At 41.7% G+C, this 192505-nt stretch carries 177 protein-coding genes, 1 tRNA gene and 6 pseudogenes; 94 read left to right on the top strand and 90 right to left on the bottom strand.

The genetic code is table 11. The features are described 5' to 3' along the window. Positions 1 to 357, top strand: a pseudogene (istB, locus tag L4C39_RS14385) (IS21-like element ISVch3 family helper ATPase IstB); the annotation flags it as partial. 71 nt (positions 358 to 428) lie between these two features. Here the strand turns inward: istB and L4C39_RS14380 are convergent. After that, positions 429 to 542: pseudogene (locus tag L4C39_RS14380) on the bottom strand (helix-turn-helix domain-containing protein); the annotation flags it as partial. Between the two features lie 426 nt (positions 543 to 968). Here L4C39_RS14380 and L4C39_RS14375 point away from each other — a divergent pair. After that, a complete protein-coding gene (locus L4C39_RS14375; RefSeq protein WP_029203587.1) occupies positions 969 to 1217 on the top strand; it encodes a DUF3297 family protein in 249 nt (82 codons plus the stop codon). Between the two features lie 403 nt (positions 1218 to 1620). On the opposite strand, the gene L4C39_RS14370 is transcribed toward L4C39_RS14375, so the two are convergent. The 3 genes from L4C39_RS14370 to L4C39_RS14360 all read right to left on the bottom strand — a co-directional run bounded on the left by L4C39_RS14370 (position 1621) and on the right by L4C39_RS14360 (position 6096). Beyond that, positions 1621 to 3576, bottom strand: coding sequence for a BCCT family transporter (locus L4C39_RS14370; RefSeq protein ID WP_429746562.1), 1956 nt, complete (start codon positions 3574 to 3576; stop codon positions 1621 to 1623). 428 nt (positions 3577 to 4004) lie between these two features. After that, a complete protein-coding gene (locus L4C39_RS14365; protein WP_113795730.1) occupies positions 4005 to 4418 on the bottom strand; it encodes a VF530 family protein in 414 nt (137 codons plus the stop codon). A gap of 70 nt (positions 4419 to 4488) precedes the next feature. Further along, positions 4489 to 6096: an ABC-F family ATPase gene (locus L4C39_RS14360; protein ID WP_084654970.1), complete on the bottom strand. Its 1608-nt coding sequence runs from the start codon at positions 6094 to 6096 to the stop codon at positions 4489 to 4491. Between the two features lie 342 nt (positions 6097 to 6438). Here L4C39_RS14360 and L4C39_RS14355 point away from each other — a divergent pair, with 342 nt between their 5' ends. The 4 genes from L4C39_RS14355 (at position 6439) to pheT (ending at position 12448) form a co-directional block, all read left to right on the top strand. Then, complete coding sequence (locus L4C39_RS14355; RefSeq protein WP_429746559.1) at positions 6439 to 7293, top strand: sulfurtransferase; 855 nt, start codon at positions 6439 to 6441, stop codon at positions 7291 to 7293. Positions 7294 to 7451: 158 nt separating this feature from the next. Further along, entirely contained in the window at positions 7452 to 8570 is a 1119-nt protein-coding gene (locus tag L4C39_RS14350; RefSeq protein ID WP_429746557.1) for a GGDEF domain-containing protein, read from the top strand. A 452-nt stretch (positions 8571 to 9022) separates the two neighbouring features. Next, positions 9023 to 10006, top strand: coding sequence for a phenylalanine--tRNA ligase subunit alpha (gene pheS, locus L4C39_RS14345; protein ID WP_113795726.1), 984 nt, complete (start codon positions 9023 to 9025; stop codon positions 10004 to 10006). Between the two features lie 18 nt (positions 10007 to 10024). Then, on the top strand, positions 10025 to 12448 hold the full coding sequence (gene pheT / locus L4C39_RS14340; protein WP_429746555.1) for a phenylalanine--tRNA ligase subunit beta: 2424 nt from the start codon (positions 10025 to 10027) through the stop codon (positions 12446 to 12448). A gap of 290 nt (positions 12449 to 12738) precedes the next feature. Here the strand turns inward: pheT and L4C39_RS14335 are convergent, their stop codons facing one another. Genes L4C39_RS14335 through L4C39_RS14320 form a run of 4 tightly spaced genes read right to left on the bottom strand, consistent with a single transcriptional unit; the run spans position 12739 to position 15447 of the window. Further along, positions 12739 to 14424 (bottom strand): DUF2326 domain-containing protein, encoded by a 1686-nt coding sequence (locus L4C39_RS14335; protein WP_371730633.1) that lies wholly within the window; start codon positions 14422 to 14424, stop codon positions 12739 to 12741. Next, entirely contained in the window at positions 14411 to 14638 is a 228-nt protein-coding gene (locus tag L4C39_RS14330; protein ID WP_371711260.1) for an ABC-three component system middle component 6, read from the bottom strand. The genes L4C39_RS14335 and L4C39_RS14330 overlap by 14 nt, the downstream gene beginning before the upstream one ends. Then, complete coding sequence (locus L4C39_RS14325; RefSeq protein ID WP_429746552.1) at positions 14626 to 15177, bottom strand: ABC-three component system protein; 552 nt, start codon at positions 15175 to 15177, stop codon at positions 14626 to 14628. Before L4C39_RS14325 ends, L4C39_RS14330 begins: the two co-directional genes overlap by 13 nt. 9 nt (positions 15178 to 15186) lie before the next feature. Beyond that, positions 15187 to 15447: a hypothetical protein gene (locus L4C39_RS14320; RefSeq protein ID WP_371711262.1), complete on the bottom strand. Its 261-nt coding sequence runs from the start codon at positions 15445 to 15447 to the stop codon at positions 15187 to 15189. A 446-nt stretch (positions 15448 to 15893) separates the two neighbouring features. On the opposite strand from L4C39_RS14320, the gene L4C39_RS14315 reads away from it, so the two are divergent. From L4C39_RS14315 to L4C39_RS14305, 3 genes are all read left to right on the top strand, one after another. Next, positions 15894 to 16136 (top strand): hypothetical protein, encoded by a 243-nt coding sequence (locus L4C39_RS14315; protein WP_429746550.1) that lies wholly within the window; start codon positions 15894 to 15896, stop codon positions 16134 to 16136. Between the two features lie 13 nt (positions 16137 to 16149). Then, positions 16150 to 16488, top strand: a complete 339-nt coding sequence (locus tag L4C39_RS14310) for a cytosolic protein (protein ID WP_429746548.1) — start codon at positions 16150 to 16152, stop codon at positions 16486 to 16488. 510 nt (positions 16489 to 16998) lie between these two features. Next, on the top strand, positions 16999 to 17511 hold the full coding sequence (locus L4C39_RS14305) for a hypothetical protein (RefSeq protein WP_429746546.1): 513 nt from the start codon (positions 16999 to 17001) through the stop codon (positions 17509 to 17511). Between the two features lie 206 nt (positions 17512 to 17717). Here the strand turns inward: L4C39_RS14305 and L4C39_RS14300 are convergent, their stop codons facing one another. After that, positions 17718 to 17909, bottom strand: coding sequence for a hypothetical protein (locus L4C39_RS14300; protein WP_017052313.1), 192 nt, complete (start codon positions 17907 to 17909; stop codon positions 17718 to 17720). Between the two features lie 483 nt (positions 17910 to 18392). Between L4C39_RS14300 and L4C39_RS14295 the strand changes: the two genes are divergently transcribed. Continuing rightward, positions 18393 to 19523 carry an HD domain-containing phosphohydrolase gene (locus tag L4C39_RS14295; protein ID WP_371711264.1) on the top strand — a complete coding sequence of 377 codons (1131 nt, stop codon included), beginning with the start codon at positions 18393 to 18395 and terminating at the stop codon, positions 19521 to 19523. A 515-nt stretch (positions 19524 to 20038) separates the two neighbouring features. Then, on the top strand, positions 20039 to 20335 hold the full coding sequence (ihfA, locus tag L4C39_RS14290) for an integration host factor subunit alpha (RefSeq protein ID WP_017052310.1): 297 nt from the start codon (positions 20039 to 20041) through the stop codon (positions 20333 to 20335). Between the two features lie 136 nt (positions 20336 to 20471). On the opposite strand, the gene L4C39_RS14285 is transcribed toward ihfA, so the two are convergent. After that, entirely contained in the window at positions 20472 to 21242 is a 771-nt protein-coding gene (locus tag L4C39_RS14285; protein ID WP_261889336.1) for a RelA/SpoT domain-containing protein, read from the bottom strand. A gap of 300 nt (positions 21243 to 21542) precedes the next feature. Between L4C39_RS14285 and L4C39_RS14280 the strand changes: the two genes are divergently transcribed. Further along, positions 21543 to 22190 (top strand): thiopurine S-methyltransferase, encoded by a 648-nt coding sequence (locus tag L4C39_RS14280; protein ID WP_429746571.1) that lies wholly within the window; start codon positions 21543 to 21545, stop codon positions 22188 to 22190. A gap of 228 nt (positions 22191 to 22418) precedes the next feature. Here the strand turns inward: L4C39_RS14280 and purT are convergent, their stop codons facing one another. The 5 genes from purT to sbcB all read right to left on the bottom strand — a co-directional run bounded on the left by purT (position 22419) and on the right by sbcB (position 27533). Then, positions 22419 to 23594: a formate-dependent phosphoribosylglycinamide formyltransferase gene (gene purT / locus L4C39_RS14275; RefSeq protein WP_017052307.1), complete on the bottom strand. Its 1176-nt coding sequence runs from the start codon at positions 23592 to 23594 to the stop codon at positions 22419 to 22421. Between the two features lie 207 nt (positions 23595 to 23801). Next, positions 23802 to 24689 (bottom strand): cytidine deaminase, encoded by an 888-nt coding sequence (gene cdd, locus L4C39_RS14270; RefSeq protein WP_429746543.1) that lies wholly within the window; start codon positions 24687 to 24689, stop codon positions 23802 to 23804. A gap of 337 nt (positions 24690 to 25026) precedes the next feature. Then, the gene (locus L4C39_RS14265; protein WP_113795711.1) at positions 25027 to 25704 is read right to left on the bottom strand and encodes an LrgB family protein; all 678 of its coding nucleotides are present in this window, start codon (positions 25702 to 25704) and stop codon (positions 25027 to 25029) included. Further along, entirely contained in the window at positions 25704 to 26069 is a 366-nt protein-coding gene (locus L4C39_RS14260) for a CidA/LrgA family protein (RefSeq protein ID WP_017052304.1), read from the bottom strand. The genes L4C39_RS14265 and L4C39_RS14260 overlap by 1 nt, the downstream gene beginning before the upstream one ends. A gap of 39 nt (positions 26070 to 26108) precedes the next feature. Continuing rightward, positions 26109 to 27533, bottom strand: coding sequence for an exodeoxyribonuclease I (gene sbcB / locus L4C39_RS14255; RefSeq protein ID WP_113795709.1), 1425 nt, complete (start codon positions 27531 to 27533; stop codon positions 26109 to 26111). A 197-nt stretch (positions 27534 to 27730) separates the two neighbouring features. On the opposite strand from sbcB, the gene L4C39_RS14250 reads away from it, so the two are divergent. Then, entirely contained in the window at positions 27731 to 28249 is a 519-nt protein-coding gene (locus L4C39_RS14250; protein ID WP_171756662.1) for a DUF2058 domain-containing protein, read from the top strand. A gap of 80 nt (positions 28250 to 28329) precedes the next feature. Here L4C39_RS14250 and L4C39_RS14245 read toward each other — a convergent pair whose 3' ends face one another. After that, entirely contained in the window at positions 28330 to 29037 is a 708-nt protein-coding gene (locus L4C39_RS14245) for an NAD(P)H-binding protein (protein ID WP_429746540.1), read from the bottom strand. Between the two features lie 537 nt (positions 29038 to 29574). Between L4C39_RS14245 and cobT the strand changes: the two genes are divergently transcribed. From cobT to btuD, 8 genes and pseudogenes are all read left to right on the top strand, one after another. Beyond that, positions 29575 to 30681 (top strand): nicotinate-nucleotide--dimethylbenzimidazole phosphoribosyltransferase, encoded by a 1107-nt coding sequence (gene cobT / locus L4C39_RS14240; protein ID WP_429746538.1) that lies wholly within the window; start codon positions 29575 to 29577, stop codon positions 30679 to 30681. Then, positions 30681 to 31595, top strand: a complete 915-nt coding sequence (locus L4C39_RS14235; RefSeq protein ID WP_429746536.1) for an adenosylcobinamide-GDP ribazoletransferase — start codon at positions 30681 to 30683, stop codon at positions 31593 to 31595. Before cobT ends, L4C39_RS14235 begins: the two co-directional genes overlap by 1 nt. Positions 31596 to 31735: 140 nt before the next feature. Further along, the gene (gene cobU / locus L4C39_RS14230; protein ID WP_429746534.1) at positions 31736 to 32275 is read left to right on the top strand and encodes a bifunctional adenosylcobinamide kinase/adenosylcobinamide-phosphate guanylyltransferase; all 540 of its coding nucleotides are present in this window, start codon (positions 31736 to 31738) and stop codon (positions 32273 to 32275) included. A 24-nt stretch (positions 32276 to 32299) separates the two neighbouring features. Continuing rightward, a pseudogene (locus tag L4C39_RS14225) lies at positions 32300 to 32863 on the top strand (histidine phosphatase family protein); the annotation flags it as partial. Between the two features lie 180 nt (positions 32864 to 33043). Then, the gene (locus L4C39_RS14220) at positions 33044 to 34852 is read left to right on the top strand and encodes a M3 family oligoendopeptidase (RefSeq protein ID WP_429746532.1); all 1809 of its coding nucleotides are present in this window, start codon (positions 33044 to 33046) and stop codon (positions 34850 to 34852) included. Positions 34853 to 35074: 222 nt separating this feature from the next. Continuing rightward, complete coding sequence (locus L4C39_RS14215) at positions 35075 to 36103, top strand: succinylglutamate desuccinylase (RefSeq protein ID WP_429746530.1); 1029 nt, start codon at positions 35075 to 35077, stop codon at positions 36101 to 36103. A gap of 79 nt (positions 36104 to 36182) precedes the next feature. Further along, positions 36183 to 37172 carry a vitamin B12 ABC transporter permease BtuC gene (btuC, locus tag L4C39_RS14210; protein WP_371730621.1) on the top strand — a complete coding sequence of 330 codons (990 nt, stop codon included), beginning with the start codon at positions 36183 to 36185 and terminating at the stop codon, positions 37170 to 37172. After that, positions 37165 to 37932, top strand: coding sequence for a vitamin B12 ABC transporter ATP-binding protein BtuD (btuD, locus tag L4C39_RS14205; RefSeq protein ID WP_429746528.1), 768 nt, complete (start codon positions 37165 to 37167; stop codon positions 37930 to 37932). Before btuC ends, btuD begins: the two co-directional genes overlap by 8 nt. Positions 37933 to 38015: 83 nt before the next feature. On the opposite strand, the gene L4C39_RS14200 is transcribed toward btuD, so the two are convergent. From L4C39_RS14200 to L4C39_RS14190, 3 genes are all read right to left on the bottom strand, one after another. Further along, complete coding sequence (locus L4C39_RS14200) at positions 38016 to 38591, bottom strand: nucleoside triphosphate pyrophosphohydrolase family protein (protein WP_113795690.1); 576 nt, start codon at positions 38589 to 38591, stop codon at positions 38016 to 38018. A 141-nt stretch (positions 38592 to 38732) separates the two neighbouring features. Further along, the gene (locus L4C39_RS14195) at positions 38733 to 39302 is read right to left on the bottom strand and encodes a DUF1415 domain-containing protein (protein WP_017052290.1); all 570 of its coding nucleotides are present in this window, start codon (positions 39300 to 39302) and stop codon (positions 38733 to 38735) included. 67 nt (positions 39303 to 39369) lie between these two features. Continuing rightward, positions 39370 to 40575, bottom strand: coding sequence for an MFS transporter (locus L4C39_RS14190; protein WP_429746526.1), 1206 nt, complete (start codon positions 40573 to 40575; stop codon positions 39370 to 39372). A 194-nt stretch (positions 40576 to 40769) separates the two neighbouring features. On the opposite strand from L4C39_RS14190, the gene L4C39_RS14185 reads away from it, so the two are divergent. Next, positions 40770 to 41639, top strand: coding sequence for a LysR family transcriptional regulator (locus L4C39_RS14185; protein WP_017052288.1), 870 nt, complete (start codon positions 40770 to 40772; stop codon positions 41637 to 41639). Positions 41640 to 41669: 30 nt separating this feature from the next. Here L4C39_RS14185 and L4C39_RS14180 read toward each other — a convergent pair whose 3' ends face one another. Continuing rightward, positions 41670 to 41897 (bottom strand): glutaredoxin family protein, encoded by a 228-nt coding sequence (locus tag L4C39_RS14180; RefSeq protein WP_429746523.1) that lies wholly within the window; start codon positions 41895 to 41897, stop codon positions 41670 to 41672. 134 nt (positions 41898 to 42031) lie between these two features. Here L4C39_RS14180 and L4C39_RS14175 point away from each other — a divergent pair, with 134 nt between their 5' ends. The 3 genes from L4C39_RS14175 (at position 42032) to L4C39_RS14165 (ending at position 44214) form a co-directional block, all read left to right on the top strand. Beyond that, positions 42032 to 42544 carry a YgjP-like metallopeptidase domain-containing protein gene (locus tag L4C39_RS14175; protein WP_017052286.1) on the top strand — a complete coding sequence of 171 codons (513 nt, stop codon included), beginning with the start codon at positions 42032 to 42034 and terminating at the stop codon, positions 42542 to 42544. 6 nt (positions 42545 to 42550) lie between these two features. Beyond that, complete coding sequence (gene rlmF / locus L4C39_RS14170; protein ID WP_429746521.1) at positions 42551 to 43906, top strand: 23S rRNA (adenine(1618)-N(6))-methyltransferase RlmF; 1356 nt, start codon at positions 42551 to 42553, stop codon at positions 43904 to 43906. Positions 43907 to 44010: 104 nt separating this feature from the next. Continuing rightward, a complete protein-coding gene (locus L4C39_RS14165; RefSeq protein ID WP_084654949.1) occupies positions 44011 to 44214 on the top strand; it encodes a hypothetical protein in 204 nt (67 codons plus the stop codon). A 79-nt stretch (positions 44215 to 44293) separates the two neighbouring features. Here the strand turns inward: L4C39_RS14165 and pilW are convergent, their stop codons facing one another. Together pilW and metA are read right to left on the bottom strand one after the other, a co-directional pair. After that, complete coding sequence (pilW, locus tag L4C39_RS14160; protein WP_429746519.1) at positions 44294 to 45022, bottom strand: type IV pilus biogenesis/stability protein PilW; 729 nt, start codon at positions 45020 to 45022, stop codon at positions 44294 to 44296. Positions 45023 to 45233: 211 nt separating this feature from the next. Next, on the bottom strand, positions 45234 to 46175 hold the full coding sequence (gene metA / locus L4C39_RS14155; protein WP_017052282.1) for a homoserine O-acetyltransferase MetA: 942 nt from the start codon (positions 46173 to 46175) through the stop codon (positions 45234 to 45236). A gap of 242 nt (positions 46176 to 46417) precedes the next feature. On the opposite strand from metA, the gene L4C39_RS14150 reads away from it, so the two are divergent. Next, the gene (locus tag L4C39_RS14150) at positions 46418 to 46789 is read left to right on the top strand and encodes an ATP-binding protein (protein WP_429746516.1); all 372 of its coding nucleotides are present in this window, start codon (positions 46418 to 46420) and stop codon (positions 46787 to 46789) included. 48 nt (positions 46790 to 46837) lie between these two features. After that, entirely contained in the window at positions 46838 to 47260 is a 423-nt protein-coding gene (locus tag L4C39_RS14145) for a DUF3859 domain-containing protein (RefSeq protein ID WP_429746514.1), read from the top strand. Between the two features lie 75 nt (positions 47261 to 47335). Here the strand turns inward: L4C39_RS14145 and L4C39_RS14140 are convergent, their stop codons facing one another. Together L4C39_RS14140 and L4C39_RS14135 are read right to left on the bottom strand one after the other, a co-directional pair. Then, positions 47336 to 49093 carry an EAL domain-containing protein gene (locus L4C39_RS14140; protein WP_429746512.1) on the bottom strand — a complete coding sequence of 586 codons (1758 nt, stop codon included), beginning with the start codon at positions 49091 to 49093 and terminating at the stop codon, positions 47336 to 47338. A 588-nt stretch (positions 49094 to 49681) separates the two neighbouring features. Continuing rightward, positions 49682 to 50791, bottom strand: a complete 1110-nt coding sequence (locus L4C39_RS14135; protein ID WP_429746510.1) for a M20/M25/M40 family metallo-hydrolase — start codon at positions 50789 to 50791, stop codon at positions 49682 to 49684. 586 nt (positions 50792 to 51377) lie between these two features. Between L4C39_RS14135 and hppD the strand changes: the two genes are divergently transcribed. From hppD to L4C39_RS14110, 5 genes are all read left to right on the top strand, one after another. Further along, a complete protein-coding gene (hppD, locus tag L4C39_RS14130; protein ID WP_017052276.1) occupies positions 51378 to 52451 on the top strand; it encodes a 4-hydroxyphenylpyruvate dioxygenase in 1074 nt (357 codons plus the stop codon). Next, positions 52444 to 53568 (top strand): homogentisate 1,2-dioxygenase, encoded by a 1125-nt coding sequence (locus L4C39_RS14125; protein WP_017052275.1) that lies wholly within the window; start codon positions 52444 to 52446, stop codon positions 53566 to 53568. Before hppD ends, L4C39_RS14125 begins: the two co-directional genes overlap by 8 nt. 12 nt (positions 53569 to 53580) lie before the next feature. Further along, the gene (locus L4C39_RS14120; protein WP_371730611.1) at positions 53581 to 54603 is read left to right on the top strand and encodes a fumarylacetoacetate hydrolase family protein; all 1023 of its coding nucleotides are present in this window, start codon (positions 53581 to 53583) and stop codon (positions 54601 to 54603) included. A gap of 45 nt (positions 54604 to 54648) precedes the next feature. Beyond that, on the top strand, positions 54649 to 55311 hold the full coding sequence (gene maiA, locus L4C39_RS14115; protein WP_429746507.1) for a maleylacetoacetate isomerase: 663 nt from the start codon (positions 54649 to 54651) through the stop codon (positions 55309 to 55311). 153 nt (positions 55312 to 55464) lie between these two features. Continuing rightward, a complete protein-coding gene (locus tag L4C39_RS14110) occupies positions 55465 to 56289 on the top strand; it encodes a substrate-binding periplasmic protein (protein ID WP_429746505.1) in 825 nt (274 codons plus the stop codon). On the opposite strand, the gene L4C39_RS14105 is transcribed toward L4C39_RS14110, so the two are convergent. Then, positions 56290 to 56598, bottom strand: a complete 309-nt coding sequence (locus L4C39_RS14105) for a hypothetical protein (RefSeq protein ID WP_429746504.1) — start codon at positions 56596 to 56598, stop codon at positions 56290 to 56292. A 170-nt stretch (positions 56599 to 56768) separates the two neighbouring features. Next, positions 56769 to 56960 (bottom strand): hypothetical protein, encoded by a 192-nt coding sequence (locus L4C39_RS14100; RefSeq protein WP_429746502.1) that lies wholly within the window; start codon positions 56958 to 56960, stop codon positions 56769 to 56771. Between the two features lie 368 nt (positions 56961 to 57328). On the opposite strand from L4C39_RS14100, the gene L4C39_RS14095 reads away from it, so the two are divergent. The 25 genes from L4C39_RS14095 to L4C39_RS13975 all read left to right on the top strand — a co-directional run bounded on the left by L4C39_RS14095 (position 57329) and on the right by L4C39_RS13975 (position 79871). Next, a complete protein-coding gene (locus L4C39_RS14095) occupies positions 57329 to 57994 on the top strand; it encodes a DUF2726 domain-containing protein (protein ID WP_017052269.1) in 666 nt (221 codons plus the stop codon). Between the two features lie 393 nt (positions 57995 to 58387). Beyond that, positions 58388 to 59194 carry a hypothetical protein gene (locus L4C39_RS14090; RefSeq protein WP_429746500.1) on the top strand — a complete coding sequence of 269 codons (807 nt, stop codon included), beginning with the start codon at positions 58388 to 58390 and terminating at the stop codon, positions 59192 to 59194. 105 nt (positions 59195 to 59299) lie between these two features. Then, positions 59300 to 59965, top strand: a complete 666-nt coding sequence (locus tag L4C39_RS14085) for a response regulator transcription factor (protein ID WP_113795671.1) — start codon at positions 59300 to 59302, stop codon at positions 59963 to 59965. Continuing rightward, positions 59962 to 61371: a histidine kinase sensor domain-containing protein gene (locus L4C39_RS14080; RefSeq protein ID WP_429746497.1), complete on the top strand. Its 1410-nt coding sequence runs from the start codon at positions 59962 to 59964 to the stop codon at positions 61369 to 61371. The genes L4C39_RS14085 and L4C39_RS14080 overlap by 4 nt, the downstream gene beginning before the upstream one ends. Positions 61372 to 61548: 177 nt before the next feature. Continuing rightward, positions 61549 to 63678: a TonB-dependent siderophore receptor gene (locus L4C39_RS14075; protein WP_136994562.1), complete on the top strand. Its 2130-nt coding sequence runs from the start codon at positions 61549 to 61551 to the stop codon at positions 63676 to 63678. Between the two features lie 226 nt (positions 63679 to 63904). Continuing rightward, the gene (locus L4C39_RS14070) at positions 63905 to 64768 is read left to right on the top strand and encodes a DUF3450 domain-containing protein (RefSeq protein ID WP_429746495.1); all 864 of its coding nucleotides are present in this window, start codon (positions 63905 to 63907) and stop codon (positions 64766 to 64768) included. A gap of 1 nt (position 64769) precedes the next feature. Continuing rightward, entirely contained in the window at positions 64770 to 66158 is a 1389-nt protein-coding gene (locus L4C39_RS14065; protein ID WP_429746493.1) for a MotA/TolQ/ExbB proton channel family protein, read from the top strand. Further along, entirely contained in the window at positions 66158 to 66709 is a 552-nt protein-coding gene (locus L4C39_RS14060) for a MotA/TolQ/ExbB proton channel family protein (RefSeq protein WP_429746491.1), read from the top strand. The genes L4C39_RS14065 and L4C39_RS14060 overlap by 1 nt, the downstream gene beginning before the upstream one ends. Beyond that, positions 66706 to 67110: an ExbD/TolR family protein gene (locus L4C39_RS14055; RefSeq protein WP_017052261.1), complete on the top strand. Its 405-nt coding sequence runs from the start codon at positions 66706 to 66708 to the stop codon at positions 67108 to 67110. The genes L4C39_RS14060 and L4C39_RS14055 overlap by 4 nt, the downstream gene beginning before the upstream one ends. Next, positions 67110 to 67730, top strand: a complete 621-nt coding sequence (locus L4C39_RS14050; RefSeq protein ID WP_429746489.1) for an energy transducer TonB — start codon at positions 67110 to 67112, stop codon at positions 67728 to 67730. Before L4C39_RS14055 ends, L4C39_RS14050 begins: the two co-directional genes overlap by 1 nt. After that, positions 67730 to 68983, top strand: a complete 1254-nt coding sequence (locus L4C39_RS14045) for a tetratricopeptide repeat protein (protein WP_429746487.1) — start codon at positions 67730 to 67732, stop codon at positions 68981 to 68983. The genes L4C39_RS14050 and L4C39_RS14045 overlap by 1 nt, the downstream gene beginning before the upstream one ends. A gap of 357 nt (positions 68984 to 69340) precedes the next feature. Next, a complete protein-coding gene (locus L4C39_RS14040; RefSeq protein ID WP_429746485.1) occupies positions 69341 to 69970 on the top strand; it encodes a PepSY-associated TM helix domain-containing protein in 630 nt (209 codons plus the stop codon). Positions 69971 to 70054: 84 nt separating this feature from the next. After that, entirely contained in the window at positions 70055 to 70615 is a 561-nt protein-coding gene (locus tag L4C39_RS14035; protein ID WP_171756690.1) for a DUF2271 domain-containing protein, read from the top strand. A 101-nt stretch (positions 70616 to 70716) separates the two neighbouring features. Then, on the top strand, positions 70717 to 71550 hold the full coding sequence (locus L4C39_RS14030; protein ID WP_429746483.1) for a DUF4198 domain-containing protein: 834 nt from the start codon (positions 70717 to 70719) through the stop codon (positions 71548 to 71550). A gap of 82 nt (positions 71551 to 71632) precedes the next feature. Beyond that, positions 71633 to 71950 (top strand): hypothetical protein, encoded by a 318-nt coding sequence (locus tag L4C39_RS14025; RefSeq protein WP_136994578.1) that lies wholly within the window; start codon positions 71633 to 71635, stop codon positions 71948 to 71950. Continuing rightward, positions 71947 to 72597 (top strand): DUF6162 family protein, encoded by a 651-nt coding sequence (locus L4C39_RS14020; protein WP_429746481.1) that lies wholly within the window; start codon positions 71947 to 71949, stop codon positions 72595 to 72597. The genes L4C39_RS14025 and L4C39_RS14020 overlap by 4 nt, the downstream gene beginning before the upstream one ends. Positions 72598 to 72605: 8 nt before the next feature. Then, positions 72606 to 73574 carry a metal ABC transporter solute-binding protein, Zn/Mn family gene (locus tag L4C39_RS14015; RefSeq protein WP_113795658.1) on the top strand — a complete coding sequence of 323 codons (969 nt, stop codon included), beginning with the start codon at positions 72606 to 72608 and terminating at the stop codon, positions 73572 to 73574. Then, entirely contained in the window at positions 73571 to 74365 is a 795-nt protein-coding gene (locus L4C39_RS14010; RefSeq protein ID WP_371711291.1) for a metal ABC transporter ATP-binding protein, read from the top strand. The genes L4C39_RS14015 and L4C39_RS14010 overlap by 4 nt, the downstream gene beginning before the upstream one ends. Then, on the top strand, positions 74365 to 75240 hold the full coding sequence (locus tag L4C39_RS14005) for a metal ABC transporter permease (RefSeq protein ID WP_113795655.1): 876 nt from the start codon (positions 74365 to 74367) through the stop codon (positions 75238 to 75240). The genes L4C39_RS14010 and L4C39_RS14005 overlap by 1 nt, the downstream gene beginning before the upstream one ends. Before the next feature lie 2 nt (positions 75241 to 75242). Then, on the top strand, positions 75243 to 76130 hold the full coding sequence (locus L4C39_RS14000) for a metal ABC transporter substrate-binding protein (protein WP_429746569.1): 888 nt from the start codon (positions 75243 to 75245) through the stop codon (positions 76128 to 76130). A 253-nt stretch (positions 76131 to 76383) separates the two neighbouring features. Next, positions 76384 to 76460, top strand: a tRNA-Val gene (locus L4C39_RS13995). 245 nt (positions 76461 to 76705) lie between these two features. Next, a complete protein-coding gene (locus L4C39_RS13990) occupies positions 76706 to 77323 on the top strand; it encodes a class I SAM-dependent methyltransferase (protein ID WP_429746478.1) in 618 nt (205 codons plus the stop codon). Continuing rightward, positions 77323 to 78450 (top strand): HNH endonuclease, encoded by a 1128-nt coding sequence (locus tag L4C39_RS13985; RefSeq protein WP_429746476.1) that lies wholly within the window; start codon positions 77323 to 77325, stop codon positions 78448 to 78450. Before L4C39_RS13990 ends, L4C39_RS13985 begins: the two co-directional genes overlap by 1 nt. Positions 78451 to 78690: 240 nt before the next feature. Continuing rightward, positions 78691 to 79392 (top strand): phospholipase D family protein, encoded by a 702-nt coding sequence (locus L4C39_RS13980; protein ID WP_017051632.1) that lies wholly within the window; start codon positions 78691 to 78693, stop codon positions 79390 to 79392. A gap of 218 nt (positions 79393 to 79610) precedes the next feature. Next, a complete protein-coding gene (locus L4C39_RS13975; protein WP_017051631.1) occupies positions 79611 to 79871 on the top strand; it encodes an HP1242/YdcH family protein in 261 nt (86 codons plus the stop codon). A 113-nt stretch (positions 79872 to 79984) separates the two neighbouring features. On the opposite strand, the gene L4C39_RS13970 is transcribed toward L4C39_RS13975, so the two are convergent. From L4C39_RS13970 to L4C39_RS13940, 7 genes are all read right to left on the bottom strand, one after another. After that, positions 79985 to 80704: an HAD-IIB family hydrolase gene (locus L4C39_RS13970; RefSeq protein WP_429746474.1), complete on the bottom strand. Its 720-nt coding sequence runs from the start codon at positions 80702 to 80704 to the stop codon at positions 79985 to 79987. A gap of 128 nt (positions 80705 to 80832) precedes the next feature. Beyond that, positions 80833 to 81612, bottom strand: a complete 780-nt coding sequence (locus L4C39_RS13965) for a heme ABC transporter ATP-binding protein (RefSeq protein WP_429746472.1) — start codon at positions 81610 to 81612, stop codon at positions 80833 to 80835. Beyond that, positions 81612 to 82646 (bottom strand): FecCD family ABC transporter permease, encoded by a 1035-nt coding sequence (locus tag L4C39_RS13960; protein WP_136994595.1) that lies wholly within the window; start codon positions 82644 to 82646, stop codon positions 81612 to 81614. Before L4C39_RS13960 ends, L4C39_RS13965 begins: the two co-directional genes overlap by 1 nt. A 9-nt stretch (positions 82647 to 82655) precedes the next feature. Further along, positions 82656 to 83519 (bottom strand): heme/hemin ABC transporter substrate-binding protein, encoded by an 864-nt coding sequence (locus L4C39_RS13955; protein WP_429746470.1) that lies wholly within the window; start codon positions 83517 to 83519, stop codon positions 82656 to 82658. A 1-nt stretch (position 83520) separates the two neighbouring features. After that, complete coding sequence (locus L4C39_RS13950) at positions 83521 to 83934, bottom strand: ExbD/TolR family protein (RefSeq protein ID WP_429746468.1); 414 nt, start codon at positions 83932 to 83934, stop codon at positions 83521 to 83523. After that, complete coding sequence (locus tag L4C39_RS13945; protein WP_429746466.1) at positions 83931 to 84611, bottom strand: MotA/TolQ/ExbB proton channel family protein; 681 nt, start codon at positions 84609 to 84611, stop codon at positions 83931 to 83933. The genes L4C39_RS13950 and L4C39_RS13945 overlap by 4 nt, the downstream gene beginning before the upstream one ends. Positions 84612 to 84624: 13 nt before the next feature. Further along, a complete protein-coding gene (locus tag L4C39_RS13940) occupies positions 84625 to 85359 on the bottom strand; it encodes an energy transducer TonB (protein ID WP_429746464.1) in 735 nt (244 codons plus the stop codon). A gap of 159 nt (positions 85360 to 85518) precedes the next feature. Here L4C39_RS13940 and hutW point away from each other — a divergent pair, with 159 nt between their 5' ends. The 3 genes from hutW to hutZ are packed head-to-tail and all read left to right on the top strand — an operon-like array spanning position 85519 to position 87944. Next, on the top strand, positions 85519 to 86877 hold the full coding sequence (hutW, locus tag L4C39_RS13935) for a heme anaerobic degradation radical SAM methyltransferase ChuW/HutW (RefSeq protein WP_429746462.1): 1359 nt from the start codon (positions 85519 to 85521) through the stop codon (positions 86875 to 86877). Between the two features lie 21 nt (positions 86878 to 86898). Further along, positions 86899 to 87390, top strand: coding sequence for a heme utilization cystosolic carrier protein HutX (gene hutX, locus L4C39_RS13930; protein WP_136994607.1), 492 nt, complete (start codon positions 86899 to 86901; stop codon positions 87388 to 87390). Between the two features lie 26 nt (positions 87391 to 87416). Beyond that, positions 87417 to 87944: a heme utilization protein HutZ gene (gene hutZ / locus L4C39_RS13925; RefSeq protein WP_429746460.1), complete on the top strand. Its 528-nt coding sequence runs from the start codon at positions 87417 to 87419 to the stop codon at positions 87942 to 87944. A 239-nt stretch (positions 87945 to 88183) separates the two neighbouring features. Here the strand turns inward: hutZ and L4C39_RS13920 are convergent, their stop codons facing one another. Continuing rightward, positions 88184 to 90376, bottom strand: a complete 2193-nt coding sequence (locus L4C39_RS13920; RefSeq protein ID WP_429746458.1) for a TonB-dependent hemoglobin/transferrin/lactoferrin family receptor — start codon at positions 90374 to 90376, stop codon at positions 88184 to 88186. Between the two features lie 486 nt (positions 90377 to 90862). On the opposite strand from L4C39_RS13920, the gene L4C39_RS13915 reads away from it, so the two are divergent. Both L4C39_RS13915 and L4C39_RS13910 read left to right on the top strand, forming a co-directional pair. Then, positions 90863 to 92647: a sensor domain-containing protein gene (locus L4C39_RS13915; protein ID WP_261889423.1), complete on the top strand. Its 1785-nt coding sequence runs from the start codon at positions 90863 to 90865 to the stop codon at positions 92645 to 92647. 229 nt (positions 92648 to 92876) lie between these two features. Next, positions 92877 to 93638 carry a recombinase A gene (locus L4C39_RS13910; RefSeq protein ID WP_429746568.1) on the top strand — a complete coding sequence of 254 codons (762 nt, stop codon included), beginning with the start codon at positions 92877 to 92879 and terminating at the stop codon, positions 93636 to 93638. Between the two features lie 204 nt (positions 93639 to 93842). On the opposite strand, the gene L4C39_RS13905 is transcribed toward L4C39_RS13910, so the two are convergent. From L4C39_RS13905 to L4C39_RS13895, 3 genes are all read right to left on the bottom strand, one after another. Beyond that, positions 93843 to 94787: a DUF3187 family protein gene (locus tag L4C39_RS13905; protein WP_429746456.1), complete on the bottom strand. Its 945-nt coding sequence runs from the start codon at positions 94785 to 94787 to the stop codon at positions 93843 to 93845. Between the two features lie 152 nt (positions 94788 to 94939). Further along, a complete protein-coding gene (locus L4C39_RS13900) occupies positions 94940 to 96949 on the bottom strand; it encodes a DUF885 domain-containing protein (protein ID WP_429746454.1) in 2010 nt (669 codons plus the stop codon). A gap of 377 nt (positions 96950 to 97326) precedes the next feature. Continuing rightward, on the bottom strand, positions 97327 to 97983 hold the full coding sequence (locus L4C39_RS13895; RefSeq protein WP_429746566.1) for a glutathione S-transferase: 657 nt from the start codon (positions 97981 to 97983) through the stop codon (positions 97327 to 97329). Between the two features lie 215 nt (positions 97984 to 98198). Here L4C39_RS13895 and L4C39_RS13890 point away from each other — a divergent pair, with 215 nt between their 5' ends. Further along, a complete protein-coding gene (locus tag L4C39_RS13890) occupies positions 98199 to 100454 on the top strand; it encodes a peptidase U32 family protein (RefSeq protein WP_429746452.1) in 2256 nt (751 codons plus the stop codon). Between the two features lie 367 nt (positions 100455 to 100821). Further along, entirely contained in the window at positions 100822 to 102123 is a 1302-nt protein-coding gene (locus L4C39_RS13885; protein WP_113795603.1) for a dicarboxylate/amino acid:cation symporter, read from the top strand. A gap of 103 nt (positions 102124 to 102226) precedes the next feature. On the opposite strand, the gene L4C39_RS13880 is transcribed toward L4C39_RS13885, so the two are convergent. The 5 genes from L4C39_RS13880 to L4C39_RS13860 form a co-directional block, all read right to left on the bottom strand. Further along, complete coding sequence (locus tag L4C39_RS13880; RefSeq protein WP_429746449.1) at positions 102227 to 102937, bottom strand: glycerophosphoryl diester phosphodiesterase; 711 nt, start codon at positions 102935 to 102937, stop codon at positions 102227 to 102229. A 152-nt stretch (positions 102938 to 103089) separates the two neighbouring features. Further along, entirely contained in the window at positions 103090 to 104256 is a 1167-nt protein-coding gene (gene ugpC, locus L4C39_RS13875) for a sn-glycerol-3-phosphate ABC transporter ATP-binding protein UgpC (protein WP_216599593.1), read from the bottom strand. Positions 104257 to 104370: 114 nt separating this feature from the next. Next, the gene (gene ugpE / locus L4C39_RS13870; protein ID WP_371711336.1) at positions 104371 to 105213 is read right to left on the bottom strand and encodes a sn-glycerol-3-phosphate ABC transporter permease UgpE; all 843 of its coding nucleotides are present in this window, start codon (positions 105211 to 105213) and stop codon (positions 104371 to 104373) included. A gap of 65 nt (positions 105214 to 105278) precedes the next feature. Further along, positions 105279 to 106160: an ABC transporter permease subunit gene (locus L4C39_RS13865; RefSeq protein ID WP_113795595.1), complete on the bottom strand. Its 882-nt coding sequence runs from the start codon at positions 106158 to 106160 to the stop codon at positions 105279 to 105281. A gap of 184 nt (positions 106161 to 106344) precedes the next feature. Next, on the bottom strand, positions 106345 to 107652 hold the full coding sequence (locus tag L4C39_RS13860; protein WP_261889491.1) for an extracellular solute-binding protein: 1308 nt from the start codon (positions 107650 to 107652) through the stop codon (positions 106345 to 106347). 244 nt (positions 107653 to 107896) lie between these two features. Here L4C39_RS13860 and L4C39_RS13855 point away from each other — a divergent pair, with 244 nt between their 5' ends. Beyond that, the gene (locus L4C39_RS13855; protein WP_171756712.1) at positions 107897 to 108655 is read left to right on the top strand and encodes an MBL fold metallo-hydrolase; all 759 of its coding nucleotides are present in this window, start codon (positions 107897 to 107899) and stop codon (positions 108653 to 108655) included. A 61-nt stretch (positions 108656 to 108716) separates the two neighbouring features. Here L4C39_RS13855 and L4C39_RS13850 read toward each other — a convergent pair whose 3' ends face one another. From L4C39_RS13850 to L4C39_RS13760, 19 genes and pseudogenes are all read right to left on the bottom strand, one after another. After that, on the bottom strand, positions 108717 to 109352 hold the full coding sequence (locus L4C39_RS13850) for a sugar transferase (RefSeq protein WP_017051604.1): 636 nt from the start codon (positions 109350 to 109352) through the stop codon (positions 108717 to 108719). Positions 109353 to 109361: 9 nt separating this feature from the next. Next, the gene (locus L4C39_RS13845) at positions 109362 to 110549 is read right to left on the bottom strand and encodes a glycosyltransferase family 2 protein (RefSeq protein ID WP_171756713.1); all 1188 of its coding nucleotides are present in this window, start codon (positions 110547 to 110549) and stop codon (positions 109362 to 109364) included. Beyond that, the gene (locus L4C39_RS13840; RefSeq protein WP_429746445.1) at positions 110546 to 111679 is read right to left on the bottom strand and encodes a glycosyltransferase; all 1134 of its coding nucleotides are present in this window, start codon (positions 111677 to 111679) and stop codon (positions 110546 to 110548) included. Before L4C39_RS13840 ends, L4C39_RS13845 begins: the two co-directional genes overlap by 4 nt. 351 nt (positions 111680 to 112030) lie before the next feature. Next, entirely contained in the window at positions 112031 to 113452 is a 1422-nt protein-coding gene (locus L4C39_RS13835) for a GumC family protein (protein WP_113795587.1), read from the bottom strand. Continuing rightward, positions 113449 to 114567: a glycosyltransferase gene (locus L4C39_RS13830; protein WP_429746443.1), complete on the bottom strand. Its 1119-nt coding sequence runs from the start codon at positions 114565 to 114567 to the stop codon at positions 113449 to 113451. The genes L4C39_RS13835 and L4C39_RS13830 overlap by 4 nt, the downstream gene beginning before the upstream one ends. Next, positions 114560 to 115309, bottom strand: a complete 750-nt coding sequence (locus L4C39_RS13825; RefSeq protein WP_429746441.1) for an acyltransferase — start codon at positions 115307 to 115309, stop codon at positions 114560 to 114562. Before L4C39_RS13825 ends, L4C39_RS13830 begins: the two co-directional genes overlap by 8 nt. Positions 115310 to 115405: 96 nt before the next feature. Next, entirely contained in the window at positions 115406 to 116788 is a 1383-nt protein-coding gene (locus L4C39_RS13820) for an O-antigen ligase family protein (RefSeq protein WP_429746439.1), read from the bottom strand. Further along, entirely contained in the window at positions 116788 to 118242 is a 1455-nt protein-coding gene (locus tag L4C39_RS13815) for a lipopolysaccharide biosynthesis protein (protein ID WP_429746437.1), read from the bottom strand. Before L4C39_RS13815 ends, L4C39_RS13820 begins: the two co-directional genes overlap by 1 nt. After that, entirely contained in the window at positions 118239 to 119510 is a 1272-nt protein-coding gene (locus L4C39_RS13810) for a glycosyltransferase (protein WP_429746435.1), read from the bottom strand. Before L4C39_RS13810 ends, L4C39_RS13815 begins: the two co-directional genes overlap by 4 nt. Next, the gene (locus L4C39_RS13805) at positions 119503 to 120714 is read right to left on the bottom strand and encodes a glycosyltransferase family 4 protein (RefSeq protein WP_429746433.1); all 1212 of its coding nucleotides are present in this window, start codon (positions 120712 to 120714) and stop codon (positions 119503 to 119505) included. Before L4C39_RS13805 ends, L4C39_RS13810 begins: the two co-directional genes overlap by 8 nt. Positions 120715 to 120914: 200 nt before the next feature. After that, complete coding sequence (locus L4C39_RS13800) at positions 120915 to 122042, bottom strand: glycosyltransferase family 4 protein (RefSeq protein WP_429746431.1); 1128 nt, start codon at positions 122040 to 122042, stop codon at positions 120915 to 120917. Continuing rightward, positions 122023 to 122193, bottom strand: a pseudogene (locus L4C39_RS13795) (helix-turn-helix domain-containing protein); the annotation flags it as partial. The gene L4C39_RS13800 and the pseudogene L4C39_RS13795, both read right to left, overlap by 20 nt. A gap of 218 nt (positions 122194 to 122411) precedes the next feature. Further along, positions 122412 to 123585: pseudogene (locus L4C39_RS13790) on the bottom strand (sigma-54-dependent transcriptional regulator); the annotation flags it as partial. Between the two features lie 111 nt (positions 123586 to 123696). Further along, positions 123697 to 126150: a HAMP domain-containing hybrid sensor histidine kinase/response regulator gene (locus tag L4C39_RS13785; RefSeq protein ID WP_429746429.1), complete on the bottom strand. Its 2454-nt coding sequence runs from the start codon at positions 126148 to 126150 to the stop codon at positions 123697 to 123699. A 40-nt stretch (positions 126151 to 126190) separates the two neighbouring features. Next, on the bottom strand, positions 126191 to 127000 hold the full coding sequence (locus tag L4C39_RS13780; protein ID WP_429746427.1) for a phosphate/phosphite/phosphonate ABC transporter substrate-binding protein: 810 nt from the start codon (positions 126998 to 127000) through the stop codon (positions 126191 to 126193). Between the two features lie 10 nt (positions 127001 to 127010). Further along, positions 127011 to 127700, bottom strand: coding sequence for a P-loop NTPase family protein (locus tag L4C39_RS13775; protein WP_136994651.1), 690 nt, complete (start codon positions 127698 to 127700; stop codon positions 127011 to 127013). Then, a complete protein-coding gene (locus tag L4C39_RS13770) occupies positions 127700 to 129808 on the bottom strand; it encodes an SLBB domain-containing protein (protein WP_017051589.1) in 2109 nt (702 codons plus the stop codon). Before L4C39_RS13770 ends, L4C39_RS13775 begins: the two co-directional genes overlap by 1 nt. Next, positions 129795 to 130655 carry an OmpA family protein gene (locus L4C39_RS13765; protein ID WP_429746424.1) on the bottom strand — a complete coding sequence of 287 codons (861 nt, stop codon included), beginning with the start codon at positions 130653 to 130655 and terminating at the stop codon, positions 129795 to 129797. The genes L4C39_RS13770 and L4C39_RS13765 overlap by 14 nt, the downstream gene beginning before the upstream one ends. Positions 130656 to 130730: 75 nt before the next feature. Continuing rightward, positions 130731 to 131057 (bottom strand): STAS domain-containing protein, encoded by a 327-nt coding sequence (locus L4C39_RS13760; RefSeq protein WP_017051587.1) that lies wholly within the window; start codon positions 131055 to 131057, stop codon positions 130731 to 130733. A 338-nt stretch (positions 131058 to 131395) separates the two neighbouring features. On the opposite strand from L4C39_RS13760, the gene L4C39_RS13755 reads away from it, so the two are divergent. Further along, on the top strand, positions 131396 to 132271 hold the full coding sequence (locus L4C39_RS13755; protein ID WP_261889442.1) for a DNA ligase: 876 nt from the start codon (positions 131396 to 131398) through the stop codon (positions 132269 to 132271). Between the two features lie 82 nt (positions 132272 to 132353). On the opposite strand, the gene L4C39_RS13750 is transcribed toward L4C39_RS13755, so the two are convergent. After that, positions 132354 to 133724, bottom strand: a complete 1371-nt coding sequence (locus tag L4C39_RS13750) for an MATE family efflux transporter (RefSeq protein ID WP_113795569.1) — start codon at positions 133722 to 133724, stop codon at positions 132354 to 132356. Between the two features lie 183 nt (positions 133725 to 133907). On the opposite strand from L4C39_RS13750, the gene L4C39_RS13745 reads away from it, so the two are divergent. Continuing rightward, on the top strand, positions 133908 to 134522 hold the full coding sequence (locus L4C39_RS13745; protein WP_429746421.1) for a riboflavin synthase subunit alpha: 615 nt from the start codon (positions 133908 to 133910) through the stop codon (positions 134520 to 134522). Positions 134523 to 134648: 126 nt separating this feature from the next. Here the strand turns inward: L4C39_RS13745 and L4C39_RS13740 are convergent, their stop codons facing one another. After that, a complete protein-coding gene (locus L4C39_RS13740; protein WP_113795565.1) occupies positions 134649 to 134852 on the bottom strand; it encodes a CPXCG motif-containing cysteine-rich protein in 204 nt (67 codons plus the stop codon). A 242-nt stretch (positions 134853 to 135094) separates the two neighbouring features. After that, positions 135095 to 135964 (bottom strand): fructosamine kinase family protein, encoded by an 870-nt coding sequence (locus L4C39_RS13735; RefSeq protein WP_171756727.1) that lies wholly within the window; start codon positions 135962 to 135964, stop codon positions 135095 to 135097. 231 nt (positions 135965 to 136195) lie between these two features. Here L4C39_RS13735 and L4C39_RS13730 point away from each other — a divergent pair, with 231 nt between their 5' ends. From L4C39_RS13730 to L4C39_RS13720, 3 genes are all read left to right on the top strand, one after another. Further along, positions 136196 to 137161 (top strand): response regulator, encoded by a 966-nt coding sequence (locus L4C39_RS13730; RefSeq protein WP_429746418.1) that lies wholly within the window; start codon positions 136196 to 136198, stop codon positions 137159 to 137161. Continuing rightward, positions 137161 to 138114: a sensor domain-containing diguanylate cyclase gene (locus L4C39_RS13725; protein WP_017051580.1), complete on the top strand. Its 954-nt coding sequence runs from the start codon at positions 137161 to 137163 to the stop codon at positions 138112 to 138114. The genes L4C39_RS13730 and L4C39_RS13725 overlap by 1 nt, the downstream gene beginning before the upstream one ends. 232 nt (positions 138115 to 138346) lie before the next feature. Further along, a complete protein-coding gene (locus tag L4C39_RS13720; protein WP_113795559.1) occupies positions 138347 to 138691 on the top strand; it encodes a DUF3802 family protein in 345 nt (114 codons plus the stop codon). A gap of 26 nt (positions 138692 to 138717) precedes the next feature. Here L4C39_RS13720 and L4C39_RS13715 read toward each other — a convergent pair whose 3' ends face one another. Beyond that, entirely contained in the window at positions 138718 to 139209 is a 492-nt protein-coding gene (locus tag L4C39_RS13715; protein WP_429746415.1) for a C40 family peptidase, read from the bottom strand. A gap of 110 nt (positions 139210 to 139319) precedes the next feature. Here L4C39_RS13715 and L4C39_RS13710 point away from each other — a divergent pair, with 110 nt between their 5' ends. Further along, positions 139320 to 141377, top strand: coding sequence for a methyl-accepting chemotaxis protein (locus L4C39_RS13710; protein WP_429746413.1), 2058 nt, complete (start codon positions 139320 to 139322; stop codon positions 141375 to 141377). A 30-nt stretch (positions 141378 to 141407) separates the two neighbouring features. Here L4C39_RS13710 and L4C39_RS13705 read toward each other — a convergent pair whose 3' ends face one another. Further along, positions 141408 to 142211, bottom strand: a complete 804-nt coding sequence (locus tag L4C39_RS13705; RefSeq protein ID WP_017051576.1) for a sterol desaturase family protein — start codon at positions 142209 to 142211, stop codon at positions 141408 to 141410. 76 nt (positions 142212 to 142287) lie between these two features. Here L4C39_RS13705 and L4C39_RS13700 point away from each other — a divergent pair, with 76 nt between their 5' ends. Then, a complete protein-coding gene (locus L4C39_RS13700; protein ID WP_429746411.1) occupies positions 142288 to 143034 on the top strand; it encodes a tRNA-uridine aminocarboxypropyltransferase in 747 nt (248 codons plus the stop codon). 145 nt (positions 143035 to 143179) lie between these two features. Then, entirely contained in the window at positions 143180 to 144088 is a 909-nt protein-coding gene (nagK, locus tag L4C39_RS13695; protein WP_113795552.1) for an N-acetylglucosamine kinase, read from the top strand. A gap of 152 nt (positions 144089 to 144240) precedes the next feature. Here nagK and L4C39_RS13690 read toward each other — a convergent pair whose 3' ends face one another. From L4C39_RS13690 to L4C39_RS13665, 6 genes are all read right to left on the bottom strand, one after another. Further along, positions 144241 to 144507 carry a DUF2960 family protein gene (locus tag L4C39_RS13690; protein WP_017051573.1) on the bottom strand — a complete coding sequence of 89 codons (267 nt, stop codon included), beginning with the start codon at positions 144505 to 144507 and terminating at the stop codon, positions 144241 to 144243. A 73-nt stretch (positions 144508 to 144580) separates the two neighbouring features. After that, positions 144581 to 146410 carry a bifunctional molybdopterin-guanine dinucleotide biosynthesis adaptor protein MobB/molybdopterin molybdotransferase MoeA gene (locus tag L4C39_RS13685; protein ID WP_429746408.1) on the bottom strand — a complete coding sequence of 610 codons (1830 nt, stop codon included), beginning with the start codon at positions 146408 to 146410 and terminating at the stop codon, positions 144581 to 144583. Continuing rightward, positions 146410 to 146994: a molybdenum cofactor guanylyltransferase MobA gene (mobA, locus tag L4C39_RS13680; protein ID WP_171756731.1), complete on the bottom strand. Its 585-nt coding sequence runs from the start codon at positions 146992 to 146994 to the stop codon at positions 146410 to 146412. The genes L4C39_RS13685 and mobA overlap by 1 nt, the downstream gene beginning before the upstream one ends. Next, entirely contained in the window at positions 146972 to 147691 is a 720-nt protein-coding gene (locus L4C39_RS13675; protein WP_017051570.1) for an energy-coupling factor ABC transporter ATP-binding protein, read from the bottom strand. Before L4C39_RS13675 ends, mobA begins: the two co-directional genes overlap by 23 nt. 9 nt (positions 147692 to 147700) lie before the next feature. Continuing rightward, positions 147701 to 148399, bottom strand: a complete 699-nt coding sequence (locus L4C39_RS13670) for an ABC transporter permease (RefSeq protein ID WP_017051569.1) — start codon at positions 148397 to 148399, stop codon at positions 147701 to 147703. A gap of 47 nt (positions 148400 to 148446) precedes the next feature. Further along, on the bottom strand, positions 148447 to 149259 hold the full coding sequence (locus tag L4C39_RS13665; RefSeq protein ID WP_171756733.1) for an ABC transporter substrate-binding protein: 813 nt from the start codon (positions 149257 to 149259) through the stop codon (positions 148447 to 148449). A 346-nt stretch (positions 149260 to 149605) separates the two neighbouring features. Here L4C39_RS13665 and L4C39_RS13660 point away from each other — a divergent pair, with 346 nt between their 5' ends. The 3 genes from L4C39_RS13660 to L4C39_RS13650 all read left to right on the top strand — a co-directional run bounded on the left by L4C39_RS13660 (position 149606) and on the right by L4C39_RS13650 (position 155096). Then, the gene (locus L4C39_RS13660) at positions 149606 to 151057 is read left to right on the top strand and encodes a sigma-54-dependent transcriptional regulator (protein ID WP_017051567.1); all 1452 of its coding nucleotides are present in this window, start codon (positions 149606 to 149608) and stop codon (positions 151055 to 151057) included. Next, positions 151035 to 153221, top strand: a complete 2187-nt coding sequence (locus tag L4C39_RS13655; RefSeq protein WP_429746405.1) for a sensor histidine kinase — start codon at positions 151035 to 151037, stop codon at positions 153219 to 153221. Before L4C39_RS13660 ends, L4C39_RS13655 begins: the two co-directional genes overlap by 23 nt. A gap of 288 nt (positions 153222 to 153509) precedes the next feature. Then, a complete protein-coding gene (locus L4C39_RS13650) occupies positions 153510 to 155096 on the top strand; it encodes an ABC-F family ATPase (protein WP_429746403.1) in 1587 nt (528 codons plus the stop codon). Between the two features lie 191 nt (positions 155097 to 155287). Here the strand turns inward: L4C39_RS13650 and L4C39_RS13645 are convergent, their stop codons facing one another. Next, positions 155288 to 157174 carry a methyl-accepting chemotaxis protein gene (locus tag L4C39_RS13645; RefSeq protein WP_429746401.1) on the bottom strand — a complete coding sequence of 629 codons (1887 nt, stop codon included), beginning with the start codon at positions 157172 to 157174 and terminating at the stop codon, positions 155288 to 155290. 347 nt (positions 157175 to 157521) lie between these two features. Beyond that, positions 157522 to 158346, bottom strand: a complete 825-nt coding sequence (gene fdhD, locus L4C39_RS13640; RefSeq protein WP_017051563.1) for a formate dehydrogenase accessory sulfurtransferase FdhD — start codon at positions 158344 to 158346, stop codon at positions 157522 to 157524. Positions 158347 to 158575: 229 nt separating this feature from the next. Between fdhD and L4C39_RS13635 the strand changes: the two genes are divergently transcribed. The 11 genes from L4C39_RS13635 to cobB all read left to right on the top strand — a co-directional run bounded on the left by L4C39_RS13635 (position 158576) and on the right by cobB (position 170316). Then, on the top strand, positions 158576 to 159094 hold the full coding sequence (locus L4C39_RS13635; protein ID WP_371730644.1) for a DUF3305 domain-containing protein: 519 nt from the start codon (positions 158576 to 158578) through the stop codon (positions 159092 to 159094). Then, a complete protein-coding gene (locus L4C39_RS13630; protein ID WP_429746399.1) occupies positions 159084 to 159698 on the top strand; it encodes a DUF3306 domain-containing protein in 615 nt (204 codons plus the stop codon). The genes L4C39_RS13635 and L4C39_RS13630 overlap by 11 nt, the downstream gene beginning before the upstream one ends. Positions 159699 to 160014: 316 nt before the next feature. Next, entirely contained in the window at positions 160015 to 161676 is a 1662-nt protein-coding gene (locus L4C39_RS13625; protein ID WP_429746397.1) for a 4Fe-4S binding protein, read from the top strand. Positions 161677 to 161682: 6 nt separating this feature from the next. After that, on the top strand, positions 161683 to 162342 hold the full coding sequence (locus L4C39_RS13620; protein ID WP_429746395.1) for a TorD/DmsD family molecular chaperone: 660 nt from the start codon (positions 161683 to 161685) through the stop codon (positions 162340 to 162342). A gap of 73 nt (positions 162343 to 162415) precedes the next feature. Beyond that, a complete protein-coding gene (locus L4C39_RS13615; RefSeq protein WP_017051558.1) occupies positions 162416 to 162613 on the top strand; it encodes a twin-arginine translocation signal domain-containing protein in 198 nt (65 codons plus the stop codon). A 10-nt stretch (positions 162614 to 162623) separates the two neighbouring features. Next, positions 162624 to 165479 carry a formate dehydrogenase subunit alpha gene (locus L4C39_RS13610; RefSeq protein ID WP_429746393.1) on the top strand — a complete coding sequence of 952 codons (2856 nt, stop codon included), beginning with the start codon at positions 162624 to 162626 and terminating at the stop codon, positions 165477 to 165479. 11 nt (positions 165480 to 165490) lie between these two features. After that, a complete protein-coding gene (fdh3B, locus tag L4C39_RS13605) occupies positions 165491 to 166099 on the top strand; it encodes a formate dehydrogenase FDH3 subunit beta (RefSeq protein ID WP_017051556.1) in 609 nt (202 codons plus the stop codon). 17 nt (positions 166100 to 166116) lie between these two features. Then, complete coding sequence (locus tag L4C39_RS13600; RefSeq protein WP_017051555.1) at positions 166117 to 167121, top strand: formate dehydrogenase subunit gamma; 1005 nt, start codon at positions 166117 to 166119, stop codon at positions 167119 to 167121. Positions 167122 to 167233: 112 nt separating this feature from the next. Next, on the top strand, positions 167234 to 167653 hold the full coding sequence (locus L4C39_RS13595) for a hypothetical protein (RefSeq protein WP_371730553.1): 420 nt from the start codon (positions 167234 to 167236) through the stop codon (positions 167651 to 167653). 490 nt (positions 167654 to 168143) lie between these two features. Then, a complete protein-coding gene (locus tag L4C39_RS13590; protein ID WP_429746390.1) occupies positions 168144 to 169364 on the top strand; it encodes an ammonium transporter in 1221 nt (406 codons plus the stop codon). A 214-nt stretch (positions 169365 to 169578) separates the two neighbouring features. Then, positions 169579 to 170316, top strand: coding sequence for a Sir2 family NAD+-dependent deacetylase (cobB, locus tag L4C39_RS13585; protein ID WP_017051551.1), 738 nt, complete (start codon positions 169579 to 169581; stop codon positions 170314 to 170316). Between the two features lie 104 nt (positions 170317 to 170420). Here the strand turns inward: cobB and L4C39_RS13580 are convergent, their stop codons facing one another. The 5 genes from L4C39_RS13580 to potA form a co-directional block, all read right to left on the bottom strand. Beyond that, on the bottom strand, positions 170421 to 171458 hold the full coding sequence (locus L4C39_RS13580; protein WP_429746387.1) for an extracellular solute-binding protein: 1038 nt from the start codon (positions 171456 to 171458) through the stop codon (positions 170421 to 170423). Positions 171459 to 171590: 132 nt separating this feature from the next. Next, complete coding sequence (locus L4C39_RS13575; protein WP_261888175.1) at positions 171591 to 172625, bottom strand: extracellular solute-binding protein; 1035 nt, start codon at positions 172623 to 172625, stop codon at positions 171591 to 171593. A 117-nt stretch (positions 172626 to 172742) separates the two neighbouring features. Further along, on the bottom strand, positions 172743 to 173513 hold the full coding sequence (gene potC / locus L4C39_RS13570; RefSeq protein ID WP_113796727.1) for a spermidine/putrescine ABC transporter permease PotC: 771 nt from the start codon (positions 173511 to 173513) through the stop codon (positions 172743 to 172745). Next, positions 173513 to 174370, bottom strand: a complete 858-nt coding sequence (gene potB / locus L4C39_RS13565) for a spermidine/putrescine ABC transporter permease PotB (RefSeq protein ID WP_429746564.1) — start codon at positions 174368 to 174370, stop codon at positions 173513 to 173515. Before potB ends, potC begins: the two co-directional genes overlap by 1 nt. Continuing rightward, positions 174354 to 175472 (bottom strand): spermidine/putrescine ABC transporter ATP-binding protein PotA, encoded by a 1119-nt coding sequence (gene potA / locus L4C39_RS13560; RefSeq protein ID WP_017051546.1) that lies wholly within the window; start codon positions 175470 to 175472, stop codon positions 174354 to 174356. The genes potB and potA overlap by 17 nt, the downstream gene beginning before the upstream one ends. Positions 175473 to 175797: 325 nt before the next feature. On the opposite strand from potA, the gene L4C39_RS13555 reads away from it, so the two are divergent. The 4 genes from L4C39_RS13555 to ttcA all read left to right on the top strand — a co-directional run bounded on the left by L4C39_RS13555 (position 175798) and on the right by ttcA (position 179318). Beyond that, positions 175798 to 176604 (top strand): DUF2189 domain-containing protein, encoded by an 807-nt coding sequence (locus L4C39_RS13555; RefSeq protein ID WP_017051545.1) that lies wholly within the window; start codon positions 175798 to 175800, stop codon positions 176602 to 176604. Next, positions 176597 to 177427 carry a glucosaminidase domain-containing protein gene (locus tag L4C39_RS13550; protein WP_429746384.1) on the top strand — a complete coding sequence of 277 codons (831 nt, stop codon included), beginning with the start codon at positions 176597 to 176599 and terminating at the stop codon, positions 177425 to 177427. The genes L4C39_RS13555 and L4C39_RS13550 overlap by 8 nt, the downstream gene beginning before the upstream one ends. Before the next feature lie 73 nt (positions 177428 to 177500). Then, positions 177501 to 178163 carry a DUF2987 domain-containing protein gene (locus L4C39_RS13545; protein ID WP_429746382.1) on the top strand — a complete coding sequence of 221 codons (663 nt, stop codon included), beginning with the start codon at positions 177501 to 177503 and terminating at the stop codon, positions 178161 to 178163. 261 nt (positions 178164 to 178424) lie between these two features. Next, positions 178425 to 179318 (top strand): tRNA 2-thiocytidine(32) synthetase TtcA, encoded by an 894-nt coding sequence (gene ttcA / locus L4C39_RS13540; protein ID WP_371711370.1) that lies wholly within the window; start codon positions 178425 to 178427, stop codon positions 179316 to 179318. A 118-nt stretch (positions 179319 to 179436) separates the two neighbouring features. Here ttcA and uspE read toward each other — a convergent pair whose 3' ends face one another. The 10 genes from uspE to ccoN form a co-directional block, all read right to left on the bottom strand. Next, positions 179437 to 180384 carry a universal stress protein UspE gene (uspE, locus tag L4C39_RS13535; RefSeq protein WP_171756750.1) on the bottom strand — a complete coding sequence of 316 codons (948 nt, stop codon included), beginning with the start codon at positions 180382 to 180384 and terminating at the stop codon, positions 179437 to 179439. 134 nt (positions 180385 to 180518) lie between these two features. Further along, the gene (fnr, locus tag L4C39_RS13530; protein ID WP_017051540.1) at positions 180519 to 181265 is read right to left on the bottom strand and encodes a fumarate/nitrate reduction transcriptional regulator Fnr; all 747 of its coding nucleotides are present in this window, start codon (positions 181263 to 181265) and stop codon (positions 180519 to 180521) included. Between the two features lie 87 nt (positions 181266 to 181352). After that, positions 181353 to 182033, bottom strand: a complete 681-nt coding sequence (locus tag L4C39_RS13525) for a sulfite exporter TauE/SafE family protein (RefSeq protein ID WP_136994693.1) — start codon at positions 182031 to 182033, stop codon at positions 181353 to 181355. Next, positions 182023 to 182244, bottom strand: a complete 222-nt coding sequence (gene ccoS / locus L4C39_RS13520; RefSeq protein ID WP_429746379.1) for a cbb3-type cytochrome oxidase assembly protein CcoS — start codon at positions 182242 to 182244, stop codon at positions 182023 to 182025. The genes L4C39_RS13525 and ccoS overlap by 11 nt, the downstream gene beginning before the upstream one ends. A 1-nt stretch (position 182245) precedes the next feature. Further along, positions 182246 to 184618 (bottom strand): heavy metal translocating P-type ATPase, encoded by a 2373-nt coding sequence (locus L4C39_RS13515; RefSeq protein ID WP_429746377.1) that lies wholly within the window; start codon positions 184616 to 184618, stop codon positions 182246 to 182248. A 4-nt stretch (positions 184619 to 184622) separates the two neighbouring features. Beyond that, positions 184623 to 185102: a FixH family protein gene (locus L4C39_RS13510; protein WP_017051536.1), complete on the bottom strand. Its 480-nt coding sequence runs from the start codon at positions 185100 to 185102 to the stop codon at positions 184623 to 184625. An 83-nt stretch (positions 185103 to 185185) separates the two neighbouring features. Continuing rightward, the gene (gene ccoP / locus L4C39_RS13505; protein WP_017051535.1) at positions 185186 to 186166 is read right to left on the bottom strand and encodes a cytochrome-c oxidase, cbb3-type subunit III; all 981 of its coding nucleotides are present in this window, start codon (positions 186164 to 186166) and stop codon (positions 185186 to 185188) included. Beyond that, positions 186166 to 186345 carry a CcoQ/FixQ family Cbb3-type cytochrome c oxidase assembly chaperone gene (locus L4C39_RS13500; protein ID WP_017051534.1) on the bottom strand — a complete coding sequence of 60 codons (180 nt, stop codon included), beginning with the start codon at positions 186343 to 186345 and terminating at the stop codon, positions 186166 to 186168. Before L4C39_RS13500 ends, ccoP begins: the two co-directional genes overlap by 1 nt. A 9-nt stretch (positions 186346 to 186354) precedes the next feature. Next, on the bottom strand, positions 186355 to 186975 hold the full coding sequence (gene ccoO, locus L4C39_RS13495; protein WP_017051533.1) for a cytochrome-c oxidase, cbb3-type subunit II: 621 nt from the start codon (positions 186973 to 186975) through the stop codon (positions 186355 to 186357). A 12-nt stretch (positions 186976 to 186987) separates the two neighbouring features. Then, positions 186988 to 188415 (bottom strand): cytochrome-c oxidase, cbb3-type subunit I, encoded by a 1428-nt coding sequence (ccoN, locus tag L4C39_RS13490; protein WP_171756754.1) that lies wholly within the window; start codon positions 188413 to 188415, stop codon positions 186988 to 186990. 255 nt (positions 188416 to 188670) lie between these two features. On the opposite strand from ccoN, the gene L4C39_RS13485 reads away from it, so the two are divergent. The 3 genes from L4C39_RS13485 (at position 188671) to L4C39_RS13475 (ending at position 192049) form a co-directional block, all read left to right on the top strand. Then, positions 188671 to 189027, top strand: a complete 357-nt coding sequence (locus L4C39_RS13485) for a hypothetical protein (RefSeq protein WP_429746374.1) — start codon at positions 188671 to 188673, stop codon at positions 189025 to 189027. A 92-nt stretch (positions 189028 to 189119) separates the two neighbouring features. After that, positions 189120 to 190313: an FIST signal transduction protein gene (locus L4C39_RS13480; RefSeq protein WP_429746373.1), complete on the top strand. Its 1194-nt coding sequence runs from the start codon at positions 189120 to 189122 to the stop codon at positions 190311 to 190313. Positions 190314 to 190315: 2 nt separating this feature from the next. Continuing rightward, a complete protein-coding gene (locus L4C39_RS13475; protein ID WP_429746371.1) occupies positions 190316 to 192049 on the top strand; it encodes an ATP-binding protein in 1734 nt (577 codons plus the stop codon). Between the two features lie 234 nt (positions 192050 to 192283). On the opposite strand, the pseudogene L4C39_RS13470 reads toward L4C39_RS13475, so the two are convergent. Then, a pseudogene (locus tag L4C39_RS13470) lies at positions 192284 to 192505 on the bottom strand (zonular occludens toxin domain-containing protein); the annotation flags it as partial.

Below are 192505 nucleotides of genomic sequence, written 5' to 3'. Positions count from 1 at the left end.
GTTAGATACTACCGATTAACTCGCTTGCTTGACGACCTGACCGCTGGTCGTCTGGATGGTAGCTATCAAAAGCAACTTCAATCGCTGGCTAAGAAAGCCTTACTGATCCTCGACGATTGGGGGATGGAAAAACTCACTCAAGAGCATGCGGGTCACTTATTAGAAGTGCTGGAAGATCGTTATCAAAACAGCAGCACAATCGTCATCAGTCAGTTACCTGTAAAGGAGTGGTACAACATGATCAGCAACGCCACCGTCGCGGACGCGCTAATGGATCGGTTAGTACACAATAGTCATAGAATAGAACTGGGAGGTGAGTCAATGAGAAAACTGGCGCAATCCGATCACTTAGAGTAAAAATAAGAAGAGAGAAAAACGGTAGGATCAGGTGATCGGAATAAACCGAAACGAGCGATCGCAATCACCGAAATACGCACTTTGTGACGACCCAGTTGTTTAGCTATTTTAGCGGTACTAATTCCTTGCTTTCTAAGCGCAGAAATCATATACCTTTCATTCTCAGTGAGGTGCGAATATTTCATGTTTTTTACTTCTTGGCGGGAGCAAACTTCATGATTATCGCACCTTACTGTTTTTAGGTTCAGAGGTGTCGCACTTCGTACTTGAATCCAAGCAATATAACAAACAATTTAAGAGTGACTTCTAACGCCTGCCGATTTCACTCCGGTTTGAATTTAGTGTTTACGTGCAATGGTTTACTCAGCACGATCATAGCTAGCAAAGTTTTGCCGGGTGGAGAAAGTGGATCATATACCCTAGACTAAGCCTTGGTAGAACAGAGCTGTAATTTTCGTGTATGCCATGACCTTTTCACTTTAAGTTGATGTAATTGTAATCAGTGCATTATTTTATGTGCCATAGCCTTATTATGAGCTGACTTTTAGGCTTGAGCGAAAGGCTTGTATTGTCTACAATGGCGCACTTTTTATTTACTTCAGGTCATGAAAATGAGCGATACTAACTCAAAACCAACTTTACCAGATCACCTTGCTGGCAACCCACGCAGCCCGCACCATGTGGCTGAATGTTTCGAATACCCAATCGGTATCCGTCTTAATGGTAAAGAACGTACTGATGTTGAAGAATACTGTATTAGCGAAGGTTGGGTAAAAATCCCATCACCTAAAGCATTAGATCGTCGTGGTCAGCCAATTCTGATCACACTAAAAGGTACTGTTGAAGCTTACTATATCTAAAATTAGCTTCTATATATTACTTATTATCAACACATAAGGTTTAGGGTTCTTCTTGCTTTATGTGTTGTATTTCAACCAATAACACTACTTGTTTTTCCTTTCACAAACTTACTCTTCAATTCCCCCAATTCCTTAATTCTCGATGTGACCAGTTGTAACCATGTGAACTGACTTAGTTTACCGTCTTTTCCACGCGTGGCGCCCTGACTATGAATCGATTTTAGCAGTAATATGTTGAGGTTGAATCACGGTGTAATACTGTGAAACGGTTCGTTAACACTAGAGTACATACTGCCGGAGGCCGAAATGGAAGCCGACAGCATGTTTGAGCGATCGTGACTTATCCTGAGGAAATAAAACTGTCGTTTACTCAGAACGATGCCACCAAAACCAGACTAAATGCTTACTCAATGTTGGAGTGTAACCTTGCTTGAATCGCGGCTTTTGTCTCCTCTTGGGCTAAGCTCGCCTCAGTTAACTCTTTGTCTTTCATAAGGTTGTTAAAAGCACTTCGAGCGATTTGAGCTTGCTCAGATGCATCAAGTTTCTGTGTTTTAGCTTTTGCTGCCACTTCGGTTAACAGACGTAACTCTTCGATGATCTCATCTGGAGCATTTCCCAGTTCCAAGCTCGATTCACCTCTCGATAGAGCTTCACGACGCAGTTGTTTTTTGAGTTTCCAAATGGCCTCAATGGATTCGCGTTCGATGTTTGCAGCGTCAATTGCACTATCGCGAAGTAGCTCAAAACGAGCGAGAGCTTGGCCTTCTTTGCTCCAAGGATCGACTTCAGGGAGATCTGATATGTTGATGACAGGATCAACGTAATCATCTTGATGGCTCAAATCCAGCATTGCTGCTTTTACGCCAGAGACCATCAACATGACCGCAATAACAAGCAGGGGTAAGCCTCCGACAATGGCCGCAGTTTGTAATGTAGCAAGTCCACCCATAAACATTAGAACCGAGGGCATGAAGGATAGGGTGAATGCCCAAAATAGACGGTTCCAACGCATTGGGTCTTCAGTCACATTTGTCTGTACGACAGAGGCTAAGATATAAGAAATAGAATCGAATGTTGTAGCCGTGAAAATGATGCATAGCACGGTGAACAACGCGATGATTACAGTACTAAATGGCAGTTGCTCTAAAATAGAAAAAATCGCCCGAGTTGCCCCTTCGGCATTCAAGATACCGACCACATCAAGTTGGCCTGATAACTGTAGCGATAACCCATAATTACCTAAAATCATAAAGTACATCGCGCAGCCTAACGAACCAAAGAAAACGGCTCCAGAAACCATCTGTTTTATGGTTCGCCCGCGAGAGATCCGCGCAACAAATAGCCCCATGCTTGGCGCAAATACTAGCCACCAAGCCCAATAAAAAATTGTCCAATCTTGAGGGAAGTGAGTATTGGCGAAAGTGCCCATGCCACCAAAAGGTTCTGCCCAAGTTGCCATCACAAAGAAATTTGAAAGCATACGACCAATAGAGTCTAAACCGGTTTCCAGCATGAATATTGTTGGGCCACAGAATAGAACAAAAAGCAGAAGGCCAATCGCTCCCCAGAAATTGATATTACTGAGAACCTTAATGCCTTCGTCCATCCCTTTATAAGAGGAGTAGGCGAAAATAGCCGTACAAAGCAGTAAGACACCAATCTGACTTCCAGTGGTGGCAGGAATACCAAATAGATAGCTAATCCCTTCATTAATTAAAGGGGCAGCAAGTCCGAGAGTGGTTGCCGCACCACCCAATAAACCGAAAATAAACAAGATGTCGATAAATTTTCCAAGCTTACCAAAACTGTGAGCTTCACCAATCACAGGCATAAGAGCTGCTGATACTTTTAAAACAGGTTGCTTGCGGACATAAAAGAAGTAAGCGATAGGAATGGCTGGGATCATGTAAATACACCAAGCGATCGGCCCCCAGTGGAAGATACCGTAAGTCGCTGCCCAGCGTACGGCTTCCTCACTTCCTGCCTCTAATTGGAAAGGTGGGTTTTGGTAGTAATAAGCCCACTCAATCGTTCCCCAATATAGGATACTTGCCCCTATGCCACCACAAAATAGCATGGCCGCCCAAGAGGCGAGTGAGAATTCCGCGTCTTCATCGGGATCCCCTAGTTTGATCTGGCCTATGTCAGAAAAAACAATATAAATCATGAAAAAGAACGCCGCTAGACCAAGAGAAAGATAAGCAAAGCCTAATTTGTCTGTCATGAAAGATTTAGCGATTGAAATCCATTCTGCCCCTTCTGTAGGGAAAATGAGTAAAGGAATGATCACTGAAAAAAGTAGTATTAAAGCACCGAAAAAAGTGGGTTTGTCGATAAGTTCAAAGTGTTTGTTCATGTTATGTTCCGTAACAAATAAACAGTATTAATCGAGCGCACACAGAATCGCCCCCACTACTTGAATATCAGGTAGGGGGTAATTGAAGCGACAAGTTTAAATAGTGTGCGAGTAGTTAGCTTTGAAGCGTAAAACGTTGGTGAGAAGACCCTGAATTGGCGTGGTTAAATTTGCGCTAAAATAATCCCAAATTCTATTTTTGTCGATATAAATTTATGTTGATTTTTCATTATATGTGGCGTGAATATAATGATAGAAATTTAAAGAGGTGAGTGATGAGTTTGGAAGTGAAAAGGGTGATCGGATAGATAAATATTACTTGTGAGGATAGTAAAAAAGCTAAGAAAACAATCGTACTTTTTGACGGAATTGAAACAAAAAAAAGCCAAATCAATATGGATGATTTGGCTTATCTCTTTTGGTGTCAATTAGCGACGGTATTGACCTCGGCCGCGAGATGCTCTCTCTTTATGAGCAGATGCCGATTTTGCTTGAGAAAGCAGGATAGACTCAACAGTCAATTCCATAGGTTCTCTTGGCTCAAGACCGTGTTTAAATGTACGAGAACGAGGAGGCATGTCGTATTCAAGATCGGATGCTTTTGGCATACGCTTGAAACGGTAAAGATAGAAATTTTCCACTTTCTCTCTTGCCCATTCCGTTTTTTTCAAATATTTGATACTGCTGGCAATGCTTGGTTTGGTATTAAAGCAGTTCAGACGCATTGCCGTATCTAGAATTTCCCAACCGTAGTGATCAACAAGCTCTTGCAGCAGAGTTTCTAGTTTAAGGCCATGTAGTGGGTTGTTCTGTTGAAGTTCGATTCTTTCTTCATCAGTCATAAAGAATTCCTTACGCAATAGCCGCAGTTTTCAGCGGCGGCTATGTATTTAAATTATTAAAATCGCTTAATTATAAAGCGACTTGCAGCATTTTTGTTTGGTGATCCAGATACTCTTCGTAGGTACCTTGGAAGTTGACAAGTTTTTTGTCTTTCACATCTATAATGCGTGTAGCCAATGATGACACAAATTCGCGGTCATGGCTGACAAAAATTAGTGTGCCAGTATACACTTTAAGCGCACTGTTTAAGGCTTCAATGGCTTCCATATCCATGTGGTTCGTTGGTTCGTCCATCACCAGTACGTTGATGTCTTGCATCATTAACTTACCGAAAAGCAGACGGTTTTTCTCACCACCAGAACAGTTTTTAGCTTTTTTATTAGCATCATCAGCGGTAAAGAGTAAACGACCTAGAATGCCACGAACCATAAGATCATCATGCTTCGCTGTACGCCACTGAGAGATCCAATCGAAAATGGATAAATCGTTGTCAAAGTCAGCGGTGCTATCTTGAGGGCAGTAACCCACAGATGCATTTTCAGACCATTTAATGATGCCTTCATTTTGCTTAAGATCATTCACTAAGCAGCGAAGTAGGGTACTTTTACCGACACCATTTTCGCCGATAACCGCTAATCGAGTTCCAGCCTCAAGGATTAAGTTGCCGCCTTCGAACAGCACTTCATCTTCAAAAGCATGACCAACATTTTCAAGCTCAAGAGCTAGACGGTGAAGCTTTTTACCTTCGCCGAAGTCAATCGATGGGCTAATACGGCTCGTTGATTTCACTTCATCAAGCTTGATCTTATCCATCTTTTTAGCACGAGAGCTCGCTTGTTTCGCTTTAGAAGCGTTCGCACCGAAACGGTTTACGAAATCTTGAAGCTCGCTGATTTCAGCACTCTTCTTCGCATTACTTGCAAGAAGCTGATCGCGGATCAAACCTGAAGCTTCAAGGAAGTATTCGTAGTTACCCGGGTAAATACGAAGTTCACCGTAATCAATGTCTGCCATATGAGTACAAACAGAGTTTAGGAAGTGTCTGTCGTGGGAAATGATGATCATCGTACATTTACGTTGATTCAGCTCTTCAGCCAACCAGTTGATAGTGTGAATATCCAAGTTGTTGGTTGGTTCATCAAGTAGCAAGATATCAGGGTTCGCAAATAGAGCCTGTGCCAAAAGAACACGAAGTTTCCAGCCTGGCGCGACATGTTGCATCAAACCAAAATGAAGTTCCTCTTCAATACCAGCTTGAAGAAGGATGTCACCTGCGCGGCTCTCTGCGCTGTAGCCATCCATTTCCGCAAATTCACTTTCGAGTTCGGCTACTTTCATGCCGTCCTCTTCGCTCATCTCAGGTAAGCCGTAAATACGGTCACGCTCTTGCTTGATTTCCCAAAGTTTCTTATCACCCATAATCACAACATCAATAACATTATGCTGTTCGAATGCGAATTGGTCTTGGCTAAGAACACCAAGTTTTAGTCCAGGAGTGATAGAGACATTGCCTGAGCTTGGTGTCAGTGCGCCGCTTAGGATCTTCATAAAGGTGGATTTTCCGCATCCGTTCGCACCAATTAAACCATAGCGATTACCATTACCGAATTTGGCAGAAATGTTTTCAAATAAAGGCTCAGCGCCAAATTGCATTGTGATGTTTGCGGTAGATATCAAAGAAGTATTCCTAGGTGTGTACTGACAAGCCGATCAATTGACACGATAGCCAATTTTAGCGATGCGAAAGTAAGGGCAAATAGGCGGCGCATTATACAGAGTTGTAAAGATAAATGTAGTCTAGTTGCGGTTTATTTAAGTTTGATAGCAAAGAAATGAAGGCTAACATTTGACAAAAATAGTAAAAAGTAGTGGCTTGGAGGGTGTTGATGCTCATTAGAGTCAGAAATCGGTATTGGGTGTAGGCCTGCATTTCGCATAATATGAGTATTTCATGTAGTGTCTCTCTTTCTGCGTGATGTAAGCGTGAATGTTATAATCTTTTGATTCTGGAGGTATAGGATGGGAAGTCCATTAGTGACGACCGAATGGTTGGCTCAAAACTTAAATAACAAGAATGTCATTGTATTAGATGCCAGTATGGAGACTGTCATTGGTAAAGAGCCTCTCGTTTATCAAATCCCTACTTTTATTCCTCAAAGCCGCAAGTTTGATTTAGAAAACGTGTTCATCGATAAAGAGTCGACACAGGTTCATGCCTTCCCAACCGTAGATCAATTTACGAAAGCAGCGCAAAAGCTCGGCATTCAACCAGACAATATTGTTGTGATTTATGACAACCAAGGTATCTATTCTGCGCCTAGGGCATGGTGGATCATGCAATCGATGGGATTTGAAAATAGTTATGTTCTAGATGGTGGTTTACCTAAGTGGATAGAAGAAGGGAAAGCGACCACTGACTCTTTGGAAGTGTCTTCAAATGGTGCTGACAATCTAATAACCAATTATCAATCTCATCGCGTTTGCACATCAGATTTTGTTTTTGACAATCTCACATCAGCCAAATATATGGTTATTGATGCTCGTGGTTCAGAACGCTTTAGTGGTAATGCTGCCGAGCCAAGAGAAGGGGTGCGAAGTGGACACATTCCCAATTCAATCAACCTACCATTTGCACAAGTGCTTGACGGTCTCTGCTATAAATCAGTTAAAGAGTTGGATGAACTGTTTACTGTACATCTAAAGCATGAGAATAAGCCTCTTATTTTCAGTTGTGGTTCAGGTATTACGGCTTGCATCATATTATTGGCGGCGTGTGTTGTGGGAAAAATGGATTGTCGTTTATACGATGGTTCGTGGGCAGAGTGGGGATCTTGCCCATCATTGCCTGTTAATTCGTTCAGTAATCGTACTTAAAAAATAAAATCGTTAATTAAACAGGTTTGTTTGCGGATCTATGTCATTTTTTAAGTAGGTCAACCGAATGTAGGTTCCGCCTTTGTGTAAACTACCATTATATAAAATAATCATTTGGTCGCTTGAACGATGGCGAATGAATAGCAGGTACGATAGTAATGAAATCATTCCAGTGGGATAAAAACTTTGAAACGGGCCTCGATGATGTCGATGAACAGCATCAGTATTTAGTCGAAATAATCAACAAGTATGGCTCATTATTATCAGAAAATACCTTGTCATTTAGCGATATTAACGTCGCTCTGTTTGAGCTTTCTCGCTATGCGGAGTTTCACTTTCGCGAAGAAGAAGCAATGATGAGGGATACCAATATCTATCCTGCACACCTTGAATACCACATTGAAATGCATCGGTCATTTATGTCTGAAGTGATGGGTATGCAAGCCTTTATCACCGAAGATGATCCAAAAAGTGCGGAGCTTCTTTTAGACTTCCTTATCCATTGGCTGGCTTATCACATACTCGGTATTGATCAAAATATGGCTCGCCAAGTGAAAGCGATTGAGTCTGGGGTTTCGCCAGAAGACGCGTATAAGCAAGGTGAAAAAGAGGTTGATAGTTCAACAGAGCCATTACTTAACGCATTGAATGGACTTTTTGAGCAAGTCTCAGTCAGAAATAAGCAGTTGTTGAAATTGAATCAATCTTTAGAAGATATGGTAGAGAAAAGAACACAACAGCTTTTGCTTGCCAATAGAGAACTTGAACAGCTATCGCTTACTGATGTTCTCACGAAGTTGCCTAACCGTCGTCATGCAATGAAGCAGTTAAATAGCTACTGGAATGAGTCTACCGAGTTAGATTTGCCTTTGGTTTGCATCATGATCGATGCGGATCACTTCAAGTATGTCAATGACACTTACGGGCATGATGCCGGCGATATCGTCTTGATTGAATTATCTCAAGCGTTAAAAGATGCGTTCAGAAGTGATGATTTTGTGTGTCGTCTTGGTGGTGATGAATTTTTTGTTATATGTCCGCAAACCAATTTAGCTGGTGGATTGCATATTGCAGAGTTAACAAGGCTTGAAGTGGAAAAGTTGAACATACCGGTGGGTGATGGTCGCTGGAAGGGAAGTATTAGCATTGGAGTGGCGCAGCGTACCGAGCAAATGGTGACGTACAACGACTTGATTAAAGCGGCAGATGAATCCGTCTACTTAGCGAAACAAGCGGGTAAAAATTGCGTTAAAAGCAACAAACCAACAGAATCTTAAACTACATCGCAGAGTCAATAATCGTTAATGTGGTTTGGCCTTTTAACGTTGATTGATCACTCTTTCTGTTTACCACTTTTTCTGAGGTGAGTGTAAGGGATCAGAAGTCGCGTGAATGTAAAATATCGCGTCTATAAACCAAGCCCTCACCGTCATTTCAACAGTATTACCCTCGCTTTGACACGAAAATACGGCAAAGCGCAGCGCAATTTTTACAATATTCGCAATCATTTAAAATATCCCGTTCTCTTTAAATTTGGCTAATTTTGGCCTTTTTCCACAAATTTTTATCCATTTGAATTTATTGTTTAAGGTTATTGATGAAATATCGTCCGATAACCGCTTCATTTCAATATTCAATTTGGCATTGCTTGTCTGTTTGATTACTATGTATAGCTATTCAAAATACCAATACTCCCTTATGGAACTACCACTGGGTAGATGAGGATACGATGCAACATCTAGAAGAGATCATTGCTAATGCAACGACAGCGATTGAAAGCGCTGATTCGTTAGTCGCACTTGATGACGTGCGAGTTCAGTATTTAGGTAAGAAGGGTGAATTAACTCTTCAATTACAAAGCCTAGGTAAACTTCCACCTGAAGAGCGTCGCACTGCTGGTCAAGAGATCAACAAAGCGAAAGGTGCTGTTCAACAAGCGATCGCAGCTCGTAAAGACGCACTACAACGTGCAGAGCTTGAAGCGAAGCTAGCTGCAGAAACTATCGATGTGAGCCTACCAGGTCGTCGCATTGAGAACGGTGGTCTTCACCCAGTTACTCGCACTGTTGAGCGTATCGAACAGTTCTTTGGTGAGCTTGGCTTTAGCACTGAGTCTGGCCCTGAAATCGAAGATGCATTCCACAACTTCGATGCACTCAACATCGCAGACGATCACCCAGCTCGTACTGATCACGATACTTTCTTCTTCAACCCTGATCTAATGCTACGTACGCACACTTCTGGTGTTCAAATCCGTACGATGGAAAACGGCAAACCGCCATTCCGCTTCATTGCTCCGGGTCGTGTTTACCGTAACGACTACGATCAAACTCACACGCCAATGTTCCACCAAGTGGAAGGTATGTTAGTTGATGAGAACGTAAACTTCGCACAACTTAAAGGCATTCTTAACGATTTCCTTTGTAACTTCTTTGAAGAAGAAGTTGAAGTGCGTTTCCGTCCTTCATTCTTCCCGTTCACAGAGCCTTCAGCTGAAGTTGACGTGAAACGTAAAGATGGCAAATGGCTAGAAGTTCTAGGCTGTGGCATGGTTCACCCTAACGTACTTCGCTCTGTTGGCATCGACCCTGAGAAATACTCTGGTTTTGCATTCGGTATGGGTGTAGAGCGTCTAACGATGCTTCGTTACGGCGTAAATGACCTTCGTGCGTTCTTCGAGAACGACCTTCGTTTCCTTAAACAATTCAAGTAATCCGGGGCAGTCAAAACTATGAAATTCAGTGAATCTTGGCTACGCGAGTGGGTTAAACCTGCAATTAACAGCGAAGAGCTAGCTCACCAAATCACTATGGCTGGTTTGGAAGTTGACGATGTAGAACCTGTTGCTGGTGAATTCACCGGCGTTAAAGTAGGTAAAGTGGTTGAGTGCGGTCAGCACCCAGACGCAGACAAACTACAAGTTACAAAGATCGACATTGGTGAAGAAGAACTTTTAGACATCGTATGTGGTGCATCTAACTGTCGTCTTGGCCTAACTGTAGCAGTAGCAACAGTTGGCGCAGTACTTCCTGGTGACTTCAAAATCAAGAAAGCAAAACTACGTGGCGTTCCATCGCACGGCATGCTTTGTTCTTTCTCTGAGCTAGGTATCGACGTAGAGTCTGACGGCATCCTTGAGCTGCCAGAAGGCACAACGCTAGGTATGGACGTTCGTGAGCTTCTTGAGCTTAACGACGTAACTATCGACGTAGACCTAACAGCAAACCGCGCAGACTGCTTCAGCATCCGTGGCCTTGCTCGTGAAGTTGGCGTACTAAACCGCGCAGACGTTACAGAGCCAACAGTTGAAGCTGTTGCAACAAGCATTGAAGACACAGTTTCTGTTGAAATCAAAGCAACTGATGCTTGTCCACGTTACCTTGGCCGTGTGGTTAAGAACGTAAACGTGAAAGCGGAATCTCCAATCTGGATGCAAGAAAAACTGCGTCGTTGTGGTATCCGTTCAATCGACCCAGTTGTAGACATCACAAACTACGTGATGCTAGAGCAAGGCCAACCAATGCACGCATTTGATCTAGCTAAGATCGAAGGCGGTATCGTGGTTCGTCTAGCAGAGCAGGGCGAAAAGCTAACACTTCTAGATGGCAACGAAGCTGAACTAAACAGCAACACACTTGTTATCGCAGACCAAAACAAAGCACTAGCAATCGCTGGTATCTTTGGCGGTCAAGATTCTGGTGTGACTACTGAAACGACTGACGTACTTCTTGAAGCGGCATTCTTCGCACCGGATCACATCCGTGGTCGCGCGCGTGCTTACGGCCTTCACACAGATTCTTCTCTACGTTTCGAACGTGGTGTTGATTCAACGCTACAAGCAGCAGCAATGGAGCGTGCAACACAGCTTCTAGTTGAAATCTGCGGTGGTGAAGTTGCGCCAGTAAACGGCAGCGAATCTGAAGCTGATCTTCCAAAAGCAAACGTAGTTGCTCTACGTCGCGCTAAGCTAGACAGCCTACTAGGTCACGAAATCCCATCTACAGACGTAGTGGAAATTCTTACTCGCCTAGGTTGTACTGTTTCTGTTGTAGAAGATACGGAAACGACAGACGCAGGTTGGACGGCAACGTCTCCATCTTGGCGTTTTGATATCGCAATCGAGCAAGACCTAATTGAAGAAGTAGGTCGTATCTACGGTTACGATAACATTCCAAACCAAGCGCCTAAAGCGGCACTTAAAATGAATGACCACAAAGAAGCTAACCAACCGCTTAAGCGCGTTCGTGACCTTCTTGTAGACCGTGGCTACCACGAAGCAATCACATACAGCTTCGTAGAACCAGAACAGCAAAAGCTTGTTGTACCTGGTGTTGAGCCGCTAATCCTGCCATTCCCAATCTCTGCGGACATGTCAGCTATGCGTCTTGGTCTAATCCAAGGTCTTCTAAACACAGTTGTTCACAACCAGAAGCGTCAACAGTCTCGCGTTCGTCTATTCGAATCAGGCCTACGTTTCATCCCTGAAGCAACGGCTGAAAACGGCATGCGCCAAGAAATGATGCTTGCGGGCGTTATCTCTGGTACTCGTGGCGAAGAGCACTGGGACATTGCAACTAACACTGTAGATTTCTTCGATCTTAAAGGTGACCTAGAAGCCGTTCTTGAGCTTTCTGCAAACGAAATCGCATACAGCTTCAAGGCTCTTTCTTCTGAAGCAAAAGAGCGCAACCCAGCACTTCACCCAGGTCAGTCAGCAGTGATTATGGCTAACGGCAAAGAAGTGGGTATCATTGGTACAGTTCACCCAGAGCTAGAGCGTAAGTTTGGTCTTAACGGCCGTACTATCGTATTCGAAATCGAATGGGCTGCTATCAACACTCGCGTGCTTCCAGAAGCAGTAGCCGTATCTAAGTTCCCTGCAAACCGTCGTGATATCGCCGTTGTTGTTGACGAAGCAGTTGCTTCTGGCGACATCGTAGAAGCATGTATAGCTGCTGGTGGCGAATTCCTAACAGGCGCTAAACTGTTCGACGTATACGTTGGTCAAGGCGTTGAAGAAGGTAAGAAGAGCCTAGCAATCGCACTTAGCCTACAGTCTGTAGAGCGCACACTAGAAGATGCAGACATCGCTGGTTCAGTAGATGCTATCGTAGCTTCAATCTCAGAGAAATTCGGCGCAGCACTTCGCGACTAATCTCTTCTGATAGATAGAAAAACAAAGGCCTCGCATTGCGAGGCCTTTTTGTTTTTTGTCATGGAAAGAATTGGGTGCTAACTTGTAATTGAACAATTGTGCTTCAATGATCTGGCTAAATTAGCTTTCAAAGAATTGTCAGGATTTTGTAAGTCTCTAACTCAGTAGGTAAGTTCATTTATTCACTACGGTCTTCGAAATTAATCCTATTTTTAAACGCTTTACAGCGAGCGATATACCTGCACAGATAGATTGAATGAGCGGGTGAATTAACCTCCCGCTATACTGGATTAAATGTTGAAGAACTTATTGTCTTCGGAGAGCAACAGAACTGAAGCGTTTCTGTATTTCCGATATGTCTTTTCAGAAAATTTGTCTGATAGTACAGAGACAATTTGTTGTCCGGGCAAGGCTTGCGCTAACCTGAAAATATCTTCGATTTGCTTCTGATCAATGTCTTCAATGATATCGTGCAAAACAAAGCTCGGTCGATTTAGCCCCAACTCATCACAAGCCTTAATATAAGCAAAATCAAAAGCTATAACTTCAGCTTTCTTCTTACCACCTTCAGGGTTCGCACTTTGATTTTCAATGAGAGGTTCACATGTACCTTCGGTTTCATTAAAATTAAGAGTGAATCTATACTCTTCATCGTGAGTTACCTTAGTAATTTCGGCAAAGTGCTTAGAAAAAGATGCTTCAAAGTCGTTCACTTTATCTATTTGTTTAGATATAAGCTCTAAAATGACGTTTAGGTACTCAATTGCTTCAGTAAGACCTGACTGTGCAGCCTCTTGTTGCTCAATCATACCTTCTAGTTTACCAAGTTCGTTTTTTAGCGCGCCTAGTTCTTTGATGTTTGTAGTTATTTTATCGATGTTTTCTCTAGTGCGCATAGCAGCAAAGACACCATGCTTTCTATTTTGTTGCACTTTTAACTGGTTTTTTAAGTCTTCCAGACTTCGGTTTAGTTGGGGTAACTCTGATTCGACATAGTTTCTTTTTTTATTGACTAGGTTGTCGTGAAAAGCTAACGTTTCTTCAAAACTACGAGATACTTTTTCTATAGATACTCCGGCAAATTCGTAAATCGCTTTCAATTCAGAAACCAAGTAATTGCCACCACGCTGATCTAACTGTTTTACTGTTTCTTTAATATTATCTATTTTAAGCGTGGCACCAAAAACAGCATTGTTTAGAAGGTCTTCTTGAGTTTGGATCTGGTGTAGTAACTCTATCGGGTTGTCATGTTCTGGAGAAAAATCTATAGATAAAATATTCAACTCAAGGGACTCAACTTCTCGCTTTTTCGTTTTTAAAGATGACTTGATTTTTTGATCTTTAAGAATTGAGTTGAGAGCTGCGCGACGCTTTCTAATTCGAGAAACAGCATTTGAGGCTGTCCGTCTCTGTGTTAAGAGTGATGTGTCGTTGAAACCAAATAGGAACAAGAATAGTTCACTATAGTCATTGTTTTTACTTCGAGCATCGAGAAAGTGAGACGTGTTGAGCATCTTATGGCTATCGTTTCTAATGAACTTCGGCGCAAGAAGACGTAGGGATGGTCTAGATGTTTCAATACCAAAAAATAGGCTTAATAGAAGTTTCTCGTATTCGTCCTTATCAAGCACATTACCATCAACTGAGAAAAACTCATCTTTATCAATGGCGAAGTTACGAACTAATACATGATAAACGCCCCAATGATCTGTAAACGACAGCTCACACTGGACATCACTTTCCTTAAAAAAAGATTCAATTTGAACGTTTGGCCTAGCGTACTCGTCGTCAAAATAAATAGGCTCAATTGAACCCAATAACATGAAATCGATTACGCGTGAAAGGGTTGACTTACCAACGCTATTGCCGGTTCTACCGATATCTTTATCGTTAGTGATCAGATTTAACCCATCTTCAAATTTGATAATTCTACATTGTGAACCGTTTTCTGTAATTGTTAACCTATTGAGCTTCATTGATTGTTACCGTGTTTCCATTGACGTTGATAGCTGAAATCATAAACAACCAATCTAGAGATAAGATGATATGGTCAATTGAGACATCTAGTTCAGATGATGTGATTTGAATGAGTTCCCTCAAATCACATTCTCCGTAACTGATTTCTTTTAATATAATTCCGCCTATGAAATAAACGTTTAACTTTGGATCGCATCCATTTATTGGCAGCATAAGGGGTTCTCCAATACCACGCACTCAATAAAAGCATGTGCAACGACGACGTTTATCCCTAGGTCTAAATCTTCTTTAAGACTTGGCTTGTTTTTGGATGCATAAGCCGTGTTTTTTAGTTTCTCGATGATGAATTCTATGATTAAACAGGAATTCTGTTTTATTTCATCTATGTCTATCTCGCCTGTAAAGTATTCGATTTCTACGAAATCTAACGCTTCATAATAAAGGTCATTTAAGTTGTTTAGGACCTTTGCTTTTCCAAAAGGGATAGTTGAGTCAATAGTTGAAAATGAAGCTTCAACCTTCTTTGAGTGCTTCAGGTATTGGCGGATTATTGCACTTTTTCCTTGCAACTGATTGTGATTGATTTTTTCGATCGTATCAGCACTTGGTGTCCGATTTCGGGTGCTAGGTTCGAATTCATTATTTGCTATCAACTTTAGGACTTCGTTGATAGCTGAATCGATATTTTGTTCAGGTGCATCGCCAAGTTGTACATTACCTACAACTTTGTCAATTGCGACTGTCTTATTCATAAGTGGAGCCTACATGTCGATTTTTATGCCGCCAGTGACTTTGTTCGCATAAACGTTCTTTTCACCAACCTGTTTTACTTTTGTACTGCTTTGGTCTAGATCTTGAGCAGTATTTTCAGTTTTGTTTTGTGACTTTTGGACCAAATTAGTATTGGTAATTTGAAGTTTTAGTTTTTTCACTTCTTCGTTCTTTTTACAACCAAACAAAAAGCTCAAGACCGTACAAATCCATGCGATCGCTACACCAAGGTCAGAAGAGAAAAATTCCATATAGATATAAACCACTTACTTTGTAGGGGAATGTTCCTGCGATTATACTCTATTGTTTGGTGTCTTGAAGAAAAATCCTTAATTTACAGTTAATTACAAAAGTATCAATTAAGTTAACCTTATAGCTGTTAGTAGTTCATATAAGCCGTTCGAGCCGCAAGTGATCGATAGTTTGGTCGAATTTTGCCATGTGATACAACACAGATATTTACCACAAACAGCATTGGAAGGATTGATAACTTTTTGTAGGGAGACTTCATAAGCAGGATTTGAATGAGAAAAAGGTCAGCTCATTATGGGGCAGAAATGAGTTGATCAAGTCACCACAACAGAATAACTTTTTATCTAAATTCGTATTGACCCGTCTAAAGCTTCACACTTTATAGTGGCTATATTGATTAGAGGGGAGCTTTTTGTGTTCCCTGCAAAGTAAGTAGAGAGACACTATGAAACGTTTAATTCTAAACAGCACACTCTTGGTGTTCATGGCGCTTGGTAGCTTTAATGCTATGGCTCATGATTCAACGGTTAAGTACGGTATTGCGATATCTCACGATGATGAGCAAATTGCGTATGGCAAAAACGGGAGTGGGGAGACGGCGCTGATCTTGCCTTTAGCAACAAAATCTCTACCACGTTCTTCCGCTGATAGTGATAGAATCCACGCATCAGAACTATCGAGAAACTAGGTATTTATAAACAATGTTTATCCATCATGTAAACGGCATCGACTGGCTGGTGATTACAGCTTTTGAAGAACTAAAACCGATGTTTATCGAAGATGCAGGCCCAATCCCATCTTACTTCTCTATTCGTAGTGAATTGAGCCTGATTGATCAAGCTAAACGCAGCTATGGATTTTTGCCTACACTCCGTGGTGTGATCACCGACACTGGTACGTATCAAAGCAAAGATCTTGATGAAGATTTAAACCCACAACTTGCCTGCCTAGTTGAAGGGCGTGGTCGGGTGTTTATCTATCACGGCGACTATGTGGCTTTTGTGGATGACGAGCAAACCTTTATAACCCGAATGGACTGAAAATTATCCAGCAAACTGAAATCGACATTCCAAGCCTTTCATCCTAGGGCGCTGACTTTTTTCGGTTAAATTTAGTGCGAGATAAAAAGTTTTAATCGCAGCGAGGGGAAGTAACTTAGTCATTCTAAGCAAATTTCCCTCATCAAAGAGTAGACGCATTTAGCCGAATTCATTGGACAATAATTGTGGCTTTTTTTACTGCGCTGTTAGCTCATATATCAAAGCCTCAACCGTGAATTAAGAACCCACAAACTTCTGCAAAGTTAGCTAAAAAGGTTAACAGATCATCGTTAGTTAACTGAATTCAAATTCCAGAAATCAGTAAAGCTAAACCTCGAACCCATATTCCCAGTGTTGTTACTCATCAATAGTTTTCAGAGCATAAAGTCTCATATTTGAAACGTATCAGTTATGAGACTGATACGCATTTGATATGTCATAAACTTATGCTTCACTTTAGATGGTTAAAAGAACGATGTTTAACTCATTACTAACAGGAAGAGGGAAATTATGATTTTAATTAAGGTATCACCAATAATATTGATTACCGTTCTTTCAGGTTGTCAAACTACATCATCAGTTGAAAGCTCATTCGCATCAAATCTATGTACTGTTGGCGATAGTTCAGATGCAAATCTTACACATGAAACCTTTAACAAAGCCATTTTAGACTGTGGTGGTTATGAGATTTTTACTGATGATATGCTAATAGACCAACATCTGGTGTTTTCATTTAGTAACGGTAAAAAGATGCGTGAAATGACCCTAAAGGAAGATGGATCTGGGCTATATATTAAACAAGATAAAGGAACCTCAGAGAAAATTATATGGAAACTTGAAGACAACGGTAACCTTCATTTAACTTATGCAGACGGATACCAATGGGATTGGCGTTTACTCAGTGAAGAAGGCAACCTCTGGGCAGTCAAATCCTATGGCTACACTGCCGATGGTGCAGAACATGATATCGTATCCATGGTTGTTACTAACAAAACAGCGATGATGAAAAAAGTCGATAAATAACCAAGTAAAGCAATAATGTTGAGAACCACAACGCCGTATTCTGCCTCGCTTCCAGAGGCAGAAGTAGTACATGTAGTCATAATACATCTGCCATTTTTTAGCTCATTATGAATAACCTCACCAAGAAATCTACCTTCACATTCGGGAGCCTATTCTTCCTCTAACAGTATGAATATTGATAGTGACCATATTAGCTTGGATTGCTTTTAACGAGATGCTTTGTTCTTTTTAAGGTACTTGAACCCAGCCCAGATGAGATAACTCACAACGCCGACGATGAGTGCTGAACGAATCAGAATAGGAGCGTCATGCTCAAGTTGAGTGGCATGAGGAACAATACTGGCAAACAACCGACTCGTAAAAAATAGCCCCATTACTAACATAACAATTTTATTCATGTGACCTTTCCCCCTAATCGACTTGTTGTACAGAACAAACTGCTAATGAATTCACTCATAACGAAGTCTTTATTGTTCTGCATGGAAAGCAAAGAATGCGCCTCTCAAGCGTCGTCGTCAACGCGATATCAGCCAAAAGTAGGTAAGCTTAATTTCCATTTTTGGAACTGACAAACCCCAAAAATGGAAATGAAAGGGAGAGAGTGTGAAAACTGAGTCGATGTGATTGGTGATAAATGGAGCGCATGGTGACAGTGATTCGACCGATGTTTATGAAATCAGTGAGATATTGATCTTAAAAGCAACGTTTAGGTAAGTATTTTTATATCTATTCATTAACATTTTTTGATCACAGTTTGATAATTGTATTAACCCTATTTTTTAAGTGGCCTCTATATGCAATAGTAATAGTAGTTCAACACATAGTGTGACCGTAACTTTTGAATTTGAGAATAAACATAAATATGAAAATAGGTTGGTTATATGTTTGATTACCAGCGACTAAATTATGTTGCGAACACAGAACAAGAACTATCATCGATATTCACGCAGATATTTAAACTTTCAAAAGAGACTTACCAAAACCTTTCTCGCTTCTCTGTGACGCTGGTTGATGACGATCAGTTAGCGAATTTTTTTGTTTTAGACTCGCTAGAGGGCTCTTCAACCAACGATCTGTATAAAAAAGTGCTATCACTTAGGTCGAGTTTAACTTGTGTCGTTACAGAGCAAAATGTCCGTGTTGTGAGCGACTTAAAACGGTTGAATCAGAATGATCGAACCGTAAAACTTCTTCAGATAGGGCACCGAAGCAGTTACACGTCACCGTTAATTTATGACGGGAAAACGATTGGTGTTCTATTTATCAATGCAGACACAGAGAGCTATTTCGATTGTCAAAAACTTCAACGAGATTGTGCATTTATATCGCAGGTTGTTAACGGCCTTATACTTAAGCACTGCGAGCGTCAGCATCATCTTCGGTCAGCACTCGCGATTGCATTAAACATTGGGCATGCACGGGATCCGGAGACAAAAGAGCACTTGATTCGAATGGGAAAGTACAGTGAACTGCTGGCAAGGCTGTTGGCGGACACTCATCCAATCGACAATAGATTTATTCATTTAATCGCTCATTACGCTCCTTTTCACGATATTGGCAAATACAAAATTCCAGATGATGTACTTTTTAGTGATAAACGATTTTCATCCGATGACAGAAAAATAATGTCAAAGCACACAATATATGGTGTTGAAATTATAGATGAAGTTCTTTGTTACATAGATAAAGATTGGGTGACAGGAAGCGATATAGGTCTACTCAAAAACATTATTCGACATCATCACGAACGCTATGATGGCAGTGGAAGCCCTGACAATTTGTCGGGCACAAACATTCCATTGGAGTCCAGAATTGTCACTTTAGCGGATGTGTTTGATGCACTATTGAGTAAGAGAGCTTATAAGGAGGCGTGGTCAATGGAAGGTGTAATTGCTTACATAAAAGAGAACAGTGGCTTACTTTTTGATCCCGAATGCGTTGATTTGCTTTTAGATAACCTAGACCAGTTTGTCGCTATTAGAGATAAAAACAGAGATGCAATTGGCGGATAGCACGATGGGTTTGGTGTTACGAAGTATCGCGATAACTCAATGGGTTAAAGGTAGACGGTATGCTTGGAATATTTGTTCTCTTCGGGGGATAATATTGAGCATCAAAATGACTTATTCATGTTATGCAACTATTTCAGTGTGACCAATTGAGTATGCACTTTGAGTGTTCAACATACTGATTTTAGTAACTATTTATGAGTAAATACACAAATTGACAAAATTTTTAAGCGATCTATCAAATAGAGTTTTATACTAATTATTTTGTTATTTCTAGATATAAATTCCGTAGTTGTCTATTTTTTGACTTTTGATGTGCTTTTTGTGCTCATTGTACCGAATTCTTATCTGTTTGATTTATATGATGTATATCTAGATGGACTGAAAAAAGTTGGCGAAAATCAGAAGCTTGGCATACACTTTCCAAGTAAAGCCGATATGTTGTTGATTGGCTAAGTGAAATGCTTTGGCGCTACTAATTAAGTAGCAATGTTTAACACACCTTTGAGGATAGTTTTATGGCGCTCACAAAGGCCGATTTGGCTGAAAACTTGTTTGAAAAACTTGGATACAGTAAGCGGGATGCCAAGGAAACGGTTGAAGTGTTTTTTGAAGAAGTTCGTAAAGCACTCGAAAGTGGCGAACAGGTTAAACTTTCTGGTTTTGGTAACTTTGATCTTCGTGAAAAAAGCGAACGTCCGGGCCGAAATCCAAAAACTGGAGAAGACATTCCAATTACTGCTCGCCGTGTAGTTACTTTTAGACCTGGGCAGAAATTAAAAGCTCGCGTTGAAGACATTAAGTTAGATAAGTAAGCTACGCCCAAGCAATTGACCACGCCTCGCGTGGTCTTTTTGTATCTAAAGAATCAAATTAAAAAGGCACGCTGATTAGCGTGCCTTTGTCGTTGTAACGTTTAAGAAAATTTTGCTAGCCACTCACATAGATTGACTATGCTGCTTTAAGTTGAGTGGTAATGTAAGGCTGCCACGCCTGTTGGTAGAGTTCTAAAGATTGACGACGCAAACTCGTTATCTGCGCGGTTTCAATATCATTCAGAGCTCGATTTTGCGCACTCGCCACACGCTCAATACCTTGGATGATTTCGTAAAGCTCATGTTCGGCTCCACTTTTCACTTCCGCTATTGCTTTTAAGTGCAATTGAACCTCAGCGACGATGTTTGTTTTTGGAAGACGAACCAACAGGTTTAAATCACGGTAGCCTGAAGGGGCAGGGGATTTAAATCGGTTTTTGACTTTTACGATTTCAGCTTCACGGCTAATGGTTTCGTATACCGTGACCAAGCTTTCTACATCGTCTGCAATTATCGTGGCACGAGCGAGGTCGGTGATTCTGTTTGTTTGACCATCAAGTTCTAGATTAATTTTCTCAATGGCACGATCTTGTGACTTCACACCAGCAAAGAGTGCAGAAGAATCAGTTAATAACGCTGTGCTTTTACAGATAGTTTCTAGCTCCAGTTGAGCTTGGTGTGCTTTGCTGTAAAGAATATCAAAATCATCATAAGGTTGAGTTGGTGACGATTTAATGGGTTTTATTCCGTAAAGTCCACTTAGGCTATGTTTGAAAAGCGTAGGAGAGACTTCATTCTGTGAGGATCGGTTTTGTTCAGTGGAAGGTGATGACACGGTTGCTGCAAATGCAGGCGCGCGACTGAGTACCAATAGCATTAATGCTGCTGTACGGAGAAAAGGGGCCATTTACACTCCTAGATTACTGTTACAAAAAAGGGCACTTAAAGGCAGTAACGTGTTTTCAAGAAATCTAACTGTATAACCAAATTTAACTATTAATGACCTTGGGGTAGAAAAACTAAAACCAACCCTGAAGTCTTAATACATCAATAAAATGTGAGCTACATTGCACTTTATTTCTGTTAAAACAGAGAGTAACAAACCTCTTCTTTCGTATGTCAATTTAATGCGAAGGTTTTGTCTGAGCTTGTAATCGGTTACTCTCTATTTGATGTATCCATTATCTACAGTGAATATGAATTAAACATGAACGATCCTGAATTTTGGCATAATAAATGGGCCGCGAATCAAATTGGCTTCCATTTAGAAGATGTAAACCCTCTTTTAACTCGGTTTTGGCAAGCGTTAGAGCCATCACGCACACAAAACGTTTTTGTGCCTATGTGTGGTAAAAGCGAAGATTTGATCTGGTTGGCGTCTAAGCACGAGAGTGTACAAGGCGTTGAGTTGAGCAAAATCGCTGTGCGGGCTCTGTTTGCTGAGCATTTGTACACGCCATTAGTGACAACGATGAACGGCCAATATGAACGCTATCAGTTTGATGAACTTGATATCTATGCTGGGGACTATTTCAATGCGCCAATTGATGATGTTGAGCTGATTTATGACCGAGCAGCTTTGATCGCGATGCCTGAATCTATGCGTCAAGCTTATGTTGAAAAACTGAAAAGCGTGTTGAAACCAGGAGGAAAGATATTACTGGTAGGCTTGGATTACGCGCAAGAAGAGATGGCAGGGCCTCCATTCAGTGTTCCGCATGCAGAGATCAAGACACTGTTTGACGATTTTACTATTACACACCTTTATAGAGATGATGCTGACGAGAATCACCCACGAATTAAAAAAGGGCTGAGTCGATTTGCAGAAGAGGTTTGGCTGTTAGAAGCAAAATAGTGCTGAAACCGTGTAAATCTTTAGTGACGGCGTAACAATGTAATATTTGCTGCAAAGGCTTGGTGAAAACGGAAACCTAACTCTTTGCAGCAAAAGTTCATTCAGTAAGGGCTTATTTAGCCAAAATCTATCTATCCAGAACCGATCTAACCAGAACCGATCTAAACAAGACCTAGTTAGCAAATATTCATCAAGCACAGACTCGATAGCATTCCTAACATTGTTGGCCTAGAAATGAATAGTAACCTTACTTGCACTCAGTATGGCAGCGTCAACGGCTTCTTCGATAGTCTCACGACGAGTCAATGCCACACCTAGACGACGCGTTCCATCAATGTCCGGTTTCCCAAATAATCTGATTTGAGTTTGAGGCATTGCCAGTGCATCCTGCAAACCGTCAAAACAGATGTTGTCCGAAGTACCAGCCGCAAGAACAACAGCAGATGCCGACGGACCATATTGAGTAATGGTGTTGATTGGCATACCAGTAAATGCGCGAACATGCAGAGCAAATTCAGACAACTCTTGAGAAATCAGCGTGACCATTCCGGTATCATGTGGGCGTGGAGAGACCTCATTGAAAACAACGCTATCGCCCTTTACAAATAGCTCTACCCCAAAGATGCCATACCCGCCTAGCGCATTAACTACCGATTCTGCGACACGCTGAGCTTCTTTAAGCGCACTTTCAGACATACGCTGAGGCTGCCACGATTCACGGTAGTCGCCATCTTCCTGACGATGTCCAACAGGCGCACAGAAATGTACACCATCAACAGCACGCACCGTCAGCAGCGTTATCTCATAATCAAAGTCGATAAAGCCTTCAACGATGACTCGACCAGCGCCAGTGCGTCCGCCTTCTTGCGCATAATTCCAGGCACAATCAATATCGTTCTCGGTTTTTATAACACTTTGCCCCTTACCTGACGAACTCATGACAGGCTTGACGACACAAGGTAGACCGACAAACTCAACGGCGGAAACAAAATCTTCATAAGAATCTGCAAAGCGATAAGGAGAGGTTGGGAGTGATAACTCTTCGGCAGCTAAGCGGCGGATCCCTTCACGGTTCATCGTCAGCAGAGTCGCTTTCGCACTAGGCACCACATTTAATCCATTCGCTTCTAATTCGACCAGCTTATCAGTAGCAATCGCTTCAATCTCAGGAACAACATAATCTGGTTTTTCAAGCTCGATGACTTTCTCCAGAGCTTTACCATCTAACATATCTAGAACATGGCTACGGTGCGCGACATGCATTGCAGGAGCGTTAGGGTAGCGATCACACGCAATGACCTCTAAACCCAACCGCTGACATTCAATGGCGACTTCTTTACCAAGCTCGCCAGAACCTAGTAATAGAACACGAGTTGCGCTTTTGCGCGTAGCTGTACCAAACATGTTAACCCTTAAATTTATGCTTTTCAGAAAATGACTGCGGCGATAATACTGCATTTAAATCAAGAAGCAAACGTTTGCGCAACTGTTCGGTGAAATTTTAAACGTAAAAAAAGACGCTAATGAATAGCGTCTTTCTCAAAATGTAATCATTACGATGCTGAGTTATGTATCGTTACTTCAACATCGCTTGATTATGCGCGTCTCGAATTACAGCGCAGCATAACTAACAGGGATATCAGGGTTAATCGCTTCAAGTGTAGACTGAGTGTCTGCAAGGTGGCTGATTGCCCCTTCTGACATTTCAACTAGAGCAGCAGATTCAATATCCTGAATATCATTACCAGCCATCAGTAGTTGTACAATCGCAACTTGAAGTGGTGGTAGGCTAGGGTTGAATGCTGCATTTTCAGCGTAAGCGCCTAGGTAAGTATTTCCGTTGCTCACTTTAATCGCGACACCACTAAGGTTTTTAGTGTAAGGCGCGTGGCTACGGTTTAAAGCACCCAGAGCACTGATAATAAGTGGATCACTGTCAGAGGTGGTTGCTTGGTGATCAGTTTTTGTCATCAAGCCAGAAGTAATACCAAGATCTGCAGGGCCGAATGAATCTGGAAGGTACTGTTGAAGTGACATCTCTTCGCGTTCTGGAAGTTGGATCATCAACTCTTTTGCTGTTGTCAGTTCGTTCATAAACTGGCGACAATGGCCACATGGGCTAAAGTTGATGGTAATGTCGCTCAGTCCCTCTTCACCTTTCATCCAAGCGTGGCTGATAGCCGACTGTTCTGCGTGAACGGTTTGACCAAGTTGTGCGCCAGCCACTTCCATGTTTGCACCGAAATACAAACGACCAGAAAGACCTCGAACTACCGCTCCAACATAAAATTTGGAGATTGGTGCGTAAGAGTAAGCCGCAGCAAATGGCAGTAGTGCAATGCGCAGTTCGTTATCTTTCATTTGAGTAATAGAAAGAAGCTCATCAAACTGCTCTTTTGATATTGTCGCATCAAAATTGTCAGCAAGAAGAATAGGAGATAAGAACTCTGTAATGTTAGTTGGTGCGGCTTCTAATGCCTGAATAATGCGACTCTTCATGGTGAATCCTTGTATAAGCGTTGAAGTTAATTCTATGACATCAGCAAAATGATGCTGAGGTACAGGTCACATTATTAAATGTAACGAGTTGTTCTGTTGCAATATTAGAGTGAGGTCACACATGATAACGATTACAAGGGGAAAATTGTTATTCACGTCATGTATTGGTGTCCCTGAATGCGACACAAAGTGGGCGAAATGAAAGAGGATAAGAGGTAAATGGTCAATCGCTGATGATTAATTGACCACATTTAAGGCGAGATTAGAGAATCAACGCCTTTATGATTGAAAGCCTAGTCTTAATCTGAAAGCTTGGTCTTAATTTGAAAACTTAGCCTTAATTTGAAAGCCAAACGGCCAAATCAAAGAAAGAGGGCGCAAGAATAGAAGTAATCACACCGCACAAAACTAAGGCCAAAGAGCTAAACGCAGCATCTTTGGGATCGGTTTCTGCACATGTCGCAGTGCCTAATGCATGAGAAACGGTTCCCATGGTTAAACCTTTTGCAATCGGATGTGTGATATTCAGTAAGCTATAAATAGGGTAGGCAGCAATCGCTCCAAACAAGCCAACAATGAGCACCAAAATCGCGGCTATTGCAGGTTCTCCTCCTAAGTGACTTGAGACTTCCATCGCAATTGGGGTGGTGACTGATTTGCCTAACAAACTTGCTATTAGCGTGATGTCTGCGGAAAAATAAACAGCAATCAGCGTGGCACTCAGCATAGACAGCACGCTGCCAACGCCACAAGCAAGCATGATGATGCGCCAATTCGCACGTATCTGTGGAAGTTGTTCATACAAAGGATAAGCGAGGGCAACAACAGCAGGCTGAAGCAAAAAGCTGATCCATTCATTATCGGCATAGTACGTTTCAAATGGGACTTTCAAGAAAGTCAGCAGCGGTATAATGATCGCAATGCTGATCAGCAATGGATTCATAATAGGGTTGCTTGATTTTATACTAAGCCATCGAGCGAATAGGAAAACGGCAATCGTAACGAGTAACCACATTACTTGTTCCCCTTCTTCAAAAATCGGTCTAAACCCCAACCTAAGCTAACTAAAACAATAAGAGTACCGCCAACTGCACTGGCCATAATCGGCAGAGCGTTATTCAGCAGCATATCGAAATGTTCCATGAGCCCGACACTGATGGGCACAAACAGCAGTATCATAAAACGGATGAGTAGGCTTGCAGAAGGTTGAACCCAATGTACCGGAACTAAGCCAGAGGCCATTAACCCGAAAAGAATAAGCATGCCAATGACACTGCCAGGAATTGAGAGCGACAGTAAATGCTGGATCCCAAGCCCAGCGGAAAGGGATCCTAATATCAATGCAAAAGAGACAATGTAGCCAAGAAGCGTTTTCGCCATAGTGAGATATGTTCCATAGAAGATAAGCGTATTTTGTACTTAAGAGACGAGTTTCTCCACGTACTGGTATACCGATTTTAAAAGAGCGATCTTCTTTTCGTCACTTTCATGTTCGTGAACTAAGTTTTCCAGATTAAGCATATAACTTTCAATACGACTTTCGAAGTACTCGCGACTATGATTTGCCCAGCGTTGTTGTTCTGATTCACTGAGTGTCCAAGGGTAGTTACGCGCACGGTAGCGGAATAACAGCGGCTCAATTCGCGGATCTCGGAATGTAATATCAAGAGTTCCAAGATGTTGTGGATCAGCTTGACGAATAATATCCATCGAAGCTTTGTCCGCTGGAGAGAAAAAGCCTTCGTATAATTTAGTATCTACATCATCAGACGATTCAAATTGACGCTCAATGCTGTGCAGACCAATCAGCTTTTCACGGATCTCAGGATTCTGTCTCAACAACGCCAAATGTTTTAAGCACTGTTCGCGGTCAATGCCAATGTTAGCTGCATTTTCTGCGGTTAATGTTTTAGCCGGTGCCAGAATTGGGCATTTATTCAAATGGACTAATTTAACTGGAACAGGAAGTTCATCCGCTGCGAGATCGTCACGCTTGGTAAACATACGTTTATGCAGTTGATCAATATCTAGATCAAAAAGTGGGGTTGGATCTTTTGCTAAATCAACAACAATGACGGCATTGTTATTAGTTGGATGCCAAGCAACAGGCACAATCCAACTTGTGTAGGAACAATCTCGACCAAGCATTCCTGAAACATGCATCAGAGGAGTCATGTTCACGATGTCCACCAGCTCGTTCAGTTTGCGTTTGTGGCGCATGTTGTAGAGATAATCGAACATCTTAGGTTGTGCTGCTTTGAGCTTTTTCGCCAGCTCAATCGTTGCGATCACATCTGCCATCGCATCATGGGCATTTTCATGTTCGATGCCATTCGCTTTTGAAAGGTGCTCAAGTTTAAAGCTTGGGTAACCTTCATCGTTCTCAGGCCAAACAATACCTTCTGGACGCAAAGCATGACAGGCGCGCATTACATCGAGCAGATCCCAGCGAGAGTTGCCGTTCTGCCAGCTCCATGCATACGGATCGATAAAGTTACGGTAGCAAGTATAGCGTGTCACTTCATCATCGAATCGAATGCTGTTGTAACCCAAGCTGGTGGTATTTGGCTTTGACAGTTCAGCATGAATTTTAGCGATAAATTCAGGTTCAGGGAGGCCTTCTTTCATCGCTTTCTGTGGCGTGATTCGAGTAATTAAAGCCGCTTCTGGCCCCGGCAGATAATCTGATGGTAGTTGGCAGTAAATAACAAGAGGTTCACCAATAATATTGAAATCTTGGTCGGTACGTACACCAGCAAACTGGCTTGGACGATCCTTGGCAGGACTCACGCCCCAAGTCTCATAATCGAAGAAGAAGTATGTTGGTTGATTCTCTTGCTGCATTGTTAGTTACCAAGTCACTAAATTCATTGCTGATATTAGAGCACTCAAGGGCGCACATAGCAAATAAGGCAATGCAACATTATGTAGATTGCTTAGCTTTTGACCGAGTGGTGAGCAAATGAACTTGTGAGGTTTTTGATTGGCGGGAAAACAGGTATTATAAGATAATTTTTTAAAATACGTTGATCGGAAATCCCATGTCAAAGTTAAGTTTACAAGAACAGATGCTAAAAGCTGGCTTGGTTAATGAAAAGAAACTAAAGAAAGCGAAGAAAGGCTCTAAAAAATCACGAGTTCAAGCGAAAGAAGCGCGTGAAGCGGTTGAGGCAAATAAAGTGGCTCAAGTAGAGCGTGATAAAGAGCTAAGCTTGAAGATGAAAGAGCAACAACTTGCAAAAGAGTTTAAAGCTCAGGTTAAGCAGCTTATCAGCATGAACAAGATTGTCGTCAATAATGGTGAAGTAAAATATAACTTTACTGATGGCACTACTGTGAAGTCGCTTTATGTCGATGAAATGACTCGTAAGCAACTTGCGAATGGTCTGCTAAGCCTTGCTCGTGATGAAGAAAGTTACGCGATTATTCCTAGCGTTGTGGCTGAAAAGATTGCAATGCGTGATCAAGAGACGATCATCGAGATTCAAGTGACTGAAGAAGCGCCAGATGAAGATGACCCATACAAAGATTTCGTCGTACCTGACGATTTGATGTGGTAATTGTTCGTTAACAGTGAAGCTTCATCAAGAGTTAATAAAACATCCGCCGCCGTGTGGATGTTTTTATTTTAGAGCCTAGTTTATTGATATTTCGACAGTAAGGCTCTCATTTCGATTGAATTTAAAATATCAATCGAATGGTGCTGAGGCTGAAACATTTTAAACAGCATGGCTTGTGCGACATCTTCTACTGGGATCGGGATAAAATTAGCGAATTTCCCTAACATCAACGGCTTAATGAACTTCATAACAAATTGAAGCATTTTCTCGTCACTGCGTGGGGTTGCTCGTACGCCAACCAATGGCCCCGGTCGCATAAACACCACTTGTTCGAAACCCATTTTTGAGACGGTTTGTTCCATCTTTCCTTTACATTTTAGGTAATGAGAAAGCGAATCTTTTGTTGCACCGTAGCTTGAAACAACAGCAATACGCTTTACTCCAAGTAGGAGCATGGTTTGGGCAACGTGACACACAAGATCATAATCCACTTTTTCTAAGGCTTGTTTACTGCCTGCTTGTTTAAGCGTCGTACCCAAACAGATAAACCCAATGCTAGGTTTTTCGAATGAGTCATCCCATTGAGTAACTCGTAACTCGTTGTCAATAATGGTGTGGACTTTGTCGGGTGCACTGGCTTGTGATTGATGAATGTTCAACGGGCGACGACTCAGCGCGTAAATAGAACTAATTGCACTCTCACTGTTGAGGCGATGCAGGAGATCTTGTCCGATTAGGCCAGAAGCGCCTGCAATAATCACGTGTGTATTGTCACCACGAATACTCATCTATTCATTACCTGTAATAAAGACATTCCTATTAATGTAGAGTGAATGGGGAGGGATGTCTGTGATGAACACGCCCGTTCAAAGCATTGATCACCATTCAGAGTAGTGAAAAAGGGATTTTCTTTTTCGGTTTTGACTGAGGTGATCGGCTTTTCTTTGTTTTCTTACTATTTTGATTGGCAAACATAATGGCCTCCACTTGAACCTGTTGTTCAATCAAAAATAAAGCATTCTTCATGCCATTATAATTTTATATCAGGTAATCATGAGCTTACGAAGATGAATGGCGCATTCAAACTGAATATAGGAGGTTAATTGTTGTTGAGCGATCGGTTTACGTCATAATGCTTCGCTTTTTGAGAACAGGATATTCGAGATTCTATCGTTTTTGAGATGCTATTGCTTTCGAGATGCATTGTTTTCAAAATACATTGTTTTCAAGGTGCTATTGCTTTCGAGATTCTATGGTGGATTAAGTGCTTGAATAACAGGTAAACTATTACTAAATCAACGCCTCTAAATAGACAAGGATGCTCTATGAGCTTAAATCGCTCTTATTCACCACACATTCAACATCGAATTGACCAGAAAACCAAACCAATTGGTGCTTTAGGGATGTTAGAAGACGTCGCTCATCAACTTGCTCTGATCCAGAGTCAGGGACAAGATTCCGCCGTTACTGAAATCCAAATACATAAGCCGTCTATTTTGGTATTTGCTGGCGATCATGGCGTTGCTGATGAAGGTGTCAGTATTGCACCAAGTGCGGTAACACAGCAGATGGTAATGAATTTCTTGCAAGGTGGGGCCGCGATTAACGGTTTCTGCCGAGTCAATGATATTGATTTTCATGTGGTGGATTGTGGTATTTTAATTCCTGTCGATATCGAGTCCTCTCAACTTACCTTGCAACGTTTAGGAACCAGAACTGAAAACTTTACCCACACCTCAGCGATGACGGCTGAACAAGTCGATCTCGGCATTCAATTGGGTAAACGTATCGCACAGCAAACCATTGATGCCGGATGCAATGTGATTATGTTTGGTGAGATGGGTATTGGAAATACCAGCAGTGCCTCTGCGATTTTAGCCGCTTTGACCAATCACCCTGTCGAAGATTGCGTGGGTTTGGGAACGGGTATTAATTCAGAGCAATTGCGAATAAAGATAAACTCAGTATCACAAGGCGTTCAGCGTTGTCTTCATTCAGATCCTCAACATGTGTTATCCGAAGTCGGGGGATTTGAAATTGTTCAGATGGTAGGGGCATTTCTTGGTGCATTTGAAAAGAGAACGCCAATAGTGGTCGACGGTTTTATCGTTTCAGTTGCGGCTTACGTCGCCACGCTTATCGAACCCAATTGTCGTGATTATATGATTTTTGCGCACCGCTCTGAAGAATCTGGGCATAAAATGGTCTTAGAGTTACTCGATGCAAAACCCTTGTTGGATCTAGGCTTGCGCTTGGGAGAGGGAACGGGTGCAGCTCTTGCTCTGCCATTGATAAAAGCCGCAGCGGATTTTTATACGCATATGGCAAGCTTTGAGAGTGCTGGAGTTACCGTTTCTGTAAATGAAGCTTCTGAAGGCAATGATTTTGAAGATCAAGTCTCTGGAGAGCAAGCCACTGGAGACCAAGCTTAATGCAACTAGGAACAAACACGCTGAACTGGCTTAAATATCAGCGAGATCTCTTTCTTCTGTCATTGAGTTTCTTTTCTAGAATTCCTATTCCAGCAGATACACCATATTCAGATGAGAGAATGAATCGCTCTGGACGATATTTTGCACTCGTGGGTGCAGTTATCGGCTGTCTTTGTTCCTTTGTGTTGTATCTATGCAGTTTCCTTGTGCCAATTCAAATCGCAATATTGATGATGATGGTGTTCAGCCTGTTATTAACGGGAGCTTTCCATGAAGATGGCTTAACCGATATGGCGGATGGAATTGGCGGTGGGATGACGGTCGAACGTCGCCTGCTGATTATGAAAGATAGCCGAATTGGTACCTATGGTGCGGCTACGCTCGTGATGGCATTGGTAGGGAAGCTACTATTGTTAATTACGATAGCCGATTTGCTCAGTCTGCAGAGTGAAGGATCAGTTGCGCCGTTTCTGATGGTTACCTTAATTGCGGCTCACACGTTAAGTCGAACTGTCGCAGCCAGCCTTATCTTCGAGATGAAATACGTGAGCGATGCTGATACAAGTAAAAGCAAACCATTAGCGAATAAACAGCGGGTAGGTGAACTGGTTTTTCTTATTTTTTGCGGTTTAGTGAGTTTGATGCTTTTTGGCCTCCCCATTGATGATCTCAGTTTGGCCGTTGCTCACGGCTTGAAGCCAGAGTTATTTATGAAACCAGGGCTATTCATGAAACCAGAGCTATTCATCGTCGCCTTAATCATCTCTGCAATAATATTTCGCTGGTGGTTTAAACGCTGGCTTATCTCTCGAATCGGTGGATTTACCGGAGATTGTTTAGGGGCCGCGCAGCAGTTGATGGAGTTACTCATCTATTTCGTAATTGTGGCTATTCTTTACCAATTTACCCAATAAAAGCACTAACATTCAGCTCCTGTACTGGTGGAATGTATATATAAGCAGAGGCATGTTGGATAGAGTCGTTAAAAGAATCGTTAGATATGAATCATTAGGTATGAGCTATAGGGCAATAGTCATTGAATAAGAGAAATCGAGTGGAAAAGCATTTAATTCTAGGTGGCGCACGTTCAGGTAAGTCGAGTTTTGCAGAATTGAAAGCAAAGCAAAAGGCGACTGTAGAATCAAAAATGCTTCATTACGTTGCAACCGCCATCGCTTTTGATGATGAGATGAAAGATCGTATCGCACACCATCAGAAAACTAGGGGCGAGGAGTGGTGCGAGCATGAGTGTCCTGTCGCGCTACCTGAATTGCTTGCCACTTTTACATCTGAAGACACGGTGTTAGTCGACTGCTTAACATTGTGGCTCAATAACGTTATTTTTGAATTAGGCTCGGAATTGGATTCAGATCGAATTCAGCGACGAGTGCAGCAGTTGGTACAAGTGGTGGAAAATAGCCCAGCATCTCTGTATTTCGTATCCAATGAAGTTGGGCTCGGGGTGGTCCCACTAGGAGAAGTGTCTCGCGTTTTTGTCGATCATGCAGGGTGGATGAATCAAGCCTTAGCCAAGGTATGCAGCAATGTTACATTGGTGGCCGCTGGATTGCCGCTAGCATTGAAATCGGCCTAGAGAGTGTCAGTGATGAAGCCTGAAATGAAATGCAAAAACATCTATTTACTACGTCATGGCAAAACCTTAGGTGAAGCGGCACTGAATGGTCGCACGGATGTTGCAGTGTCTGAATTGACGCAACAGAACATCGCTAAAGCTATTATCGAAAGTCAGATTAAATTCGGCCACGTCATTAGTTCGCCTCTGCAACGCTGTGCCAAATTAGCGGAACGCATTGCTCCTAGTTTAGGCTGCCAAGTGGAGCTAATGCCACAGATTCAAGAGATGTCATTTGGTGATGTCGATGGGGTTGCGTTTAGTCAGCTCTCCTCGCAGTGGGCACTTCTTGAGAGCTTTTGGCAAGATCCGGCAAATCATCAACTGCCGAACGCTGAAACGCTTAATGATTTTCATCACCGAACCATTCAAGGATGGGAACAAATACTACAACGCAATGATGACCATTTACTTGTGGTGACTCATGGCGGGGTGATCAGAATGCTTTTGGCGCATTTGCTGGAACTAGACTGGCAAAACGCTAAGCTATATTCAACTTTAGCCATCGCCAACGCTTCGATTACCCATATACAAGTCTCATATCTAGCGATGGATGGATCAAATAAAGCAGATACGAATCCAGCAGCTAGTGAGACAACCGATTTTGAAGAATACAGCCTGGAAAATGATAATCAGGCAAAAGATAATCAGATAAAAGAAGGTCAACACTGGATCCGTGTGAACTGCATAGGATCAAACGCTTGGCCAACAACAGATAAAGGATAGAACATGACAGCACCTAGCTGGGATCTCAGTATTGCCTACAAAGGCTTAGACGATACAAAAATTGAGCAAGATATCGAATTGGTTCAACAATGTATTGAGCTACTTCATCTACATACTGAAAAGCGTGAAACCGTCATTGCGATGCAAAATGCCATTCAAACCACGGAAGCCGCTGGAACATTACTTGCGACGATCAATACCTTCGCCACTTGTTTTGCCTCTGTCGATGCTAAGCACGTAAAGGCCAAAAACCTGATGGGACGAGTGGCTAAATTAAACTCGGATATGGACCAAGCATTCAGCCCATATGAAAACGTTTTGACTCACGCTAGCCAAGAATTTATTGATTTGGTACTTAACCACCCAAGTGCTGATGTATCTGGACAGGCGTTTCAGATCGAATGTTTGAGGAAGCAAGCGGATACAAAATTAAGTATTGCTGAAGAGCAGTTATTATCAGCAATGAAAGTGGATGGGCGAGATGCTTGGGGTCGGTTATACAACAACTTAACGGGCTCTTTGCAAGTGACGCTCAAATCAGCAGAAGCCGATGATGAAGCGATGGGCTTTTCGCAAGCCGCGAGTATTCTGTATGGTAGCGATTTCGATAAACAAGAACCAGCATGGCGAGCGATTCAAGCGGGTATGAAAACCCATCAAGAGACATTCGCATCCATTTTGAATGCTTTATCAGGGTGGCGACATACTGAATATCAAAAGCGGTCGAAAGATCGCGATATACATTTCCTTGAACCGAGTCTTCATGGCAGCCGCATTACGCCTGAAACCTTAGATGCTCTAATGAGTACGGCAAAAAACAATCGCCATATTGGTCAGAAAGCCGGAAAACTAATGGCAAAAGTCCATGGTTTAGATGAAATGAAACCTTGGAACCATTTAGCCGCAATGCCGCCACTGGGTGAGAAGCAAGCAAAGGTATACCCATTTGATGAAGCGATTGAGGTGATCAAAGAGGCATTTGAAAGTGTCGATCCAGAGATGGCGAGCTTTGTTGATATGATGGTTGAAAACGGTTGGATTGAGGCGGCCCCAGCGGCAAACAAACGCTTAGGTGCTTACTGCACAAAATTATCGGCGACTCGTAGCCCACTTGTCTTTATGACTTGGAGCGGGAGTCGTTCAGATTTGATGACTTTAGCGCACGAACTCGGACACGCGTTCCACAACTGGGTAATGCGCGATATGCCATTGTGCCAAACCCGTTACCCAATGACGTTGGCGGAAACTGCCTCTATATTCGCTGAAAATATTGTTCGTGATTCACTGCTGCAACAAGCACAAACCGATGATGAAAAGTTAGAGATGTTGTGGGAAGAGCTTTCAACGTCACTTGCACTGATGGTTAATATCCCTGTTCGTTTCGAATTTGAAAAAGCCTTCTACGAACAACGCCAGCATGGTGAGCTTACCGCAGAACAACTGTGTGAGTTGATGGAGACCTGTTGGAAAGAGTGGTATGGCGATGCGATGTCAGAAGCGGATACCTATTTCTGGGCGAGCAAATTACACTTCAGCTTCTCAACCACCAGTTTTTATAACTACCCGTATTTATTCGGTTACTTATTTAGTAAAGGTGTTTATGCACAGCGTGAAGATAAAGGCGACGACTTCTACCATGATTATTTAGCGCTATTGCGTGACACAGGCGGCATGATGGCGGAAGAGGCTGTCGAGAAACATTTAGGAATGGATCTCACACAAACAACATTCTGGCAACAAAGCATTGATATGGTTGCAGAAAAAATCAATGAATTTGAGCTCTTGCTTGATAAGAAGTCGAAAAATAAGTGACAGTGTTTTAATATAGCGTATTAAAACGGGTAAACAGACAGAGTCATAAAATCATTATGACTCTGTATTTATATAATTAATTGATTAATATTTGTACGCCCAAAGCGAAGAGCAATATTATTTACGGTGAATGAACGAATGGTTATCAATAAGTGCGATCTCACCTACATAAATCGCACGTACAATTCATTAACATACCGCTGTGCAATAAAGGAGTAACGCATGACGAAGTCCCTCTTTCGCCAATCATTTCTTTTTGACAGCTTAGACTTAGACCAAGATATGCCTGCAAAGCAGTGTATGCTCGATTCTGGTGCTCAGCTGATTTTACACCAACGTGGTGTTCTTGAAGTGATCCCTGCCGATTTAAGTACAAGCAGCAAAAATATAATCATTTCTTGTGGTATCCATGGCGATGAAACGTCACCAATGGAATTAGTTGATAAGTTAATAGAAGATGTTGAGACAGGATTTCAGACCCTGAATGCTAGGTGTCTATTTATTATTGCTCATCCTCAAGCAACCAATGCACATACGCGGTTTATTGATGAAAACTTAAACCGATTGTTTGATGATAAACCTCGTGAACCTACGCTAGAGTTGGCAATTGCCGATCAACTAAAACAGATCGTCACGCAGTTCTATGCTGGAACGGAAGTGTCATCCCGTTGGCATCTTGATCTACATTGTGCGATCCGTTTGTCAAAACACTATTCATTTGCCGTAAGTCCAAAAGTTCGCCATAAAGTGCGTGGCAGAGAGCTGTTTGAGTTCATCGATAGCTCACATATAGAAGCCGTCTTATTGTCGAACTCACCTTCGAGCACTTTCAGTTGGTACAGTGCAGAAAACTTCTCTGCCCAAGCGCTAACGTTGGAACTTGGTCGAGTTGCTCGAATTGGCGAGAATGAATTAGACAAACTTACTGCATTTGATTTGGCTCTGCGTAACTTAATTGCGACTGCCGAGCCTGAGCACCTACCAAAACGTTCGACAACGTATCGTGTCAGTCGAACCATCGTCCGTTTGCATGATGATTTTGATTTCATGTTCAGTGATGATGTGGAGAACTTTACTTGCTTCAAGCATGGTGAAGTATTTGGTCATGATGGTGATAAGCCTCTAATGGCAAAGAATGACAATGAAGCGGTTGTTTTTCCAAACCGTAACGTTTCGGTTGGCCAACGAGCAGCATTGATGGTTTGTGAAGTGGAAACGCGCTACGAAAACGATCAATTGGTCTACGATTAAACTATTTTTCCAGTCACAATACTTTCTATTCTAAGGGCTTAACGGTACAGTTAAGCCTGTTTACGCAAAGTATTGTGATATGGATTTTCAACAACTTATTCTTCAAAAACAGATCCGATGGAAACGCTATATTGGTTTGATGAGTCTTCTACTCGTTGCCTTTAGTTGCGCGTACCTCATGGTTGGTGATCTGTTTATTTCTCCTTTTGGTGATATCTCACCGTTAGAACATAAATTATTGGTCGATCTTCGATTACCACGATTACTTGCCGCTATTGCTATCGGTTCTGCACTTGCGGTTTCTGGAGCCAGTTTACAAGTACTACTAGGCAACGTACTCGCTGAACCCGGAGTATTAGGCATCTCTGGTGGTGCGAGTTTGGCAATGGTGATTGTGCTATTCTTCTTACCCTTCGCCCCAACGCCTGAAATATTCATGGTCGCTGCGATCTTGGGATCTCTCTGTTTCACATTAATACTGGTCAGTATGGCGAGAGCGATGAAGCTCACCACAGCACGCTTGCTACTCGTGGGCGTTGCTTTAGGCATTCTTTCTGGCGCGATGGTGACATGGGCATTCTATTTTAGTGATGACCTAAGCCTTCGACTATTGATGTATTGGCTTATGGGCAGTTTAGGTGGCGTTAGTTGGTATCATCACTCCTTGTCGATGGTCATGTTGCCAGTGATGGTTTGGCTATGCTTGCAGGGCAGTAAACTCGATAAGTTAATGATCGGCGAAACCCATGCAGCGCAACTTGGGGTGAATGTCGCTTCGTTAAGGTGGCGACTGATTTTGGCGGTTTCCATTTTGGTTGGGTGTTCAGTGGCTCTGGGTGGGGTAATCAGCTTTGTTGGTTTAGTTGTACCGCACCTTTTGCGCTTAGCGTTTGGAACAGAAAATCGCTATCTGTTACCGCTATCTGCCATTACTGGGGCAGCGCTACTTGTCTTTTCCGATATTTTGGCGAGAACACTTTTGAATTCTGCGGAACTACCACTCGGCGTAATGACGACAACCATTGGAGCGCCGATTTTTATCTGGATGCTAGTGAAAAACCATGATTAGAGTACAAAACGTCAGTATTGGTTCTCGGTTATTACCCTTATCATTTCAATTTGATAAAGGTGAAATTGTTCATGTTATCGGGCCTAATGGGAGCGGAAAAAGCACACTTTTAGAAGCGATGTCGGGCATAGTTGGCACATCTTCTATTGTGAAAGGGCAAGTTTTCATTGATGAACATGAAGTCAGTAAGATGAGTCTTGCCGATCTTGCGTTACATCGTGCTTATCTGAGCCAGTCTGCACGTCCTTCATTCAGTCTTGAAGTCTTTCAATTCTTGTCTTTGTCAGTTCCAAATTGTGTTAAGGGGGATTGGCAACGGGTAAATATTGTTCTCGATGAATTGTGCGAATTGCTTCAAATCCAAGATAAGCTGCATCGCTCAATACAGCAGCTTTCAGGTGGGGAATGGCAGCGTGTTAGGCTAGCGGCGATGTGCCTACAGGTTTGGCCGACACTCAACCCATATGCAAAACTGATGATTCTTGATGAACCTGCGGCGCCTTTAGATATTGGTCAAGAGGCGTTGCTCTATCAACTCATCAATAAAATCACAGCACTAGGTATCAGCGTGGTGATGGCTAATCACGATCTCAATCGTACGTTGCGTCATGCGCATAAAGTCTTGCTGCTTGATAAAGGGGTAATGGAAAGTTTCGGGAGTACAGACGAAGTACTGCAAGCTGAAAAACTCAGTGCGGTGTTTAAGACAGAAGTTAAGCGTATAGAAGTAGAAAAGCAGCCGCACTTAATTTTTGGATAAAGTGCAACTGCTTAGAGACATTTCATTATGAGACAAAGATAGGGGCCTTATTTCCGCTCTACGCTCATGACTCAAATGGAAGATTATTTTGTTAGAGGCGCTAAATCAGCCGGGCGGTAATATACCGATTTTAAAACTTTACCCTGACGAATCGTTTTGCCTTCAGAAACAAAATCTTCAGCACACTTGGCGATGATGTAATCACCTTTCTGTACGGCCATTAGCTTGATACCTTGTTGTGCGTAAAAAGCTTCTGTCTCTTGATATTCGGTTTCGTTACGACAAACTTTACTCATATTGCTTGAATGCACTTCGTCCCAGCACGCTACAAATTCAATCGCGCGATTTTTTGCAACGTTGAGCAATAAATCAATCAGGTAATTGATCGCAATATTATCTTCAATTTTGTCATTGCCTAGATGAACCAAACGACCCATTAGTACATATACACTATCAACAATGGCATCTGCTTGTTCTGTTTTACAATCTGCTTCCGCTAGTTCTGTTAACTCTTCAATAGCAAGTGATGTATGCAATGTGTCAGCTTTGCTGTCTAAACTTGCTGGGTCAGCAACTGGAAGGTCAAACGTGCTACGAAATTCTTCGATATCGCGGTAAAGGTGTTGAAAGATATCTGAGGTAAGTTGAGAAAGATGCATGACAGTGTCCATTTATTAGTTCAGCCGCCGATTCTACCAAAGAGGGAAGCAAGCTGCACCCTAGAACTGCACTCTGAAACTGCTTTCTAAAATCGGGCGATGAACATTGTTATTGTATGAACGGCTTAGACTGTATCGATATTACGAGAACAAGTATGGGAAGAGTTTACGACGCTCTTCCGCTGTGAGTGACTCAACACGGGCGATGTTTGTATCTGGGATCGCTTCTGGATTTGGGTAGTGTTTCAGCACTTTTTCCATGCTCTCTTCACGAATCAAATGAAACACAGGATAAGGAGAACGGTTGGTCAGGTTCTCATCATCTTCAGGATCCGCGCCACCAAAGCAGTAGTCTGGGTGGAAAGTCGCAAGTTGGAAAGTGCCATCCCACTCTTGCTGTTTTATCAACGCTTCAATCCAGTCGATGAACATATTGTAATCGAAGAAATCTTGCAGCATGTTGGGAACGACAACCAGCGTCGTTTCTAACTCTTTTGCCGTTTTAGATTCAAGGATCATGAACTGTTGAAGAATATCTTCTAGCAGTGTCTCTTCGGTTTCTGCTTCGCTAACAAAAATCTTGATCTGTTTATTACGCTGTGGTTTAGCGGCAAAAGGGCAGAGATTAAGGCCGATTACGACGTCATCTAACCACTGCTTAACTTGGTCGTGGACTTGTTGTGTCGAAGGTGTTGAGCTTTGGGAAGGCATTGCGTGATTCCATTGATATTATTTTTGATTATTACCGACAAGAATACCACGCAGATGCTTAACCAGTTTATGTTTTTGCATTCGAGAAAGAGGAAAGGTCAGTCTGACGAGACTGCAATTTAAAGCAAAGAAAGAAAACGAGCGCATACAGGATCATTCCTCCGGTGATAACACCGCCCCAACTTGCTACTTGCCAGCAATAGAGCAACATGAATCCACCTAAGCTTCCTCCAATATAGTAGTGCCCGAGATACATCGCAGTTGCCGTCGCTTTCGCGGTTGTGGCTTGCTGACTCACCCAACCATAAGCGAGAGTATGGGTGAAAAATGCGCCAAAACTAATGAGCATTAGCCCTAAAAGCATAAAGGGAAGCGCATCGATTACGGCTATCCACATTCCTAGCATGCTAATGACTGCACCGATAGACATGCCAGTGAGTGGGTTGTATTGACGGCTCCAACGTCCACTTAGTTTTGAGCTGAAAGTTCCGGCTAAATAACAGAGGAAAATCAGAGACGCGAGGCTAATAGGCAAGTTATGCGGTTCGGATACCAGACGAAAACCCATGACCGAATATAGATTAACGAATAGGGCGAAATTCACGCCACCGATGAGCATGGCTAACCAGATGGTTTTGTTGCGAATGTGAGTAATGAGCGCGCGATTATGATGGAAAAACATCCCTCGCTGAGGTGTGAAATTTTTCTGTTTCGGTAGTAAGAAATAGACCGCGATAGCCCCAAATAAGCTAAAAATAGCAATAACACCCACCGCCCATTGCCAGCTAAAGGAGTCGGTTAGCACACCACCTAAAATTCGGCCTGTAATTCCACCAAGGGAATTTGCCGCAATGTATCCCCCGATGGCTTGAGTAAAAGCCGTGGGAGAGAGTTCTTCTACCATGTAGGCGACGGCGACAGAAGCGAAAGCCGCAAGCACAAGTCCCATCAGTGCTCGTGCTGCAATTAAGAACAGCAAGCTGTCACCTATCAACATCAGCGCGCCAATCATCGGAATTGAAAACAGACCAATAAGCAAAATACGTCGTCTACCAAATGCTTCAGAGCTTATTGCCCACGGGACTAAACTGACGGCGAGTACAAGTGTTGTAGCTGCGAATAACCAGTTGACTTGAGTTTCTGTAACGCCAAAGTGATCGGCCATGTAAGGCAGCATTGGTTGAAAAAGATAAAGGTTACAAAACACAATAAATGAACCAAGCGCAAGTCCGGCGGTGACTTTGAAATACTGCTTACTGCCTAACTCGATCATGATGATTCCTTAAATATCGTATCTGTAGTGAATTAGCGGGCTATTACGGACTTGCTTAGGTGTGCAGTGACTAAGGTGACACTACACGGAAAATTTAAATGATAGCCAATGTGATCAAGTTATCAGTGGTTTGTGAATTAATGAAATATATTAAATTTATTTAGTTGATATATTTTTTATATGGAAAGGACATAATGGATTCTCGACAGCTTAAACACTTTCTTGCCGTTGCAGAGCATCAGAACTTTACACGTGCAGCGGAGTCTCTGCATATTGCTCAACCTGCACTTTCCATTTCAATCAAAAAGTTTGAACAGCAGCTCGCACTTGAGCTATTTAGGCGCAATGATCGAAAAGTGACGCTAACCCATGAAGGGAACGTTCTTCTTGAACACGCAAAGCGTATTGTTCAACAAATTGATGATGCGGTATTAGCAATGGCGGAGTTGAAAGGGCTTGAAAAAGGAGAGGTCAGGCTTGGCGCTCCTAGCATGGTCGGCTCATATTTTTTGCCTGAAGTTGTGATGGCGTTTAAAAACCTCTATCCAAACCTTAAAATGACCGTCATCAATGCAGGCACTCAAGCAATACGGCAAATGCTGGTGGATGGTGATCTCGACATAGGCGTTATCCTTAACGAAGATGTGCCTGATGAGTTGGATGTTGATCCGCTTTTGAGTTCACAAATGGTCGCAGTGGTCGGGGTACAACATCCGTTCGCAAAACAGGCTTCTATCTCTTATCAGCAGTTCTTTGATCAAGAGTTAGTGATGTTTAAAACAACCTATTTTCACCGTGAATTCATAGACAAGCTGTGCGACGAGTTTGGCTTTACGCCGAAGTTTTCATTTGAAACGAATCTGCTGCCGATGATTTTGAATATCGTAAGGCGAGAATTTGCGATAACTGCTTTGCTAGAAATTGTGACAGAGAATGAACCAGACGTGGTAGCGATTCCATTTGAAGAACCGGTGCACTTGGATTTAGCGATAGCTTGGCGAAAAGAGGGATATTTGTCGAATGCGGACCGAACTTTTATTAATTTCGTAAAGCAGTATGTGTAGCTCCACATACTGCTTTCTCTGGATCAAAGCTTAGGCGTTATACATCTTGTCAAAGTTCTTCTGATTCCAACCAATCATGACTTGATCGCCAATTTTTAGCACAGGAATTGAACGAGCACCCATCGCTTGTAGTTCTTTGCGTCCGCGCTGCATTTTTGCATTAGTCAGACGGTATTTAATGCCTTTGGAGTCCAAATAGCGTTGAGCATCTTTGCAATGTGGGCACTTATCGGCAACATAAAGAACAATACGTTTCATGGAAATAACCTTCTTAAATCCGGCGATATAAATTATGGGCTGCGAGTGTAACGAATCTGAGGTGAATAGAAAAGGCGGATAGGGTACACTGCGCGTCAATATCGACACAGCCATGCGAAGTTACAAGATTAGTTATGCATCCCTCATTACGCTATATAAACGGTTATCCAAAAAATATCGTCACTCAAGTGGAACAGCTAATACAAACCGAGAAGCTTATTCCTTGGTTTGAACAGCGATATCCAGAAAATCACACCATTAAAAGTGAGAAAGCGTTATTTGAATACGCGATGGATATTAAGAATCGTTACATGAAGAAAACCTCACCGATCAGCAAGGTTATTTATGATAGCAAGATCCACCTGATTAATAATGCGTTAGGGCTTCATACCTATGTAGCAAAAGTGCATGGCGGCAAAATAAAATCAAAGAATGAAATTAGAATTGCGAGCGTGTTTAAGACCGCTCCTGAGCCACTGTTAAGAATGTTGGTGATTCATGAACTTGCTCATATTAAAGAGAAAGAGCATGACAAAGCTTTCTACAAACTGTGTTGCCACATGACCCCTGACTATCATCAGCTAGAACTTGATGCTCGTCTTTTTATGATCTACGTTGATCTGAAAAATGAACAAAATAAGCAGTAGTAAAATATGACTCAATCAAAACAAACGTCTACAACCGAGCCGAAAAAAACGTTATCTCTTAATAAGAGTAGTGATGGGGTGACGGTGTCACAAAAGTCGAACTCAAAGAACCGTCGCTCACAAAAAGCGTCAGCTCAACCTTCAATGACAGATAAAAGTGAGTCTAGCAAAACGGGTTCTAATCAATCAAAAGCGTCGAACTCACAAGCAAAGAGACCGAACACGAAGACCCCGAATTTTAAAAAATCAGATTCTCGCAACAAGCCTAGTGGTAATACCCCTAGCAGTAATAAACCCGGCGGTCATAAACCCCACGGCAAACACGGCGGCAAGCGTTCAGCACCTAAATTAAAGGGTAAAGATGGCTTACATGTCCGTAACCAGCATAAAGGTCGTTATGATTTCGCTGCCCTTGCTCAAGCACTACCTGAATTAAGTGAGCACATCATCAAGAACCCGATGGGGGAATCGAGCATTGATTTCTCGAATCCAGTAGCGGTCAAAATGCTGAACAAGTCGTTGCTTGCTCATCACTATGGCGTGAAGCATTGGGATATTCCTGAAGGCTACTTATGTCCACCCATTCCAGGGCGAGCGGATTACATTCATCGCGTTGCGGACTTAATTAATGATGAGTTGGATGGTGCTGAGTTTAATCATAAAACTGTTACCGCTCTTGATATCGGTATGGGTGCAAACTGCATCTATCCAATTATTGGTGTCAGTGAATATGGTTGGCGCTTTGTTGCAAGTGACGTTGATCCGCTATCAATCAAGATGGCAAGTTTCATCGCAAGCACAAACCCGCATTTGAAAGGCCGAATCCAGTGTCGCTTACAAAATGACTCTGATTCTATTTTTAAGGGTGTGATCAAGAAAAAAGAACGCTATGACATAACGGTATGTAATCCACCATTCCATAAGTCTCAAGAAGAAGCGCAGCAAGGCAGTCAGCGAAAAATTGACAACTTAAATGCCAATAAAGTAAAACGTGGCGGACGCGCCATTCAAGGAAAACCGTTCAAAGAGACGGCTAATTTGAAAGCGTCATCATCAAAAGCGCCTATACTTAACTTTGGTGGCCAGAACAATGAGTTATGGTGTCCAGGTGGTGAAGCCGAGTTCATCGCGAAGATGGTCAAAGAGAGTGAGAATTATGCACATCAAGTGTTGTGGTTTACTACCTTGATGTCGAAAGGTGAACATGTTGATCAAACGCGAGTGCTACTTGAAAAAGTAGGGGCACGATCAGTTAAATTTGTAGAGATGAGCCAAGGCCAAAAAGTCAGCCGTTTTGTGGCTTGGACATTTTTAGACAAACAGCAGCGACAAGATTGGTTGCTAGGTGAAGAACAAGAGTAAACCAATACCACAAAGACATCACTGAGAGTCAACAGGTTAAGAGGTGAGTTAATTAATGAGTAAATAGTTCCATTAATTAGCCACTAAATAGGTTAGGAGGATTCATGGAATTTGAAATTTACCTTCCTTGTAAACCAGACTGGTTATGCGAAAGTTTTATGAGCGTATTTTCAGTCTTGTTACTGATTGGGCTTATTCTATTTATTCGCATTATCTACCGTGAATCTCAGAAGATAAAACGACGTACAAAAGTGCGTCGTTTACGTGGTATGGGTAGAGAGAGAAGACGGACACGCGATAGAAAGTAGTTCTTTCCATCGCACGTCTTTCTTAACAATAGCTTTCCATAACAATACCTTTCCGCAATATGAGCCTATGACGACATGCTTATCCTTGCATTTTCGTAAGTTGCTCACGGTATTTTTTCTCCAATACTGTGTTTCCTGCTAGCGACTCTAATCTAATCAGAATTTGTAATGAGGTTATTTGATAGCCATATCGTTTATGGAAACGTAACAGGCGTAAGCGAGCGTCATTATATTGATCATTGGTTACCTCTAAATTGGCGAGCTGTAATGTTGATCTTACTCGGTTGGGGTCATGATCTAATGCGCGTTGGAAATACGCCGCTGCCTTTTCAATGTGTTGTGCTTTTAGAGCACAGAACCCCGCATTTTCGTAACTGGCTGAAACGAGATAATAATAAGGCTGTTGAATGGCTTTGTTGAAGTAGCGATCTGCTTGTTCAAACTCTCCCTGCTTGCATAAGAAAGTTCCGTAGTTGTTTAAAACATTCCCATTCCGTGAATCATGCCTAAGTGCTATTTCATAAGATGTTCGCGCTTTGTCATATTCTGATACCACCTCATAGTAATGTGCCATTGAAAGGTGGGAGCGATAATAATTTGGTGAGTGTCTGACGGCGAGCTCTAAATTCTCGCGTGCTTTAACCATGTTTCTGTTTTCTAAGTATCCCAGACCTAGCGAGATCCGTGACTCAGCCATTGCGATTGGATCTGAGGCAGTTTGTGGCTCTCCATCGGTTACAGTCACGCAGCCAGATAGAAGCAAAGCCGTGGTGGCTAAAAGGCTCACTTTATACGATACGGTTTTCATCAATAGTTACTCTCCAAACAATGATGCAGATATAGTATGCAAATTGGTCCCTATTAAGTGGTAGGAGTGAAGATATTGCGAGACAGTAAGCAATCTTAAGCTAGATGGAAAAGGTCAAATTGCTTGGAAGCTAGATAAAAAGGCTGTAAACCGGATAAGATAAAAAAAAGCCGCGAACGTCGCGGCTTTTGTTGGAATGAGTACTTAATGGTTATTCATCATGAGTGAAATTTGCTTCGCTAAACGCATCAAGATCATATGGCGTCTGTTGGTAAACACAGTAATTTAGCCAATTTGAGAACAGCAAATGCCCGTGACTTCGCCAACTTGCGTTCGGCTTATTATCCGGATTGTCGTTAGGGTAGTAATTAATTGGAATCACAGGCTCCATGCCTTCGCTTAAGTCACGGACATATTCATGATGTAAGGTGAAAGCGTCATACTCAGGGTGACCCGTAACAAACACATTTCGTTTATCTTTGGTTGCTGCCAAATAGACACCAGCATCATCAGAACTCGCGAGGATATCAAGATCGGTATGCTCACTTAAATATTCTGGGGAAAAATCAGCATAACGAGAGTGGGGTGCAAGGAAAGTATCATCAAACCCGCGCAGAATTGGGTGGAACTCTTGGTGCAATTTATGGTGATAAACACCAGATAGCTTCTCTTTGCGTGTTCTCTTTGGCAAGTTATAGAGCAGTTTGAGACCCGCTTGAGCCGCCCAGCAGACGAACAGAGTTGAAGTGACGTGTTTATTCGCCCAAGACATAATATCTTCAAGGTGTTCCCAATAGATAACATCTTCAAATTGGACTAGCCCGAGTGGCGCACCTGTAATGATCAAACCATCAAAGTTACGCTTCTTAACCATCTCAAATTGGCGGTAGAAGTTGTCTAAATGTTCTGTTGGTGTGTTTTTGCTTGGGCGATCATCGATGCGCAGTAATTCAATATCAACCTGCAAAGGACTATTTGAAAGTAAGCGAAGAAATTGGGTTTCAGTCTCAATCTTTTTAGGCATCAGATTAAGGATCAGCACTTTCAGAGGTCGAATTTCCTGAGTAGAAGCTCGAGATTCAGGCATCACGAAGATATTCTCTTGGCGTAACACATCGGATGCGGGTAATTGATCGGGGATTCGTATTGGCACAGCTTGCTCCCTAAGCTATTTTTGGACGTCTATACATCTAAACCTAACTTAATTAAAGGGAGATGTCGACATCGTATGCAAACTTAATCTGATTTTAATACTTTCGAAGAGCGGTCGATGGGATCACAAAAACAAACAGTGTATGACGTGTTATAAAATAGGGTTATATTCTGTGGTACCAAGGTATAATGCGATTAGAATACAACGCGGCTGATAATACTGAAATTGATAGGGAATTATGTGTGCAAACCTTAACTTTGATTAGAGGCTTACCGGGCTCAGGTAAATCGACTTTAGCAAAATCATTACCAGCTAAACATGTCGAAGCCGATATGTATTTCGTTAATGATGCCGGTACCTATGAGTTTAATGCATCAAAACTGAAACAAGCGCATGAATGGTGTCAAAAGCAGACTGATGAATGGCTAAAAGCCGGTGATAGTGTGGTTGTCGCCAATACTTTTGTTTGTCACTGGGAAATGAAAGCTTACCAGCAACTTGCGAAGAAGCATCGAGTCGAACTTTGCATATTAGTGTGCAGAGAGAGCTATAACAATATTCATGGTGTCGATGCCGCTACGGTTGCGAGAATGAAGCGTCAGTGGCAAGAGTAAAACGTACAGAATTCCAAGACTTTAACTTTTAAAATAGTGATTATAAAAATGGCAAAACGTTCTTCAATCGTCGATATGGTCTCTTATGGGATCTACTCTACCTGGGATTCAAAATCTAAAGATCTTCCGAAGATCCAAGAGTTCACGACTCAAGTACCTGCTGAGCTTGATGTCGAATTCGGTTTCATCTTGAACATTAAAAAAGCGAAGGGTGAGAAGATTCGCTACTGCATATATCATCCAGATATCACGACAGATAAAGGTGAAGTATTAGAACCGTTTGATGGTGAGGAATATGTTGGTAACAATGATTGGGATTTTTACTTAGGCGACACTATCTGGGCCCCAATTGAAAATAAAATCGGAAAATGGCGAATGACCGTTGAATTAAAAGGTCAGGTCGTAGCGGATAAAACGTTCGATTTAACCGCTAAAGATGAAGGTCAATTTTGGAAGTGCAGAGGCTTTTAAAAGGCTTATAGGTCTTAAAAAATATTGGGTTTAATAAATTTATTGAGTTTAATAAATTATTGGGTTTAAAAGGTTTTACGCACAACGTGTATTGGCTGTTTGAGTTTGCTCTAAATGTGTTTTAAGAGGTAAGGGCTTTGAAATCCCAAAGCCTTGAGCAAAATCAATGTCTAACTGTTCGAGAATCTGAGTATGCTGCTCAGATTCAACAAACTCAGCCACAGTTACTAGGTTCATACTCGAAGCTACTTGGCTCATTGCCTGAACCAGTTTCACGTCGGTAGGGTTAGTGGTGATGTTTTTGATGAAAGATCCATCTATTTTTAGTACATCAAGTGGCAGCCTACGCAGGTAATCGAAACTCGCGTAACCAGTACCAAAATCATCTAGAGCGATGCAACAACCCGCCTCTCTAAGCTTCTCTATTGTTTGTATCGCAATATCTTCGTTATGTAGTGCCATAGATTCGGTGATTTCAAAACATATCTTATTCAACGGAACCGAATAAATTCTTGCATAATCAATAATTTGATCGGCCAGTTCCACAAAGTTCAAACTTGTGGCGGTCAGGTTAATTGAGCAACGACCAATTTGAGACCAGTTGATAACGTATTCATTGAGCGATTTGAAGGTGTGCTCTACCACCCACTTATCCAACTCTTTTTCTAAGCCAAACTTAAATATCAAAGGAAAAAAACTGGCCGGTATCATATGACGCTGGTGGGCTGAGTTTAACCTTAGAAGTACTTCGAAATATTCTTGATTATTGTTAGACCCTAGCTTTTTGTATGGCTGGCAGAAAAGCTCAAAGTCGTCATTTTTAAATGCTTCTTGAATAAAACTCAGTTTATCAACTTGAGTTGAACTGGATTTACAGCTATCAAGCCAGAGTACCTTTGTTCGGTTGTTCGTATATTGCTCACATAGCAATGAGACAATAGACTCAATATTGTTATTGGTTGATATTTCGGTGCAAATCAAAGAGCGTTTTACTAATTCGATTGAGTGACCGCTTTTGATAAATTGAAAGTGTTTCAAAGAGAGCAGCAACGCGTCTATTTCATTTTGAACATTAACTCTTTCATTAACTGGCAAATAACATAATAGACCGCTTGAAAAGGGGGGCAGATAGCTTCGAGATATAAAGGTTATTCTGTCACCTAAATGTTCACTTAAATTCTTTAAAAACTGAGCTCGACCTTTGTGGCCCAAACATAATGTCTTTGACAATGTTGCTTCGAGATCGATATAAATGAGCACCACTTTAGTATGTTGATTTAGATCTTCTTTCAGCTGAGATAAGTTATAGATGCCTGTATAGGGATCTCGGCGCTCGTGTTCAATCGCGGATTTTGTCGTTAAATATGTTCGGATTGAATGCCCAGCCAGAAGGAAAATCAAGGCTGCAATAATCGCGAAAACTAAAAGTTGATCATAGAACTGATAAGTATCAATCACTTTTAAGTTAAATCGTTGCACAGAGTTGTGAACAGCAAGCACAACCACGGTGGCGGCGATAGCGAATGGACGAATGAGACCAAATCGTCCTAGGCCAACAGCAACACAGTACAGTGATATTAAACATACGGTGTTTAAGATGATGCTGTTATTAATAAACAGAATCGTCAACATGCCAGCCAAACAGGTTGCTAACCAATACCAGTAATGGCTACTTTTAAACCTCGACTTGAGCATTTCATTATCGATGTCTAGAAAGGGAACTGTACGTTTTCTTGTTAACGTACTAACCGTTATGATGAGTAGTGGTGTTAAAATGAGATGAGTGAGATTACCACCAATAATCGCCAGTAACATTAGATCTGGAGCTGGCATTAAAGAGGTTTGCTTTACGCTCTGTAGCCAGTATAAGGAACTGTTAACTACGGGGTAAAGAAACCCTACAACAATAACGTAACTGGTTAAAATGAGAGTGTAATTATAAGGCTCAATTTTCGACTTGATATATTGAAATAACGTGGCAAAAGCATATGAAATTAAAGGAAATAAAATTGAAAACTCTAAGGACGGAACTAAACCTTTACCTGATATAAAATGATAATAGCTAAATAAACTGAGGATCACTACAGGTAGAACTTTAGCGCCTTTAGTAAAAAGAAACACGAAGATGAAAGCAGATGTGAAAGAGAGAACCTGACTTTTTTCTTCAATCAGTGTGAAGAAAATAGAAATGTAGAAACTTGCAATTAAAACTATAAATACCGTCATCTGCAAAAGCACTTCAGGTATTATTGTGCTCTGATTTTCTCTTAGTCGTGGAAAAAATACTTGTGTCATCAATTGTCTCACTTAACCGTTACGAAGACAGTTTAACACGGTTATAGAGAACGATGTACATTTAAATGGCAGCACACCTTAGGTTGTAAAGATGTGCTGTATATTGTTTTGATTTTACTAAAAGTTTTATGCAGTTGTTAGGTATGTTTTAACAAACTCTGCTGCTTTTACCATGTCATCGATGGCAATATGCTCTTCAGTAGTATGAACTTTAGCCATACCAGTAGAAATATTGACTGTGGTTAAACCTTTCTCGTTGAAGTTATTTGCATCGCTTCCGCCACCTGTACCTTTAGTGATCGGCGTTAATCCATTTTTCTCAAACGCTGCTTTAACGTTTTGGATATGCGGGTGGTCATCGGCAATAACAAATGCGTTGTAAGCACGTGTTGATTCAATTTCTACTTCAGCACCATGTTTTTCGGCCGCGGCTTTGAAAGTGTTGATCATGTGATCCACTTGAGCTGTTAGTTTGTCGTCGTTCAATGAACGTGCTTCCGCAACAATACGTAATTCAGGCATCACGATGTTAGTCGCTTGTCCACCTTCCACGATACCGATGTTAGCTGTAGTCTCTTCGTCGACACGTAAAAGCTTCATTTGAGTAATCGCATCAGCAGCAACTGCAATCGCACTGATACCTTCTTCTGGAGCAAGACCCGCATGCGCAGGGCGACCTGTGATTTTCGCGACGATTTTTTGTTGGCCTGGCGCAGAGTTAACGATAGTACCAACTGGACCGCCTGTATCTAGAACGATCGCATTGGTTGATTTAATGTAAGACATGTCGAAGTTTTTAGAGCCAAATAATCCACCTTCTTCAAACACAGTGAAAGCAATTTCAATGGTCTTGTGCTCAAGGTTATCGGCTTGAATACAACGAACGGCTTCTATGATCGCCGCAATGCCAGATTTATCGTCGCCACCTAAAATAGTGTTGCCTTTAGAACGAATAATGCCATCTTCAATAATAGGTTCGATGCCAATACCAGGAGTTACCGTATCCATGTGGCAGCTTAGTACGATGCTGTCATCAATTTTACCTTCAAGGCGAGCGTAAACATTAAAGCCATTAGACACTTCCTCTGGCACTGCAAGTTTATGTACTTCAAACCCAAGTGCGCTTAATTGCTCGGCTAACGTTTCAGCGATCTGTTTTTCATTGCGTGATTCACTGTCGATTTTTACAAGTTGGCAAAAGTGCTCAACTAGACGTTGTTGATTGATATCAGTCATTGGTTAACTCTCATTATTAATAACTTACTTATTCATAGAGTGCTGAAAGAGCGACGATGCCAGCGTGAAAACCATGAATGAAGCAAGTTGGGAATAGGGAACAGGCAACGAATATAGCTCTAATTTCTGTTACCTATGCCTGTTTTAAATCAAAGAATGGAGCTGTTAACGGCGATCTGAGCAACAAATTTGATAAACAAAGTCAGCACTGTGAAAAATAAGCGTATTCATTTACTCACTTGCGACAACCATGAGCAAAAGCCGGAACAACTGAGTAATGATTAGAAATAAAAGAGGCGTAAATGGCGAATCTAATTTACATGTTGAAGCGCTATTGTAGCCATCTATGGACAGATAAATATGGGGTAGCAGGCTGAAAATAGACGGTTTAAAACGATTCATCCTATTACTGGTCTGTGTGTAACATTAAATTTACATTGTCGCCCGTCTATTACCAAACATTGATTTAAATCAAATGACTTCTCAAATGGCTAAAACTCCCTCAAGGTTAATAATATGTTAATTAAACATTCTCTTAGGCACTTGTTCGCCTAAGTGAAATCGTAGTTCTCTAAAGGAGTAGAGCATGACCACTTCATTTAACCCACTAGGTACCGATGGTTTTGAATTTGTAGAATATACTGCAGCGGATCCTGAAGGGATTGCCAAGCTTAAAGCACTGTTTTTATCTCTTGGTTTTGCTGAAATAGCCAAGCATCGTTCTAAAGAGGCGTGGTTATATCGTCAGGGTGACATTAGCTTTATCGTCAATGCTCAACCGCACAGCCAAGCTGAAGCATTTTCTACCATTCATGGGCCATCTGTTTGTGGCATGGCTTTTCGAGTTTCTGATGCTGGCGCTGCGTATCAGCATGCTGTCGGAAATGGAGGCAGGCCTTACAAAACTGAAATTGGCCCAATGGAGCTAAGCATCCCTGCTATTTATGGTATTGGCGATAGTTTGATCTACTTTGTTGATCGCTACGGAAGCCAAAACATTTATGACGTTGATTTCAAATTCTATGACGATGCTGAACTGCGTTTACAGACTCAAGGGGTCGGTTTACTTGATATCGATCACTTAACTCATAATGTTAAGCAAGGGCATATGGACGTGTGGTCTGGATTTTATGAGCGTATTGGTAATTTCAGAGAGATCCGTTATTTCGATATTGAAGGCAAGCTCACTGGGCTAGTAAGCCGAGCGATGACCGCTCCGTGTGGAAAAATTCGAATTCCAATTAATGAATCTTCAGATGATAAATCACAAATCGAAGAGTTTATACGTGAATATAAAGGTGAAGGCATTCAGCACATCGCATTGTCAACGGATGATATTTACCAGACCGTCAGAACGTTACGTGAGCGTGGGATGGATTTCATGCCGACGCCAGACACTTACTATGCCAAAGTGAATGAACGGGTCGAGGGCCATAATGAAAATCTTCAAGATCTTAAAGATTTGCGGGTGCTGATTGATGGTGCTCCGATGAAAGATGGCATCTTATTGCAGATATTTACTCAGACCGTCATTGGGCCTGTATTTTTTGAGATCATTCAGCGCAAGGGCAATGAAGGGTTTGGTGAAGGTAACTTCAAGGCGCTGTTTGAATCAATCGAAGAAGATCAAATTCGTCGAGGAGTACTAGATAATGCATAAATGGATCACATTTCCTCATCGGGAGGGAGTGTGCTCTAAGCAAGCACATGCCGACTTCCCAAGCGAGGCTATCTACGAAAGGGAAGCGGGGCGCGGAGGTTTCTTCGGTCCTGCGGCACACTTCCATCATCAACATGCTCCTACGGGATGGAGTGAATGGGAAGGTGAGTTAAGGCCACGTGCATTTGACTGCAACCTTATTGACGAGTCAGAACAAGCTAGTCCGTGGTCTGCTCCTCATATTCTGCATAATAGCAGCTGTAAAATTCGAACTTGGAAAATCAGTAACACGATGGATTTCCTAGTACGAAATGCTGATGGTGATGACTTACTGTTTATTCATGCGGGTAAGGCTGATATGTTCTGTGATTATGGACATATTCAGATTTCTGAAGGGGATTATGTTTTGATCCCTCGCTCGACCTCTTGGCGCTTGGAAGTGAAGGAGCCTCTATTCATCTTGATGATTGAAAGCACGGATGGTTCCTATTCGTTACCTGAAAAAGGGATGGTTGGTCATCATGCTGTATTTGACCCTGCTATTCTCGAAGTGCCATCCATTAATGATCAATTCAAAGCTCAGTACTCAGAGAACACGACCAAAGTTCAAATAAAACGCCATGAAAAAAAGAGTGTGATTACCTATCCGTTTAACCCACTTGATGCTGTGGGTTGGCACGGTGATTTGGCGGTAGTCAAACTGAATTGGCGTGATATTCGTCCTTTAATGTCCCACAGGTATCATTTGCCACCTTCCGCTCATACCACTTTTGTCGGGAAAGATTTTGTGGTTTGCACTTTTGTGCCTCGTCCCATTGAGAGCGATCCCGGTGCATTGAAAGTTCCGTTCTATCACAACAATGACGATTATGATGAGGTGCTGTTTTATCACGCGGGTGATTTCTTTAGCCGAGACAACATCGAAGCGGGGATGGTGACCTTTCACCCGGCAGGATTTACCCACGGGCCTCACCCCAAAGCATTTAAAGCCGGATTAGAACATAAGAAAAAGTTTACCGATGAAGTCGCGGTGATGATCGATACCCGACAAGCATTAGAATTTGGCGATGCAGCAAAAAAAGCAGAGAACAAGCAGTATGTTTATAGCTGGCGTTAATGGAGAAAGAAAATGAAATTAGCCACACTCAAAGATGGAACAAGAGACGGTGTACTAGTCATTGTGAGTAAAGATTTAACCCAATGCATTGCGCCCACTCATATTGCTCAAACCTTACAATATGCACTGGATAACTGGGACAAGGTTTACTCACAATTGAATGAGTACTATCAAGCTCTGAATAAGGGAGAGTTGTCTGATTCTGTGTCGTTTATTCAGTCACAGTGCGAGTCACCGCTGCCAAGAGCTTACCAATGGGCCGATGGCTCAGCATACGTCAATCACGTCGAGTTAGTACGAAAGGCTCGCGGAGCGGAAATGCCACCAAGTTTTTGGACGGACCCACTAATGTACCAAGGTGGATCGGACTCCTTTATTGGTCCTCAAGATGATATTCCAGTGGAAAGCGAACAGTGGGGAATAGATTTTGAAGCGGAAGTCGCTGTGATTACTAGTGACGTACCAATGGGTGCTTCAATCGAACAAGCAAAGGATAGTATTCGTTTAGTGATGTTGGTGAATGATGTATCGCTGCGTGGATTAATTCCTGCTGAATTAGGCAAAGGTTTTGGCTTCTTCCAATCAAAACCATCATCGGCATTTTCACCCGTAGCTCTGACTCCCGATGAATTAGGGCAGGCATGGGATGGTGGGAAATTATCGTTACCATTGGAGTCCACATTCAATGGTGATTTATTTGGATGCCCTAATGCGGGCACCGATATGACGTTTGAATTTCCTGACTTGATCGCTCATGCCGCACACTCTCGCCCATTAGCGAGTGGTGCGATTATTGGTTCTGGTACGGTTTCAAATAAGCAGGGGACTCAGTATGGAACATCCATTTCTGAAGGTGGTGTTGGATATTCATGTATCGCTGAAGTGAGGATGATAGAGACTATTCGTGATGGGCAAGCGAGTACTGAATTCATGAAGTTTGGAGACAGTATAAAGATGGAGATGCATGACTCTGAAGGGAATAACTTGTTTGGTACGATCGAGCAGACCATCGTTCGTCATGATAAACCGTCTTAATGTGAACTTACTTTATATAAACTTAAGCTAGGGAATACCGCCGATATGAACAATAAAGAAAATACGACGATAATGCTTTATAGCTATTGGCGATCATCGGCGGCGTACCGAGTCAGAATCGCGCTGAATTTGAAACAATTAGACTATCAAACTACCCCTGTTCATCTGGTTAAGAATGGGGGAGAGCAGCATTCTGAGGTATTTCATGAAATGAATCCTAGCGAGCTTGTTCCGGTATTAAAAGATGGCGATCTCGTTCTGAACCAATCAATGACAATCATGGATTATTTAGATGAAACCTATAGTGGTCATCCATTAATTCCTTCAAATGGTGAACAACGTTATACCGTTAAAGCGATGGCACAAGATGTCGCCATTGATATTCACCCCATCAACAATCTACGAGTACTTCAATATCTTGAGCAAGAGTGCGAAATGACAGCAGAGCACAAGCAGAGCTGGTACAAACATTGGATTGGCATTGGGTTTGAAGCGTTCGAAACCAAACTTAAACACTCCTCTGGTTTGTATTGTGTTGGTGACGAGATCACGCTCGCTGATATTTGTCTTGTACCTCAAGTGTATAACGCAATACGTTTTGGGGTTGATATGACGCCATTTCCTACCATTGAAAGCATCTATGAACGATGTAATCAGCAAGCGGCATTCATTGATGCCATGCCTGAAAATCAAATTGATGCTGAATAAGTAAGAGGTAGAAATAACGATTACGGCAAAGCGAGTTGCTGAGTAAAGCGAATCGCGGTAAAGCTTAAAGATATCGTACTGACCCCGCTAGACGAATTTTATAATCACTCCTACATTATTAATGATAATAATATAAATATATTTGGAGTGATTATGTTACTCACATCAAGATTAACGCTGATTATTGGCGTATTAAATGCCCTGATTTTAAGGGTGTTGAGCGTAAAAAAATGGCTTTTTAGTACGCTACTTTTCAGTGTTACGTTTGCCAATGCGGCTTCATTATCTTCTTTAAACTATCTAACTGAAGAGTATCCCCCTTACAACTTTAGTGAAGATGGCGTGGTAAAAGGAATATCAGTCGACCTGTTAATTGAAGCGGCGCATCACTCTGGGGTCGTGTTAAACAATAAGGACATTACGATTCAACCTTGGGCGAGAGCGTATCGTGATGCACTTGTGAAGCCGAATGTGGCACTGTTTTCGATGACAAGAACGCCCAGTAGGGAAACATTGTTTAAGTGGGTTGGCCCAATAAGTAAAACGAGAGTTGTGGTATTGGCTAAAAAGTCGAATGAAATTGTAATTAATGAAAGCTTGGATTTAGCACAGTTTAAAATAGGCGTGATACGAGATGACGTAGGAGAACAATTGCTGATCAGTCATGGGATCCCAAGAGATTCGATGCAAGAGAGCTCTTATGCTGTGACGTTGGCAGAACAGTTACATAAAGGGCGGATTGATTTATGGGCATATGAAGAGAATGTAGCAAAATGGTGGATTCAAGTGAGTGGCTACAAAGCGAGTGATTTTGAACCCGTCTATATTTTACAAGAAGGTGAGTTATTTTATGCCTTCAATACACATATTGATGATGACACTATCGATTCATTGCAAGCGGGTTTAGACGCTTTAAAGTCAGTACATAATGAAGATGATGTCAGCCACTATCAAACCATTTTGAACCGCTATCAATAACTACGTAATCAATCCGTTTCTCACTAAACTACGACGTACATTTTTGCATAACTTACCGAACTGTCTAATTTCCGTCATATTGGGCAGTTCTTCACGTTGAAGTTGAGCCTCCCAGTATAATACATCACTTTCCACTAGCTCAATTAACTTGCGTGGGCAACCGACACACGTATCCCCACAGATCTGAGCTTCAGGTGCATCAAATGGAAAATCAGCTCTAACCGCAGTAATAATGTTAAGCATTGCTGTTTTGCGATCGGGTTTCTGGGTAAGTGCGGTGTTCTGAGTAAGTGCTGTTTTCTGAGTCATGTAAGCTTGCGTAAACGAATGGGAGCGCGATTTTATCTCAATTGAGAAGACAATCAATAAAAAGGTTTTTAAAAATAAGGAGAAAGGTTAGGGGAAGATCGAGCCGCTTTATTGCAAATAAAAAGGAGCAGAAGCCCCTCAGTAATTTTGGCTCAGACTCTCTGAAAAAATTAGATCATTTGAGACATACTTTCGAGCATATCAATTAGCTCAGTTTCTGTTGATGGCTCTTTTGTTAGCTCGACGGTTGCTGAAGCACCACCTTTAAGCATGTAAGCTCTGGTTCCACAGTGATCATAATGAAACCACTTACCATTTACGCAGACATCCGTATAGCATCTCGGGTCTTGTTTTAGTTTCATATTGCCACCTATTAATTACATTTGCTTAACACTTTTAACCATAATGCATCTGCAAAACATCAAAAATGATCTAGATCAACAATAAAGAGTTTGGCTAATTGATGAGATATAATTGTTTGTTATTTAAGGATAATTTTAAATGAAGTTGATGTTATAGCATTGAAGCCATTTTTGATGAGAAGCCGATATTCATTTTTATCTCACGTTAGCAAACTCTAGGAGGTGGTTTCTGAGCTATGTTTGGATCATCTCAAACCCAAGTATTATAGGCTCTCAAGAGTTTCTTCTTGCCAATACGTACGTTTAAACATACGCTTAGATAACATAAAACCTCGATTAAGCTTTTGTTTTACAAGCAGTGTTGGATCATGACTAATATATTTATAATTGTTGCTGTACTTGTTTTGTTTTTTATCATCATTCAGAAATATGTCGTGAAGTCGGATGATACAAAAGATCATAATTATCAAAAGAAAAGTAACCTTCTTAATATGCAGGAAGGGGCCTTTTATAACGCCTTAAAATCAGCCGTTGGTGAGCATGGTGCCGTGTTTGCTAAGGTCAATATGTCTAGTGTTGTGACGCCAGCAAAAGCCCGAAATAAGAAAGATTGGTTTATCGCAAACAACAAAATTTCACGTAGTTACTTTGACTTTGTTGTGTGTGATCCTCGCTCAATGGAAATTCGAGTCGTCATCGCGTTAGATAATGGCAAAGAGCTTAATAAAGGCAAAGCCGAACGCGAAAAGTTGTTGATGCATGTCTGTAAAACAGCAAACATTCCTTTGATTGGGGCATCTGTTCGCCATAGCTATCAAGTGAGTCGGTTGAAGAGATTGCTGGCCGCGCATATTGATCTAATAGAACCCGAAAAAGAAGTTCGTTTCTGTCGAAAATGTGGTAGCCCAATGATCATCAAAGTGGCAAGCCAAGGCGAATTTAAAGGACGTCGCTTCTTCACCTGTAGTCGTCAGCCAAATTGTACCTATACTGAAAACTACAATGTTGTTTTTGAAATGGATAGTGAAGAATAAGCCTCTCATTTCTTTATTTACTGCTTAAAACGCTACAATCCAAACCGCTAGACACGAACAGCTAGACTCGAACAGATACGATACGAATAACTACTACCAAAACCGACTATTCAAAAGCTACCGACCATTGCGCCATCATCTATGTGGCGCAGTATATTCATTAATCCTCGTAATATTCATTCATCTTCGTAACTAAGAAACCTGAGTAACTTTCTCTTTTTGCATCTATAGTTTAATGGTCATCCTAAAGTTTATGGCTTCCGCTTCGTACTACTACGATCAATGGTTGGCTCAAACAAAGTCTGAGGTCGGAGATTAGAGGCAAGAGCGTTGAGGTTATAAAGTGAAACTACTTTAGTTGTGACATTTTCCGATAACAGTAAAGGAGAGGCTATGCGATGGATTGGGAGTGCTGCTTTATTGTTTAGTTGTTCTGTGTTCGCAGATCAGTCATCACTCACGTTAGCGTTACCGTCACAAAAAGATGGTGGTCATGCTTACTTTCATGATCTTCTCACTCAAGCTCTGAATGATGTTGACGTCCAATTAAATATCATCACTCCTGATAAACATATCCCCCAAAAACGTGCGGTAAAAATGGTTAGGAAAAATCAGCTCTCATTAATGTGGTTGATTCAAACAGATAGACGAGATGCTCAACTGACCCCTGTAAGAGTCCCACTGACGTCAGGTCTTATCGGTAAGCGCGTATTACTCATTCCTAAAGGGGCACAAGAGGCCTACGAACATATTTATGACCTTAAAGATTTACAGCGTTCTGGTTTAATTGCAGGTCTAGGTATTAATTGGTTTGATGTTGAAGTGTGGCATCAAAATCAACTCAATGTTTTCTTGCAAGATGGAGAGTGGCGAAACCTATATGGTTCTCTATCTGTTGACGGAGAAGTGAACTATTTCCCAAGAGGCGTAAATGAAGTAGTAGGAGAAGCCAAATTTAATCCCGCACTCGATATCGAACAATATTTGTTACTTGAGTATCACCGAGATTTTCAATTCTATCTGAGTGAAGGGGCCTCAGTGCATAGAGAGCTTATTGAAAAAGCCTTAGTGCGAGCTAAAGAAACAGGTTTGATGAATGCTTTGATAGAAAAACATTGGAGCGATGACTTCGATGCCCTCAATCTAGATTCTCGTCGTATCATCCCACTTTCATCTGATAGCCCAGTCAGCCGTCAATAATCGAGTCAGTAACGCGAATAATTGATCGATTTATTGAGATCATATTGCTATCTGTAAATCTCAAGATTAGAATGCGAACCATTTTTATTACGATGTGGTTTAATTATGTCTTCTATCTTGGTTGTCGATGACGATGTACAACTGTGTGAATTACTCACCGAAGTCTTAATCGAAGAAGGTTATGACGTCAGCTCTGTTCATTGTGGTGAGAGCGCATTAGAGTTCATTCAATCTCATCCCGTTGATCTGGTTCTACTCGATGTCATGCTACCAAATTTGAACGGCTTGCAAGTGGCACGAAGAATTTGTCAACGTTTCGCCACCCCGATTTTAATGTTAACCGCTCTAAATGATGAAGCGTCAATGCTTGATGGTTACCAAGCCGGAGCTGATCAATACATTGCAAAACCATTCAAAGTGCCTGAGCTGCTCACTCGAATCAAGGTGATTTTGCGACGGGTCGGTTTGGAGCGCCAGAGACAGTGCCTAAGTTCAGTACCGTCGAAAATTGCGGATCAACTCGCTCGTATTCCATTAACGGGCACTGAATCAGAATTATTGGATTATCTCATCAATAACAGTGGCGTCATTGTTTCAAAAGCGGATCTACAAAAAAATGTATTAAAGAAAGAGTTAAGCCCGTTCGATCGAAATTTAGATATGCATATCAGCAATATTCGACGCAAGATAGTTCAAGCGGGTTTATCTAAGCAGCACATTAAAACCATCAGAGGAAGGGGTTATAGCTACTTAGAGGTGGCTGGCTCATGACATTAAGTGGTATGGCATTAACACTTAAGCAGCATCGTTCAGGTTTAGCGTTTAAATTATTTGGTTACTTAGCGGCAATACTGATATCGATCTTAGTGGTTCAAACGCTTGCAGAGAAAGCTCTAGTGAAAGCATTGCTAAAAATTCCCGCAGAAGTAAAACGCGATATGCAGGATTTGGCCTATCAAGCGAACATACTTATCAATGAAGGCGATATGGATGAGTTAGCGGATTGGGCGAATGCACAGCCCTATTATCTGTTCATTATTGATGACAATAAACGTCCGATTACTCATCGAAGTATGCACCCACACTTTGAATTCAAGCTTCGTTATTTGCGTACGATCGATGTTCAGTTGGACGATAGAGTCAACCGTCCATTGATTGGCCTGCCACTCGAAAATGGAAATATGCTGGTTATCCAGTTGCCTCATCAAGTTCATCCGGCCAAAAATTTTGTCTACTATTTTACCTTAATCAAAGTGGTGATCGCTTTTGTGATTCTGACTCTGTTTACCGGTATCATGCTGCGCTTTCTTCAGCAACCGCTCGATAGGTTAAGAGAGGCGAGCCGTCGGTTATCCCAAGGTGACTTTTCCGTTAGTGTGGTTAATGAGCTGAACTCGAAAACCACAGAATTCCACGAGCTTGCCACTGATTTTGATCACATGACGCAGAAGATACACTCTTTAGCTGAAAAGCAGCGCAGGCTCATTAGAGATGTGTCCCATGAACTTCGCACACCGTTGGCTAGGCAAAATTTAGCGTTACACTTGCTACGTAAGAAATCACAAGACAGCGAGCAGCATTTAATCACTCGGTTAGAGACTGAAATTAACGAGATGGATGATCTGATAGGGGAGATCTTACAGTTCAGCCGCTTGGAGAATTCGCAATACGATGCGGAATGCCTACCGTTACAACTTGAAAGCTATTGTGAAATTCAAGCCAGTCAAAGCAAAATGGAGTTAATTGGGAATCAACAGATCCAGACTCACTTGAATAACCAAACACCAATGATCAACGCCGATGCCCGTCTGTTGCTGCGAGTATTAAAAAACTTGATTGGAAATGCGATTAAATACGCGGGGCAAGATGCGGTGATTCAAGTGTCGGTGAGTAATGGTTTTACTGCTGACAAAAGTAAGCTTCAAAATGGCATACAAAATTTTGTGGTTGTGACGGTTGAGGATGACGGTCCTGGCATTCCTAAGCATCAATTAAAGTCTATTTTTGATCCTTTCACTCGTCTTGAATCTGCGAGAGATAAGCAGTCAGGAGGTTATGGTTTAGGCTTAGCGATTGTGAAAGAGGCAATGAACTTAATGGACGGTAAGATCGTGGCAGAAAATAGTGAAATCACAGGTGGTTTAAAAATCAGTCTCTATTTTAAGTATTCTCATTAATATCTGTTTTTGCTGCCTCAGCAATCCTTTACATAAATTTACAAACGCAAAGAATGTAAATTTAATGCAAATAATAATAATTATCACTTATATTCACCTCCGAAATCAAACAAGGACACCGGCAACGGTTGAAACAGAGCTCAAATAGAGGCTCACCTAAAATATTCGGAGTGTAGGATGACATTTTCAAAGAGCCATTTGGCATTAATAATCGGCGCGGTTCTCGCAGCACCAAGTGGTGTAGCAAGTACAGAAGTAACAAAGACAGACGTTGATGAAAAGCTAGTGGTTACAGGACACGATTACGGCTACAAAGCTGATACGAACTCTACTGCAATGCGCATGGAGATGACTCAGTTAGAAACGCCAGGACAAGTTAGTGTCATTGACGAACAAGTTATTGATGAACAACGCGCGAGTACGTTAGGTGAAGTCCTTAAAAATGATGCTTCAATTTCAGCGGGTTCAAAATCAACCAACCGCGAGCGTTTTAACTTACGTGGTTTCTCATTAGACAGTGGCGCAAGCTACTTGCGTGACGGTGTACAACACTGGTCTCACTACCGCCAGCCAGTTGAATTGCTTGAACGTGTAGAAGTATTAAAAGGCCCTGCAGGTCTACTGTATGGTGAATCGACTCCGGGTGGCTTAGTCAATATGATTGCTAAGAAACCAACGTATGAAACTCAAGTGAATGTGAGCCAAGACATCGGTTCAGACAATTACACACGAACGGTTGCAGATGTAAGTGGTTCACTTAATGAAGATCAGACATTGCGTGCTCGTGTGATTGTATCTCAAGAAAACCAGGACTCATGGCGTACACGTTTTGACGGAACTGATGTTGAAACTGAGCGTTTCGTCGGTGGTCTATTTGTTGATTACGATATTAATGAAGATACGATGCTATCTGTTCATTACGATCGTACTCAAGAGCTAGGCGACTTAGATAATGGCTCAAAAATTGATACCACAACAGGTAAGGTGATTGACCCTTCAATCGTAAATGATCAACGTTTTGCTCGTACTGATAATGATGTTGCCAACTATGGTGCCGCCATTACAGCAAACTTGAATGATCAATGGTCAGTTAAGAGCGGAATCAGCCGTCAGTTTTATGAGCGTCAACGAACAGAATCGAACAACTCCGTTCGCGGTGCTGGCAATAATCAATTCGGTTACAAAGTATCAGATAGACACGATGAATGGACATTTGATACCGCTTATGTTGATTTCACCGGAGATTTTGATGCACTAGGTGTGAATCACCGATTACTTGTGGGTGCGAACGGTCTTCACTACGATTACAAGCGTTTGTACGAAGCCGGGTATACCTGTGTTAACGGAACAGAAGCGGAAGCGATCAACGAGTGTGGCAATGGTTTCGATAAACCATCAGACATCAGCTACCGCAACGATACAACAGAATCGCACTCTCAAAGCAAACATTATGGTGTTTACGTTCAGGATCTAGTCAGCTTTAATGATCAATGGCAAGTTCTAGCGGGTGTTCGTTTTGCGCATGACAAAACAGAAAGCAGCAGCGGCAAAAAAGAGAGTTACAACAATGTTCTTCCAAAGCTTGGATTAATATACTCTCCAGCTGAAAATGGGTCTATCTACGCGGTTTACTCAGAAAGTTTTCAGCCTGTTGGTGAAATCACTAACCAAGATGATGTAAATTTTGGTGATAGCCAAGATGCAAAAAAAGGCACGCTTTACGAGGTAGGTTCAAAATGGGATCTGTTTGATGAACGCCTGTTTGTTTCTGGTGCGCTGTTCCAAATCACGCAATCGAACATGCAAGTGACGGAAGATTTTGATACCCCTGTCAATGGAAAAGACCAGATCACGACGCAAGTTGGTGAACAAGTGCATACTGGTGTTGAACTATCGGCAACAGGTTTCGTTATGGATTCTTTGTCGGTAAGCGCATCAACGATGTTCTTAGATGCTGAATACAAAAATGATCCTGATTTGAATGGTAAGACGCCTGCTGATGTTCCTGAATTTACAGCAAGTATTTGGTCAACTTACGCGTTCAATAATGGCACAGACGTGAACTTAGGTGTTTACCACGTAGGTGAGCGCTACACGGAAAGCGCTAACACCTTTAAGAAAGATGCGTATACTCGTGTCGACATGGGTGTTTCACATACCGTTAAGTACGATGAAAATCTTGATTTCGTTGCTCGATTTAACGTTGAAAACCTATTTGATACCGACTACCTAGAAGGCGGTAGCACAAGTGGTGTCGTTGTCGGTGAAGGTCGCAACTACATGGCAACGTTACAAGTTAAATACTGATAATGGGGTTTAGCCATTTAGTACAGTAAAATACTAATTGAAGGGAAAGGTCATACTTTCCCTTTCTTAGGTTATAAATTTTGCAAGAGTTTACATCATCATGCAAAATGGATGGTATTGATAATGGGTATTGTTATCAGTAGGTTTGAGCAGTACTCATTAACCAATGAACATCGTTATAGATTAACGTCTGTTTGGTTCTCTTTTCACACAATTGACTACAACTATGAATCATTTTAAAACCAGTTTAATGCTTATCATCGCCGCGAGTGTTACCCCCGTAAAAGCGAACAGTTTGGATACGGCGCGTTCTATTGAAAGTAAAACAAATGCCGCTTCTGCCATCAGCCAGAAAAAGATCGATCAAAGTGCTCAAATGACACTGAGTTTAAAAGCGGAAATAGAACAACTTCAAGAAGAGGTTGATAACCTTGAGGTGTACCGAAATCATCTATCAGCCTTGGTCGATAACCAGAACCAAGAAGCGGACAGTTTGAATGTTCAAATTGAAGAGATTAAGCATACACGTCAGGGCGTGGTGCCATTGATGTATAAAATGATTGATGGTCTAGAACAGATCATTACAAACGATAGGCCGATTAAGCCGGAGTTACGCATAGAGCGGCTCACTAAGCTCAAAACCATGATGAGTCGAGCGAATGTGAGTGATGCTGAAAAATATCGTCGAATCTTAGAAGCCTACCAAATTGAAATGGACTACGGCACCAAATTAGGCAGCTACCAAGGGCAGGTTATGCTCGCGTCTAAGCAAGTGATTGATGCCGACATTCTCTATTTAGGTCGTATTTCGCTGGTAGCCCGCAACCTTAAAGGCGATCAGTTTTGGGCTTGGGATCAAACAGAAAAGCAGTGGCAACTTCTCGACACATTGGTTAATAGCGATTTAGACAAAGCGTATGATATCGCTTCAAAACAGGCGGCTCCAAGTCTGATTACGCTGCCAGTGTCTGTATCGAATGCTCAACAGCTAAATTTGAATACCTCCTCTCGTTCGCAAGCTAATATGATAAAAAACCAAGCCAACATGATAAAAACCAATGTGACAGCAAGTAATTCGGAGATAAATTAAGATGATCAATGTATCTCTAACGTCAACATTTTCTAGCCTTCGAGTGCTAGGGCTATCACTGGCTCTTTTCTGTCACAACGCTATGGCTACGGATGATCTCGTTCACCAAGCTAAAATCGAAAATACCCAGCAAAAATCACATAACGTTCAACGTGAAAAAGGTTTCAAGCAGACTGAACAAACATTCCAACAACAGAAAAATGAGTTGTTGGCTAAACGTAAGCAACTCCAAGCTGAAACGGATAAATTATCAACCCAGTTTAGTGCGAATGAAAACCGATTGGCAAAATTGGAAGAAACATTACGTCTGGATGCAGGTAGCCTAGGTGAGTTATTTGGTGTTGTCAGGCAATCGGCAAAGGATTTAAAACGAGAACTTGATTCGTCTATCACTCAAGCGGACGCAGCGAGATATTCGCAAACCGTTACCGATATTGTGGATGCTCAATCACTACCATCAATGACTCAATTGACTGGGCTGTGGTTAAGCATGGTCGAACAGATCCGTGCCAGTGGCGAACTTGGACAAACAAGCATTACCTATATTAATGGTGACGGCGAACGTTCAGAAGTCGCGGCAGCACGATTAGGTGTATTTGGTCTGATAGGCGAACAAGGTTACATGAATTGGAATGGCAAGCGTCAAACCGCCACTCACTACTTAAAACAGCCAGACAATGGACCGACACTTTCGACTGTTTCAACTCTTCGAGATGGTGGTATTCAATATATCGTTGTTGATCCATCACGTGGCGTAATGCTCGAACAATTGGCGAATACTCCAAGCTTTAAAGACCGCATTCAAGCGGGTGGTGTGGTTGGCAAAATCATTTTAGGTCTACTTGGAGTCGGTTTGATTATCGCTCTGTATCGTGGTGTCGCATTACTCATCGCACAACAAAAAATTAAGCGACAACTGAAGAACCCAACACAAGCTGGAGATAACCCACTAGGTCGAATTCTAGCCGTATACGATGGTGAGCAAAATCGTAGTGTTGAAGCGCTAGAACTTAGATTGCTAGAAGCCGTTGTTGATGAGCAGCAAGGGTTAGAGAAGGGTTTATCAATGCTGAAACTATTGGCGGCTTTAGCACCAATGCTTGGTCTGCTAGGTACAGTAACAGGCATGATTGAGACGTTCCAAGTGATTACTCAGTTTGGTAACGGCGATCCAAAGGTGATGGCAGGTGGCATTTCAATGGCACTGATCACGACCGTACTTGGTCTGGTTGCTGCAATGCCACTGTTGCTTGCACATAACGTATTGAGCTCTCAGGCAGAGAACATACGCACTATTTTAGAGAAGCAAGGAATTGGCTTAGTGGCTGAACAAGCTGAAAAAACAAATTCTCAAGCTCCGATTGCCCACTCTGTTGGAAATGCAGCGTAATGAATGGCTTTGTAATTCCTGAGTTTATCCAGAATCTCGATTGGGTACTTGCTCTGTCTCATTTTATGGAACAGGGCGGGCAGATCCTATGGTGGTTAGCGGCAGTCGTTGGAATTTGTTGGTTACTAGTGATTGAGAGAGTGATTTACCTTGCGTTCTATTTCCCGAAGCAGCGAAAAGCACTTCAACAACAATGGTCGCAAAGGGACGATCATCACTCGTGGCATGCTCATGCAATACGAGGTGGCTGGGTGTCTCAAGCGCATATCGCACTGAATCAGAATCTTAATATGATCAAACTCTTGGTGGCGATCTGCCCCATGCTTGGTTTGCTTGGAACTGTGACGGGTATGATTTCAGTATTTGATGTAATGGCGAGTCAAGGCAGTAGTAACCCAAAATTGATGGCGTCAGGTATCTCACTCGCGACATTGCCGACAATGGCTGGAATGGTCGCTGCATTAGCGGGAATGTTTGTACATGCGCGTTTGGCAAAGGTCTGCAACTTGTCTGAATTGAAATTAGAAAAATCTTTAAGGAGTCAGAAATGAGGCTCGGTAGACGTCACGTAAAAAATGAAGAAGCACAAATCGATCTGACTTCTATGTTGGATATCGTCTTTATCATGCTGATCTTTTTTATTGTGACAAGCTCATTTGTTAGAGAGTCGGGGGTTGACGTTAATCGCCCGCAAGCTTCAAACGTAACCAGTCAGAAAGAGGCCGGAATCTTTGTCGCCATCACCTCTGCGAACGATATTTATATTGATAAACGACTGGTGGACGCTGAACGAGTAGAAGCAACACTGGAACACTTATTATTGGAACAACCTGAAGCGTCGTTGGTGATCCAAGCGGATGAGCATGCGTATAACGGCACGGTAGTCAAAGTGATGGATGCTGCAAAAGGTGCTGGCGTGAAGAGTATCGCGTTGGCGGCGGAGAAGCTCTAATGCTACGTTTACTCATGGCGTTGCCGTTTGCGGTAGCGATTTCGATTGGGCTATTCACCTTTATGGCTTGGATGGTAGACAGCGGTCACCAACGGACACCGGAACAAGCTGAAACGCTCAGTTTTAATATGTTGATGTTCGAACAAGAAGAAGCGCTACAGCGTAGAAAGCGAAGTGTGCCAGAGCAGCCTAAAGCGCCAGAGATGCCGCCTAAATCAGCAATGAATCAGGCTAAAACAGAGGCCACAGTTAGTAATCCAAAGTTGTCACTGCCAGATTTAGGACTTAATACCGTCGCTAATGGATTAGCGATCAATATGCCGACATTTGGTGATTTTGGATCCAATCAAAAAGCGATGCCACTGTACCGAGTGGAGCCACGTTATCCAGCAAAAGCAAAAAAACGTAAGGTGGAAGGTTTTGTTGAGATGGAATTTACTATCGACAAAACAGGCCGACCTACGGACATAAAAATCACTAGTGCTAAACCTGCACGAATGTTTGATCGTTCGGCAAGGAGAGCGCTTAAGAAGTGGAAGTATCAACCTAAAATTGTTGATGGTCAGTCTGTTGAGCAGTTAGGTCAGACCGTTAGAATAGAATTTAAAATGGATAAATAATGAAACGAGTATTTAAGCTTTTTGTTACTGCATTTTGGGTTCAGTTTTTGGTTGTACCGATGGGGATTTCTGCGGAACTCAGTCAGTACACTGCAAATCGCGTACAGCGAGCGCATCAACTCCAGCAAGATGAAAAACTATCGGAAGCTATTGGTACTCTAAATGATTTAGAGATCAATCGAGATTACGATAAAGCGTTTGTAGCGCGGATGCTGGGAGTGTTCTATTGGCAAAATGAGCAAGCGGAACTGGCGATTGAACAGCTCACGTTCGCGGTAAACAGCCAGTTACTTGAAGACGCTCAAGCGTGGGTCACTAGGCGTATGCTTGCCGATATTTTATTGAGTCAACAGCACTTTGAGAAAGCAATTCCTCATTATTATGAATTATTGAAAACACGACCAGATGACAAAAAAGGAGCGGAGCTGTGGCTGCGTGTTGCACAGAGTCATTACCAGTTATCTCAATGGGAAAGGGTGTTGGTTTCGATTAGTAAGTTTGATCGCAGCAATCGAGTTAACGCCCATACAGGAGCTCTTTCAGACAACAAAGATGCGAATTCAGACGCTACTGAACTGACGGATAAGTTTTCATCTCTATCGTTAAAACTCGGAGCGCAGATGCAACTTAAGCGTTGGAAGGATGCGATTCCAACCTTAGAGCAACTCATCCATTTACAGCCTAATAAAGTGAACTGGTGGAGACAGCTTGTCGGGCTTCAACTTAAATTGAACAAAACGGACTCAGCGTTAGATTCGCTGGCGTTAGCTAAATTGCAAGGCGTTGCGTTGTCACAACAGGATCTGATTTTATTGTCTCAGCTCTATTCGAAAAGAGGCGTACCGGAGCGCGCTGCTCAAATCTTGAGTGAACTGGTTGATGCAGAATCAGATGTTACATTACTGAGTCAACAGGCCGCTTATTGGCAACAGGCAAAAGAGTGGCAACATGCGATTTCTACGTGGTCACTTGCGGCTAAGCTTGAGCCTAAATATCACTGGCAAGTTGCACAATTACTAGTGCAAGAGGGATACTATCAGCGAGCATTAACGGAGTTAGATAGAGTCACCGAAAAGGAACGGAAAGCCGATGTAGCGTTGGCGAAAGTGCGTGTCTATTACAAATTGAATAAGCTCGACAAAGCGTTAGCCAATGCAAAGAGAGCGGACAATATTGAACCTTCCAGTGAAGCAAAAAATTGGATGAAATATCTGACTCAGTTGAGAGTGGTATCGGATTCAAAATCCTCTTAATTTGTTTCGACCTACTAAGTTCTATTTAGCTTATTTCTGTCTAGCCTAGTTCTATTAAACTTAGCTCTATCAAACTTAGCTCTGTCTCACGTCGCTCTTTTTGACATCCAGATTTAAAGGATCTTGAGCACCATCGAATAATCCCATAGATCCAATAAAAATCCGCATAGACCCTATAAAAATCCCCATCGTCACTGATTATGGGGATTTTTTATTTTGTCTTACTAGGGGCAATATCATTAGAGACTACCTCACTACTCACTAGAGTAGGTGAACGTAAATAATGTAAATTGAATGTCAATGAAAACCATTATCAATTACATTGCATCCTATCGTATTTATATCAGTTAACCATTCATGTTGTTAAAAAGAAAAGGCGTTCAAATCTGGGCTCGTCGATTACATATCTATATTTCAATGGCCTTATTGTTGATTGTGCTGTTTTTTTCAGTAACAGGAATCACGCTGAATCGACCAGAATGGTTTGAAAGTAGTCAGCCAAATATCAAGCAGCAGACGGCGATCATCCCCAATAAAATACTGAAAGCCTCACATGATGGTTATGAGCCAAATGAAGATGAGTTAATCGACTTTTTAACATCAAATTTGGGGTTACATGGTTCGCCATCAAACTTAGATGTGTTTACGAGTGTTGAAGCAGGGGAGCTAATCGAAGGAGAAGCGTCTCTCGATTTTAAAGGACCTGGGTACAACGCTAGCGTTTACATTGATCTGTTGACGGGTGAGGCGGAAATAGAGTCAACAAATTATGGCGTTGTCGCCCTGCTCAATGACCTACATAAAGGCCGTAATAGCGGAGAAGTTTGGAAGTGGTTTATCGACATTACTGCACTGCTGATGATCTTCTTTGTATTAACTGGGGTTTGTCTGCTGCTGCCAAAGAAGAAGACATTGAACACCTCACTTAAATGGACTGCATTTGGATCGATTATCACGTTAAGCATCTTCTATCTTGCCGTCCCTTAATCTGATTGCTGTTCTCGCTATTCATTGATGTTTAGCGTCGCAGGCAATGTAGTAAAAACCATTAATCCAACGATTGAGAAACTCATGAAACATAACAGGCGAACACTCGCATGGGCAAAACCAGTACTTGTTATTGCGGCATTAATTTTACCCATATTCACTCATGCAGCATCAGGCGATGGAGTGACAGAACAACTGCTTCATGAAAGCGCAAAAGTGGATATCCGTTTACAAATTCCGACCATTAAGACCACGACATATGCTCGACCATACGTTGCAGTTTGGATTGAAAATGATCAAAGAAAATCAGTAAAAACGGTTCAACTTTGGGTCGGTAAAGACGAATGGCTGAAAGACTTACGCAGTTGGTGGAGAAAGGTAGGGCGTTACGATAAAGCGCTTGTTGATGCAGTGACATCGGCCACTCGTCCTGCTGGTGACTATCGATTTGTATGGGACGGTACTAACGACGCAGGACAGAAGGTCGCGCAAGGTAATTACACCTTCCACATTGAAGTCGTGCGCGAGCATGGTGGGCGGAACTATCTACGTCAGAAATTAGAACTGGGGAATAGCGCGAATTCATACCAAATCCAGCCAACAGAAGAGACTGGGTTAATCGACATTCATTATCGGCCTCAGTAGGAACCTATAACTAAGAAACCTATAAATAAGAAGCCTGGAAATAAAAACAAAAACCAACAGTCATTAATTTAAATAAACCTCAATTTATGGATTTAATCAGAATGAAAAATACGAAACTGAAAGTTGCCCTACTTGCCAGTGTGATGGCGGTTGGTATGGCCGCCGCAACGACAGCTAACGCGCACCCACGTTGGGTTTTACCGTCACACTTTACCGTGTCAAAAGAGGGAGGCGACTGGCTAACGTTTGACGTGACCGCGTCTCATGGTACTTTTGTGTTTGATAAACCTGCGGGCAGCGAGTCGGCACAAGTCATTATGCCAGATGGTAGAAAAGAGCGCCCTGACTTTGTCATTAGAGGAAAACGCCGTTCAATTTTCGATTTCTATTTTGAAGAGCAAGGCACGCATAAAGTTCAGATCAATAATACCCCGACTTATTACACTCAATACAAAGCTGGCCGTCGAGACACGGTTAAGTGGCTTAAAGCAAGCAAAGCAGAACGTGATCAATTGCTGCCAGAAAAAGCCCGTGATGTGAGTACGCAGCTTAGCTTTACTCGTGCAGAAAGTTACATCACCGTAGGAAAGCCAAGTTCTTCTGTATTTGAAATTGAAGGCAAGCTACTTGAGATGAAACCCATTACTCATCCCGCTGACATCGTGGCTGGTGAAGACGTTGAATTTCAATTTTTCTATAACGGTCAACCTCAAGCTGGCGTCGTCGCTGAGATCACTCGCGAAGGAACGCTTTACCGCAATCATCAAGAACAGATTGACGTGACTAGTGATGAACAAGGGCGCATTACGTTTAACCCTCATGTTGCAGGTCGATACGTAATGAAAGCGAATTACAAAGGCGAGTTGATCGATAATGTGATGGCTGAAAAAGCGAGTACCAATGTCCATTTAACCTTTGAAGCACTATTGCCGTAAGTCTAACCCTCTCTATTTACAAATAAAGGATTAGTGGTCATGCATTAATCCTTGTTTAGTTCTCATCACCGAAAAGATCTTTATGAAAAAAAATTGCTCTCTGATTGGCGCGTTCATTGCGTTATGTTTCTCATCTTCTGCTTTTGCGCACTTTCCGTTAATGAGTTGCTGGTTAGAAGCAGATTACGTGCTTTGTGAAGCGGGCTATAGCGATGGAAGCAAGGCTGTAGATTATAACGTTGATATGTTCGACTACGACGATAATTTAATTGCTAAAGCGACCACCGATAAACGCTCAATTGCACAATTTAGTCACCCACAAACCGATTTCTACTTAGTGTTTGATTCGGGCCATGAAAACCCAGTAGAGGTTGATGTCGTTGAGATTTCACAAAAATGATAGTGCAAACCGTTAAATCGAATACTGGCAGCAGTGAAGGTCGTTGGGTTGGAGGCATCATTGCAGTCATTTTGCTTGTTGCAACGATCGCAATTCCATTTCATCAACAATCCAGTAAACAGCATGGCTTAGAGTCACATCAAATCTCGGTGAAGGACTTACATCAAGATGATCTTGCGATGATTGCTGAATTACGCCTTGCGTTTGAAGAGATCAAAGATTTACGGCTTGATGCTGTATCGATTAACAACGAGCAGCTAAGTAATCGCGAACAGCCGCTAAATAGTAGTGAACAACATCAAGGTAATCGTGATCTATCAAACGCCTCTAGCAGCAAAGTGCTCGCATTTTCTCCATCGGTCAGAGAATTAGAAGAAAATTGGATTGCGCCATTTGTGCACGATAAAAGCTGGGTAAGGAAAGGTGAACACCATTGGTCGAATCTAGGCAATGGATTCTATTTCGGGCGAAGAGTAGCAAGTGATGGCGCTGCCAATGTTGTTCTCAATACTCAACTTTCAAGCCCTGATATATGGCTAGCCAATGAAACATCTTTACTTGATGTTGATGGCTCGATCAGCTTACAAATTTTACGTGATAAACGCTGGAAACAAGTTGCGTTTATCGTATCCACAGAAACACATTAAGAGTGCTAATGATGAACCAATCACTTTACCGTCTCGTCCTGATATTGATAGCAGGGCTGTGTTCAGTCATTAATGCAAATGCTGCCACTGAAACTGATACACAAAATTTGTCTATATCTGAAAAACAAGCTATATCTCAAAAACTAACCATCGGTATCACACTTCAGCCTTATTACAGCTATGTAAAAGCCGTTGTTGGTGACAGAGCAACGATTCTTCCTTTGGTTGATGCAGGGTTCAATCCACATAATTACTTGCCACAACCTAATGACTTGCGCCGACTCGCGCAGATGGATGTCATTGTTATTAATGGTATCGGACATGATGATTTTGCTCTTAAAGTTATCGATGCTGCCAATCGAACCGATCTTGTGGTGTTGAAAGCAAACCAAGACGTGCCGTTACTGCCTGCGATGGGACAATCTGTCGGTAAAGGTGCGGTAAACCCACATACTTTTGTAGGCCTGTCGACCACCATTCAGAAGGTGTACACCATCGCCAGTGAGCTATCAAAAATCGATCCTGAGAACGCAAGCTTCTATCGTAAAAATGCACGTAAATACGCAAAAATGTTCCGTTTGATGAAGCGCGAAGCAATGTTATCACTTGGAGAGCTTGATACGGCTGGAATGAAAGTGGCCACAACACACAATGCATACGGCTATATCTTGCAGGAATTTGGTGTGGATGTTGAAGCAGTGATTGAGCCTGCTCACGGCGTAGAACCGAGTGCTAGCCAGCTACAAGATACAATTGAAAAGATAAAAGCATCCGATATTGATGTGCTTTTCTATGAATTGAATATGCCAAATCGTTTTGTCGATACTATTGAGCAGGCGACTGGGGTTCAACTCTATCGTTTTTCCCATATGACCCATGGGCCGTATGAAGACGACAAAGTCGAAGTCGAAATGAAAAAGAACTTACAAACATTAATTGAAGCGATGAAGTTTGCGGCTGCGAGAGATAAATCATGATGCAGGATCTCAATGCTAAAAAATACTCATCTCAAGGGCCAAAGATTGAACTCAAACAGGTTGGATTGAGTTATGACGATAATGTGATCTTAGAGCAGATTAATTTGTCACTTGATGCCGGAAAGAGTCATGTAATCATGGGCCCGAATGGCGGAGGTAAGACATCTCTATTACGTTCGATTTTGGGTTTTACGCCTTTTAAAGGACACATTGATATCCAGTGGCCAGAGCAAATTGGCAAGATAGGTTACGTACCTCAAAAAGCGATATTTGAATCAAGTCTGCCATTAACGGTGATGGATTTCATTCTGCTTAATCAAACTCGTTCGCCACTGTTTTGGAAGCGTAACCGAAAGCATACCGAACATGCACTAGAACAGTTAGATCGCGTTGGAATGGCGGGTCGAGCAGATCGCCGAATGGGGCAGCTTTCTGGTGGAGAACAGCAGCGCGTTTTGTTCGCCCAAGCGTTGCTCGATGATCCGCAATTATTAGTTTTAGATGAACCAACCACAGGAATGGACGAGCAGGGGGTTCGCTACCTAGAGTCTCTGATTCATGAATACGTGGCGGATGGGAAAACCGTGCTTGCTGTACACCATGATGTCTCAGCAGTAAGACGTTTAGAAGCGCAAGTTCATGTCGTTAACCGATACTTGGTTGATAGTGGAAGTTATCAAGAGGTACTGCAACCTGAAAAGATTGAGCGATTGTTTAATCATTACAGCGCCCCTGAAGTAGCAATACCTTCAGATAATTCAAAAACGACAAACCAAAAAGAGGTGGCGTAATGGAGTGGTTACGACAACTTGCACAAATGGCCGTTGAAAATGGTTGGCTCAGTAACAGTTTTTCGTATGCATTCATGGTTAATGCAGTGGTTGCCGCATTCTTGTTAGGGCCATTATTAGGTGGTTTGGGCACGCTGGTAATTGCAAAGCGCTTAGCATTTTTCTCTGAAGCAGTGGGCCATGCGGCTTTAACAGGAATTGCGCTTGGAGTATTGCTTGGAGAACCCGCAGAAAATCCCATTATAGGTCTGTTTAGTTTTTGTATGATTTTTGCCTTGTTACTTCACTTTGTCCGTAATCGTACCAACGTGCCATATGACACATTAGTCGGCGTCTTTCTTGCCTTAGCTCTGGCTGTGGGTGCCGCTTTATTAATGTATGTCGCAAGGAAGATTAATATACATATGTTAGAGAACGTGCTGTTTGGCTCGATTCTAACCGTGACGGATCAAGACATTATTGTCCTTGCGATTTGCTGCTTGGTTATCACTCTACTGCTCATCCCAACCTTTAACCGTATCTTGCTGACCTGTATTAGCCCAGATATTGCAAGAGTGCGTGGTTATAACACGAATTTTTATGACTACTTGTTCGTGATAATGATTACGCTAGTGACGATCGCATCAGTAAAAATTGTTGGAGCGGTATTAGTTGGCGCTCTGCTGCTTATTCCAGGCGCAACGGCTCGTTTACTTACAAAAAGAATGGGGAGCTTTGTTCTATTGTCCGGAGGTTTAGCAACAATCGCTTGCGTTGTCGGTACTGTATTACCAATGGAACTTGAATTGCCTGTCCCTTCTGGAGCATCGATTATTATCGTCTCGGCAAGCTTCTTTTTAAGTGCAACTGTCTACCGAATAGCGAAAAAGGCGTAATGATGAAACGTAAAATGATTGGGGCACTCACCACGAGTTTGGCTCTGATGAGTGCTTTACTAAGCCCAAACCTTCTTGCTGCCGATATTCTCACAGCAACTCCAGTTACTTATGTGCTTGCAACAGAGTTAACTAAATATACCAGCATAACCACCACATACTTGCCACCTAAGCGTTATGGGATAGAGAGGCTACCCAATTGGTTCGCTGGGAAAGGGCAAGATCAAGTACTACAGCAGGCGAAACCCGCCAGTGTCGCCATCACTCTTAGTGCTATTTGGCGACAAGAACCATTGTTTAAATTGGCTCGTCAAGGGAACATCCGTCTCGTTGAAATCGATGCATCGCAAGCCATCTCACCAAGGTCTCAAGGCGTAGCCACGTTAACCTTGCCCGATGGAGAGGTATCTAAATATTCGTGGTTAAACCCAACTAACTTGAATCGAATGTCCGCAATCGTAAGTGATGACCTCAAACGATTATGGCCAGAAAAAGCGAACCAAATAGAGAAGAATCATCAACAATTTATGTTATCGGTGAGGCACCTTATTAATGCCCAACAAAAGACATTAATTGATTCGGAGATTGATTCAGTTCTTTTACTTTCATCGTCACTCGAAGATTTTGCTTCAGGTAATCAACTGTTTGTCGTCGATCGTTTAACGAAAGCCGAGTTGGAATGGACCAAAGCTGAGGAGCAAATAATAGAGCGCAGCATCAAAGAGGATCCGAACTTATGGATATTAACCTCTTCCAAACCATCAAAAAAACTGCGGAAGTTGGTGCCAGATAACCGTATTTTGCAGATTGATACTGTTGATCGTTGGGGGCGTGCCGGAATTAGCGTCGAAAATCCATTGGGTCGATGGATGATACCAACCACACATTAGTAACAGGCACTTCATTGTTTGTGAGTGTGTCATTATGGTTGTCTAACTTTGATATAAACGTAAGGTCGCTCTTTTTCAAAGTATTGATTGAATATTTATGAGAGTTAAATCACATTTGATATTGCTCTAACACGATGATTTGAATGATAAATGGTCAAGTTGGCGATGATTTCAGCAAACGATCAAAAACTGTGAATTTATGCTTGCACGGATAGGGAACAGTCGCTATTATCTATCTCGTTCCCAAGGGAAAGCCCGCTTAGCTCAGTTGGTTAGAGTACTTGCATGACATGCAAGGTGTCACTGGTTCGAGTCCAGTAGCGGGCACCAAATTCAAAAAGAAAGCCCACCTAGTGTGGGCTTTTTTGTACCTGTAATTTCTTGTTTTATTAGATGCTTAGCTAACTGTTGTGGTTTGCTTTACGGATCAATTTAGTCTCAAACATTGTTTATTTCCAATCAGCTGGTCGAAATTGCGCGATACTCATCACAATTACTAATGCTTTTCTAATACTTAATCGTCATATGCAACCAACCGATATATTATCAAGTCTAATTGATATATGGGTTGGTTTATGTCGATAAATACTTCTTTTTACAACAAAAACGCTGTTCAGCTAGCCACAAAATATGACTCTTTAGCATTTGAAAATGTTCACGGTTCGTGGTCTATGTATTGGCCTTGTAGAGATGCAAAGGTTCTTGATATCGGTGCAGGCTCAGGGCGTGATGCTAGATGGTTTGCAAAGCAAGGTTGCTCGGTTATAGCCGTTGAACCAGCAAGTGAATTTCGTCAATTAGGAACCTCAAACTCCTCCTCTCAAATTCAGTGGTTAGATGATTCATTACCTGCTTTAGCCAACACAAGAAACGTATGTCAGCAATATAATTTGATTTTGGTTTCAGCAGTATGGATGCACTTAAATTCAATGGAACGTGAAGAGTCGCTTGTCGTACTGTCTGAACTTCTTTCTGATAATGGAAAACTGATTATCACATTGCGCCATGGTGGTTTTGATGATGGACGCAATGCTTACAACGTTTCTGTCGAACAGCTAGAGAAATTAAGTGTAGTTTCAAGACTGGCTGTATGTCATGTAGCTAAAGGTGCAGATTCTTTGAATAGAACGAATGTTTCTTGGCAAACCGTGGTGTTAGAACACGCAAGCGCTAATAATGATAAGGGCAGTTGATGGCATTAGAATACTATTTAGAGCGCTTTCAAAACCTGAAAATGAACAGTGCTGGCGGCAAAAAAAGTCCTCATAAAGTGTGTATGCTGCTTGCTGTTATGGACTTGATTCAAGCAGGGCACATAGCAACCAACAAAATCTGTTTGAATCAAATTCTTAAAGATCAGTTCACTCATCATTTTGATAATCTAGCCCAGAGTAAAGATAAAAACACACCCGAAAATCCTTTCTTTCATTTAAGAAGTGAAGGCTTTTGGTATCTTTCTTACCATGAAGGTTACGATCAAGCCTCAACCAGTCGCTATTCAGCAAAAGCAGTCTCTTATGCGTATATTGACGATGAACTGTTTAGCTATATGAGAAGTTATATTGTTTCTAATGAGCTAAAAGAGGGACTTGTCTCGAATCTATCGGATTTAGCGACGCTATATCATCAGTGGTTGATTGATATTGGAAAGTCTGAAAAAACAGCGAGTAATTATCTTGGAGCGATAAGAGGTTCGATATCTAATTGGTTGATGGAGGAGGGTGAATTAGAAGTGCCACTCACTGATGTCAATTCATATCGTAAATTTGTCAGTTATGAAGAGAAGGCAAGAAAACTGGAACAGTTTCAAATTCGTGATTCTAGAGGGAAGGGGATGTATAGCGCCGCTTTATCCCACTATCACAAGTTTTTAGCTGATTTATCCCAAGTTGACGTTAATGCAGATATCAAGCAGGTTATGACTGATAAGACTCTGTCTGAAACCGAAAAGACCATCTTGGTTAATACAAGGGTCGGGCAAGGACATTTCAGATCCAAACTGATTCAAATGTGGGGTGGTTGTGCCGTTACAGGCTATCGTAATACTCAGTTGTTATTGGCATCACACATTAAACCTTGGCGAGACTCTAACAACGAGGAACGCTTAGACAGGTTCAACGGTTTATTGCTTCTAGCCAACCTAGATAAAGCCTTTGATCTTGGTTTCATCTCCTTTGATGATCACGGAAAGGTTCTCATCTCAAGCTACTTGGAATCGCCAGATGTGATTGGTTTAAAAGAGGATATGTCGTTCAACATCATGCCAGATCACAAGCCATACCTTAGATATCATCGAGGGGAGCTATTTAAAGGGCTTTAATTAGGAAGGTCGTTTGAAGATATTTATTGATTTGGAAATTACCCCTTCTTTAGCATCAGCAGTGCCAAGCAATTAGTCATTTGACGCTTTCCTCCGTAGTATATATTTTGCTCGATTTCTGAAATATTCGTGATTTATAACCCATTCCATTTGATCTGGATATGCAACAAGCTGTACTGATGCGTGGTTAAATAGTAAGTTGACGATAAATATAAGAATTAATAATTCAAAGGATGTTTAATGGCTAAGTTTCTAAATACCAGTGCAACAAATTATTATCTCGAAGAACTTATTAAAAACGCTTCTGAAAGACTTATTTTGATTAGCCCTTTTTTAAAGCTAAATGATCGGATCAAAGAATTACTTGAAGACAAAGATCGTATGAAGATTGATATCAGAATCGTTTACGGTAAGAGTGAGTTACAACCAGAAGAAATTAACTGGCTTAAAGAGTTGTCCTTTGTGCGTACCAGTTTTTGTAAAAATTTACATGCCAAATGTTATATCAATGAAGAGTCTTGTATCATTACGAGTTTGAACCTTTATGAATTCAGCCAAGTGAATAATAATGAAATGGGCATATTTGTTGATCGTACAGAAGATGCAGAAATCTATCGAGATACTTATGATGAAGCTCAGAGAATTATTCGTATTAGTGATGAAGTTCGTATTTCACTCGAAAAAATTGAGGCCAATCACTCTCAAGATAATACTCAAGAGCAGCAAGAGGCTGTTGCGAAAATTACAACTTCGAAATTAGCGGTTAAGCTAAAACTCAAAACAAACGAGTTTTTAGATAGATGTACGTCAGCGGGATATCTCACGTGTACCGATGGAAAGCACAGCTTAACGGAGCAAGGAAAATCTATAGGTGGGGAGCACAAATATAGCAAACGTTTTGGCTCTTACTTCATCTGGCCAGAGGATTTAAAACTCAGCTAAGAAGATTAAGTGGCTCGGGCATCCTGGTGATCATTTACAATAGGCGCGTTATAGCAATATATACCTATGTTGAGTGCCTACTTGTATTGTCTTTTTTGATTCGAGGGAAATTCTTAAGGTATTGCGTCATGATATTCAATACTTTGTGCTGACTGGCACATAAATCTCGGTCATTAACCTCTATAATTGTGAATAATTAATCAGAAGAGGGAATGCCGATGCTCAATGAAAATCATGCCTTTATTTTAGATTTTCCAGATCTTAAATTAGACATTGTTCAGCTCAATCATGATGACCCTACATTTAAAGCCGACTTACAAAAATACCATCTATTAGACTACAACATCCGTGAACTTGAAGTTTCCGGTAGCCCAATTGATGACGAAAATATGCATACGCTTAAGCTTCAGAGAATGGAGTTAAAAGATTTACTGTACCAGCAACTAACAAAACATCATCAAGAGGCAAAGCAAGAATAACATCGTTTCCGGTTAACTCGATATCAATGAGTTTTAAGCCTTTTTAAAGATATTCGATAGCTTTTGTTGTCACTAATGCCCAGTAGTCATTTACTGGGCATTAATCGTAAATGCTAAGATAAATTTTGCCAATATCTCAACCCTTCCAAAACGCCTTGAGCATGAGTTGCTTGGCTTGTGTATACATTTTCCCTACTGCTAAGGTGAGCCACTTCTTGGTAGTGGTTAGCGACTAAAATAGCATTAATGCCGTCAATTGTGAGCATAGACGTATCATTGGCAGAGTCACCTGCAACACACACTTCTTCAGGCGTTAAATTGTTCTTTTCTAAAAGGTAATGAATGGCTGCGGCTTTTGTAATACCTTTTGGTGTAATATCCAGAAACCATCCATGAGAGTAGGTAAGACTAACGTGAATAGCGCTGTCTTTTAATGCGCTCTCAAGTTCAGCGAATTGATGCTCGTTTATCGTCCCTTCTATGGTGATTTTGTAGGGACTTTGATGTTGCTCACTGCATTGACCTAAAAAATCGAAGTTTTGAATGACGGCTTCAACTTTTGGCTTGTTCCATGTTGATTGGAGCTTATTCTGCCAGGCTAAATCGACATCAAAATTGTGATGAATTTGAGTCCCGATATCACTGATGATGCAATAGGGAGAGAGGTAGTTATCACCAGCGAGCCCCTCTTTTATAGAAGGTAACGTTCTACCAGTGGCAATGACAAAATGCAGATCAGGCTGCTCGCTTAGGTAATTAGAAAGCTGAGTCACACCCATTGATGGTCCTCCGTCAAGAGTCCCATCAAAATCGCATATCAACATCTTAATCATCGGCTGAATACCACTCTAGAAAACCATAGAAGCGAAAAAATCGCACTGTAATTATCTAGATTGGATCAACTCAGTTTTAGACACAAGCACTTGTGTAGTGAATTACTTCATAATTTGACGCAACCTATCTAAATAGCATAAACCGTTGGAAAATCGAGAGTAGGATGTGATTGAACAAATGTCTGGTGACCATAAACGTGTTCAATCATTGTGGGTGTGATCGCCTCCCAAGGTGTTCCGTCGGCCTGAAGCTTGCCACTTTTTAACACCACGACTCGATCTGAATATTGCGCTGCTAGATTTAAGTCATGCATCACTATGATGACCGCAGCCCCCTCATTTGCTAACTGGCGTGCTAAGCGAAGGGTATTATGTTGGTGGGCAAGATCCAATGCAGAGGTCGGTTCATCAAGCATGATGATCTTACGTGAACTTTGGCTGACTTGCGTTAGCACTCTCGCAAGATGAACTCGCTGTTTTTCACCACCAGAAAGCGAAGGGTAGAGCCTCTGCGCCAAATGACCAATGCCCGTTTTTTCCATCATGTTTGAAGTTATGGCTTGCAGTTCTTTGTTCGGCAACTCTAAGGGTAAGCCACCAAGTTCGACAACTTCCTGCGCATTAAAAGCGAAAGATAAAGTGCTATGTTGCGGAAGGACACCTAACTGCTTTGCAAGATTTTGGCTATTCCAACGCTGTTTATGCTGATCAAAATAGTGAATATTGCTATTACTTTCGATCTCGCCACACAGAATTTTTAAGAGTGTGCTTTTTCCTGCACCATTGGGTCCAAGTAAGGTCGTTACTTGCCCACATTGAAGTTCAATATCGACATTATCCAAAATCAATTGGTTGTTTATTTGATAGGAAATATTAGAGGCGGAAATCGCGGTTGAATGGGAGTTCATTAAATTTTTCCCCTTTGCGTGAACAGTAAATACAAAAAGAAAGGGGCACCGATGATGGCGGTAACAATCCCTACTGGAAGCTCTGCCGGGCTGACCGCAACTCTTGCAAACATGTCAGCACCAGTCAGTAATAACCCACCGAGTAAGGCCGACAAAGGAAGTAAAGTCTTATGGTTTGGACCTGCAAGCATGCGTCCAAGGTGGGGGATAATGAGTCCTATAAATCCGATCATTCCAGATAAACTGACAGTGATCCCAACGCCGACAGCGCTCAGTACGATCATCCGCTTTTTAAGTGACTGAACATTAACACCCAGGTGCTTGGCTTCCGCTTCCCCCAGAAGAAGAGCATTGAGGCCAGATGCATTTCTGATGAATATCGTTAGCAATATCAGAAGGCCAACAGAGGCGAAGATTAAATCAGTCCACTTTGCGCCTGCAAGCGATCCCATTGACCACAAAGAGAGGTCGCGTAGCATTTGATCGTCGGCAATAAAGTTTAAATAACCGATACCTGCACCAGAAAGCGCACTGATAGCCACGCCAGCCAATAGCATTACGGTTATCGACGTTCCGAACTTACTGGTACCTAGACGATAGACTATCAATGTCGTTATTGCGCCACCAAGAAAAGCAAAGACTGGCACGGCAGCAAAATCCATCAGCATTGGATATTCCTGAGCAACGGATGAAAACAGCACGATCGCAAGTGCCGCCCCTAATGCCGCCCCGGCAGAAACGCCAATAATCCCCGGCTCCGCTAGTGGGTTACGAAATAGCCCCTGCATGACAACCCCTGATATCGCTAATATTGCTCCGACCAACATGCATAGCAAGGTTCTTGGCAAACGAACTTGGTGAATGATGAGATCAACATGGGCAGGAGTGCCCGATAGCCATGGGTTAAGGCTACTGAAGCTATCAAACAATGTAATTGCCATTGGGCCCGTTGCGATAGAACTTAAAGCAATGAACAGAAGCAGAGCCCCGTTTATCCACAACAGTTTTGAATATGAGATGTACTTTAACAACATAGTGATAGCTTATTGATATAGAAGGGTGTTTAGACGTTCTGCTTCGTCGAGAGTTGCAAGACCTAAGCCGCCGACCAAAGCTGAACCTTTAATTCCGATGACTTGTTTGTATTGACCTGCTGGAGTCGATGATAAGGTTGGAATTGACTTGATAATATTGTCGATACCTTCAAGCTTTTTGATGCTGCGATTACTCACTAAAATTACATCTGGTTGCATTAAGAGCATGGCTTCCATTGACACAGGTTTGAACGATGAGATTGAATCGCTTGCTGGGTTTATGCCGCCAGCTAAGCGTATAAGCTCATCCATGGTGGTTTCTTTGCCAGCAACATAAGGCGCTCTGCCTTCATGAAGTAATAAATAGATAACTTTTTTCTGTTTGCTATCCTGTGGAATATTGCTATTTAGCTTCGCTACTTTTTGATTAACCGTTGCTTTGATGCTGGCGGCTTTTTGGGTCTGGTTGGTTATTTTTGCAATCTCATCAATGCGATCTAATAAGCCTTGAATGGTAGGCTTGGTGTTCACCACATTGACATTGATGGATGACTGCGCCAATAAATCGAGTGTCGATTGAGGCCCCATTTCATCCGAGCCAATAATGCGCGTCGGCTTTAATGCTAAAAGTCCTTCTGGAGACAGCTGTCGATGATAGCCAATTTTCGGCATGTTTTCGGTTTGAGGCATTTTACTTGTGACATCCACGGCAACCAGCGACTCTTGAGCGTCTAGGGCAAAAATCAGTTCAGTTACAGCGCTGCCTGCACTAATAATTCGCTCCTTCGCAAATGCGGCTGAGGGTACAGATATGAATGTGAGAGCCAAAACTAAAGAGGCAAGGTTACGGGATGTTTTGAGGTTGTTGAACATTCTATTTTTCGTCCATTAAAATTTGAGTCGCTTTAATATTATTGTCTTGTAAGAAAGCGAGTAATTTAACCATATGCTGAATTTCAGCGGCTTTGTCTGATGCGATGACGACTTGAAACTTCGGCTTGGTTTTCACTTGTTCAAGCAGTTCCGAAGTGAAGCTTTGCCATGTCAGAAAGGATTTGCCATTCAACCCCCAGTAGGGATCTTCTTGTAATATGTTGATGGTGATGGACTGACTATCAACCTCAGAAACGGACTCGGTATCTGCCGACGGTAGGCTCACTTCCAGAGATTGAAGTTTGACTGTCGCGGTTAGAAGTAGAAAAACCATTACAATGAATATGATGTCTAAAAGGGGCGTTAAATCGGGCTGCTGTGATTCTGACGCCTCGATGTGAGGACGTTTAATCATGCACTCGCCCCCGAGGGAACCGTCAGGTTGGTTTCATTGGTTAATGGAGTCACGAACACGCCATCAATCCACAAGTTGGTATAATTGAGCGAGTGTTCTAACCGCGCTAAGATTCGATCGGCCCACAGTCCCAATAATTGGGCGCTAGAAATAGCAGGTAACGCGATGATCAGACCAATCGCGGTAGTTCGCATGGCAAGTCCTAATCCGTCGGCGAGAATATTTGGAGTGATAGAGCCTGTGGTTGCGGCAACACTTTTGAACATATCAATGAGGCCAAGAACGGTACCTAAAAGGCCGAATAGTGGGCTGATCATGCCAATTAACCCAAGGATCTTCAGCCCAGAACGTAACTTATAACGTTTTTCTTGCAGCCATAAGCCAGCCACATCTTCACGTAGAGCCTTGTTGATATGACGGTGCGATAAAAGCATCGCGTTTCCCTTCGCAGATAAAGCGCGACGTTTTCTAAGTGAATCAACCAGTGAATCAATGCCAGATCCGTTCGTGGGATCGAGTTGAGCTAATGATTTACGGATGGATTTGTGTGAGCAGCCAGAATAAATCAGCAACTGAATCGTACGCTCAAGTAAGAGCGCCAGGGTGATGACTGAACAGCACAATAGAGGCAAGGCGACAATGCCGAGCTGCGAATACAAATGTGAAAAATTGAACATGTTGTTTCCAATACTACTTATTTAAAGAAAATCGAACAGGGATCTGCACTCGGTGTGCAATAGCTTGTCCATCAATAACTTGGGGAGAAAACTGCCAGCCACGGATCGCCTTAAGTGCGGCCTCATCTAGAATTGGGGTTCCTGAAGAGGTCACCAGTTGCTGCTTGACCTGTTTTCCGTGCTCGTTGAGCCAAATCTCATATAAAGCAGTCCCTTGAATCCCTTTGCGCTGAGCAATCCGAGGATAACGAGGGGCTTTTGGTCGCTTCAGAAAACTAGGTTTGGTGATTAGCTCCGGCTTTTCTGTCGCGCCAGATTTAGAGGCGACTGGTTTTGCTTCGGCTTGCGGTTCAGTGACTTTTTTCTCAGTCTTGACTGTTTTTGGGTTTGGTTCAGCGGTCTGTTTTTTTGAAACTACCTTCTCAGTTTTAACGACCTTCTTTTCAACGGCAGGCTTTTTTGTCGTGGTCTTTTTTGGTGTTAGAGGTTTCTTAGCCTTAACAGATTTGCTTTTATTCAGTTTAGGTTTAGTTGCTTCCGTTTTCACCGATTCAGGTGTCTTGGATTGTTGGCTCGGAGTAGATGCAGGGGCGACAGGTCTACTTGGGGATACGAACTTGATATTAACTTGCGAAGACTGGCTTCCAACAGGCATGGCAAAAGCTTGTTTCTCTGGAGTAGCCCAAATCACAGCGGTATGAATGACAAGTGATATGCTTGCGGCTGTAAGATAACGAAAGTTAAGCACGAAGAGCTCCGTTTAAAATAAATCAATGCTATTGGGATTATTATAAACATAATAAGAATGAGATCAATTATCAATTGCATTATCATTAAAAAATAATTTATGATAATGACAATGACGAAGCTCTTAGCAGTAAAGAGCGAGACAATTAGATAGAACCTCATGAACAAACAAATAGATTTAAGCCAGTTACCTACGAGTATATTAGGAAAAAGTACGCCTGAACCACTGCTTTTTTCCTTTGATCGAAAATCCTCAGCGCATGCAGGTAGTGGTGCTATCCCCATTAAACCAAATGAGTTTAAACCACGATTTTCAAGCGCATTATCTGAAACCGTAAACATCAGTACAAATCGATGTTTATATGTCCATATTCCATTTTGTCGTGTGCGTTGCACATATTGCAATTTTTTCCAACACGCCTCGAGCAAGCAGCTTGTCGAAGATTATTTTGAAGCGCTAATGATTGAGCTTGAATGGAAAGCAAAACAACCTTGGACTCAAGCAGCGCCATTTCACGCTGTATACATTGGTGGTGGTACGCCTACGGACTTAACTGCGACTCAAATTGAAATACTAGGGAAGAGGATTCAACAGCTTTTCCCCTTAACAACAGATTGCGAAATGACATTAGAAGGGCGAATTAACCGCTTCGACGATGAAATGTTCGATAAATCTCTTGAAGGAGGCTTCAATCGTTTTTCATTTGGTGTGCAGAGTTTTAATACCAAAGTAAGGCGAGCAGCCAAGCGACTGGATGATAAAGAGTACGTATTAAATAGAATTCAAGAATTGAGCCATTCAGATCAAGCGCCAATTGTTGTCGATTTGCTCTATGGGCTTCCTTTCCAAACCAATGAAATATGGCAGCAAGATTTAGAGGATTTTCTTGAGACTGGGGCTCATGGGGTCGATCTTTATCAGTTAATCGAGATGGGCGGAACGCCGATGAAAGGGTTGATTGAAAAAGGAAAACTTCCGGAACCTGCATCAACAGAAGAGAAAGCTTACATGTATAAATATGGTGTTGATTTTATGAATGAACATCATCTAAATCGTTTGAGTGTGAATCACTGGGCTCGAGATAACAGAGAGCGCAGCATTTACAACAGTTTGGCCAAAACAACAGCGGAAGTATTGCCTGTCGGATGCGGTGCAGGTGGCAATGTTGGTGGTGTTGGAATAATGCAACACAGAACACTCGATGGCTATATTGATTCGATCAAAGCGGGAGATATGCCAATCGCAATGATGACTCAATCTGCAGCTTCATCTGGTCTCTATTCGATGATCAAAGCTGGCTTTGACCGTGGTGTGTTGTCTAGGCGATTACTGCTTCAACATGCACCACAAGATCTATTTAGTTATCTCATGCCACTTTTTTTACATTGGCAGAAAAATGGCTTGGTAAAAGTAAGTAACGATTATTTAAGCTTGACCTTAGCCGGTGAGTTTTGGGCAGTAACGCTGGCGCAAGGCGTTATTTCAGCATTAGCGAACGTGAATGTTCGCGCCGCATAAATTGATTTAAGAGTATTAACCGTGAATAAAGATGTACTAGAGTTATTGAAACAAGAACCTTCTTTGCTACCAAGTGATATTGCGAAGCAGTTAGACATTTCAGAAGCCGAGGTTGTTAAGTCATTGCCTGAAGAGATGGTGACAATGATTGAAGGTGGTGAGGCACAAAACATTTTGGAAGGCTTAGTAGGTTTTGGTGATGTAACGACGATCATTCATTCCTTCGGCTCAATTTTTGAAGTAAAAGCACCGTTTCCAAAAGGAAAAGTGGCACACGGCTACTACAATTTGATGGGTAGAAATGGGGAACTTCACGGCCATTTAAAGTTGGATTTAGTGTCAGGTATCGCTCTAGTCAGTAAGCCGTTTAGAGGAACTGAGAGCCATTATTTTGGTTTCTTTAATGAGGGTGGAGATTCGATATTTAAAATTTATCTAGGTCGCGATAAAAAACGTCAACTTCTTCCAGAACAGGTCAGCGCATTTACATTACTTAAACAAAAATACAAATAATAAAAAGTCAGCTTAAAGGAAATAGAATGAACTCAGCAGTTAAACAAGAACGTTTACAAAATCGTCTTGAACCCGAAATTCAGGAGTTCAGAGACTCACGTAAGACGTTACAACTCGCAACTGTCGATTGCGAAAACAAGCCCAATGTAAGTTATGCGCCGTTTGTACTATTGGATGATGGTTACTATATTTTGATATCAGAAGTGGCAAGGCACGCGAGAAATTTACAACAAAACCCAGATGTATCCTTGATGATTATCGAAGATGAAGAGTCATCGAAGCAATTGTTTGCGAGAAAAAGATTAACCTTTGATGCAACGGCAATTTTGATTTCTCGTGACGAAGAGAAATGGCAGGAAGCGGTGATAAAGATGAAAGCGCACTTTGGCGATATTATTGACGGTTTAAGCTCTCTAGAGGATTTCAAAATGTTCCGCTTGAAACCTATTCAAGGCTTGTTTGTGAAAGGTTTTGGCCAAGCATTTCAAGTTAGTGGTGATGATTTAGTTGATTTTGTGCATTTAGAGCAAGGGCATAAAAAGCATAAAGCTTAACAAATTAAACAATAGCAATATAAAAATAAACCCAGGGTAAAACCTGGGTTTATTTTATTTGGTGTAGGGTAAACTGGTTACAGATATATAAAAGTGAAAACTCGTATATATAGTAATCTTATCGTTTTACAATCGTATCGTTGAACGCAATAGTAGAATTGTTTAACCCAATATAGATACAAAAATGGCGACCTAAAAAGGTCGCCATTTAGCGGTTAGACAATAATATTTACGTAAGATTAGAATTTGTAATCAAGTTCTATACCCCAGTTTCGGCCAGCTTGAGCTTTGCGATCTAGGCCATTATCATCTGCTTCTGCACCGATCATATCGTTATATAACCAATACTGTTTATCGAAAGCGTTGAATAAACCACCACGAACGGTTAGGTCATTCATTGGGCGGTAATATGCTGTTAAGTCCACAAGAGTATAACCTGCAACATTAATATTTTCGTAGCCGCTATTTGCCCACTTGTCTTTGCTTGCAACCATGTTGATATTTAGCAAGGTACCAAACGTGTGGTTTTCAGAGTCATAACCCAATCCAAGGTTCGATGTTAATGGTGCAACACTGTCGATGGAGTCACCTGATTCTTTGTCTCGTCCTTCTGCATATGCAATGCTAAGTTTTGAGTAGGTTCCTTTTGGAGCATCAAAAGCTTCGTCTAATAAGAAAGTAGAGCTAAGTTCAACACCGTAAATTTCTACTGACCCGATATTCTCTTTTGTGTAATGCTCTTTACCATCGTTCGGACCACCAACTACTTTGCCAAGATACTTTTGGTTGATAAAGTCTGAGTAATCATTGTAGAACGCCATTAACTCTATTTGAGCGGCAGTTGATTGTGCTCGGATACCTGCTTCATAAGAGATGCTGCTTTCTGCTTTAAGATCTGGGTTAGCATCGATAACGGCACCGCTATCATAGAAATAGTACATATCTTGCAGAGTTGGAGCTTTAAACCCTTGGCTTATTTGAGCTAATGCACTGAAATTATTATTGAAATGGTAAACCGATCCTAATTTTGCTGTGAATGCATCGTTTTTACTGTCTGGGTACTCAGTGCTAAAGCCATCATTCGTTTTAGGCTCAGCCTTAAATGAGTCATATCGAATCCCTGCTGTTAATACCAGTTGTTCGTTTAACAAAAACGCTTGGTCTTGTAGGAATATTCCGTATTGAGTCATCGTTGCATCGGGCATATCGGTATGACCTGGAGCGACAGTACCTAAATCATATTTGTAGTCGGTATTTTCCGTTGAGAATTTATTTTCTTTATAGCTAATTCCGTAGGTTAATTGATGGAAACTGTCACCAACATCGGCCAATTTATCAAATTGTGCATCAAATTGAATTGAATCATCACTGGCAATACGTTCACGCATACGACGGCCTGATGTATAAGGTGAGCTACCGTAAGAGGTGTCGTAATTTTCAGATAAGGACTCGGTTTGCTGAACATTCAGTTTCGATTCAAGGGTATCAAAATATGAATTATTCGCAGTCCACTTATGTTCAACACCCACTCTGAGTCTTGTGGTTGTATCTTTGTTGTAATTATCTTTATAGCTAAAACCAGGCATGATGGTATAGCCTTCATATGACAATTCATCTTCATCATATTGCGAAGTGTAATACTCAACGATCGCACCAATTCGATGTGATTCATTTAGATTGTAAAATGCTTTCGCTAATAAATTACCCACTTCAGCATCGGCAGGGTTTGATGCACCGCGAGTAGGGCCGTCGATGTCGGCACCATTACTGTGAGTTTCACTCTCATTGCCCGTTTTATATGTGAGCATGAGCAGTGTTTCTAAATCGGCTTCACGCATCGCCCAAGTACCAGTGGTTTTAGAACTGGAATCGATACTGTTGTAGCTAGTCTTAGCTTCAAACGCATTCTCGTCGCTGTCGGTTCTTAAGATGTCGTCAGGGTTTTTCGTCTGCATCAATACCGTACCACCTAACGCATCTGAACCGTAAAGAGTTGAGGATGGACCTTTATTCACCTCAATCACTTTCAAAGTATCGATCTCGATACTGCTAGGGTATTTACGCTGCTCGTTAGCGCCTGGGTTATAGGGAGTAGGCTGCTGAACACCATCAACCAACACTTTGATTCGGCTATCGCTCATCCCTCGAATAGTAAAACCAGATAGCCCAAATCGACCACCACCGTTCGCGGTCACGCCTGGAGTGTACTTTAATGCATCCTGAATGCTGTTCGACATGGTATTGTCAATATCATTACTGGATACAGTCGAAATTGAACTGGAGACATCTTTTAGATTTTGTTCAGTTCTCGTCGCTGAAACAACAACCTCATCAAACATTGTGGCTTGGGAGTTTGATGTATCTTGAGCGTAAATACTGGGTGATACAGCCGCAAAAATAGAAGCGGCTAAAAGGGTTTTCTTGGCAGACATATGTTTTCCTTTATCGTGTCTTTTTTCATCCAGCAAGATAATACATAATGCGAATGATAATTGCTATCATTGTTATTTATAATAATTGTAAAGATTGTGATAATTGAATTGATCCCTGAATATTTGCTGCATCACAATTAATAACGCTGTGCATCCAGTGGCATTTGGTGGGGTTGTTTTCTGCGATTAGGGTACTAGCAGTGAGTATTACGTACTGTCATTTATAAATTAGCTTGGAATTTTATGATTTGAGTCAAAGATGCGTTTAGTTCTATTGTCTGCTTTTGATACAAAGTAGTTTCGAATTGTTTTTTCTGTAAAATTATGGGCCTTAGCGTTTCAGTGTATTTCTCTGTAAAATTTAGAATGAATGTCATATTCATATTTTGAGTAATTTAACTATTGCTAATGTAAGAGCTGTGAAACTCATAAGCTTAGTTTGATTAGCTACATCCATTTGGTTGTATGTGGTCATATTTAGAATCAGTGCAATTAGTTGCTCAAGGTATAGGATTTATAGTTGTGAATGCGATTAGAGAAATGAATCAGACTACTTGTTATAAACAGATAATCTCAAACTCTCGTTTATCTGAAGTATTGAGGTATGATAGTGAACTCTTTTTTTCTATATTACACAACAGTTCTAATGCTATTTTAATAACCAATAATCAAGTCGAAATTGTTTATGTAAATAAGCAATTTGAAACCATAAGCGGTTATAAACTGTGTGAAATAATTGGGAAAAATCCACGTTTTTTGAAATCAAAATTTACCCCCGAAGAGACTCATTACAGCCTCAAAAAAGCATTAGTTGATCGACAGGTATGGGAAGGTGAGTTCATTAATATTCACAAGAGTGGCACTGAATATTTTGAACATGCGGTAATTAGTCCTATTAAAAGTACTGATCAACATCTATTGGGATTTTTTGCAGAAAAAAGAGACATCACTGAATTAAAATCGGAACAGGCACGAAGCCATAAAATAGGGTATCTAGATTCATTAACAAACTTATCAAACCGTCGATATTTTATTAAGGCAGTCGAGCGATTGTTTACGATCCCAAAAGAAGATAGGCCTGATTTTTCGATACTGTTTATTGATCTCAATCGTTTTAAAGAAATAAATGATGGCTATGGGCATGAAGTTGGTGATCAAATATTAATTGAAGCGGCTAAACGATTTAATCAACAATGTAATTTGAACGATATCTTAGCCAGAGTGGGTGGCGATGAGTTTGTCTGCCTTCATATTCATACAGATTCATTTAGTGCAAAAACATTGGCTCGACACTTAACTGCTTCACTTGTACCTGATTTTAAAGTGGCAGGTAGCGAATTAAATATTAGCGCCAGTATTGGTTTTTCATCTTGGCCTAATGATGGTAATTCGATGAAAGAACTGCTCATCGCCGCTGACTTTGCTATGTATGAGTCAAAGAATTCTAATAGAAATATTTTTCAATTTAATCAGAAGCTCAAGAACAAATTAGAGCGTGAATATTTATTAGCGAAGAAGATAACTAAAGCAGATTTCTTTCTTGTTTATCAACCGAAAGTTAACTTAAAAACAATGCAAGTAGCGGGTGCTGAGGCTTTGCTTCGTTGGGATGATCCTGACTTAGGCACAATTTCACCTTATGAGTTTATTCCCATTGCTGAAAGTCGAGGAATGATTCGGAAAATAGGTTTTTGGGTGCTAAGGGAAACATGCACTCAATTAAATCGTTGGAAAAATGAAGGTTTTGATTTTCCTGGGCGTGTTTCGATTAATTTATCTATACATCAAGTTGAGCATGAAGAGTGCTACCAAGATATTATGGATATCATAAATGAAACGAACGCGCCTATCAGGAAAATAGAGTTTGAGGTGACAGAGTCTGCAATGATGCAGCACCCAGATAAAGTAAAAAAGGTGATAAATAAGCTGAGCCACGAAGGTTTTAAGTTCTCTATCGACGACTTTGGGACAGGCTTCTCATCTTTATCCTATTTAACCACTTTAGATGCTCATATTCTTAAGATAGATAAGTCATTCATTGATGGGATGAACCAAAATAGAAATAGCAGGACTGTCGTAAAGTCTATCATTAACCTTTCTCATAGCCTGGATATTAAAGTCTTGGCAGAGGGGGTGGAATCAAGAGATCAATTGAAAACTTTATTACTACTTGGATGTGACATGATACAAGGGTATTACTTTTCTCAACCAGTATTGCCTGTGCAACTACAGCAAGTGGTATCTTCGATTAATCACCAAATACCTGATTAATAGCTAGGGAATTCGATAACCTTCGATAGATGCAATAACGTGTCGTTAACCTCTGACCTAAATTCGCAATTAGATCGATGACTGTAACGGTTTTGGTACTTGCTGACCGCTTGAACTCATATATGATGGAGATAACAAGAGTTTACCTGTAGCGACACGGAAACGGTATTTATAAGCGATGAGCAATGAACAAAACAGAGTAAGAAAAGCGACGCGGGTTGAAAGTGTCATGAACTCCGCCATGTGGCACTTGGCTCAAAGAGATATGACTGAGAGTGAGCTGTTAGCAAAATTACGAGTTAAGACAGACAACCAAGCTTGGATTGATGAGACTTTAGAAAAACTTCGTGGGTTCGGATATATAAAATCTGATAATGATTTTGCTATTCAATTTATTGAACGCTCATTCTTCAGCGAATATGGATCTGGCTACATTACAGAGAAGCTGAAGAAAAAGGGCATTAAGAGTGATGTCATTTCTGAAGCAATTGAAAGAGTCAAAGAAGATAAACAGATAGACGAACAAGACATTGTTACAGAGCGAATCAATAACTATTACTCTGAATTCAATATGAGTAGAGAAAAGCTAACAGCGACGCTCCAAAAAAGAGGTTTTAGTTACGCGCAAGTAAAAGAGGCCATCGCTCAACATCCTCAATCTTCACAGCTGCAATCAAATTTAGAAATCAAGGCAGCCAAAGCTGATCTAGAAAAAGAAGTGCTGAAATACGTTCGCAAAGGCAAGGGATTGACGGTCATCCGCCAAGAACTGCGTCAGAGAAAGATTGACATTACTGATCTCGATGCGATGATTAACAAATTGGTCTCAACTGAAGAGGTGGATTTTTTCTCATCATGCCTAGAGCAGTTAGAAAAGAAAAACTACGATGTGGCTAACCATAAAGAACGAAGCAAGGCCTATGCGATGTTGACCCGTAAAGGTTTTTCATCTGAAGAAATTAACTATGCTTTGAGTGAAATAGGCCAATAATACTCGTGCTTAAGTTTAAATGTTTGGAAATCCGAGCTTCTAGTACTAAAGCATTATGAACCTAAGCATTATGAACCTAAGCATTATGTATCTATGCTTTACGTATCTAAGCGTTATGTACCTAAGCAAGAATGCCAATGAAAGATTTGCGGTTAGTTTTTTGGGACTAGCCGCGCCGTATGGTTATATGTACTAACGATAAATCTAAATGATATAACGTAAACCAACAGTAAACGCAATATCGGTACTGTTATCCATATTTCGTGCGTTTTCGCTCATAGAAAAATCCAATGCGACCCTATCCAAACTATAACGATACCCCAAAACTACTTCATTTGAAGGCTCTGAAAAGTCAGCGTTGCTTTCAGCCCAACCACTATAGTTGTGTGATTCAATGATGACGCTATGCTTATTATTGAACGCGTAGTTGTAACCCACAGCCCACATTCCAGCTTGCTTAGTTAGTAGTTCATTCGGTATGTCTGATGAACTTCGATTAACCACGCCAAGCATAGAGTGGAAAGTATGTTTTTCATTTCTGAAGCTGTAGTTGATCTGAACACCTTGCTCAAAGCTGTCACGCTTGAACGGCCCTGAGTTCACAAAGTTATAGTAGATGGAGAACCCAGCGGATAGAGAGTGATTAGTATCAGAGTAGAAACGGTACTCATTATATGACGTTAATGCATTAGTTAGGGTTTCCCCTTCAAAATCATTGATTTCAATTCCTAACTCAGGAATTGAGATATGAAATTGATCTTGAGGAACTTCATCTCGTCCATTCTGACCAATTCCAAAGAAATCGTGGAAGTTGTGAGTTAATTCATCCAAACCATTATCACGCGCAACAATCCTTTTAAACCCAACCTCTGATTTCCAGCGGCTATTCACTTGCCAAAGAATGGCAATATCTGCTTGGTTTTGATAGAAATCTAGAAAATAGTCACTAGTCTCTGCCCAAACGCTAGCTTGATTGTATGATGATTTTACTTCAAATGAACCGGGAGCGAGAGCATTGGAATCACGAAGTTGCAGAGACAATACATTTGAGTGTATTGGCGATTGTGCATACGAGTATATTGGTTGGCTCGCGAATGCATGAGAACTGCAAATGATTGGTAGAATGAATAGTAACTGACGGTTTTTCATTGGCTTATGAATGAGTAAATAATAACCATATTATGGGCTAAAAACAGACAATAATACACTGTTTTTTATTTTGTAACGGATTAGGCTTACAACAAAAAAAGCCTACCGATGAATAGTAGGCTTTAACTGTTTTTTTATACAGTACGTCGGGATTATTGTGTTTTAATCCAATTCTCGATGCTGGTTTCAACGACTTCCATCGGTTGATCACCATATTTCAACAGTTGATCATGGAAAGCGGCCCAATCAAAGTTGTCACCAAGTTCCGTCTGAGCTTTTTCAAGCAAACTTTTTATGACTAAGTAGCCTGACTTGTAAGATACCGCCTGTCCTACGTATGCCGCATAACGGTAAGTTTCTGACTCAATATCGCCGACACCCAGTGCCGAGTTTGCACTCATATATGTACGAGCTTGTTCAATACTCCAACCTTTAGCGTGGATACCGGTATCTACCGCAAGGCGCATGTTACGTAATTGCGCTTCATTCAAGCTACCAAAGTACTGTAGGGCGTTACACTCTTCAACATCGTTGTAGATACCACCTTGGAAGGTCGTGTAATCAAGGCCGGTTTTACACATACCTGTGGCATCAACAAATGTTGGCTTACCATCAGCATTAAGTGTCCCGTAAATTTTCATTTCCAACCCTAGCCATTCAGTGTAAAGCGCCCAACCTTCAGCGTAAGCCGTATACCAAACACCTTTAATGTAATCTGGTTTATCTGCTGGTGGATACTCAATTGAGTAAGCATTTTGAAAGTGGTGTCCAGGTGCTGCTTCATGAAGAAGTAGAGTAGAAACATTCCACTTTTGTAAGCTGTAGTTTGGGTTGGTATTCAAGTTAAATTCATTGTTACCATAAGATGCCACACCAGCATAAGCTTCTCGTGAAGCAGGAGTAGGGACTACGGTATAATCCGCTTGAATTGGTTTGAAATATCCAGCGACAACATCATTGGCATCAGTTTTGAAAATGTTGTAGTCAGTTAATGCAGCTTCACATGCACTTGTATCTGATGCTGTTGCACATAACGTCGCGTATTCAGTGCCTGTGATTGTGCGACCATCGCGGCCGTAGAAGAACTGTTCACTGTTTAAATAATCAAAGAACTCGCTTAGATTAATATTTCCGCTACCGTCATCAATAACAAACTCACGGCTAACGACACTGGTTCCATTGTGCCAATTTGCGGTAATTTTTGCTCCGCGTTTACTAACAATAAGTGCTGCAACTCTTTCCATCTCAGCTTTTGCATCAGCAACGAGTTCTTCACCAAGCTGGCTTAGTTCCATTGCGGGTTTGCCAGTCGTACTGTTTCTATCTAATTGCCATTGATACCAAGCTTGGCCATTTGGAAGATCCCCCCAACCAATGTTCGTATCTGATATGTCACCAACAGGACCACGAGCCGCAGTGTAATAATCGCCTTCAAGGAAGGAAATTAATGTGCCTAATGCCGCAATTGAGTCATCGACCGCTTTTTCATATTCAGGCGTGAAGTCGCTACCAGATAATGTTTTTAAGTCATTAAGCCCGACTTTAAGTAATGCGTAGTTATCTTTCGCTACCGTCTCTTTTGTGGCATCAACAAGACGAGTGATAAGCACTTTTGGCAATTGCGCACTATCAATAATACCTAAGGAATAGAGAGCCTTCAGATTGTTAACCCAAGAGGTGTATTCTCGAATAACTTGAATTTGATCGCGGTATGCTTCAAGATTTTTTTGTTTGTCGCCTGCATATTCAGCATTCCACTCGATGTAATTATAGAAATGAGTAATAGGGACGGAAAAATTACCGAAGCGGGTATTCGCAAGGGATGCGCCGCGTAAAGAGATATTACGATCGAACAAGAAGGTGTCGTAATAAATCTTATCTTCATCCGATAAGGCGTCTCGATCGACCATCTCTAGTTTATCAAGATAGAGTAGGTCAACTGATTGCCGAGATGCAGCCATTTGATCCGTAACTTGACCGAAATTAGTACTATCTAGAGTCTTCATTGCACTTTTGTAATCCGTGAAGACTTCGCGCATTTGTACTGCAGAATCCTGTGTTGGTTGCTCGATGATTGTCGTGTCATCATTACAGCCAGATAATGCGGTAACAGCCATCACTGCAAGAGCAATAGGGCGAAGATGTAACTTACCGTTTTTCATGCTTATTCCCTCATTGAATGAATTGCAATCATCCTAATGCTGAATAACACAATTAAAAATGCACCACCTTTATAAATGCGAACGTGTGCATATGGCGATTTGTGAAATAATATCCCAAAAAGGTTAAGGGTTTTTGTTCTGGTGTTGCATTAATAAAGCAATGTAAGCAACTGCTTAATAAAAAATAATACAAATATATAACTAATTACCCATCAAAAACTGGTTAATTATTTTAGCGTCGATCTTGTCGTAATTGAGTAGGTGATCACAAAACATGTTCAAAAAATAAACAATAAAGTTGTCGTTGAAAGGTAATTTAGGCGTGTCTAACCTTACAGATACGTCGCTATTTTATGAATGCTAGATGTTAACGATGTCTAATTAAGTAAAAACTCCTTACGACTTTCTACCCATTGTGGGTATTGAACCATTATTTTTGTGTATAACTGACTTTGATAATGATTGGTCAACCAGCGCTGAATATTGAGATAACCAGCTTCTACGAACCATTTACGGTCGACCCGTGAAAACTGGCTAATAAACGGAAATAATGCGTAATCCGCTAAGCAAGAAGTCTCCCCACATAAGAATTGATGACTTGAAAGACGTTGCTCTAATTTATCAATAAAGTTTAGGCAGGGTTGTCGATACTGTGCTTGATTAGAATCGTGGTATCGGACTGACGCGCGGTACTGTTCTAGTTGTGTAATAAATATGCTGTCGTTATAGGTCACAAGCTCCATCATCTCTCCACTCTGATCTTGAGACGGAAATAAAGATTGAGACAAAGATTTTTGGAGGCAAGCTTCAGGAGCCTGTGTTGCTTCTCGTCGTGGGCGCCTTAGTAAGTTCATTGGGTCATTATTGGTCAATGCCCAGATCATAATATCCAAGCTTTGTTCAACGATATCACCGTTATTCAGGACTAAAACTGGCACCGTGCCTTTAGGTGAAGCCTTTAGAAGCTCTGCTGGCTTATTTCTAGTGACAATGTCACGAATCAACACGGACTGCTTTGCAAGCAGAAGGCCCATTCTTGCTCGCATGGCATAAGGGCAGCGTCGTAGTGAGTACAAAATAGGTAATGGCACGGAAACTCTTAGGTTGAAATTGATTGCAGAACTATATTTTATCGATTGAGGTTCTGATGTAAATCAATAAAAGTCTTATTCGTGGTAATAAATAAGTGATACAGGTAGAATGCTGGCTCAAAAAAATATTACAAAATTACAAAGTGAGCAGCTTCAAAATGAGTAGGAAAATTGAGTTATTAGCACCGGGTGGTGATGTTGAAGCCATTAAAGCAGCGATTGTGGCAGGTGCCAATGCGATTTACTGTGGTTTGGATACCTTTAATGCACGTAATAGAGCCTCCAATCTTTCATTTGATGACTTGAATGGTGTCGTTCGACTTGCCCATCAATATGGATGTGAAGTGTTTCTGACATTAAATGTGGTATTGCTTGAGCATGAAATAAAGAGCATTACCAAGTTACTTAATCAGCTAGTGAACACTAAGATTGATGGGATTATTGTCCAAGATCTGGGGCTATTTAATCTGGTTAAGAAGTATTTCCCAACCCTTGCCATTCACGCTTCTACTCAATTAACCACCCACAATGAAGGGCAAATTAAGTTCCTTTCAAAAATTGGCGCAACGCGAGCTAATTTATCAAGAGAGTTGAATCTCAAAGAGATAAAGATGCTGACCGCTGTTGCACACGATCATGACGTATTAACAGAAGTTTTTGTTCATGGTGCACTGTGTATTGCATTCTCAGGACAGTGTTACTCAAGCTCGGTGAGTGTCGGTAATTCAGGTAACCGAGGCCGGTGTAGCCAAGCTTGTCGTGATGAATATGAAGTCACCGCTGCTGGTAATAAGTACCCCCTAAACCTCAAAGACAACTCGGCTTACTATGATCTGCCTGAGTTAGTCGATGCAGGTGTTGATTCTCTTAAAGTAGAAGGGCGCATTAAAGGGGCTCATTATGTTTATACCGTCGTCGATACGTGGAGAAAACAGATTGATAGCTTTATTGAGAGTGGCGATCTGATCGAAGATGATTCGAACTTGCACAAAGTGTTCAACCGTAATTTCACGAACTCATTTTTGAAAGGCAACTTGACCAAAGATATGTTTATCGATAATCCGCGTGATAACAGCGTGAATTATGCTATCGAGAAAAATAACGCGATATCGGTTGTTCAGATACAAGACGTGAAAGATGAATTATACACAGGAAAGAATGCGCTTGGGGCTGAGTTAGAAGAGAAGATCAAGTTTCTAGATATTGATAAAACATCATTGTCACTCTCATTTAGCGCTAAGCAAGGTGAGCCGTTAACACTCTCTATGACATTACAAAGAGGGGACGATCTACAGACGTTAGTTGTTGAGTCAACATCATGCCTCGCGAAAGCAGATGAGAAGCCTATCACTCAAGCTTTATTAGAAAGTCGTTTTAATGGTTTCAATAATGCAAATTACATTTTGAAAGGGTTCGATTTTTCTCAATTTGAAAATGGTTTGAGTATCCCATTTAAAGAGATTTCGTTATTAAAAGATGAAGCAGCGTCTACACTGAATGGTGGCGTTAAGCTCATTAAGCATGTTGAAGTACCGAAGCTAGTTAAACATCAGAAGGTAAATAAGAAACCAACCCTTTCTATGTTGATCAGTGATGTGAGCGATTTGCACCTGTGTGACGTTACCGACGCTGATATCTACTTTAAATTGCCTGAAAGCTTCAAACGTAATTGCACTAAGTACATTGATATTCTATCTGAGCATCCACGTTTGATCCCTTGGTTTCCTGCTGTACTGATCGGAAAGGACTATGACGAAGCGATTAAGCTACTGGAACAGGTGAAGCCAGCGCGTATTGTGACTAATAATACGGGTATCGCATACAAAGCCTACGAAATGGGTATAGAGTGGGTGGCTGGCCCATTTATGAATACCACAAACTCTTATGCTCTACTTGAATTAAAAGAAGAGTTGAATTGTGCTGGTGCATTTATTTCAAATGAAATCAACCGTGGTCAGATCCGTAATATTACTCGTCCAGAAAACTTCAAAATGTTCTACAGCATTTATCACCCCATTCTAATGATGACCAGTCGTCAGTGCTTTTTCCAACGCACGGTCGGTTGTAATAAGCCGAGTATAGAAGCGGGTTGCATGCTCAAATGTGAAAAAGCGACCACGATTACGAATGTTAAAGGTGTCTCATTCGCTGTTGATAAACAGAAGGGAGGATATCCTAGCATCTATAACCATGAGCAATTTTTGAACTATGATGCGGTAAGTGATTTTTCAGAGCTGTTTGATGAGTTCTTTATTGACCTTACTAATATTGGATCTGGCTCAAAAGAGATGCACGACAAAGCGGAATTGGTCAAACTTTTTGAAGCTTTACTTAATGGCGAACAAGGCTCTCAGGAACAGTTAGACGATTTAGTCACGATCTCGACTAAAGCGCAGTATGTTCAAGGCCTGTAAATGTAAGCTATAGAGTGAATTTGTCTCATCCACGGCTAAGTTGCTCAGTTACTCAGTTACTTAGTTGCGGATGAGATGGGATGGTTTGTTATACGGTAAGTATCAATTCAATGTAAACTTAAAGTCAAATCTTGGACTAATGCATGCATTATTGTGTTGCATATAAGCAGTCTGTGTGATTTGTACGCTACATTGTTTTGGTCTTGCTTTTATTTTGTTTATTTTGTGTTAATTGGGTTGTGATTTATAGTGACTCAAGTCACATTGACTGTGGTGAAGAAAAATTTTGTTTCTATCTTAGTAAATCCTCCTGCTAATCTCCGACACGCTTTGTAATGTTGTCAAAGTGGAATTTTAAGGAGTGTTCATGAAGAATACTAAGAAACCAATGTCTCTAACTGGCCGCGTAATTGTCGGTATGATTGCAGGCATTTTGACTGGGTTCGCGATTCGAGCTCTGTTTGCTGAAAACGGATTTGTCGACGCTTATATTGTTAATGGCCTATTCGAGGTCGGCGGAAAAATATTTATTGCTAGCTTGAAAATGCTAGTAGTGCCGCTTGTTTTTGTCTCCCTAGTATGTGGTACAAGCTCTCTTAAAGATGTCACGACCTTAGGTCGCCTTGGTGGTAAGACATTAGCTTTCTACATTACGACCACTGCTGTTGCGATTACACTGGCTCTAACAATGGGTTACGTGTTCCAACCGGGCGCAGGTGCTGACTTAACGGCTGCAACTACATTCCAATCAGCTGAAGCCCCAACGTTGGGTCAAGTGATTATAGGTATGTTCCCAACTAACCCTATCAATGCGATGGCAGAAGGTAAAACGCTTCAAGTGATCGTGTTTGCGGTTCTGTTTGGTATCGCTATGAGTGCTGCGGGTAAACCTGGTGAGCGTATGGCGGCTGTGTTTAGTGATCTAAATGAAGTGATCATGAAACTTGTGGCGTTGCTGATGAATATCGCCCCTTACGGTGTGTTCTTCCTGATGGCAAAACTATTTACAGGATTAGGTTTGAGTGCAATTGTTAACCTTGCAGAGTACTTCTTAGTGCTAGCGGGTACGTTAATTTTGCATGGCTTAGTGACTTATAGTGTGATGCTAAAATCATTTACTGGCCTTAGCCCAATTACATTCCTACGTAAGATGGAAGATGCAGTGATGTTTGCTTTTTCAACAGCCTCATCCAATGCAACGATTCCTGTTACGATGGAAACGGTTAAGAACCGCTTAGGTGTTGATAACAAAATTGCTTCGTTTACCGTACCACTAGGTGCAACCATCAACATGGATGGTACTGCTATTATGCAGGGTGTGGCGACGGCATTTATCGCACAAGCATTCAATATTGATCTTACAATGGGTGACTACCTAACGGTTATCTTTACCGCTACGATTGCATCAGTAGGTACTGCAGGCGTTCCAGGTGTAGGTCTTATCATGCTAGCAATGGTACTAAACCAAGTTGGTTTACCGCTAGAAGGTATTGCTCTTATTATGGGTGTTGACCGTCTGCTCGATATGATTCGTACAGCAGTCAATATCACAGGTGATAGTGCGGTAAGCTGTATCGTAGCAAAATCTGAAGGTGCATTAGATCTAGAACGCTTCAATAATCCAGAAGCGGGTGCCAAAGAAGAAGAAGTGCATCTGTCTCGTGCTTAATTGTGAATAACGATTAATCGTAAGACTAAGAATAAAAAAAGCCAGTGAGTAAATCTTGCTGGCTTTTTTTGTGTGTGTCTTTATCTTTATTAGAACAACATGCTTAGAGATTAAAGCGACTGGGGAAATCACTAAAGATAGCATCGACACTCTCAAAAAGAGGGAATGACTCCGGCGTATTAACCGTAAAACACCAGACTTGATAACCATTGTCTTGAAGCTCTTTAATATGAGATTCTGCTAACCAGAAATAGTTAAGGTTACAGCTAAAAGCATTGATTTCAGACAGTAACAAACGCACGCTATCGTTCAACCTTTCACTGATAACGGCTAATCGATAAGCCCCGCAATGCTGGTGCAGCTCACGCATGACATCGTGGCTAAAGCTCGATAACAATAATTTGTTCTTGGGCATAGGCGACTGCTCAAGTTGTTTTTTTAATTGCTTAACAACGGCTTGAGAGTCATGTTGGTCAACTTTGACCTCTAGGTTTAATCCCAAATTATGTTGTTCGGCGATGTGCAATAAATCATCTAATGTCAGAATGAGCTCACCAGAGAATTGGGTATCAAACCACGAACCAAAATCCAGTGCTTTCAAGTCGGCTAGGGTGTAGGAATCGACACGGCCTTTACCATTACTGCATCGGTCAATCGTGTGATCGTGACAGATCACTAGCTCACCATCTTTTGTCGGCTGAACATCAACTTCGATCCAGTCCAAACCTAACGCTATAGCTTGCTGTATGCTTGCCATCGTATTCTCTGGATGAGTTCCTGCCACTCCTCGGTGGCCAACAATCAGTGGCGTCATTTTTTATCCTTAAAGTGAGGCGATCAATTCAACGTCGTTAAATTGGCACAATTGTTCAATGTTGTCAGTAGTTTGATCGATAAATAGTCGCTTAATTTCACGTAGTGTACCACTGACAACCGGTTTATAGCGCTTACATTCTGGCGGTGCGGCTACATTCTTGATGCACGGTTACATAGCAATGTTGTGGGTGCAATTGAAGTATTCGGCAAACTTCGGCTTGGCTCTATACGTTTTCCCGTGGAAGAAAAGATATGCAAATTAGCCATGCTGACATGGATTGATAAAGGGTGATTAGTATCTAAATCCATTTCAGGTGTTACAGCAATAAAAGGGTGCTCATTGATCTTGCCGTGAACGAGCTGATTTGGGCCTAGAGGCTCGACAACGTGTATATAGGTACTAAGCGTGAGTGAGCGGTTTTCTAGTGTATTTACGTTTGGACTTGTTATCGATATCGTTGGAGTAATGGGTGAGATCTCAGCGTGTTCTGGCCTTATTCCGACCACAATATCTTGCTGTTCAAGATAAGAGTATTCACTGAGATAAATCTGCTGTTTCCCCATTTCTAAATAACCATTGTCTATTGTCGCGGGAATGAAGTTCATGGCGGGGCTGCCAATAAAGCTCGCAACGAACTGACTTGCAGGTTGGTGGTACACTTCTTTTGGAGTGCCTACTTGCTCTATCTTACCCTGATTTAATACCACAATTCGATCAGCCAGCGTCATTGCTTCTACTTGATCATGGGTTACATAGACACTGGTTACCGCGAGTTCACGTTGCAATTTTTTGATCTCCAAACGCATGTGTGCTCTTAGGGCCGCATCTAAGTTGGAGAGAGGTTCATCAAATAGAAACAGCTGTGGGTCACGAACAATCGCACGCCCCATTGCAACTCGTTGTCGTTGACCACCTGAAAGTTTCGATGGTTTCCTATCTAGATATTCTTCGATTTTAAGTGTGGTGGATACTTTGCTAATTTTTTCGGCAATAGATTGTCTATCAACACCGCGATTCTTTAAACCATAGGCAAGATTATCGTAAACACTCATGTGCGGATACAGTGCGTAGTTTTGGAAAACCATCGCGATATCTCGTAAGGCTGGTTTAATGTTGTCGACACGGCGACCAGCTAGATGAATTTCACCGGATGTTATCGATTCTAAACCGGCAATCGATCGTAAAATTGACGATTTTCCGCAACCTGAAGGTCCGACAAGCACCAGAAATTCACCGTCTTTAATTTCTAAACTGACGCCTTTCACTGCTTGGTGTCCATTCTCATAGGTTTTAACAAGCTGTTTAATGTTCAACATGATGCTTTCCTTGGGCTGTGAATCGAAATTAACGGTATTGATAGATTGAATGTGATCCGTTTTAGAGTGAGAACCATCACTATTAGCATGCTGTTTTGAGTAAAGTTGCGTAATTTATTTTTCACTTTCGACTAATCCTTTAACAAACCATCGTTGAAATATCACGACCACCAATACAGGAGGAAGCATGGCGAGAATGACCATGGCAAAGGCATAGTCGTAACGAGGTGAGTTGGTTTCGTTAATATTATTTAAGATCTGCTTAATGCCCATCACAATCGTGTTGTAGCCTTCATCTGTCGTCATCATGATTGGCCATAAATATTGATTCCAACCGACAACAAACATAATGATAAAAATGGCCGCTATCATTGTTTTAGAAAGCGGAAGCAATATGTCAAACAAGAAGCGAATAGGGCCTGCATTATCAAGTTGAGCGGCTTCTAACAATTCGTCTGGAATCGTTTTGAAAAACTGACGAAAGAAAAATGTGGCGGTTGCAGATGCGATGAGTGGAAGAATCAAACCGGTATAGCTATTTAACATCCCTAAGCCAGAAACGACTTCATAAGAGGGAATAATTCGGACTTCTAATGGAAGAAGAAGCGTAACAAAGATAAGCCAAAACCAGGCGGTGGCGTAGGGCAGGCGAAAATAGATTAATGCATAGGCCGCCATCATTGAGATGATGATTTTTCCAATGGCAAACCCAAGTCCCATGACCATTGAGTTGATGATCATAGATTTGGCAGTGACATCCCCACCAAAACCAAGACTCTTATTCCAAGCCTCGCTGTAAATATCAAGAAAGTGATCGCCGGGCAACCATTGAAGCCCTTCGCTAACAATCGTATTTGGGCTGTGCGTCGAGCTTGCAAAAATCAGCCAAATTGGAATCAGCATGAATAAAGCTCCTGCGATCAAAATAAGGTGATCGGAGAATCGATTGCTTTTCATAGTTCTAGACCTTAATAGAGCGTTATAAGCGGTTTATGTATTGTGTTTAAAAATAGCGTTAGTCATTAATAGTGAACACGCTTTTCGACGAATCTAAATTGAATAAATGTCAGTGTTAACACCAACAAAAGTAGCACTACGGATTGAGCGGAACTGCCTCCGAGATCGGCGCCAACAAACCCGTCGCGATAGACTTTGTAAACCAGCGAGGTGGTTGTTCCTCCCGGCCCTCCTGATGTCATTGTGTCGATCACGCCAAAGGTTTCAAAAAATGAATACGTCAAATTGATCACCAGCAAGAAAAAACCAGTTGGGGCCAGTAAGGGGAAGGTAATGGTCCAAAATCGCTTGGAATCACTGACACAGTCGAGCATTGACGCCTCTTTAACGGCATAAGAAATAGATTGTAAGCCCGCGAGGAAGTAGATGAAATTGACTGAAATTTGCTTCCAGACTGAGACTAAAATCAGAGCGAAAGTGGCGTCAATGGGATCCGTTTGTAAATTAAACTCCCACCCCAACAGTGCGAATGCATCGGTTAATACACCAATATGAGGGTTAAAGAGAAAGCCTCCGATGATTCCGGCAATAGCAGGTGCGACGGCGTATACCCAAGTTAGGGTTAGTTTGTACGGCCCTTGTCCGTGAATGACGTTGTCTGCCTTTACGGCAAGTAATAACGCAAGAGCCAAAGAGAGAAAAGAGACAATAACGGCGAATAAAAGCGTAAAACCAATCGATTTCAGATACTCGCTGGATTCGAAAAGCATTTGGTAGTTTTCAATTCCAACAAACGTGGATGACATTCCCCATGGGTCTTCAAGCATAAATGAGAGGTATACAGCTTGAGCGGCGGGATAAAGAAAGAAAACGGCAATGATCACAATCTGCGGTGCTAAAAAGAGATACGGCAATGGTGAATGAAAGAATTGCTGACGATGTTCCACAATATTTCCTATTTACTATATTTAGGAATAACGCCTCTTTGTCACTTTCTGCGTTTCTATTTGAGAGTGACAAAAGGCGATAGGGCAACACAAATGTGCTGATGGTGATTTTGCTAACGGTCTTTGATAACCGCGATAATAATCATTGTGTGTTTCGATTATCAACGCCTAACTCATCAATGAATTATTTGATGGTTCGAGCAAAGCGTTTGAGAAGTTGTGCACTTTCGACTTCTACTTTGTTTAAGCTGTTCTCTACAGAAGAACGTTCAGCAAAAATATTATCAAATTCGCGGTGCATGACTTCTCGGATTTGAGGATAGAAACCGAGTCGGTAACCATTTGTCCATTCACCAGCACCAAGACTAAGTTGTTTGACACCCACTTCTGCATCCGGTTGTTCGGTGTAGTAACCTGATCGCTTGGTAAGCTCATAAGCGGCGTTGGTCACCGGTACGTATCCGGTTGTTTTATGCCAATACATTTGAGTTTCAGGCTTGGTTAAATAGTCAAAGAAAGCCGCCACACCTTGCTCTTCTGCTTTTGGTTTTCCATCAAGAGCAAACAGGGCTGCACCACCAATGAACGTTAGGCCTGCATCTGGATTTATTGATTTCCAGTAAGGCAGGTACGTAGTGCCTAGCTCAAATTTCACTCGATTGCGTAGCCCGCCGAAAGAACCCGATGAGCCCATCCACATCGCGACTTCTTGTCGTTCAAATGGGGTTTGGTTAGCATCCCAATCACTGCCGTAGTATTTGTAGTAACCCTTATCAGCCCACTCTTTCATTTTGGAAAAATGCATAACCATGTCTTTGCTATTGAACATCAATGAAGAAGAGAGGTTATCGTAGCCATTATTCTCGTTCGCGAGAGGTAGGTTATGGCGTGACTTAAAATTCTCAAACATTATCCATGGGGTATGTGATTGCGAAAAAGTCACATAACCTTTTGTTTTTAACTTCGCTGCCAGCACTTCTAATTGTTCATAGGTTTCTGGGGCTTTAGCACCCACTTTTGCAAGGATATCTTTGTTGTAGTAAAGAACAGGCGTTGAGCTGTTAAAAGGCATGCCTACCATTTTTCCTTTGCTGTCAGCATAGAAATTACGTACACCTGCCAAATAGTTCTTCGAATTGAATTCATAGCCCGATTCCACCAAAATATCTTGTACTGGTTTTGCTACGCCAGGCACGTTCATAATTGTTGCTGCTCCAGCATCAAACACTTGTAGGATGTTAGGTGCTTGGTTTGCTCGAAATGCGGCGATACCAGCGGTTAAAGTTTCAGTGTAAGAGCCTTTATAGACGGGTACGATTTTGTAATCGTGCTGAGAAGCATTGAAATCTGTCGCGATCTTGTTAACGGTTTCCCCTAATTGACCGCCCATAGCGTGCCACCAAGTTACTTCTGTTACCGACGGATCTGTTGCTGCGAAACTTGTACCTGAAATGGTTGCAGTAAGCAGACCCGATAACCATAGCTTGTTCATCATAGTTTCCTTATTAATGATGGTTGGTTTCGAACGAGACTTTAGACGTTTCGTTTGACGCTATACTGGTTCGAGCTTGTGACAATCTTGTTACTAAAAAATGTCAGGGAGATGAAGTATTTATGGAGGTTGTTGTTTTTAAGAGAGCTATTTACGCCGATTAGGCCCGTTGTATATTGGATCAATGGTGCTATGCTAAATGATTAATTAGGTTGTCTGACCAGTTATCGAGCAAGGAAGATTCGTGAAATTACATTCAATCCAAGGTTACATACAAAAGATCTATCTTATTGAATATGAAGATAAATTGATGCTTCTTGATGGGGCGAGTCGTGCTGATGTATCAACCATTAGGGCATATATTGAAGAAACATTGCAGCGATCGTTCAATGACTTAACCATTGTTGTGGTGACGCACATGCATCCTGATCATGCTGGCGCAGCGCATCAACTTAGGCGATTAACGGGTTGTAAAATCGTTTCCGCCCACAAGAAAACGGATTGGTACTCTGGGACAGATGGATGGCTAATGCATCTTACCGATCTTGCATTGGCTTGGTGGATGGCCAATCGCATGGGTATTCCGAAAAGAAACTTGTGGTATTCACGGAAATTAAAACCGGATTATAAACTTAATGATGGTGATTTAATTCCGGGTTTTGAGGATTGGCAAGTCTTGGAGACTCCGGGGCATACAGACAGAGATTTGTCGGTGTATTGCGCCAGTGAGAGTATTCTTTATGTGGCTGACTTAATGGTTGAAGTCAAAAAGCAGCTTATCGCGCCATTTCCTATTTTCCATCCCAATAAATATCGAGATTCACTACATCGTGTATACCACCTTAATGTAAAAACGCTTTTACTTGCTCACGGTGGTAAGTCAGAGCTTAATCAGCAGCGCTTTGAGCATTTAGTTAACACGGCACCAACGCGACCGATTACGCACTGGCGTGTGACAAAAATCAAAATACGCGCGTTATTACGTAGTGTGATAAAAAGATAGCCTCTACAAAGTAAAGGCTATCGTGTATTGAGCATATGAATTTCTCTTAAATAAGTTCTATTTATCGTCCACGACCATCAACCATCACCATAATGGTTCGAGTTAATATGCTCATATCGGTCGAGAACCAACTGGATAAGCTCGATAGAGATAGGGCATAACTATGGTCAAACCCCACTTTACGACGTACATCATCTAAGCAAGTGTCGTAGCCTTGGTTCACTTGCGCTAGTCCCGTAATTCCAGGCAACACACCGTAAGTGCGGTCAGCAAAGTAAGGGATCGCAGTTTCAAGCTTTTGGTAGAAGGTAGGACGCTCTGGACGAGGGCCAATTAATGACATATCACCGCTGAGAACATTGAAAAGCTGCGGAATTTCATCAAGTCGAGTTTTACGTAAAAATCGACCTACAGGGGTAATTCGGGGATCATTTTCCGTCGCCCAAACCGCGCCAGAACGAGATTCAGCATCTTGGTACATGGTGCGGAATTTAATGATGTCAAACAGCGCCATTTGTTCAGGTGTTGATTTTCCCACTCGCATTTGACGATAAAATACCGGCCCAGGTGAGGTGAGCACAATCATCAGAGCAATGATCGGGAATAATGGCATAAATAAAATGAGCCCGATGAACGCGCCAATGCAATCGAAGACACGTTTTGCAGTAGATATAGTATTGCGATTAGTAGTATTCATAATATGTCCTTAATGATTAACACGATTCCAACGGCCATTTTCAAAGCCTAATAAATAACGTAATCCACCTACTAAATTGGCGTAGTGGCCAGTAAGTAAATAAGTGATCAGCTTGAATATTTTTTTGGTGAACACTTGTGGAAAAATAAAACCAATTAAGCCCACAGAATAGACAGTGACTTGCACGGCGACTATGGCCATAAATAAAGAGTGGTTGGCGAGTGTGATTGAAGAAATTAAACAAGCAAGCATTAGATACGGAGTGACTAAACGTAAGCCTTTTCCTGAAAAGAAGGCAAACGCAACCCCTCTAAACCGCGGGTTAAATAGGCTGATTAAACGAATAGCTTGTTGCATGTTGCCAGCAGAAATTCGTAATCGACGTTTGAAATCTGCATTTTGGCTGGTTGCTTCCATCTCAATAGCGACAATTCTTGGCTCATAATCAGCTACGTATCCTTTTTTAACGATCTCCATTGGTAGAACGAAGTCATCATTGATGGTATTGCTTGGCAATGCTTCGAAAAGATGTGTTCGGAACAGATAGCAGGCTCCGTGTGCACCTAGTGTAGAACCTAAAGAAGCTTCGTTTAACTTCACCTGATTTTGATAGTTCCAGTAACTTTGTTCTCCCTCATCGGCGGCGCACATTATTTGGTAGGTGGCATTAACCACCCCAATGTTTGCAACGCTAAAGTGTGAATCAGCAATAAGTAGAGCATCAATAGATATAAGCGCTGAAACATCGCTCAAAGCCGTAATATCAGAATCAATGGATAACATTTCATGATTGATAACGGCCACTTTGCCGCGATTAACCGTATGTTCATGCACTTCAAAGTAAGTGTCTGAGCAGATCGCTTCTTGTATCGTTAACTGTGCAATTTCGGCGGTATTATCGGTACATCCGTCGCATGCGATGATGACTTTTAGACGATCTCTGGGGTAATCGAGTGACGCTAAGTTACGAATTTTTTCTGCGATCCATTGCTGCTCATTAAACGCAGGAACAAGAATCGTTATGGTTGAACGAGTACGATCGAGTTTGCCGTTTCGGTATCCACGTACTTTTCCGGTAACTTGCTTAATTGGGTGATTCGCGGAATACCATTTCAGAAGCATGGGATAGCCAACATGATGATAGACAATCAACGCACCACTAAATAGAAAAACAGAAATTAATAGAATATCGGTCATGCTGTAACTCCTAATTCTTCATAAGCTTTTACCATATGTCTCACGTCATTATTTTCGAGAACAAAAGTTCTTGGGAAGGAGACTTCAGAGTTGAATTCAACGCCAATAACATCGTTATTAACTTCAGAAACAGCACGAAGTAATACATGAGCCAAGCTAGGAATGTCATTCGCTTTTGAAAGGTAGCCAGACTCATGGCAAAGCGTTTCACTGGCGGAACCAACATCCGTAACGACAGTGGGAATATTGCATGCTTGAGCTTCGAGAGGAGAGAGAGGAAACCCTTCATAGCGCGACGGTAAACAGAATAGATCCAGCGACTGGTAGAATTGAGGCATATCTTCAACTAAACCAAGGAAGATGACTCGCTGTTCTACACCTAATTGACGAGCCAGTTTGATTAGTACCTCTTTTTGGCTTCCATCACCCGCAATAGCAAGTGAGACATGCTTAGGTAAAAATGTCAGAGCCTTGATGATAAGGTCGTGACCTTTAACCGTTTCAAGCCTGCCTGCACACCCGATCACTGTGACATCAAATGGAAGAGATAAGGCTTTGCGTGCGTTTAGTTTCGAAGCAGGACGGAATTTTTGGCAGTCGATGCCATTTTTGATCGTGACGGTTTTGTCGTAATTAAAGTGCATTTTCAGTTGCTGGTTTACTCGAACCGCGTCCGCCACCAAGGTTGGTTTAGCGGCAACTAAAGCCATTTTTTGTAAGGCGACATGTTTTTTACTGTTGAGGTGCCACACGTCATGTTCGGTGTGAATACGCGTTGGCACATTTGAAAGACGAGCTGAAATACTGGCATACAGAAGTGGACCGATATGGTGAGTATGTACTACATCAGGGCGTATGCTTTTGAAAACCTTAATAAGCGTACGCATGGTCTTGAGTTGAACTCCGGGTGCTTTATCTAGAAACACAAGCTGTTTAGAAAATTGGGTGAGTTTTGGCCATAGGGCTAACGATTCATCTTTGGTACCTTCCAAGCTGATGATTAATACTTGGTCATTTGGGTTAGCAAAACGAAGAAGATCTAACGTTAACGTCTCCAATCCTCCTGGAGCGAGCCGTTGTACGACATGGATTACTTTTTTGCCAAGTGGCTTGTTTATCTTTCTATCCATAATGCTCACCTTATTTGGTTCTCAGTCCCTGACGCAAATACGCTGATGGTTTTTGCTTCGTATCTAATAGATAGCATTTAGTGTGCCAATGTTTTAATGGTTAAATATCATGGTCTTATTGTGTTTATAGTCGCTTTGTATGTTTCGTTTTTAATTTGAGAATCGAAATGAATCAGATAAGAGGAAGAGTTGTCGAATTGCAAAATGATGAGTTGAAAAGCTCACGGGGTAGAGCAATGACAGTGAGTTTAAGTTAAATCTTTACGAGGAAAGCAGAATGAACACATTCAGCCAACTCATTTTATTGAAACAAGTTGGCTGTAAAGTTTGGCTGTAAAAAGTGGAAAGCATTTAAGCGTGTGGAATGGTCGTGATAACAGGAACACCTAAGATTTGTTCAACCTCATCTCGACGTCGAACTCGCGTATCAAACACTTCAAGTAACGTTGCTAGACCTATCCCCAATGCAATACCTGCAAATAAACCTGCAACGATGAAAATGATACTCGGCATATTGGATGGCAGACTTGGAGTATAAGGAAGGTCAATAATTTTTACTCGTTTACTGTGTTCAAACGCCCCTAGAGAACCCGTTAATTGTGCCATCTCATAACGTTCGACCAACTCTTCATATAGCTGTCTTTTTACTTGAACATCGCGCTGTAATCGATAGAGTTCTTTTGCATTGCTACCAAAATTATTCGCCTTTTGTTCCAGTTCAAATATCATTTTACGCAGACTTTTTGTCTCTTCACTCAGTGATTCAAATTTGCTACGAACAGACTGTAAGCTGTGTAGTTGGGTGACTAACAGCGGTTGATTGTCTGAAGAACTCGATAGCGTATTACTGCTTGCAATATCCCATAATTGGTCAGAATTGAGTTTAGGTTGGGATTTGCCGAGCAGGGCAGTTCTCTCAAGCTCTAAACGGTTGAGTTCTCTCTGTTTGGCTTGCACTGCGCTATGGTTATCTGTGTATTTGGCACTAAGAAGAGTCAGATCACTTCGAATTTCTATAATTTGCTCTTCAAGCTTACCAACAACTGGATTGGTCTGAGACAACTGTTGATCAATGCTACCTAAGCTCTTTTTAACACCTGAAAGTTCGGCTTCTTTCTCTGCTAAAGACTGCTTCAATGTTGCTAATCGATTTAAGCTTTGTCCCTGCATTTCAGGGCTTACAGATGAATTGATATTTTTAAAATCAGCCAATTTTTGTTCTGACTGGTCAAGCTCGTCATATCGTTTGTTAATGTGAATAGTAAGAAAGTCGCTGGAATCTTTTATAGACGAGCGTTCAGGTGCAAGCAATTGCTCTATGAAGTGACCACTGATGGATTCGAGCATCTCTTTCATCCCTTCAGGGTTACTTGCGGTTAAATGAATTTTGAGGAAATCCTTACCAAGTTGAGAGATATTGAGGCGGCTTGATAGCTTAGAGATCACTTGTTCTTTTTCACTACCACTCATTTGATCGTTTATCAGGCCTTGCTCAAGTGCAACGGACATTAATACATGACGGCTTTTAAGTAAGGTTCTCAACGCATTAATTCTGTCTTTCAGCATGGTTGATACGGCCAAATCCTCCAGGAAAGGGTTCATTTTCGCCGTCTCTTGGATAAGCATACTGGTATGAGCTTGATAAACGCGAGGGGTCATTTTACTGATTGCCAACCCCATTAAAGGAAGGATAATAATTGGAAGTAAAATGATATAGCGTCTATGCCAAGCCGAACTTAACAACACAAGTAAACGTATTTTAAGATTAATCATAATAACTCCAACATCCAGCTAACAAACTGACTCCGGTTGTCCCAACTCTCTTCACTGACAATATCGGTTCTAAGCTTTGGCTCATGTCGTGCGACTTCTAAAGCCAGGATCATCTCATCGCTTGTCGATATGGGATGCAAGTAAAGTCGGTAGGGGTGCATTGCAGGAAAATCGGTTGTGACGATGGGTGTTCCAGTCGCCAGATATTCCATCAGTTTCAATGGACTGCATGCCTGAATCTGTTTGTTTGATTTGAATGGAAGTAGGCTCACATCCCAATGTTGAGAATAGCGAGGAAGCTCTGCGTGGGGCTTTGCTCCAAGGTAGTGAACATTGGCGAGTGATGGTAATAACAGCGTCTCCAATTCGTTGGGGCCGATAAAAATAAAGTCCCAATCTGGCAAAGCCGTGGCGACGTTCGTTATCAAATCATAATCTAACCATTCCGATAAGCTGCCATAAAAGCCTGCAATTGGTCGATGCGAACTAGGTAAATCATTTGCTCTTACCGTTGGGGTAGAAAAGAGTTCAACATCAACACCATGAGGTAATAATTGAGTTTTACATTTTGGGAATTTGTCACGAATTGCGTCACTCGCAGCAAAAATCAAATTGGCTTTTTGAGACATTTTTTGCTCATGAGTGTTGACTGTTTTATGATCAACACCGGCAAGTGAGGAGAAGTCATCACCGCAATAATAGACGACAGCGTATTCACCCAAATGCCCACAAATATCAGCAGCGGTTGGAAGCGACGACCAAAGAATAGGCTGATTTAGGTTGAGTTTTTCAATTATCGGAAGTAACTGTTTGAGTATTAAATCTTTTGCCATTTTCCGAACAAAGTTAGATTGAGGCGCAGGAATCGTTTTTAAGTTAACGATGGTGATATTTGGATGCACGATGGCATCGGACATGCCCTGTGTATCTCCCTTGCTTTTTCCCATCAACTTATTGGCTGCTCGTGAAATATCTTTGCGATTGAGCTTGGGTTGACGCAAACCGATAGAGTTTACCCAAACGATTTTGCGGTTTTGAGCTAAACGCTTAATTAAGTGTTGTGTGCTCGAAGGCAAGCCACCAAAATCTTCACCGAATACTATGAGATCATGCATAACGTTCTCCTTCTGTTTGATGGGTTTGGCTATCGGGGATCGAGCGAATCACTTTCGCGGGGTTACCTGCTGCAATGACAAATGGTGGGAGATCTTTGGTGACGACGCTGCCAGTGGCAACCACCGTACCTTGACCAATCGTTACGTTACTCATTACCGTGACATTACTCCCGAGCCAAACGTCCTTCTCTAAAATGATGTTTCCCACTTGTGTTTCATCATCAGCTTCACCTTTCGCCCGGCGAACAGGATCGAGAGGATGCCCAGAGTACCCACATAGAAATACACCGCCTGCCAGTCTTACGTTATCCCCTAATACGACCTGCTGACCGACAGCAATGGTCGTTTGCCAACCAATGCCAATATTGTGTCCAAGTGTGAGGGTAGGTGATTGAGAAGAGGATCGTCCGCTGAATGTCGTTTGACCTGATATTCGGCAGTCGCTCCCAATATTGATTGTGAGTGGGCCCGAAATGTAGGGAATGCCACCATATAGGTAGAGGCGTTTTCCGTAACGTGAAAGTCTTCCTTTAAAAGCTGGAGTGTGAAAAAGGATTCTGAGAATTTCGTTAATGCTATTTCGTGCAAACGTATAAACACCATAAAAGATCTTGTTCATGATGTGTGGCGTTGGTAATTCAGCCATTCGAGCTTGTTTCAAAAAGAGAAACAAATTGCGAAATTTAGGATTTGGATGAACTTTAAGCCAACTTTTGAATTCATTTGTTTTGGTTGCCAACATAAGCTTGTCTCTTTTTGTTTATCTATATGTTGGTTATTACACAGATTGTGCCAATTAATTTAGTCAATAAATTCAATTGGATAGTAATGAAGATATTTAGGTGGCGGTATTATTCTCATTTTGACAGGCATTTTGAGTGAGGTGAGATACCGCAATAGTCAGCGCAGCGAGAATATAAATGGGCCAAGTGAAGCCTTGAGTAAGGAAAGTTGCAGAGACAATGGTTCCGATCAGTCCGGCATATACTGAATTTGCCATCGCAATTAAATAACAGTTATGAGTTTCAGGCTTTATTGCTATCTGCTTAAGCGTTTTTCGCGCAGTGAGAATCAAAGAGGTGATAAATCCGATAAACACGACTAAACCAAGCATCCCCGTTTCAGCCAATACACCAAACCAAGTGCTGTGTACTGCGTGATTTAATCCATCCCAATGTGGACTATAAAAGAAATAATTAGAGTAAAAATTGTTCAAGCCGACGCCAGTAAATGGATTGTCGAGTGACATTTTGAACGCCGCTTCCCATGCATACAGTCTTCCCATTGCGGATGCGTCAATTCCTGCTTCTGCTGCACCTCCAGATGCTCTATCAGATATCCCTGCGACGCTGTATAGAACCAATGCCGCGATGGCTCCAATACTGAATAACGCAACTTTTGAACGTATCAGCTTTATAGCAAAAATACCGAATACCGCTAATGAACCAAGCAGTCCTCCACGGCTTTGTGTCGCGATGACAGCCATCATTAAAATAACAATCGTGACAATGCTGCATAAGCGAATTAGCCAATGGACTCTGGGTGTTGTCGCTAACCCTGCCGCAAAGGCGAGTGGAAACATAAGTACTAGCGCTAAATCGTTAGGATCGCCAAGAACAGAACCGATATCGCGGCCAATAGTGACTCGTGAACCTTCAACCAAACCAATGCCATTGACTGAATTAGACAGCGCGACCGTTCCCACCAATAATCCTGCCATCACGATTAATACCGATACCCGAGCGAGATTGTCGATATTGTTCATCAACCAAATTATGGCTAATGTCATGACAATAATTTTCCAATAGGTATTCTTAAATGTGGTGATGGCAGTGCCACGATTTGAAGCGAACGCAATACCCACGATAACAAGCCCCCAAAAAATCGCTAACCAAGTTAATGATGGATGCCAATACACTTTGAGTTCTCGGCTGATTAATGTATGCCAAATAAGAGCCGATAACGCTCCTAAAGAGAGCAATAAGGGGATTTTCAAAGAATACAGAGCAGGGATCACTTCGTGAATACGAAAGAATGAAAACACCACAAATAGAGTGACGAGCCAGAAGGTCTGGCTAATCACAAACAGAGCACCAAGCGGAAGCAGAGCCAGAACTAGAGCAACCGCAGGGTTAGGAACAAGCATCCACACCAAACCAATCAAGGCGCAGATTAGGCTGACAAGAATGAATGAGCTAAGTCGTGATGGGTATGATGTCATTATGCTTTCCTTAGCGAATGCAATTTTGAAAACAATTCAGACATAAAAGCAGAGTTAACCACTCGACTCGGCAGGGTAACAAGTTTGAGTTTAAGTGCACAAAAGATAACGATCATTGGCGCAAGAACGCTCATTAGTATTAGCGCTAAAACAGTAAGAGCGTAGCTTGCAATAAAAAACAGGAGTATGCATACCACTAAAAGGATGAGCATCGATTTGAAATCATAAGGAAGTTGGTGAAGACGTTGGCTGACAACGGTTACAATGACCATGCGACTAACCTGAACCAAAAATACCGCCATTAAGATACCCCAAATTCCAAATGAGTTAAGTGTGTACGCCAGAGGCAGACCAACAAATGTACAAAGCATGTTGATTCTCAACAGAGTCTGAGTGTTTTTTTCAGCAAGTATTCCAATATTGAACAGCTCAGTAAGCTCTTTGAATACGGCAATACTAAGTGTCGCAACGAGAATTTTCCCTGAAAATATGTAACTCTCCGGTAAGGCGATAATAATAAAAGCTTGACCGAAAAAAGCGATACATACGGCTAGAGCGGCGATAAGAACAATGCCATATTGCGTATAAATAGCGGCTTGCTTTGGTCCTTGTTGTTCGATGACATGAAAGCGCTTGGGCATCCACCACATTCCGAATGGCTGGACCAAAATACACATGGCTAAGGTAAATTTTGCTGCAATGGCATACAACCCAAGTTGCTCTAAATTGGTGGCGTATAAGATCAACCAACGTTCTGCACCATTTAGTCCAAAAGCGAGCAACCCTGATAGCATGAGTGGGAAACAGTAATTTAGGTAACGAGATGAATATTGTAATTTGGGAAGGGAAAAGTTGAGACGTTGAGTTCCCTGAATTAAGAGAAATTGAACAAAATGAGCCACTGTACTCGCGAGTAATATTCGGACAACACTTGGGCCCGTGAACAGCACCCCTAGAATCAAACTGACTTGTAGAGTTGTGGTTGCAATACTAATTAATAGAAAGTGACGGGCTTTGTTTTGCATTCGAATCCAAGCCATGGCCACACCAATTGCGCCTTCTAAAGAGAGAGAGGCAATAACCACGAATAACTCGCTTGATGATAAAGGGGAGATCCAGCCATCAAGATCATCGATGAATAGAATAAAGCCAATCAAAGCGGCTATCATTAAAAACGAAATAGTGAGCGTCAAGCTAAACAGTTGGCTCGCGATGCGTTTTTGCTCCTCATGGGAGGCTTTCTCTCCTGCAAACCGATACAGAGCTTCATGCAATGCAACACTGATCAACATACCTAGGAACGCACTTACTGTAGCAAGCAGTTCCAGTTTTCCAAGTTGTGCAGGTTCAAGGTATTGAGCCATCACAGGAAGCATCAACAATGAAATACCTTTAATTAGGAATATCCCAACTGCGTAAGTCAGCATATCGCCCATGGCCGATTTTAATTTCATAGCGATGTCCCTGTGCGTGAACAACGCTCTGAACAGACAGAGAGTGTCATCTCAGAGGTAAATTTATCGGTATCGATGAAACGGGCGATAGGTAGGTAACAGGTCTCAGCTTGGTACTCTTTTGCCAAAATATAAGCTCGAGATTGAATATTCGAACGCCATAATGGGGTAATGGCGAGTGTGTGCAATATGGTTTGTAAGCTCTTTGGGTCTTGAGGCGTGTATTTCATGCAGTTCAGACCATGAGTTAACTGGGTATCCCAGTACGCGCCATCTTTGGGGATAACGACACACATTCCTGCGGCAAGGGCTTCTAAAATGGATAAACCAAACGGCTCATTGATGCTAGTAGAAACGAAAATACTGTTTTGAGATCGTAGCTGATCCAAATTATCTGGCTGTTCGTTCCACTGAACATTTTGAATAGCGATAGGAGCTTGCGTGATATTGAGATTGATCTCTTGAGGGCGAATATAGCAAACCGTGGTGTGAAGGCAGGTTGTCGCATTATTTGACGAGGAATTATGAGTGTTAGCCTTTAGTACATTGAGCAATAGGTCTAAGCCCTTCCATTTAAGAAGTGATGCAGCCCAAAATAGAGAGGCATGATCGGTTTGGCTTTTTGTTGGCCAACAAGTTTGGGAAATACCATTCACAAAAGTGTGAGCGTGTGGGGAATGCAGTACAAATTCAGCTAACGTCGTTGAGTAATGATCGCCATTCTTAATTGAAAGATAACAGGAGAGAGCGTCAATAAGAGATTGTTTGGTACTGGGTAGATAAAACAGAGCGTCACAGCGTGTCAGGCAGAACCCAATGGAGCGAGAGGCTGCGACTGGACCGTGAATGAATTGAATAATGTTAAGTGCGACTAAGGTTCGGCACAGGTATAGGCTCATATCGATTCCAGGACCAGAGCAAGCAACCAGTTTAGTAATAGAGTTGGAAGCGGACACCTTAATACTCAATAGCGTTAAGCAGATGTACATTGATAGATAAAGCTGTTTTACCCAAAATAGACCGCCGCATGATGCCTTTGCGAGTGAGTATGGAATATGCAATTTTACTATTGTTACATCATGCTTTCGTGCCAAGGAGCTGTTTGACCAACATTTAGGGCTTGCCGTCAGAATCGTGAACTGACTATTTTTCGCGTTACATAGCGCTAAAGCTTCACTTGTCGCCACTTTTGAACCTCCAGAAAAACCTATTGGATCAAAGACTAAACTGTGTCCATATTCAGCACCGACTTTCGCTGTGTTATCCATGGTGACCTCCTGTAGACGGTACATGATTGATAATGCTTTTAAGTGGTTTTAAGCCATCGAGTAACGAAATTTTCGGGACAGAAGATTGAGCTATCTTCGCCAAATACAGAGATTGGATGGCTTGAGTATTGCGCTCAATAGTTAATTGTGTGCTGACATAGTTAAATGCATTCGTACCGAGTTTTTTCTGTAACGGTTGGTCGTCAAGAAGCGTTTCAATCGCATGGACAATCGGTGCAACCCCACTGTTTTCGTATAGAATGCCAGTATCATTATGAGTAATGAATTCTGGAATACCTCCGGTACTCGGGGCAATTATGGGCAAACCAGCCAGCGCGGCTTCACCGAGAACCAGCCCAAAAGCCTCCGTTCTCGCGCCACTGATAAAGGCATCAACGCCACCACTTAACCAATTCGCTACGTTAGTCTGCTCTCCAACAAAATGAATGCGGTTCATCAAGTGGAGCTTGCCGACTTGTTGTGCGAGCTCATCTCGTTGTTCACCGTCACCAATCACAACCAAATGCAGATCAGGGTAGTGGTGTTCAAGCAATTTCACTGCTGAAATAAGCCTATCAACCCCTTTCCGTTCAATGAGTGAACCGACTGTCGCTAAAACAAAATCACTCTCTTTTAAATTGAGTTTGGTTTTTACATTCAGCGGGGCACTTTTTGATATATCCGCTTCGATACCATTATGAATAATAGAGACCCGATTTTGCGGGTAACCTTCGTTAATGAGGTTAAGACTGATCGCTTTACTGACACAAATGATATTCGGTGATAAGTGTAATCCTAGCGACATTCGATCTCGTAGTTGGTAGTCGCTGTGGAGTTGGGTGATTAGCGGGATATTGCAAAGCTTGGCAACCAAACACATCCACTGGCAAGGCGCACCACTGTTGACATGAATTAGGTCAATGTTATTGCGACGAATCAGGTTCAAGCCTTGCTGTACCAGATGGTACCAACCATTGACATCACAGCGTGGGCGACTCCAACCAGCGAGTAATGAGAACTCACTATGTTGGCTAAATATGTCACGCTCACTCACATGTGTGTGAAGCGCTTGGCTGTTGGTCCAAAGGTGTGGGACAAACAGATCTCGGTCTAAATATTTGAATAGACGGATGAGGCACATCTCGCTGCCTCGGATCCAGTTATCACCATAATGAACAAATAGGATGTTTTTTTTATTTTTCATTTTGATATACCTAACGTAATGACGATAGGTATACGATTGCAAAGGTGATGCCAAACTCAACTGCTAATTAACCATCTGATTTTAATAGATATAGTTATTGTTGATTAAGAGTTTTGATGCGCAATTCTCATATTGAGAAACATATTCTCAGTTTGAGATGAGCCTATTGTATGAATATAAGAGCGCTTTTGTTCAGAAAATTAGCAACTAGAACTTTCAGATTTTGTCGGAAGGATTTGATACACATTCAGAAACTGAGGGATCACAGCTTCACTAGAGTAGTGCTTATTCACCGTGTTAATCGCATTTTGAGTCATGGCATTTTTTTCACCTTCAGAAGAAGAGAGCCAAGATTGGAGATGTTCAAACAGTTGATCGGCGTTATTCGCGATAAAGCCATTTTCATTATGTTGAATAAGTTGGCTTAGATTTCCAACATTCATCGCTAGTACTGGTATACCACGTGACATCGCTTCTAATGCTGCCATTGGCAAACCTTCAAATCGTGAAGGAATGATAAGCAGCCCAATATTCTGCCAAACGAGTGACATATCATTTTGATGTCCGTGAAACTTAACATTTGAGGTTTTGTTTGCACTCAAATCAGAGTCAAGTGGACCGCTGCCATAAATATCAAAAACAAGTTCTGGAAAGTGTTTGGCTAAATCTAAGATTCGGTCTGGGGCTTTTTCATGGCTTAGTCTCCCAACAAAAGCCAGTTGCTGTCCGTTACTACGCGTCACATTACCTGTGTTGACGAAATTGTTAAGAACCGAAGCTTTAACGGGCAATTTCGCTTGTATCAACTGACTGACCGCAAGGTTGCTATTTGAGACACCAGCGGAATAGCGATCACACATGTCATACAATTTGACCTTTCCTGCAGGGGTTTCTCCGGCATGAAAAGTTGACAATTGAGTGATAGGCTGCGCCCATGAGAGTAATTTAGTTAATTTGCTTAAGATACTCGCTTTATACCCGTGAGCATGAATGAGTGTCGGTTGATGAATACGATTGGCGAGATGAAGTTGATGCAGCGGTTGATTCAATAATTGATGAAATCGTTGCGTGGATCTATTTTCCGTATCAACTAACTGGTGAAGATAAGAGTAGGGAATACCTTCAACATTCAATTTCTGGATGATCGCAGATTCTTCAGGATACTCTGTCAGTAATACCACTCGGACAGAGGGGATTTTACTTTTTGAATGCAATCCAAAATGCTTAAGCCCGATTGCGAGCTCAAGCACATGCGTTTCTATCCCACCAAAAGTTAGGCTATCGATTAACAACCATATCTCGCCTAATCTAGGCTTGATCGCATTCACTTTCGGATTCCCAAGCCTGTTTCTTCCGATATACGGTAGAAGGACTTAACTCTAATAGTACTGCTGCATTTAGGACGTTACCGTCGCAAAAATCAATCGCATGCTGAATCGCTTCGCGCTCGATTTGCCACATTGGTCTTATGTCTCCATTCGGTTTAGTTAAGACCGAGTTAATCATAGACGAATCGGCGGCACTCACTGGCTGACTATTTGTGATGCTGTCACTTAAAATGGGTTGAGCATCGAGATCGCCAGACTGTCCAGAAATTGTATTCGTCTGCTCAGAAATTTGAGGGACAACAGTAGGCTGTACTTCAACAGGTTGCTGAATTTTGGTCGCCGCCGAGAGCCCCATTGGCTTAGTGGTGGTATCTTTGCTATTAATTGGAGGCGGTAGATGTTCAACAGAAACGTGAGTTTCATCATTAAGAACGACAATGTTTCGAATAATATTTTGCAGTTGACGAACATTCCCAGGCCAAGTGTAGCGTTTTAGAATCGTTTCTGCATCACGGTTAATTCCGATGAATTTCTTACCGTCTTGTTTAGCATAGACTTTCAAAAAGTGCTTCGCTAGAGTCGCAATATCAGAGCCTCGCTCACGAAGTGCTGGCATCTCAATGGGCACGACATGAACTCGATAATAGAGATCTTCGCGGAACCGACCTTCTTGAACTTCCAATAAGGGATTTCGGTTGGTTGCACATATTATACGCACATCAACTTTTATCTCTTTGCTGCCACCTAGTGGGGTAAAGGTGCCAGTTTGTAAGAAACGCAGTAACTTCTTCTGCATTTCCAATTCCATTTCGCAGAGTTCATCTAGAAACAGTGTTCCACCATGAGCAAGCATCGCCGCACCTTTGCGATCGGTGGTGGCTCCAGTAAATGCGCCTTTCACATGGCCAAAAATTTCACTTTCCATGAGATCACGAGGTATCGCGCCGCAGTTAATCGCAATAAATGATTTATTTTTGCGGTTACTCTCTTTGTGGATGGCTTCAGCACAAACCTCTTTACCCGTTCCACTCTCTCCATTAATGAAAACACTGGCGGTTGTTGGTGCAACAGAATCAATGGTTTTATACACCGCTTGCATTGGTAAGCATGACCCGATAAAGCCATGAAAGCGAGAACGATCAAATTTGTTCTGCATATCATCAACTAAGTGCTCTAATTTAGCGCGCTTAAGATGAAGTTGAACAGAGGTTTTAAGTCGATCTGCTTTAATCGGTTTCTCAAGGAAGTCTTCCGCCCCTTTTTGAATCAGGCTGACGGCAATATCGACAGAACCATGCGCTGTGGCAATAATCACTGCAGTCGGTATTTCGTTGCTTGAAATCCACTCTAGGACATCTTCTCCAGACATATCGGGAAGTTTTAAATCAAGAATGACCAATTGTGGAGTGTTGCGTTGTATAAAGTCTTTTGCTTCGCGTCCGGTTTCAACATGAAAGATATCGTAAGGTTCATCTTTCACATATTGTTTATATAGCACGGCCAGCGAGGTCGAATCTTCAACTAGTAATACTTTAGGGCGCATGCATACTCCTTTTAAAATCATACGATTAAAAAATCGCTATAAACAAATTAATAGCACAGCCTTTCATAACTATGAATCTGATTGAATTAAATATTTGAACTCGAATGGTTTTCAAGCATGGCTTTCAAAGCCGAGAGCACTTCGTAATTTAAGCGCTTTAATTGAAGCGTTAGCAAGCTCTTCTATTCCTGCACATAATTTGAATGCTTCTTCTGAGTTATTTTGTAGGCACTGTTTTTCTATTGCACGAGCTAAAGTGGACAACTTACGGTTGCCAAGTGCCAGTGAAGAGCTGCCTAATGTATGTGTTTCAAATTCGAGTGAGTCTATATCTTGAGCATCCATCGCCGCATATATCTTTTCTAAACGGACATGGCACTCTTCGACATAGTGTTCAATCAAAAGAGGAATGACTTCTGCGCTTGTATCTTCAATCATTTGAATCAAAATCGATTCATCAACGTATTGGTTTATCAGTTCGGAATCCAAACCTTCCGACGCGACAGAGTCTTCAGGTGAGTGAAGGTTAATGTTAGATTGCAGTGCTGCGTCGTTGGTTGTGTCCATATTGCTTGTGTCCATGTCGGTTAAATTCCCCTGTTCTTGAGTCATTACTGAGGTTGATCTCTGTTGTTGGTTTGGCATCATTGCGACTTCGTTATTATCATTACCGCTTGAACTCATCCCCGTTTCATCCATAGACAATCGCTCCGGATCTAAATAGCGGTTTAGCATTTCGATGAGTTGGAACATTCTAACTGGCTTCGAAAGGTAGTCATCCATGCCAGCTTTCATAAATTTTTCTTTGTCTCCAGAAAGAGCATGAGCGGTCAGTGCCACAATTGGGACCGATGATTTCAGCGAAGACTCTAAATTTCGTATGTCGCTACATGCCTCAATCCCATCTTTTTCGGGCATAGAGATATCCATGAAAACAAAATCATAGGTGCCATTAAGGACCATTTCCACCGCTTGATTCCCATTTTCAGCGATATCGATATCCATTCCTACGTGAAGAAACATATTTTGAATAACGAGTTGATTCGCTTTGTTATCTTCTGCAACTAGAATCTTACATTTGCGTATTGCTTCCGAAAGAACGGGGGACGTTTTACTGGTTTTATCTGACTTTTCCTCTTCATCTGACAGTTTTAGGTAAGAGGTGAACGTAAAAGTGCTACCTTGATTTAATGTGCTTTTGGCCGTAATACCACCATCCATCATCTCAGCTAGACGTTGTGATATGGCAAGCCCCAAACCGGAACCGTCACGGCTTCGAGAGTAACTTTGGTCAACCATTGTAAATTCATCAAAAAGGTAATCGAGGGCATTAGTTTCTATGCCAATTCCTGTGTCCGTCACCGAGCAGGTCACTTGAATTTTGTTATGATCTTGGACTTCGGTTTTCAATTGAACGGAGATCAACCCCTCGGAAGTAAATTTAAATGCGTTTCCAAGTAAGTTAAGCACAACTTGGCGGAAACGGTTGACGTCTCCGATAACATTAATGGGTTTAGTATTATCAACCGAACAGACTAACGCGATATTTTTCTTGTTCGCAAGAGCATTAAAACTATCCACGATGTCGATCATGCAAGTGTTAAGAATGAAAGGTTTATGCTCCAGAATCAAGGTATTAGCATCCATTCTTGAGAAGTCGAGAATGTCATTAATAATCGAAAGTAGCAACTCGCCTGATTCAGTTGCAGTATGTAAGAGTTTCATCTGTTCTTTATCTAGTTTGGTTTCCTCAAGAAGAGATAACAAACCAAGAACGCCATTCATTGGGGTACGAATCTCGTGTGACATTGAAGCTAAGAAACGACTTTTAGATTCACTGGCTTGTTCGGCTTCACTTCGCGCGAGTTTTAATTCACCGTAATTTTCTTGAAGGCTACGCGACATCTTATCGAAGGCATTGGCGACTTCAGCTAATTCATCCTTCTGCTCCATTTTAATTTGATAACCGGGGCCATTCTCTGCAACGTTATGCGCGGCTTCGGTGAGTTTTGTGAGATTTCGAGTTAAATACGTGCCTAAAACCAATGAGAAAACAGCCACAAGAAAGACTTCAAGAGAGGCGATAGCAACGATCGATTTTTGGGCACTGGCCAAAAGGTTATCAATGCTTGAGGTTCCAAATCCCATATCGATGTGACCGTAAACCGTGCCGTCGACTTCTATATTAACGCGTGTATCAAAAATGCCGTCATCAATAGTATCTAACCCCTTATCAAAGGTCGGCGTTCGATCTAATAGAGATTTGTCTCCACTGCACGCTAGGACTTTATCGTTACGTATTACTTTCACATACAGAACATCTTCTAGAACAACGATCTCGTTCGTTAAGTCGTCCAGTGTGGCGAGATCCATGGATAAGACAGCATCTTGAGTGGCTTTTGCAAACATGATTTTAGTTGCATCTGCCCGTTGTATTAACTGTTTTTCGTTTGAATCAGCAAGAAATGACATCGAGCTAATCACTAAGATCATCAATAATATAATCTCTATTAGTGCAATGCCGATTACTGTTTTCGCTCGAAAAGTCATAGCTCGAAATGTCATAGTCAAACCTTTTGTCTAATGAACCTTGTCTATTTTTGAGTTACTTTTTATCACTCATTAGATTGTTGATATGAAGTTCTCGAACGTCATCCCAGTCGTCGTTCACTGCGGCTTCAAATCCAATAATTTTCAGTGGTCTTAATAACTTAGAACCTGAATCTGTTTTCGATAAATCCGCGAAGATCTCCTGAACTTGTTTTGTAACGGATAGAGGTACTCTAGGGTGAGAGGCAATGGCATGGGGTGTGTAACCTTTGGTGACCCAAATTGGGGTTAATTGCTCTCTGATTTCACTGTCCATCGCTTTGAACGTTCGCATTACCCCACCGCCTGCGGGGTAAAAACCTCTTGCGACGGAAAGATAAACAGAATCATGGGAAGAGACGTATTGAGGGGTCGCGTTAATATTTTGAGCGGCAAGATCGGCTTGAGTCAGTATAGTTGCGGCAAATGCGGCCGGAGCAGGGAAGGCAAGCGTTTCATCTTGCAATTGTTTTAAGTCTGTAATGCCACTGTCTTTACGTACAACGAGTATCCCCTTGATTTGTTTATTCTGAGCTTTTGCAATGGCTTGATAACCGGGCGCTTGATTAAAGGTAACGAAGTGGTAGGGATTCATGTACGAGAAGTCATATAACCCTTCGCTTAACCGTTGCTCAAAAGTCGGAATATCAGCGGCTGTAGTAAAAACAAAATCATGGCCTGTCCGCTTACTTAGTTCATTCATAATAGGAGTCCATTGCTTAGCAAGTCGACTCGCAGATTGTTGCGGCACAATACTGAACGTGTACTGCTCAGCAAAGGTTAACATAGGCGAAAGTGCAAACATCATACAGAGCAGTTTTTTCATAGCAGCCTCATTAAAGTGGTAAATTTAAAAAATCATTGTTATAGATTACCGATTCTAATTTCGCTCTTAATGACTTGGGAATCAGCTTAAATTTATTGAGTTGTCTTACTATCTCTTGAGCCAGCGATGGATGTTGCTGCATGTTCATAACACACCCGAATAAGTTAATTGAACTCGCGGAGAGCAGTGATTTCGCTTTTGTTAGGTGATGCGCTGATGTCACACCTGTAAGCATAACCAGTAGAGTACAATCACATGCACTCGCAACACTTTGAGCCGGGATATTCCCCTTATTTACCTGTAGTAGTGGGGAAGTATCAATAACAATACGCTCATATTCGTTGAGCCACTGTGCCACTTTTCTCTGTAATGTAATTGGATCTTTGTACGCAAGTTGAGTCGACGTCTCTTTTGGCGCGGGTAAGCCTACAAATAATTGATGAGTCTCACTATATTCTAGCCAATGTTCTCCATCCTGTGTGGAACTTAACTCAAGATCCAAGAAAGCGGGGTTAAACAAATTGAGATCGACAAGTAAGGTTTTGTGTCCGGCAAGTAGGTAGCGCTCTGTTAATGCCGCTGCTACTGATGTTACGCCGTCACCTGAATGACAGGCTGTTATGCAAATAGAGCGGCATTTTTCGAGTTCAGCTGATAAATAGAGCTGTTCAATCTCAGCATGAGTAGCAGATATAGCCATTAGAGTGCTCCTATTAATACGATTGTGGTGGCAATTTGTAATACATCACGTAAACCTGAACGAGCTTGTTCGATGTAACTTTCGCTACGATCCGGAATGTAAATTGTGTCGCCAGCTCGTAATACAGGTAGTTGATAAATATTCCCTGTTTTGCTGAATTTAATGAGGTCGAATGTTCTTGATTGTCCTTCACAGCACGACATATTCACCACGCTGATTTTCTCTAAGTATGCCGAATCACTTGGGCCACCAGCTTCAGCTAAAATATCCAGAATTGTCATGTTGTCATCGAATACATAACGACCGGGATCATTAACCGCCCCTAAGATCCGCACTGTTGATTCTTTAGAACGATCTAACCAGTTACGGTCTTTTTCTGGAATATAGATGGTGTCCCCAGTTTTAACTTGTGGAAGTAGAGATTCATCACCCGTTTCAAAATAAAGAGATAAGTTCAATTTACTAACTTGAGAGTAAGTTTTATCTCTATGAGTCACGCGAATATTATGAATGTCGGCATCTTTAGTTGGTCCATCAGCAGCAGATAAGATATCTAAAAAGTGCATTTGATTGGTAAAACGGTACCTGCCTGGAGCGTTAACTTGGCCAAAGACATAAATAGACGAATCTGAGCTTTGGCGAACCCATTGAGATTTATTGTCTGATGGATCTTGAGGAAGATCGTGTACACGTACAATCGCACCCGCTCTGATGACAGGAAGATCACTTCGTTGAGCGCCGTTTATTATGTAGCTATCTAAATCAAAGACTTGCATCTGTCTTCCGCCGGATACCACTTCAATTTTTGTGGTGTCAGCTCGAAGAGTCGGGCCACCTACATGAGCCAGTAAATCCATCAAGTCCATTTCATCAGACCATTCAATACGGCCGGGGCGTACAACCTCACCAATGACATTAACCGCTCTATTCGGTGCAATCTTTAACCATGATTTTTCATTCATATCTGTTTTTTCAGGAACGAAAATGGCATCACCTGATTGAATCGCTGGTGGCTTGATTCCGTTTAAGCCTTCAGTGTATGCCGCTAAATCAAACTTAATGACTTTACCGTTAGCCTTTAAAATTCGAATTTGGCGAGACTCTGCAAATCGAGTAGGTCCACCTGCGTTAGCGAGAATATCCATAAATGTTGCGCCTTTTTTCCCTTCAAAAGCACCTGGTTGAGCAACTTCACCCATGACGTATACGGTATTCGCCCCTGATTTAATCTCTTCTTCTTGCATTGGAACGAAAATAGTCGAACCGGGAAGAAGTGTAGGGAGTAAACTTGAGTCGCCAGAATCGAGATAACGCTTTAGATTAAATAGAGTTGGTGCGTTGTTGCTGATCACTCGAATCTGTTCGACGCCTGCGTAACGAGTAACACCACCAGAACGCATCAGAATATCCACAAGATCGGCATCTTTTGTATATGAAAATGACCCCGGCGCATTAACTTCACCAAAAACTTTTATTGCTAACCTCGCATCTGAACTGTCACCTGAATTTGCAAGTTTTGAAGCGTCGAACTCTTGCTCAATGTTACCCACAAGTGGAGAGGCTGGAACAAATAAAGTATCAAGGGATTTTAGAGCAGGTAACAGATCTTCATTACCCGTATCTAAGAAGTTCTTGTAATCAAAATCTTGTTTTTGAGCACCACGTTTTAGCTGCATTTTATTAAGTTGGGCACCTGAACGAAGGCCGTCCGCAGCGTAAATTGCCATTTGGATGCTGGCACCTTCAGGTAAAGTATATTCACCCGGCTTCTTTACATAACCTTGAATTGAAATAAGCATCTGACGCTTTTTAATGAACACTTTTGCGTTTGTTAGGTCACGGAAAACACTCTTTAGTGCGGACTTCACCGTTTGCTCTAGTTGGGCCTCGTCATAGCCTGCGACAAAAATAGGACCAATCTCAGGCAGCGTTATTCTTCCACGCTTATTTACTTGAAATCCTTTGTTTAGCGTCTCTTCACCTGGTAGGTTAACTTGAATCAGGTCACCTACCTGAACGACGTCTTCTGCCGCATGACTATGAGAAGAGAGTGAAGCACCTGTAAATATAAATACAAGCGTTGTGAGTAGTAGGCTAGTCCATTTCATAACGAACTCCTTGGTAAGCGGCTAGCTCACTTTGCGTTGATTGGCTGTTTTTATCATTCGATAAAATTTCTATGCTGACTCGTCGATTAGTTAACATCACCCCTGGCGTATCACCTTCAAATAGAGGTAAGGTAGATCCTAATGAGTGAGTTGTAATTCTTTGTGGGTTTAGACCAAAAATGGTTAAGTAACGTTTGACCTGCTTAGCTCGACCAAGTGCCAGAGTTTGATTATGTTCTTCACTCCCAGAGGCGTCGGCATGGCCAGTTACTTGTAATGTGAGCGCGTTATATTGTTTAAGAATGTTTGCGGCTTCAGCAAGCTTACCCATGTATTTCGGGTTAATCTCAATAGAGTCGAAAGCAAATTGATTGTCGACATTGAGCAAATCGAATAAATGCGAAACAACAGATAATTGAATTTGAAATTGCGCATCATTTTTAGGTGGGGCGCAGCGAGTTTGTGATGTGACATAGTCTAATTGTTGCTCTAATTGTCTCAGTCGCTTTCTTTGAATGACAAGATCATTAGCGGCATCCAGCAATAAACCACCTTGAAGCTCTCGTGCTATACGGTTTTGTTTCTCAATGGCTTGAACAACAGCAGCAGGGAAACACCATTTTGCTCCTTCTTGAATTAGAGCATCCAAATGCAGTTTGGCCAGTTTCCAATCAAACCTTAACCCATGCTCTGGTCCTAAAGGTTCATCGGGCATTACTGGCGAGAAGTCCGCGTTAGTGTAACTCTCTGCAAGCCCACCAGTACCGCTTTCCGGGTAGCTGGTACAGCCTGTTAAGTAAAATGAGAATACAGCTGTTGCTATGTAAGTCATATATAAGTTTTTCATGCCAACGTCCCTTGTCATTATTCAATTATAGTGAGCAATTAATTATTGTTTTTATTGGAATAATTGCTGGTTCGATTAAGCGTTATTACTACGAGAATTTACTGGGATGGCATGCCCTATACGTAAAAGATTCATGATCTCTAGTGGCTGCCCCTGAACATTTTCAATGCGCATGTTTCGCTCACGTTCGACAAGACGTTTATAGAGATAAACAATCGCACCAACACCTGACGAATCGAGAAAATTAACTTGGCTGAAATCAATTTCAATTTCTGGATGGCTGTCGTGTGCGATGACATCATCGATATGTGGTTGTGCATCTCGACTTCCTGAAGCATCCATATCGCCGCAGATTGAAAGAGTCAGTATTGTGTCGTTAGCTTCAATTTTACGTAGTTCCATGATGATATCTCCTGTTTGGGTATGCATAGATAAGAGCAGAATCTGTGCCAAGAAATATATTCAACTAAATCAGATAGATAAAAATTCTTGTGTACTTTTCTCAATTTAAGAATCGAGTTTTTCTCAATTTGACAGACGAATTATTGAACAATTTAAGTGCGTGAATGGCGAAAATTGACACGGTGAAATCAACAGTTATTTGTGCATGAGTCCAAATTTCATGTAACTGACAAATGGAATATCAGCATGAACTGTTGCCTTACTCGCATGCCACAAGGGGTAGTTTGCTTGTAACGTCATATTGGTTTTTTATAAATCACATATATAAAAAACGTTGGATGAGTACATTGAAAAAAAGAACTGCGGTTTTATTAAGGCTTAACTTTGTCACTATTGCGCTAGCAACAGCATTTCCCTCTAAATCTGAATCAATAGATGAGCGGATACCTCAAGTCGTAAAAGCGAGTCATTACCAGCAGGACATTGATGTGTCTGAATATTGGAAAAGTGAAAAGTTGGATGGGATACGAGCCTTATGGACAGGAAAAATGCTGGTGACACAAAATGGAAATCCTATTTATGCCCCTGATTGGTTTATTGAAAAGTTGCCTCCAATACGTTTCGAAGGTGAACTGTGGGCAGGAAGAGGCAATTTCCATCTAGTACAGCAGACTGTGTTAGACGATATTCCGAATGATGCAGCATGGAAGAAAATCGATTTGATGCTATTTGATATGCCAGATTCAGCCGGTGACTATCAAAAACGCTATTATAATATCTTGGCTTGGGTAAGCCAGTTAGACGTACAACACGTTAAATATGTTGAACACACACCGATAAAAACACAGAAAGAGCTCTTTAGCCAATTGAATAGCGTAAGCGAGAAACTAGGCGAAGGCTTAATGCTGAGGAAGGTGACCAGTCGATACCAGGCAGGACGAAGTAATGATTTGCTCAAACTAAAAAAGCATCAAGATGCTGAAGCCTTGGTGATTGGCTATAAATCAGGGACGGGTAAGTATAAAGGTAAAATGGGCTCTATTTTAGTTAGAACGGGTGAAGGAGTAGAGTTTTATATCGGGAGTGGTTTTACTGATGAGATGAGGCTATTGCCACCAACGTTAGGCTCAACGGTTACGTATCGTTACAACGGATACACCCAAAATGGCGTACCAAAATTTGCAAGGTATTTACGTGAGCGTCCAAATCGATAGGTAACATTTTGCTAAGAGCTAAGAGCTAAGAGCTAAGAGCTAAGCGGAAGCCAACCATACGATCGACTTCCAATTTAGTTCTTTACTGGGAAGCAAATTTCAGTTGAACTGAATCTTCTTGGCTGTGCATCCAATGTAATCTGATCCCAAGCATAACAGCAGCAGAAGATAGGCCAAGAATAAAACCAATCCAAAAACCATGAGCACCCATAGGCTCAACAATCCAATCGGTTAACCCCAAAATACAACCAATTGGTAATCCAATTAACCAATAGGCAATAAAGGTACGATTGAAGATGGCTTGCATGTCTTTATAACCACGCAAAGCACCTGCTGCAATAACTTGAACGGCGTCTGTACATTGGTACACCGCAGCAAATAGCAATAGTTCCATCGCCAGTTCAATAACATCGCGATTATCGGTGTATAGCAGTGAAACTTGTTCACGAAACAACGTGGTTAAAATGGCAGTACCAAAGGCCGTTACTAAGCCAACGATGATCCCAACATGTGACGCAATTCTTGCCCCTTCAATGCTCTCTTCGCCTAGCTTGTGTCCCACACGAATACTAACAGCCGCACCAATGCTCATCGGGAGCATAAAGACAAGTGATGAGAAGTTAATGGCAACTTGGTGCGCAGCCACAATTGTCGGGCCTAAAGGCGCAACTAATAGAGCGACAACCGCAAATAGTGTTACTTCAAAAAATATAGAAGCCGCCACAGGGAAACCAAGCTTGAAGAGTCGAACTTGAGCTTTTAATTCAGGTTTATGAAATTGACTAAACAAGCCTACATGTTGGAGTCTCTTAGCGCTGATTACATAGAGAAGCATCAAAGCAAACATCACCCAGTAGACAATTGCGGTCGCCACGCCACAACCGATACCTCCTAATGCAGGTGCGCCTAACTTACCGTAAACGAACATCCAATTGAGTGGGATATTTAATAGTAAACCGATAAAACCAATCACCATGGCTGGTTTTGTTAAAGCCATACCGTCGGTGAAACTTCTCAATGTTTGGAAAAACAAAAAGGCAGGAACGGCGTACATTACAGCATCCATATAACCGATAGTTTTATCGGCCATAGCGGTTTCAATGTCCATCAATCCTAAAATCCACTGCGTTTGAAATAGCACGGCAAGAATGGGTAAGGAGATGATGACGGCAAGCGTAAATCCTTGCTGAATCTCAAATGGAATTCTCTCTTGCTTACCTGAGCCATTTAACTGAGCGACTACAGGAACAAGTGCCATCAACAAACCAACACCAAATAGGATAGACGGTAGCCAAATACTTGCCGCAATAGCAACGGCAGCCATATCAATAGCACTGACGCCACCCGCCATTATAGTGTCAACGAACCCCATTCCTGTCTGAGCAACAGAAGCAACAAGAACAGGCGTTGATAATTTAACTAAATTAACCGCTTCTTTTTTATAACGATGCACGAAATTCTCCAAAACAAGCATGGCTTTGTTACGTTCTAGCCCTGTGTTCAGTATAGGTAAATGTTCGACATATTATTGGGGTTCAGGATAATCCTTAAATGCTAATAATATGTACAGATATATTGTGGTGAATGATAAAGAAATGTCACAATAAGCACCATTAAAAATTGTCGGAATCAGCAAATGTTTACAGGTATTGTTCAAGGTATGGCAACGATTGTTGCAATAGATAAGAAAGAGAACTTCCAAACCCACACTATTGAGCTATCTGGTGAAATGAGAGAAGAACTTTCAATCGGCGCTTCAGTTGCTCATAACGGGTGCTGTTTGACCGTTACCAAGCTTGATGGAGGACGAGTGTCGTTTGATTTAATGCAAGCTACGTTAAAGTTAACCAACCTTGGCGAACTTAGCGTGGGTAGTGCGGTGAACATTGAGCGAGCGGCAAAGTTTGGGGATGAAATTGGTGGTCATAGTATGTCAGGGCATATTCATTGCCTCGCTGAGATAACTGAAACAATCGATACACCAAATAATCGAACCATTTGGTTTAGCTTGCCGAATGAGCAGAGCAAATATGTTCTTACTAAAGGTTATATTGGTATTGACGGCTGCTCGTTAACCATTGGGGACGTAGAAAAAAATACATTTTGTGTACATTTAATTCCTGAAACCTTGAATCGTACTCTTTTTGGCCAACGCTTAGTGGGGGAAAAGGTGAATATTGAAATTGATCCACAAACACAAGCCATCGTCGATACGGTAGAGCGAGTACTTGCTGCCAGAATTGATCAATAGGACAGGGCTGTATCTAGAAGCTAATCACTTAGTCGCTTCATTTAGTAACTAAAGTGCCAAAAAATACAGACAAAGCAACGGGTAACCAGTCGCTTTGTCGTTTATTTACTGAATCGTATATAACACTTAGAACACTTGCTCATCATCGGAATCGACCAGTAAATCGACTCGATCATGCTGCTCATCCACCGTCATATTTAAATGGATCGCATGACAACAAGCAGGGCAATCATCGTAAAAATTTTGACTTCCTTGTGAAGCATCAAGAGTGATCCCAATTGAGTGTCCACAGTGTGGGCATTGAACTCTTCGTTCTGTGTAGTTACGCATAAATTTCCCTTACACCTTATATACTGAGGTTCTCTTTACTCCTTACACTTTAGATGGTTTGGTTACTTATTGGCGCTAAATAAGTACAAAATTAGCTCTGTCTCATATATTAGAAACTGTTACATTTAAGGGTTTGACGTAAACTCTCAATTACCTGAGTTTAAAGTAAATATTATGTTTCATATAAATACTAAAGCTCTGATTATCAATTTAAACCGCTTCGCCTTTTGCGAACGTGACAATTATGGTTGAGATTGTATTTTTGTAATAAGTAGCTGAGCTTGTTCAACATAATGGCCACCAAACTGATTACAGTGGTTCAGTATATGATAGAGATTATAGATGTCTTTCCTCTCAGCGTAATGAATGTCTAAAGGGGTAACACTTTCGTAGCCCTGATAAAAATCAGGCTGAAATCCTTCAAACAATTCAGTCATCGCAATATCACACTCTAAATCCCCCCAGTAAGAGGCCGGATCATAGCAGATAGGGCCTGACACTGAATTAGAGACGTTGCCATACCATAGATCACCATGAATCAATGATGGGCGAGGGTGATGATTGGCTAAACGTTGATGAATACTTTCTACAAAAGCATCAATATCGCAAAACTCGATACCTTTCTCTTTTAGAAGTTGCAACTGCCAGCCGATTCGTTGCTCTGAAAAAAAACGACTCCATTTTTTACACCACTTATTCGGTTGGTGTGTAGCGCCTATGAAATTATCTCGATCAAACCCAAACTCTTTTTGTTCACCCCATTGGTGCAATTTGGCTAGTTTAACGCCAAAGGCATAACTGTTTTTAGCATCGTCTAACGTTTTGGTTGGTAGATAGTTTAAGACAATGAATGAATTTGTTTTTGATTTACCAATCAACACGAGTTCAGGCACGAATATGGTGGAAGTTTCCCGCAGTAAGCGTAGATTTTCTGCTTCTGCTTCGAATTTAGCAAAAAAATCACGACTATTGACCTTAACGAAATATCGCTGCTCACCATCGCTGATCATGTAGCATTCGCTAATGTCCCCTCCGGAGATTTTGGTTTTTTCGACTAAATTGAAGTCAAACAATAAAGTATCTGATAATTGCTGAGAAATGGCTTGCCACATAATCACCCTCACTAGGTCATTGCTTTATTTACTTTCTATCTTAGGTCATTAATTTAACAATGATTGCTAAGTTCTGCATACTTTTCACAACAAGTGGCTGTAATTGCTCAGAGAACTGAATAAGTGTGATATCGGTCGCCTACATGAAGTCATCCACAGAATTTAACAGTATGAAATACATGTTGGTATGAGTATTATGTATGTTACGAGTATAAAAATTAAAAATGACTTATGAAAATTCTTATTTGTGATGATTCCTCGGTCGCTCGGAGGTCAATCGCCAAATGCATAACACAGACAGACAACGTACAAATAGTATTTGCCAAAGATGGCCTTGAAGCACTGCAAGTTTTAAAAGAGCAAAATATAGACATTTTGTTCTTGGATTTGACCATGCCGGTAATGGATGGGTTCGATGTACTTGCTTCACTTCCCGTTAGCAACTATCAAACTAAAACGGTCGTAATTTCTGGTGATGTACAACAAGAAGCTAAGACAAGGTGTCGAAATCTTGGGGCGTATGACTTCGTATCCAAACCATTTACCGCTGAAATAGCCAAGCCACTTTTTGATGAACTAGGCATTGTTTTCTACTCAGCAAACAAGCCTAAACCCGTTCAAGAAGCAGAAACGATCGATCCTTTAACTAAGTTTAAAGAGTTAACCAACATAGCACTTGGTCAAGGGGCTGCGGTTCTTGGCGATCATCTGAGTGAATTCATTCAGTTACCCATTCCTAACGTCGGTCCATTAACCTATGGCGAATTAAAAATGACCATGGAAGACGTGATCAGTCGTGATAACTCAATCGCAGTGTCTCAACGTTTTGTTGGTGGTGGATTACACGGCGAAGCTTTGGTCTGCTTAAGAGGATCGCATGTTAATGAGATCGGAATTCGTCTTGGTTATACGCCTGAACACTCAACCTACAACGAAATTGTACTAAATATTGCAAACTTATTAGTTTCTTCCTATTTAGTCGCCCTGGGGGAGCAATTAGCAAAACGAGTCGCTCTCAGACAACCTACCGTTTTGGGTCATATTCAGAAAACGCAATCCAGCATTTCAGATTCTGAAGAGATCTTTACTATCGAATATACCTACTCAGCGGAAACACTCGATTTCCAATGTGAAGTGCTTTTCTTGCTCGATAATAAGTCGGTTGCTGAAATTTATAAACTAATGGAGATGATGTAATGTCTGATTTAACTGTCGATATGACGGATTTTCATTGGGTTATGCAGCTAATGGATACACTTGATTCTGGCCTTGTAGTGATTGACCGCCAATATAACGTGTGTGTGTGGAATAATTTCATGCAGTCATACAGTGGTATTCAGTCACAAAACATTATGGGTAAGAATCTTTTTTCTGCCTGTCCAGACTTACCTGAATGTTGGATGCACACCAAAGTTGAAGCCGCGATAGCACTAGCGACAAAGTCTTTCTCAAGTTGGGAAGATCGCCCGTATTTGTTCAAATTTTCAAACTTCTCACCAGTGTCGAGAGGCGTTGAATACATGTATCAAGATGTCGTCATCACACCTCTGCGTTCATTGTCTGGAGAAGTGACTCATATTGCATTGATGATCAATGATGTTTCTGATATTGCAAAGAATAAGATCGAACTTAGAGATGCGAACCATGACTTAGCCAAAATCAGCCGTACTGATGGCTTAACAGGCTTATTTAATCGTTCTTTTTGGGAAGAGTGTCTTAAAGAGCAATTTGATCATGCTCAAGTGGTTAACTCACCTTGTTCGCTGGTGATTTTCGATATCGATCACTTCAAAAGAGTGAATGACACTTACGGGCATACCGTGGGTGATGATGTTATTCGAGAAACCGCCTCTATTTTACTGAAACAAGCACGTAAAACCGATATGTGTGGGCGATATGGTGGTGAAGAGTTCACTGCGGTCTTACCCGATACCACGGCAGATCAAGCCCTTTACTTTGCAGAAAGGCTGAGGAAACGAATTGAAGCAGAGGTGGTAAAATCTTGTGGGGTGGAAGTCAAGTTCACAGTAAGTTTGGGTGTGTGCCAATTTAATCCAAAATTAGGTGACCATTTGGAGTGGATCCAACAAGCTGACGAAAACTTGTACCACTCGAAACAGAACGGAAGAAACCGAACAACAGCCAGTTAGTGGATGGTTGGTGCGTGTTTATTAGCCGGTTTTTGGTGATAAAAACGACATTCAACCAAAAACGCAGCATAACACTTACCGATTAGTGTGAAAATGTGACGACATGTCTTAGTATTAGATTTGATATTGTATTAGTTTAGATACGTTTTCACACTATGTTATAAAGTAGATATGTTGCTTGAACAGGTTGCCGTTTAGCAAATTGTTGTAAGCACCAATACGGAGAAGAAAAGTGGTTGTTGAAACCGATGGATATTTAGCGCTGATTGAGCACCTTTCCTTTAACTTGTCAGTCTTTGCTAATGAGCAAGGAGATACGGGAGAGGAGAGTATTGAAGATATAGTTACTGATATGATTTCATCCAATATCATGGCTATTTTCGAACAAAACCCGGAACTGCATTCAAGTGTACGTTTCCAACTGCTTAAAGAAGCTGATGCGGTAGTTGAAGATCTTGGAGAAGTACTTGCTGGTGCTTGGACTAAGAAAGCAACGAATCAACAGATCGAATTCTTAGATGAATACATTGCATTAGTTAAAAACCTATTTGATACAGCAGTAGCGAAATACGACTGATCAAAATAGACGAGAGTTATTTCGATTTAACTCTCGTTAACTCGTCTTATTTGCCAAAACGCAGAAGCCCAGTACGGGTTATCCAATCTTGAAATAATCACCCCTTTTGATGTTGATGCATGCATGAATCTATTGTTATCTAAATAAATGCCAACATGTCGTGTTTTATACGACGTCTTAAAGAATACTAAATCACCCGTTTTAACCTGTTGGTACTCAATACTTCTACCACGTTCACTCTGTAACGCCGTTGTTCTTGGAAGGGCCAAACCAAGCGCACTACGATAAACCTCTTGAACAAAAGCTGAACAATCAACACCATTCAAGCTGTTTCCACCAAGCCGATAGGGCGTCCCTGACCATTTATTAAATTGAACCATTAGAAGATGATTATCGGGCAGTTGTTCTTCAAATGGCACCACTCTATTTTGACTTCCAATAATATGGCTCGGCGCATTCGAACAACCTGTTATGATTAAACTGATGATTATTGGAAATAAAAGCTGATTTTTATACATAGTAGACCGTCACATAAATGATTTAAAAATGAAATATTGGCGTCATATCCACTTACTAGCATTGCTCTCAATAAATGCAAATGATTGCATCAGTGCTTTAACGGAGAGATATGAAATATTTAATTGGTGTATTTAAATCGCTTTTTCCACGGAACCCATCCATTACTCAAACGATCAGCTTTATTTTTATTGCGCTCATCTCACTAGTTCTTGCACTCATTATCGCCAGTAATAAAGGGCTTGAGAAAATTACGGTTCAATTTAACAATCTTTCGACTCAAGCTCTACCGCTTGCATTTAATAATGCAGAGCTAACACAAAATATTCTAGAACAAGTAAAACTCATAAATTATGGGACTCAAGTTGAATCAGAAGCACAACTAAAACCTGTGCAAGAAAGAATTCAGCAGCTAAAAAGCCTCAGTAATCAAAAGCTGTCATCGTTGGTAGCCATCGCAAAAAGTGCGGACTCAACAATATCAATCGATCAACTTGAAGAGCTAAAACACAGCTTGCAGCAACTACATCAAATCACCGAGTCCGTGATGCAAGGTCAAAGAAATATAGTTGCGCAGCAGGCTCTCATATCCTCGAACGCCACCGCTTTTCGTTACGGTTTGAATTCCATTGGGCCAGAAATGAACCGCATTAGTATGTTCCTCGTAAGCGAAAACCCTGAAGCTTCGGATTCAGCGAACCGTTTTATTTCAAGTGCAACGTCTATGGAAAGTTCGTTTCTTCTAATGATGATGGAAACAACAACAGAAAGCGCATTAAAGTTGTATAAGGAGATGCGAAATCGACAAGCTGGAATTAAGCTTGCTTTTGATGATTTCTCACATTGGCACCCTGATATTGTCGAATATGCCAGCTTGGTTGCACCACTTCAGATGGTGAATGAGGGGTTCGAACCTAACGGTGTCCTAAAGCAGATCCTCAGCAAACTTGAATTCATAGAGAAACAAAATAACGAGCTACAAAAGGCTTCGGTTATCGCCAAAAGTACCATTGGGTTACTTAATCAAACATCAACGATGGCAAGAGATAATATAGCCCAAAGCGAAAAAGTCGTTCACAACACCATGCAGACCGTCTCAAAAGAGTTGATTATATTCGGTGTATTTATCGTTGCCATTGTTGCAATGTCATGGGTCATTTTGAGGGCATGGATCGATAAAGGATTGAATAACCTCAAAAATGGCTTAAATGAAATCACCACTCATAATTTGACCCAACAGCTCAAACTAGTTGGGCCGTACGAGATGCGAGAACTTGCGGTAAAACTGAATCAAGTTATAGATTCAACCAATCAGTCTATTTCGATGGTGACGCGTAACTGCGAAATGCTATACCAAACAGCTGAAATCAGTCACGATGCCGCAGAGCGTTCCAATCGAAGCCTAAATAAACAAAATGAAGCGTTAACTTGTATCGTAGCTACTGTGAGTGAACTTGAGGCTTCAATCCAAGAGATTGCAACCGTAACGAATGATTCATACTCGGATTCTCAGACTGCTTCGGGTCAAGCAACGGCTGGAGTTAAGGTTGTTGATAAAAACAGGCAACGTTTAAAGTCATTGGAACAATCTTTAGATTCTAGTGATCGCGCGATGCAAGAATTGGATATGAAAGTCACAAAAATTCAAGCAATGGTCGACTTGATTAGTGGTATTGCCGAAAGCACCAATCTACTTGCACTGAACGCAGCCATTGAAGCGGCAAGAGCAGGAGAGCAAGGGCGTGGTTTTGCAGTGGTTGCGGATGAAGTCAGGGCTTTGGCTAGTGGAACCTCGAAACAGACGTCAAACATTCGAGTGATGATGAATGATCTTGTGAATGCGGCCCAAGTGTCGCGTAGTGCAATATCAGACTCTAGAGTAGAGATGGTAGAGGCGTTGATATCCAGCGATGAAGTTAAAACCACTTTTGGGGATATTCAACAATCAGTGAACCACATCAGCCAAAGAGTCGAACAGATCACCGTAGCCACAGAAGAGCAAGAACGAGCAACCGCCGATGTCAGTCGTTCTATCAATCAAATTAGTGAGCAAGGGGAACAGACTAAGGTTAGGCTAGAGTCTATGGTTGAGAGTTCTGAGCAAGTGGCTGATATTGCAGCCCAACAGCAAACGATGTTACATAAGTATCAGTGTGCAGTTCAAGCATAAACAAACTCACACTGATATATGGATATTGCCTTAATTATTTCTAAACGGCTGAGTAAGCATATTATCCAACCTTTGTTCATCTGGCGTATTAAAGATAGGTAACCCAATAATCACCTTATCATGGCCAAGTTGCGGCTGAGAAATATAAGTACCAAAGCTTCTGTCCCATATCGAAAGGAAGAAGCCAAAATTAGAATGGGTCTCTTTGACGACCACAGAGTGATGGACTCGATGCATATCAGGAGTAACGATTAGGCGTCGCAAAAATGCATCAACCTTGAGTGGGAGTTTAGCGTTACTGTGATTGAACATCGCACTTCCATTCAAAATAATCTCAAATGCGACAACAGCCAGCGGTGAAATTCCAAGGGCCATTACACATATCATTTTGATCCACATAGATAGCACGATCTCGATAGGGTGAAAACGAGCCCCTGTTGTGACATCTATATCCTGATCAGCATGATGAACTCGGTGTAACCGCCATAAGAATCCAACACGGTGAAATATCATGTGTTGAAAATAGATGATCATATCCAGCAAGATGATACTGAATATGATTTCTAGCCATAGGGGTATCGCGATGGCATTCTGTTCGAGAAGATTGAAAAAGCCCCAACCGTGGTCATGAGCGACAATGGCAACCTGAAAAGCTAATACCGGCATGAATAAACTGAGCGTGACACTGTTTAGAACAATTAAGCCCGCATTATTTAACCAACGAAAGCCTTTACTTTGCGTTAATTGTTTACGTGGAGATCGCCATTCCCAAATTGCACATAAACAAAAAATGACGATAAAAAAGCTAAAACGAACTATTGATGGGTCTTGCATGACATCACTTCCTCTATGAATCTGTCACTACTGTAAGTACAATCGAGCCAATTTTCTATAGTAGTAGCTTATATCAATGCGAATCCACGCTTTTCACCGCTTATTTGAACATCGAATGTCCCTTTCAACCAAACCTTTCAACGCTCGTGGCTCAAAAGTTGTACGTTGTAAGTTCTGTCAAATCATGGTTGATCACTGCATGTGTGAACATCAACCCGATCTTGACACCAACCTTGCAGTGATGTTGATTGTTTCAGACAACGAAGTGATGAAACCAAGTAATACAGGCCGCTTAATACTGGACGTCGTTAAAGAAGGGTTTGTCTATCAGTGGAATCGTACTGAACCTGATGATGAGATGCTCTTACTGCTTAATAGTGATGAATACCAGCCCGTGATTGTTTTCCCAAGTGATTATGCTGATGACAAAACACGTGTATTAGAAAGTTTAGACACGCCATTGAAAGGTGAGAAGAAGTGGTTACTGATTTTCATTGATGGCAGTTGGCGTGAAGCGAGAAAAATATTCCGCAGATCTGATTACTTGGCTCATTTACCCGTGCTTTCCATTAACCCAGAATCTGTCTCTCAGTACATGATGCGAAAATCGGAGAATGAACAACACTTGTCTACCGCTGAGGTTGCAAGTTTAGTCTTAAAGCAGGCACAAGAACCGATGGCCGCACAAACTCTTGAGCTATGGTTTGAAGCATTCAGAGAAAGTTACATGTTAAGTAAGACTCGTTATCGCCCTGACTTAACAAAACCATCCCTAAGAACATTTATTGAGTTTAAAAAATCGAGAGATGCCTCTAATCTTTAACCACTATGTGCAGACATGTTGTTCAACTGATTCTAGTGAAGAGATAAATTCGTACTAGGTCACGGTTTGTAGGGTGGAGGATATGGATAATGCCAATAGTTGATTATTTACGCTCTGGATTTGGAGCGGTTTTAGGAGAGATTTCATGTATTACGGCTTCGATGTTGGCGGCACTAAAATTGAATTTGGTGCTTTTAACGAGAAACTTGAACGAGTAGCGACAGAGCGAGTGCCTACACCGGGCGACGATTACCAAAAGTTGATCGACACCATTGCAGGGCTTGTGGCTAAGTATGACGCGGAGCTTGGCGTTGAAGGTAAGATAGGCCTCGGTTTACCGGGCATGGAAGATGCGGATACTAACGCGGTATTAACCGTTAATGTTCCTGCAGCGAAAGGCAAACAGTTACGTGCAGATCTAGAAGCGAAAATTGGCCGTAGTGTAAAAATTGAAAATGATGCCAACTGTTTTGCTCTTTCAGAAGCATGGGATGAAGATTTAAAAGATGAACCGTCAGTGATGGGGCTGATTCTTGGCACCGGTTTTGGTGGCGGCTTAATTTATGATGGCAAGGTTTTTTCTGGCCGTAACCACGTTGCTGGTGAAGTAGGGCATATGCGTCTTCCTATCGATGCATGGTTCCATCTAGGTGATAATGCACCTCTACTTGGCTGTGGTTGTGAAAAGAAAGGCTGTATGGATAGCTACCTATCTGGTCGTGGGTTTGAGCTTATCTATGAGCACTACTACGGTGAGAAGAAGAAAGCGATCGATATCATTACCGCTCATGCGGAAGGTGAAGCGAACGCAGTAGAGCACGTAGAGCGTTTTATGGAACTTCTGGCTATCTGTTTTGGTAACCTATTCACGGCTTGTGACCCACATGTTGTCGCGCTTGGCGGTGGTTTATCTAACTTCGATCTTATCTATGAAGAGATGCCAAAGCGTATTCCAAAGCATCTGTTATCTGTTGCAAAATGTCCGAAGATCATCAAAGCAAAACACGGTGATTCAGGCGGTGTTCGTGGCGCTGCTTTCCTTAACATTAAGTAATCAAATTCGTTAGATACCGAAGTAAGACGGGACTGGCTAGGTTAGGTTAGGCAATACAAAACTGCACAATAAAAAAGGGCTGATGGCATTTCTCTTCCTAGTAAAGAGTAAAGCAATCGGCCCTTTGTGTTTTTGCAAAATAACCTGTTAAATTATTCTTCTTTCTCGCCAACACCACGGTTTACTTTTGGCTTCATGGTGATTTTACCAAAACCAAGTTTTCTGAAGTGATTATCACGATAGTTTCGTACTGATTTAGTATCAGAGATAGCTTCGATTTGCTGTTCCATTTTTAGAAACTCAGTTAAATCGATGCCTTCTTCTTCTGCTACCGCTTCATGGATATTGCGGTGATGTTCGTATGAAAATGTCAGTGTTTTTTCTTCATCTTTATAAGTGTAGATAATGGTACGAGCCATTGAATATTCTCTCTAAATATTTAAACAAAAATGCTAAACAGCATCTTTAAACAAGTTCTTTGAATGATATTGGCTAGATTCTGCCTTGAAGTGGGATGATTGTCACGCTTTCTCCCTCTTTTACTGTATCAATCGCTGGGCTAATCTCAATCAAACAGTTCGCCTCACTCATTGAACGAAGGATCCCAGAGCCTTGTTTGCCTGTGGTTTTTACTTCTAATTCACCATGTTCATTCATCGTATAAACACCACGGCTGAACTCAGTTCTTCCTTGACGAGAACGAAGTTGTTCACTCGCAATCGCTGCAACTTTCAATGGCGTCCAATTGGACTCCCCCTGCATTTTACGAATCGCAGGCTCAACAAAATTAATGAACGATACCATTACCGCCACAGGGTTCCCCGGCAAACCAAAGAAAGGCTTCTCATCAATTTGTCCGAAGGCAAGTGGGCGTCCCGGACGCATGTTAATACGCCAAAAATCAATTTGCCCTAACTTTTCAAGAGCGAGCTTAATGTAATCCGCATCACCAACAGATACACCACCAGACGTAATCACTAAATCCGCTTGTTGCGCTGCATTTTTCAGTACTTCCATCATGCGATTTTCATCATCTTCAATGATGCCTAAATCAAGCACTTCACAACCTAATTTTTGCAGCATACCCATGATAGTAAAGCGGTTAGAGTCGTAAATAGAGTTCGCGCGTTGTTCTGTTCCTGGGGCTTGAACTTCATCACCAGTAGAGAAAACTGCCACTTTAACTTTGCGCAGTACAGGGCATTCACCAAAGCCAAGTGATGCCATCATCCCCATTTCCGGAGATTCAACGCGTGTACCTTTAGCAAATACAGTTTGACCAATAGAAATGTCTTCACCTGCTTGACGAACATTTTGTCCTTGCTTAATCAGCGCATCAGGAAAACTTACAGTGTCACTTTCTTCAATCGCTTGCTCACGCATGACAACAGTATCTGCACCAGTAGGGACGGGGGCTCCAGTCATGATTTTAACAGATTCACCAAGTTGGAGTTCTTTGTCATAAGCGTAACCCGCAAGAACTTCAGCTACGATTTTGTAGGAATCGCGTTCTAGATCATCCCCGCGAATCGCATAACCATCCATTGCAGAGTTTGTGTATTGAGGGACATTTATCGGAGAGACAATATCTTCATTTAATACACAACCAGAAGACGCCATTAACGGAGACGATGTTGTGAGGGTTTGCTGAGAAATAAGAGAGAGGATTTTCTCTTGTCCTTGACTAACGGAAAGCGCTGCTGGTGCCAGAGTATCACAGCATGACATCTCTCTCTTTTTGGATGTTGATTTGCAATCAAGTGCTGATTTACAGTCTAGAGAAGTCGATTGGCCATTTAACTTAGCAGCATATTGGATGACGAAATCGGCAATAGCATCAAGGTCATTAATCGACATTTGTGGCAGTTCAGTTTCAACACGGCTATCCGCTGCAATCGCGATGATATTACTGTCATTAGTGTATAGCCACGGTTTACCCACTTCTTCCCGATGTAATTCAATCTTAGGGAATGCGATATTCTTACAGCCTTCAACTAAAATCAAATCAAGTTTATCAGTATCAAATCGGGTCAACAGGTATTCGAAATCGGCCTCAGCTTCAGGAGTCTCAGTCATTAAAGCATGGCGGTTGCGTGAGGCAATTAACATCTGTGATGCCCCTGCTTTTCTCAAGCGGTGGCTATCTTTTCCAGGCTTGTCGACATCAAAGTTGTGGTGAGCATGTTTAAGTACGCCAATTTTTAGCCCTGCATCGGTCAGTTTCGGCAACAGCATCTCTAAAAGGGTCGTTTTCCCAGTACCGCTGTAGGCAGCAAAACCAAGCAATGGGAGTGTAGGTACTTTTATATTTGAAGTCGTCATTATTGAATAGTTCCAAATTGCTTAAGTTCTTCAGGAGTGTTTAAATTAACAAAGCAGGTAGGCGAATCACTAAAATCGACATAACTGGTTTGACACTCTTTATACAACAAGATGATTTTACGGTCGCCACGTTGTAAAAAAGCTTCAAGCTTAGGCAAAACGCGCTTATGAAAAAGGGTAAAAACAGGTTGTTTATAGTCACCATCGTGTGCGACTAAAATGTCCGAATCCACTTGAACTTCAGCACAAAAACGAGCGACTAAGTCACTGTTAATTTGTGGGCTATCACAAGGAACGAAACCAACCCAATCAGTACCCGCATGCAAAAGACCAGCATGAATCCCACCTAGAGGCCCGGGATAATCAGGGAAAGAGTCAGAGACAACCGGAGCAAGGGTGCTGTACTGCTCTACATTACGATTAGCATTAATAATAATGCTATCGGTTTGTGTGGAGAGTTTATCGAAAACGTACTGAATTAGTGGCTTACCATTGAGCTCCACTAATCCTTTATCTTTACCGCCCATGCGACTTGCTTGCCCACCGGCTAAAATGACCCAACTAGTTTCCGTTGGTTGCAACATATGAATTCTCTTGTGCTTGTTCTTTAGAAATAACGTGTAACAACGGTGATTCAACCATGGTTGTCTCTTTAATCCACCACTGTTTTTTGCATAAATCAGTTAGCGCATTGGTTTGATGACTGGTAATGACCAAACTTGATCCTCTCTGTAACAGATCTTTTGCCATGACAACCAATCTCTCAATGGACTCTTGGTCTAAGGAGGCACTTGGTTCATCCATCAGAAGTATTGATGGTTTTATGATCCAAGCTCTTGCCATTGCGACACGTTGTTTTTCGCCCCCAGATAAGACTGAAACGTGCTCGTCTGCAAGGGTCTCTAATCCTACCATTCTTAGGGCATTAATAACCTGTGCTCGTTTGTCTTTTGTCGCTTCTTTTTGAAAACGAATGGCATAAACAACGTTTTGATACACTGAACCATCAAATAGATAGGGTGATTGATGCAGATAAATGACATCTTTCCTGCCGGTTTTTCTAAACATCGTCGAAAACAGAGAGCGGTTAGGGCAATCGACTTTCCCCGTTGTTGGTTTAACTAAACCTGACAAAATTTTAAGTAAGGTCGTTTTTCCTACGCCATTGTCGCCTTTCAAGTAGATAGCGTCATTTGGGCCAATCGATAGCTCAGGAATGTGGAATAAAACACGATCTTTAAAACGCATCGAAAGCTGTGTAGCGGTTATTTTTATCGTCATTCCGCGCACCTAAGTCCGTAAATAACCTTTTCCTCTCATACTAGAAAGGAAAAAATTGAGAATAAGAGCCAGTGTCAGTAAAACAATACCGAGTGCAACACCTTGAGCAAATGCACCTTTATGGCTTTCCATTGCAATAGCGGTTGGAATATTTCGAGTCATACCCATGATATTACCACCGACCATCATTGAACAGCCAACTTCGGTAACGATACGAGAGAATGCTGCTATGGTCGCAGCAAAGAGTGGAAAACGGGTTTCCCATATTAAGGTCGCCGCCACTCTTGGGACTGAAACACCCAAGGTAATGGCTGTTTCTACTGCACGACGATCACTCGATTGTAACGCGCCATGCATCATAGAGACTAGAATAGGAAAACAGATGAGCATTTGGCCCAAGATCATCGCTTTTTGGGTGAAAAGCATTTGCCAATCACCTAATGGTCCCGCCCGTGAGAGAAGCATATACAGCAACAAACCAATCACAACCGTAGGAACGGCTTGAAGTGTATTAATGACAGACAGCAGCAGCCATTTCCCAGTAAAGTCAGTGTAAGCAAGAATGAAAGACAACATAATTGCTGGCAACAGAACCAGAGAAATAGCGGAAAGTGAGACACTGGAAGAGACCGCAACGATCTCCCATAAATTGGTATCTAAACTCACCAGCAGATGTAATGCTTCTAACGTAGTTTGCCAAAGGCTCATATTGGTTTCCGTTAAGACCTATTTTCTTGAGAACAAATCGTTAAGACCTATTTTTCTTGTGCGTTTGCTACAAACAGTTGTTTACCGTTTAATTTAAAATCATTAATCAGCTGCTGAGCTCGTGGGTTAACTAACCAATCACTGAATGCCTTCGCGCCTTGGTAGTTGATGCTAGGGTAACGTTCAGGGTTGACTAAAATCACTTGATACGGGTTAAACAGTTTCTTATCGCCTTGGAAAAGAACAGAAAGCTGAATTTTGTTTTTATAAGCCAACCACGTACCACGGTCAGTCATGGTGTAACCTTGCATTTCTGACGCCATATTCAATGTTGGGCCCATACCTTGTCCAACAGAGCGGTAACCCCCGAAGTTCGGTTCCATTTTCGTTTGCGCCCAAATGCCCATCTCTTTTTTATGAGTGCCTGAATCGTCGCCACGAGACACAAAAGTCACGTCATTTGAGGCGATCTTTTTGAACACTTCGGTCACATCTTTTTCAGATGCTATTTTCGCTGGATCTGATTGTGGGCCAACGATAACAAAGTCGTTATACATTAATTTACGTGGCAGAACACCGTAACCTTTCTCAACAAAGTTCGCTTCCGCTTTTGGTGCGTGGGTCATCACTAAATCAACATCACCATTTTGGCCCATGCGAAGGGATTTACCAGTACCTGCCGCTAACACATCTACTTTTAAACCAGAATCTTTCTCGAATTCAGGCAATAAATAATCCAACAGACCAGAGTGATAAGTGCTGGTTGTTGTCGCCAAACGTACGTGAGTTGCATCATCGGCACTCATTGCGGAGTAACTGACGAGAGAAAGAGCGGCAAAAGTAACTGTAATCGCTTTCATTATGTAATCCATTATGTAGTTATTAAATTTAACGCAGAGTGATTATCTGCATATGCTCATGTATGAAGATAACCGAAATTAAATTTCGAATCTGATAAGCCACGAGCTTATTGCAAACCTAATGCCAAGTTATTTGATTGCGTAAAGTATACCAAGATGCTGTTTTTAAACTCGATTTATAGAGATAATTTAAGAAAACAGACAAAATGTCTCACATTAGTTAGGTTGAATATAAGAAGTATTGGTACACTCTGTCCCATAAGATTCAATAATCTCGAAATCAACCGTCAATATACTTATTCGGTTCTCTCCCCAATGATTAACAGATTCATATTTAAGGCTTTCTATGTCCAAACTGACCGATTACAAAAATACATCTCAGTACCAAGCATTCTCTGTTTTAGTTGTCGATGATGAAGTGGGGATGCAAACCATCTTAAAAAAAGCCTTAGGGAAATGGTTTGCCAAAGTGGATACCGCGGGATGTATTGATGACGCAGAATCTCTGAGAATGAGTAGTCATTACGATCTTATTATTTTGGATATCAACCTTCCTGGTCGTTCAGGCATTGAGTGGGAAGAGGCGTTTAATGATTCAGAAAAACGCGCTGATGTGATTTTTATGACGGGTTACGCCGATTTAGAAACCGCAATTTCAGCCTTAAAACTGGGCGCATCGGATTTTATTCTCAAGCCATTTAATTTAGAACAGATGCTACAAGCAGTGCAGCGATGCATGGATAAGCGTTTGAGCGAAAGAATGCAATACGCGCTACAGCATGACTTTAACCGCTACGTGACAACAGAAATTATTGGTGGCTCAGATAAAACGAAACAGCTCCGCCAATTAATCACTCAATTCGCACCGTCAAGAGCCTCCGTTCTGATTGAGGGAGAGTCGGGAACGGGAAAAGAGTTAGTCGCCCGTGGTGTGCATGAAGCGAGCCAACGCACTGGGCCTTTTGTCCCCATCAACTGCGGTGCGATTGCACCAGAGTTGCTTGAAAGTGAATTGTTCGGGCACACATCCGGAGCATTTACGGGAGCTAAAAAAAATAGAGAAGGGCTATTTAGAGTCGCAAGTGGCGGTACACTATTTTTAGACGAAATTGGTGAAATGCCACTTCCAATGCAATCAGCACTGTTACGTGTATTAGAGCAGCGAACCATTCGTCCTGTTGGCTCAGAAAAAGAGGTGAGTATTGATGTTCGAGTTGTTGCGGCCACGAATCGCAACTTGCTTGAAGAGGTTGATAAAGGCAATTTTCGTCGAGATCTCTATTACCGACTGAACGTGCTCAAAATCGAAGTTTCACCCTTGCGCGAACGTCGTATCGACCTGATGGACTTAGTACCGTATTTCACGCGCATGTTAGCGGCTGAATTGGCGATGCCAGAGCCTAAATGGGCGCACGAAGATATACTCGCAATGGATGAGTACGAATGGCCAGGGAATATACGTGAATTAAAGAACCTGATGGAACGCTGCATATTGTTAGGGAAACCGCCTGCTCACTACTGGCGTGAGCTTAACGGCACATCTACGCCAACTCACGTTTCAGTGACGGTGTCACACAGTATGGAAGTACCATCCATTCCAGAAGGAAAACCCGACAATATTATCGGTTACCCAAATTCATGGACGCTAAAAGATGTCGAAAAGTCTCATATACAACAGCTTGTCGACTATCACGATGGCAATAAATCAGCTGCGGCAAGAGAGCTAGGCGTCGCGAGAAAAACACTAGAACGTAAATTTAAAGAGTGGGACACCGATGGCTCTGAATATGTTGGCTGAGACAGGTTTTATCTCTAAATGGCGCTTTCGCTTTAAGACGATGGTGCGATATAGGTTACTATTTTTAACTTCAGCGCCTATATTTCTGACTCTATTTGCACTGGTTGGAATTACCATCTATTGGTCGATCCATTACACGTGGCAGCAAGCGTTGGTAAATATCTCCGAGCGCCTAGATGTGGCTGATAACAGCATTAGTCTGCTCCAACAAAAGCAGGCTAATCATGTTAATGCGCTCTCAAATTCTTATGACTTTAGAGTATTAGTCAATAAGCAAGCAACAAATACCGAGATCTCGCAATGGGTGACTAAACAAAAAGTACGCTATAACTTAGATTTTCTTCATTGGCACCCAAACGATGTTGTCGTGCATCCGTGGCAGTTAACGGGCGCTCAAAACGAAACTGCTTTTTTCGATTTACTTGATAAACGACAACTTGAGCATTTAGATCCCGATCTAGCAAATAGAGCTCAAGTCCCAATTTTGAGTACAGCTCAGGTAGAAACGCAAGGGCTAGTGAGTAGGACAATTGTCCCTGTCCGGAATCAAGAGAAAGAGATCATAGGCTTTCTTGATGGTGGCCTGTTGTTAAATAACAGCACGAAACTTGTCGATCAGATTCGGGATCTTATCTACCCACCAGCACACAAAGCGTATTCGGCGCAAAGTCATCAAGCAACTGCAGCAACAAGCAACAAGCTGATGACTGAGAGTGATTCAAGTAATAACAATAATACAGACCATCTGCTGGCAGAAAAAAATGAGCCACTCGGTGGAAGCATAAATAAGAAAAGAACGTCTAGTCGTCCTGTTGGAACCGTGACCATTTTTCTTAACGACCTACGTGTCTCGACGAATGTTCCACTTAATAGCGACATTAGAGAAGGGCGTGCGATCGGAACTCGCGTTTCTCACTCTGTTCATCAGAAGGTATTGAATGATGGCAAAGAGTGGATTGATCGAGCGTATGTGTATGACGCTTGGTATATCACTGCTTACCGACCACTTAGAGATCAACAAAATAATGTCGTAGGGATGCTCTATACCGGGTATTTAATCTGGCCACTATTGAAAACCTACCTAACTAACTTAGGTGAAATAACCTTTACCATTCTTAGCCTACTGCTTATTTCAGGTTTCATGGTGTATCGAGGCTCTAGAGACCTCTTTAACCCAATCGAACAGATCCATAAAGTGGTAAAAGAAGTTCAAATGGGCAAGAACACCCGCATTGGTAAGATCGGGTTAGATGACCAACATGAACTGACGCAACTCGCAAAACAATTCGATACCATGCTCGATCTACTCAGGCAGAGAAATGCTCAAATCGAACAAGCTGCAGCAGAGCTAGAGTGTAAGGTACAGGTCAGAACCGCAAGTTTGCACGAAAAAACACAACAGCTTGAGCATCATATACAACTGCTCAATCAGACACGTGATAAATTGGTTGTGAATGAAAAACTGGCCGCGCTTGGTGAGTTAACGGCCGGTATTGCCCATGAAATCAACAACCCAACCGCAGTAATACTTGGAAATGTGGAGTTGATGAAGTTTGAGTTAGATGAAGATGCAGAGCGCGTAGAGGAAGAGATTACCGCCATCATGGATCAAATAGATCGCATCAGAAATATTACTCGCAGCCTTTTGCAATATAGCCGTCATGGTGGTGTTCAAGATGAGATCACTTGGCAACATGTGAACCCTATTCTCGATGAAAGTATTACGTTGGTAAAAACGGGAGCTAAGAAACGAAACATTACCTATAAAACGGATTTACATGCCAAAACATCCGTCGAAGTAAATCGAAACCAGCTGTTGCAAATACTAGTCAATTTACAGATGAATGCTATCCACTCAATGGATGGTGAAGGGCAGTTGACCGTCATCAGTGAGGATTGGATCAAAGGAGATGAGAGTATAGGGGCGATAATTCATGTTGAAGATCAGGGGTGCGGAATCAAGCCTGAAAACCTGAAACGTATTTTTGATCCCTTTTTCACCACTAAACGTGATGGCACCGGGTTAGGGCTCTCAGTATCTCAAAGTATTCTTAGCCAGACTGGTGGAGAGATTCGAGCAACGTCGACCTTCGGCAAAGGAAGCCGTTTTAGTGTTTATTTACCCAAGAAATCTGATACCAACCTGCTCATTACTAGCAAGTAAACACAGGGCTGTTTTTTTCACTCATCCCTATACTCGGCCGGTCGATAGTCCGCCGAGTGTCAGGCTGACATTTAGCGACGTCAGTGGTTTATTCGAACAGAGAGAGTATGCCCGATATACACCCAAGCTCTTTTGATGAAATAATCATCAATTATTCACCATATTCCCTTCCCTTAAGAGTGATGTACTTCACGAAAGCTGCTATACTCGCCCCGCTTTTAACGCTAGAGCTGTCTATTTGATGGCTTTTTTAACGTTTGATAACTATACGACAATTGGAAGAATACATTGATATCTACCGCAAACATTACCCAACAATTCGGCGCTAAGCCTCTTTTTGAAAACATCTCAGTTAAATTCGGTGAAGGAAACCGCTACGGTCTCATCGGTGCTAACGGCTGTGGTAAATCGACGTTTATGAAGATCCTTAGCGGTGAGCTAGAGCCTTCTGGCGGTAACGTAAGTGTTGATCCAAATGAGCGTGTAGCAAAACTGAACCAAGACCAATTTTCTTATGAAGAATTCACCGTTCTAGACACGGTAATCATGGGCCACAAAGAACTTTGGGCAGTAAAACAAGAGCGTGACCGTATTTACTCTTTGGCAGAAATGACTGAAGAAGACGGCATGAAAGTGGCGGATCTAGAAGTTGAATTCGCAGAAATGGATGGTTACATGGCTGAATCTAAAGCCGGTGAACTTCTTCTTGCTGTAGGTATTCCTCTAGAACAGCATTACGGCCTAATGAGCGAAGTTGCTCCTGGTTGGAAACTTCGTGTTCTATTGGCTCAAGTACTGTTCGCAGACCCGCACATCATGCTTCTTGATGAACCAACCAACAACTTGGATATGGATACTATTCGCTGGTTGGAAGACACGCTAAACCAACGTAACTGTACAATGATCATCATTTCGCATGACCGTCACTTCCTAAACAGTGTTTGTACGCACATGGCGGATCTAGATTACGGTGAGCTTCGTCTTTACCCTGGTAACTACGATGAGTACATGTTTGCAGCAACCCAAGCTCGTGAGCGTCTACTATCTGATAACGCGAAGAAGAAAGCACAGATCGCAGAACTTCAAACGTTCGTATCTCGTTTCTCTGCAAACGCATCAAAAGCGAAACAAGCAACATCTCGTGCTAAGCAAATTGATAAGATCCAACTTGATGAAGTTAAAGCATCAAGCCGTCAGAACCCATTTATCCGTTTTGAGCAATCTAAAGAGCTATTCCGTAATGCACTTATTCTTGAAGGCATTAACCAAGGCTTTGAAGAGGATCTATACGAGAAGTTCGATGCAATTTTTGAAGTTGGTGAGCGTGTTGCTATCATCGGTGAGAATGGCGTAGGTAAAACAACGCTGTTGAACACGCTTGCTGGTGTTCTAGAACCTCGTAACGGTTCTTACAAATGGTCTGAGAATGCAAACATCGGTTACTACGCGCAAGATCACGCACATGATTTTGAGCAAGATCTAAATCTATTTGATTGGATGAGCCAATGGCGTCAAGAAGGCGAAGACGAGCAAGTTGTTCGTAGTTTCCTAGGTCGTATGCTTTTCGGTCAAGACGATATTAAGAAATCAGTAAAAGTGATCTCTGGTGGTGAACAAGGTCGTATGTTGCTTGGCAAGATCATGATGCATAAACCAAACATGCTTCTTATGGATGAACCAACCAACCACATGGATATGGAATCAATCGAAGCATTGAACTTAGCACTTGAGAACTACAAGGGCACACTGTTCTTCGTTTCTCACGACCGTCAGTTCGTTGATTCACTAGCAACTCGTATCCTTGAAATCAGAGATGGAAAAATCAATGATTTCCGTGGTACGTACGCCGAGTTCTTAAAATCTCGCGAATCATAATTTAGTTTAAGATCGCAGAGTTACTGGTTAGCCACTTTCGCTCTTGCATTTCGGCGCACCAGAAACTAAAAGCGAAATTAAAACGAAAAACGCTCCGCAAGTCGGAGCGTTTTTGTATCTGTCACCTACACATTTGTTTTAAGCGAATCTTCCTCTCTCATTCCTCATTTGTTAATCGCACTATCTTGGTATCAATATTTAAATTGACCGACTACGCGTTCTAATTTTTCGCTTACCTCTGTGACATGTTCACTGCAATGCACTGATTTAATTACAAGATTTGATGTATCGCCTGCCAGTTCCGCAATTTGCGTTATGTTACGGTCAATTTCTGCTGACACCATCGATTGCTCTTCTGAAGCAGTCGCAATCTGTGAATTCATATCAAACATCTCACTAATTTGATCGACGATCTTTGTGATAGAACTCGCTGCATATTTCGTTTGTTCATTCGTTTCATGTGCTTGACCTAAACTGGTTTGCATCAAACTCACCGTTTGCTCAACACCATCTTTTAAGCCTGAGATAGTGGACTCGATTTGCTTAGTTGAATCATTGGTCATATGAGACAGTTGGCGAACTTCATCCGCGACCACCGCGAAACCGCGTCCATTCTCTCCCGCTCGAGCCGCTTCAATGGCAGCATTCAATGCGAGTAGGTTAGTCTGCTCGGCAATGCCTTGTATGGTGGTTATTACCGAGTAAATATCACGGCTTTGCGACTCTAATGTTTTAATCAATATCTGAGATTGTTCAATATTCCGAGTGAGCTCTTGAGTGCTTGCGCCCGCAATATTGGTTAGTCGCATGCTTTCTTCCGCTTCCAGTTTAACATTGTGTGCAGTATGAGCCGCGCTTTCGATGTTTGCTGTTATCTCGTTGCTTGTCATAACCAATTCATTAACCGCCGTCGCAACGGACTCAGACTCCGCTTTCTGTTTACTCACATTATCAAGACTTTGAGTGGCGGCTTGCTGTGATGTCTCTGAACATTCAGTCAGGACATTCATCACTTGAGCGATATCGGTAATATTCATCTGCAATTTAGAAATGAATAGGTCGAACGAATTCGATAGCTGCGCCAACTCATCACTGCCTTTAGCATTCATTCGAACGGTTAAGTCACCACTACCATGAGCAATGTCGCTCATCAGTGTATTGATATCATTGATTCGCCTTGTGATCATATTCGACACAATGATAATCATGCTCGATACAATCAAAACAATAGCGCCTCCCATTAACGCCATATCACGTTTTATTTCCGTAGAGAGTACATCGACGCTGTTATTAATTTGAGTGAGCATACCTGAAAGTGCTTGCTCTGTTTGATGGACATTCGCACGTAGTTTGCCGCGCATTCCTGAATTTGGAGAGAGGCCGAAAACGACCATCGCATCGGCCAAGGTTTCAAAATGGCGTTGGTAAATCGTGAGGTTATCATTAGCAATATCAAATTCAGCAAATAACACACTCAACTCGTTCAATGCTTCAATGAATGTTTCCCGACTCTCTGCGCTTGGAGAGCTAACAAATGTGTACTCTTGCTCAATAAGTTCAATAAACTGAAGCGTGAGAGAAACATTGCGCTCTTGCTCTAGTTGTTGGTGCAATAACTCCCGAGATTGGCCGAGCTTTGCACGGTAACTGTGTTCGCTTTCAGAATTTATCAACAGTGCATGCTGGCTTAAATTATCAAATTGGTTTTTATAACTCTTCAGCGAGCCGAGTAGCTCATCAATCTCATGATGGGGTTTAGAATCTATCGACATCAGCAAAGGCTGGAGGGATGCGATATGGCTCTCTAAATCAATATAAGTATTGTCGAACTTAGATAAGTACTTTTCATCCTTACGCATCAAAAAGTCTTTCTCATGGCGTCTAAGCGTTAAAAGTTCAGCTTTACTGGAAAGGTTTAGCTCTGCGGCATGGTGAACGAGCTCAAGCTTTTGCAAACTATAGAACTCATAGATGGCATAACTCGCGATACCAGAGAATAGCGTCATCGTGATAAGTAATAATTTAACTTTTATCGATAATGAACGCGATGGAGCAGCGTTTTTTGGTGACCCATTCATAGGCACCTCCTTGTTAGCTAACGTCGACGTTGACCACTATGTTTTGGTTTAAACCAATTTATAATTAACTTCTTTAGTGGATATACAACTAATAGCTGTGAAACATATTATTACAAGTTTGTATAAATAAAAAAAATGAAAGGGATATTAATTATGCAGGATTTGAATAGTAACCACTTGAATTTATAGAACTTAATAAAGTAGTGATGAAGGAGAGACAGATAAAAAAAATACTGCATTCACCAATATTGGAAAATACAGTATTTATGATCTAAGGGAATATCATTTCAACCATAGATTGTGGCGTAAAGTATTGCGATGTACAGGGTAATCATTAACAGCTTAGGCTATGCGTTGCCTTTAACATCAAACTCAATTTTATCTGCTCCAGTAAAGACTTGGAATCGTAAACCTTTTGCACGAGCAATGGTCGTAATCCCAAATTTCTGCGCCAGATCGAGGCCCATTTGAGTGACACCAGAGCGAGAAAGTAGAACCGGAATACCCATCTGGGCCACTTTAATCACCATTTCTGAAGTCAATCGACCTGTGGTATAGAAGATCTTATCTTCGCCACTCTCTTTGTTAAGCCACATCTCACCAGCCAAAGTATCAACGGCGTTATGTCGGCCTACATCTTCTACAAACGACAATACCTGATCATCTTTGCATACCGCACAACCGTGAACGGCGCCTGCTTTTTTATAGGTATCGTTGTAGTGTGTTAAGGCTTCAAGCGCAGTATAGATTTGAGATTGCTTAATCTTGGTTTGTGGAACCTGATAGTTATCCAACTGCTTCATCACATTGCCATACATAGTGCCTTGCCCACAGCCAGATGTGACGGTTTTCTTCTTTAATGCTTCATCAAGTTCGCTGGTGTCTTCTTTTGTAATAACCGCAGCAGAGTGAGTTTCCCAGTCAATAATCACGGAATCAATCGCTTCAGGATCGCTCAAAAAACTCTGATTCTTAAGATAACCCAGAACTAAAGCTTCTGGTCTTGAACCAAGAGTCATTAAGGTGACAATTTCTTTCCAATTTAACATCACTGTAAGAGGGCGCTCACAGGCGATTTGTTTCGTTAGTTTTTCACCATATTCATCGAATACTTCAACTTCTAGCGTTTGAAATGGGTTTGCCCCAGTTTTAATGATATTCGGCTTGGTCACTAAATGATCCTTACATTGTTTGAAATGGTCATAGTTTGAAATGGTCATACAGAGTTGTGAGTCAGATAAAGTCTGTTGCCTCTGTCGTAATACCTTATACGTTATAATTGATTAACATAGCAATTCTTGTTCCAAAAAACGTTAATCAATAAAACGACTTAAATGTGGCTGGCGTGAAAATTGCTTTAGTAACAGCAAAGAGAGAATGAATAAAAGGTATGCAACGCTTATGACTCACGAGAAACAGGTAAACGTCGATGACTCTAAAAGCCAAACGGCAACGGTCGAGAAGACAGAGTCTATTTGGCATATTGAGTGTCAGTTAATTTCAGAACAGATCGTTAAGAAGCTTTGGACGACCACCCAATGGCAACTTAAAGGGTTCAATACTCGTCCTCAAATATTGCAGAAAAATGTAGGACTATTAGAGCTTCATAGAGATGAGCGTACGGATTACCGATTCAACTTGAACTCTCAGATGCCTAAACTCTTTGTCGTACTCGAAAATTTAGATGACGAAAGTCTTGAAGAGAATAGCGAAGCTAACGTTATCGCACCTAACATTGTCACACTTACCGCGTCTCAGAGCGTTGCAGGACAATATATGGACGGTGATTACTTGGTGCTTTCCGATGACATGCCATTAGCGGTACAAGCTTGGATGGAAGCGTATATTGGGCGTCATGGTGAATTGATCGAAGTTCGACGTAAGAAACGTAAAGGGGCGGGGCGCGCAAGTGGCAACTAACTTTCTTTCACGCTGGTCTCAACGAAAGCTGAGTAACAAAGAAGAGCCTGTAGATGAAGTCGATCTTGATGTCGGTAGTGAGGCTGCGGCCAATGCACTGAGCGCGAATGAAGCGAATTCTAACCTTATAGCGACAGAACCTAACACGATAACTACAGACCCTAATACGTCCAAAGAGAGCGGTGTTAGCGAAACTGGTTATCTAGAATCTGACCCTCTCGAAACAGAAAGCTCGGCCGATGTTGTGGACGCTTCCGTTACAGATCTTCCCGTAGCTGAACTATTAACCGCAGGTGCTGAGGCCAGTGTTAAGAAAGCTGCGCTGAGGAAGCTATTTCTGAGTGGCGAATTTAGTGAAGTCGATGCGTTGAATGATTACGATCATGATTACAAAGCCGTTAAAACGCTCTCAAAAGAGGTTGCTGAAACACTAAGAGGCTGGGCGAAAGAGATTATCGAAGATGATCCTGAGGGTATAGACCAGCCCCAAGAGAGTGCGTTGAATGATGAGGCGAATACTATCGCCAGCTCAGCAGAGCCCAATACAAACGAAACTCATCAATATGTTACTGATGCCAAAGTCGCTGATGAGCATCATCAATGATGACCAAATTGAGCATAATCAAGATAGTATGAAACAATCGCCACTTAATGAGAATAATTACCAATAGAAACAATCACTAAATACCTCATTAGGGCTAGGACAAAATATACCACACAACAAATAGGTACATTTTGACTGATGAATCAATTGAAAGAGTGAGACAAATTGTCCCGCTCTTTTTTTTTGTTTGATGAAACTGAACTTTTAAGATGCAATTTATGTGTATCTAACTGTTATTTAATACAAAAGTAAAAATGGAACACTATTTGCTATACAACGTCTATCGCATGAATACGTTCTTTGATGGAACCAAGCAATGTTAAAACAATTTTTACAACAAGCAGAATCGGACAATGGAAAAGCAAGAGCCTTTGCTATTGAGAATACGGTTGAGTTAACCAACCTTATTCCACCGACAGTCAGTTATGAAAGTGGCGGTAATACGCTAATTATTGGTCCAACCGCTATCATTGTGAGTGCATCTGAACAGCTCTCTCAAATGAACTCTTTGACCCTTCTGTCTACTGATGGCGAGAGATCTGAGCATTCCAATCTTTATTTCGCTAATTCAATCGAACTAAGTGGATTCTTAGGCACATTTGAAGTTGTTATCGAAAATCATGGTGTTCGCTCTAATCTTGCAAAAATAGCCGTTCACAGTGACTGTTTTGATGTAGTTTTGGACTTATCTCTTAATGGTTGTATGACGGAAGAAGTTCCAGTCCCTGGTTATTACCCGGTAGGAAGAGGTTATCCCTCACTCGCTGAAGCGCTAGAAGAGATCCCAACGCTAATGGGAACCTTTGATAAGCCAAAGTACTTCCGTTTGGATACCGATCTTTGTGCGCACAGTTCACGTGGCGTAAAAGGGTGTGAGCGATGTGTTGATGCTTGCCCTGCTGGTGCTCTATCTAGTGAAGGAAATGATAAGATTGGTCATAAGATCGAGATCAACCCTTATTTATGTCAAGGCGTGGGAACATGCGCGACAGCTTGTCCTACAGAAGCCATTCATTACGCACTTCCAAATCCTCAAGATACCCAAAAATTCATCGAACGTACGCTGCTTAATTACGAAGAGGCGGGCGGGCGAGATCCTATCGTGCTGATCTGTAGTGCTCGTCATGAAACTTATAATTTGATGGCGCTGAGAGTACTACCAGATAACGTTGTTCCAATTGTGGTTGAAGATTTGGCTTCTATCGGTATTGATACTTGGTTTGCAGCCTTGACCAATGGCGCGACTCAAGTCTTGTTTGCGGCGAGTAAGCACATGCCTCAAACCATTCAACGCGTACTGAATCATGAAGTCGGAATTGCTCAAGATCTTCTTGATCAGCTTGGTATCAACAAAGAGTGCGTTGATATCTTGTATCTGGAAACCCTAAGACATCAAACGCCATCATTGCAAACTCTTCCTTTTGAACTTTGGATAGGAGAGTTAGAAGGGAATAAGCGAGAAAGGCTATTCACCGCACTTGATGCTTTAGCAAGTAATCGAATTCCGGTTGAAACCATTCAAGAAATGCCTTCAACAGCTCCGTATGGTTCTGTTTCGTGTAGTGAGAAAGATTGTACGCTGTGCATGGCGTGTGTGGCGGTTTGTCCTACTGCGGCTCTACATAATGATGGTCAATCTCCAAGCCTTAAATTCATCGAACAAGATTGTGTTCAGTGTGGTTTGTGTGAAAAAGCCTGTCCTGAAAATGCATTGAGTTTAGAACCTCGTATGAACTGGGATAAAGAGACTCGCCAGTCTGCTATTTCACTTTATGACGAACCCGCAGCAGAGTGTTTACGCTGTCATAAGCCGTTTGCCCCGCAATCTATGATTACCATGTTACAAGACAAGTTACGTGGTCACTCTCATTTTTCTGATGCTGCCTCTCTTAACCGTATTGCGATGTGTGAAGATTGCCGTGTGGTTGATGTTTTTGAGTCGATGGCGGAAAAGCCTGAAGATCAACTGACTTACTAGAAGGGAATGAACGTGGAACTAGAACAAGATCAATCCTTAAGAATCGATATCTATCTGCTGATTGCGCAGTTATTAAGAGAATCACCAAGCCAAGATTTACTCCATTTCCTTGCGGAGATTGAACTGAATCAAGGTACTCAGCCAATGGCTATCGCGTGGGCTAAATTGAAATCGGCAGCTCAAGCAGGTGATGTTTCCAAAATCGAAGAGGAGTTTCAAGATCTCTTCATTGGTGTTGGGCGCGGAGAAGTCGTTCCATTTGGTTCATGGCATATTGCTGGTGCATTAATGGAAAAGCCACTATCCGATCTCCGCCAAAGTTTAGCGGAACTTGGCTTTGAACGAAATGAGGATGTGAAAGAGCCAGAAGATCATATGGCAGCACTTTGTGAAGTGATGTCTCTATTGATCGAGTCTTCGAATGATGAACCTAAAGCTGCATTTGCGATTCAGAAGAAATTTTTCAACCAGCACATATCGCCTTGGTACCTGTCGTTAGTGAATCACATTCAACAATCAAAAAGTGCGGATTTCTATCTAGCTGTTGCCGCTTTAATTGAAGGTTACTTGAGCTTAGAACAAGTGAACTTTGCAGAAAACCCGATGAATAAAAGAAATAACTCAAAAATTGACGTGAAGAACGTTGTTGATTCAGCAACGAATTAACCAGAACTCCACATATTAAGCAAAAGAGATGCACAAGCATCCACTGATGCCAATTTGGCAAAGGACGCAATGTATGAAAGACAAAAACGAAGTAAACACCAGCCGACGAGATTTACTTAAAGGCATAACAACAGCGACAGTAGCAGGTGCTGTGATTGCTGGCACGACTAAAATCGCTGCGGCATCGGATACTGAACAACCTAAAGTTGAAGTTAAAACAGAAGGTTACAAAGAAACTCAACATATTCGTGATTATTACGACACGCTTTAGGAGCTAAATAATGAAATTAATGAAACGCTCCGATAGCGTAGCAAAGGCTGAAAATCAGTTTGGTATTAGCCGCCGCGCATTTATGAAGAACTCTTCACTTGCTGCTGGTGGTGTAGCGGCTGGCGCTTGTATGTTTGCGCCGGGCATGATGAAAAAAGCGGAAGCAAAAACAGTAGATGCTGATGCTAAAACTGAGATAAAACGTACCATCTGTTCACACTGTTCTGTTGGCTGCGGTATCTACGCAGAAGTACAAAATGGCGTATGGACGGGTCAAGAGCCCGCTTACGATCACCCGTTTAACGCTGGTGGACACTGTGCGAAAGGTGCTGCGTTACGTGAACACGGTCATGGTGAACGCCGTCTTAAATACCCGATGAAGTTAGAAAACGGCAAATGGAAGAAGTTATCGTGGGATCAAGCGATCGAAGAGATCGGTGAGAAAGCGCTGCAGATTCGCAAAGAGTCTGGTCCTGATTCGGTTTATTGGCTAGGCAGTGCAAAACACAGTAACGAACAAGCCTACATGTTCCGTAAGATGGCATCGCTTTGGGGTACGAATAACGTCGATCACCAAGCGCGAATTTGTCACTCAACCACAGTAGCTGGTGTTGCCAACACTTGGGGTTACGGGGCAATGACAAACTCTTTCAATGATATGCATAACTGTAAGTCGATGCTATTCATTGGTTCAAACCCTGCAGAAGCTCATCCCGTTGCCATGCAGCACATCTTAATCGCTAAAGAGAAGAACAACTGTAAGATTGTGGTTGCTGACCCTCGCCGCACTCGTACTGCAGCTAAAGCGGATCATTACGTATCGCTTCGTCCTGGTTCTGATGTCGCCTTTATTTGGGGCGTGCTATGGCATGTGTTTGAAAATAAATGGGAAGACAAAGAATTCATTCGTCAGCGTGTATTTGGTATGGATGAAATCCGTGAAGAAGTGGCGAAATGGACGCCAGAAGAGGTTGAGCGCGTAACTGGCATTTCACGTGATGAAGTGTACCAAACGGCGAAACTGCTTTCTGAAAACCGCCCTGGTTGTGTGGTTTGGTGTATGGGTGGTACTCAACATACAACGGGTAACAACAACACTCGTGCTTACTGTATTCTTGAACTTGCTCTTGGCAATATGGGTAAATCAGGTGGCGGTGCAAACATCTTCCGTGGTCACGATAACGTTCAAGGCGCAACAGATTTAGGCGTTTTATCTCATACACTTCCGGGCTATTACGGCTTATCTGAAGGCGCGTGGAAACACTGGTCTAAAGTATGGGAACTTGATTACTCTTGGGTTCAAAACCAATTCGACCAAAATAAATATCGCGGTAAAAAACCAATGAACAACATGGGTATCCCTGTGTCTCGTTGGATTGATGGTGTATTAGAAAATAAAGATAATATAGAACAGAACGATAATATCCGCGCGATGTTCTATTGGGGTCACGCCGTAAACTCACAAACTCGCGGCGTCGAAATGAAAAAAGCGATGCAGAAGCTCGACATGATGGTCATTGTCGATCCATACCCAACCGTTGCGGCTGTCATGAATGACCGTACGGATGGCGTGTATCTGCTTCCTGCAACCACACAATTTGAAACTTCAGGTTCAGTAACGGCTTCAAACCGCTCGTTCCAATGGCGTGAGCAAGTGATACAACCACTGTTTGAATCGAAGGCCGATCATGAAATCATGTACTTACTGACGAAGAAACTTGGTTTTTCTGATCAACTTTTCAAAAACGTTGCCGTGAACGGAAATATTCCCGTCATCGAAGACATCACTCGCGAATTCAACCGTGGTATGTGGACCATTGGTTACACAGGCCAAAGCCCTGAGCGAATCAAGTCACACACCATGAACTGGCACACTTTCCATAAAACGTCATTAGAAGCGGAAGGCGGCCCTGCGCACGGTGAAACTTATGGTCTTCCTTGGCCATGTTGGGGCACCCCTGAAATGAAGCACCCGGGTTCGCATATTCTTTATGATACATCGAAACCAGTAGCTCTTGGTGGTGGTAACTTCCGTGCTCGCTTTGGTGTTGAATTTGAAGGTAAAAACCTACTTGCAGAAGACAGCTTCTCAAAAGATTGTGAGCTCGAAGATGGCTACCCAGAATTTAGCTCTAAACTGCTAAAACATCTAGGTTGGTGGGATGATCTTACTGAAGCTGAGAAAGCCGCTGCTGAAGGCAAAAACTGGAAAACAGATACGTCTGGTGGTATCCAGCGCGTCGCGATTAAGCATGGTTGTATCCCTTACGGTAATGCTAAAGCTCGTGCGGTGGTTTGGACATTCCCAGATCGCGTTCCGTTGCACCGTGAGCCACTGTATACACCGCGCCGCGACCTAGTTGCTGATTACCCAACCTGGGATGACAGTGAATCGATCTACCGTCTACCTACGATGTACAAATCAATTCAAGATCAAGACAAGTCGAAAGAGTATCCGATCATTCTAACGTCTGGTCGTCTTGTTGAGTACGAAGGTGGTGGTGAAGAGACACGTTCAAACCCTTGGTTAGCGGAATTACAGCAAGAGATGTTCGTTGAAGTAAACCCGAAAGATGCCAATGACATTGGATTCAAAGATGGCGATATGGTTTGGGTTGAAGGCGCAGAAAAAGGACGTATTCATGTGAAAGCAATGGTGACTCGTAGAGTGAAACCTGGCTTAGCATTTTTGCCTTTCCATTTCGGCGGTAAATTCCAAGGTGAAGAGTTACGTGATAAGTACCCAGAAGGAACCGATCCTTATGTGATTGGTGAATCTGCAAACATCGCAACGACTTATGGTTATGACCCTGTAACGCAAATGCAGGAAACCAAAGTTACTCTCTGTAAAATTAGTAAAGCGTAGGAGTCATAAAGATGGCTAGAATGAAATTCCTTTGTGACACCAAGCGTTGTATCGAATGTAATGGCTGTGTCACAGCATGTAAAAATGAAAATGATGATGCTCTAGAGTGGGGTATTCAACGTCGACGTGTTGTCACTTTGAATGACGGTGAACCGGGTGAAAACTCAATCTCAGTGGCTTGTATGCACTGTACTGATGCACCTTGTATGGCAGTTTGTCCAGCAGACTGCTTTGAGCATACTGAAGATGGCATCGTGCTGCATAATAAAGATTTATGTATCGGCTGTGGCTACTGCCTGTTTGCTTGCCCGTTTGGTGCACCACAATTTCCTAAGCAGTCTGCTTTTGGTGAGCGTGGAAAAATGGATAAATGTACTTTCTGTGCTGGTGGTCCTGAAACGGAAGCGGGTTCTGAAGAAGAGCGCAAAAAGTACGGTGCAAACCGTATCGCAGAAGGCAAACTGCCAATGTGTGCGTCACTTTGTTCAACTAAAGCTTTGATTGCGGGTGATGCAGAGAAAGTGTCTGAGATCTTCCGCCAACGTGTGGTAGAGCGCGGAGCAAAAGGCGCTGGCTGGACAAACGGCGAAGATCTTTCTTTTGATGCGACTAAGAGCTAATGATGACGGAGAGAGTTATGTTTCAGCGTCTTAAACGTGCGACTCTCGTGATGCTGCCTTTATTGGCAGCATTCCTACTCGCGTTTAGTTTTCCTACGTCGGCACAAGAGCAGAGTGCATCTTCTGCTGAGAAAGAGATGACTCAGTTAGCGGGAGCAGATTTTTGGCGTCAAGTTAAAGATGGAGAAGTCGGGTATACCACCTCTCAATTTCCTGAGCATGGCATGCTTATCAGTACCCCGGGACAAACATGGTTCTTATTAAAAGAGAAGTGGATGTCACCTGCTGGTGCAATCGCTATTTTTGGTAGTATCGCGATGGTCGTCTTGGCTTATATTGCTGTAGGGCCGTTAATGCTGAGTGCACCGAGAACAGGTAAGAAAATTAAGCGCTGGTCTCGTTTAGATCGTGCTTTGCACTGGAGTATGGCGTTTACTTTCTTAACGTTGGCTTTTAGTGGATTGATGTTGGTTTACGGAAAACACTTCCTAAAACCCTATATCCCAACCGATTGGTGGGGAAACATCATCTATCTCGCTAAGCAGTACCATAACTATGTAGGTCCACTGTTCTTCATTCTACTGACTTGTATCTTATTGAAATGGTGGCGTAAGTCGCTATTCAACAAAACGGATATATCTTGGTTTATGAAGATGGGCGGTATGGTAGGGAAACATAAAGGAACCCATCCATCAGCAGGGTTCTCCAATGGTGGTGAAAAAGCGATCTATTGGTTACTGATCGTTTTTGGTGCAGTTGCAGCGGTCAGTGGCCTAGTGCTCGACTTCCCAATTTTTGACCAAACTCGCCGAGATATGGAGCTATCGAATCTGGTTCATATGTTCTCTGCACTGATCTTGATTTGTGGTTTCATCTTCCATATCTATATCGGTTTATTTGGCATGGAAGGCGCACTAGAAGGTATGGTTACTGGTGAAGTCGATGAAACGTGGGCAAAAGAGCACCATGATCTTTGGTATGAAGAGGTGAAGTCGGCTCAACACTCAGAGAAGAGTGATTAGCAGATCTCTTTTATCAGCAACATCAACCAAGGTGGCTAGTCATCTTGGTTGATAACACGATACTTGAGTCAAGCTTACATAATGTTAACTAGTTCAGAGAGTAAATAGTTCCATGAACGCAACCAACAAAAATGGCATCTGGTTTGCCTATATAGCCAGCCTTTTAACCCCATTTACGTTTCTTATATCAGGCATTATAGCCATCGTTTACGCGGGCTACCGACTTGATAAAAACGAAGATGGTGACATGGTGAATTCTCATTACTATGGGCTGATCCGTAGCTTTTTTCTTTTTCTAACATTTTTTGTTGTTTTAGTCGTTACTGTTGCGACATCGAACGGTGTGTTAGCGGGAATGAATGACTACTGGTATCAAGCGACTTGGATTGACTCTATCGCTTACATCATTCCCTATATTGGCGCTGGATTCGCTGCAATGGCTATTGTGGTATGGATTTATCGCTTAATACAAGGGATGAGACAACTGAAACAAGGCATTTCGCATGCCCCTTCGACAGGGCCAAACTTATAAATTTCAAGAGCGGTATCGCCGCTCTTTATTTCAATATTCATATTTCCAAACTCAGATTTACAAATATTGAGATACTGTGTATATAAACAGGCAGCTTATCACTCAACCTGAAACTACCTCTTAGACCTTCGATTTACACCTAGTTAATAGAAAAAGTCCATCAGATAAAAACCATCACATAGTAATTACCGCTCTGACGATGATCGCTCATGCCAGTTGTTTTTCTATCGGCGTAAATTGATACGCCTTGTTTTAGGGCAACATCACCAAAATAGTGCATTATCCTTTATTTTATCCATTTGCTATACGATGAGACACTCTAACAAATCGTTTAACCCATTAAATATAAACAAGTTTTAATTTATATAGGATATGAAGGCTAACTGGAACACATTTTGCTGAACTCCATGCATTATAGAAATTCACTGTTTTGGTGAATGAGCAACAAAAAGCACAGGATTAGTGCAATATAAAAAATGGAGAGATAATAATGAGCCAAACCGTAAGTCAAGTGCATGGAGCTGTTCAAACCTTGACTCAAAGCTCAGACACGCTTTTTTTGCTTCTGGGGGCAATAATGGTGTTCTTAATGCACGCTGGATTTGCATTTTTGGAAGTAGGTACGGTACGTAAAAAGAACCAAGTGAATGCCTTAGTAAAAATCTTAGCTGATTTTGGCGTTTCCGCTGTTGCGTATTTCTTTATTGGTTACTGGGTTGCCTACGGCGGACACTTCTTTGCCGATGCTGAGACGTTATCCCAAGGCAATGGCTATGAATTAGTTAAGTTCTTTTTCCTATTAACCTTTGCTGCCGCCATTCCTGCGATCGTTTCTGGAGGTATCGCAGAGCGGGCTCGATTCTACCCAATACTGATTGCCACTTTCTTTACTGTAGGACTGGTTTACCCACTCTTTGAAGGTATCATTTGGAATGGTAACTTTGGTATCCAAAACTGGTTTGAAGTGACATTCGGCTCAAGTTTTCATGATTTTGCAGGCTCAGTTGTCGTGCACGGCGTAGGGGGCTGGATTGCTTTAGTCGCTGTCCTTTTTCTAGGGATGCGAAAAGGGCGTGTAAGAGCAGGAAAACACACCAACTTTGCGCCATCCAATATCCCATTCTTAGCACTAGGTGCTTGGATATTATGTGTGGGTTGGTTTGGATTCAATGTCATGTCAGCACAAACTTTAAATGGTGTGAGTGGACTGGTCGCAATGAACTCATTGATGGCAATGGTAGGTGGCATTCTTGCTGCGTTAATTGCTGGGAAAAATGACCCAGGGTTTATCCATAATGGTCCCTTGGCTGGTTTAGTCGCTGTGTGTGCAGGATCGGATTTGATGCATCCTCTCGGCGCGTTAATAACGGGTGCAATTGCCGGAACTCTATTTGTCTACTTGTTTACCTTCTTACAAAACAGAACCAAAATCGACGATGTACTCGGTGTATGGCCACTTCATGGTGTATGTGGAGCTTGGGGTGGTATCGCTGCGGGTATTTTCGGTCAACAAGCTCTCGGGGGGCTTGGTGGTGTAAGCTTTACCGTTCAACTGCTTGGGACAGGATTCGGTATTATCGTTGCATTTGGAGGTGCTTTTATCGTCTACGGTGCTTTAGATAAAATGACAGGACTGCGATTGTCAGAAGAGGATGAATTCAATGGCGCCGATCTTGCGATTCATAAGATTTCATCGATTAATGAAGATTAACTGTCTAGAACAGAAATAATCGCCTCTAAAGAGCGGCTTTCGGTCGCTCTTTGTCATTGGGTATCTCATCTCGAACATTGAGCTTGCCACCTGTTTCACATTTTAACTTATTAGCTTGTATTCTAAGACTATTGTCTAATCCTTATAACTATTGTTGATTTTTGAACAGTGCTAAGCTGATAAAAGGATCGAATAATGTATATAAGGATATCCCATGAACTTTCCATATAAAAATATTGTCATTCTAACTGGTGCTGGGATCTCAGCTGAGTCGGGGATCCAAACCTTCCGAGCTCAAGATGGATTATGGGAGAACCACCGTATTGAAGATGTTGCCACCCCCGAAGGTTTCGAACGTAATCCGGACTTAGTTCAGGAATTCTATAATCAACGACGGGCTAAACTCCAATCTGACATTATAAAACCAAATCCAGCGCATCATGCTCTTGGCAAGCTTGAATCTCAACTGGATGGCAAAGTTACCATCATCACTCAAAACATTGACAATCTTCACGAGCGAGGCGGCAGCAAGAATGTCATTCATATGCACGGTGAGCTATTAAAAGCGCGATGCAGTGAATCTAATCAGGTGTTAGAGCATTCGGAAGATATTCTAACTGGTGAGCTATGCCATTGCTGTCAAATCCCGGCTCAAATGCGACCACATATTGTTTGGTTTGGTGAGATGCCACTGCGAATGGGCGATATATACTCAGCCTTAGAAGAAGCGGACCTGTTTATCTCAATTGGCACGTCTGGTGTGGTTTATCCTGCCGCTGGATTTGTACATGATGCAAAAATGCATGGCGCACATACCATTGAAATAAACTTAGAGCCGAGTGCCGTTGAAAGTGAGTTTGAAGAAAAAAGATACGGTAAAGCGGGGCTGGAAGTACCTAAACTGGTCGAAGAGTTACTGCTCATGGGCGATGACACGGAATTAAGCGCCTAACAAATAATAATGCTCAGATACAAATAAAGCGGCCAACGCCGCTTTATTTTTTATATTAACTAAAGATATTTATCATTAATTAAAGCCTGAGACTAGTTGGAGACTTAGTTGTCTACTTTTAACCTTTGGAAGTATTCATCATAGATAGCACTTGCTGCGCCAACTTCATCTTGCCATACACCAGAATCCATAACTGATTGAGGTGGGAAGATGTTTTTATCTTCAGCAAACTCTTTTGGTAGTAGCGGGTAAGCGGTTTTAACTGGCGTTGGGTAACCAATCTCAAGTGCAATTTTCGCTGCATTTTCTGGGCGCAGTAAGAAGTTAATCATCTTATGTGCCGCTTCTACATTTTTTGCGCCAGCTGGGATCGCTAAGCTATCCATCCAGAAAATTGTGCCTTTTTCTGGCCAAATCATATCAATAGAAGCGCCTTCTTGGCGAGCCATGTAAGCAGAGCCATTCCACAACATACCAAGTGATACTTCGCCCGCTAAATATGGGTTTGCAGGGAAATCAGAGTTGAAAACCAATACGTTTGGCATCAATTTGCGTAGCTCTTCGTATGCCGCTTTGATCTCATCTGGGTTCGTTGTGTTAGGTGAGTAACCTAATTTACTAAGAGCAATATGGAAGACTTCACGTGAATCATCCATCATCATGAGTTGACCTTCCCACTGATCATCCCAAAAATCACCCCAGTTTTTAACGGAAGCACCATCTAGCATATCAGAGTTGATACCAATGCCTGTCGCGCCCCAAATATAAGGGATAGAGAAATTGTTCGCTGGGTCGAAAGGCTTATCTAAATAGTTTTTATCAAGATCTGAAAAATGAGATAGTTTGGTCTTATCGATCTCTTGAAGCATGTTCTCTTTGCGCATTTTAGAGACAAAGTAAGTTGAAGGCACGACTAGATCGTAACCTGTACCTTGAGTCTTTAACTTCGCATACATGCTTTCATTCGATTCGTATGTCGAGTAAATGACTTTGATGCCCGTTTCTTTACTGAAATCTTCAAGCACTTCAGCTGGAATGTATTCAGACCAATTATAGAAATAAAGCTCTTGGTCAGCCGCGAATGAAGGGGTAGAGAGCAGAGTTGCAGCGCATAATGCACCAGCGTACAGTTTACTTTTCATTACTAATCCGTTCGTATTGTTAGAGAGCCCATAAGGGCAATGAATGGAAATTATTTATCGCGACAAAGTATATCAGCCCAAACGAAAAATAGGCAGCATAAGCCACCTATTTTAAAATAAATACAGTTTGAATTATTGGCCAGCTTTCAGTTTCAAGAAGTATTCTTCATATTTGATGGTTTTATCACCAACTGAATCTTGCCACTCAACTCTATCGAGATCATCTTGCGAAGGGAATAGGGCAGAAATGCCTTTGAATTTCTCATTCGATTCTGCAACCGCAGTTAAGTAACCGGTATCACGAGATATTTGTTCTGCTATGTCAGCTCTAAGCAGGAAATCAATCATCTTATGTGCCGCTTCTACATTCTTAGCCCCAGAACTTATGGCAAAGTTGTCAACCCAACCAATCCCACCTTCTTCAGGGAAGATCAGCTTTAACGGTAATCCCTCAGCTTGTGCCGCTGCCGCCGAGCCATTCCATAACATGCCTACACCTACGTCACCTAACATATACGGTGCTCCAGGGTTATCAGAATTGAAAACGAGCACGTTCGGCATCAATTTTCTCAACTCCTCATACGCTTCGTCGATTTGCTTTTCGTTTGTGCTGTTACCTGAATAGCCCAATTTACGAAGGGCAATATGGAAAACCTCGCGAGTGTCATCCATCATCATCAGTTGACCTTCTAAGTCAGGGTTCCACAAATCTCCCCAACTAGTGAAATCATCAGGATTATACATATCGGTATTCACCGCCAAACCAGTAATCGCAACCACATGTGGTATAGAGTAATCGTTGTTTGGATCAAATGGCTTATCGAGATAGTTAGTATCAAGCTTATTGAAATTACTCAGTTTGGTTCTATCTATTTTTTGTAGCATACCTTCATCGCGCATTTTTGCGACGAAATAGGTTGATGGCACCACCAGATCATACCCTTTATTATGCGTCTTCAGCTTTGCATATAAGGTTTCATTCGATTCATAAGTTGAATAGATAACTTTAATGCCAGTCTCTTTGGTGAATTGCTCCAATAGGGCACCGTTAATATACGGTCCCCAATTCATAAATACTAGCTCTTGGTTTTCGTCCGCAGATGCTGTTCCGATGAACATAGAAAGCGCACATGCACTACTAGCAAATAAAGTAGCCCATTTTTTCATTGAGTGTAACTCCAAAAATACCTACAGATAGAGTAGGTGATAGATAAAAAAACAGAATGACAATTGCCATTCTGTTTGGTTTAAAACTTAAATACTGCCGTTAATGCTTGTCTGCAATTACTTGATCTTTTCACGAGCAAGGAGCTGTGAGCTCACGACCAAAGTCAGCGAGACGATTAGCATTACGGTCGCTAAAGCATTCACCTCTGGGGAAATACCAACTTTAACCATTGAGTATATTTTCAATGGTAGAATTTCATATGTAGGCCCAGTAACGAAAGAGCTGATAATCACATCGTCCAATGAGAGCGTAAAACTCAGTAGCCAGCCCGCAGCAACTGCAGGTTTCGCTAATGGCAATATTATCTGTTTAAGGATTGTCCATTCGCTCGCACCAAGGTCTTTTGCTGCTTCTAGCATCTTCACGTCAAATCCATTAAGACGACTATAAACCGTTACTACAACGAAGGGCAGGCAGAATGTGATATGAGCAACCAACAGAGTAAAGAACCCAAGCTGAACACCCATAACCAAAAACAGAGCCAGTAATGAAATAGCCATCACAATATCTGGCGACATCATTACGATAAATAGCATGGTATTCACGGCACCTTTTCCTCTAAACCGATAGCGGAATAGAGCAACGGCTGTGAGGCTACCAATGATGGTTGCAGCGGTGGCCGAAAAAATCGCAATATTAAGCGAGTGCCATGCGGCTTGCATTAAACTATCGTTATTAACTAAAGCTTCGTACCACTTTGTTGTAAAGCCTCCCCATTTCATCCCAAACTTGTTGGCATTAAATGAATTAGCAATGAGCACAATAATTGGCAAATACAAGAAAGCATAAACCAGTGCCATGAAACTGAATCTAATTGAGCGTCCCATTAGTCAAGCTCCACATTTCTGTTCATCACTTTACCTGCACGATAATAAGCATATAACATCACCGCCATCGCTGCGGTAAGGGCAATACTCGTCGCAGCACCGAATGGCCAGTCTCTTGCATTCAATACTTGACTCTTGATTACGTTACCGATCAGTAAGTTTTTCGCTCCGCCTAATAAATCGGCAATATAGAACATGCCTAATGCTGGAAGCAGAACCAAAAGACACCCACCGATGATTCCCGGCATCGTTAATGGCAAAACGACTTTAATCAAGGTTTGAAGCTTGTTAGCACCAAGATCTTTTGCTGCTTCGATGTATGTATTGTCCAATTTTTCAATCGCAGAGTAGAGCGGTAAAATCATAAAAGGCAGTAGAATATAAACTAAACCTATCATGACCGCTGTCTCTGTATACATAAGACGAATTGGCTTCTCTATGATGTCCATGGCAATAAGGCTTTTATTTAAGATGCCTTGCGTACCAAGAACGATTTTCAAACCATAAGTACGAATTAGTGAGTTTGTCCAAAAGGGAACAATCACCAAAAACAACATAATTGGTCGCCATTTTGCTGGCATTTTTGCCACAATATAAGCAAATGGATAACCAATAAAAAGACACAACAACGTCGCAACGATAGCCATATAAAAGGAATGCCATAGCACTTTAATATATAGCGGATCCATTAGGCGCAAATAGTTATCGAAAGTGAACGTCATCTCGATAAGATTAGCTTCATCGCGGGTTAAAAAACTCGTTCCAATAATCATTATGTTGGGGATCATGACAAACAGAACTAACCAACTAACGATTACAGTGATGATTATTTTTTGAAGATTAAATGTCTTGCTCATCATCGCTTAATACCACTTCCCAGCTTTCAACCCAAGTAACGGCAACTTTTTGACCTAATGAGTGATCCACATCTGGATCATCTTCATTGAAGAATTCGCTAACCATGACACGCATACCTGATTCTAATTCAACAACCGAATCTAAAGTCATACCTTTATATGTTCGATCTCGAACATGACCGACAATGCCGCGCTGCTCGTTCTCTTTTATCTCTTCGAGACGCAAATCTTCAGGGCGAAGTAATACTTGCAGTTTATCACCCTCATTAACCGCTAAGTCATGATAAACAACGGCTTCAGTGCCTTCGATATTCGCTAATATTCTCTTTTCATCAACACGCTTAACTGTGGTGGCATTGAAGACATTAATCTCACCAATGAAGCGAGCAACAAATAGGTTCTTAGGCTCTTCGTAAATTTCACGAGGTGTGCCATCTTGCTCTATCACGCCATCACGCATAACAATGATACGATCAGACATAGATAGCGCTTCTTCTTGATCGTGAGTGACAAAAATAAATGTGATACCAAGTTTACGTTGCAACTGCTTTAACTCAATTTGCATCTGTTTACGCAATTTGTAGTCTAATGCAGAAAGAGACTCATCTAATAAAAGAACCTTTGGCTTGTTCACCACAGCACGCGCAATCGCGACACGCTGCTGTTGTCCACCAGACAGTTGATGAGGTTTACGTTGAGCCATACTGTCTAAACGCACCATTCGTAATGATTCCATCACACGTGGTTCGATATCATCCTTAGCGACTTTTTGCATACGTAACCCGAAAGCCACGTTTTCAAATACAGTCATATGCGGAAAAAGAGCATAGCTTTGGAATACAGTATTAACGTGCCTTTGCTCAGCAGGAACATCAGTAACATCCTGATCTTCTAACAAAATAGTTCCTGTATCGGCAGTTTCGAACCCTGCAATCATCCTCAACACGGTTGTTTTTCCACAACCAGAAGGACCCAATATGGTAAGAAACTCACCATGATTGACGTTTAAACTAAGATTTCCGATGATCTCTTTATCATCAAAACTTTTGCTAATACCCGTTAATTGAATAACTGGTTTATCTACTGTTTGTTTGGCGTTCAACGTATCTCTATCTCCACCTTGGTCAAAATCTATGACCGATTGCTATACACTTTGAGGCGCGCATCATAATCACCAAAAGTGTGAATTCAAAGCATTTTCTTATCTTGAAACACAAAAAATTTTGCAGGTAAAAGTAAATATTACTTACCATACTGATTCGATTAAGGTTTCATACCATATTAGTGGCTAATTATCGAACAAATAGACAATAAATCAAGCGCATCATAGCGTTCTGATTTTAGTGTTAGTAACATTTGCGTATAATGGTACTAATTTTTATCAACAAGTTAGGTAGCTTCACAAGAAGACCAACCTAGGAAAAGATATGAACAACGATATCGAAGAAGATTTCAATTTAGGCGGTAATGTAGAACGCGCGCTTTCAGGTAAGTATGATTTGAATGTGGGAGCGGTGCTTCAAGAGGCATGGAAATACACAATCAGACACTTTCTCTCATTTTCACCAGCGATAATTATTCTACTGTTAGTACAGATCGGTATTTTTTATATCGCGTTAAAACTGCAACTAGGCGAACCAGGCATGATATTGGATGCCATTCAGAACCCGGAATTATTTAATGCGGCGATTGTCGAGTCTATTTTTGTGGCTAACTTTAGCTACGAAGTGGTCAGCGCCCCGATTTATGCGGGGGTCAGTCTAATGGCAATGAGTCATATTGCTGGCTTACAAACTAAGCCTCGCCATATATCCAAAGGCTTACAATTTACAATTCCAGTGATTCTAGCAACACTGTTTAGCCTGATGTTGCAAGGTGTCGCAGGAATGATTATCCCATTTCTTTCAATGTACTTATCCATTGCATTTAGTAACTCTATCCTGTTGATTTGTGAGAAACGTGTTTCTCCGATGCAGTCTTTGTTGCTTTCTCTACGTGCAGTGAATAAAAAAATCCTACAAGTTACCGCACTTTACACGGTAGTGATGATGATGTTTGTCATTGCAGCAATGTTTTATGGCATTGGATTGATCTTCGTTCTTCCTTTCTTTTTCCACGTTAAAGGCATTATTTATCGTGAAATGTTTGGTATTAAGCTAAAAATAGTCGCTTCAGATCGACCTAACAAAAACGACGATGATAACGACAACGACCCTCAGGTGTTTAATGCGTAAAAAAATTGGCTTGGCTGCCGTTAGCCTTATTGCAGGTTGTAGCCTGTTTATCGCCCAACAAAATAGAGTTGAAGTCGAGGAACAAAAAGCTCAAGCAGAGAGAGCAAACAAAAACTCAAAAAGTGATATTTCATTATCGTATCTTCCGTCAGGGCTCCCGGATTTTGCAGCATTGAGCAATGCTAAACAGAAGAAAGAGGCGTTTTTTGATTTTATGCGACCTGGTGTCATGATCGAAAATAGTCGCATTGAAAAAGAACGTACTTTTTTGACAACCTTAGAAAAAAGCGTTGCAGAAGGTGAGGTAGATTCTGAACAACTTGATTACGCACAACGTTTAGGGAAACTATATAGTTACCCTGTCACTGAATCCAGCGTCAATCAAAAATGGTTAGATGAGATGCTACATAGAGTCAACGTTCTTCCTGAAGCATTAGTATTAACGCAAGCAGCTAATGAGTCGGCATGGGGAACCTCTCGTTTCGCCACTAGCGCAAACAACTTCTTTGGACAATGGTGTTACACAAAAGGTTGTGGCGTTGTGCCTTTAAAACGCTCAGGAGAGGCGACACACGAAGTGGCAAAGTTTAGCTCGGTACAAGAGTCTATTCATCGATACTTTATGAATGTGAATCGAAATGCAGCTTATAAAGAGTTACGTATAATACGCGCAGATCGTTTGGAAAAAGGAGAGAACTTACTTTCGGAGCAAACAGCAACCGCACTGACTAATGGTTTACTTAAATACTCGGAAAGAGGCCAAAGTTATGTTGATGATTTACAAGCGATGATCCGTCACAACAAATCGTTTTGGTCACAATAGAAGTAACTCTTCAATGATAGACTTACTTGTTGCTTTGACTTACAGCCTTTAATTTTATAAGAATTGAATAATAATGAAAAAATTACCGCTCGCACTAGTTGGATTGTTTCTTGGAATATCTGTCAGTACCGCTCACGCTCAAGAGTACATGTTTACTTATTCAAAGCTTTATAGCCAAATAAAGAATAATAATAAAGAGGGGCATGACGATGTTAAAGTCGGAGTGTTCTTTGTTGATGCAGATACAAAGAAAATCTGTACGATTGACAAAGCTTGGATGGAGAAAGAAGAGCATTATGAAGAGTTCGTCATTCCAAGTTCGAATGAATTACCGATCCCTTTTGATATGAACTTGAAATCAGCTAATCCATTAGTTTTCGTACAGACAGAGGAAAGTGTTCAGTGCGATTATTCATTGGTTGTGATGACTAAGAAACCGCTAGAAGGCCGAGTTAATTACGCGCAAGTTGAACAATTATTACCTCAAATGCAAGTGATGCTTGAAGACTTAGGCGGCATGTTTGCCAGTTGGTTTACGCCGGAAGTTCAAGGGTTAACACTTGAATTCTCAAACAACATTAATGGTCATATCAACGTATCAAATGGAAAAGTGATTCCTATTGAAAACGGAAAAGCGGCTATTACGTTGAATGATATTCCACAAGATGGCTATTTGACTTTGCCTCAAGAGGCCTTGCGTGTGCTTCCTTATTTACCCTCAGCGACACAAGAATAAGACAGTACTAAGATAGCAGTACAAAGATAAAGCAGCACTAGCCGGGTCAGGTTAATGGCCCGGTTAAATAAAGTAACAATTTATCTCCTCGCATATTTAAACGTCCTGATAATTTCATCTTACTTCCGCCACTCAAGTTGCTAACTTCAGTTTTGTTGATCTGAGTATTCCATGATCCATTAAAACTCCGTATAATCGCCGCCCTAAATTGAATCCAACATAACATCAACGTCGATCTTATCGATGGTATGAGAACTCGCAATGAATCAAACAGATAGCCAAAAAGATAACGTAGAATTTAACAAACTTGAGAAGCGTTTACGCCGTAATGTAGGTAATGCGATCATCGATTACAACATGATTGAAGAAAATGACGTTGTAATGGCATGCATTAGTGGTGGTAAAGATTCATTTGCGATGTTGGATATTTTGCTAAGACTTCAAAAAGCAGCTCCAGTGAAGTTTAACGTTGTTGCGGTGAATTTAGACCAAAAACAGCCAGGCTTCCCTGAGCATGTTTTGCCTGAATATTTCGAGAGTCTTGGTATTGATTACTATATTGTCGACAAAGATACTTACTCCGTTGTAAAAGAGAAAATCGAAGAAGGCAAAACGACATGTGGACTTTGTTCTCGTTTACGTCGTGGTACTCTTTATTCATTTGCAGAGAAAATTGGCGCGACTAAAATTGCATTAGGTCACCATCTAGATGATATCGTTGAAACTATGTTCTTAAACATGTTCCATGGTGCTCGTTTAAAAGCAATGCCACCTAAGCTTCGTTCAGATGATGGTCGTAACGTTGTTATTCGCCCTTTGACCTACTGCCGAGAAAAAGACTTAATCCAATATGCAGAGCACCAACAGTTTCCGATTATTCCTTGCAACCTTTGTGGCTCTCAAGAGAATCTTCAACGCCAAAACATTAAAGCGATGCTTATTGATTGGGATAAGAAGACACCTGGCCGAGTTAATCAGATTTTCAAATCTCTACAAAACATTAGCCCAAGCCAGCTAGCGGATAAAGAGCTGTTCGATTTTGTGAATTTACCTCTTGATCGTAGCACTGAAAAACCAGAGTACCTATTCAATGAAGAGACAATTTCTTCAACGAATATTGATGAATCTATGTATATCAATGTTGCTAATATCTAGCATTCTCTAGTAGGCGCTACAAAAAAGCCCCAACTTAAAATCAAGCTGGGGCTTTTTATTTATACTGAAAACAGTCAGTCTTGCGAGAAATCCAATCTTGTGAGAAAGCCAATCCTAATTACGCGGTTTGACTAGGATCTAAAGGGCTAACATAGCCTTTTGGTTTTAACGCAAGAACATCGCAATTTATCTTATCGATCACATGCTCTGCGGTGTTTCCAATAAATACAGCAGAGAGTCCCGTTCTTCCCGTTGTTCCTAAAATAACCATTGCGGCATTCAATTTACTCGCCGTTTCAGGAATGATGTCTTCAGGTAACCCTTGCTCTACAACAGTGAACTCTTCGTCAATGCCATGCTTCTGTCTTAAAGCTTTCATCGATGTTAAGTGATGCCCACGCACAGCATCAGTGTAAGTTGCAGGGTCGAATTCAGGCAGCTCGATAGTGATATTTGCTGGCGTGACTGGGTAGGCATTCACCAAGTAGGGCGTAGCACCCAATCGCTCACTCAAATTCTTGACCTGCTCAACCATGCAATCATTGAGATCAAGGTGAGTATCATTTTCTGAACCAACGTGAACCGATGCAAGAATGTTGGGGTTGTCAGGCCAATCAGAGTTTTTAATCAGCAAGACAGGGCAAGGCGCTTTGCGCAATAAGTGCCAATCAGTAGGAGTGAAAATAACAGATTCTAGAATATCGTGTTTTCGAGTCCCTTTAATCAAAATGTCATGACCACCACCAAACACTTCCGCAATAATGGCTTCATAAGGCCTATTGTGCCAAACCACTTTGACGGAAAACTCTATTGAGTCATCAATATATTGCGCAGCAACTTTTGTCATCCACTGTTCACGCTGATGGATCACGCCACGTCGCATTGCATCACGCTCATCAACCGAAAGCATCGATGTCATCTCATATGAAAAATCATAAATAGACAGAAAGAACTGAACATGACTTTTGGACTTACTTTTCCGAGCAAGCTGCATCGCTCTGGCAAGGGCAGGCTGCGCATCATGATTAATGTCAGCAACAACTAAGATTTTATTGTAAATACTCATAGAAACTCCCACTAATTGGAGTAGAACCATATGGTTACTGTAGCGTAGTTCTTACGAGATTATTAGGAAAACAGAGGGAATTTGGTGAGAAAATTGATGTAGCTCATCTTCGAGCTACATCATAGAATTGGCTGTTACTCTTTTGAAACACCAGCAAGTTCCATCAAAGCATCATGATCGATGATCGTAATGTACTTACCTTTAACACTTAAAATATCCGACTTTTGGAAGCGTCCAAGCAGGCGGCTAATTGTTTCAACGGTCAAGCCAAGGTAGTTACCAATATCACCTCGAGTCATTGTTAAGCGAAACTCTCGTGGGCTAAAGCCACGTTGAGAGAAACGAGTAGAAAGATTGTAAAGGAAAGCGGCAAGACGTTCTTCTGCATTCTTTTTAGAAAGAAGCAAAATCATTTCTTGATCACCTTTAATCTCGTTACTCATGAGTCGCATGATCTGTTGGCGTAACTTAGGCATTTTACCTGATAGATCATCTAGAATTTCGTATGGAATTTCACAAACCATCGATGTTTCTAGAGCTTGAGCAAAACTTGGGTGCGCATCATCAGTGATTGCGTCGAAACCGACCAAATCGCCAGCTAAATGAAAAGCAGTGATTTGTTCATCACCTTGCTCAGTTATCGTATAGCTTTTGATTGTACCCGAGCGTATTGCGTACAACGATTTAAGCTCATCCCCAGCTTTAAAAAGCTCTTGGCTTTTCTGAATTGGTTTCTTGCGTTCAATAATTTGATCAAGTTGATCAAGTTCTGATTCATTCAGTGTAAACGGAATACACAGCTGACTAATACTGCAATCCTGACAGTGAATTGCACATCCACCAGACTGAATACGTTTCGTCGCAGGTTTTTCAGAAATCATAATAACCTTTCACTATTTGATATACGTCAATATTTTAGCATCCATTACTACCAAAGGGTAGCAAAAAAGGCACTTTTCAGCGTTCTGTCATACGGTAAACGCGAGGATATTGATAGTATTAATAGCAGTATAGAGTCCGTAAGCTAGGATCATTAAGGCACCAACATTGCGGAAAATAGGGGATTGCTGAATCGTTTTAAGGTAAGACGCCCCAATGCCGATGAGCAACATCGCAGGTAAAGTACCCAGTCCAAAAGAGAGCATGATGATAGCGCCATCAAAGGCACTCCCAGACACCGCAGACCAAGTAAGAGTTGAATAAACCAACCCACAAGGTAGCCAACCCCATATAAAGCCAAACGGCAATGCATGCACCGAAGACTTCAATGGCAACAATGACTTACCTGCAGGGGAGATGAATTTCCATAATTTTTGGCCCAACTTCTCAATCACCAATAGCCCATGCCACCAACGACCGATATAAAAGGCCAACAAAATCATGAAAATCGCGGCTAAAAATCTTAACCAAACTAGCCCATGATTGATATCCGTTAAATTGGTTAGGCTAGATACCGTCCCGCCAATTAGAGCTCCGATAAGGGTGTAACTGAGCAAACGGCCAATATTATAAAAAATGGGAATTGTGAATCGATGTGAAGAATTATTACTGGATATCGACAGCATGGAAGCTATACCACCGCACATCCCCATACAATGACCAGCACCAATCAAACCGATAGCAAAAGCAGCAAGCCAATCAGGCGCCATTTTTATCTCCTGATCCTGGATGGTTTGACGCTACTTCGTCTAGGTTTTTCGATTTCTCTTTCTTTTTTGGTAATTCTTCGTCAAATAAAATACTGTGCCCCTGACGCTCTAAGTCTTCGAATTGTTCGCTTTTCACCGCCCAAAGAAAAATAGCAACGGCGATACAAACCAAAACGATGGCTATGGGGATAAGAATATAAAGGCTTTCCATCTTATTTACCTTGGTCTTTAAGTAATCGAAGTGAGTTGGAGACTACGATAATAGAACTTGCCGACATACCAACAACGGCAATATATGGCGCAACAAGTCCTGAAACCGCGAGAGGCAAAATTAGCAGGTTGTAACCTAAAGACCAAGCTAAGTTTTCGCGAATTATCTTACGTGTTTTAAGTGCCAGAGTTCGAGCCTCAAGTAATCGGTCAAGACGATCTCCAAGAAGAACCATATCAGCAGAAGCTTTAGCTACATCTGTACCGCCACCCATCGCGACAGACAGGTGAGCACCAGCAAGTGTTGGTGCATCGTTGATACCATCACCAACCATCATGGTGATTTGCCCATCATTGAGGTGATTTAAAAAACTAAGCTTATCTTCTGGTTTCGCATCACTAATCACTTCATTAATACCAATTTCATCGGCGACTAACTTAGCATTGGCATACGAATCGCCAGTCAACAACGTGGTCTTGATTCCTGCTTGTGCAAATTTCTTAATGAAGTTTACACTCTCTTTACGAATAGGATCACTGTAATGAAAAGTTGCTATATGCTTTCCATTCATTGAAAGGTAAACACAGTTACTTTGCACGGTTTGCTGTTTGTTCAATACAAATAGGGCACTACCAATTTTCAATTCTGAACCGTTATAATGACCAATAATCCCAGAGCCGATAATATTATTTACATCAGAGAGCGAAACCTCATTGTCGCTATATTCTCTAAATGCTTTGGCTATCGGGTGGTTAGCATGGCTTTCAAGAGCAGCAGCAAGAGACAAGCAGGATGCTTCATCAATCTCAGCAAGAACGTCGACTTTACTTATGACAACGTCACCTTTAGTCAAAGTACCTGTTTTATCAATCACTAAATGATTCACTTTACACAAAGTTTCAAACACATGACCTTTACGTAGAAGAATACCAAAATTACCCATGCGAGAAGTCGCACAAGTAATAGCGGTTGGCGTAGCAAGAGATAGTGCGCAAGGGCAGGTTGCCACTAATACTGCTAGCATGATCCAAAATGCATCTTCAGGTTTAGACTGGTGCCAATACAGCCAAGTACAGCCAGCAATAACTAATAAAATAGCGACAAAATAACGCGCGACTACATCTGCAATTTGAGCAATTTGTGGTTTTGACATCTGCGCTTCATCTTGAAGACGAACAATATTCGAAATCATTGAATCTGCTTTCGATGAAGTCACTTCTAGTTCGAATGATTCATCACCATTTAATGTTCCAGCAAATACGGTTGAACCAACCTTTTTAACAACAGGGAGTGACTCACCGGTCAGCATGGATTCATTAATGTGAACGCGGCCAGATAAAATGACCCCATCAGCAGGAATATGTTCGCCAGGCCGTACACGTATTTGGTCTCCTAGTTTCAGCGTTCTGACTGGTACTTGATCTCCATCTAACGTCGTTGCAATGGCAGGGATTAATTTAAGTAAATTTCCACTTGCCGCAGCAGCTTTGCGTCTCGCACGCATTTCCAAATATCTGCCCACTAATAAGAAGAAAGTGAACATTGAAATTGATTCAAAGAATACTTCACCTTGCTCAGTCACCGTTGCGATAAGGCTAGCGACATAAGCAAAAATAAGCGCGATAGATACGGGAACATCCATACCAAGCGTTCGAGCACGAATGCTACGCCATGCGTTGGTATAGAAAGGAAGCGCAGAGTAGAGGAGTACAGGTGTCGCGAATATTAAGCTGACCCAACGGAAGTAATGCTTGAACTCTGGCTCAAGATCACCAAAGACTTCTAAGTAGAGCGCAACGGCAAGCATCATCACTTGCATTGTAGCAAGGCCAGCAATCCCTAAACGATAGAGGTATTGCTTCATCGCCTCGTGGTACGCGGCTTCTTGTTTATCCGCTTCAAAAGGTGCAGCTTTATATCCTAAGCGATGGATGACACCTAAAAGTTCACTCAATCGAGTCTGACTTTTATCCCAACCGAGAATTGCACGGTTGGTTGTAGTATTCACACGAATTGAAAATACACCCGCTTGAGAAGAGACCTGCTTTTCAATCAGCCAAGCACAAGCGGCACAAGACACGCCTTCTAAAGAGAGAGTGACTTCTGCACTATTTTCTGAATTACGAACAAACTCAGACTGCACGTCTTCATTGTCATAATGAATTAGGGCGCGTAATTGTTCCGGTACAAGATCAGCCTTTTCAGCTGGAGCAGTACGATATTGATAGTACGATTCAAGTCCACTTTCGACAATGGTTTGGGCGACGGTTTCACAACCAGGGCAACACATCTCCCTATTTTCACCTAAAATTTCAACTTGAAAGTCCGTGTTGGCTGGTACTTCTTCACCACAGTGGTAACACGATTTGCACATAGTTTTAGTTCATTAGTTCTGTAGGGGACTCACTAGGGAAAGTAACACGACCTTGAACAAGCCACTCTGCATTATGCGGAGTAAGCTCGATAAACCAAGGTCCTTGCATCGCTTTATCAAGCGTTAGACGGTAATCACCATTTGCATCCGATGTAAGCAGCTGAGTGAAATCTCGGTCAGGTAAAGTTCGGTGAACAAACATTGCTGTAAGTGCAGGGTAGTGATCTAACTGTCCCTTGTTAAATGAGATAACAACATCATTTTCGTCTGAAAAAACAGAAGCACTCAGCTCTAGTTCTTTCGCGACATTGATTTTTGATAAATCAATATTGATGCCTTTTCCCTTTTTATAGTAATCCTCAGTAACTAAAGAAACAGAGTTTTGCGAAAACACGATGACAGTAATAACGGTCCATACCACAACGACAAGTGGCATCGAAATCAAGAACCACGGCCAGAATTGTTTATACCAAGGCTTTACCATAAAAAAGATCTCAACGACTAAAATAAGAAAGTTTATAAACTATAGGAAAGACAGCCCCTTAGATAGGGGCTGTTATTGAAATGTTACTTATTATCGGAATTACTTAGGCTCCAAACGTACGCTGAAACTAACTGAACTTTGTCTTTACCTAGGATACCGTCCCAAGCTGGCATTACGCCAGAACGTCCATTCATTACAGTTTCTGTTACGTCTGCACGTGAGTCACCAAATAACCAATCGTGATCGGTTAAATCAGGTGCGCCAACCGCAGGGTTACCTTTGCCATCTGTACCGTGACAAGCAGCACACACGACGAAGCGAGATTTACCAGCCTCAGCTTCACGAGCGTTAACTTTACGTCCCGATAGGCTTAGCGTGTAGCTCACGACTTCTTTAACGCCTTGCTCGCCTAAAGCATCCTTCCAAGAAGGCATTGCACCAATACGGCCTTTCATAACCGTCGTTACAATAGCTTGAGGCTCACCGCCGTATAGCCAAGCGTCATCAGTTAGGTTAGGAAAACCTTTCTGACCACGAGCATCTGAACCATGACACTGTGAACAGTTTTGTAGGAACAGGCGTTGGCCAACTTTGATTGCATCAGGATCCGCTGCAATATCAGGGATAGAGCGCAGGTTGTTGCCTGATTCATCATAAGCTAAGCGTTTAAATGCTTCACCAAAATAGGTTTCCGCATCATCAAGTTCTTTAGCGTATTGAACAGGGCGTTTGTTCTCTTGAGAAGCAAGAATCGACGCCTTAGACTCTTCAACAGTGCGAACAAGTTGATCCGAACTCTGCCAGCCTAGTAAGCCTTTGAAGTTACCTAAACCTGGATATAGCGCTAAATAAACAGCAGCAAAGATAAAAGTACTGATGAACAGATAAGTCCACCATTTAGGCAGTGGGTTATTGAGTTCACGAATACCATCGTATTCGTGGCCCATGTCTTCACCATCCTCAACACCCATTTTATCTTTTAGGCACCAAGTCAAGATAACAGCACAACCCACAAGCGTACCGACAGTAATTACGATGATCCAGAGACTCCAGAATGTAGTCATTACTTAGTCACTCCTTGTTGGTTAGGATGTTGTTCTTTTTTTGGTTCATCAGCGAATACAAGATTAGCGGCTTCGTCGAAACGAGATTTACGGCTTTTACCGTAAGCCCACCAAACTACACCAATGAAACAAACAAAAACGGTAACGGTCCAAATGCTTTGAAAAGTAATAATATCCATAATTACACCTTATTTCATTGCATGACCGAGAGATTGCAAGTATGCAACAACAGCATCCATCTCAGTCTTACCAACAACATCTGTTGAAGCATTCGCAATCTGTTCGTCAGTGTATGGAACACCAAATTGATTACGGAATATTTCAAGCTTCTGCTGCGTAAGTTTGCCATCTAGTTCGTTCTCTGCAAGCCATGGGAAACCAGGCATGTTTGATTCAGGAACTAATTCGCGAGGATCAATCAGGTGAACACGGTGCCACTCATCAGAGTAACGACCACCAACACGAGCAAGATCAGGACCAGTACGTTTAGAACCCCATAAGAATGGGTGTTCCCAAACACTTTCACCAGCAACAGAGTAATGACCGTAACGCTCTGTTTCAGAACGGAATGGACGAATCATTTGGCTGTGACAAACATTACATCCTTCACGGATATAAACATCACGACCTTCCATTTCTAGCGCAGAGTATACGCGTAAGTTCTCAACAGGCTCTGTCGTTTGCTTCTGGAAAATCAACGGAGTGATCTCTACCAATGCACCTAGGCTGATTGCAAAAACAATCAAAATTGCCAATAAACCGACATTACGTTCAACTATTTCGTGGCGATTATTCGAATTTGAGCTCATTCTTAAATCTCCTTATGCCGGGTGAACGATAGCTTTAAGGCTATCTTTCGGTGCAGTGATGGTTTTGTACGCGTTGTATGCAAGTAAGAACATACCAGTTAGGAAGATAAATCCACCTAAGAAACGTACGAAGTAGAATGGGTAAGACGCTTGTACTGATTCAACAAAGCTATAAGTCAATGTGCCATCAGAGTTAACTGCACGCCACATCAAACCTTGCATAACACCAGAAATCCACATTGCTACGATGTAAAGAACAGTACCAATTGTTGCTAACCAGAAGTGAGCGTTGATTAGGCTTACAGAGTACATACGTTCTTGACCAAACAGGCGAGGGATCAAGTGGTATACAGAACCAATTGAAACCATAGCAACCCAACCTAATGCACCAGAATGCACGTGGCCGATTGTCCAGTCAGTGTAATGTGATAATGCGTTTACTGTCTTAATAGACATCATCGGACCTTCAAAAGTCGACATGCCGTAGAAAGAGAGTGAAACGATTAAGAAACGTAGAATAGGATCGTAACGAAGTTTATGCCATGCACCAGATAGGGTCATAATACCGTTGATCATACCACCCCAAGATGGAGCGAACAGAACAAGCGACATTACCATACCGATAGACTGAGTCCAATCAGGTAGGGCTGTGTAATGAAGGTGGTGAGGACCAGCCCAAATATACAGAGATACTAAAGCCCAAAAGTGAACAATTGATAAACGGTAAGAGTAAACAGGGCGTTCTGCTTGCTTAGGGACAAAGTAATACATCATTCCTAAGAAGCCAGCTGTAAGTAAGAAACCTACGGCGTTGTGTCCATACCACCACTGTATCATCGCATCTACTGCACCAGAATAAATCGAATAAGATTTACCCAAAGAGACAGGGATTGCCATGCTGTTCACAATATGAAGTACTGCAACAGTGAGGATAAAGGCTCCAAAGAACCAGTTAGCTACGTATATGTGTGATGTTGTACGCTTTATCAATGTTCCAAAGAACACGATGGCATAAGCAACCCATACAAGTGTTATAGCAATATCAATAGGCCATTCTAGTTCTGCGTACTCTTTGCCAGAGGTGTAACCCAAAGGTAAAGATATTGCAGCGGCTAAAATTATGGCTTGCCATCCCCAAAAAGTGAATGGAACCAGAGGGCCCCCAAATAGACGCGTCTGACAGGTACGCTGAACAACATAATATGATGTTGCAAACAGGGCACTTGTACCGAACGCAAAAATAACCGCATTAGTATGCAGGGGACGTAAGCGACTATACGTCAACCACGGCGTATCAAAGTTCAGCTGTGGCCAAACTAATTGAGCGGCAATCAAAACACCAACAGCCATACCGACAATACCCCAGAGAATAGTAACTAAGGTAAACTGACGAACGACTGTATAGTTGTAGTTTTGTTCAAGCTGCTTTTCTTGGCTCATTTGCATGCTTCCAATTTCTAATTAACTACACTTTACTTCCAACACGACAAATGTCGTAATGCCCCCCAATCGACAAGAAAACAGTACTTATTCAGAACTTTATGTTTACTTACTAATTTTAAAAAAAGAGGCATTTTCAACGCAACACTATACGTGAATTAACAATTCAATGACAGAGTAGTAACCTTACCTGTGGTCTGGATTTATGCTTTTATTTAAAAACTTTGAAGTTTGTTGCAAGGAGAGAGAGTAAAAATGGCAGCTCAAAAGCTAACGAAAGGTAGATTAGTTCAAATAATCATCATGTTAAGTCTTCTAATCGTCGCATTCACATGGCGTACAATTAACTATAAAGATGAGAAAAACATCACATGCAAACTTGGAGAAACTTGCGAGTTTCAGATCAATGAAACAAATTTATTGGTTACAAATTACTCTACAGGTATCACTCTAAATTCACCCGAAAATTTAACAATTAAGGCAAAAATAATCGAGGGCTCCGGGAATATTGTTCAACATGATAAAAAGCTCATCATTACAAAGCAAAGTAATAACGTTAAATTAAAAATATCGTCAGAAAATGAGATTGTTTACTTAGCGCTGTTAAATTAATATTACCAGTATTATTGTAAATAACACCGATATTGCTCCTCAGATACCGATAAACAGGTATAACGCTTACTCTTTACTATGTGAAACAAATCATGCAATTTATCTCTCTGACATCCAATAATACAGATGAACGAAATGTCGCTTTAGAGTTTAAGCAGCAACTCAAAACAACAAATATCAGCAGCTTGATTTGTTACTACACCGAAGAGTATTGTTCAGAATTATTATCAAAACATTTGGTCGAAGCATTTCCGAATATACCGATCCAAGGTTGCAGTTCTTGCCAAGGTATTATGACAGAAAAAGGCTATCATTCAGGGCCGGTGGTCGGCATATTAGCCATCTCTGATTTAGGTATAAACGCCTACGGGACAGGTTTATCTCATTACTCAGATGATAGAGAAAATATTGATTCCGCCATTGCTCAAGCATTAGATGAGGCAATGTTAAGTGCCGACCGAATCGGTGAAGTGCCGAGTTTAATCATTCTCCATGCTACGCCAGGTGATGAAGAGAGAATGATTGCTTGTATTGATAAGAAATTCGGAACACTCGTTGCAATCATTGGAGGAAGTGCAGCTGATAACACAATTGACGGGAAGTGGTCTATTTTCAACGAAAAATCACATTGCCAATCAGGTGTCAGCGTCACTCTCGTCTATTCATCTCAATCAATTTTCACCTCATTCAGTGCCGGGCATTCAGCCACCGAATACCAAGGTACAATCACGAAGGCCCGTGGTCGAGAGCTACTAGAAATCGATCACAAACCCGCCTTAGAGGTCTATCATTACTGGACAGATCATCATCTAGGCAATTTAACTTCCGATGGCTACTTATTCGACAAGGCCACGATTTATCCACTAGGTAGAATCGCAGGATATATTTACGAACAGCCTTATTACAAACTATCGCATCCAATAAGGGAGACACCATCTCAAGGAATCGAGCTTTTTACTTCAATCCAAGAAGGTGAGAAGATTTACCTTATGGTTGGAAACAAAACACATCTTATCGGCCGAGCCGCACGAGTTGTTAATTCCGCTTACAATCAAAAACTTGAGGATATGGAAAGGCTTGGTGGTATCAATATTTTTTGCGCCGGTCCTATGCTTCACTTAAGGCAAGATATCGACGCCGTTTGTGATCAGATAAACACCGCCTTAGACGGTAAGCCATTCATCTGTCCTTTTACATTTGGTGAGCAAGGGCGCTTCATAGGCGGTGAAAACGGGCATGGTAACCTAATGATCTCATCAGCTGTATTTCACAAAGTTACAGGGTAATTATGGACGCTTGCGATAAAGAACAACTGCAAGAAGTGCTTTTAGAACTCAAGCACAGTCATGAAAGAGAAAAAAGACTTTCCGACGAAAATAGAGCGATTCTAGACGCTATTTCAGCCATGAGTGGTGCAGACAACCGCCAGCAAATCTTTTTAGGTTTACAAACGGCATTAAGCAAATACATCGATGTCGAAGATTTTATTGTCATATCGCGTTCAAACGACACTCATGCCTTTGAAACATTACTGACCACAAATGCCGCTTTCAGAAATATTGCTTGGAACAAAGATAAAAAATTCAATCGCGTACTTAATGGCGAGTGTATTATCTTATTTGAGCCCGCAACTCTAGATGAATTTATATCTCTTAACTGTGTCATTCGAGAAGAGGTCAAATCTGTTTTAATGACCGGTATTAATGCTGAAGTTACGCAGTCCGTTCTGCTTTTGATCGGAAGAAGAAAAGGGCAGTTCAGTTTAGAAGACAAACAAACACTCATTCGATTTAGCCCATTGATAGAACGAGCTATTATCGATATTGAGAATAAAGAAAAGCTAAACAATCTAGTAGAAGCAAGAACTCGAGCTCTAACGAAAGCTCAACAAGACGCGATCAAAGCGAACAATGCCAAGTCTGAGTTTTTGGCAATGATGAGCCACGAAATTAGAACACCACTAAACTCAGTTCTCGGCATGCTTGATATCATGAAGCAGACTCAAATTAATGCTCAACAGCTAGAAATTCTAACTCAAGTGGAATCGTCAGCAGAGCTTCTTCTCGCTATTATCAGTGACATTCTTGATGTCTCCAAGATTGAATCCGGCAACTTCTCTCTCAATAAACAATGGATTAATATTAATGACACTGTCACTTTTGTAATTAGTCAATTACAGAACATAGCAGACAAAAAAGGGTTGAAGCTTAGTACATCTAATCTTATTGATACGAAAAAACTACACTGGATTGATTCAACTAGATTATCTCAAATCCTATTCAACATCGTAGGTAATGCCATCAAGTTTACTCCTGACGGCTCTGTCGATATATCATTAAACATCAACGAGAATAATCAACTCATCATAAAAGTCATCGATACAGGTATTGGTATTCAACAGAAAAAACTACCATTCCTGTTCAACCCATTCCATCAAGCAGACAGCTCGATTACCCGTCGATTTGGTGGAACAGGATTAGGTTTAGCGATTACTAAGCATTTGGTTCAGCTGATGGATGGAAAAATCTCCGTTGAAAGCAAGTTGGGCAAAGGAAGTAAATTCACGATTTCAATTCCGGTTCTTTCTAAGTGTAATGACGAGTCTCAAGAAGATAACAACACACCAATAGAGAGCCCAAGTCTTAATATTCTCGTAGTCGAAGATACTCACACAAACCAAATGGTGATAAAGCTTCTGTTAAGCAGATTAGGTCACACTGTAACAATCGCAAGTAATGGGCTAGAAGCCTACGAGTATATTCAAAAGCACCATCAACACTTAGATCTGGTATTTATGGACATTTCAATGCCAGTGATGGACGGCTTAGCGGCAACGAAAGTAATTCGCTCGCAAGGGATTACCATTCCGATCATTGCGCTGACAGCCCACGCGATGGAAAACGATAAACATGAATGTTTCAGAGTTGGTATGAATGATTTTATAACGAAGCCTGTAAGATCATCAGACATAGAAGCAGTTCTTCATCAATTAACAGCAAAGCTACCTCAAGAACATAATTAGACGTAAGTCTTTAAAACTTGATACTAAGAAAGTAAACAAGTTACTCCTAATAACTATATTCAGAATCGAAGATTAAGATATATAGTTATTAGGTATTTTATGGTAAATAGCGTTATTGTTAAATAGCATTTCAAGGTGAGAAGCGCAGAGATGCAAGGATAGTGGAAGTGTTTAAGTTAGATGGCACATCAACAATTACAATTTAACATAATATACATAATACGCACTAAGGCATTAACCATTAGGCAAATCAAAAATATTCACATCTTCCCTCACATCGGTCAGCTGCGAATCCTTAGCATTAAAATCAGGTACAAAATCACTCTGGTTTGGTGGACACGTTAAGAACCTGGCTACATTCACCGAAGACACCTGAATCAAACAATCATCTATCAACTCGAAGCGATAGCCGTAACGCATCAAGACATCAGAACGAAGGTAGAATGTGTCCCTACC

The sequence above is a fragment of the Vibrio clamense genome (assembly GCF_050337905.1).
Classification (GTDB): domain Bacteria; phylum Pseudomonadota; class Gammaproteobacteria; order Enterobacterales; family Vibrionaceae; genus Vibrio; species Vibrio cortegadensis.
This window is presented reverse-complemented; position numbering and strand designations above follow the sequence as displayed.

Coding starts and splice junctions, on each gene's coding strand:
- L4C39_RS14375 (WP_029203587.1), top strand. CDS start 969: ATGAGCGATACTAACTCAAAACCAACTTTACCAGATCACCTTGCTGGC.
- L4C39_RS14045 (WP_429746487.1), top strand. CDS start 67,730: ATGAAACGAGTATTTAAGCTTTTTGTTACTGCATTTTGGGTTCAGTTT.
- L4C39_RS14080 (WP_429746497.1), top strand. CDS start 59,962: ATGACATTAAGTGGTATGGCATTAACACTTAAGCAGCATCGTTCAGGT.
- L4C39_RS13485 (WP_429746374.1), top strand. CDS start 188,671: ATGGCAGCTCAAAAGCTAACGAAAGGTAGATTAGTTCAAATAATCATC.
- nagK (WP_113795552.1), top strand. CDS start 143,180: ATGTATTACGGCTTCGATGTTGGCGGCACTAAAATTGAATTTGGTGCT.
- L4C39_RS14040 (WP_429746485.1), top strand. CDS start 69,341: ATGTTGTTAAAAAGAAAAGGCGTTCAAATCTGGGCTCGTCGATTACAT.
- L4C39_RS13985 (WP_429746476.1), top strand. CDS start 77,323: ATGGCATTAGAATACTATTTAGAGCGCTTTCAAAACCTGAAAATGAAC.
- L4C39_RS14140 (WP_429746512.1), bottom strand. CDS start 49,093: ATGCCAGCTCCAGATCTAATGTTACTGGCGATTATTGGTGGTAATCTC.
- L4C39_RS13965 (WP_429746472.1), bottom strand. CDS start 81,612: ATGAACTCCCATTCAACCGCGATTTCCGCCTCTAATATTTCCTATCAA.
- L4C39_RS13880 (WP_429746449.1), bottom strand. CDS start 102,937: ATGACGCCACTGATTGTTGGCCACCGAGGAGTGGCAGGAACTCATCCA.
- L4C39_RS13685 (WP_429746408.1), bottom strand. CDS start 146,410: ATGACGACTTCAAATATAAAAGTACCTACACTCCCATTGCTTGGTTTT.
- ccoS (WP_429746379.1), bottom strand. CDS start 182,244: ATGGAAAGCCTTTATATTCTTATCCCCATAGCCATCGTTTTGGTTTGT.
- L4C39_RS13705 (WP_017051576.1), bottom strand. CDS start 142,211: ATGCAAGACCCATCAATAGTTCGTTTTAGCTTTTTTATCGTCATTTTT.
- L4C39_RS13840 (WP_429746445.1), bottom strand. CDS start 111,679: ATGGATAGAAAGATAAACAAGCCACTTGGCAAAAAAGTAATCCATGTC.
- ttcA (WP_371711370.1), top strand. CDS start 178,425: ATGAATCAAACAGATAGCCAAAAAGATAACGTAGAATTTAACAAACTT.
- purT (WP_017052307.1), bottom strand. CDS start 23,594: ATGTTTGGTACAGCTACGCGCAAAAGCGCAACTCGTGTTCTATTACTA.
- L4C39_RS14280 (WP_429746571.1), top strand. CDS start 21,543: ATGAACGATCCTGAATTTTGGCATAATAAATGGGCCGCGAATCAAATT.
- L4C39_RS13815 (WP_429746437.1), bottom strand. CDS start 118,242: ATGAAATTAAAATCGGCCATGGGCGATATGCTGACTTACGCAGTTGGG.
- L4C39_RS13980 (WP_017051632.1), top strand. CDS start 78,691: ATGGCTAAGTTTCTAAATACCAGTGCAACAAATTATTATCTCGAAGAA.
- L4C39_RS14135 (WP_429746510.1), bottom strand. CDS start 50,791: ATGACTGATATCAATCAACAACGTCTAGTTGAGCACTTTTGCCAACTT.
- L4C39_RS13975 (WP_017051631.1), top strand. CDS start 79,611: ATGCTCAATGAAAATCATGCCTTTATTTTAGATTTTCCAGATCTTAAA.
- L4C39_RS14090 (WP_429746500.1), top strand. CDS start 58,388: ATGCGATGGATTGGGAGTGCTGCTTTATTGTTTAGTTGTTCTGTGTTC.
- fdh3B (WP_017051556.1), top strand. CDS start 165,491: ATGGCTAGAATGAAATTCCTTTGTGACACCAAGCGTTGTATCGAATGT.
- L4C39_RS14355 (WP_429746559.1), top strand. CDS start 6,439: ATGGGAAGTCCATTAGTGACGACCGAATGGTTGGCTCAAAACTTAAAT.
- mobA (WP_171756731.1), bottom strand. CDS start 146,994: ATGTTGCAACCAACGGAAACTAGTTGGGTCATTTTAGCCGGTGGGCAA.
- L4C39_RS14175 (WP_017052286.1), top strand. CDS start 42,032: ATGCATCCCTCATTACGCTATATAAACGGTTATCCAAAAAATATCGTC.
- L4C39_RS14165 (WP_084654949.1), top strand. CDS start 44,011: ATGGAATTTGAAATTTACCTTCCTTGTAAACCAGACTGGTTATGCGAA.
- L4C39_RS14325 (WP_429746552.1), bottom strand. CDS start 15,177: ATGAATAAGACAGTCGCAATTGACAAAGTTGTAGGTAATGTACAACTT.
- L4C39_RS14065 (WP_429746493.1), top strand. CDS start 64,770: ATGATCAATGTATCTCTAACGTCAACATTTTCTAGCCTTCGAGTGCTA.
- L4C39_RS13730 (WP_429746418.1), top strand. CDS start 136,196: ATGAAAATTCTTATTTGTGATGATTCCTCGGTCGCTCGGAGGTCAATC.
- pilW (WP_429746519.1), bottom strand. CDS start 45,022: ATGAAAACCGTATCGTATAAAGTGAGCCTTTTAGCCACCACGGCTTTG.
- L4C39_RS14365 (WP_113795730.1), bottom strand. CDS start 4,418: ATGACTGATGAAGAAAGAATCGAACTTCAACAGAACAACCCACTACAT.
- L4C39_RS13895 (WP_429746566.1), bottom strand. CDS start 97,983: ATGGGCCTTCTGCTTGCAAAGCAGTCCGTGTTGATTCGTGACATTGTC.
- L4C39_RS14035 (WP_171756690.1), top strand. CDS start 70,055: ATGAAACATAACAGGCGAACACTCGCATGGGCAAAACCAGTACTTGTT.
- L4C39_RS14185 (WP_017052288.1), top strand. CDS start 40,770: ATGGATTCTCGACAGCTTAAACACTTTCTTGCCGTTGCAGAGCATCAG.
- L4C39_RS14295 (WP_371711264.1), top strand. CDS start 18,393: ATGTTTGATTACCAGCGACTAAATTATGTTGCGAACACAGAACAAGAA.
- L4C39_RS13665 (WP_171756733.1), bottom strand. CDS start 149,259: ATGAAAGCGATTACAGTTACTTTTGCCGCTCTTTCTCTCGTCAGTTAC.
- L4C39_RS14315 (WP_429746550.1), top strand. CDS start 15,894: ATGAAACGTTTAATTCTAAACAGCACACTCTTGGTGTTCATGGCGCTT.
- L4C39_RS13765 (WP_429746424.1), bottom strand. CDS start 130,655: ATGAAAAACTTATATATGACTTACATAGCAACAGCTGTATTCTCATTT.
- L4C39_RS14015 (WP_113795658.1), top strand. CDS start 72,606: ATGATGAACCAATCACTTTACCGTCTCGTCCTGATATTGATAGCAGGG.
- L4C39_RS13625 (WP_429746397.1), top strand. CDS start 160,015: ATGTTAAAACAATTTTTACAACAAGCAGAATCGGACAATGGAAAAGCA.
- rlmF (WP_429746521.1), top strand. CDS start 42,551: ATGACTCAATCAAAACAAACGTCTACAACCGAGCCGAAAAAAACGTTA.
- L4C39_RS13910 (WP_429746568.1), top strand. CDS start 92,877: ATGAACTCCGCCATGTGGCACTTGGCTCAAAGAGATATGACTGAGAGT.
- L4C39_RS13830 (WP_429746443.1), bottom strand. CDS start 114,567: ATGCATGATCTCATAGTATTCGGTGAAGATTTTGGTGGCTTGCCTTCG.
- L4C39_RS13575 (WP_261888175.1), bottom strand. CDS start 172,625: ATGAAAAAATGGGCTACTTTATTTGCTAGTAGTGCATGTGCGCTTTCT.
- L4C39_RS13525 (WP_136994693.1), bottom strand. CDS start 182,033: ATGGCGCCTGATTGGCTTGCTGCTTTTGCTATCGGTTTGATTGGTGCT.
- cobB (WP_017051551.1), top strand. CDS start 169,579: ATGAACTTTCCATATAAAAATATTGTCATTCTAACTGGTGCTGGGATC.
- L4C39_RS13615 (WP_017051558.1), top strand. CDS start 162,416: ATGAAAGACAAAAACGAAGTAAACACCAGCCGACGAGATTTACTTAAA.
- L4C39_RS13655 (WP_429746405.1), top strand. CDS start 151,035: ATGGCTCTGAATATGTTGGCTGAGACAGGTTTTATCTCTAAATGGCGC.
- L4C39_RS13670 (WP_017051569.1), bottom strand. CDS start 148,399: ATGAGCCTTTGGCAAACTACGTTAGAAGCATTACATCTGCTGGTGAGT.
- L4C39_RS13675 (WP_017051570.1), bottom strand. CDS start 147,691: ATGACGATAAAAATAACCGCTACACAGCTTTCGATGCGTTTTAAAGAT.
- pheT (WP_429746555.1), top strand. CDS start 10,025: ATGAAATTCAGTGAATCTTGGCTACGCGAGTGGGTTAAACCTGCAATT.
- L4C39_RS13555 (WP_017051545.1), top strand. CDS start 175,798: ATGAACAACGATATCGAAGAAGATTTCAATTTAGGCGGTAATGTAGAA.
- L4C39_RS13510 (WP_017051536.1), bottom strand. CDS start 185,102: ATGGTAAAGCCTTGGTATAAACAATTCTGGCCGTGGTTCTTGATTTCG.
- fnr (WP_017051540.1), bottom strand. CDS start 181,265: ATGATTTCTGAAAAACCTGCGACGAAACGTATTCAGTCTGGTGGATGT.
- L4C39_RS14055 (WP_017052261.1), top strand. CDS start 66,706: ATGAGGCTCGGTAGACGTCACGTAAAAAATGAAGAAGCACAAATCGAT.
- L4C39_RS13600 (WP_017051555.1), top strand. CDS start 166,117: ATGTTTCAGCGTCTTAAACGTGCGACTCTCGTGATGCTGCCTTTATTG.
- L4C39_RS14105 (WP_429746504.1), bottom strand. CDS start 56,598: ATGACTCAGAAAACAGCACTTACTCAGAACACCGCACTTACCCAGAAA.
- hutZ (WP_429746460.1), top strand. CDS start 87,417: ATGAACTCAGCAGTTAAACAAGAACGTTTACAAAATCGTCTTGAACCC.
- L4C39_RS13590 (WP_429746390.1), top strand. CDS start 168,144: ATGAGCCAAACCGTAAGTCAAGTGCATGGAGCTGTTCAAACCTTGACT.
- L4C39_RS13660 (WP_017051567.1), top strand. CDS start 149,606: ATGTCCAAACTGACCGATTACAAAAATACATCTCAGTACCAAGCATTC.
- L4C39_RS14190 (WP_429746526.1), bottom strand. CDS start 40,575: ATGATCGAGTTAGGCAGTAAGCAGTATTTCAAAGTCACCGCCGGACTT.
- potB (WP_429746564.1), bottom strand. CDS start 174,370: ATGAGCAAGACATTTAATCTTCAAAAAATAATCATCACTGTAATCGTT.
- L4C39_RS13500 (WP_017051534.1), bottom strand. CDS start 186,345: ATGGATATTATTACTTTTCAAAGCATTTGGACCGTTACCGTTTTTGTT.
- L4C39_RS13990 (WP_429746478.1), top strand. CDS start 76,706: ATGTCGATAAATACTTCTTTTTACAACAAAAACGCTGTTCAGCTAGCC.
- L4C39_RS13960 (WP_136994595.1), bottom strand. CDS start 82,646: ATGTTGTTAAAGTACATCTCATATTCAAAACTGTTGTGGATAAACGGG.
- L4C39_RS14260 (WP_017052304.1), bottom strand. CDS start 26,069: ATGGCGAAAACGCTTCTTGGCTACATTGTCTCTTTTGCATTGATATTA.
- L4C39_RS14095 (WP_017052269.1), top strand. CDS start 57,329: ATGACTAATATATTTATAATTGTTGCTGTACTTGTTTTGTTTTTTATC.
- L4C39_RS14030 (WP_429746483.1), top strand. CDS start 70,717: ATGAAAAATACGAAACTGAAAGTTGCCCTACTTGCCAGTGTGATGGCG.
- L4C39_RS14010 (WP_371711291.1), top strand. CDS start 73,571: ATGATGCAGGATCTCAATGCTAAAAAATACTCATCTCAAGGGCCAAAG.
- L4C39_RS14200 (WP_113795690.1), bottom strand. CDS start 38,591: ATGCATCTTTCTCAACTTACCTCAGATATCTTTCAACACCTTTACCGC.
- L4C39_RS14070 (WP_429746495.1), top strand. CDS start 63,905: ATGAATCATTTTAAAACCAGTTTAATGCTTATCATCGCCGCGAGTGTT.
- L4C39_RS14220 (WP_429746532.1), top strand. CDS start 33,044: ATGACAGCACCTAGCTGGGATCTCAGTATTGCCTACAAAGGCTTAGAC.
- L4C39_RS13745 (WP_429746421.1), top strand. CDS start 133,908: ATGTTTACAGGTATTGTTCAAGGTATGGCAACGATTGTTGCAATAGAT.
- ugpC (WP_216599593.1), bottom strand. CDS start 104,256: ATGTTGAACATTAAACAGCTTGTTAAAACCTATGAGAATGGACACCAA.
- L4C39_RS14370 (WP_429746562.1), bottom strand. CDS start 3,576: ATGAACAAACACTTTGAACTTATCGACAAACCCACTTTTTTCGGTGCT.
- L4C39_RS13845 (WP_171756713.1), bottom strand. CDS start 110,549: ATGACCGATATTCTATTAATTTCTGTTTTTCTATTTAGTGGTGCGTTG.
- L4C39_RS13890 (WP_429746452.1), top strand. CDS start 98,199: ATGAGTAGGAAAATTGAGTTATTAGCACCGGGTGGTGATGTTGAAGCC.
- L4C39_RS14000 (WP_429746569.1), top strand. CDS start 75,243: ATGAAACGTAAAATGATTGGGGCACTCACCACGAGTTTGGCTCTGATG.
- L4C39_RS13835 (WP_113795587.1), bottom strand. CDS start 113,452: ATGATTAATCTTAAAATACGTTTACTTGTGTTGTTAAGTTCGGCTTGG.
- L4C39_RS13735 (WP_171756727.1), bottom strand. CDS start 135,964: ATGTGGCAAGCCATTTCTCAGCAATTATCAGATACTTTATTGTTTGAC.
- L4C39_RS14335 (WP_371730633.1), bottom strand. CDS start 14,424: ATGAAGCTCAATAGGTTAACAATTACAGAAAACGGTTCACAATGTAGA.
- L4C39_RS14215 (WP_429746530.1), top strand. CDS start 35,075: ATGACGAAGTCCCTCTTTCGCCAATCATTTCTTTTTGACAGCTTAGAC.
- L4C39_RS13710 (WP_429746413.1), top strand. CDS start 139,320: ATGAAATATTTAATTGGTGTATTTAAATCGCTTTTTCCACGGAACCCA.
- L4C39_RS14350 (WP_429746557.1), top strand. CDS start 7,452: ATGAAATCATTCCAGTGGGATAAAAACTTTGAAACGGGCCTCGATGAT.
- L4C39_RS13805 (WP_429746433.1), bottom strand. CDS start 120,714: ATGAAAAATAAAAAAAACATCCTATTTGTTCATTATGGTGATAACTGG.
- L4C39_RS13515 (WP_429746377.1), bottom strand. CDS start 184,618: ATGTGCAAATCGTGTTACCACTGTGGTGAAGAAGTACCAGCCAACACG.
- L4C39_RS14285 (WP_261889336.1), bottom strand. CDS start 21,242: ATGGCCCCTTTTCTCCGTACAGCAGCATTAATGCTATTGGTACTCAGT.
- pheS (WP_113795726.1), top strand. CDS start 9,023: ATGCAACATCTAGAAGAGATCATTGCTAATGCAACGACAGCGATTGAA.
- L4C39_RS14110 (WP_429746505.1), top strand. CDS start 55,465: ATGTTACTCACATCAAGATTAACGCTGATTATTGGCGTATTAAATGCC.
- L4C39_RS13885 (WP_113795603.1), top strand. CDS start 100,822: ATGAAGAATACTAAGAAACCAATGTCTCTAACTGGCCGCGTAATTGTC.
- btuC (WP_371730621.1), top strand. CDS start 36,183: ATGGATTTTCAACAACTTATTCTTCAAAAACAGATCCGATGGAAACGC.
- L4C39_RS13760 (WP_017051587.1), bottom strand. CDS start 131,057: ATGGAACTACGTAAAATTGAAGCTAACGACACAATACTGACTCTTTCA.
- L4C39_RS14020 (WP_429746481.1), top strand. CDS start 71,947: ATGATAGTGCAAACCGTTAAATCGAATACTGGCAGCAGTGAAGGTCGT.
- L4C39_RS13780 (WP_429746427.1), bottom strand. CDS start 127,000: ATGAAAAAACTGCTCTGTATGATGTTTGCACTTTCGCCTATGTTAACC.
- L4C39_RS13955 (WP_429746470.1), bottom strand. CDS start 83,519: ATGTTCAACAACCTCAAAACATCCCGTAACCTTGCCTCTTTAGTTTTG.
- L4C39_RS14195 (WP_017052290.1), bottom strand. CDS start 39,302: ATGCCTTCCCAAAGCTCAACACCTTCGACACAACAAGTCCACGACCAA.
- L4C39_RS13620 (WP_429746395.1), top strand. CDS start 161,683: ATGAACGTGGAACTAGAACAAGATCAATCCTTAAGAATCGATATCTAT.
- L4C39_RS13580 (WP_429746387.1), bottom strand. CDS start 171,458: ATGAAAAGTAAACTGTACGCTGGTGCATTATGCGCTGCAACTCTGCTC.
- L4C39_RS13475 (WP_429746371.1), top strand. CDS start 190,316: ATGGACGCTTGCGATAAAGAACAACTGCAAGAAGTGCTTTTAGAACTC.
- L4C39_RS14025 (WP_136994578.1), top strand. CDS start 71,633: ATGAAAAAAAATTGCTCTCTGATTGGCGCGTTCATTGCGTTATGTTTC.
- L4C39_RS13905 (WP_429746456.1), bottom strand. CDS start 94,787: ATGAAAAACCGTCAGTTACTATTCATTCTACCAATCATTTGCAGTTCT.
- L4C39_RS13725 (WP_017051580.1), top strand. CDS start 137,161: ATGTCTGATTTAACTGTCGATATGACGGATTTTCATTGGGTTATGCAG.
- L4C39_RS14085 (WP_113795671.1), top strand. CDS start 59,300: ATGTCTTCTATCTTGGTTGTCGATGACGATGTACAACTGTGTGAATTA.
- cobT (WP_429746538.1), top strand. CDS start 29,575: ATGAGCTTAAATCGCTCTTATTCACCACACATTCAACATCGAATTGAC.
- L4C39_RS14235 (WP_429746536.1), top strand. CDS start 30,681: ATGCAACTAGGAACAAACACGCTGAACTGGCTTAAATATCAGCGAGAT.
- potC (WP_113796727.1), bottom strand. CDS start 173,513: ATGGGACGCTCAATTAGATTCAGTTTCATGGCACTGGTTTATGCTTTC.
- ihfA (WP_017052310.1), top strand. CDS start 20,039: ATGGCGCTCACAAAGGCCGATTTGGCTGAAAACTTGTTTGAAAAACTT.
- L4C39_RS14060 (WP_429746491.1), top strand. CDS start 66,158: ATGAATGGCTTTGTAATTCCTGAGTTTATCCAGAATCTCGATTGGGTA.
- L4C39_RS14310 (WP_429746548.1), top strand. CDS start 16,150: ATGTTTATCCATCATGTAAACGGCATCGACTGGCTGGTGATTACAGCT.
- L4C39_RS13610 (WP_429746393.1), top strand. CDS start 162,624: ATGAAATTAATGAAACGCTCCGATAGCGTAGCAAAGGCTGAAAATCAG.
- L4C39_RS13635 (WP_371730644.1), top strand. CDS start 158,576: ATGACTCACGAGAAACAGGTAAACGTCGATGACTCTAAAAGCCAAACG.
- L4C39_RS13755 (WP_261889442.1), top strand. CDS start 131,396: ATGAGTACATTGAAAAAAAGAACTGCGGTTTTATTAAGGCTTAACTTT.
- L4C39_RS13825 (WP_429746441.1), bottom strand. CDS start 115,309: ATGTTGGCAACCAAAACAAATGAATTCAAAAGTTGGCTTAAAGTTCAT.
- L4C39_RS13715 (WP_429746415.1), bottom strand. CDS start 139,209: ATGTATAAAAATCAGCTTTTATTTCCAATAATCATCAGTTTAATCATA.
- hppD (WP_017052276.1), top strand. CDS start 51,378: ATGACCACTTCATTTAACCCACTAGGTACCGATGGTTTTGAATTTGTA.
- L4C39_RS13690 (WP_017051573.1), bottom strand. CDS start 144,507: ATGGCTCGTACCATTATCTACACTTATAAAGATGAAGAAAAAACACTG.
- L4C39_RS13850 (WP_017051604.1), bottom strand. CDS start 109,352: ATGAATACTACTAATCGCAATACTATATCTACTGCAAAACGTGTCTTC.
- L4C39_RS14300 (WP_017052313.1), bottom strand. CDS start 17,909: ATGAATAAAATTGTTATGTTAGTAATGGGGCTATTTTTTACGAGTCGG.
- L4C39_RS13740 (WP_113795565.1), bottom strand. CDS start 134,852: ATGCGTAACTACACAGAACGAAGAGTTCAATGCCCACACTGTGGACAC.
- L4C39_RS14005 (WP_113795655.1), top strand. CDS start 74,365: ATGGAGTGGTTACGACAACTTGCACAAATGGCCGTTGAAAATGGTTGG.
- L4C39_RS13775 (WP_136994651.1), bottom strand. CDS start 127,700: ATGGCTATATCTGCTACTCATGCTGAGATTGAACAGCTCTATTTATCA.
- L4C39_RS14265 (WP_113795711.1), bottom strand. CDS start 25,704: ATGTGGTTACTCGTTACGATTGCCGTTTTCCTATTCGCTCGATGGCTT.
- L4C39_RS13785 (WP_429746429.1), bottom strand. CDS start 126,150: ATGACATTTCGAGCTATGACTTTTCGAGCGAAAACAGTAATCGGCATT.
- L4C39_RS13900 (WP_429746454.1), bottom strand. CDS start 96,949: ATGAAAAACGGTAAGTTACATCTTCGCCCTATTGCTCTTGCAGTGATG.
- L4C39_RS13700 (WP_429746411.1), top strand. CDS start 142,288: ATGCGAATCCACGCTTTTCACCGCTTATTTGAACATCGAATGTCCCTT.
- L4C39_RS13860 (WP_261889491.1), bottom strand. CDS start 107,652: ATGAACAAGCTATGGTTATCGGGTCTGCTTACTGCAACCATTTCAGGT.
- uspE (WP_171756750.1), bottom strand. CDS start 180,384: ATGAGTATTTACAATAAAATCTTAGTTGTTGCTGACATTAATCATGAT.
- L4C39_RS14125 (WP_017052275.1), top strand. CDS start 52,444: ATGCATAAATGGATCACATTTCCTCATCGGGAGGGAGTGTGCTCTAAG.
- L4C39_RS14330 (WP_371711260.1), bottom strand. CDS start 14,638: ATGCTGCCAATAAATGGATGCGATCCAAAGTTAAACGTTTATTTCATA.
- L4C39_RS13820 (WP_429746439.1), bottom strand. CDS start 116,788: ATGACATCATACCCATCACGACTTAGCTCATTCATTCTTGTCAGCCTA.
- L4C39_RS14050 (WP_429746489.1), top strand. CDS start 67,110: ATGCTACGTTTACTCATGGCGTTGCCGTTTGCGGTAGCGATTTCGATT.
- cdd (WP_429746543.1), bottom strand. CDS start 24,689: ATGAAGAGTCGCATTATTCAGGCATTAGAAGCCGCACCAACTAACATT.
- L4C39_RS13645 (WP_429746401.1), bottom strand. CDS start 157,174: ATGAATGGGTCACCAAAAAACGCTGCTCCATCGCGTTCATTATCGATA.
- L4C39_RS14100 (WP_429746502.1), bottom strand. CDS start 56,960: ATGAAACTAAAACAAGACCCGAGATGCTATACGGATGTCTGCGTAAAT.
- L4C39_RS14120 (WP_371730611.1), top strand. CDS start 53,581: ATGAAATTAGCCACACTCAAAGATGGAACAAGAGACGGTGTACTAGTC.
- L4C39_RS13810 (WP_429746435.1), bottom strand. CDS start 119,510: ATGGATAACACAGCGAAAGTCGGTGCTGAATATGGACACAGTTTAGTC.
- L4C39_RS14305 (WP_429746546.1), top strand. CDS start 16,999: ATGATTTTAATTAAGGTATCACCAATAATATTGATTACCGTTCTTTCA.
- hutW (WP_429746462.1), top strand. CDS start 85,519: ATGAACAAACAAATAGATTTAAGCCAGTTACCTACGAGTATATTAGGA.
- L4C39_RS13550 (WP_429746384.1), top strand. CDS start 176,597: ATGCGTAAAAAAATTGGCTTGGCTGCCGTTAGCCTTATTGCAGGTTGT.
- L4C39_RS14075 (WP_136994562.1), top strand. CDS start 61,549: ATGACATTTTCAAAGAGCCATTTGGCATTAATAATCGGCGCGGTTCTC.
- sbcB (WP_113795709.1), bottom strand. CDS start 27,533: ATGCAGCAAGAGAATCAACCAACATACTTCTTCTTCGATTATGAGACT.
- L4C39_RS13970 (WP_429746474.1), bottom strand. CDS start 80,704: ATGATTAAGATGTTGATATGCGATTTTGATGGGACTCTTGACGGAGGA.
- L4C39_RS14250 (WP_171756662.1), top strand. CDS start 27,731: ATGTCAAAGTTAAGTTTACAAGAACAGATGCTAAAAGCTGGCTTGGTT.
- L4C39_RS14145 (WP_429746514.1), top strand. CDS start 46,838: ATGGCAAAACGTTCTTCAATCGTCGATATGGTCTCTTATGGGATCTAC.
- L4C39_RS14245 (WP_429746540.1), bottom strand. CDS start 29,037: ATGAGTATTCGTGGTGACAATACACACGTGATTATTGCAGGCGCTTCT.
- L4C39_RS14320 (WP_371711262.1), bottom strand. CDS start 15,447: ATGGAATTTTTCTCTTCTGACCTTGGTGTAGCGATCGCATGGATTTGT.
- ccoO (WP_017051533.1), bottom strand. CDS start 186,975: ATGAGCTCAAATTCGAATAATCGCCACGAAATAGTTGAACGTAATGTC.
- L4C39_RS13770 (WP_017051589.1), bottom strand. CDS start 129,808: ATGAAATGGACTAGCCTACTACTCACAACGCTTGTATTTATATTTACA.
- L4C39_RS13945 (WP_429746466.1), bottom strand. CDS start 84,611: ATGTTCAATTTTTCACATTTGTATTCGCAGCTCGGCATTGTCGCCTTG.
- L4C39_RS13545 (WP_429746382.1), top strand. CDS start 177,501: ATGAAAAAATTACCGCTCGCACTAGTTGGATTGTTTCTTGGAATATCT.
- L4C39_RS13480 (WP_429746373.1), top strand. CDS start 189,120: ATGCAATTTATCTCTCTGACATCCAATAATACAGATGAACGAAATGTC.
- L4C39_RS13950 (WP_429746468.1), bottom strand. CDS start 83,934: ATGATTAAACGTCCTCACATCGAGGCGTCAGAATCACAGCAGCCCGAT.
- ccoN (WP_171756754.1), bottom strand. CDS start 188,415: ATGAGCCAAGAAAAGCAGCTTGAACAAAACTACAACTATACAGTCGTT.
- btuD (WP_429746528.1), top strand. CDS start 37,165: ATGATTAGAGTACAAAACGTCAGTATTGGTTCTCGGTTATTACCCTTA.
- ugpE (WP_371711336.1), bottom strand. CDS start 105,213: ATGAAAAGCAATCGATTCTCCGATCACCTTATTTTGATCGCAGGAGCT.
- L4C39_RS13920 (WP_429746458.1), bottom strand. CDS start 90,376: ATGTCTGCCAAGAAAACCCTTTTAGCCGCTTCTATTTTTGCGGCTGTA.
- maiA (WP_429746507.1), top strand. CDS start 54,649: ATGAACAATAAAGAAAATACGACGATAATGCTTTATAGCTATTGGCGA.
- L4C39_RS13595 (WP_371730553.1), top strand. CDS start 167,234: ATGAACGCAACCAACAAAAATGGCATCTGGTTTGCCTATATAGCCAGC.
- L4C39_RS14180 (WP_429746523.1), bottom strand. CDS start 41,897: ATGAAACGTATTGTTCTTTATGTTGCCGATAAGTGCCCACATTGCAAA.
- ccoP (WP_017051535.1), bottom strand. CDS start 186,166: ATGACTACATTCTGGAGTCTCTGGATCATCGTAATTACTGTCGGTACG.